Here is a 229,261-nt window from a genome sequence, read left to right on the forward strand (position 1 = left end):
CATCTGGACGACAGGGCGCAAGCCCATGTCGCATCTCTACAAGGCTTGTCTGCCGGCTCTGCCAGGTAGTTGCCGGGGCGGATCAGCAAACCTGCGGCTGGCAGGGTGTGACCCGTGGTCGCTCGAAGAACAGGAAGAATTGAGGCTACGCTGTACCATGTGCGGCGCAAGCGAGCGTCTGAATCGTGATGAGTTGGCAATCGAACTGTTCGTTTTCCAGGGCATCGAAAGTTACATCGCCCGCACGCCCTAGGGGCGTCGTCCTAGCCGCGCAGGCCCGCCGCCATGCTGGTTACCGTACAAGGAGCTTTACCCGTCAATGCGCTTGATCTGGAAGTCATTCCGCTCGCTCTATTTCGCCACCTTGCTGATGTTGCTCGGCTCTGGCCTGCTCAGTACCTACCTGGCCCTGCGTCTGGCTGACACCGTGGATGGTCTCTGGGTAGGTGCGCTGATGGCGGCCAATTACTTTGGCCTTGTGCTCGGCGGCAAGCTGGGGCATCGACTGATCGGTCGGGTGGGGCATATCCGTGCTTACGTGGCCTGTGCCGGCGTGGTCACGGCGGCTGTGCTGGGCCATGGGCTGATCGAGTGGCTGCCATTCTGGCTGTTCCTGCGCATGCTGGTGGGCCTGGGCATGATGTGTCAGTACATGGTGATCGAGAGCTGGCTCAACGAGCAGGCTGAAGCCGGGCAGCGTGGCCTGGTGTTCAGCGGGTACATGGGGGCTTCCTACCTGGGCCTGATTCTTGGGCAGCTGGCGCTGGTGGTGCATCCGACGCTGGGTCTGGAATTGCTCATGTTGGTCGCCCTGTGCTTCGCCTTGTGCCTGGTGCCCGTAGCGCTGACCCGGCGTTTACACCCGGCGCCCTTGCATCCGGCACCGCTGGAGCTGCGCTTCTTCCTCAGTCGCGTGCCGCTGTCGCTGACCGCTATCGCCGTGGCTGGCCTGTTGATCGGTTCTTTTTATGGCCTGGCGCCTTTGTACGCCACTCGGATGGGGCTATCGACCGAGCAGGTGGGGCTGTTCATGGGCAGCTGCATCCTGGCGGGTCTCCTGGTGCAGTGGCCGCTGGGCTGGCTTTCCGATCGACATGACCGCGTGCGCCTGATTCGTGGCTGTTCGGTCTTGCTGCTGCTGGCTGCCTTGCCGTTGGCGGCACTGCCACAGGTATTTCTCGGCCTGCTGTTCGGTGTCGGTTTTTTGGTCAGCATGATGCAATTCAGCCTCTACCCACTGGCCGTGGCCCTGGCCAATGACCATGTCGAGCCGGAGCGGCGGGTATCACTGACGGCCATGCTGTTGGTGACATTCGGTGTTGGTGCCTGCATCGGTCCATTATTGGCGGGTGTATTGATGCGTTTTTATGGCGCCAACATGCTCTATGTGTTTGTCAGTGTCTGTGCGCTGATCCTGGTCTGGCGTATTCGCCCAGAGGTCGTCACCCATCAGCATCAGGTCGATGATGCGCCACTGCAGCATATGGCCATGCCCGGTAATGTTACCAGTTCACCACTGGTTGCAGCGCTAGACCCGAGGGTCGACGAGCAAGCCGTGCAGGAACAGATGCAGGAACCAGCTGTTGCAGCGGCGGCGCAAGAGGAACAGCAGAAAACGCAGGCAGCCCAGTAAGGGCTGCCAAATTCAGAGAGGGGCGTCGCTCTCGGTGCGACGTGCCTCGCGCTGCAGTTGGTAGACGAAGCGCTCGACCTGGCGTTGCTCCAGACCGTTCATACGATGAAAGCGCGTGCCGACGAAGGTCATGTCGACCTTGTCCTCGTATTGCACATGGCGTATTTCCACTGCGCAGGTCAGGTTGCCGAAGGGCAGGTAAGCTGTGAGTCCCTCGTGCACCTGGCCATTGCTTAATTGCTGGCTGAGATTACCGGCGAAACGCAGTTTGCAGCCGGTGGCCGAGATGTCCAGCAGATGGCCTGGCAGCAACTCGCGCAGTTTGTCACCATTGAGTACAACCTTGACCAGATCGCTTTGTTTCAATTGTGCGCGAAAGGCGCTGCGGCGCTGGTGATAGATTACCTCACTGGGTAGCGGCGCCCAGTAGCAGGGGGCTCCCTCGAGCTCGCCGAGCTGCACGTCATGATCACAGGTCCAGGCGACGCGTACTCCTTCGCGAAACGCTTCTATGTTGAAGGTTTCACCCTGCTTGAGAAAACGCTCACCATCGTTGGGGATGATTTCGTCCAGTGCCACGCGAGCACGGTCTTTATCGATTTCAACCAGGTAGCTTTGGAAGCGCAGGTCGCGCCCCTTGAACTGAATGATCAGGGGGTCATGGTTCTGTTGCAGTTGACGCAGGATGGCAATGATCTCGACGGATGTCTTGAGCACCTTGGGCGGCTGAGGACCGCTCTCGTCGTTGAACGCGCTGGACACAGGACGGAACTCTCCGGTTCATGAGCTATAACGGCACTAGCATACTGGCAGAGTGCCTGCATGTCCCTGTGCTTTTTGTTGGGGGATGGCTCAGGCCTGGCTGAGCGGTCTTTGCTGCGCGATTCTAGCGGCACTACCACGGCTGTCATAGAGGCCGGGTGTCTCTGCGCCGCGCAGAATACCAAGGACGCTGCCGACCGAGGCCTGGTTGGCGCGAATCAAACGCCCATTGCGTAGATTGGCCTCCTGGCAGCGCTGCAGGAGAGCGGACAGCTCCTCACTGCGTACCAGCAACTGATCACCTACGGAGGACTTGCTCGCCAGCGCAGTGAGCCCTTCGCGATCTGCACTCAGACCGGCGTTTTGCAGCAGACGGCTGCGCTCGTTGCCGTGCTGTTGAAGCAGGGCAAGCAGAGGTTGTTTTTCACTGAGCAGGCTGTCGAGGCGCGGCAGGTCGCGTTCGGTGAGGGCCTGGAATTCGCTATCGATCAGCTCAAGCAATTGCTCGGCGGTGCCGATATCGTTGGTGAAGAGGTCAAGCAAGGCTGTGTCGTTCATGGCGGGCTCTTGGGGGTCGGGCGTCCAACACCCCCAGCGCAGCCCTGAGACTAGCGCTGGGATTCGAAGTCGAGCAGTTTCTGGGCGACGCGTTTGCTGTCGACCTGATAGCTGCCATCAGCGATGGCCTGTTTCAGCTGGGCCACACGCTCCTTGTTGACGATGGGCTGATCACGCAGCTTCTCGCCGATTGTTTGCAACTGCTTTGCCTCACGGCTCAGTTGTACCGATTCACCGCTCTTGGTGTTGGTCTGTTCATCAGTACCGGTGACAGGCGCTTTGTTCGGCTGTGCCGACTCATTGCGATTGCCAGCCTGAGTCGCGCCGGTACGTCCCGCATTGGCGGGCGTATTGGCATTGTTCAGCCGGTTGAAGTCGATGACCATGATGCAGAACCTCGGACGATATGGTGGACGCTTGCCATGCTTCTCGGCTGCTGCCAGGAAAACTTTAGGATTAATTTCATCGCGTCGTTAAACAGTGTAGGGAATCGCCAGACCTTTGCGCTACAAGAAACATGCCTACATGGATACTTCTACCTGCCCTGGCCCGACTACACGAGCGCGAACCACTCGCTGCGAGCGTAGGTTACGCACGTTGATCTGCTCGCCCGGGGCCCCGTCGGTCAGGGCTTCGCCGGGCATGCGTACGTTGACCGTGGAGCCACGAGCGCTGATCACCACCTGATCGCCTCGACGAATGACTTCGGCTACTTGCAGGTGGGTAGACAAAAGAATCTGGTCACTGCCGAGCTGGCGCGTCAATTTCTTGCCGATCGCCTGATTCAGGTCGGTGAGAAAGTTCTGACCCAATTGACCGACATCGCGTTCAACCAGGCTCAAATCCGTAGCTTTGACTACGCTCATGCGCTTGAGGGGGCGAGTCAGTACGACAATGGGGCGATACAAGCGCACTTCAGCGGGTACGAATACTGTCCACGGAGCGCTGCCGTCACAGCGCACGCGCGTAGTGACACGGCCCAGCGGCTGAGCTGGGCTCTCCAGCGTGGTGGTCAGCGGCTGATCACACAGCGGCAGGCGTAAGCGCGGGTCGAGGCGATTGACGCGAATCTCATGACGACCCTGAATTTCGCTACGCTGTAGATATTCAGTGGTCGCCTGCTCAAGAAAGGCCTCCGTGGCGCCGATAAGTTGTTCAGTGCTGGTGAAGGTCGCCGCCGCTGTAGCGCTGTAGCCGAGGATCGGCAAAGCGAGTAAAAAGGGCAAGGGCGCAAGGCACTTTGCCAGTAGCTGACGGAATGATGACGTTATTTGCTTCATAGGCAATGCAAAGCAAGCCCCGTGCCGCCTGCTAGGCTCAATGGGGTAGGCGTTACTAGACAAGAAGGAGTCCGGGCATGGCCGGGTTGATGGATTCGGTTAACCAGCGCACGCAGCTGGTGGGGCAGAACCGCTTGGAGTTGTTGTTGTTTCGCCTGGAAGGCCCACAGCTTTACGGTATCAACGTATTCAAGGTGAAAGAGGTGCTGCAATGCCCGAATCTCACCATCATGCCCAAATCCAGTCCGGTGGTGCGGGGGGTGGCCAACATTCGCGGGGGCACCATCCCGATTCTTGATCTTTCCATCGCTACCGGACGTACCGCGCTGGAAGATCTGAAAACCAGCTTTGTGATCATCACCGAGTACAACACCAAGGTTCAGGGTTTTCTGGTGCGCTCGGTCGAGCGTATCGTCAACATGAACTGGGAGGAGATCCATCCGCCACCCAAGGGCACTGGACGCGATCACTACCTGACAGCAGTCACGCGGCTCGACCAGCAGTTGGTCGAGATCATCGATGTTGAGAAGATTCTTGCCGAAGTTGCGCCGACCTCGGAAGTGATATCCGCTGGCGTCATCGATGATGAGGTGCAGAGTCAGGCGGTGACCAAGCATGTGTTGATCGTCGATGACTCTTCGGTGGCGCGCAAACAGGTTTCGCGCTGCCTGCAGACAGTCGGCGTTGAGGTTACCGCGTTGAACGATGGTCGTGAGGCGCTCAATTACCTCAAGAAAATGGCGGACGAGGGCCACAATCCCGACAAGGAGCTGTTGATGCTCATTTCCGACATCGAGATGCCGGAGATGGACGGATATACGCTGACTACGGAGATTCGTAGCGATCCGCGCATGCAGAAGCTGCATATCCTCCTGCATACTTCGCTTTCCGGTGTGTTCAACCAGGCGATGGTGAAGAAGGTCGGCGCTGACGACTTCCTCGCCAAGTTCAAGCCAGATGATCTGGCGGCGCGCGTGGTCGATCGCATTCGTGTATCGGATGGGGGCTGAAGGGTGACCTTCGGCGAACGTTATGGTTGCAGAGGCGGCACTAGTGTCTTCAGGTAATTTGGATTTCGAGCAGTTCCGGACCTTCCTGGAAAAGGCCTGCGGTATTCTGCTTGGCAGCAACAAGCAGTACCTGGTCTCCAGCCGTCTGAACAAGCTGATGGAACAGAACGGCATCAAGACCCTGGGCGAACTGGTGCAGCGTATGCAAAGCCAGCCGCGCGGAGGCCTGCGCGAGCAGGTCGTAGATGCCATGACCACCAACGAGACTCTGTGGTTTCGTGACACCTATCCCTTCGAGGTGCTCAAGAACCGCGTGCTGCCAGAGCTGATCAAGGCTTACCCGGGCCAGCGTCTGCGTATCTGGTCGGCGGCTTGCTCGTCCGGCCAGGAGCCTTACTCGCTGTCGATGTCCATCGATGAGTTCGAGCGCACCAACCTCGGTCAGCTCAAGGCCGGAGTGCAGATCGTCGCCACCGATCTTTCGCCGTCGATGCTGACCAATTGCAAATCCGGCGAGTACGACAGCCTGGCCATGGGCCGTGGCCTGTCGCAGGAGCGTCTGCAGCGCTACTTCGACCCCAAAGGGCCGGGGCGTTGGCAGGTCAAGGCGCCGATCAAGAGCCGTGTTGAGTTCCGCCCGCTGAATTTGCTGGATAGCTACGCGGCATTGGGCAAGTTCGACATCGTTTTTTGCCGCAACGTACTGATCTACTTCTCGGCAGAAGTGAAGAAGGACATCCTGACGCGTATCCATGCCACGCTGAAGCCGGGTGGTTATCTATTCCTCGGCGCCTCCGAGGCGCTCAATGGCCTGCCGGAGAAGTACCAGATGGTGCAGTGCAGTCCGGGGATCATCTACAAGGCCAAATAAGCGCAAGGCATGTTTGGTATCAGCAACGCGGGAGGCCTTTGGCCTCCCGTTTGCGTTTCCAGAGCTGGAGATGACGGTTCGGCTGCACGTGACCGGTTGGGTAGGGTGTGCTGTGCGCACCAGCGACCTGGCGGGGCTGAAGAGCCGGTGCGCATGGCGCACTCTAGGGTTCGGTGGGCGGCAATCCGTCCGGTTGGCTTTGCCGCCTGCTTGCCAATAAGCGGTAAAGCCTTGCCGCTTTGCCGCTATCTTCCTGTTAGTCATAAGTTAAGTTATTGATTTTATTAGATTAAATAAGTTGGCACAGCCTTTGCTGAATGTCTCGCAACAGAGACCACATGGCCCAAGCGGCAAAGGTTCGGAACATGAGCATCAACTTCGGCAAGGCACTCGGCATCCACGAACAGGCCCTTGGCTTTCGCGCCCAGCGCGCTGAGGTGCTGGCCAACAACATCGCCAACGCCGATACGCCGAATTACAAGGCTCGTGATCTGGACTTCGCCAGTGTCCTGGCTGAGCAAAGCAATCGCATGCAGCGCGGTGGCGTTTCCCTGAACCGCACCGATAGCCGCCACATTCCGGCCGAGGGCATCAGCAGCGGGGAAGCTGAATTGCCGTACCGCACGCCGTTCCACGCGTCGCTGGATCAGAACAGTGTCGACCTGCAGATCGAGCAATCGAACTACGCCGAAAACGCGGTGCAGTTCCAGGCCAGCTTCACCTTTCTCAATAGCAAATTCAAAGGGCTGACCACAGCCCTGCGCGGCGAATAAGGAGCGCGACCATGTCCCTTGCCAGTGTTTTCAACATCGCCGGAACCGGCATGAGCGCCCAGAGCACTCGCCTGAACACCATTTCCAGCAACATCGCCAACGCCGAAACCGTCTCCTCGAGCCTGGATCAGACCTATCGCGCTCGCCATCCGGTGTTCGCCACCGTATTTCAGAATGCTCAAGGCGGCGACCGCGGCTCGCTGTTCGCCGAGCAGGATGAGGCCGGTCGTGGTGTCCAGGTGCTCGGCGTGATCGAGGACCAGAGCAGCCTGATGCCGCGTTACGAGCCGGATCATCCGATGGCCAATGCCGACGGTTATGTCTACTACCCGAACGTCAACGTAGTCGAGGAAATGGCCGACATGATTTCCGCCAGTCGCGCCTTCCAGACCAACGTCGAAATGATGAATACCGCCAAACAGATGCTGCAGCGCGTGCTGACCCTGGGTCAGTAAGTCAGCGAAAGGGAGTCAGGCATGAGCACAGTCAGCGGCACCAGTTCGGTACTGGATCAGTACCAGATCAAGCAGGACACCACGCAGAACAAGGAGCTCGGCAAGAACGAGTTCCTCAACCTGCTGGTGGCCCAGTTGAACAACCAGAACCCGCTGGAGCCGCAAGGCAACGGCGAGTTCATCGCCCAGCTGGCGCAGTTCAGCCAGGTCGAGGGCATCGAGAAGCTCAACACCAGCATGGAGTCACTGCTCTCCGGCTACCAGTCGTCGCAGGCGCTGCAGGCCTCGTCGCTGGTCGGGCGCAAGGTGATAGTGCCGACTGATAAGGCAGTGGTCGATACCAGCGAGAGCTTCAAGGCCAGCCTGGTGCTGCCGACCAGCAGCAGCAACGTCTACGTCAACGTCTACGACAGCGCCGGCTCGGTGGTCACGCGCGTCAACCTGGGCGAGCAGGCCGCCGGCAGCGTCAGCTTCATCTGGGACGGCAAGGACGCCAGCGGCAATCTGATGCCGCCCGGCACCTACAGGTTCGAGGCGCAGGCCACCTACGGCGACGAGACCAAGGGCCTGTACACGCTGCTGCCGGCCAACGTCGACAGCGTCACCCTGGGCGGCAGCGAGCTGATGCTCAACCTCGCCGGCCTCGGCAGCGTCCCGATTTCCCAAGTGCAGGTCATCGGCCAATAACTATTGCCGCCGGCAGTTCCGGCAAAGGAGTCCTCCATGTCGTTCAATATCGGTCTCAGCGGCCTGCGCGCCGCGACCAAGGATCTGAATGTCACCGGTAATAACATCGCCAACGCCGGCACTGCCGGCTTCAAGCAGTCGCGCGCCGAATTCGCCGATGTCTATGCCGCCTCGGTGCTGGGTTCCGGCTCCAACCCGCAGGGCAGCGGCGTGCTGCTCGGCGACATCTCGCAGCAGTTCAATCAGGGCAACATCAACTACACGCAGAACGCCCTGGATCTGGCGATTAACGGCAACGGCTTCTTCCAGGTCAGCAACAACGGCGCCCTGAGCTATACCCGCGCCGGCTACTTTGGTACCGACAGCAACGGTTTCTTGGTCGATAATTTCGGCTACAACCTGCAGGGTTATACGCTCGGTGCCAATGGCAATTTGCAGGATACGATAGGCAATCTAAGAATCCAGACTGCTAATCAGGAGCCCAGGGCGACAACACAGATTGCTCAGAATCTCAATCTGAATTCCACCAACACGGTTCCGACTACTACACCCTTCAATCCAGCTGACCCAACAACCTATAACTCGTCCACCTCAACCAATATTTATGACACGCAGGGCAATTCCCATGTGTTGACGCAGTACTTTGCCAAGGATGCCTCTAACGACTGGACGATGTATGTTCTGGTTGACGGTAAGCGGCCGAATTTCGATGTGGACGGGGCTGCATATGAAAACACCCCTTTCGCTTATGACGTGGATTTCGATGCGGCCGGTAATCTGACTTCAGTGGTTCCTGTCGATACGATTGTTGGTGGCGTTCCGGTGTCAAACCCCACTGCTGTTGGTACAGCGGCCGGAGTTGTTGCGTTCGACCCGGCGCATTGGGTGCCTGTTATCGAGCAACCGGCCGGTTCGGGCGCCTTTGTGCGTAATGGTGCCACTGCCAGTGCCGATGGGATGGTGCTGGATATGCGTGGTGCCACTCAGTTCGCCAGTTCCTTCGCGGTCAACAGCGTCAGCCAGGACGGCTACACCACCGGCCAGTTGGCTGGCGTCGAGATCGACGATACCGGGATGATTTTCGCCCGTTACACCAACGGCCAGTCCAAGGTGCAGGGGCGAGTGATTCTGGCCAACTTCGCCAACGTGCAGGGCCTGACGCCGGTGGGCAAGACTCAGTGGGTGCAGTCCTTCGAGTCCGGCGAGCCGGTGCGTAACCCGCCGCGTTCCGGCACCCTGGGGGCGATTCAGTCCGGCGCCCTGGAGGACTCCAACGTTGAGCTTTCCGATCAATTGGTGAACCTGATCGTGGCTCAGCGCAACTACCAGGCCAACGCCAAGACCATCGAAACCGAAAGCGCCATCACCCAGACGATCATCAACCTGCGTTGATGATGGGAGAGGGCAAAGCGGCAAGCCTGGCTTGCCGCTTTGCCGTTCCAGGGCCGGCAAAACCTCGCCGCCGCGCTTCTATAGCGTCCATGTAAGTCTTATAAATTCCTTTTAAATCAGTATCTTGTATTTATTTTTCGAGTCTGGCACGGCGCTTGCTGTAGTCAATGCAAAGAGCCAAGGGCACGTCGCCCACTCGGAGAATCACCATGGACAAGATGCTGTACGTCTCCATGACAGGAGCGCAGAACAATACGCTGGCTCTGCGCGCCCACGCCAACAACCTGGCGAACGTTTCTACCTCGGGTTTCCGTCGCGATTTCGAGCAGGCGCGTTCCATGCCGCTGTTCGGTGAAACCTATCCCGCTCGCGTATTCGCCATGAGCGAACGCCCGGCCACGGATTTTCGCGCGGGTTCGCTGCAGGAAACCGGACGCGACATGGATGTGGCCATTGGCGGCAAGGGCTGGATCGCCGTGCAGGCACCCGATGGCAGCGAGGCCTACGTTCGTACGGCCAGTCTGAATATCGATGCCTTGGGCGTGCTGCGTACCGGCAACGGTTTGCCGGTCATGGGCAATGCCGGGCCGATTGCCGTACCGCCGGAGCAGAAGGTGGAGATCGGCCAGGACGGCACCATCAGCATTCGTGCGCTTGGTGAAAACCCCAACGTATTGGCTGAAGTCGATCGCATCAAGCTGGTCAACCCTGATCCGAAAAGCATGGAGAAGGGCACCGATGGCCTGATCCGTGTGAAGGGGCAGCCCGAGGTAGAGGCCGATGCGACCGTTCAGGTGACGTCGGGTTTCCTCGAGGCGAGCAACGTCAACGCCGTTGAAGAGATGACCGCGATCCTCTCTCTGTCCCGTCAGTTCGAGCTGTCGGTGAAGATGATGCGCACCGCCGAGGACAACTCGTCGGCCATGGCGCGGGTTTTGCAAATTAGCTAATTACCAGCACGCGGCGCCGTAAAACCGGCGCCCGAGGAGAATCTATATGCTTCCGGCACTGTGGGTCAGCAAGACCGGTTTGTCCGCTCAGGACATGAACCTGACCACCATTTCCAACAACCTGGCCAACGTGGCGACCACCGGTTTCAAGCGTGATCGCGCTGAGTTCGAAGACCTGCTCTATCAGATCCGTCGTCAGCCAGGTGGCCAGTCCAGCCAGGACAGCGAGCTACCTTCGGGTTTGCAGCTCGGCACTGGTGTGCGCGTGGTGGGTACGCAGAAGATCTTCACCGCCGGTAGCCTGCAAACAACCGAGCAACCGCTGGACATGGCGGTCAATGGCCGTGGTTTCTTCCAGATTCTGCAGCCCGATGGCACCGTTTCCTACACCCGTGATGGCAGCTTTCACCTCAACTCCGATGGGCAGATCGTCACCTCTCAGGGCTTTGCCCTGGAGCCTGCAATCGTGCTGCCCAACGAAGTGCGCACCTTCACTGTCGGTGAAGACGGCACGGTCTCGGTGACCACGGCTGGCAACCCGCAGCCGCAGATCATCGGCAATCTGCAGTTGGCTGACTTCGTCAACCCAGCAGGTCTGGAAGCCATCGGTAACAACCTGTTCCTGGAGACCGGTTCCAGTGGCGCGCCGCAGGTGGGCAATCCGGGCCTCAATGGCCTTGGCACCACGCTGCAGAACACCCTGGAAAACTCCAACGTCAGCGTGGTGGAGGAGTTGGTGAACATGATCACCACCCAACGTGCTTACGAGATGAACTCCAAGGTGATTTCCACCGCTGATCAGATGCTGTCGTTCGTGACGCAGAACCTCTGATTTTTTGACACTGTTTTGAACGCCGCGAGGTAGTGGTTATGAACCGGCAAATTCTCTGTTTACCCCTGTTGGCTGGCGTGCTGCTCAGTAGCGGCTGCGTGGCGCCAACAGCCAAGCCGGACGATCCCTATTACGCGCCGGTATTGCCGCGTACGCCACTTCCGGCTGCACAGAACAACGGCTCGATCTATCAGGCGGGTTTCGAAAATGGCCTGTATGACGATCGCAAGGCATTTCGCGTGGGTGACATCATCACTATCACGCTGAACGAGCGCACCCAGGCCAGCAAGAACGCCAACAGCAATCTTCAGAAAGACAGCAGTGCCAACTTGGGCGTGACCTCTTTGTTCGGCTCCACCCCCTCGGTTACCAACCCGCTGACAGGCGGCAACATGAACCTCGGCGCCCAGTTCAATGGCGAGCGTGAGGCTAGCGGCTCTGGTCAGGCAGGACAGAGCAACAGCCTGTCCGGCTCGGTCACCGTGACCGTCGCTGAAGTATTGCCCAACGGCATTCTGGCCGTGCGTGGCGAGAAGTGGATGACCCTCAATACCGGCGATGAGCTGATGCGTATTTCCGGGCTGGTGCGTGCCGACGACATCTCCACTGACAACACCGTGTCTTCCACGCGGGTTGCCGATGCGCGCATCACCTATTCCGGTACGGGCGCCTTCGCCGACGCCAGCCAGCCCGGCTGGATGAGTCGTTTCTTCATGAGCCCGCTGTGGCCGTTCTGATCGCGGGGAACTGTAGATGAAAACCTGGCTGACTCACTCTCCGTCCCTGTTACTCGAGCACCTGTCCAACTGGTACGCGCGAGTGACGACCAGCGGTTCGGCGCGCAAGGCCTTCGCTGTGACCTCGGCTACCAAGCGAGGGGCGCGAGTTCATGGCAGTGAGTCGGCACAGGCTGGCGCATGCCGCCGGCAGTTCGCCGTCGCTCATCGTGGCTATCGTCACCGCGGCGCCAATGACTGGCTGCTGCTGGCGACCATGCTTGCCTGCATGCTGTTGAGCCTGCCGACCCAGGCTGAGCGCCTGAAGGATCTGGCGTCGATCCAGGGCGTGCGTAGCAACCAGTTGATCGGTTACGGCCTGGTGGTCGGCCTCAATGGCAGTGGTGACCAGACCACCCAGACGCCTTTCACCGTACAGACCTTCAATAACATGCTGGCGCAGTTCGGCATCAAGGTGCCGCCAGGTGGCAACGTACAGTTGAAGAACGTCGCTGCGGTGTCGGTGCATGCCGACCTGCCGGCGTTCGCCAAACCGGGGCAGACCATCGATATCACTATCTCGTCTATCGGTAACGCCAAGAGCCTGCGCGGCGGTAGCCTGTTGATGACGCCGCTCAAGGGCATCGATGGCAACGTCTACGCCATTGCCCAGGGCAACCTGGTGGTCGGCGGCTTCGATGCCAGTGGCGCCGATGGCTCGCGTATCACCGTCAACGTGCCGTCTGCCGGGCGCATTCCCGGTGGTGCCACTGTGGAGCGTCCGGTGCCGAGCGGTTTCGATCAGGGTAACTACCTGACCCTGAACCTCAATCGCCCCGATTTCACCACGGCGAAGAACATCGTCGACCAGATCAACGACCTGCTCGGCCCTGGCGTTGCCCAGGCCATCGATGGCGGTTCGATTCGCGTCAGCGCGCCGCTCGACCCGAATCAGCGCGTCGACTATCTGTCGATCCTCGAGAACCTGCAGGTTGAGGCCGGCAAGGCAGTAGCCAAGGTCATCATCAATTCGCGTACCGGCACCATCGTCATCGGCCAGGACGTCAAGGTTCAGCCGGCCGCCGTCACCCACGGCAGCCTGACCGTGACCATCACCGAAGACCCCATCGTCAGCCAGCCTGAAGCGTTTTCCGGCGGGCAGACTGCGGTGGTACCGCGCTCGCGTGTGGGTGCCGAGGAGGAAGCCAAACCGATGTTCAAATTCGGCCCCGGTACCAGCCTGGACGAGATTGTCCGTGCCGTTAACCAGGTAGGCGCAGCGCCTTCCGACCTGATGGCCATCCTGGAGGCGCTCAAGCAAGCCGGCGCCCTTCAGGCCGACCTGATCGTGATCTGAGGAGGATTGCCGCTATGGATTCTCGACTCTCAGCCGGTTTGCTCGGCAACGGCAAAAGCCCGGTCGACAGCGGTGCGTTCACCGATCTGAATCGCCTCAACCAGTTCAAGGTAGGCGGCGATACCGAGCAGAACATCCGCAAGGTCGCGCAGGAGTTCGAATCCCTGTTCATGAACGAAATGCTCAAGGCCATGCGTTCGGCCAATGCCGCGTTCGGCGAGGGCAACTTTATGAACAGCAACGAGAGCAAGACCTACCAGGACATGCACGACCAGCAGTTGGCCGTGACGCTCTCCAAGGAAGGGCGTGGTATCGGCCTGGCTGACGTGCTGGTGCGACAGATGTCGAAGATCAAGCAGCCGTCGAGCCGTCCCAATCCCTTCGCGCAAATCGAGCAACCGGTTGCTACGTCGAGCGAAGCCAAAGCCGATAAGGTCGCCACTAGCGAAGGCTTCCGTGATGACGTGGCGCTGCTCAATCGCCGTCGCCTCTCCGTGCCGGGCAAACTGGCGGACCGCCTGTTGGCCGGTATCGTGCCATCGGCTGCAGAGGGCGAGGGCAAGACCCTGGCCGGTAGTGATTGGATTCCGGCGCAGGCCAGCGCCGCGCCCAAGGATCGCGGCCTGAGCCTTGGCAATAGCGATGCATTGACGGGCCGTCGTATTGCTCAACCGCCGCTGGCGCCGGGCAAAGCTGCATTCAGCTCACCGCAGGAATTCGTCGCCACCATGCTGCCGATGGCGGAAGCCGCTGCCGAGAAGATCGGTGTCGATCCGCGTTACCTGGTGGCCCAGGCCGCGTTGGAAACCGGTTGGGGCAAGTCGATCATCCGCACCCGCGATGGCGAGAGCAGCCACAACCTGTTCGGCATCAAGTCCCATGGCAGCTGGGAGGGCGAGTCGGCCCGCGTGCTGACCACCGAATACAAGGGTGGCAAGGCGGTGAAGGAGGCGGCCAGCTTCCGTGCCTATGACTCCTACGCACAGAGCTTCGACGATTACGTCAGCTTTTTGCAGAACAACGGTCGCTACGAGAAGGCGCTGAACGTCACCGAGAATCCGGAGCGTTTCGTCAAGGAACTGCAGCAGGCTGGCTACGCCACCGATCCGAACTATGCGCGCAAGATCTCGCAGATCGCTCGCAAGATGCAGACCTATCAAGCAATCGCCGCTGCCGATAGCGCCACCACAAGGACTTGAGGCTGAACCATGGCTGACCTACTCAGTATTGGCCTGTCCGGGCTGTCGGCGAGCAAGACCCAGCTCAGCGTCACCGGTCATAACATCAGCAATATCAATACACCGGGCTATACCCGCCAGGATGCGGTGCAGGCCACGCGCATTCCGCAGTTCAGCGGCGCCGGCTATATCGGCTCGGGCACCACGCTAACCGACATCCGCCGCAGCTACAGCGAGTTTCTTACCAGCCAGTTGCGCTCCAGCACGGCGCTGGCCAGCGACGTGGCGGCCTACAAGAGCCAAATCGATCAGCTCGACTCCTTGCTGGCCGGCTCCACCACCGGCATCACCCCCTCGCTGCAATCCTTCTTCGCCGCGTTGCAGACCGCGGCGGAAGATCCGGCCAATATCCCGGCGCGGCAACTGGTGCTGTCCGAGGCCGAGGGCCTCTCGCGGCGCTTCAATACCGTTTACGAACGGCTCAATGAGCAGAACAACTTTCTCAACAAGCAGATGGTGGCGGTCAGCGATCAGGTCAACCGCCTGGCTACCAGCGTCGCCAGCCTGAACAACGCCATCGCCGTCGCGGCGGCCAACGGCCAGCAGCCCAACGACCTGCTCGATGCCCGCGACGAGGCGGTGCGCCAGCTGTCCACCTACGTCGGCGTCACCGTGGTGCCGCAGGACGACAGCAGCTACAACCTGTTTATCGGCAGCGGCCAGCCGCTGGTGGTGGGCGCTACCGCCAGCCGCCTGGAGGTCGGGCCGGGGCAGGGCGATCCCACGCGCTTCGAGGTGCAGTTCGTCAGCGGCAACTCGCGCCAGACCATTACCACCCAGCTCAGTGGCGGCGAGCTGGGCGGCTTGATCCGCTATCGCCAGGAGGTACTGGACTCCACCTTCAACAGCCTCGGTCGTCTGGCCCTGGCCGTCAGCGATCAGGTCAACAGTCAGCTTGGCCAGGGCCTCGACCTCAAGGGGCAGGTGGGGAGCGCGCTGTTCGGCGACTTCAACGATCCGGCGTTGGCGGCACTGCGTGTACGCGTTTTCAGTAGCAACAGCAGCAATGCCCAGCCCTTGCTCAACATAGGCGACACCAGCCTGCTGACCGCCAGCGACTACCGCCTGGAGTTCGACGGCACCAACTACACGGCGCGCCGCCTCAGCGATAACGCGATGATGAGCGTGAGCGAAAGCCCGCCCGGCACGCTTAGCTTTAGCGACAGCAATGGCCGCGACCAGGGCTTCACGGTCGAACTGGGCACGCCGGTGCCGACAGCGGGCGACATCTTCTTGCTCCAGCCGACCCGGCGTGGCGCCAGCGATATCGCTGCCGTGCTTGATCAACCTGATCAGTTGGCCTTCGCCGCGCCAGTGCGGGCCGAGGCCAACCTGCAAAACCGCGGCACCGGCGCCATTAGCCAGCCCGACCTGCAGTCCGTGCTGAATCTGGGCAGCCTAACCGGCGCTCTGCCGGTAACCCTGACCTACGACGAGGCCGCCGGTGATTTCACCGTGCCGGCTGGCGCCACCCTGACACGTATCAACGCCGATGGTACACCGGCCGTACCGGCCACCTTCCAGTCCGGGCAGACCAACAGCTACGAACTGCAGCTGGCCGATGGCAGCACCCTGCGCCTGACCCTCAGCGGCCGGCCGCAGCAGGGCGACACCTTCGCCGTTGCCTTCAATGCCAATGGCGTATCCGACAACCGCAACGCGCTGAAACTGGCCGATCTGCAATCTAAGGCGACCATCGGCGTCGACCCCGCCGCGCCAGGAAGTACCGGTGTGGGCTTCTCCGATGGCTACGGCGATCTGGTCGAACGGGTTGGCACTCTGACCGCTCAGGCGCGGCTGGATGGCGAGGCGACCACGGCGATTCTCAAGCAGGCCAGCGACAACCGCGATTCGCTATCGGGGGTCAACCTGGACGAAGAAGCGGCCAACCTGATCAAGTTCGAGCAGTACTACAACGCCTCGGCGCAGATCATTCAAGTTGCCCGCAGTTTGTTCGATACCCTGATCAGTTCATTTAGATAAACCGTAGGTGCGCACGGCGCACCCTACGAATCCATCAATGCTCGACGGTCGCATCAAGAGGCTCAAGCATGCGCATCTCCACCATCCAGGCATTCAACAACGGGGTTTCCGGCCTGCAGCGCAACTACGCCAACGCCATCCGCACCCAGGAGCAGATCAGCACCGGCAACCGCATCCTCACCCCGGCGGACGACCCGGTGGCTTCGGTGCGCCTGTTGCAGCTGGAGCAGCAGCAAGGCGTGCTGGGCCAGTACCAGGCCAACCTGACGGCGGCGAAGAACAGCCTGACCCAGGAAGAAGTCACCCTCAACTCGGCCAATACCATTCTCCAGCGCGTGCGCGAGCTGGCGGTGCAGGCGGGCAATGGCGCGCTCAGTCAGGCCGACCGCCAGTCCATCGCCGCCGAACTGGGCCAGCGCGAGGACGAACTGCTGGCGCTGATGAATACCCGCAACGCCCGTGGCGAATACCTGTTCGCCGGCTTCCAGGGCAAGACCCAGCCCTATCTGCGCACGGCCGATGGCAGCTACCTGTACCAGGGCGATGATGGCCAGCGCAAACTGCAGATCGCCAGCTCCTTGGAGCTGCCGATCAGCGACAGCGGCCGGGCGATCTTCGACAGCGGCCGCAATGCTGGGCGTCTGAGCATCGGCGGCAACCCGCCGGCGCCGGCCGCACCCGTCGTCAGCGGCGCGCTGGTGGAGGATGAGGTGGCCTTCGCCAACTTTCCCGCCGGCGGCATTCGCCTGGAGTTCAACGACCCGGCCGACCCGCTGGCCTATACCCTGACCCCGGTGGATGGAAACGGCGTGGATGGCACGCCGGTCAGCGGTCTGCTGGAACAGGGCAAGGACAGCCTGCTGCACTATGGCGGCGCGGCCTTTTATATCAACGGCGTGCCGCCCGCCGGCTCGACCTTCACCGTACAGCCGCCGGACAGCGACCCGGCCACCGCGCCTGCCAACAAAGTCGGCATCCTCAATACCATCGCCAGTTTGCGCCAGGTGCTGGAGGACGCGCCCAACACCGGCGACGGCAGCCGCCAGGTACGCGATGCGGTGGCGCTGGGCCTCACCAACCTGGACAACAACATGGTGGCCCTGGACCAGGTGCGCGGGCAGATCGGCGCGCGGCTCAACGTGGTGGAAACCTCGCTGACCGACAACGAGGACGTCACCCTGGTCAACAAGGCGGTGCAGGCCGAGCTGCGCGAGCTGGACTACGCCGAGGCGCTGTCGCGTTTGTCCTTCCAGTCGATCATTCTCGAAGCCGCCCAGCAGAGCTACGTGAAGATCGCCGGGCTCAACCTGTTCAACCAACTGCGCTAACGAACCATCGCCTGGCGTCCGGGGCCGTATGTAGGAGCCCCGCCCCGGGGCGAAGCTTTTGCTTTCTGCGCCGTCTGCCCGGGTCCGGGTGCATTCGCCGCGAGGCGCGGCTCCTACAGCCCTGTAGCCCGGATGCAATCCGGGGGAGCGTGCAGGAGGCCTCCCCGGATTGCATCCGGGCTACGCCGCAGCAACCTTCAACTCACCGCAAATCACCGAAAACCCGACAGTCCTTTGGCGAACCCTCTGCATCGATCCGGAGGTCACCATAACCAGCTGTTTTAAAACACAAAAAAAAATCCACGAAAAATCTGAAAAAAGCCTAAAGCCATCACCGGGGGCGCCGATACAAGAGACGAATGCGAAGTAACTGGGTGCCTGAGCAAGGCGACCGCCCAAGCGCTCGCAATACCCGGTAACACTAAGTACCCGCCTTTGGAGGCAATATCATGGCCCTTACCGTCAATACCAACATTGCGTCCCTGAACACCCAGCGCAACCTGAACACCTCTTCCCGTGCACTGGATACTTCCCTGCAGCGTCTGTCCACCGGTTCGCGCATCAACTCCGCCAAGGACGACGCCGCCGGCCTGCAGATTTCCAACCGCCTGACCAGCCAGATCAACGGCCTGGGCGTAGCGGTCAAGAATGCCAACGACGGTATCTCCCTGGCGCAGACCGCCGAAGGTGCCCTGCAGCAGTCCACCAATATCCTGCAGCGTATGCGCGACCTCTCCCTGCAGTCGGCCAACGGTTCCAACAGCGACTCCGAGCGCACTGCGCTGAATGCTGAGGTGAACCAATTGAAGAAGGAGCTGGATCGTATCAGCAACACCACCACTTTCGGTGGGCGCAAGCTGTTGGACGGCACCTTCGGTACCACCAGCTTCCAGGTAGGTTCTGCGGCAAACGAAGCGATTAGCGTGAAAATCGGTGAGATGAGCACTACCGCCCTCACGGGGGAAGTGCATGAAGTCGCTGGCGATGCCATTACTCTCGATCCGGCTGCTACGCCTCCGGAAACTATCAATAACTATGAGCTGGAGGCAACTGCTACTACCTATTCCTTCACCTTTGCCGATGGTTCTGTCAAAGAAGTAGATATCGCCGCAGGCAGCACTATTGCTGATGTCGCTTCGCAAATTAACGACGCAAACATAGGGGTCGGTGCATATGTGGACGTGAACTCCGCCGGTGACGAGGCCGCGATTAATTTGGTGTCCAATCAGGAGATCACAGACATTACTGGTGCAGGAGCCATGACCGGTGAGACGACTTCCACTGTTTCGACTACCGCGACCAATATCGCGGATGTTAATGTCAGCACCGCGAGTGATGCGCAGAAGGCTATTTTGCTGATTGATCAGGCAATTGTAAGTATCGACTCCCAGCGCGCCGACCTCGGTGCGGTGCAGAACCGCTTCGATAACACCATCGCCAACCTGCAGAACATCGGCGAAAACGTCTCCGCCGCTCGTGGCCGTATCCAGGACACCGACTTCGCCGCCGAAACCGCCAACCTGAGCAAGAACCAGGTGCTGCAACAGGCCGGTACCGCGATCCTGGCCCAGGCCAACCAGCTGCCGCAGGCAGTCCTCAGCCTGCTGCGTTAAGCTCGCTAGCCAGTCGGCTCGAGTCTCGGGGGGGTAGTGCCAGGCGCTACTCCCCGTTTTGCCATGTGAGGTGAGCTCATGGATATCGATTCAATCAAGGGGTTCCCGGTGTCTGCCGGGGCTTCTCGTAGCAGAAACGATGCGCTGCGCCAGCCGAATGCCGTGGGCTTGGGCGAGGGAGTGGCGCCGGCCGCTCAGTCGCAGGCTCCGTCCCTGCCGGTGGAGAGTGCAGTTTCCAGTATTCAGGCCTTCGCCCAGAGTATTCAGCGCAACCTGAACTTCTCCCTGGATGACTCCACCGGCAGGGTGGTGGTCAAGGTGACCGATGGCGTTTCCGGCGAGGTCATCCGCCAGATACCTTCGGAGGAAGCGCTGCGCCTGGCCGAGAGTCTCGATGAGGTTCGCAGCCTGCTGTTCAAGGCCGAGGCGTAGCTGGCTCGATTCTTGATTGTTATGGGTTTTCAAGCTGTAAGCGTCAACGTACCGACGAGGTGTTCAACATGGTGGGTATAACCGGTATTGGTTCCGGAATCGACATCGACAGCATCGTCAAGGCGATGGTCAATGCGGAGAAGGCTCCGAAGGAGGCGCAGCTGGCGCGTCTGGAGAAGAGCACGACCACCAAGTTCTCCGCCCTGGGCCAGCTCAAGGGCGCGCTCAGCGAGTTCCAGACGGCGCTCAAGGCCCTGAACGACTTCTCGTTGTTCGAGAAACGCACGGCCTCGTCCTCGGATACGGCCTTGCTGACCGTTGCCGCCACCAAGGACGCACTGCCCGGAACCTACCGGGTCGAGGTGGAGCGCCTGGCGACCGCCAGCAAGGTGGCCAGTGCCGCCGTGGGTAGTGACTTCAGCAGTGGCGCCGGCGAAGAGACCTTCCTGGTCAAGCTCGGCGTCGATGATACCGGCACCGAGGTCAGAATCGCCGCCGGCTCCGACCTGGCCAGCACCCGAGGCCAGCTCAATGCGGCGCTGAAGGACAAGGGCATCAGCGTCAACATCGTCAGCAATCCGGGCACTGGCGAGTCGCGTCTGGTGTACAGCTCCAGCAAGACCGGTGCCGGCGAGGATGTGATCGTCACCGGCAGCGGCAATCTCGACGCGCTCAAGGTGGACGGCACCCAGGCCCTGAACTCCACCGATCCTGCCAGCGCCGGTTATATCACCCAGGCGGCGGACGCGAAATTCAGCATCGACGGCCTGGCTCTGACCAGCCCGAGCAACAGCGTGACCGGCGCCATTCCGGAAGTGACCCTGGAGCTGCTGGCCAAGACCGAGGCAGGCAAGTCGTTGACGGTGAGCGTCGGCCAGAACGACAGCGAGGTCACCGAGGCGGTAAACAAGTTTGTCGAAGCCTACAACAAGCTGATCAAGACCAGTAATCAACTCACCAGCGTGGTTTCCGTCGGCGACGGCAAGGAGCCGGTCGTTGGCGGTCTGGTTGGCGATGCCACGGTGCGTAACGTGCTGAGCGCGGTGCGCAACCAACTGGTCAATCCGGTGAATGGCCAGGGTGACCTGCGCGTGTTGGCCGACCTGGGCATTACCACCGAGAAAGACGGCACATTGAAGGTCGATGCCGACAAGCTCAAGGCCGCCGTCGAAGGTAATTTCGAGGGCGTCGGGGCGTTCTTTGCCGGTGAAACCGGTCTGATGACCCGTCTGGATAAAAGCATCGACGGTTTCATCAAGACGGGTGGAGTGCTCGAGCAGCGCATGAACGGGCTGCAGAGCACCATCAGCAATATCGACAAGCAGAAGGAAAATCTGAACCTGCGCATCGACAAGATCCAGGCTCGCCTGTACGCGCAGTTCAATGCGATGGATATGCTGGTCGGCCAGTTGAACCAGACCAGCGAACGGCTGGCGCAATCGCTGGCAAGCCTGCCCGGCCTGGTGAAGAAGGACAGCTGATAAGCCATGAGCAACCCGATCGACACCTACAAGACGGTCAATACCGCGCAGGACGTCAGCCCCTACCGCATCGTCCAGCTCCTGCTGCAGGGCGCGCTGGAGCGCCTGTCCCTGGCCCGCCATGCCCAGCTGGAGGGCAATCCGGAGATTCGAGGCCTTGCCGTCGGCAGTACAATCTCCATTATTGCAGCGCTACAGGCTGGCTTGGATAAGGAGCTCGGCGGTGAGATTGCCGAGAATCTGGATGCGCTCTACGACTACATGACTCGTCGTTTGGCTGGCGTTGCGTTGGACGACACGCCGCGCAGTCTGGATGAGGTGCTGGCATTGCTGGGTCAGATCAAGGAAGCCTGGGACGCTATAGGTCCTGAGGTAGAGCCCGCAGCGGCACGTTAATTTCGCCTAAAGCTTTGCTTGTCAGAGCCGATATCTTGAGTATCAGCCAAACAGCAGAGCGAGAGCGATAATGAACGCAATGGCGGCCCTCCAGCAGTATCAGACCGTCAATACCCAGGTGCAGGCTTTTGAGGCCAGCCCTCACCGTCTTATTCAGATGTTGATGGAAGGTGGGTTGACCCGAATAGCTCAAGCGCGTGGCGCCATGGAGCGCGGACAGACCGAACTGAAAGGCGAGTTGATCAGTAAGAGCATCGCCATCGTCGGCGGTCTGCGCGAGGCCCTTGATCACCGCCAGGGCGGCGAGCTGGCGGCGAATCTGGATGGTCTGTACGAATATATGACGAGTCGGCTGCTGCAGGCCAATCGCAACAATGAGCCTGCACTGCTCGAAGAGGTCGCCGCGCTGCTTCGCGAGGTTAAATCCGGTTGGGATGCCATTGCTCAGTAAGAGCATGGTTTTGGAGGGGAAATTATGAATGCCACCGTTCAGCGCCTGCAGGAAACCGGTTCTGCCTTACGTGATGCCCTTGCCAAGCAGGACTGGGCCGCGATTGGCGAGCTGGATCTGCAATGCCGTATGGTAGTCGACGCTGCCATGGTAGATAGCCCTGACGAAGAAGAACTGCGCAGTGGTTTGGAAAATCTGTTGTCGTTGTATCGAGAGCTGGTTAGCGTTTGTCAAACCGAGCAGCAACGAGTTGCTGGTGAGTTGGTACAGTTAAACCAGTCTCGTCAGGGTGCCAAGGTGTATCAGCTTTTCGGCTAGTCCGCCCATATCGACCGGGTTTATCCGCCAGGATTGGCTCGGCCGTCGCTCCGTCTGTTCGTTTTCCTGCCTTCTTCCTCCGGCCCTCTTTTTTCGTCATTACAAGCAGCGTCTGAGTGAATTCCATATTTGGGTGAAAAGTTACGCCATAAAATTGACTGGCTTCAATTTTTTGACTTTACTAGTGGCAAGTTGCCGGTGTGCGCCGAAGAACTGGCGTGCAATTTCCCTAACAGCCTGTTGAAATTCGCCGCGATGATTACGTCCACTGCTTCTGGCAGCAGCGGTCGCGCTCGTTTACTTCCCGTTTAGGGCGCCAATCGATGGAAATAGCCCGATTTGGCGTGCTCCAGGCGCACCTTCCCCGTCAACGCGCTCATGCCATTGAGCCTGTAGCCAGCAACTTCGGCAGACGCACCAGGTTGCTTGCCGCCATGGCCAGCTGGAACAGCGCGTCGACACGCTCAAGTCCGCGTTGCTTCACCTGGCGCAGCCCGGCCGCCGCCTTGAGCCAGCCGAAGTGGGTTTCGATCCAGGCGCGAATCTTCAGGCTCAGACCATAGCCGGCGTGGCGCGTGGTACGGCCATCGATGGCGCTGCGCCGACCATTGGTGTTCTGCGCAACATGGGGTGTCACGCCGAGGGCACGACAGGCGGCCACGAAGTCTGCCGTATCGTAAGCCTTGTCCGCAGCCAAGGTGCGTCGACGGCGACCACCCAGCTTGCTCAGCATCGCCAGCGCGGCTTCGCGTTCGCCACGGCCACAGGCCAGAGTCACATGAGCACTGCGCACCAGACCACTGCGGTGTTCCATCAGCACATGCCCCATGTAACTCAGCTGCGCGCCGGTCTTGTGGCTCTTTCGGTACAGCCGGGCATCCGGATCGCTGGTCGAGGCGTGGGTGTCGTTGCTGCGCTTGTGCCCCTTGAAGTCCGGCGGGGCATTGCGTGGTCCGGGGCCTTGATCGTCTGGCGTATCGTCCTTGGGACGGAAACTCTTCTGAGAGGCCCAGGCTTGCAGCAATGTGCCGTCGACCGAGAAGTGCTCATCCGAGATCAGCCCCTGCTTCTCCGCCAGGCGTACCACCTCGCTCAGAAACCCGGCGGCCACTGCCTGGGCATTGAGGCGGTCACGATTCTTCGAGAAGACCGAGTGATCCCACACCGGGTCATCAATGGCCAGGCCGACGAACCAGCGGAACAGCAGGTTGTAGCCCAGCTGTTCCATCAGCATCCGCTCGCTGCGCAGCGAGTAGAACAACTGCAGCAACTGCGCCCGCATCAGCTTCTCGGGGGCGATCGAGGCGCGGCCGGTGTCGGCATACAAGGTGTCGAACAGGGCGCTCATCCGCTGCAGAGCGGTGTCTGCCAGCTTGCGGATGGCGCGCAGGGGGTGAGTCGCTGGCACGAAGTCATCGAGCTTGGCGACAGTGAACAAGGATTCCTGAGTGATATCGGCGCCACGCATGGAAAACGGGGTTCCCGGCAGATTGGAGCCAATATCGTAAACCTTACACAGCAAAGTCAGACAGGCCGTAGGCGAATTTCAACAGGCTGCTAACTCCTCGGGTCAGACAAGCACAAGATGTGGCGTGAAACCAAAATCCTGTTGATCGATGACAATGCTACGCGCCGCCACGAGTTGGCGATCATTCTGAGTTTTCTCGGGGAAGAGCATCTGGCTTGCACCAGTCAGGACTGGCGCACGGCAGTCACCGAACTGGGATCCAGTCGAGAAGTGCTCAGTGTCTTGCTGGGGGATGTGCAGTCCAAGGGCGGTGCGCTGGAGCTGACCAAGCAGATTGCCGGGTGGGATGAGTTTCTGCCCTTGCTGACAGTGGGTGATGCCAGTGTTGCCGAGTGGCCGGAAGATTTGCGCAGGCGCGTGCTGGCCAGTCTGGAAACACCGCTCAGCTATAACAAGTTGCTCGACTCGCTGCATCGCGCCCAGGTCTACCGTGAAATGTACGACCAGGCGCGTGATCGTGGTCGGCAGCGCGAGCCCAATCTGTTCCGTAGCCTGGTGGGTACCAGTCGCGCCATTCAGCAGGTGCGGCAGATGATGCAGCAGGTTGCCGATACCGAGGCCAGCGTGTTGATCCTCGGTGAGTCCGGAACCGGTAAGGAAGTGGTGGCGCGCAATCTGCATTACCACTCCAAGCGTCGCGAGGCGCCGTTCGTGCCGGTCAACTGTGGGGCCATTCCGGCCGAGCTGCTCGAGAGCGAACTCTTCGGGCATGAGAAGGGTGCTTTTACCGGCGCCATCACCAGCCGGGCAGGGCGCTTTGAGTTGGCCAATGGCGGCACGCTGTTTCTCGATGAAATCGGTGACATGCCGCTGCCGATGCAGGTCAAGCTACTGCGTGTGTTGCAGGAGCGCACTTTCGAGCGCGTCGGCAGTAACAAGACGCAGACTGCTGACGTGCGCATCATTGCCGCCACGCACAAGAACCTAGAGAAGATGATCGAGGATGGCAGTTTCCGTGAGGATCTGTATTACCGCCTCAACGTCTTCCCGATCGAGATGGCGCCGCTGCGCGAGCGTATTGAAGATATCCCGCTGCTGATGAACGAGCTGATTTCGCGCATGGAGCACGAGAAGCGTGGCTCCATTCGCTTCAACTCGGCCGCCATCATGTCGCTGTGCCGCCACGATTGGGCAGGCAACGTGCGTGAGCTGGCTAACCTGGTGGAGCGCATGGCGATCATGCATCCCTATGGGGTGATCGGAGTTGGCGAGCTGCCGAAGAAATTTCGTCATGTCGATGACGAAGATGAGCAGCTTGCAGCCAGCTTGCGCGATGAAATGGAAGAGCGCGCTGCGATCATGGCAGGTCTACCGGGCCTCGATACGCCAGCCATGCTGCCGCCGGAGGGGCTGGATCTGAAGGACTACCTCGGTAATCTGGAGCAGGGCCTTATCCAGCAGGCGTTGGATGATGCGGGCGGTGTGGTGGCGCGTGCGGCTGAGCGCCTGCGTATTCGCCGTACCACGCTGGTCGAGAAGATGCGCAAGTACGGCATGAGCCGCCGCGAAGAGGATGGTCAGGACGAGGATTGATTCCTCAGCCTCAGGCTAAGGAAACTCTGGAAAACTCGTCATTCCCGCGCAGGCGGGAATCCAGAACCTGCGAAACTCCTGGGCTCCCGCCTTCGCGGGAGTGACGGTAAGTAACTTTTTCAGAACATCCCTAACGCCGCAAAGAAAGCCGGAGCTTTGACGCAAGCTCCGGCTTCGTTTTTTCAAGTGTTTGATAAATAAGAATAAAAAATTAGGCACGGGTATTGCTAAAGCTCTTGTATCCGACCGTCTTCTGACGGTGCGTCGTACGAGAGAAGCAGATGGAAGCCAACCTTCGTCCTACCGAGTCAGCCGAGCCAAGCCTTGCAGCGCCGCTCGAACAAGCCAGTCGTGCAGGACTGGAGCAGGCCTTTGCCCTGTTCAATCAGATGTCCAACCAGCTCAGCGAGTCGTACAGCCTGCTCGAGGCGCGAGTCAATGAGCTGAAGGGACAGCTGGCACTGGTCAGCGCTCAGCGTATGCAGGAGCTGGCCGAGAAGGAACGTCTGGCGCATCGCCTGCAGAGCCTTTTGGATCTGCTGCCCGGTGGCGTGATCGTCATCGATGGTCAGGGTGTCGTGCGAGAGGCCAACCCCGTGGCCCGCGCGTTGCTTGGCCAGCCGCTGGTGGGCATGCTCTGGCGCCAGGTGATCGCGCGCAATTTTGCACCGCGCGAAGATGATGGCCACGAAATATCCATGCGCGATGGACGTCGGTTATCCATCGCGACCCGTTCTCTGCATGGGGAACCGGGGCAGTTGGTTCTGCTGACTGACCTGACTGAAACCCGTCGCCTGCAGGATCAACTATCTCGTCATGAGCGTCTTTCGGCACTGGGGCGAATGGTCGCGTCCCTCGCACATCAGATTCGTACGCCTCTCTCTGCTGCGCTGCTCTATGCCAGTCATCTGAACGAGCAGGTGCTGCCTGCCGAGCAGCAGCAGCGCTTTGCTGGCCGCTTGAAGGAGCGCTTGCACGAGCTGGAAAATCAGGTGCGCGACATGCTGATCTTTGCCCGGGGTGAACTGCCGCTGCCGGATCGTTTGTCGCCAGTGGTGGTGTTCGATGCCTTGCGTGCTGCTGCCGAGGCTCACGTGGGCGATATGGCCGTGCGTTGGCAGTGCGATGTGCGCGACGGCGAGCTGCTGTGCAACCGCGACACCTTGGTCGGCACGGTGCTCAACCTGATCGACAACGCCATTCAGGCCGCTGGGCGCGATGCGCGCCTGAAGATCCACCTGTATCGCCGCGCTAACCAGTTGCGCCTGTGCGTCAGTGACAACGGGCCAGGGATGGACAAGGAAACCCTGGCGCGTCTGGGCGAACCCTTCTTTACCACCAAGACCACCGGAACCGGCCTCGGCCTGGCGGTGGTCAAGGCGGTGGCGCGCGCTCATCAGGGCCAGCTGCTGCTGCAATCACGTGCGGGGCGTGGTACCTGCGCCATCGTTTCTCTGCCGCTGCTTGATGCGGCGTCTCACTCGAATCAGGAGTAACCCATGGCTGCCAAAGTCCTGCTGGTTGAAGACGATCGCGCGCTGCGCGAAGCCCTGGCCGATACCCTGTGCCTGGGCGGACATGATTATCGAGCCGTCGATTGCGCCGAGGCGGCCTTGGTAGCGTTGACCGAAGAGCCGTTCGGGCTGGTGGTCAGCGACGTCAACATGCCGGGTATGGATGGTCATCAACTGCTGGCGCAGATCCGTAGTCGTTATCCGCAACTGCCGGTATTGCTGATGACGGCTTTCGGCGCGGTAGAGAGGGCGGTAGATGCCATCCGCCAGGGTGCCGCTGATTATCTGGTCAAGCCGTTCGAGCCGCGCACGCTGCTGGAGCTGGTGGCCAAGCACGCTCTCGGTAAATTGACGGCGGGGGATCGCGATGGCCCGGTAGCGCTCGAGCCGGCCAGCGTGCAGTTGCTGGAGTTGGCGTCACGTGTGGCGCAGAGTGATTCGACGGTGATGATCACGGGTGAGTCGGGGACCGGTAAGGAGGTGCTGGCGCGTTATATCCATCAGCAGTCGCCGCGCGCCTCTGGGCCTTTCATCGCCATCAACTGTGCGGCGATTCCCGACAACATGCTCGAGGCTACTTTGTTCGGGCATGAGAAGGGCGCGTTCACCGGTGCGATCACCGCTCAGCCGGGCAAGTTCGAGCTGGCCGATGGCGGGACCATCCTGCTCGACGAGATTTCCGAAATGCCGCTGGGGCTGCAGGCCAAATTGCTGCGTGTGCTGCAGGAGCGTGAGGTGGAACGGGTCGGGGCGCGCAAGCCAATCAACCTGGATATTCGCGTGCTGGCCACCAGCAACCGTGACTTGGCTAGCGAGGTTGCCGCAGGGCGCTTCCGCGAGGACCTCTATTATCGACTGTCGGTCTTCCCCTTGGCCTGGCGGCCGTTGCGTGAGCGGCCTGCCGACATTCTGCCGCTGGCCGAGCGGCTGCTGGCCAAGCACGTCAAAAAAATGAATCAGGCGCCGGTGCGCTTGTCAGAATCGGCCGCGCAGTGCCTGGTGCAGCATCAGTGGCCGGGCAACGTGCGTGAGCTGGACAACGCCATTCAACGTGCGCTGATTCTGCAGCAGGGCGGGGTGATTCAGGCGCAGGATCTGTGCCTGCACGCACCCATAGGTCAGACGGTGCAGAGCGCCGTGCCGCACCTGGCTGTGGTGCCGAGTATGGCCCCGCCGATGACGCAGGTCGAGCCACCGGTTGCGGTGGATTCCGGCGCGCTGGGCGAGGATCTTCGCCGTCGCGAGTTTCAGGTCATCATCGACACCCTGCGTGCCGAACGCGGTCGCCGCAAGGAAGCTGCCGAGCGCCTGGGTATCAGCCCGCGCACCCTGCGCTACAAGCTGGCGCAGATGCGTGATGCTGGTATGGATGTCGAGGCTTACCTGTACGCCAGTTAGTTTTGCCTAGCTGTGCGGGGGAGAGGAGATACCGCTGACAGGGTGGCCTGGGTCCCCGCCTTCGCGGGGATGACGATGATAGAAAAAACGAGGTCATCCCCCGCGAAGGCGGGGATCCAGCCGCGGTGCTAAGGTTGTCTTGGCTTGTAGGAGCGATTTTTTTCGTTCGGGCTCAAATCAATCGCTGAATAGGCCTTCATGCCTATGGACGGCCCAATCTGCAAAGGACTGCAGCATGAAACAACCCGCCGTTTACATTATGGCCAGTCAGCGTAATGGCACGCTCTATACCGGAGTTACAGCGGATCTGCTGCAGCGTGTCTGGCAGCATAGAGAGGGGGTCGTTGAGGGCTTTACACTCCGCTATGGAGTGAAGTTGCCGGTGTGGTACGAGCAGCATGAAAGTATGAGTGGCGCGATAGCCAGGGAGAAGGCGATCAAGAAATGGAATCGTGCCTGGAAGCTGCGCCTGATCGAAGAGCGAAATCCGCAATGGCAGGATCTCTGGTCGGAGATTGTTGGTGATTCTTCTCTTGCTGCTGGGTCCCCGCCTTCGCGGGGATGACGGTAGTTATCCCATTTATCTGCGCGTCCTCGGTCTGATTCCCATAAGCCGCTTTGTTGGCACCCTTGTTGCTAATACCCCTGCATAGCGCCGCTAGTGTCAAAAAGCGGGCAGTGGAGGAAGTCATGAGCCAAGGTGTCGAATTCAATCGCTTGATGCTGGAAATGCGTTCCATGCAGGCTGAGGCCATGGCGCGTCAGAAGCCTGCTGCGAGCGAGCCAGTGCAAGGGGCGCCGAGTTTCTCGGAAATGCTCGGCCAGGCGGTGAACAAGGTCAACGAGACCCAGCAGGCTTCCAATAAACTGGCCACCGCTTTCGAGATGGGGCAGAGCGGCGTCGATCTGACCGATGTGATGATCGCCTCGCAGAAAGCCAGCGTATCCTTCCAGGCCATGACCCAGGTGCGTAATAAGCTGGTCCAGGCTTATCAAGACATCATGCAGATGCCGGTCTGAGGGTTGATTCATGGCTGAAGCAGCAGTAGCAAACGTACCGGCCAAGGCCGAGTCAGGTGAGCCGAAGAAGCCCCTGCTGGGCCTTAGCTTCCTGGAAAATCTCGCGGAGATGTCGGTGCTGCGGCAGCTCGGCCTGTTGGTCGGTCTGGCTGCCAGCGTGGCTATCGGTTTTGCCGTGGTGCTCTGGTCGCAGCAGCCGGACTATCGCCCGCTCTATGGCAGCCTCAATGGAATGGACGCCACTCAGGTGGTGGAAACCCTCAACGCTGCGGGTATCAACTACACCGTCGAGCCCAACTCCGGCGCGTTGCTGGTCAAGGCCGACGATCTGAGCCGTGCGCGTATGCGCCTGGCTGCCGCTGGCGTGGCGCCGACCGATAACAGCGTCGGTTTTGAAATTCTCGACCGTGAGCAGGGTCTGGGTACCAGTCAGTTCATGGAGGCAACCCGTTATCGCCGCGGCCTTGAAGGCGAGTTGGCGCGCACGGTGGCCAGCCTCAATAACGTCAAAGCAGCGCGCGTGCATCTGGCGATGCCCAAGGCTTCCGTTTTCGTACGTGACGAGCGTAAGCCGTCTGCCTCGGTGCTTGTCGAGCTTTACCCGGGACGTGGGTTGGAGCCCAGTCAGGTCATGGCGATCGTCAATCTGGTGGCGACCAGTGTGCCTGAGCTGGACAAGGGGCAAGTCACGGTGGTCGACCAGAAGGGCAATCTGCTTTCCGATCAGCAGGAGCTGTCCGAGCTGACCATGGCTGGCAAGCAGTTCGACTACACCCGCCGTATGGAAACGCTGTTCACCCAGCGAGTGCACAACATTTTGCAGCCGGTGCTGGGCACCGGTCGCTACAAGGCCGAAGTGTCGGCTGATGTGGATTTCAGCTCGGTTGAATCCACTTCCGAAATGTTCAATCCGGATCAACCCGCGCTGCGCAGCGAGCAACAGGTCAACGAGCAGCGTCAGAGCAGTCTGCCGCCGCAAGGCGTGCCGGGCGCGCTGTCCAATCAACCGCCGGGCCCGGCTGCCGCTCCGCAGCAGGCTGCAGGCGCTGCCGCTCCGGCCGGTCCGATAGCGGCTGGTCAGCCGCTGGTCGATGCCAACGGTCAGCAGATCATGGATCCGGCCACCGGCCAGCCTATGCTCGCCCCGTATCCGGCCGACAAGCGTGAGCAGTCCACCCGCAATTTCGAGCTGGACCGTTCCATCAGCTACACCCGTCAGCAGCAGGGGCGCCTGCGTCGTCTGTCGGTGGCTGTGGTGGTGGACGACCAGGTACGTGTCGACCCGGCCACCGGCGAAAGCAGCCGGGTGCCTTGGACCGCCGATGACCTGGCGCGCTTCACTCGTCTGGTTCAGGATTCGGTGGGCTTCGATGCCAGTCGCGGCGACAGCGTCAGCGTGATCAACACGGCGTTCACCGCGTCGATGGGCGAGGAAATTCCGGATATTCCGTTCTACACCCAGCCCTGGTTCTGGGACATCGTCAAGCAGGTGCTTGGCGTCCTGTTCATCCTGGTGCTGGTGTTCGGCGTGTTGCGTCCGGTGCTCAACAACATCACCGGCGGTGGCAGGGGCAAGGAACTGGCGGGCTCCGGTGATGTGGAGCTTGGCTCGATGGCAGGTCTGGATGGTGAGCTGTCCGATGACCGTGTCAGCCCTGGCGGCCCGCAGAGCATAATGTTGCCGAGCCCTAGTGAGGGGTATGATGCGCAACTGAACGCTATCAAGAGCCTAGTGGCGGAAGACCCTGGCCGCGTCGCCCAGGTCGTGAAAGAGTGGATCAACGCCGATGAGTGACAATCGCACTGCTACCAAGCTGAACAAGGTCGACAAGGCCGCGATTCTGCTGCTTTCGCTGGGCGAAACCGATGCCGCGCAGGTGTTGCGTCACCTCGGGCCGAAAGAGGTGCAGCGCGTCGGTGTGGCCATGGCTGGCATGCGTAACATTCATCGCGAGCAGGTTGAGCAGGTGATGGCCGAGTTCGTCGATATCGTCGGCGACCAGACCAGCCTCGGCGTAGGTTCCGATGCCTACATTCGCAAGATGCTCACCTCTGCGCTGGGTGAGGACAAGGCTGGTAATCTGATCGACCGCATCCTGCTGGGCGGCAGCACCAGTGGCCTGGACAGCCTCAAGTGGATGGAGCCGCGTGCTGTTGCCGACGTGATTCGCTACGAGCACCCGCAGATCCAGGCCATCGTCGTCGCCTATCTCGATCCGGACCAGGCCGGCGAAGTGCTCAGCCATTTCGACCACAAGGTGCGCCTGGACATCATCCTGCGCGTGTCCTCGCTCAATACCGTGCAACCGTCCGCGCTCAGGGAACTCAACCAGATCCTGGAGAAGCAGTTCTCCGGCAGCGCCAACACCACGCGCGCCGCCATGGGCGGCGTCAAGCGTGCGGCGGACATCATGAACTTCCTCGACAGCTCGGTGGAAGGTCAACTGATGGACTCCATCCGCGAAGTGGACGAAGACCTGTCGACACAGATCGAAGACCTCATGTTCGTTTTCGACAACCTGGCCGATGTCGACGACCGTGGCATCCAGGCGCTGATGCGCGAGGTCTCGTCCGAGGTGCTGGTACTGGCGCTCAAGGGGGCCGACGACGCCATCAAGGACAAGGTCTTCAAGAACATGTCCAAACGTGCGGCCGAGCTGCTGCGTGACGACCTGGAGGCCAAAGGGCCGGTGCGCGTCAGCGATGTCGAAGGGGCGCAGAAGGAAATTCTCACCATCGCCCGGCGCATGGCCGAAGCCGGAGAGATCGTGCTCGGCGGCAAGGGCGGCGAGGAGATGGTTTGACAGGGTCTATTCCCGTTTCGCCACGGCCGCGCCGGAGCCAGTTTTTGCGCGGGGCAAGGCATGAGGAGAGAAGTTTGGTCATTCCAAATGAGCGACGAATAACGCCGCAGCGCGCAAAAACTGGCCCGGCCCTCCGGGTTGCGCGGCAAATGGCGCCATGCTGTGTTGCGGGACTTGGCAAGGGAGCAACCATTCCCTGCGTCCCGCGCCTTGCCTGGCGCCATTTGGCGCAGCAACGCGGCTCGCGTCGAAACGAGAATAGACCCTGATGGCTGCCAAGGAGCCTGAGAGCGAGCTGATTCGCGCCAAGGATCTCGGCACGTTCGATCGCTGGGCGCTGCCCAGCTTCGACGCGCCGGGTGACGAACCGGCAGAAGCCGAGGCCGCTGCTGAAGAACATATGCAGCCTCCAGCTGAATCCGAGCAGCAGGACGCCGCACAGGTCGAAGAGGTCGCACTCGAAGATGTCAAACCACTGACGCTCGATGAACTCGAAGCCATTCGCCAGGATGCCTATAACGAAGGCTTCGCCACGGGCGAGAAGGACGGCTTTCACGCCGGCCAGATCAAAGCCAAGCAAGAGGCTGACGCGGCCTTGGCGCTGAAGGTCGGCAGCCTGGAAAAACTCATGACGCAGTTGCTCGAGCCGATTGCCGAGCAGGATCAGCAAATGGAAGTGGCCATGGTACGTCTGGTCAGCCATATGGTGCGCGAGGTGATTCAGCGTGAGCTGAGCACTGACTCCAGTCAAATTCGCCAGGTGCTGCGCGAGGCGCTCAAACTGCTGCCAATGGGCGCGCAGAACGTGCGTATTCAGGTCAATCCGCAGGATTTCGAAACGATCAAGGCGCTACGCGAGCGTCATGAGGAAAGCTGGCGCATCCTCGAGGATGACAGCCTGCTGCCGGGTGGTTGCCGTATCGAGTCTGAGCATAGCCAGATCGACGCCAGCGTCGAGACGCGCATGGCGCAGGCACTCAAGCAATTGTTCGAACAGCAGCGTGCGCAGAGTACCCAGCCGCCGGAAGCGGACATCAACCTGGATCTGGACAGCGGCGATGCGCCTTGAGCGGGTGAGCTTCGCCCGGCGTCTGGAGGGCTACAGCGACGCAATCAGCTTGCCCGGCCAGCCGATACTCGAGGGCCGTCTGTTACGCATGGTTGGCCTTACCCTGGAAGCCGAAGGCCTGCGTGCGGCCGTTGGCAGCCGTTGCCTGGTGATCAACGACGACAGTTACCACCCGGTTCAGGTCGAGGCCGAGGTGATGGGTTTCTCCGGGGGCAAGATCTATCTGATGCCGGCGGGCAGTCTGGCTGGTATTGCGCCTGGCGCACGCGTGGTGCCGCTACCCGATGCCGGGCGTTTGCCCATGGGCATGTCCATGCTAGGCCGAGTGCTCGACGGCACCGGCCGCGCCCTGGATGGCAAGGGCGGGATGAAGGCCGAGGACTGGGTACCGATGGATGGCCCTGCTATCAACCCGCTCAACCGCGACCCCATCAGCCAGCCGCTGGATGTTGGTATTCGTTCGATCAACGGTTTGCTTACCGTCGGGCGTGGCCAGCGCTTGGGCCTGTTCGCCGGTACCGGCGTGGGCAAGTCCGTGTTGCTGGGCATGATGACCCGGTTCACCGAGGCCGAAATTATCGTGGTTGGCCTGATCGGTGAGCGCGGGCGTGAGGTCAAGGAGTTCATCGACGAGATCCTCGGCGAGGAAGGCCTCAAGCGTTCCGTGGTGGTCGCTTCGCCGGCCGACGAGGCGCCGTTGATGCGTCTGCGCGCCGCGCAGTACTGCACGCGCATCGCCGAGTATTTCCGTGACAAGGGTAAGAACGTTCTGCTGTTGATGGATTCGCTGACCCGCTATGCCCAGGCCCAGCGCGAAATCGCCCTGGCCATTGGTGAGCCGCCAGCGACCAAGGGCTACCCACCGTCGGTATTCGCCAAGCTGCCCAAACTGGTCGAGCGTGCCGGCAACGCCGAAGCCGGCGGCGGTTCGATCACCGCGTTCTACACCGTATTGAGTGAGGGGGATGACCAGCAGGACCCCATCGCCGATGCTGCACGTGGTGTGCTCGACGGGCACTTCGTCCTGTCCCGGCGTCTGGCCGAGGAAGGGCACTATCCCGCTATCGATATCGAATCCTCGATTAGCCGGGTCATGCCTCAGGTGGTTCCGCCCGAGCAGCTCAAGCAGGCGCAGCGTTTCAAGCAGCTGTGGTCGCGCTACCAGCAGAGTCGCGATCTGATCAGCGTCGGTGCCTATGTTCCGGGCGGCGACGCGGATACCGATCAGGCCATCGCCCGTCAGCCGGTCATGGCTCAGTACCTGCGTCAGGGCCTCGACGAGAACGTGTCAATGGCGCAGAGCCGCGAGCAGCTGGCCGGGGTGTTGGGACAGTGACCTGTTGCCGTAGGGCGGGTGTAACTCGCCAGGGCGATCTGGCGGGTTGCACCAGCCCTACGGGGCGCGGATGAGCCTGAGCCGCGCAAAGCGTCTGCAGCCGGTCGTCGAGATGGCAGAAAAGGCCGAGCGCGAGGCCGCGCGCCAGCTCGGGCATTGCCAGGGTCTGGTCGGCCAGGCCGAAGCCAAGCTGGGTGAGCTGGAGCGTTTCCGTGGCGACTACCAGCAGCAGTGGATCAGCGAGGGCAGCAAGGGCGTTTCCGGCCAGTGGCTGATGAACTACCAGCGCTTTTTGTCACAGCTTGAAACCGCGGTCGGCCAGCAGCAGCAAAGTCTGGAGTGGCACCGCGCCAACCTGGAAAAGGTGCGTGCCGTTTGGCAGCAGCGCTATGCACGTCTCGAGGGGCTGCGCAAACTGGTGCAGCGCTATATCGATGAAGCCCGCTTGGCCGAGGACAAGCGCGAGCAGAAACTGCTCGACGAGCTGGCGCAGCGCTTGATAGACCGTGGCGAGCCCTGAATAGAGGTTGTTTCGTCGCCGGCCAAATGCTACACCTTCAGACGTGAATTGCCCTATCTGGCAGAGTCTCGACAAAGGAGTAGACATGGCCATTACCTCGCAGCCCTCGGCAGATGGGCAAGAGCTGACCATTGTGATTCGAGGACGCTTCGACTTCGCCTCCCACCAGGAATTTCGTGACGCCTATGAGCGCGTCAGCGTGACGCCCAAGCGCTATCAGGTCGACCTGCGTGACACCAGTTATCTGGATAGCTCGGCACTGGGGATGCTGCTGCTCTTGCGCGATCACGCAGGAGGCGATTCGGCGCAGATTAGCCTGCTCAACTGCAGCAGTGACGTGCGCAAGATCCTCGCCATCTCCAACTTCGAGCAGTTGTTCAAGATAAGCTGAGCATGCCTGAGCGTCTTGCGATCCTGATTGCCGAGGACAACGCGGCCGACCGCATGCTGTTGTCCACCATCGTCAGTCGTCAGGGGCACCGCGTACTGACCGCCAGCAATGGTCTTGAGGCTGTCGCCCTGTTCGAGCAGGAGCGTCCGCATCTGGTCCTGATGGATGCGCTGATGCCGGTGATGGATGGCTTCGAGGCGGCGCGGCGGATCAAGGATCAGGCCGGCGAGGCGCTGGTGCTGATCATCTTTCTCACCTCGCTGACCGAGGGCGAGGCGCTGGTGCGCTGCCTGGAGGCCGGTGGCGACGACTTTCTCGCCAAGCCCTATAACCGGGTGATACTCGAGGCCAAGATCAGGGCCATGGACCGCCTGCGCCGTCTGCACGATACGGTATTGCAGCAGCGCGACCTGATTGCCCTGCACAACGAGCATTTGCTGCATGAGCAACGCGTAGCCAAGGCGGTATTCGACAAGGTGGCACATTCTGGCTGCCTGGATGCGCCAAACATCCGCTACATGCAGTCGCCTTATGCGCTGTTCAACGGTGATTTGTTACTGGCAGCCTACAAGCCGTCAGGTGGCATGCACGTGATGCTGGGTGATTTCACCGGTCATGGTTTGCCGGCGGCTATTGGCGCTATGCCGCTGGCCGAGGTGTTCTATGGCATGACCGCCAAAGGCCATGCGCTCGCCGAGATCCTTCGCGAGATCAACGCCAAGCTAAAGCGCATCCTGCCGGTTGGGGTGTTCTGCTGCGCCACCTTGCTCAACATCAGCAGCAAGCGCGGGCTACTCGAGGTGTGGAATGGCGGGCTGCCGGATGGCTATCTGCTGCATGCCGATGGCCGTCCGCGTCAGCCATTGGTATCTCGCCATCTGCCGCTGGGGATTCTGGAGCCTGCGGCGTTCAGTGACCGTTGCGAGGTCTATCCGCTAGCGCCAGGGGATCGCATCTTTCTGCTTAGCGACGGCGTGCTTGAGGCTAGTGACCAGCACGGCCAGTTGTTCGGCGAGGAGCGCCTGCTCCGGCTGTTGGAGGCCAATCGGCAGCCGCAGGCCTTGTTCGAGGAAATCCAGCAGGCGCTGGTGGCGTTCCGCGGCGAACAGCAGGACGATGTCAGCATGGTCCAGGTCGGTCTTGCCGAAGACGATGAGCGTCCCCGGCCGCTGGCCTTTGCCGATAGCGGCCAGGGCAGCGTGATGGACTGGTCGGCCAGTTTCGAGTTTCGTGCGCTGAGCCTGCGTCATTTCAATCCGCTGCCATTCTTGTTGCAGCTGCTGCTGGACGTACGGGCGTTGCGACCGCGTGGCGGCGAGCTGTATACCGTGCTCGCCGAGCTCTATTCCAATGCGTTGGAACATGGCGTGATGGGGCTGGATTCCTCGCTCAAACAGGATGCCAGCGGTTTTGCCGAGTACTACCGAGAGCGGCGTTTGCGTCTGGCGTCATTGCACGATGGCTATGTGCGCTTTCACCTGCAGATGCTCCCGGAGGGGAATGGCGGCCGCCTTATCGTCGGGATAGAGGACAGCGGGCCTGGTTTCGATCCAGCCAGTGTCGTGGCACTGCGAGATGACGCGCTTTGCGGGCGCGGTCTGGCGCTGGTCCGTGAGCTGAGCGACGGTTTTGGTTGCGGCCCCGACGGACGGGGCGTCAGCGTGGAGTTTTGCTGGTCCGCTGAGGCATAATCCGGGCCTTGATGTTCAGGGAGTGACCCGGTGTCCGATATCCATCTCGACGATGCCGTCCTGGCGGCGCTGCAGGACGTCATGGAAGACGAGTACCCGATCTTGCTCGATACCTTCGTTGCCGATTCCGAAGAGCGTTTGCGCCTGCTGCATCAGGCGCAGGCCGAGGATGATGCGCAGGGGCTGCGACTGGCTGCGCACAGCTTCAAGGGCAGTTGCAGCAATATGGGGGCGGTACTGTTGGCCAGCCTGTGCAAGGAACTGGAGGACGCCGGTCGGCGCGAGGCACTGGACTTGGCCCCGGCGCTGATCGAGCAGGTCGAGCGTGAGTTCGCCATCGTGCGCATCCTGTTCAAATCCGAGCGCCAGCGTTATCGCCTCTGATGCCTTTTCACGAGTTGGCCCGTCCTTTGCTCTGATCCCGTCACGACCCATCAGACGGAGAGCGTCCATGTCCGCGTTGCCCGACCTAAGCCTGCAGGCTACGCCTGAGGTGAAGAGCAAAGCGAAGCAACCGGCCAAAGCGCCGGAACCCAGCAAGAACGGTGCTTCCAGCTTTGCCGATATGTATGCCAAGGAGCGTCAGACCAAGCCTGGCGAGCGTACTGGCAGTACCGATAAATCCAGCCAGGAGCAGAAGTCTGCTGCGTCTTCAGGAACGGCTGACACTGCTTCTTCTGCCGCCGAGCAGCCCGCGGTTGCCGCCCCCGGCAATTCCTTGCCGACCCAGGAGGGCGGTGAAGAGGAGCTCGACCCGTTGCTGGCGATGGCATTGGGCGGTATTCAGGTGCAAGTAGATGACGCTGCGGTAGCCCAGGACTCGCCGGAGTTGCCGGCGTTGGTGATTACCGGTGCCAATGCCAGTGTTGCGGATACTGCTGAGCCAGTGCTGGAGGAAGATGTTCTCGATCCGCTGGCGCAGCTCAAGCAGCCGGCAGAAGAAGCGGGCAAGGCGCAGTTGTCGCAAGATGCTGCGATCAAGAGCACGCGGGTGGCGACCAGCACGGACTTCGCTGCTGCCATGTCCGCTATGGGCAAGGGGGAGGAGGCGGCCGAGAGCACTGACGAGTCGGTGCTGGACCTGCCGCTGGAAAGCCTGGCCAAGGATGCCCTGGAAAGTCTCAAGGACAGCGTTCAGCCCAATCGCCCGGATCAGTTTGTCAGCAAGCTCAATGCGTTGACGCAGGCGCTCAATCATCAGGTAGGCGCCGCTCAGCGCACGCCGCTGGTGCCCGGCCAGCCGGTGGCCATGCATCAGGGGGGCTGGAGCGAGGCGGTTGTCGATCGCGTCATGTGGTTGTCCAGTCAGAACCTCAAGTCGGCTGAAATTCAACTGGACCCGGCGGAGTTGGGGCGCCTTGAAGTGCGGGTGAACCTATCCCAGGATCAGGCCCAGGTGACGTTCGCCAGCCCCAATGCCGGGGTGCGTGAAGCGTTGGAAGGGCAGATGCATCGTCTGCGTGAGCTGTTCGCGCAGCAAGGCATGAACCTGGCCGATGCCAACGTTTCCGATCAGTCGCTTAACCGCGGCTGGCAGGGGCAGGACGATGGCGGCCGTGGTGGTTCTGGCTCGCGTGATGATCTGCTTGCCAGTGACGAGCTGCAGCCGGGCGTCCATCAGGAAGTGCGCAGTGAGCGTTTGACCTCTGGCCGCGGGCTGGTCGACTACTACGCATAAGTAGGGCTCAAACGCTGAGCAATGCCCGATTATCGGTGTTCCTCCGCTAGACTTGTATTCGCCCGGGTTGCCGAAAGGTGCCCGGGCGAATGCATTTTGGGTGACAGCAAGTAGCTGGCGCTGTTAAATCCGCGCCCAGAGTTAGACAAGCCTGCTCATATGCTGGCATAACACTTGCTCTTAACCCTTTGAATGCGGAAAGAACTCCGATAGTGACGGATTATTGGCATGGCTAAGAAAGAAGCGGCACCGGCTGCCGAAGGACAACCCGCCGGCAAGAGCAAGCTCAAACTCATCATCCTGATTGTGGTGGGTCTGCTTCTGGCCGTTGGCCTTTCCGTGGGCGGTACCTGGTTCATTCTCAGCAAGGGTGACAAGAGCGAGGATGCCAAACCGGCAGAGGCCGCCGCACCAGCAGCGCCAGTGCGCCAGCCAGCTGTCTATCAGGATCTGATGCCGGCCTTCGTGGTCAATTTCAATTACCAGAACCGTACCCGCTACCTGCAGGTCAGCATGGCCTTGATGAGCCGTGATACCGCCGGCATGGAGAAGCTCAAGGTGCATATGCCGGTATTGCGTAACCGTCTGGTGATGTTGCTGTCCGGTCAGGATTTTGCCGCGCTGCAAACGCCGTTGGGCAAGGAAATGCTTCTGCAGCAGGCGCTGGCCAGCGTGCAGGAACTGGCGCAGAAGGAAACCGGCAGCACTGTGGTCGAGCAGGTGCTGTTCACCAATTTCGTGTTGCAGTAGCGGGAGCCGAAGATGGCCGTGCAAGACCTGCTTTCCCAGGACGAGATCGATGCGCTGTTGCATGGCGTCGATGACGGCCTGGTGGAAACCGAGGACGCAGCGGAGCCGGGGAGCGTCAAACAGTACGACCTGACCAGTCAGGATCGTATCGTCCGTGGGCGCATGCCGACCCTGGAGATGATCAACGAGCGCTTTGCTCGTTATACCCGCATCAGCATGTTCAACCTGTTGCGTCGCTCGGCTGACGTCGCCGTCGGTGGTGTGCAGGTGATGAAATTCGGCGAATACGTGCACTCGTTGTACGTGCCTACCAGCCTCAACCTGGTGAAGATGAAGCCGCTGCGCGGCACCGGTCTGTTCATTCTCGACGCCAAGCTGGTGTTCAAACTGGTGGACAACTTCTTCGGCGGCGATGGGCGCCATGCCAAGATCGAAGGCCGTGAGTTCACGCCAACCGAACTGCGTGTCGTGCGTATGGTGCTGGATCAGGCGTTCGTCGACCTGCGTGAAGCCTGGCACGCCGTTATGGATATCAACTTCGAGTACGTCAACTCCGAGGTCAACCCGGCGCTGGCCAACATCGTCAGCCCCAGCGAAGTAGTGGTGGTGTCCACCTTCCATATCGAGCTCGACGGCGGTGGTGGCGACCTGCACATCACCATGCCGTACTCGATGATCGAGCCGATCCGCGAAATGCTCGATGCCGGTTTCCAATCCGATGTCGACGATCAGGACGAGCGCTGGATCAAGGCCCTGCGCGAGGACATCCTCGATGTCAGCGTGCCGCTGGCCGCCACCGTCGCCCGCCGCCAGTTGAAGCTGCGTGACATCCTGCATATGCAGCCGGGTGATGTGATCCCCGTGGAATTGCCGGACAACGTGGTCATGCGCGCCAATGGCGTGCCGACCTTCAAGGTCAAGCTGGGAGCGCACAAGGGCAATCTGGCCCTGCAGGTGCTGGAACCAATCGAACGCCAACGCTGAGGCGTTGGTAACTCTCCGGGGCTGACAAAGCCCGACGTGAACGAAAAGCAGAAGCCAGGCGAGGAATCACGATGGCAGACGAAGAAAACACCTCCCCCGAGGAACAGGCACTGGCCGATGAATGGGCCGCAGCGCTGGCCGAGGCAGGTGATGCCGATCAGGACGATATCGATGCCATGCTCGCAGGGCAGGGGGCTGCTCAGGCAGCGCCACCGGCCGCACCGCGTGCACCGATGGAAGAGTTCGGCAGCGCACCGCCTCCCGGCAATCTGCCGGTCAATCTGGATGGCCCCAATCTGGATGTGATCCTGGATATTCCAGTGTCCATCTCCATGGAAGTGGGCAACACCGATATCACTATCCGTAATCTGCTGCAGCTCAATCAGGGCTCGGTGATCGAGCTGGATCGTCTGGCCGGTGAGCCGCTCGATGTGCTGGTCAACGGCACGTTGATCGCTCATGGCGAAGTGGTGGTGGTCAACGAGAAGTTCGGCATTCGCCTGACCGACGTGATCAGCCCCAGCGAACGTATCAAGAAGCTGCGCTGACCATGGCTCGTCTTCTCGCTCTGTTTCTCAGCATGCCTCTGGCGGCCATGGCTGCCGAGCCCGCCGGCAAGGCAGCGACTCCCATGGCTGGCAGCGACATAGCCGGTCAGCTCGGCCAGTTGCTGCTCGGCTTGTTGCTGGTGATCGGTTTGATCTTCCTGCTCGCCTGGCTGCTGCGCCGTGTGCAGCAACTGAATCCGAAGGGCGGACAGGTGATCAAGCTGTTGTCGAGCCAGGCGCTCGGCCCGCGTGATCGCCTGGTACTGGTGCAGGTAGGCAACGAGCAGATTTTGCTGGGGCTGTCCGCTGGGCGCATTACCCCGCTGCACGTGCTCAAGGAGCCAGTGCATCTGGCCGATGCCGAGCAGGCCACGCCAGAGTTCGCCCTGCGCCTGATGGAGCTGATGGGCAAGGATCAGAAGGACAAATCCTGATGCTGCGTTTGTTGCTGGTGCTGGTGCTGAGCCTCGCCGCTTCTCTGGCGTTCGCCGAGGACCCTCCTGCAGGCAATTCGCTGATCCAGACGGGCAGCAGCCCGTTGTCGATCCCCGCCATCACCCTGTCCACCGACGCCCAGGGGCAGCAGGAATACTCGGTCAGCCTGCAGATTCTGCTGATCATGACGGCGCTGAGTTTCATTCCGGCGTTCGTCATGCTGATGACCAGCTTCACACGGATCATCATCGTCTTCTCCATCCTGCGTCAGGCCCTGGGTCTGCAGCAGACGCCGTCCAACCAGATACTGGTCGGCCTGGCGCTGTTTCTGACGATGTTCATCATGGCGCCGATTTTCGACCGGATAAACACCGATGCGCTGCAGCCTTATCTGAACGAGGAGATCGTCGCTCAGGAGGCGCTGACACGGGCAGAGGTACCAATCCGCGACTTCATGCTGGCACAGACTCGTGAGAGTGACCTGGCGCTGTTCGTTCGTTTGTCCAAGCGTACCGACCTGGCCGGTGTCGAAGACGTGCCGTTGACCATTCTGGTGCCGGCGTTCGTCACCTCCGAGTTGAAGACCGCTTTCCAGATCGGCTTCATGATCTTCATTCCGTTTTTGATCATCGACATGGTGGTCGCCAGTATCCTCATGGCGATGGGGATGATGATGTTGTCGCCACTGATCATCTCATTGCCATTCAAGATCATGCTGTTCGTCCTGGTTGACGGCTGGGCGCTGATCATGGGCACCTTGGCCGCCAGTTTCGGCACCATATAGCGAGGCCTTTGATGACTCCCGAGGTAGCGGTTGACCTGTTTCGCGAAGCGCTCTGGCTGATCGTGCTGATCGTCGGTCTGGCGGTGGTGCCAAGCCTGATTGTCGGTCTGATGGTTGCCATGTTCCAGGCTGCCACGCAGATCAACGAACAAACGCTGAGCTTTTTGCCACGCCTGATGGTGATGCTGATCACGCTGATCTGGGCCGGCCCCTGGCTGGTGAGTCAGCTGATGGAGTACACCCAGACGTTGATCCAGAACATTCCGTACCTCATCGGTTGAGGGGCTGGGCGCGATGCTGGAGTTGAGCAACGAGCAGATCAGCGGCTGGGTCGGCCAGTTTCTGCTGCCGTTGTTTCGCATCGCCGCGATGTTGATGGTGATGCCCATCATCGGTACCCAGCTGGTGCCGAACCGCGTACGCCTCTATCTGGCGCTGGCCATCAGTGTGGTGCTGGTGCCGACGCTACCACCTATGCCGCAGGTCGATGCCTTGAGCCTGCGTAGTCTGCTGCTGATCCTCGAACAGGTGCTGATCGGCGCCATGTTCGGCTTTATTCTGCAGTTGTTCTTTCATCTGTTCGCCGTCGCTGGGCAGATCATCGCCATGCAGATGGGCCTGGGGTTCGCCTCCATGGTCGACCCCACCAATGGTGTGTCGGTGCCGGTGCTTGGCCAGTTCATGCTGATGTTGGTGACCTTGCTGTTTCTGGCCATCAACGGCCATCTGGTGGTGCTGGAAATTCTGGCGGAAAGCTTCGTCACGCTGCCGTCCGGGCAAGGGCTGATGGTCAATCATTACTGGGAGCTGGCTGGCAAACTGGGCTGGGTGATCGGCGCCGGCCTGTTGTTGACGCTGCCCATGGTCACCGCGCTGCTGGTGATCAACCTGGCGTTTGGCGTGATGACGCGCGCCGCGCCGCAACTGAACATCTTTTCCATCGGCTTCCCCCTGACCCTGGCCATGGGCCTGGTGATTTTCTGGGTGGGGCTTTCCGATTTCGGCAACCTGTTCCAGGCGCTGGCCAGCGAAGCCCTGCAACAGCTGAGCGAATTCGCTCTTGTGAGGTAGCGATGGCCGAAAGCGAGAGCGGCGCTGACAAGAGCGAGGAACCCACAGGCAAGCGACTTGAAGAGTCGCGCAAGAAAGGCCAGATCGCTCGGTCCAAGGAACTCAACACGGTGGCGGTGACGCTCACCGGCACTGTCGCCCTGATCATTTTCGGCGCCTACATGGGCAATGTGTTGATGGATGTCATGCGCGGCAATTTCAGCTTGCCGCGCGATGTGCTGATGAGCGAACGCAGCATGGCGCTTTATCTGCTGGCTTCGGGCAAGCAGGCATTGCTGGCGGTGCAACCCTTTTTCATTGCGTTGTTGATCGCCTCCATCGCTGGCCCCATCGCGCTCGGGGGGTGGTTGTTCTCTGCCGAGGCGCTGCAACCCAAAGCCAGCCGGATGAACCCATTGGCGGGTCTCAAACGCATGTTCTCGGTTCAGGCGTTGGTCGAGTTGCTCAAGGCTCTGGCCAAGTTTCTGGTAATCCTTGCGGTAGCGCTGGTAGTGCTTTCGGTGGACCAGGACGATCTGCTGGCCATTGCCAACGAGCCCGTCGAGCCCGCCATTCTGCATAGCCTGAAGGTTGTCGGCTGGAGTGCGTTCTGGCTGTCCTGCGGGCTTATCCTGATCGCCGCGGTGGATGTGCCGTTCCAGCTGTGGAGTCACAAGCAGAAGTTGATGATGACCAAGCAGGAAGTGCGCGACGAGTACAAGGACACCGAGGGCAAGCCCGAAGTCAAAGGACGTATTCGCCAGTTGCAGCGGGAAATGGCCGAACGTCGGATGATGCAAGCCGTGCCGCAGGCTGACGTGGTCATCACCAACCCGACGCACTTCGCCGTAGCGCTCAAGTACGACCCGGAGAAGGGGAGCGCACCGGTGTTGCTGGCAAAGGGCGGCGACTTCCTGGCGCTGAAAATTCGCGAGATCGCCCAGGAGCACAAGGTGATGGTGCTGGAGTCCCCGGCATTGGCCCGTGCGGTGTATTACTCCACCGAGCTGGACCAGGAAATTCCTGCTGGCCTGTATCTGGCCGTGGCTCAAGTGCTGGCCTACGTCTATCAGCTTCGTCAGTACCAGGCCGGCAAGGGCAAGCGCCCAGGCCCGCTGCCGGACTTCCCGATCCCGGCGGATCTACGCCGCGACTCTTAGGGCGTGTAGCGCGCTGTCGTGTCACTTCTGGAACGCTTCTTGCCATGACCTCTCTAGGGCGCACTTTCGCGTCAAAAGATTGAATGGCTTGGGGTAGGGACGTGGCAGTAGATCGAGCACAGTTAATCGGTGAAGTGCGCAGCAACCTGGCAGGCTTGCGCCATGGCAACCTGGGCATTCCGCTGTTGCTGCTGGTCATGCTCGGCATGGTCATGCTGCCGATCCCGGCGTTCCTGCTCGATGTGCTGTTCACCTTCAGCATCGCCCTGTCGATCGTCGTCCTGCTGGTCAGCATCTACGCCCTGCGACCGCTGGATTTCGCCGTGTTCCCCACCATCCTGCTGGCGGCGACGCTGCTGCGCCTGGCGCTGAACGTGGCGTCCACGCGCGTGGTGCTGCTCAACGGTCACGAGGGGCATGGCGCGGCGGGGCAGGTGATCCAGGCCTTCGGCGAGGTGGTGATCGGCGGCAACTACGTGGTCGGTATCGTGGTGTTCGCCATCCTCATGATCATCAACTTCGTGGTGGTCACCAAGGGTGCCGGGCGTATCTCCGAAGTGAGCGCGCGTTTCACCCTGGATGCCATGCCCGGCAAGCAGATGGCCATCGACGCCGACCTCAATGCCGGCCTCATCGACCAGGTCGAGGCCAAGAAGCGCCGCAGCGAAGTGGCGCAGGAGGCCGACTTCTACGGTTCCATGGACGGTGCCAGCAAGTTCGTCCGCGGTGACGCCATCGCCGGCTTGCTGATCCTGTTCATCAACCTCATCGGCGGTATCGCCATCGGCGTGCTGCAGCACAGCCTGGCCTTCTCCGACGCCGGCAAGGTCTACACCCTGCTGACCATCGGTGACGGCCTGGTGGCGCAGATTCCTTCCCTGTTGCTGTCCACGGCAGCGGCGGTGATGGTGACCCGCGTGTCCACCTCCGAGGACATGGGCGCGCAGGTCAACCGGCAGATGTTCGCCTCGCCGCGTGCGCTGGCCGTGGCCGCAGCGATCATGATCGCCATGGGCCTGGTGCCGGGCATGCCGCACTTTTCCTTCATCGGCCTGGGCCTGATCGCCGCCGGTGGCGCGTACTGGATCGCCCATCGCCAGCGCAAGGCCAAGGAAGAGGAGGTCAAGGAGGTCCAGCGTCAGCAGGAGCTGCTGCCGGCGCAGAAGGCCCAGGAGGTCAAGGAACTGGGCTGGGATGACGTCACCCCGGTGGACATGGTCGGCCTGGAGGTGGGCTATCGCCTGATTCCGCTGGTCGATCGCAACCAGGGCGGCCAACTGCTGGCGCGGATCAAGGGCGTGCGCAAGAAGCTCTCGCAGGAAATGGGCTTTCTCATGCCCTCGGTGCACATCCGCGATAACCTCGACCTGGCGCCCAACGCCTATCGCCTGACGCTGATGGGCGTCAGCGTCGCCGAGGCGGAGGTCTATCCCGACCGGGAACTGGCGATCAACCCCGGCCAGGTGTTCGGCCCGCTCAATGGGATCGCCGCCAAGGATCCGGCGTTCGGCCTGGAGGCGGTATGGATCGACCCCAGCCAGCGTGATCAGGCGCAATCGCTCGGCTACACCGTGGTCGACGCCAGTACGGTGGTCGCGACTCACCTCAACCAGATCCTGCACAAGCACGCCCACGAGTTGCTCGGTCACGAGGAAGTGCAACAGCTCATGCAGTTGCTGGCCAAGAGCTCGCCCAAGCTGGCCGAGGAGCTGGTGCCGGGGCTGGTGTCGCTGTCGACCCTGCTCAAGGTGTTGCAGGCACTGCTGCAGGAGCAGGTGCCGGTACGCGATATCCGCACCATCGCCGAGGCGATCGCCAACGTCGCGCCGAAGAGTCAAGATCCCGCCGCGATGGTCGCCGCAGTCCGCGTGTCGCTGGCCCGCGCAATCGTGCAAAGCATTGTGGGACTAGAGCCGGAGCTGCCTGTGATCACCCTGGAGCCAAGGTTGGAACAGATATTGCTGAACAGTCTGCAGAAGGCCGGTCAGGGCAGCGAGGATGGCATCCTCCTCGAGCCCGGCATGGCTGAAAAGCTGCAGCGTTCCCTGGTGGATGCGGCGCAGCGCCAGGAAATGCTCGGCAAACCGGTGATCCTGCTGGTGGCCGGTCCGATCCGGGCGATGCTCTCGCGCTTCGCGCGGCTGGCGGTACCCAGCATGCACGTGCTGGCGTACCAGGAAATTCCGGACAACAAGCAGGTCACCATAGTCGCTACGGTTGGCCAGAACTGAGGTAAAGGGTCATGCAGGTCAAACGCTTCTTCGCCGCCGATATGCGGACCGCCATGAAACTGGTGCGTGACGAACTGGGCGCCGATGCCTCGATCATCGGCAACCGCCGCGTGGCTGGCGGTGTGGAGCTGACGGCTGCGCTGGATTACCAGGCGCCGGCCCCGGCACGCCCGAACCCGGCGCTGGAAGCCGAATTGCGCAAGACCCAGGCGCGCATCGCCAGCGCCCAGGCCGAGCTGACCACCCGTGCCGAACAGGATGCCGGCAAGGATCGCCAGTTGTTCGCCAACGAGTCGCTGCTGGCGCCCGAGCTGCCGGCGACGCCGGTCAAGCCGCAGCGCCCGCTCGAGGCGCCTGTCGCCGCTGCACCGGCGGTCGATCCCCGGGCCCTGGACGCGATGCGCTTCGAGCTGCATGGCCTGCGTGAGCTGATCGAAGTCCAGCTGGGGTCCATCGCCTGGGGGCAGTTGCAGAATCGTCGTCCGCAGCAGGCCAACCTCTGGCGCCGCCTGCAGCGCATGGGCCTGTCGGCCGAGCTGTCGCAAGCCCTGCTGAGCAAGGTGGCCGGTGTGGCCGAGCCGCGTCAGGCCTGGCGCATGCTGCTGGCCCACCTGGCTCACGCGATCAGGACGCCCAAGGTCGAGCCGCTGGAAGAGGGTGGGGTGATCGCCCTGGTCGGTCCGGCCGGCATGGGCAAGACCACCACGCTGGCCAAGCTGGCTGCGCGCTACGTGCTTAAGTACGGCGCGCAGCAGGTCGCTCTGGTGAGCATGGACAGCTATCGTATTGGCGCACAGGAGCAACTGAAGACGCTTGGGCGTATCCTTGGCGTATCGGTGACCCAGGTCGATCCCGGTCAGTCTCTGCTGCAGGCTCTGACGCCGCTGGCCAAGAAACGCGTGGTGCTGGTCGACACCGCAGGCCTGCCGGGTAACGATCCGGCACTGCGTCTGCAGCTGGAGAGCCTGGCGTCGCCACGCATCAAGTCGAAGAATTATCTGGTTTTGGCGGCAACGAGTCAGAACCAAGTGCTCAAGGCGGCCTACCATAGTTACAAGCGCTGCGGACTTTCTGGTTGCATACTGACCAAGCTGGACGAGGCTGCGAGCCTGGGCGAGGTATTGGGTCTGGCTATAGGCCAGCATCTGCCGGTAGCCTATGTGACAGACGGGCCGCGCATTCCGGATGACCTGCAGGTACCGCGCAGCCACCAGCTGGTCAGCCGCGCAGTGGGCCTGCAGTCTGCGGAGGAGCCGAGTGAGGACGCCATGGCGCAGTTGTTCGCCGGGCTCTATCACCAGCCCGCGCAGCGCGCCGGCTGAACGGCGACAATGTTGCACCCTCTCGCGCATGAGCGCGGGAGTGAACGGCCTGATGGTCAAGTCGAAGTTAGACAAGGTGTAGAAAGAACATGGGTATGCATCCCGTACAGGTGATTGCGGTGACCGGCGGCAAGGGTGGCGTCGGCAAGACCAATGTGTCGGTGAATCTGTCCATGGCCCTGGCCGACCTCGGTCGGCGGGTGATGCTGATGGACGCCGACCTGGGGCTGGCCAACGTCGACGTGCTGCTGGGGCTCACACCCAAGCGCACCCTGGCCGATGTGATCGCCGGCGAGTGCGATCTGCGTGACGTGCTGCTGCAGGGGCCGGGCGGCATTCGCATCGTGCCGGCCGCGTCGGGCACGCAGAGCATGGTCAGCCTCACGCCGATGCAGCATGCCGGGCTGATCCAGGCATTCAGCGACATCAGCGAAAACCTCGATGTCCTGGTGATCGACACCGCCGCCGGTATCGGCGATGCGGTGGTCAGCTTCGTCCGGGCGGCGCAGGAAATCCTCGTGGTGGTGTGCGACGAACCGACCTCCATCACCGATGCCTACGCCCTGATCAAGCTGCTCAACCGTGACCATGGCATCAGCCGTTTCCGCGTCCTGGCCAACATGGCTCACAGTCCGCAGGAAGGGCGCAATCTCTTTGCTAAGCTGACCAAGGTGACGGATCGTTTTCTTGATGTCGCCCTGCAGTATGTCGGCGCCGTGCCCTACGACGAGTGCGTGCGCAAGGCCGTGCAGAAGCAGCGTGCCGTCTATGAGGCGTTCCCACGATCCAAGTGCGCCCTGGCGTTCAAGGCGATTGCTCAGAAGGTCGACACCTGGCCGTTGCCGGCCAACCCCCGCGGCCATCTGGAGTTCTTCGTCGAGCGTCTGGTGCAGCAACCGACGGCTGACAGTGCCGTATGACAGCAGCTTCTGGACTTCGTATGTACAACAAGGCGCAGGCGCAGGACTCCCAGCACCAGTTGATCGAGCGCTATGCCTCCCTGGTCAAGCGCATCGCCTACCACCTGCTGGCACGCCTGCCAGCCAGCGTGCAGGTCGATGATCTGATCCAGGCGGGGATGATCGGGCTGCTCGAGGCCTCGCGCAAATACGACTCCAGCAAGGGTGCCAGTTTCGAAACCTTCGCCGGCATCCGCATTCGCGGTGCCATGCTCGACGAGGTACGCAAGGGCGATTGGGCGCCGCGTTCCGTGCACCGTAACAGCCGTATGGTCAGCGATGCGATTCGTGCAGTCGAAGCCCGAACCGGGCGCGACGCTAAAGATCACGAGGTTGCTGCCGAACTCCAATTGAGTCTGGAGGATTACTACGGCATTCTTGGCGACACTTTGGGCAGCCGCCTGTTCAGCTTCGACGACCTCTTGCAGGATGGCGAGCACGGCGGGTTGCACGAAGACGCCGGGCACACCCACCTCGAACCTTCGCGGGACCTCGAAGACGAACGCTTTCAGGCGGCTTTGGCCGAGGCCATCGCCGGTTTGCCCGAGCGTGAACGTCTCGTGCTGGCGCTGTATTACGATGAAGAACTGAACTTGAAAGAAATCGGTGAAGTGCTGGGGGTTAGCGAGTCACGTGTGAGCCAACTGCACAGTCAGTGCGCGGCACGCCTGCGCTCGCGACTGAGTGAATGGCGCGCAGGCTGAACAGCGGCGTACTCGCAGGCGGAAGCGGTTTCTCGATTAAAGGACGTAGTTGCAAGCGCAATACGTTTGGGACTGTACGGAGGTCGACTTGGACAAGAACATGAAAATCCTCATCGTTGACGATTTCTCGACGATGCGACGGATCATCAAGAACCTCTTGCGGGACTTGGGTTTCACCAACACCGCAGAAGCCGATGACGGCACGTCGGCGCTGCCGATGCTGCAGAGCGGCAGCTTCGACTTTCTGGTGACCGACTGGAACATGCCCGGCATGACCGGTATCGACTTGCTGCGCGCCGTTCGCGCCGACGAGCGTCTCAAGCACCTGCCGGTGCTGATGGTGACCGCCGAAGCCAAGCGCGACCAGATCATCGAGGCGGCTCAGGCCGGCGTGAATGGCTACGTGGTCAAACCCTTCACCGCCCAGGTGCTGAAGGAAAAGATCGAGAAGATCTTCGAGCGAGTCAACGGCTGATGTCGGCCGCGAGGGTGCTATGGAACATGATGACTCCACGATGGGTGACCTCGAGTCGACCCTGAAAAACAACGCCCGTGACCTGGTCGATAGCCTCGAACAAGGCAATTTCGGCGCCGCGGTGCAACTGATCAACGAACTCAACAAGGTCCGTGATCGCGGGCTCTATCACGAGGTCGGCAAGCTGACCCGTGAGCTGCACAACGCCATCGTCAACTTTCAGATCGACCCGCGCATGCCGCATGCGCAGGAGCTGTCGCAGATCGCCGATGCGACCGAACGCCTGAACTACGTCGTTACCCAGACCGAGAGGGCGGCTAACCGCACCATGGACCTGGTGGAGCAGAGCGCTCCGCTGGTCAATGACCTGAGCGATGAGGCGCAGAGCCTGAGCGCCGAATGGGGCCGTTTCATGCGTCGCGAGATGGGCGCCGAAGGGTTCCGCGAGCTGGCCAAGCGCGTCGAGCTGTTCCTGGCGCGCAGTGAGCGTGACGGCGCCAAACTGTCCAATCACCTCAACGACATTCTGCTGGCGCAGGACTATCAGGACCTCACCGGGCAGGTGATCAAGCGGGTCACCCAGCTGGTGACCGAGGTGGAAGGCAACCTGCTCAAGCTGATGCTGATGGCCAGCCAGGTCGACCGTTTTGCCGGCATTCAGCATGACCACGAAGCGTTGCGTGCCGAACAGGAAAAAATAAAAGAGCCATCGCGGGGTGAAGGTCCGCAGATTCATGCCGATAAGCGTGATGACGTTGCCTCCAGTCAGGACGATGTCGACGACCTGCTGTCCAGCCTAGGGTTCTAAGGAGCACACAATATGAGCTTCGGCGCCGATGAAGAGATCCTCCAGGACTTCCTGGTAGAGGCCGGCGAGATTCTCGAACAGTTGTCCGAGCAGTTGGTCGAGCTGGAAAGCCGGCCGGACGACATGAACCTGCTCAACGCCATCTTTCGCGGTTTCCATACCGTCAAGGGCGGAGCGGGCTTCCTCCAGCTCAACGAGCTGGTGGAGTGCTGCCACATAGCCGAGAACGTGTTCGACATCCTGCGCAAGGGTGAGCGTCGCGTCGACTCGGAGCTGATGGACGTGGTGCTCGAGGCTCTTGATGCAGTCAACGGCATGTTCGGCGAGGTGCGCGAGCGCCGCGAGCCGACGCCTGCCACGCCGGAACTGCTGGCCGCGCTGGCGCGCCTGGCTGAACCGGCTGGTGCCGAGCCGGCGCCTGCGCCGGTCGTGGCAGCCGCGCCGGAACCCGAGCCGGAGCCTGAGCCGGTTGCGGCTGCTGCGGCATCCGGCGACATCACCGACAGCGAGTTCGAACAGCTGCTCGACGCCCTGGGCGATGCCCCGGCCGTGGAAGCGGCGGCGCCTGCCAGTGACGACATCACCGACGACGAGTTCGAGTCGCTGCTCGACCAGTTGCATGGCAAGGGGCAGTTCAGTGGCCCGGTCGAGACGCCTGCCAGCACCGCCAGTGCTGCCGCACCGGCGCCGGCGCCTGCCAGTGACGACATCACCGACGATGAATTCGAGGCGTTGCTCGACCAGCTGCACGGCAAGGGGCAGTTCTCCGGCCCGGCCGAAACCGCCGCGCCAGCCGTCGCTGCCAGCGAACCGCCGGCGCCTGCCGGTGATGACATCACCGACGACGAGTTCGAGTCGCTGCTCGATCAGTTGCACGGCAAGGGCAAGTTCGTGCCGCCGAGTGAGCCGGCTGCTCCCGCTCCGGCAGCGAAACCGGCTGCACCTGTAGCCAAGCCCGCCGCAGCGGCCAAAGCTGCTGCACCTGCTGCACCTGCTGCGCCCGCCAAGCCGGCCGCTCCAGCCAAGGCCGAGCCCGCTGCTGGCCGCGCCGCAGCCGCGCCGGCACCTGCTGGTGACAAGGCACCGGCGGCGAGCGAAGCGGAAACCACCGTACGCGTCGACACCGCGCGCCTCGACGAGATCATGAACATGGTCGGCGAGCTGGTGCTGGTGCGTAACCGCCTGGTACGCCTGGGTCTCAACAGCGGCGATGAGGCGATGTCCAAGGCGGTGTCGAACCTCGACGTGGTCACTGCGGACCTGCAGACCTCGGTGATGAAGACCCGCATGCAGCCGATCAAGAAGGTGTTCGGCCGCTTCCCGCGTCTGGTCCGCGATCTGGCGCGCAACCTGAAGAAAGAGATCAACCTCGAGCTGGTGGGCGAAGAGACCGACCTCGACAAGAACCTCGTCGAGGCCCTGGCCGACCCGCTGGTGCACTTGGTGCGCAACGCCGTCGACCATGGCGTGGAAACGCCGGAGGAGCGCGAGAAGGCCGGCAAGGCCCGTGCCGGTCGTGTGGTGCTGTCCGCCGAGCAGGAAGGGGATCACATCCTGCTGTCGATCACCGACGACGGCAAGGGCATGGATGCCGACGTGCTGCGCGCCAAGGCCGTGGAAAAGGGCCTGCTGGACAAGGACGCGGCGGATCGCCTGAACGAGTTCGAATGCTACAACCTGATCTTCGCCCCGGGCTTCTCGACCAAGACCGAGATTTCCGACGTGTCCGGCCGTGGTGTCGGCATGGATGTGGTCAAGACCAAGATCACCCAGCTCAACGGCACGGTGAACGTGTTCTCGCAGAAGGGTCAGGGCTCGAAGATCATCATCAAGGTGCCGCTGACCCTGGCGATCATGCCCACGCTGATGGTGATGCTGGAAAACCAGGCATTCGCCTTCCCGCTGGTCAACGTCAACGAGATCTTCCACCTCGACCTGTCGCGCACCAACGTGGTCGATGGCCAGGAAGTGGTGATCGTGCGTGACAAGGCGCTGCCGCTGTTCTATCTCAAGCGTTGGCTGGTACCGCAGGCCTTCCAGGAGGAACAGCGCGAAGGTCACGTGGTGATCCTCACCGTGGGCAGCCAGCGCATCGGTTTTGTCGTCGATCAATTGGTGGGTCAGGAAGAAGTGGTAATCAAGCCACTGGGCAAGATGCTGCAGGGCACTCCGGGCATGTCCGGGGCGACCATCACCGGCGACGGTCGCATCGCGCTGATTCTCGACGTACCGAGCATGCTCAAGCGCTACGCTCGGCGTTTCTGATGGTTTTGCGGCACGGGCCGAAGCCCGTGCCGTCTAGGAGTGTTTATGACTGTCAAGGTCTTGGTGGTGGACGATTCCGGCTTCTTCCGCCGGCGTGTTTCGGAAATTCTGTCTGCCGATTCCAGTATTCAGGTGGTAGGGACGGCCACCAACGGACGTGAAGCCATCGATCAGGCATTGGCGCTCAAGCCCGATGTGATCACCATGGATTACGAGATGCCGATGATGGACGGCATCACTGCGGTTCGAAACATCATGCAGCGCTGCCCGACGCCAGTGTTGATGTTCTCTTCGCTGACCCACGAAGGCGCCCGCGTGACGCTTGATGCGTTGGACGCCGGTGCGGTGGATTTTCTGCCGAAGAACTTCGAAGACATCTCGCGTAACCCTGAGAAGGTCAAGCAGATGCTCTGCGAGAAGGTGCATAGCATCGCGCGCAGCAACCGTCGTTTCAGCTCGGCTGCGGTGGCTCCGGCGCCGACTGCGGCGAGCCCGAGTGCGGCGCCGATTAGTCGCCCGGCCGTTTCGACGCGGCCTGCGGTTCCCGTTCCCGCAGCTCCTGCACGTACCGGTGGTGGGGCAGCGGTTTCGTCTGCACCCAAGCGCAAGGCTTACAAACTGGTGGCCATTGGCACCTCTACTGGTGGCCCGGTGGCGCTGCAGCGTGTATTGACACAGCTGCCAGCCAACTTCCCGGCACCGCTGGTGCTGATCCAGCACATGCCAGCGGCCTTCACCAAGGCCTTCGCCGAGCGCCTGGACAAGCTGTGCCGCATTCAGGTCAAGGAGGCTGAGGACGGCGATATTCTGCGCCCTGGCCTGGCGCTGCTGGCGCCTGGTGGCAAGCAGATGATGGTCGATGCGCGCGGCGCGATAAAAATCCTGCCGGGTGACGAGCGCCTCAACTACAAACCCTGCGTCGATATCACCTTCGGCTCGGCCGCCAAGTCCTATGGCGACAAGGTGCTTGCCGTGGTGCTGACCGGCATGGGCGCCGACGGCCGTGAGGGCGCGCGCCTGCTCAAGCAGGGCGGCAGTCAGGTGTGGGCGCAGGACGAGGCCAGTTGCGTGATCTATGGCATGCCCATGGCCGTGGTCAAGGCCAATCTGGCGGATGCCGTCTATGGCCTGGATGACATCGGCCGGCACCTGACCGAGGCTTGCCAGTGACCCAGGTTAAGTGTGGAACCCGCGCATGGATGTACTGAGCCTAATCGGCGTCATCCTGGCGTTCGTCGCCATTCTGGGTGGCAATTACCTGGAAGGGGGCAGCGCCGGAGCGTTGCTCAACGGTCCGGCGGCGCTGATCGTCATCGGTGGCACATTGGGCGCGGCTTTTCTGCAGGCGCCGGTGCAGGTGTTCAAGCGCGCGATGAGCATCATGCGCTGGATATTTTTCCCGCCTCGTATCGATCTGGTAGGTGGCATCAATCGTGTGACCGGCTGGAGCATGGTGGCGCGCAAGGAAGGCCTGCTCGGTCTCGAGGCGGTGGCCGATGCCGAGCCTGACCCTTATGCGCGCAAAGGCCTGCAGTTGCTGGTCGATGGCGCCGAGCCGGAATCCATTCGTAGCATTCTCGAGGTCGATCTCTATACCCAGGAGGTGCGCGATTTCCAGGCTGCAAAGGTGTTCGAGAGCATGGGCGGCTATGCGCCGACCATTGGCATCATCGGCGCGGTAATGGGCCTGATCCACGTGATGGGGAACCTGGCTGATCCCAGCATGCTCGGCAGTGGCATTGCCGTGGCGTTCGTTGCCACCATCTACGGTGTCGGTTTTGCCAACCTGCTGCTGCTACCGATAGGCAACAAGCTCAAGTCCATCGCGCTGCGCCAGTCGCGTTACCGCGAGATGCTCCTCGAAGGCATCCTGTCCATCGCCGAGGGTGAGAATCCGCGCTCCATCGAACTGAAGCTGCAAGGCTTCATGGACTGATGGAGGTATGGCATGGCGCGCAGGCGGCATCATGAGGAGCACGAGAATCACGAGCGTTGGCTGGTCTCCTATGCCGACTTCATCACCTTGCTGTTCGCCTTTTTCGTGGTGATGTACTCGATTTCCTCGATCAACGAAGGCAAGTACAAGATCCTCTCGGAGTCACTGACAGGCGTGTTCAATCAGCCTGATCGCTCGATCAAGCCGATCCCGGTCGGTGAGGAGCGGCCGCGCACCAGTGAGCCTGATAACACCTCGAAGGACGACCCCAGTTCGGATTCGACCCTGCAAAGCATCGCCTCCAGCGTGCGTGAGGCCTTTGGCGACCTGATCCAGAGCGATCAGCTGACCGTGCGCGGCAACGAGATGTGGATCGAGATCGAGCTCAGCTCCAGTCTGCTCTTTCCTAGCGGCGATGCGATTCCGAACAATCAGGCTTTCGATATTATCGAGAAGGTGGCCAAAATCCTGGCGCCTTACCAGAATCCGGTCAAGGTCGAGGGGTTCACCGATAACCTGCCGATCCAGACTGCCCAGTATCCGACCAACTGGGAGCTGTCTTCGGCGCGCGCCTCAAGCATCGTGCGTATGCTGGCCATGGATGGCGTCGACCCTTCGCGCCTGGCCGCAGTGGGGTATGGCGAATTCCAGCCGGTGGCCGACAATGCTACCGCAGAGGGTAGGGGGCGAAACCGTCGGGTCGTGCTGGTGATTTCCCGCAATCTCGACACGCGACGTGGCGCTGGCAGCGCCGCAACCCAGCAGTCCGATGCTGGCACGCAACCTGCACCGGCGTCTGCGTCGGGGGTTCCACAGTCGTGAGCCGTCAAATCCTAGTCGCCTGCTGCGTGCGTGCGACAGCCATTCTCGGCCTGAGCGCCTCTTGCCGGGAGGATGAGAGAAGATGAAAGTCTGGGCAGTAGCCAATCAGAAGGGCGGGGTCGGCAAGACCACCACCTCCATCGCGCTGGCAGGCCTGTTGGCCGATGCCGGCAAGCGCGTGATCGTCGTCGATCTCGACCCGCATGGGTCGATGACCAGCTATTTCGGTCATGATCCCGATACGCTGGAGCACAGTTGCTTCGATCTGTTCCTGCATCAGGGCAATGTGCCGCAGGGCCTGCCCAAGCAACTGCTGCACAGCACCAGTCACGAGAATATCTCCCTGTTGCCGTCGAGCACCGCGCTGGCCACGCTCGAGCGCCAGTCGCCAGGGCAGAATGGCTTGGGGCTGGTGATCGCCAAGAGCCTGGCGCAGCTGTGGGAGGATTTCGATCACGCCATCATCGACAGCCCGCCCTTGCTCGGCGTACTGATGGTCAACGCCCTGGCGGCGAGCCAGCAACTGGCGATACCGGTGCAGACTGAATTCCTCGCAGTGAAAGGCCTGGAGCGCATGATCACCACGCTGGCGATGATCAATCGCTCGCGTAAGCAGGCTTTGCCTTACACCATCGTGCCGACGCTGTTCGACCGCCGCACCCAGGCGTCCATGAGTACGCTGCGGCTACTGCGCAACACTTACCCTGAGCACCTGTGGCCGGCTTACATTCCGGTCGACACGCGCTTGCGTGATGCCAGCCGGGCTGGGCGCACGCCTTCGCAGTTCGATGCGAACAGCCGTGGCGTCATCGCCTACCGAGCGCTGCTCAAGCATCTGTTGAGTCATCAGCCGGCGGCGCAGGTGGCTTGAAATGAGCGTCTGTGTTGAACTGCGACACTCAAGTCGGAGCATGCCGCGGCCGATAGGCTGTCAAGATCTTATTCCGGGTTCCAGTCATGAGTCGTAACCTCGCCACCGCTACGCGTTCCCAGCTGGCTCTGCAGTCCTACCTCGATGGGCTGCTGCAGGAAGCTGCCGCCGAACTGGAGATGTCCGTCAGTCTGGACGAGTTCGAGGCCGCGGTGCTCGAGGAGCAGGTGCGCGATGCACGCCTGGTCGAGCCGGTCGCATTGGCCGTTGCGCCGGTGGAGTTGCTTGCGCCGGTGCAGGCGCCGGTGATCGAAGAGGCTCCGCCGGAAGTTGCCATCCTTGCCGAGCTGGCGCCGCAACCGGCTGCCTTGCTGGCCGATGGTCGTCCGACCTGGGCCGAGGAGCCCTTCGAGTGCCTGTTGTTCGACGTGGCCGGGTTGACCCTGGCCGTGCCGCTGATTTGCCTGGGCTCGATCTATCCGCTCGAAGGACAGGAACTGACGCCGCTGTTTGGTCAGCCGGATTGGTTTCTTGGCATCCTGCCGAGCCAGGCCGGTAACCTGAAAGTACTGGATACAGCCCGTTGGGTGATGCCAGACCGTTATCGCGAGGACTTCCGCGAAGGCCTTCAATACGTGATTTCCGTGCAGGGCTACGAGTGGGGGTTGGCGGTGCATCAGGTCAGCCGCTCGATTCGCCTGGACCCGAGCGAGGTCAAGTGGCGCAGCCAGCGTACCCAGCGGCCCTGGCTGGCCGGTACGGTGATCGAGCACATGTGCGCGCTGCTCGATGTGGCTGCGTTGGCCGAGCTGATCGCCAGCGGTGCGGCGAAACGCCTGAATGGCGGAAAACTGCATTGAGAATTGGTGGGCCTGTGCCAACGGGCTCTATAGTTAATGACAAGCGGGTCGACCCGCACATGCCGCACTGAGCGGTTTTTGACGAGGCTAGGGACATGAAGAAAAGTTCTGCACAGGGTGCCGAAGATCCGATTCTGCAGTGGGTGACCTTTCGCCTGGACAACGAGACCTACGGCATCAACGTGATGCAGGTTCAGGAAGTCCTGCGCTACACCGAGATCGCCCCGGTGCCGGGTGCACCTAGCTACGTGCTGGGCATCATCAACCTGCGCGGCAACGTGGTGACCGTGATCGATACCCGCCAGCGCTTCGGCCTGGGTTCGGCGCCGGTGACCGACAACACCCGTATCGTCATCATCGAGGCGGACAAACAAGTGGTCGGCATCCTGGTCGACAGTGTGGCCGAAGTGGTCTACCTGCGTCAGTCCGAGATCGAGACTGCACCGAATGTCGGCAACGACGAGTCGGCCAAGTTCATCCAGGGCGTGTGCAACAAGAACGGCGAACTGCTGATTCTGGTCGAGCTGGACAAGATGATGTCCGAGGAAGAGTGGTCGGAGCTGGAGAGCATCTGAGCCATGTCCGAATTCGCCATGCTTGCCGCGGCTCTGGCCTTCGTGGCGCTGCTATGCGTGGCCCTGGGCATCGTCTGCAAAGGCCTGTACCGCAACCAGCAACGCCTGCTGGACGAACAGGCCAAGCGTGACGCCGTGCGCGATGCACGGATCAGGGAACTGAGTAAACGTCTCGACGCCTACCTGACCGGCAGCATTCGTATGGGCGAAGAGCTGCATGAGCTACGCCGTGTGGTGGCGCCGCTGCCGGACAAGGTCAGCCAGATCGAGCAGCGCGATCCCAACAGTCTGTCCTTCACCCAGGCCGCTCGCCTGGTTGGCATGGGCGCCAGCGTCGACGATCTCACCCAGTCCTGCGGCCTCAGCACGGCCGAGGCCGAGCTGATCAGCCGGCTGCATCGACCCAAGAAAGCCTAAGCGCTGCGGCTGCGAAGCTCTTTTCTGCCGGTCACTCAACGCGTTCTGGTGGTTTCCCATTAATCGGCACTCGGCCCACTCAGGCGGGGAAGTGGCGGGGTGACGTCGCGCTCGCTTTCCTGTGCCGGAGTGAAACCCTCCGGTGTCTTGCCCTGCAGGTGCCAGGCGAAGGCGATGATCTCGGCAATGCAGCGATACAGTGCGTCAGGAATGGCGTCGCCCAGTTCGAGGCGCGCCAGCAGACGCACCAACTCGGCATTTTCATAGATCGGTACTTCGTATTCGCGAGCGATGGCGAGGATGGCTTCGGCCAGTTCATCATCACCCTTGGCGCTGAGTATTGGTGCGTTTTGCCCGTCATAGTTGAGGGCGATGGCCTGACGCGCTTCGGACTGCGGCTTGCGGCTCATGCGGTTTCGTCCACCCAGCGTTGTTCCAGCGAGGTTTTCGGTCCTTGCGGTGGCATGCCCTGGCTGCAGGCCAGTTCGCCAACCTCCAGTCCTGCGGCTAGCAGGCGCTTACGCAGGTTGCCCAGCTCGGCGGTGATCAGCGATGCGGTATTGGCGCGTTCGGCCCACAGTTGGCTGGAGAGGCTGCCGCGCAGTAGTTGAGCGCGAACCTGCAGCGGGCCAAGATGATCGAGGTCGAAGGCCAGTTCCACGCGCCAGAGCGTTTCCTTCTGCTCCGCTTTCTCCGCCTTGCCACTGTCTTCGCGCTGCAGTTTGATCTGCAGTGGAATCACTTCCTGCTGGTGGCGCATGGGCAGCTCCAGCTGCCAGGTGGTCAGCAGGTTGCCGTTGGCATCCACCTGGGTTTGCGCCAGGCTCGATAGCTGATGGGTCTGCAGCCGTGAGACGGCTGCAGCGGCCAGCTTCAGCAGGGTTTCCAGGTCGGCTTCGCCATCCATGTTCTGCAGCAAGCGCGAGGGCAGGGGAAAGGTCAGCGCCTGTTGGCGTGCTGAGCCGGCAGCGCCTGCCCCGAGCAGTTGCCGAGCCAGGTTGGGCAAGTTCTGGTTGAGGACGTTCTGCAGGCCCGCAAGGGGGCCGGAGACTCCTGGCAACTGCGGCATCAGCTGGGCGATCAGGCGCAGCAGGTTGGCTTTCAGGTCCTGCGGCAATGAGCCGGTCTGGCCCTGCAGCAGTTTGGCTTCGAGCAGCACACCGCTGCCTTCGAGTGCCTGCGCGAGGCCTTTGGCGGTACTCAGCTGGGTGCTATCGGGGAGGCCGGCAAGCAGCTTGTCGATACTGCCGCGCAGCGCCTCATCGCCACCGCTCAGGTTCTGCAGGCCCTTGAACAAGCCCTCCAGTGACGCCTGGCGATTCTGCTGGGCGGCCAGTTGCTGGCCCAGTACCAACTGATCGAGGCGGCCGCTGAGTGGCAGAAAGGCGAGGCTCTGGCTGCCTTGTACCTGCGCGCTGAGCAGGCTGCCGAGCGGCAGATTCAAGGGGCTGTCGATGGCCAGCTTGTTGCCCGCCAGCGGAGTGTTGAGCAGGTTGACCACCAGGCGATAGATCGTCTGCGCATTCTGTGTCGGCAGTGGGGCGTTGCTGACGACCTTGCCCTGCACCAGCGTACCGGGGGGCAGTTGCTGCAGGTCGAGGCTGGTCAGCGGCTTGTCACCGCCAGCCTGCAAGGCCAGCGCCAGGCGAGTCTCGGACAGTGCGGTGACCACCAGCGCGCTGCCCTGAGCCAGCGGCCTGGGGCTCTCGGCTTGCAGAGTCGCCTGCTTGCCGCCTGCGAGGGTCAGTTTGAGCAGCAGCTGGAAGCTTTGCGCTTGTTCGCGAATCGCCACGACTTCGGCCTTGGCGCTTTCGCCGGCCGCCAGCATGCCTTCCAGTGGCTGCAACAGGCGCACGGCCATGTCTGCCGCCGTCGCAGTGTTGCGAATCACCGGTACGGAAGGGGGAAGCGGGCGTGGGCTGCTGATTTCGCTCATGGGCTCTCACGTATCTGATGGCGTACTGCTTCACGAGTACAGCCTGAGGCTGATTTGCCTGCCACAGATTAACACCCTGTCGAAAATGCTGACTGCGGGGACAGTGGCGCGCCATGTATAATGCCGCCCGCTGCGCATAGTAGTTCCGGCACTCTTCAGTATAGCGGCCGGAGCACCGTCGACTTTAACCCTGCCAGGTATCGATGACCCGTCCCGTTCCCCTTCTCGAAGCCGTGGCGCTCAGCTGTGAGCGGGACTGGCGCATGCTTTTCGAGCAGTTGCACTTCGCCCTGCAGCCGGGCGACATGTTGCAGATCAGCGGCCCCAACGGTAGCGGCAAGACCAGCTTGCTACGGCTGATCGCGGGCCTGCGTCAGCCGACCTCCGGTGACATCCTCCTGCAGGGTCAAGCCCTGGCCGAGCAGCGCAGCGAGTTGGCGCGCAACCTGTTGTGGATTGGCCATGCCGCCGGCATCAAGGGCCTGCTGAGCGCCGAAGAGAACCTGGCCTGGCTCTGCGCGCTGCATCGTCCGGCGAGTCGCGAGGCGATCTGGCAGGCGCTGGAAGCGGTCGGCCTGCGCGGTTTCGAGGACGTTCCCTGTCATACCCTGTCGGCCGGCCAACAGCGCCGTGTCGCGCTGGCACGCCTTTATCTGGCCGATACACCCCCGCTGTGGGTGCTCGATGAGCCGTTCACTGCACTGGACAAGAGTGGCGTGGCGCAACTCGAAGCGCACTTGGCCGGCCATTGCGAACGTGGGGGTGTCGTGGTGCTGACCACTCACCACAGTCTGCAACGCACTCCGGCGACCTATCGCGATCTGGATCTGGGGCAGTACGCCGCATGAGCAACGTTTTCACACAGCTGCTGTCGCGCGAAATGCGCCTGCTCGCTCGCCGTCCGTCCGATCTGGCCAACCCGCTGGTGTTCTTCGCCATCGTCATCGCGCTGTTCCCGCTGGCGGTGGGACCAGAGACGCAATTGTTGCAAACCCTTTCCCCTGGCCTGGTCTGGGTCGCGGCGCTTTTGGCCGTGCTGCTCTCGCTGGACGGGCTTTTCCGCAGTGATTTCGAGGACGGCTCGCTCGAACAGTGGGTCCTTTCGTCGCACCCCCTGCCTCTTCTGGTGTTGGCCAAGGTGCTGGCACACTGGCTATTCAGTGGGTTGGCGCTGGTGCTGCTGGCGCCCTTGCTGGCGCTGATGCTCGGCTTGCCCGGGCGTTGCCTGCCGGTGTTGCTGATTTCCCTGCTACTCGGCACCCCGGTGCTGAGCCTGCTCGGTGCGGTGGGCGCGGCGCTCACCGTCGGTCTCAAGCGCGGCGGTCTGCTGCTGGCGCTGCTGATTCTGCCGCTGTACATCCCGGTGCTGATTCTTGGCAGCGGGGCGTTGCAGGCGGCCCTGCAAGGACTGCCGGCTACCGGCCATCTGTTATGGCTGGCCAGCCTCACTGCATTGGCGGTGACCCTGACACCTTTTGCGATTGCCGCCGGTCTGACCATCAGCGTCGGCGAATAACAACGAACCGTGATTGACCTCTGAACCGGGCAACCGCCGGATCAGGCCTGAATAATGAGTCGAGCATGAACTGGACGTGGTTTCACAAATGGGGTTCGCCCAAGTGGTTCTATGAGATGAGTGGCCGCTGGCTGCCCTGGCTCAGCATCGCTGCCGTGTTGCTGAGCGCCGCTGGCCTGATCTGGGGCCTGGCGTTCGCGCCGCCGGATTACCAGCAGGGCAACAGCTTTCGCATCATCTACATCCACGTTCCTGCCGCCTTTCTCGCTCAGTCCATCTACGTGACGCTGGCCGTTGCTGGCCTGGTCGGCCTGGTCTGGAAGATGAAGCTGGCCGACGTCGCCGTGCAACAGGCAGCCCCCATCGGCGCCTGGATGACTGCCATCGCACTGCTCACCGGCGCCATCTGGGGCAAGCCGACCTGGGGCACCTACTGGGTCTGGGATGCGCGCCTGACCTCGATGCTGATCCTGCTGTTCCTCTACTTCGGCGTCATCGCCCTGGGCAACGCCATCAGCAACCGCGACAGCGCCGCCAAGGCCTGCGCCGTGCTGGCCATCGTCGGCGTGGTCAACATTCCGATCATCAAGTACTCGGTGGAGTGGTGGAACTCGCTGCACCAGACCGCCACTTTCAAGATCACCGAAAAGCCGGCGATGCCGGTGGAAATGTGGCTGCCGCTACTGCTGGCGGTGTTGGGTTTCTACTGTTTCTTCGGCGCCGTGCTGCTCTATCGCATGCGTCTGGAAGTGCTCAAGCGCGAAGCGCGCAGCAGCTGGGTGAAAGCCGAAGTGCAGCGTCTGGTGGAGGGCAAGGCATGAGTTTTTCGTCCTTTGCCGAATTCCTCGCCATGGGTACCCATGGCCCCTACGTCTGGAGCGCCTACGGCATCAGCCTGGCAATCCTAGCGTTGAATGTGGTGCTGCCGATATTGGCACGCCGCCGTTACCTGCAAGACGAGGCGCGCCGTTTGCGCCGGGAGAAGTCGAAGTGAATCCGGTTCGCAAGAAACGTCTGTACATCGTTCTGGCCATCCTCTGCGGCGTGAGCATCGCCGTGGCACTGGCGCTGACCGCCCTGCAGGAGAACATCAATCTGTTCTACACCCCGACGCAGATCGCCAACGGCGAGGCACCGGTCGATACCCGTATCCGTGCCGGCGGCCTGGTGGAAGAGGGCTCGGTGAAGCGTTCCGCCGATACTCTGGAAGTCGACTTCGTCGTCACCGACGGCGCTCACGGAGTGACCATTCGCTACCACGGCATCCTCCCGGATCTGTTCCGTGAAGGGCAGGGCATCGTCGCCCTGGGCCGGGTCAATGAACAAGGCGTGCTGGTAGCCGACGAGGTGCTGGCCAAGCACGACGAGAATTACATGCCGCCTGAAGTCATGCAGGCGCTGGAAAAGAGCGGAATGATGCAGAAGCACAATGAGGCCAATGCTGCCAAACAGGGCTATCAGCAGGAGAGTGCACAATGATCCCCGAGCTCGGCCATCTGGCGATGATCCTGGCGCTGTGCCTGTGTCTGGTACAGGCGACGCTGCCGCTGATCGGTGCCTGGCGTGGTGACCACCAGTGGATGAGCCTGGCGCAGCCGGCAGCCTGGGGTCAGTTCGCCTTTTTGCTGTTCTCCTTCATCTGCCTGACCTATGCCTTCATGGTCGACGATTTCTCCGTCGCCTACGTGGCCAACAACTCCAACAGCGCGCTGCCCTGGTACTACAAGTTCAGCGCGGTGTGGGGCGCGCACGAAGGCTCCTTGCTGCTGTGGGCCTTGATCCTGGCCGGCTGGACCTTCGCCGTGGCGATTTTCTCGCGCCATCTGCCGGAAGAAATGCTTGCACGCGTGTTGGCGGTGATGGGCATGATCAGTGTCGGCTTCCTGCTGTTCCTGATCGTTACCTCCAATCCCTTCGAGCGCCTGCTGCCGAACTCGCCAGCGGATGGCCGCGACCTCAACCCGCTGCTGCAGGACTTCGGCCTGATCGTGCATCCGCCGATGCTGTACATGGGCTATGTCGGTTTCTCGGTGGCTTTCGCCTTCGCCATTGCCGCCTTGCTCGGCGGCAAGCTGGACGCCGCCTGGGCGCGCTGGTCGCGTCCGTGGACCATCATCGCCTGGGCCTTCCTCGGCATCGGTATCGCCCTCGGCTCCTGGTGGGCCTACTACGAGCTTGGCTGGGGTGGCTGGTGGTTCTGGGACCCGGTAGAGAACGCGTCCTTCATGCCCTGGTTGGTGGGCACCGCGTTGATTCACTCCCTCGCCGTGACCGAGAAACGCGGGGTGTTCAAGAGCTGGACCGTACTGCTGGCCATCGCCGCCTTCTCCTTGAGCTTGCTGGGCACCTTCTTGGTTCGCTCTGGCGTACTGACTTCGGTACACGCCTTTGCTACCGATCCGGAGCGCGGCGTGTTCATCCTCGCTTTCCTGTTGGTGGTGGTGGGTGGTTCGCTGGCGTTGTTCGCCGTGCGCGCACCGGTGGTCAAGAGCCAGGTCGGCTTTGGCCTGTGGTCGCGTGAGACGCTGCTGTTGGTCAACAACATCGTGCTGGTGGTGTCGGCCGCGATGATTCTGCTCGGCACCCTCTACCCGTTGGTGCTCGATGCGCTGACCGGCGCCAAGCTGTCGGTTGGCCCGCCATACTTCAACGCGTTGTTCCTGCCGCTGATGGCACTGCTGATGGCGGTGATCAGCGTTGGCGTACTGGTGCGCTGGAAGGATACCCCGCTGAAATGGCTGGGCAGCATGTTGGCGCCGGTACTGGTGGCCAGTGTGGTCCTGGCGGTCATCGCCACCTTCTTGCATGGTGATTTCCACTGGGCTGTACTGGCCGTCTGCCTGCTGGCCTTCTGGGTAATCCTCGCCGGCGTGCGTGACATCCTCGACAAGACGCGCCACAAGGGTCTGATCAAGGGGCTGCCGAGCCTGAGCCGCAGCTACTGGGGGATGCAGATGGCGCACCTGGGTTTCGCTGTGTGCGCCCTGGGCGTGGTGCTCACCAGCCTTGGCAGCTACGAGCGCGACCTGCGTATGGCGCCGGGGGATTCCGTGGAGCTGGCCGGCTATCGCTTCCAGTTCGACGGCGCCGTGCATCACGAGGGCCCCAACTTCATTTCCGACAAGGGCACGGTACGTGTGTTCGATGGCGAGCGACAGATCAAGGTACTGCACCCGGAGAAGCGCCTGTACACCGTGCAGCAGGCAACCATGACCGAGGCGGGCATCGATGCTGGCTTCACTCGCGACCTGTTCGTCGCCCTCGGCGAGCCACTGGAGCAGGGCGCCTGGGCCGTACGCATTCACATCAAGCCGTTCGTCCGCTGGATCTGGCTGGGTGCGTTGCTGATGGGCTTCGGTGGCTTCCTCGCCGCGGCTGACAAGCGCTACCGGATCAAGGTCAGAACCCGCGTGCGCGAAGCCCTTGGCATGCAGGAGGCCAGCGCATGAGACGCCTGCTCCTGCTGTTGCCGCTGCTGGCTTTTCTGGCGATCGCCGTATTCCTCTATCGCGGCCTGTTCCTCGATCCATCCGAACTGCCTTCGGCGCTGATCGGCAAGCCGTTCCCGGCTTTCAGCCTGCCGTCGCTGGACGATCCCGAGCGCACCCTCAGCGAGGCCGACATCAAGGGCCGGCCTGCGCTGGTCAACGTCTGGGCCACCTGGTGCCCGGCCTGCCGCCACGAGCATCCGGTGCTGAACAAGCTGGCCGAGGCCGGTGTGGTGATCCATGGGGTCAACTACAAGGATCAGCGCGAACCGGCGCAGAAGTGGTTGCGCGACCTGCACAACCCCTATCAGCTCAATATCGAAGATGCCAAGGGCAGCCTCGGTCTGGACCTGGGCGTATACGGCGCGCCGGAGACCTTCTTCGTCGATGCCAAGGGCATCATTCGCCACAAGTTCGTCGGCACCATCGACGAGCGCGTCTGGCGCGAGCAGCTGGCGCCGATCTATCGAGAATTGGTCGACGAGGCACAGGCACCATGAAAACTACTGCGCTCGATCATGCTGCGTTGAAAACAGGCTGGAGCGCCAGCCCGGTCAAATGCTCATTTACAACTTGTAAACTCCGCTTCTTCGCCTGCTTTCGCCTTGCCTGCTCTTCGCTCGCGACGTTTTCACGGCGCCTGCCTAAACGTCTGTTGATTTCTGCCGGTCTGGCGCTTGGTCTGTTGGCCAGCGCGCATGCCGCCATCGATACCTTCGAGTTCGCCAATGAGGCCGAGCGCCAGCGTTATCGCAATCTGGTCGAAGAGCTGCGTTGCCCGAAGTGCCAGAACCAGAACATCGCCGATTCCGATGCGCCGATCGCCATGGACCTGCGCAACGAGATCTACCGCTTGCTCGAAGCGGGCAAGAGTAACGACGAGATCATCGATTTCCTGGTCTCGCGCTATGGCGACTTCGTGCTCTACAAGCCACCGCTGACCAGCCGCACGCTGCTGCTTTGGTATGGCCCGGCCGGCCTGCTGGTACTGGGGTTCGGCGTGCTTGGAGTGATCGTTCTGCGTCGCCGCAGCGAGCAGAAGAATCGCCCAGCCGCTGGCCTCTCCGCCGATGAGCAGGCGCGCCTCGCCGCGTTGCTCGAACAAGCCTCTCAGGACAAGAAAGACCGATGATCGATTTCTGGTTGCCCGCCGGGCTGCTGTTGCTGACTGCACTGGCGTTTCTGCTGATTCCGGTTCTGCGTATTCGCAAGCTGCAGGCCGAAGAAGACCGTACCGCACTCAACGTCACCCTCTATCAGGAGCGCCTGCAGGAGCTGGAAAACCAGCGTCAGGCCGGCGTACTCGATGAAGCGCAGATGGAGGCCGGCCGCGCCGAAGCGGCGCGCGAGCTGCTCGATGACACCGAAGGCGTGCAGCGCCGCAGCAGCGTGCTTGGCGGCAAGATTCCGTTGGTCTCGGCGCTGCTGGTACCCGTGCTGGGCGTGGCTCTGTACCTGCATTGGGGCGCCATCGATCAGGTCGAGCAGACTCGCCAGCTGGCCGCTGCGCAGCCGCAGAGCATCGAGGAAATGACTGCGCGTCTGGAGCAGACTGTCCAGCAGCAGCCAGACTCCGCCGAGGCCTGGTACTTCCTCGGCCGTACCTACATGGCGCAGGAGCGTGCTGGCGATGCCGCCAAGGCGTTCGAGCGTGCCGTGGAGATTGCCGGGCGAGCCCCGGAACTGCTCGGCCAGTGGGCGCAGGCGCTGTACTTCGCTGAAGGCAAGCAGTGGAGCGAGCAGATGCAGACGCTCACCGACGAAGCGCTGAAGGCCGACCCGCAAGAGGTCACCAGCCTGGGCCTGCTTGGTATCGCCGCTTATGAAAACCAGCGCTATGCTGATGCCGTGCGTTACTGGGAGCGCCTGGTCGCCGTGCTGCCGGAGCAGGACCCGTCGCGCGCGGCTATCGCCGGTGGTATCGAGCGCGCCCGTCAGCAGATGGGCGAGGGCGAGCAGCCCAGTGCGGCAGCAGCGCCGAGTGCCAAGGTGCATGCGTTGGAGGTCAGCGTGTCGCTGTCGCCCGAGGTGCAGCAGAACGTGCAGCCGGGCGATGCCGTATTCGTCTTCGCCCGAGCACTCAGTGGCCCGCCGATGCCGCTGGCAGTCAAACGCCTGAAGGTCTCCGACCTGCCGGTGCAGATCAGCCTTTCCGATGTGGATGCGATGATGCCCGAACTGAAGATTTCCCGATTCGACCAGGTGCAACTGGTGGCACGTGTATCCCGTGCGGGTAACGCCACCCAGGGCGAATGGACCGGCCAGACTGGCCCGGTCGCCAACACCGCCCGTGACGTTCAGGCGCTGCTGATCGACAGCCGCGACGGGCAGACCCAGTGAAGCGTCTGGTGCTGGCCTGCGCACTCGGGCTCGGCCTGAGTGGCTGCGTACTGCAGCAACCGAGCGCGCCGGTGGGTGACTTGCCACCGGTACAGCAGCCATCGCACCCGCGCTATGCGCCGCCGCCTGGGGTGAAGAGCCACTGGAATCCGGGACTGGGCGTCTATGTAGTCGAAGGCGCACGTGATCTGTACTACCGCGAGCGCATCTTCTACCGCTGGGACGGCGGCTGGAGCTGGTCTTCGCAAGCCGGCGGGCCGTGGAAGGAAACCGACAGCTCTGGCATTCCGCCGGGGTTGTTTCGTCAGTATCAGAACCGCTGATCGCGTAGGGCGGGTGAAACCTGCAAATCGACCTGGCAGGTCGCACTCACCTTACAACCGCATATGAAAACGGCGCCCGAAGGCGCCGTTTTCGTTGGTTGTGATCCGTGCTCAATGCGCCCAGATCATGCCCACCAGCAGATAGCAGATCAGCGTCACCAGCACCACGCCGAACAGGTTGAGGACGAAACCCGCCTTGATCATCGACTGTATCTTCATATGCCCGGTGCCGAACACGATGGCATTGGGCGGCGTCGCCACTGGCATCATGAAGGCGCAACTGGCAGCGATGGCGGCAGGAATCGCCAGCAGCTCGGCCGGCATGCCCTGCGAGACGGCCAATGCCCCCAGCAGCGGCAGGAAGGCTGCTGCGGTGGCAGTGTTGGAGGTGACTTCGGTGAGGAAGATGATCACCAGCACCACCACGCCGATCATCGCGATCACCGGCAGGGCGCCCAGCGCCCCCAGGCTCTGTGCGATCCATTCGGCCAGGCCGGTGCTGCGAATCACGCCCGCCAGCGACAGGCCGCCGCCGAACAGCAGCAGCACGCCCCAGGGCAGTTTGCTGGCGCTTTCCCAGTTCATCAGGAACACGCGCTGTTTGACGTCCACCGGAATCATGAACAGCGCCAGCGCCGCAGCAATGGCGATGCTGGTGTCGTTGACGCCGGGCACCCAGCCGGAGATCAGCGGCTGGAATACCCAGGCCAGCGCGGTAGTGACAAACACCAGCGCCACCAGCTTCTCGCCACGGCTCAGTGGTCCGAGTTCGGCCAGCTCGCTACGGATCAGTTGCGTGCTGTCATGACCGGCCAGGTTGAAACCACCACGGGTCAGCCACCACCAGATGAACGCTAGCATGATCACGGCTACTGGCACGCCGAGCAGCATCCACTGGCCGAAGCCGATCTGTACGTCATAGTTGTCGGCGAGGAAGGCGGCCAGCAAGGCATTCGGTGGGGTACCGATCAGCGTGGCGATGCCACCGACACTGGCGGCGTAGGCAATCGCCAGCAGCAAGGCAGTGGCGAAGCGCTCACGATCGGCTTCGCCGGTGCTCTTCTCGCTGGTGAGCATGCCGATTACCGAAAGGCCGATAGGCAGCATCATGATGGTGGTGGCAGTGTTGCTCACCCACATGCTGAGAAAGGCCGTGGCCATCATGAAACCAGCGATCTGCCGGCTCGGCTTGCTGCCCATGGCCAGCAGCGTCATCAGTGCGATGCGCTTGTGCAGGTTCCAGCGCTCCATGGCCAGGCCCAGGACGAAACCACCGAGGAACAGGTAGATGGTCGGGTTGGCGTAGGGCGCGGTGGCGGCATTGAGACTGTCGATGCCCAGCGCCGGGATCAACAGGATCGGCAGCAGCGAAGTGGCCGGGATCGGAATGGCTTCGGTCGACCACCAGGTGGCCATCAGCAGGGTCAGGCCGATGGTGGCCCAGGCGGTGCTGGAGAGGCCGGCTGGCGGCTCGGTGACCAGGCAGACGAGCAGTAGCAAGGGGCCCAGAATCAGACCAATCCAGGCAGCCTTGGCAGGTGCGGTGGATTCATTGGTGGTAACGGCCATGGCGCGCTTCCTTTAGCTAAAAAGTCGGGCTTTATAGCCCACAGGGCGACTTTATGACCACGCGCTGGCCAATCGGTTTTGCTTCAGTCTGTTTCAGGTGTGTTTTGCGTCGACGCTGACGGCTCGACCGGTCTGCTGAACAGCGGTCCACCGCAGCGGCTACAGAAGGCCGCGCTGTACTCGTGACGGTTCTTGCGACAATGCGGGCAGTCATGCTCTATCAGCCCGTCCTGGCGCATGGCGTTGGCCAGTTCGGCGGTGAAAATACCGGTAGGCACGGCGATGATCGAGTAGCCGGTGATCATCACCAGCGTAGCGAGCATCTGGCCTACGGGAGTTTGCGGAGTGATGTCGCCGAAACCTACGGTGGTCAGCGTCACCACCGCCCAGTAGATACCAGTAGGAATGCTGGTGAAGCCATTGGCTGGGCCTTCGATGACGTACATCAGCGCGCCATACACGGTGACCAGGGTCGAGACGCACACCAGAAACACCACGATCTTCTGCTTGCTGCCGCGCAGCGCTACCAGCAGGAAGTTGGCTTGGGTCAGGTACTGGCGCAGCTTGAGCACACGGAAGATACGGATCATGCGGATGACGCGGACGATCATCAGGTACTGCGCATCGGCGAACACCAACGCCAGGATCGCAGGCAGCACTGCGAGCAGATCCACCAGGCCGAAGAAACTGAAGGCATAGCGCATCGGCTTGGGCGAGCTGTACAGGCGCAAGCCGTACTCGATGGCGAACAGCGCGGTGAAAAACCACTCCAGCGCGCCGAACACAGCAGCGTGCTGGTTGTGGAAGTGCTCGATGCTGTCGAGCATCACCACCACCAGGCTGGCAAGGATGGTCACCAGCAGCCAGTTGTCGAAGCGCTGAGCGGCCGGCGTGCTGGTTTCGAAGATGATGATGTAGAGGCGTTGGCGCCAGCTCTGCCGGTTTTCCATGGCAAGGTCCAAATCAAGCGAAAGGGCACAGCCTAGGCAGGAAGGCGGAGTAAGGGCAAGGCCGTAGTTGTGCTTGCTGCTCTGTTCTCAATCCCCTTCCAGCGAAGACTCCTCCCGCGGATCACTCAGCACGAAGGTTTCACCTATGGCCGCTGTAATCCGCGCGGTGCCCAGATTGAGTAGCTGCCACTGCCATTCACCGTAACGGGTGCTCAAGATTCCATGGGCATGGCAGGGGCCGTGGAGGTACCAGGCGTGCTCCTGGCTGTGGGTGATGAGGAGGTCGTGACGCAGGAAATCGGCGACCAATGCTTCGCTGACCTTGAAGCTATGGCAGTTGTCTTGCGCCGGGCCGAGTCCATCTGCGATCACCACGATATCGCTGACCGGGCCAATCAGGCTCGGGTTTGACTCTGCGCAGGTCGTAGCGGTTGCCAGTAGCAAGCTGAGGCCGAGAGTTCGTCTGTCCATGTTCCGCGCGCTCCCTTTGCGGTCGGTTGCGCGATTCTAGAACGTCGGGGTGCTGTCCTTGACTGCCTTTTGCCAACTTTGTGCACCGGCCCTGATCAGCCAGCAGGCGAGGATGAAGGGCATGGTCAGGGCAGGTAGGCCCAGGGCGCTGAAACCGGGCTGCAGCAGGCCGAGCAGGATGCCGTAATAGCCATACAGGCCGATGGCGATATCGGCGGGCGGGTAGCCGCGGCGTTGCGCGAGTAGCATCGAGGTCAGGCCGCCGAGCAGGGCGCCGGGCAGCAGGTCAGGGGCGCCGATGAGGATGGCGATCAGCACCAGCAGGCCGCAGCCGGGGTGCTGTTGCAGGAAGATCTGGGAGAAGCCATTGAGCAGGGCGCGCAGGCTTTGCAGGGCAGGGTGTGAGGTTATTAGTCGAGGCATGTTGTCTGTGCCAAGAGAGCCTTCTCCCCCAGCCCCTCTCCCGCAAGCGGGAGAGGGGAGCCGTCCGTGTCGCTTGGAGGAGGTACGTAGGGTGTGCCGTGCGCACCGCCAACGAGACGCAAGGTGCGCATGGACTAGGCGGCCCCGCGACACCCTACGAATCAATACAACGCGCAGCCCGTACGAAATCCGGGGCACAGGGTCAGAGCATTCCCCGGATTTAATCCGAGCTACGGAGCTGTGTAGGGCGCCCCGTGCGCACCTTTTATTCGTGCGTACGGCTTTCGGTGCGCATGGCGCACCCTACAGGAGCAGCTCGGCTCAATGCAGCGTTTCGATCCTCAGGCTGTTGGTGCTGCCGGGTTGGCCGAAGGGTTCACCGGCGGTGATCACCACGGTTTCGCCACGTTGGGCCATGCCCTGGGCCTGGGCGATTTCCAGCGCTGTGCTGGTGACTTCCTCGACCTTGCGCAGGCGTTCGTTGACCACTGAATAGATGCCCCAGGCCACGGTCAGGCGCCGCGCCGTGGTCAGGCTCGGCGTGAGGCTCAGGATTGGCGCCTTGGGCCGCTCGCGCGAGGCGCGCAGGCTGCTGGCACCGGACTCGGTGTAGTTAACCAATGCGGCGACCGGCAGGATCGAGCTTATACGGCGGATGGCGCAGCTGATGGCGTCGCTGGCGGTGGCCTCGGCCTGCGGACGGCCGACGTCGAGCTGGCTCTGGTAGTCCGGGCCGTTTTCCACCTGGCGGATGATCTTGCTCATCATCTGCACGGTTTCCAGCGGATAGTCGCCGGAGGCGGTTTCGGCCGACAGCATTACCGCATCGGCGCCTTCGGCCACGGCGTTGGCCACGTCGGTGACTTCGGCGCGGGTCGGCGCCGGGGAGAAACGCATGGATTCGAGCATCTGCGTAGCCACGACCACCGGGCGGCCCAGTTGGCGGCAGGTGCGCACGATGTCTTTCTGGATACGCGGCACGTTCTCTGCCGGTACTTCCACGCCCAGGTCACCGCGCGCCACCATGATGGCGTCGCACAGCTTGGCGATTTCCTCCAGGTGGATCAACGCCGACGGCTTCTCGATCTTGGCCATGAGGAAGGCCTTGCCGCCGATCAGTTCGCGGGCTTCGACGATGTCCTCGGGGCGCTGCACGAAGGACAGCGCGACCCAGTCCACACCCAGCTCCAGGCCGAAGGTCAGGTCGCGGCGGTCTTTCTCGGTCAGCGGCGACAGCTGCAGCACGGCCTCGGGTACGTTGACGCCCTTGCGGTCGGACAGTTCGCCACCGGCGATCACTTCGGTGATCACGGCATCATTCTGCTTGGCAGTCACTTTCAGGCGCAGGCGGCCGTCGTCCAGCAGCAGGCTCATGCCCGGTTGCAGGGCCTCGATGATTTCCGGGTGGGGCAGGTTGACCCGCTTTGCGTCACCGGGCGTCTTGTCCAGATCCAGGCGCAGGCTCTGGCCGTTGACCAGTTGCACCTTGCCTTCGGCAAAGCGGCCGACGCGCAGCTTCGGCCCCTGCAGGTCCATGAGGATGCCGATGGGCTGGTTCAGCTCGCGCTCCACTTCGCGCACCCACTGGTGGCGCTGGGCGTGATCGGCGTGTTCGCCGTGGCTGAAGTTGAGGCGAAACAGGTTGACCCCGGCTTCCACCAGTTGGCGGATGTGTGCGGCATCGCGGATGGCCGGGCCGAGGGTGGCGAGGATTTTCACTTTCTTGTCGGGAGTCATCTGGCAGACCTTGGTCATGAGTTTTGTTGATGGCGTTGCGGAGTAGGGCGGGTGCAACCCGCCACCAACGCTTTGGCGGGTTGCACCCGCCCTACAGGGAGGAGCCCGGTGGTTCTGCACCTGCAGTTTCCAAGGTTGCGAGGATCAGAATGGCGCGGAAATCGTTGACGTTGGTACGGGTCGGGCCGGTGACGATCAGCTCGTCGAGGGCGGCGAAGTAGCCATAGCCGTTGTTGTCGTCCAGCTCGTCGCGGGCGCTCAGGCCCTTGATGCCGGCGCGGGCGTAGCTGTAGGGCGTCATGATGGCGCCGGCGTTGTCTTCGGAGCCGTCGATGCCGTCGGTATCACCGGCCAGCGCGTAGACGCCGGGCAGGCCCTTGAGGCTGTCGGTCAGGCTCAGGAGGAATTCGGCGTTGCGCCCGCCACGGCCGTTACCGCGCACGGTGACCGTGGTTTCGCCGCCGGAGAGGATTACGCAGGGCGGTTTGATCGGCTGGCCGTGCAGCTGCACCTGGCGGGCGATGCCGGCATGCACCTTGGCCACGTCGCGCGACTCGCCTTCCAGGTCGCCGAGGATCAGCACCGGGAAACCGGCGGCTTCAGCCTTGGCCGCGGCGGCGTCGAGCGACTGCTGCGGGGTGGCGATCAATTGGAAGTGGCTACGAGCGAGTACCGGATCGCCGGGCTTGACCGTTTCCGAGCGTGGGTCCTGCAGCCAGCTGCGTACGTTGGCCGGGATGTCGATGGCGTAGCGGGCAAGAATCGCCAGGGCTTCGGCCGAGGTGGTCGGGTCGCCCACGGTGGGGCCGGAGGCAATCACCGTGGCTTCGTCGCCGGGCACGTCGGAGATGGCGTAGGTGTACACGGTGGCCGGCCAGCAAGCCTTGGCCAGACGACCGCCCTTGATCGCCGAGAGGTGCTTGCGTACGCAGTTCATCTCGCCGATGGTGGCGCCGGATTTGAGCAGGGCCTTGTTGATCGCCTGCTTGTCTTTGAGGCTGATGCCCTCGGCCGGTAGCGCCAGCAGCGAGGAGCCACCACCGGAGAGAAGGAAGATCACGCGGTCGTCTTCGCTGAGGTTCGACACCAGCTCCAGCACGCGACGCGCGACACGCTCGCTGGCATCGTCCGGCACCGGGTGTGCGGCTTCGACCACTTCGATTTTCTTGCAGTCAGCGCCGTGCTCGTAGCGGGTCACCACCAGGCCGCTGACCTCGCCTTGCCATTCCTGCTCGATCACCTCGGCCATTGCCGCTGCGGCCTTGCCGGCGCCAATGACGATGACGCGGCCACTGCGGTCGGCGGGCAGATGATCGGCCAGCACCTGGCGCGGATGTGCGGCAGTGATGGCGGTAGCGAATAGGTCGCGCAGCAGGCGTTGCGGGTCGAAGGTCATGGCGATGTTCTCTTGTTCTGGGGGTGACGCTGGATGATCGTTCCCGCGTCCGCGTGGTAACGCCTGGGGAGTGGAATCGACCGACCTGGCAATCGGGTGGTGACACCTCCTGCCAGGAAGGTCGAAAGGGTGGGCCAGAAGCAAAGCCCCTCTCCCTAACCCTCTCCCATAAATGGGAGAGGGGACTGGTTTGGCGTACGCCGAAAATCGGTATAACGCCGAGCTGCTTGTCTCCCCTCTCCCGCATGCGGGAGAGGGGCAGGGGAGAGGGCGCTCTTTTACTCGCCGCGGATATTGAAGTTGGCCATATGCTCCAGACCCTTGATCAGGCCGGAATGGTCCCAACCGCTGCCGCCGAGGGCCGCGCAGGTGCTGAACACTTGCTGGGCGTTGGCGGTGTTGGGCAGGTTCAGGCCCAGTTCGCGAGCGCCGGACAGCGCCAGGTTGAGGTCCTTCTGGTGCAGGCTGATGCGGAAGCCCGGATCGAAGGTGCCCTTGATCATGCGCTCGCCGTGTACTTCGAGGATTTTCGAGCCGGCGAAGCCCCCCATCAGCGCTTCACGCACCTTGGCTGGATCGGCGCCGTTCTTGGCGGCGAACAGCAGAGCTTCGGCCACTGCCTGGATGTTCAGCGCGACGATGATCTGGTTGGCCACCTTGGCGGTCTGGCCGTCGCCGTTGCCGCCGACGCGGGTGATGTTCTTGCCCATGGCCTGGAACAGCGGCAGGGCGCGTTCGAAGGCATTCGGGCAGCCACCGACCATGATCGACAGGGTCGCGGCCTTGGCACCAACTTCACCACCGGACACCGGGGCGTCCAGGTAGGTGGCGCCGGTGGCCTTGATCTTCTCGGCGAAGGTCTTGGTCGCGGTGGGGGAGATCGAGCTCATGTCGATCACTACCTTGCCGGCGCCAACGCCCGCAGCAACGCCATCGGCGCGGAACAGCACGTCTTCGACCTGCGGGGTGTCGGGCACCATGACGATGATGAATTCGGCTTCCTGGGCGACTTCCTTCGGGTTGGCCAGGGCGATGCCGTTGTCGCCAACCAGGTCGGCCGGGGCCTTGTCGAAGTGCTCGGAGAAGAACAGGGTGTGGCCGCCTTTCTGCAGGTTCTGCGCCATGGGTTTGCCCATGATGCCGGTGCCGATGAATCCGATTTTAGCCATGAGAGATTGCTCCTGAAGAGTGGGGCTCAGATTGCGTTGTGTGCTTTCATCCAGCCGAGGCCGGCAGCGGTGGTGGTTGCCGGCTTGTATTCACAGCCGATCCAGCCCTGGTAGCCGATGCGATCCAGGTGCTCGAAGAGGAAGCGGTAGTTGATCTCGCCAGTGCCCGGCTCGTTGCGGCCCGGGTTATCGGCCAGCTGCACGTGGTTGATGGCGGCCAGGTTGCTTTCAACCGTACGGGCCAGGTCACCTTCCATGATCTGCATGTGGTAGATGTCGTACTGCAGATACAGGTTGGTGCTGCCGACCTTGTCGCGGATGTCCAGCGCCTGCTTGGTGTTGTTCAGGTAGAAGCCAGGGATGTCGTGAGTGTTGATGGCTTCCATGACCAGGCGAATGCCGGCGCCAGCCAGCTTGTCAGCGGCGTAGCGCAGGTTGTCGACGAAGGTCTTCTCGACGGTGGCGCAGTCCACGCCCTGCGGGCGGATGCCGGCCAGGCAGTTGATCTGCTTGTTGCCCAGCACCTTGGCGTAGGCGATGGCCTTGTTGACGCCAGCGCGAAATTCCTCGACGCGGTCCGGGTGGCAGGCGATGCCGCGCTCACCCTTGCCCCAGTCGCCGGCGGGCAGGTTGAACAGCACCTGTTCCAGCTTGTTGGCATCCAGGCGGGCCTTGATCTCTTCTACCGCGAAGTCATAGGGGAAGAGGTATTCCACGCCGCTGAAACCGGCTTCGGCGGCAGCGGCGAAACGGTCCAGAAAGTCCACTTCGGTGAACAGCATGGATAGGTTGGCAGCAAAACGGGGCATGGTTGGCTCCTTGTCGTGGTGCAATTTCGTAGGGTGCGCCGTGCGCACCTGGTGGTACGCGCTCATATGGCGGTGCGCGTGGCGCACCCTACTGATCAGTCGAGCAGCGAGATGGCGGTCGGGGCGTCGACGCCGCGCTCGGCCAGTTCCTCGAACTCGTTGATGGCGTTGATCTCGGTGCCCATGGAGATGTTGGTGACACGCTCCAGGATGATCTCCACCACCACCGGTACGCGGTGCTCGGCCATCAGGCGCTTGGCTTCGGCGAAGGCGTTCTGCAGCTCGTTCGGGTCGAACACGCGGATCGCCTTGCAGCCCAGACCCTCGACTACCGCGACGTGGTCGACGCCGTAACCGTTGAGCTCCGGCGCGTTGATGTTCTCGAACGCCAGTTGCACGCAGTAATCGATGTCGAAGCTGCGCTGCGCCTGACGGATCAGACCCAGGTAGGAGTTGTTCACCAGCACGTGGATGTAGGGCAGGTTGAACTGCGCACCGACGGCCAGCTCCTCGATCATGAACTGGAAGTCATAGTCGCCAGACAGTGCCACGACCTGACGCTGCGGGTCGGCCTTGACCACACCCAGGGCTGCCGGAATGGTCCAGCCCAGCGGACCGGCCTGGCCGCAGTTGATCCAGTGACGCGGCTTGTACACGTGCAGGAACTGAGCACCGGCGATCTGCGACAGACCGATGGTGCTGACGTAGCAAGTGTCCTTGCCGAAGGCTTCGTTCATCTCTTCGTAAACGCGCTGCGGTTTGGCCGGCACGTTGTCGAAGTGGGTCTTGCGCTGCAGGGTACGCTTGCGCTCGCGGCAGGACTCGACCCAGGCACTGCGATCTTTCAGCTTGCCGGCGGCTTTCCACTCGCGGGCTACTTCGAGGAAGGCGTCCAGTGCTTTGCCTGCGTCGGAGGCGATGCCCAGATCCGGGTTGAACACACGGCCAATCTGCGTCGGTTCGATGTCGACGTGGATGAACTTGCGGCCTTCGGTGTAGACGTCGACTGAACCGGTGTGGCGGTTAGCCCAGCGGTTGCCGATGCCGAATACCAGGTCAGAAGCGAGCAGGGTAGCGTTGCCGTAACGGTGCGAGGTCTGCAGACCGACCATGCCGACCATCAGCTTGTGATCGTCAGGGATCGCGCCCCAGCCCATCAGCGTCGGCACTACCGGCACGCCGGTCAATTCGGCGAATTCGACCAGTTTGTCCGCCGCATCGGCATTGAAGATACCGCCACCAGCGACCAGCAGCGGGCGCTCGGCCTCGTTGAGCATGGCGATGGCTTTCTCGGCCTGGACGCGGCTGGTGCTCGGCTTGGCCACCGGCAGCGGCTCGTAGGCGTCGATGTCGAATTCGATCTCGGCCATCTGTACGTCGAACGGCAGGTCGATCAGCACCGGGCCAGGACGGCCACTGCGCATTTCATGGAACGCACGCTGGAAGGCGCGCGGCACTTGGCCGGGCTCCATCGCGGTGGTGGCCCACTTGGTCACCGGACCGACGATGCTGGTGATGTCGACTGCCTGGAAATCTTCCTTGTGCATACGGGCACGCGGCGCCTGGCCGGTGATGCACAGAATCGGGATGGAGTCGGCTGAGGCCGAGTACAGGCCGGTGACCATATCAGTGCCGGCAGGGCCGGAGGTGCCGATGCACACGCCGATATTGCCGGCATTGGTGCGGGTATAACCCTCGGCCATGTGCGAAGCGCCTTCGACGTGACGGGCCAGGACGTGATCGATGCCACCGAGTTTCTTCAGTGCGGCATACAGGGGGTTGATGGCAGCGCCGGGGACGCCGAACGCGATATCAACGCCTTCGCGACGCATCACCAGTACGGCTGCCTCGATTGCTCTCATTCTGGCCATGACCATTCCTCTCGAATCGGTTGTTTTTTGTTGAGGGAGAGGATGACCGCTGGGCGAAAGAGGGGGAATTGATGGATACTTCAGTTCTGTCGATATCTGGAGTATCGAATGGACCGTCATACCCTTATCCGTAGTTTCGTTCTGGTTGCCGACAACGGCAGCTTCGCTTCGGCCGCCCTCAGTGAGGGCGTGACGCCCGTGGTGATGGGGCGGCGGCTGGATGCGCTGGAGCAACACCTGGGCGTCAAGCTGATGCACCGCTCCACGCGCGGGCTGCAATTGACCGACCTGGGCGAGCAGTACCTGGAGCGTGCCCGCAACCTGCTCAAGGAGTTCGACGAGGCCGACGCCAGCGTTGCGCGTGGTGGCAAGTCGGTGCGCGGGCATCTGGTGGTGTCCGCGCCGGCGGCGTTCGGTCGACGCCATATCGCGCCCCATGCACCGGCGTTCCTGGCGCAATACCCAGACCTCAAGCTGTCGTTCAACTTTACCGACAGCGTGGTGGATCTGGTGCGTCAGGGCTACGACATGGGCATTCGTATCGGTGAGGTCACCGACCCCAACTACGTGGCGCTCAAGCTGTTTCCCAATCGCCGAGTGGTCTGTGGCGCGCCCAGTTACTTCGAGCTGCATGGCGTGCCGCGCAGCCTCGAAGACCTGGCGCTGCACAACTGCCTGGCGTTCAACCTGCAGGGCGGTCAGCAGCGCGGTTGGACCTTCCTGCGTGACGGCCGACAGGTGGCGGTGAAGGTGGCTGGCAACCTCGACTGCAACGATGGCGAGCTGCTCTATAGCTGGGTCAAGCAGGGGCTGGGGATCGGCTGGCGCTCCACCTGGGAGATCCAGGCCGAGCTGAAAGCGGGCGAGTTGGTGACGGTGCTCGACGAGTACGCTCTGCCAGCCTACGACATCCAGGCGGTGTTCCCGCAGCAGCGTTATCTGCCGGCCAAGGTGCGTTTCTTCATTGATTATCTGAAAGGCATCTACAACACGCCGGGCTACTGGGAAGCCCGTCATGGGTGAGGAGTATTCGATACTTTAATTGAGTTATTTGATTTTATTTGTTGTGCACATAAATTGTTTTAATTGTGTTCGATTGTTGTAATCGGTTCCTCCTTCGGCTATTTCATAGGGCGTTTCTGATGCCGCGCACTTGTGTGTGGATGCCCGTATCTGCAGTTTTGGAGATTGCCTCTGTGAGTAGCCTTAACCTGAATGTCGCTTTGAACATCACTCTCAATGCCCTGGCCGTGGGGCGGGAGATAAAGGCGGCGCCGCTGACAGTGGCGGTGTTGGATGCCGGTGGACACTTGATCAGCCTGCAGCGCGAGGACGGCGCCAGCCTGCTGCGCCCGCAGATCGCCATTGGCAAGGCCTGGGGTGCATTGGCCCTGGGCAAGGGCTCGCGGCTGATCGCTGCCGACGCGCAGCAACGTCCGGCGTTCATCGGTGCGGTCGACAACCTGGCGCAGGGCAGCCTGATCCCGGCACCGGGCGGGGTTCTGATTCGTGACGAGCGCGGCGAGGTGATTGGTGCCGTCGGTATCACCGGCGACGCCTCGGATATCGATGAGCAGTGTGCGGTGAGTGCGCTGGAGTCGCTGGGTCTGCAGGCGGATGCAGGGGTATAGGGTTCAAGAGCAGCCGCAGGGCTGACCGGATCGCCGGCCGCTGGTAGCGACGCGAACAGTCATCCATTGCAACGGCGTACTGCTGCGCGAGTACGCCCTACGGGATGTGGTCTGAAGGCCGAAGCTGGGCGTGATATCTCAGTGCAGGCGTTGGGCGGACTCAGCGAGCGCCAGCGAGCAGTCCGCCTTTACCTGGAATGGCGTACGGCGCTCGAGCGCTCGGCGTATAACGCCCTACGGTGACGGATGTCGGGAAACCCTACAATGGACAGCCACTTAGGCGCTGGTCACCAACTCGGATGCCTTCGATGGCATCGGGCTGACGTCGCAGCCTTTGAGCACCAGGCGAATGATGGTCTGCGCGGCGGCTTCGTAGTCGGCATCGTCCAGGCTGGCCTTGCCGGTGACGGTGGATATCTGCCAGTCGAAATCGGCGTAGGTCTGGGTCGCCGCCCAGATGCTGAACAGCAGGTGGTGCGGGTCGACCTGCGCCATCTGTCGTTGATCGATCCAGCGCTGGATGCAGGCAATATTGTGCTTGGCCTGGGCGTTGAGCTGTTCGGTCTGTTCCGGTGACAGGTGTGGCGCACCGTGCATGATCTCGCTGGCGAATACCTTGGAGGCGTGAGGTAGTTCGCGGGAGATACGGATCTTCGAGCGGATGTAGGCGGTCAGCACTTCGCTCGGATGGCCCGGCTGGTTGAAGGGGGCAGAGGCGGCCAGCAGTGGCTCGATGATGCTTTCCAGGACCTCGCGGTAGAGGTTTTCCTTGGACTTGAAGTAGTAGTAGACGTTGGGTTTGGGCAGGCCTGCCTTGGCCGCAATGTCACTGGTCTTGGTGGCGGCGAAGCCCTTGTCGGCGAACTCCTCGCTGGCTGCGCGCAGGATGAGCTCTTTGTTACGCTCGCGGATGCTGGTCATAAGGCCCTGTGATTTGCTCTGCCGCCGGGCGGCGGTCGGGCATGGTAGCACCGGCTTTGCGCGAGGCTCAAGGCAGCGGCCACGGGCTGCTCAGCGCTTAACTGACTCCGTGGTCAAATTTCTGTATACAAGAAATCGCTTTTCTGTTTCTATCGCGCACAGCGTTATCCATGACATAAAAGTCTCGGCTCGTGACGCTGCAGGAGACCTACCGTGAACACCCATCAGCTCGTCGATCCCTTCGGTCGGCGCATCACCTATCTGCGTTTGTCGGTGACCGATCGCTGCGATTTTCGCTGCACCTACTGCATGAGCGAAGATATGCAGTTCGCGCCGCGCGCGCAGATTCTCAGTCTGGAAGAACTCTACGCCGTGGCCGATGCCTTCATCGGGCTGGGCGTGCGGCGTATCCGCATCACTGGTGGCGAGCCGCTGGTGCGCAAGAACCTGCTGAGCCTGCTGCAGCGCCTGGGTGAGCGTGTCGAGCTGGATGACCTGGCGATCACCACCAATGGCTCGCAACTGGCAGAGATGGCTGCACCGTTGCGCGCGGCTGGCGTTCGGCGCCTGAATATCAGCCTGGATTCCCTGCAGCGCGAACGCTTTGCCGCCTTTACCCGGCGCGACAAGCTCGATCAGGTGCTGGCTGGTATCGAGGCAGCACGCGCGGCCGGCTTCGAGCGGATCAAGCTCAACAGCGTGGTGCAGAGCGGGCGCAATGACGACGAGGTGCTGGATCTGGTCGAGTTCGCCATCGAGCGCGGCCTGGACATCAGCTTCATCGAGGAAATGCCGCTGGGCAGCGTGGTCAGCCACAGCCGCGAGCAAACCTTCTGCTCCAGCGACGAGGTGCGTCAGCGCATCGAACAGCGGCATGCGCTGGTGCGCAGCAGCAAGGTTACCGGTGGCCCATCGCGCTACTGGCAGGTGCTCGGTACGCAGACCCAGGTAGGGTTCATCTCGCCACATAGCCACAACTTCTGCGGCGACTGCAACCGTGTGCGGGTCACCGCCGAGGGCAAGTTGGTGCTCTGCCTTGGCCATGACAACGCGCTGGATCTCAAGCGCCTGTTGCGGGCACATCCGGGTGACGGCGAGCGCCTGCGCCAGGCGTTGATCGAGGCGCTGCGGCTCAAACCCGAGCGGCACCATTTCGCCACCGACGAGCAGGTGCAGGTGGTGCGCTTCATGAGCATGACCGGCGGTTAGTGTCGCGATACGAATAATCTGTTGCCTATGGGCCGAGACCGCCACATCAATTACAGCAGGCTGCACAGTCCTTGTAGGAGCCGCGCCCCGCGGCGAATGGGCCGGTTCAGGCGACTGAAAAGCTTCGCCCCGAGGCGGGGCTCCTACTCAGGCCTGCGCCTGAGCGACATCTTATGCCTGACGCGACACTAAGCCCTCACCGCAATCTCAAAACAACAATAAGGAGGCTCTCAATGCAGCCCGTACGACTGTGCCTGTTTTCCACCATTCTGCTGACGCCCGCTGCCCTGGCGCACCTACGTGGTTGGCGTCGAGGACCTGCCATTCGCCCCGCACTACTGCCTCGATGGCGAAGGTCAGTACCGTGGCTTCGCTCATGAGGTGCTGGATGCCTTCGCCGTCGATAGCGGGGTTAGCCTGAGCTACAAGGCGTTGCCGGTGGATCAGTTGTTGCCGGCCCTGCAGCGCGGCGAGATCTCCCCAGGTAAGAACGCACTCCTTCTCTGCACAACCGCCGGATCTACGCCACTTAGCCTTGATCACCAGAGCTTTGCGGTTTCTTGCCCGCTCGCCCTGCTCCATAGCGCCTTCTATCCGGTTCTGGTTCATCGGCTCGCAGATTACGCTCCACGCTTCCTCCCCACGCTCGGTCACCCTCACGCAGTTGCGCTTCAATTCGTTCGCTGTGATCAACTTACGGCGGGACTTGCACCCGCAGGAGTGCGCCCATGCTGGGCGCACAAGAAAAAGGGGGAAGGGCGCGAGCGCCATCCCCCTTTTACCCGGCCGCCGTCCCTACCCGATGTCGGCCAAGTTCGTTGCGACAGCGGTCAGAAGTGATACTTGACCAGTGCCTGCACGGCGGTCTGGTCAAAACGATCGTCCGACCCATCCACCGGTTTCACGCCGTACTTGGCGCGCCACATGTTGATTTCGGTGCCCACGTAAAGCTGACGCTCTTTGCCGAACAGGGCCTTGCCCGCATCCCACTTGACCTGGATCGAGGAGCCGACCGAGGTCTGGGTGCCGGCGTCGCGAGACGGCGAGCGCCAGTCGACGAAGCCGTCGACGAGGAAGTCCTGCTCGCCGAGGCTGAACGGGTAGGCCGCGCTGACGGTCAGCTGGGTCGCGTAGCCGTTGCTATTGCTGTCGGCGAAGAAGGTGTGGTTGTTGATCTTCACCTGATACAGGTTGGTCTTGAAGTAGGTGAAGCCGGGTACTTCCCAGTCCAGGCCAATACCGTAGAGGTAGTTCTCGGGGCCAGGGCCACCGTTGCCTTTCTCATAGGTGAAGGCAGCGAAGACGTCCTTGATCGGACCGGCGGCCAGCTTCTGTCCGGTCAGCCAGCTCAGGCTGACGCGCGGGGAGAACTCCATGTAGTAGAAGGAATCCTTGTCGTGCTGACGGAAGCTGCCGTTGTCGAAGCTGCCGCGCGTCTGCACGTTGTCTGCGCGGATGTAGTCGAGAAAGTAGAAGATGTCGCCCCAGGCCCAGCCGCTGGCGTGCTCGAAGGTGAAGGTGGTCTGGGTGCGCTGTTCTTCGCCGTTGAAGTTCATGCGCTGGAAGTTCTCGCCGTACAGGTAGGACAGGCTGTTGTCCTGCCAGTAGAGCAGGTCGCCAGCGAGTGCTTGCTGGCCGGAGAACAATCCGGCTGACAGGGCGAGGCAGTGGGGCAGATGCTTGAGTTTCATCGGTTTTCCTTATTGTTGGCGTGCAAGCGTGCGTCTCCCGGCAGCGTGCCGCCGGGAGTTGGTTCTAAGTCAGGGATCAGCTGGGTCGGGCGGCCGGGTCGAGGTCGCGGCTGAGCGTCTTGAGGCTGTCGTCGTCGCTGGCTACATCGTCCGGGCGGTTCTGCAGCACGGTGTGCAGGTGCGCCTCGGGGTCGTAGTCGTCTTCCTCGACTTCGTGGTTCTCGTCGGGCAGGAAGATGTTTAGCACGATGGCACTGAAGGCGCCGATGGTGATGGGCGAGCCGAAGATATTCTTCAGTACGTCCGGCATGTGCGAGAGCACGTCCGGTACGCCGGCCATGCCCAGGCCGAGGCCCAGGGAAATGGCCACGATCAGCACGTTGCGGCGGTGCAGGCCGGCTTCGCTGAGAATCTTGATGCCGGCCACCGCAACGGTGCCGAACATGATCAGGGTCGCGCCACCGAGCACGGGCTTGGGCATCATCTGCAACACCGCGCCGACCACCGGGAACAGGCCCAGCAGCACCAGGATGCCGGCGATGTAGAAGCCCACATGGCGGCTGGCTACGCCCGTGAGCTGAATCACTCCGTTGTTCTGGCTGAAGGTTGTCATCGGCAAGCTGTTGAACATGGCGGCGACTGCCGAGTTGCAGCCGTCGGCCAGCACCCCTGATTTGATCCGGCGCATGTATACCGGCCCTTTGACCGGCTGCTTGGAGATGATCGAGTTGGCGGTCAGGTCGCCTGCTGTTTCCAGTGGAGTGATCAGGAAGATCACGGCGATGGGCACGAAGGCGATCCAGTCGAAGCCGAAGCCGTACTTGAATGGCTGCGGCACGCTGATCAGCGGTACCTCGGCCATGTTGGCGAAGTCCACCCGGCCGGTGAACCAGGCAACGGCGAAGCCCAGGGTCAGGCCGATGATCACGGCAGAAAGGCGCAGCACCTGTGACGAGGCACGGTTGAGCAGGACGATGGTGCCCAGCACCAGGCCGCCGAGGGCCAGATGGTGCAGGGCGCCGAGATCCGGCGCGCCATAGCCGCCGGCCAGATCGGTCATGCCCACCTTGATCAGTGACAAGCCCATCAGGCAGATGATGGTGCCGGTGACCACCGGGGTGATGACCTTGCGCAGCTTGTTGATGAATTGGCTGAAGGCAATCTCGACGAAGGCGGCGCAGAAGCAGATGCCGAACAGTGTGGCGAGTATCTCTTCCTCACTGGCGCCACGCCCCTTGACGATGAAGCCGGCGCTGAGAATCACGCTGAGAAAGCCGAAGCTGGTGCCTTGCAGGCACAGCAGGCCGGAACCGATCGGGCCGATGCGTTTGGCCTGGACGAAGGTGCCGAGGCCGGAGACGAACAGCGCCATGCTGACCAGATAGGGCACGTGGGCACCCAGGCCCAGAGCACTGCCGACGATCAGGGTAGGGGTGATGATGCCGACGAAGCTGGCCAGCACATGCTGCAGCGCCGCGAAGATGGCCGGGGCGAAAGCTGGCGTGTCGTCCAGCTGATAGATCAGGTCGCTGTTGCCGACGGGCGTAGCTTGGGCTTGGGTGTTGCTGTCTGTGGTCATGTCATAGCCTGCCAGTTGTTCTTATATGGTCATGGGCTTACACGAGGCTTCACGGCACCTCTGCTCCGATCAATCGAAAAATTGTCCGACTGGTCAGGATGTCGTCGACTATAGCAACTTGTGGACACTGTTAAAAACAATTTATTTTTAGATTGTGCACAAAAAATGAACCGCCGGTCAGCTCGCGCTGCCGGCGGTTCATGGGTGTAAAAAGATGCCGCGCCGAGTCACGGGCGCGACATGTGTGGCAATCAGTTGATCTGAGCGCCTTTGCTGATCCAGCTGCCGATCAGGTCACGCTCGTCCTGGGTCATCTGGGTGATATTGCCCAGCGGCATGATCTGCGTGGCCACGGTCTGCGCGTGGATCTTTGCTGCCTGAGCCTTCATCTGCTCCGGCGTATCGAGCATCAGTCCGGCCGGCGCGGCGCTGAACATCGGGCTGCTCGGACTCGCCGAGTGGCATACGGTGCAGCGCTCGTGGATCACGCTTTCAACCTGGGCGAAATCGGTGCTGGCGGCAGGCGTGGCACTGTCAGCGGCAGTGGACGGTTCCTCGCTTGCATCGGCTTTGGCTTGGGTTTCCTCGGCAGCAGGCTCGTTGGTGGTGACGGGGTTGCCAGGGCGACCGGTAGCCGGAACGGGAGCGTACTTGATTGCCGGCGCTTGAGCCGTTGCCGGTGCGCTGACAGCCTTCGTTTGCGGGCCGGTGACATAAGCCAGGCAGATCATGCCCAGCGCTGCGGCCGGCAGCGTCCAAACGTACTTGCTGCTGTCGTGGCGGGTGTTGAAGTAGTGACGCACCAGCACGGCCAGAATCGCGATACCTGCCAGGATCAGCCAGTTGTATTGGCTGCCGTAGGTGCTCGGGAAGTGGTTGCTGATCATGATGAACAGCACTGGCAGGGTGAAGTAGTTGTTGTGGCGCGAGCGCAGCAGGCCTTTGGCCGGCAGGGTCGGGTCCGGCGTGGTGTTTTCCTCGATGGCCTTAACCAGTGCGCGCTGTGCCGGCATGATGGTGAAGAACACGTTACCGACCATGATGGTGCCGATGATGGCGCCGACATGAATGTACGCGGCGCGGCCGCTGAAGATCTGGCTGAAGCCGTAGGCGGCAGCGATGATCAGCACGAACAGCACGGCGCCGAGCAGGCCCGGACGCTTGCCAAGTGGCGAGTCGCAGAGAACGTGATAGATCAGGTAGCTGACGGCCATGGAGCCGAGGCCGATGGCGATGGCCGCGGCTGGCGCCAGGTCGACACCTGGCTTGACCAGATACAGGGTCGGATTGAGGTAGTACACCACCAGCAGCAGGGCGACGCCCGACAGCCAGGTGGCGTAGGCCTCCCATTTGAACCAGTGCAGGTTCTCCGGCATTTTCGGCGGCGCCAGCTTGTACTTTTCCAGGTGGTAGATACCGCCGCCGTGAATCGCCCAGAGGTCGCCCGACAGGCCCTCGCGTGGGTTGCTCCGGTTGAGGTTGTTCTCCAGCCAGACGAAATAGAAGGATGCGCCGATCCAGGCGACGCCGGTGATCATATGAATCCAGCGGATGCCCAGGTTTAGCCATTCGGTGAAGTGTGCTTCCACGATCTGTACCTCTTTCCCCGGGGGAGGCACGCCAGCCCCGGGCTTCTCTTATTGGTGGGGGGCGAGGAGAAGTAGGTCTTCCTCATTGAAGAAATGTTCATCGCAGTTGTTGCCAGAACCACTGCGATCAACCACCAGGAAGTCATCCCGCTTTTCGATCGTCAGCACCGGGTGGTGCCACACGCCGCGATGGTAATTGACGCCCTGCCTGCCATTGCTGAGGAAGGCACGGACGGAACCTGATACAGGTACATCGCCAACTGGCGCGACCACGATCAGAAAGGGGTTGCCGAGCAGCGGGATGAAAGCCTGGCTGCCCAGCGGATGGCGTTCCAGCATGCGGATGGTCAGCGGCATCTGCAGCGATTCGGCGCTGAAGATGCTGATGATGGCCTTGTCCTCGGGCTGTGCGGTCTCCACCGTGGCCAGCTTGTGATAGCGGCGGGTGGAACCGTTGTTGATCATGAAGAAATCGCTGTTTTCAGTTTCGATCACGTCACCGAAAGGGGCGAAGGCTTCTTTGCTCAGGAGCTCGATGGTCAGGCTGCGCATGGCTGTTCTACTTGTAGGTTGAGTGGATGAACCCGGCCCACGGTGGCCGAGGCAAGCGTCTGCAGGCTTAGAGCTGCTGCAGACGGAACATCGCGATCTTGTTGATCTCGGCCAGAGCGGTCTGGAACTCCTGCTCGGGCGTGTTGTGAATGCGTTCTTCGAAGGCCGCCAGGATCTGGTGCCGGTTGCTGCCCTTGACCGCCTTGATGAAGGGGAAGCCGAACTTGGCCTTGTAGGCATCGTTGAGTTCGGTGAAGCGGGCGAACTCCTCGGCACTGCATTCATGAATACCGGCACCGGATTGCTCGGCGGTGCTGGAGGCGGTCAGCTCGCCACGCACGGCAGCCTTGCCGGCCAGATCCGGGTGCGCGTTGATCAGCGCCAGCTGCGCATCGGCATTGGCGGACAGGAGAATGTCGGCCATGCGCTGTTGCAGCGTATCGATTTCGTCGATGGAGCTGTCCAGACCGAGGTCGTAGGCTTTCTCGGCGACCCACGGCGAGTGCTCGTAGATATCGGCGAACGCAGCGACGAACGCGTCGCGGCTCAGTTGAGATGGGGTCAGGGTCTGGAAACGGCTCATGGGCGGCTCTCTTGTCATTCGGTCGCGCGGAAGGGGTGAGTGGCGTGCCAGTGCCTGGCGATGTCGACGCGGCGGGCGCACCAGACCTTGTCGTGGCTTTTCACGTAATCGAGAAAGCGTGCCAGGGAGGCCAGGCGGCCAGGGCGGCCGAGCAGACGGCAATGCATGCCGATCGACAGCATTTTCGGCGCACCGGCCTGACCTTCGGCGTAGAGCACGTCGAAGGCATCCTTGAGGTATTCGAAGAAGTCGTCGCCCTTGTTGAAACCCTGCACCTGGGTGAAGCGCATGTCGTTGGTGTCCAGCGTGTAGGGGATCACCAGATGCGGTTTTTCCGGGGTACTGGCTGGATCCCAGTAGGGCAGGTCGTCGTCGTAGGTGTCGGAATCGTAGAGAAAGCCGCCTTCCTCACGCACGATGCGTCGGGTGTTCGGGCCCAGGCGGCCGGTGTACCAGCCCAGCGGACGCTCGCCGGTCAGTTCGGTGAGGATGCGGATAGCCTCGAGCATGTGCTCGCGCTCGGTGGCTTCGTCGGTGTTCTGGTAGTCGATCCAGCGGTAACCGTGGCTGCAGATCTCGTGGCCATTGGCGGCCATCTCGCGAATCACTTCGGGGTGACGCTGGGCAGCCATGGCCACGGCGAAGATGGTCAGGGGAATATCGTGCCTTTTGAACAGATTGAGCAGGCGCCATACACCGACGCGGCTGCCGTACTCGTAGAGCGACTCCATGCACAGGTTGCGCTGGCCCTGCAGTGGCTGAGCGGCGACCATCTCGGACAGAAACGCTTCGGACTCCTTGTCGCCATGGAGAATGTTGCGCTCGCCGCCTTCCTCATAATTGAGCACGAAAGACAGGGCCACGCGGGCATCGCCTGGCCAGTGCGGATGAGGTGGGTTTGCGCCGTAGCCGATCAAGTCACGTGGGTAATCAGCGTTCACTGCAGTCTTCCTATCTGGAATGTTGCGGTCACTGCGCGTCCTGAAACCGATGGCTGCGCGACCTGGATGGCTAATTGTATACAAAATTGATGGCCGTTTGTAAATCCGGTTTTCGTCATTTTCTTCGAGCCCTATTAAAGCAATAAACTTGCCTATCCGGTCAGCTATTGTGCAGGCTTCCAGCATTTATGCGCTGTATATAAGGCAGACGATGAGGTCTCCCACGGAGAGGGCATGATGATTGATGGGTTGATTGTGTACATTTTTTTGATAAAGTGTTTTATATTCTAGCTGCGTGCTATCCTGCCCAGGCGCTGGAGCATTGCGACGAGCCGATTTCAACAGAGCAGAGGAGGTGTGGTATCTGCAGGCCGCAGGCCGCAGGCCGCGGCGGATGCCCGAGAGCCATGGGACGTTTGACTACACATGTACTGGATGCCGCACACGGCTGCCCGGGGAGTGACATCAAGGTCGAGCTGTATCGCGTCGAAGGCGCGCAGCTGGAGCTGATCAACACCGTTGCGACCAACCACGACGGCCGTTGCGATGCGCCGGTGTTGCAGGGCGATGACTACCGCAGCGGTATCTATCAACTGCACTTCCACGCTGGCGACTACTACCGCGCTCGTGGCGTCAGTCTGCCGGAACCGGCTTTTCTTGACGTTGTAGTGCTGCGTTTCGGCATCGATGCCGGGCAGGAGCACTACCACGTACCGCTACTGATTTCCCCTTACAGCTATTCCACCTATCGCGGTAGCTGAGTGACTGGCAGACCTGCTGCCTGCCAGACGAATGCTTGTCACCCTCAGACTCGTTTGAGTCCTTACGCCCGCTCACACTGCGGGCTTTTTTTCGCCTGTATTTCGGGGTGCTGTTGCTGGGTTAGCGATCACACGGCCCATCGGTGGGGTGCCTATTAAGAACAGCGTGATGGGCGGCGTAGGGTGCGCCAAGGGCCACTAGCGTGTGGCGATCCAGATCAGCAGGCCGGCCTGAAACAGGCTGAACGCCACCAGGCAGGTGATGGTGAAGCGCAGGCCGCTGTCCTCGCGCTTGAGGCGTTCGAGCCGATCTTCCAGTTTGCGCAGTTTGACGTCCTGCTGCTGCAGCGTCTGGTCGGCCTGCTGCAGCATCGCGGCAGCATCCAGTAACTCGATGATCTGCACCTTCTCGGCATGCCAGTCGCCGTGCAGAGAGCTGACCCGTGGCGCGCTGTAGAACGGCTTGAGCTGCAACGGGTCGCTGTACTCGATGGTGAAACCCTGCGCTTTCAGCGCGTGGTCACGCCGGGCGCGGGCCGCTTCGTTGACGTTGTCCTTGGTCGGCAGGGCGCCGCCCTCGACCTGGTAGTGCGCGTATTGCTTGCGCGCCCAGGCGATGCCCTGCGCCATGAGAAAACGCCCCAGGCCGCGGTTGGCGGGCTCCACGCTGAGGCCCTTGTCCGGGCCGAAGCGAACCTCCTTGCGCTGATGGTCGGCCCAGACTTCCAGCAGGTTGGTCTGACGATGCAGGCGTTGGCCTGGCATCTGGATGGTCAGGCGCAGCAGGCTGGTGTCCTTGGCGTGGCGCTCCACGCGGCCGAGCTGAACGAAGCGTAGCGGTCGCGGCCCGGTCTCCCGGTCGACCGGCAGTGGCGCCAGGCGCAGCAGGCTGAACTGCTCGGCTGGCAGGTCAGTCCAGGGATGCGGCGCGGCGGGCGTCTCGCCTGCGACTGCGTCGGCGGCTTGCGCCTCCGGGGCTGGGTTTTCGCTCATGGGCGTCCTGTGTACTGTTTGGTGGCCTTCGATGCGTTATCGGCCATTTTCCTCAGCACTGGAGCGAATAAAGGACACGATCCGTTCGCCCAGCGCACGGGCCAAGGGTAGCTGCGGATCGTCGTAGGACGCTAGCTGTTCGTTCCAGGGCGCCGGGGTGATGCGCATGACGTGGTTCATGCTGGGGATCAACGCCAGCTCGGCATCGGGCTTGGCCTGCTTGAGTACCTCGGCGTTGTCCGGGCTGACCTGGGCGTCGTGGGTGCCCTGCACGATCAAGGCGGGTATCTGCAGAGCGGTGAAGTTTTCCGCCGGGTCCTGGCGCAGCAGGCTGATCAGGTAAGGCTGTACGCTGGGGCGATAGATCGCTTGCAGTTCCTTGGGGACCTTGGGCTGCAGCTTGCCGCGGATCAGGTTGGCGAGGATGTGCCGGCTCTCGTCCAGCAACGGTGGTGGCAGGCGCATGGCCAGTTGCATGTCCAGCACCTGGCCGATCGGGTAGGCGGGGCCGGCGATGGATACCAGAGCACTGGCCTGGCTGCCAGGTGCGGCCAGGCTGGCGATCAGCGCGCCTTCGCTGTGGCCGATGAGAATCAGTCGATCAAAACGCGGATCGTCCCTGAGCAGACTGGCCCAGCCTTCGACATCGGCGACGTAGCGCTCGACGCTGAGGTCTTTCTCATTCGGCGTCGCGGCGCGGCTGGCGGCCACGCCGCGTTTGTCATAGCGGAGGCTGGCGATGCCATTACGCGCCAGCACTTGGGCCAGCTTTTTCAATGCATCGTTATGGCCACCCTCGGGGTTGTTGCCGTCGCGGTCGGTGGGGCCGGAGCCGGCGATCAGCAGCGCCACCGGCACCGGTTTGTCGCTTTGCGGCACCAGCAGGCTGCCGTACAGGGTGCCCTGGTTGGTGTCGAGGCTGATGGGCAGTTGTCGGGTGGTGTTGGCCTGGGCCAGGCCGGTGATCAGGGTGAGGGACAAGAGCAGGGCTCGTAGCATGATGAGGGTAGGGTAGTGGCAGACTGGCATTGGACGCGTTCGGTTGGACAAGGTTCGGGGTGAACTGCAAGTAGGTGGCAGGTATACTCGCCCACCTTGTGAATCGGGCCTGCGCAGTGGCAGGCCGATGCTGAATCTCGCGGAGTGTCTTCCCATGTCCGGCAATACCTACGGCAAGCTGTTCACCGTCACCACCGCTGGCGAAAGCCATGGCCCGGCGCTGGTCGCCATCGTCGACGGTTGCCCCCCCGGTGTCGAGATTTCTCTGGAAGACCTGCAGCGTGACCTCGACCGCCGCAAGCCGGGCACCAGCCGCCACACCACGCAGCGCCAGGAGGCCGACGAGGTGGAGATTCTCTCCGGCGTGTTCGAGGGCAAGACCACCGGCTGCTCCATCGGCCTGCTGATCCGCAACACCGACCAAAAGTCCAAGGACTACTCGGCGATCAAGGACCTGTTCCGCCCGGCCCATGCCGACTACACCTATCACCACAAGTACGGCATCCGCGACTACCGTGGCGGTGGCCGCAGCTCGGCGCGCGAAACCGCCATGCGTGTGGCGGCCGGTGCCATCGCCAAGAAGTTCCTGGCCAGCCAGGGCATCGTCATCCGTGGCTACATGAGCCAGCTTGGCCCTATCGAGATTCCGTTCAAGACCTGGGATTCGGTGGAAGAGAACGCCTTCTTCAGCCCTGACCCGGACAAGGTGCCGGAGCTGGAGGCCTACATGGATCAGCTGCGCCGTGACCAGGATTCGGTCGGCGCGAAGATCACCGTGGTGGCCGAAGGCGTCATGCCGGGCCTCGGCGAGCCGATCTTCGACCGCCTCGATGCCGAGCTGGCCCACGCGCTGATGAGCATCAACGCGGTCAAGGGCGTGGAGATCGGCGCCGGTTTCGCCTGCGTCGCCCAGCGTGGCACCGAGCATCGCGACGAGCTGACCCCGGAGGGCTTCCTCTCCAATAACGCCGGCGGCATCCTCGGCGGTATCTCCAGCGGCCAGCCGATCATCGCCCACCTGGCGCTTAAACCGACCTCCAGCATCACCACGCCGGGGCGCTCCATTGACGTCGACGGCAACCCGGTGGACGTCATCACCAAGGGCCGTCACGACCCCTGCGTGGGCATTCGTGCCACGCCGATTGCCGAGGCCATGATGGCCATCGTGCTGATGGATCATCTGCTGCGCCATCGTGGGCAGAATGCCGACGTGCGCGTCAGCACACCGGTGCTACCACAACTGTGAGCCGGACGGCGGCATGAGCGCGGCCCTGCCTTACTGGCGGTTGTCCGGTTTCTACTTCTTCTACTTCGCTCTGCTCGGGGGTACGGCGCCGTTCCTGGCGCTGTACTTCGACCACCTGGGCTTTTCCCCAGCGCGGATCGGCGAACTGATCGCCATTCCCATGCTGATGCGTTGCCTGGCACCGAACCTCTGGGGCTGGTTGGGTGACCACACAGGTCAGCGCCTGCTGATCGTGCGCTTCGGCGCGCTATGCACCCTGGTCTGCTTCGCCGGCATCTTCTTCAGCCAGAGCTACGCCTGGCTGGCGCTGATCATGGCCACTCACGCTTTCTTCTGGCATGCGGTGCTGCCGCAGTTCGAGGTCATCACCCTGGCCCATCTGCGCGAGCAGGCGGCGCGCTACAGCCAGATTCGCCTGTGGGGCAGCATCGGCTTCATCGTCGCCGTAGTCGGCCTCGGCCTGCTGTTCGAGTGGCTGAGCCTGGACGCTTACCCGGCAGCGCTGCTGGTGATCATGGCCGGTATCGTCGCCAGCAGTTTGTGGGTGCCCAATGCGCAGCCTGTGCTGCGCCCGAGCACGCTGGAGTCGGATGGTTTTCTGCGCCAATTGCGTCGCCCCGGCATCCTCGCGTTCTACGCTTGCGTCGGGCTGATGCAACTGAGCAACGGTCCGTACTACACCTTCCTGACCCTGCACCTGGAGGGTGTTGGCTACAGCCGCGGTGCCATCGGGTTGTTCTGGGCGCTGGGGGTGGTGGCGGAGATTCTGCTGTTCCTGGTCATGGCGCGGCTGCTGCAACGCTATTCACTGCGCGCGGTATTGTTGGCCAGCTTCCTGATCACCGCCGTGCGCTGGCTGCTGTTGGGCAACCTGGCCCAGTATCTGCCGGTGCTGTTGCTGGCGCAGTGTATGCACGCCGCCACTTTTGGCGCTTTTCATGCTGCGTGCATTCACTTCGTGCAACGCAGCTTTGCCGATCGCCAGCAGGGCCAGGCCCAGGCACTGTACGTCAGTCTGGCCGGGATTGGCGGTGCGTTGGGCGCGCTGTATGCCGGTTACAGCTGGAAGAGCCTGGGCCCGGCCTGGACCTTCGCCATCGCCAGTCTGGTAGCCTTGCTAGCCGCGTTCATCATTGCCACCCGTCTGCCGCCCGAGCGGCCCTGAATCGAGTGAACCCTTCATGAGCAGCCTCGCCGTCTACCAGCACACCTCCCCGGAACTGCCGAACAAGATACTGAACCACGCCGACGACATCGCCAGCACCCTGGCGGCGGCGGGCATCGATTATCGCCAGGTGGAGCTGCCGGCCGCGTTGCGCCCAGGTTGCGAGCAGGCCGAGTTCGACGCGGCCTATGGTCTGTGGCTGCAGGCGTTCATGGGCAAGGAAGGCTATGTGCAGCAGGAGCTGTTCAACCTGCAGCGCAACCATCCGCAGAAACTGGAGTTGCGTGCGCGTCATCTGGATGAGCAGTCGCAATCGACGGCCAGTGCCTGGTTGTTCCTCGGTGGCTTCGCCCAGCTTAGCCTGCACCTCGACGATCACGTCTACATGCTGCAGGGCGAGAAGGGCGACCTGCTGTCGCTGCCAGCGGGTACCCGCTACTGGTTCGACCCGGGGGAGGAACCGCATGCGCTGGTGGTACGCCTGAGCGCCAGCGAGGACGCACCTGTGCGCACCGACGACGACATCGCCAGCCGATTTGCCAGGCTCGGTGACTAAGGGAACCCGCGCCGGTGGCCAGCTATCCTATGAAGGTAACCTTTCAGACAGGAGTGTCGTCATGGGTTCTACCTTCAATGGCCTGATTGGCCTGGTCATCCTCGCCCTGGATATCTGGGCCATCATCAACGTGGTCAAGAGCAACGCGGAAACTGGAATCAAGATTCTATGGATTCTGCTGATCGTGCTGTTGCCGGTAATCGGCCTGATCATCTGGGCGCTGATGGGGCCGCGCGGCACCGTCAGGATCTGACCGAAGCCGCTTCTGCCGGTGCGCCCTGAGAATCTGTTCACGATCTCGCGAGCTAGAGCCAGGCAAGGCGAAACCAGGCGAAAAAGCGCAGTTTACAAGTTGTAAATGAGCATTTTGAGCGTGGTTTCAACGCAGCATGGCCGACGCGCAGCAGATCGTGAACAGGTTCTGACATCCGGGGCGCGCCTCGCTCACAATGCCAGTTGCGCCTGCGCTTGCGGCAACACGCCCTCGAGTTCCAGCAACTGCTGCTTGCGCGGCAGGCCACCGGCATAACCGGTCAGGCTGCCGTCCCGGCCGATCACGCGATGGCAGGGCACGATGATGGAGATCGGGTTGGCGCCATTGGCCGTTCCCACCGCGCGTACGGCCTGCGGCCGCCCGATGACATTGGCCAGCTCCGAATAGCTGCAGGTGCGGCCGTAGGGAATGGCCAACAGCGCCTGCCACACCGCCTGCTGGAATGCTGTGCCCCTCGGTGCCAGGCGCAATTCGAACTGGCGGCGCTTGCCGGCGAAGTATTCGTCCAACTGACTGCAGACGGCGTCCAGCTCACGGCCCGCGGGCTGCCAATGGTCTTCGATGCGCCAGGGACGGCTGTCCAGCTCCATCAGGAGCAGTTGCAGGCCGTTTTCATCGGCCGCGAGAAACAGTGGGCCAACAGGGCTGTCGTGATGGCGGTAATGCATGGTTCAGCCTCCCGAATAGTTATGCCAGAGATGCGCCGCCGCATAAGCGCGCCACGGACGCCAGGCCTCGGCGTGAGCTTTGAGGCGCCGTGCGTCGATACCTTCCGCTCCCCACACTGGCGCCTTGAGTAGACCCAGATCGCTTGCGGGAAAGGCGTCTGCCTCACCGAACGCGCGCAGGGCGATGTACTCCGCTGTCCACGGGCCAATGCCAGGCAGGGCGCACAATCGCTCGATCAGTGCCAGGCTGCCTTCTTCCAGATCAAGCTTCAGGCTGCCATCGGCGATGCGCGCGGCGAAGTGCTGCAGGCACTGCACACGCTTGCCGGGCATGCCGATACCGGTCAGATCGGCATCGGCAAGCGCCTGCGGCGACGGGAACAGATGGCTGATGCCCAGTGTTTCCGGCGTCTCGATCGACGTGCCGACACGCTGTACCAGACGCCCGACGATGGTGACCGCCGCCTTGACCGTGACCTGCTGGCCGACGATGGCGCGCACCGCCTGTTCGAACGGATCGAACGCCACCGGCAGACGCAGGCCGGGATTGCGCAGCAGCAGCGGCGCGAGCAGTTCGTCAGCGCTCAGGTGCAGGGTAATCGCCTCGGGCTCGCTGTCGAGATCGAACATGCGCCGCACGCGCTGTTCGAGTTGATCGAGGTGTGCGGGTGAGGTCAGGCGACAGCGCAGTTCCAGCGCGTTCTGCCCTGGCAACGGGGCAACTCGAAACCAGCCGGGGGTGCCGTCGATGCTGAAGCCGCGGCTGTAGCTGTCCGCGCTCAGTGACTCCAGCCCAGGAATCGCACGCAAGGCAAAGTGGCTATGGAACTGTTGCCAGTCCCAGGGCGGTTGGTAGGGCAGAAGCAGCGTGATGATGTTCATGGCTGGCACCCTAGCGCGGCGCTTGCGGCTTGTCAGCGTGAAGATGACTTTCAAATCTCGGCAGGCCCGCGACCACTCCATGATGGCGTACTGCTTCGCGAGTACGCCCTACATCTAACTCCCCGGCGTCATTCCTTTCCAGATCGGGTGGATGTCGCTTTTCACATCCACCGCTTTGGCGGATCGATAAAGCGTGATCCACCCGTCCCGACTACGTTCTACTCACGCTTTGGCGCACCACCAGCCACAGCGCCAACGCGATCAACACGCAGCCAGGCAGGTAGGCCCAGCTCAGTGGCTCACCCAGCAGCAAAGCGCCCCATAGCACGCCAAATGGCGGGATGAGGAAGGTGGTGGTGCTGGCCTTGATCGGTCCGATATCGGCCAGCAAACGGAAATACAGCACGTAGGCGAACGCGGTGCAGACCAGGCCAAGGCCGGCCAGCGACAGCCACACCTCAATGCCGCCCCAGCTCGGCGGCGGTTGCAGCGCCAGGCTGCCGCCGAACAGCGGTAGCAGGAACAGGCTGGCGCCAGCGAGGCTGGCGAAGGCGGTGAGGCGATTGTCCAGGCCGCCCTGCTGACCAATCCAGCGTCGGGTAAGGAAACCAGCGAAGCCGTAGCAGGTGGTGGCCACCAAGCAGGCGCCGGCGCCGAGCAGCAGTTGCAGGTCGAAGGCCACCGGGCCGGTGCGGGTCAGCACCGCCACGCCAAGCAGACCGATAAATACACCCGCCGCCTTGCTGCGGGTGATGCCCTCATGGAAAAACAGTGCGCCGATCAATACACCCATCAGCGGGGTGGTGGCGTTGAAGATCGCTGAATAACCGGCCGGCAGGATCAGTGCTGCCATGCAATACATGGCCGACGGCAGGCCAGCATTGATCACGCCTAAACCCAGGCAGATGCGAAATTTGCCGCGAAAGTCCCAGTCCGTGCGCAGCAGCAAAAGCAGTACGAGCAGCCCCAGTGCGCCGAAGCTGGCGCGGAAGAACGCGGTCGGCATGCTACCCAACACGGGCGCCGCAACGCGCATGAACAGAAAGCTGGCGCCCCAGATGGCGGCGAGCAGCAGCAGGCGGAGCAGGTCGGCGGTACGCAAGGCGGAGTATCCGGCAGAGTGGGGCCGAGAGTGTTGCCGCTGGGCGGGGTTCTGGCAATCCGCATTGCACTTTCGAATATGTGTGGCGGTGCTGCGCGTGAGGGTGTGGGAGGGGCTTTAGCCGCGACGTGCAATCGTGGAGGCTGTGGCGATTCCCGATTGCATCCAGGCCAGTGTTGTCGGCTAAGCTCGGCTGATCACTGCAGATGAGGCATGCGTAATGGGGCAGCAATGGCCGGCTGGCGAGATCGCTCGCCTGATCCTCGAGGGGTTCGATGATTACCGCGAGCATTTTCGCCAGATCACCGATGGCGCGCGCTTGCGCTTCGAGCAGGCGCAATGGCAGGAGGCGCAGCAGGCTTCGGCGGCGCGCATCAACCTTTACGAAGAGAAGGTCGCAGAAACCCGCGAGCACTTGTTGCAAGGGTTCGATGCTTCGCTGCTGGAAGTCGGGCAGTGGCCGCTGGTCAAGAGTGCCTACATTGCCCTGATCGACCTGCGCTTCGACGATGAACTGGCGGAAACCTGGTTCAACTCGATCTTCTGCAGCCTGTTCAGCCATGACCAGATCAGCGATGGCTGCATGTTCATCCACACCACGCGGCCGTCTCTACGCAACCAGCCCAGCGCGGCGCAGACGCGCAGCTACCGGCCTGCTGGCGAGCTGCATCTGGCACTGCAGACGATCTTCGACGATTACCGTTTCGATGCTCCTTACGAGGACCTGCCTCGCGACCTGCAGCGTCTGGAAGAGCAACTGCGCGACAGCCTGCCGGACTGGGTCTGCAAGGACCCGCAACTGTGCATCGAGCTGTTCTCCTCGGTGCTGTATCGCAACAAGGGCGCCTACCTGATCGGGCGCATCTACAACCGTGAGGAGCAGTGGCCGCTGGCGATCCCGCTGCTGCACCGCGAAGGGCAGGGTATCCAGGCCGATGCGGCGATCACCGACGAGGCGGAGGTGTCGATCATCTTCTCCTTCACCCGCAGCTACTTCATGGTGGACGTGGCCATCCCGGCCGAGTTCGTCGGCTTTCTCAAACGCATCCTGCCAGGCAAGCACATCGCCGAGCTGTACACCTCGATCGGCTTCTACAAGCACGGCAAATCCGAGTTCTACCGCGCGCTGATCGGCCATCTAGCCAGCACTGACGACCGCTTCATCATGGCGCCCGGTGTGCGCGGCATGGTCATGAGTGTGTTCACCCTGCCGGGCTTCAATACCGTGTTCAAGATCATCAAGGACCGTTTCGCCCACGCCAAGACGGTGGACCGCAAGACGGTGATCGAGAAGTACCGCCTGGTGAAAAGCGTCGACCGCGTAGGGCGCATGGCCGATACCCAGGAGTTTGCCGACTTCCGCTTCCCCAAGGCCAAGTTCGAGCCCGAGTGCCTGGCTGAGCTGCTGGAAGTGGCACCTTCCACCGTGGTGGTGGAGGGCGACACCGTGCTGGTGCGCCACTGCTGGACCGAGCGGCGCATGACCCCGCTCAACCTCTATCTGGAGAGCGCCAACGAGGCGCAGGTGCGCGAGGCACTGGACGACTACGGCCTTGCCATCAAGCAACTGGCCGCCGCGAACATCTTCCCCGGCGACATGCTGCTGAAGAACTTCGGTGTTACCCGTCATGGCCGCGTGGTGTTCTACGACTACGACGAGATCTGCTTTCTCACCGAGGTGAATTTCCGCCGCATCCCGCCGCCGCGCTTTCCCGAGGACGAGATGAGTTCCGAGCCCTGGTATTCGGTGGGGCCGATGGACGTGTTCCCCGAGGAGTTTCCGCCGTTCCTGTTCGCCGATATCAAGCAGCGCCGTCTATTCAGCCAGCTGCATGGCAACCTTTACGAAGCCGATTACTGGAAACAGTTGCAGGAGGCGATTCGCGCAGGCAAGGTGATCGACGTGTTCCCTTATCGGCGTAAGAGCCCGGTAATTTGACGGCGCCTGGTTGAAATCCGGTTTGTCCGGCCTAATCTGATAAATGAGCCGCTGGCTCTTCCCTTTACTTGGCAGGAGGTCGTACCCATGCTCGCCAAGCTGCAAGAACAACTGCAAGCCCTGTTGCAGGCCCTTGGCCTTGTCCCGCAACCTCAGCCAATTCGTATCAGCGAAGCCGAGCAGGAGCGTCTACGGCGCGAAGCGCAGCAGCGTCGCTGAAATGCTCAAGTGAGCCGATGGGCGTCGAACCAGGCGCCTACCAGCTCACGCATCCGCTGCCCCGAAAAACTGCCGAAATGCACGCCGTGCACGGTGCGTACGGGTAGTTCGCGCAAGCGCGCAAGACTCCGTGCGTAATCCTCCAGGTTCGAGTGGTAAGCGTCCTCGATCAGCGGGCCTTCATAGAGGATGTCGCCGGAAAACAGCGTTTGTGTACTCGCTTCCCATAGGCTGATGCCGCCCGGTTAATGGCCGGGCGTGTGTAGCACCTGCAATACCCGATTACCCAGATCCAGCACGTCACCATATTCGATCATATCGTCACCCGTCGAGGTCCGTGGTCAGGGTTTTGGAACCGACTTGTGTGGCGAAAAAGTAGGCCTCGACCATGTGCTACGGGCTTTCGGTGCGTTCATAATGCCAGGCGTTATGGCATTAGTGTCGGATGTGTTGAATATGACTACTTCAGACCTTCCACGATCTGCTGAAGACGCAACTGAATAAGAACTGAAGCAGTGTCGCCTTTCTTCTCCGAAAGGCGTACAGCCCAACGCTGGCGCGCTTATTAGGCTGTGCTAGTACTTATTCGTACGTCTGCCTCAACTCCAACGCCACCAGGGAAGCCTAGATGCGCCAGAACCTGCCCGTGACTCAGCGGGAAAGAACCTTCCCCACGGAAGAACGCCTGATTTCCACCACCGACCTTAACAGCAAGATTACCTACTGCAACGATGCTTTTGTCGAGATCAGCGGTTTCACTCGCGAGGAGTTGATCGGCCAGCCGCATAACCTCGTACGACACCCGGACATGCCCCCTGCGGTGTTTGGCCATATGTGGGAGACGATCAAGCAGGGCAAGCCCTGGATGGGGATCGTCAAGAATCGTTCGAAGAACGGTGATTTCTACTGGGTCAGTGCGTATGTCACACCCATCTATGAGAACGGCAGAATTTCCGGCTACGAGTCGGTGCGCTCGTTGCCCACCGAGGCCCAGAAGCGTCGTGCCGAAGCACTCTATGCCCGGCTGCGGGCCGGAAAATCACCCGTGCCGAAGTTGGAATACTGGACCTATGATCTGGTGCGCTCCTGGCCGCTGATCGCCGCGTCGCTGCTGATTGTTGCGGCGCACTGGGTGGTTTCTGGCTGGGCGCTGATGGCTTTTATCGTGCTGACGCTGTTCGCGCTGGGCTCCTACCAGCTGTATCGGACTCGGCAACTGATTTGCCGCACGCTGGCAGAGCATCCGAAAGCCTTCACCAGCCGCCTCGTGGCGCTGACCTACAGCGATAATCGCGGTGCCCAGGCGCTGCTGGACATGGCGATGATCAGCGAGGAGGCGCGTTTGCAGACAGCGCTGACGCGGCTGGAAGATGCCGGCGAGAACGTCAAGAAGCGCGCCACCCAGTCTGCAGAATTGTCGCGTTCTGGCGCTCAGTTGCTTGACCAGCAGCGGGCAGAAACCGACCAGTCGGCGACGGCCATCAACCAGATGGCGGCGACCATCCAGGAGGTCGCGCTCAACGTACAGAGCACCTCGCATGCCGCCGAAGAGGCGGATCGTCTGGCGCGTGAGGGACGCGATCTGGCGGTGGGTAGCTTGGATTCGATGCGACAGATGGCCAAGGCGGTCAACGATATTGGTCAGGCGGTCAACGAACTGGCCAACTCCACGCAGTCGATCGGCAGCGTCGCTGACGTGATCACCTCGATTGCCGAGCAGACCAACCTGCTGGCGCTCAACGCTGCCATCGAGGCGGCCAGGGCAGGGGAGCAGGGGCGCGGTTTCGCTGTGGTCGCCGATGAAGTGCGCTCTCTGGCATCGCATACCCGTCAGTCCACCGAGCAGATTCACCAGATCATCGCTGACCTGCGTGCTGGAGCCGAGCGCGCCGTGGTGACGGCGGGCAAGGGCGAGGAAATTTCCCGTGGCAGCGTGCAGGGCGTGGAGTCGGTCCGCGATGCGTTGGAGGGCATCAGCTCGGCGGTGACGCGTATCACCGGTATGAGCCAGCAGATGGCGGCCGCCTCCGAGGAGCAGAGCCACGTGGCCGAGGACATCAGCCGGCAGATCACCCGTATCGCCCAGCTTTCCGATCACAGTGCTGGCCAGGCGCATCAGGGCGCGGCGATCAGCCGCGAGCTGGAGGAAATGGCCGATTACCTGCACAGCCTGGCGGAGCGTTTCAATCGCTGAACCGTAGCCGGATGTCATCCGAGGCATGCTTCGATGTTCCGGGTTGCAGCCGGACTACGCGTTGGCAGGGCGTTCTGGCACACTGCGCGGCATGCCTCGTCCGACCTGCTCCCGCTGCCAGCGCCCGCTCAGCCATTGCCTCTGTCCGCTGATTCCCGACCTCGAGAGTCGCACGCGTGTGCTCATCCTGCAGCATCCGAGCGAGGTCGGTCATGCCCTCAATACCGCTCGCCTGGCTGCGCTGGGTTTGCGCAACGCCGAGTTGCGCGTGGGTGAGGTGTTCGATGATCTGCCGCAATTGCTCGCGCAGCCTGACTATCGAGCCTGTCTGCTGTTTCCCGGCGAAGAGTCCGTCGCCTTGAGCGCTTACGCGCCCGACGAGAAACCGTTGTTGTTGGTGGTGCCCGATGGCACCTGGCGCAAGGCGCGCAAGCTGCTGCATCTCAACCCGTCGCTGGCGGCACTGCCGCGTGTGAGCCTGGGGGCAGTAGCGCCGTCGCGCTACCGTCTGCGCAAGGCGCCGGAAGAGGGGGCGCTGTCGACCATCGAGGCGATCGTTGCAGCGCTGGCTGTGCTTGAGGCGCCACGGGGTTTCGAGGCATTGCTGCAGCCATTCGATGCCTTGATCGAGGGACAGATTGCTGCGATGGGCGAAGCAGTGTTTGTCCGCAACCACCAGCGTTGACGCTGTGCGCACGGCGCACCCTACGCGCGTAGCCGTGGCAGATCTATAAGGGCGAAGGCATGTAGGGTGCGCCGCGCGCACCGGCTTTTGATCAATGCTACGGTTCGGGCTCGGTACGTATGGCGCATCTGGCGATGTCGCGTAGCCCGGATGAAATCCGGGCTACGCAGCAGCACGGCAGGTATTCAGCGTTCGCGCATGGCTTCCGAGCGGGCCTTGAGCACGGGCTTGAGCAGGTAGGTCAGCACGCTCTTTTCACCAGTAATGATGTCAACCGTGGCGACCATGCCGGGGATGATCAGCAACGGGTGTTCGTCGCTGCCGAGATGGCTTTTATCCGTGCGTACCTGGATCAGGTAGAAGCTGTTGCCTTCCTCGTCGGTGATGGTGTCGGCGCTGATCAGCTCGAGGTTGGCCTTGAGGCCGCCGTAGATGGTGTAGTCGTAGGCGGTGAACTTGACCATCGCCTTCTGCCCCGGATGCAGGAAGGCCACATCCTGCGGGCGCACTTTGGCCTCGATCAACAGACTGTCGTCCAGCGGTACGATCTCCAGCATGTCGCTACCCGGCTGCACCACGCCACCGATGGTATTGACCTTGAGCTGCTTGATCACCCCACGCACCGGCGAGGTGACGGTGGTGCGGGTTACCTTGTCCTGGATGGCGACACTGGTGGCGGTGATCTTCTGCAGCTCGGTACGTAATTCGTTGAGCTCCTTGAAGGCCTCGGCGCGGAAGGCCAGCTCGGATTCGTCCATCTTGCTTTTGATCTCGCTCATCGCCGCTTCTGCGCGGGGAATGGCCAGGTTGGTGGCTTCCAGTGATCCTCGAACTTCCACCACGCTACGGCGCAGGCGTAGCACTTCGACTTGGGAAATCGCCCCCGAGGCCACCAGCGGTTGCGACATGTTCAGCTCTTGCTGCAAAAGGCCGAGGCTGGAACGGTATTGCTGGGACTTGGAGCGAAATTCGGCAAGCTCTTGCTCCTTCTGCCGCAGTTGTTCGCCCAGGGTGCGTTGCTCACTGCGCAGGCGTTGTTGGCGTGAGCGGTACAGGGCCAATTGGTCTTCTGCCAGCTGCGGCGCGTCGCGGGTGATTTCTTCGGGCAGTTGCGGTTCTCGCCCTTCGGCCTCGGCGCTCAGTCGCTCGAGGCGGGCGATCAGTGCCAGTCGATCCGCTTCGGTTTCCCCACGATTGGATAGAAAGCGCGTGTCATCCAGCCGCAGCAGGGTGTCACCCTTTTCCACCACCTGGCCTTCACGCACGAAGATCTCGCTGACGATGCCGCCTTCGAGGTTCTGGATCACCTGCACCTTGCTCGACGGGATGGCCTTGCCTTCACCCGTGGTCACCTCCTCGAGCACGGCGAAATGCGCCCAGACCAGTGCGCTGAGCAGGCAGGCACTGACCGCCCACACGGTGATGCGGCTCAGCCAGGGCGAGTCTTCCAGAATGGCGCCTTCGACTTCCGGCATGAACTCGGTGTCCTGACGTTTCTCGCGCAGGCTGCCGAAGTAGTTGCCGAGATTCTGGGTCGCTTGCATCGCTCGTCGCTCCTACAGGCTGGCTGGGCCGACGCGGCCCTTGCGCAAGGCTTCGATCACCGCTTCCTTCGGCCCGTCTGCCACCACACGACCGTTGTCCAGCACGGCCAGGCGATCTACCAGGCTGAGCATGGAGGCGCGGTGGGTGATGAGGACCAGGGTCTTGCCCTGCACCCAGCTGTGCAGACGCTGGCGCAGCAGGTCTTCGCTGGTGTTGTCCATGGCGCTGGTGGGCTCGTCGAGCACCAGAATCGGTGGGTCGAGCAGTAGCGCCCTGGCCAGCAGCACGGCTTGGCGCTGGCCGCCGGAAAGCAGTTGGCCGCGCTCGCCCACCGGACGGTCGAAGCCCTGCGGGTGCTGTCGCGCCAGGTCGACGACGCCTGTCAGCTCGGCCACTTCGAGCATGCGCGCGTCGCTGATGTAACGCGCACCGAGGGTGAGGTTGTCGCGCAGGCTGCCGGCCAGCAGCGGCAGGTCGTGGGCGACGTAGCCGATCTGATGGCGCAGGTCGGCAACATCGAGCTGGCGCAGGTCGAGGTTGTCGAGCAGGATCTGCCCTTCGTCGGCGCTGTAGAACGCCATCATCAGACGCGCCAGGGTGCTTTTGCCCGAGCCGCTGCGACCGATGATGCCGAGCCGCTCGCCGGCGCCGAGGCGCAGGCTGACGTTGTGCAGCGCCGGGGCGTTCTGGCTGGGGTAGGTGAAGCTGATCTGGCGGATGTCCAGTGCCCCCTTGAGTTGGGTGCGATCCAGCGGGCGCTGCTTGTCCTGACGCTCCTGTGGCAATGCCATCAGTGCGTCGGTGCTGGTCATGGTCAGGCGCGCCTGTTGGTAGCGGGTGATCAGTCCGGCGATCTGGCCCAGTGGCGCAAGAATCCGGCTGCCTAGCATGTAGCAGGCCACCAGTGCGCCGACGCTGAGGTGGCCGGCGATGATCAGGTAGACCCCTGCGACGATGGTGGCCATGCCGGCGAATTGCTGCAGGAACAGGGTGCCGTTGGTGGCCAGCGAGGCGAGGAATTTTGCATGGCCGTCCAGGCGGGTGAGGGCACCGTGGGTTTGCTCCCACTGGTGCTGGCGCTCGCTTTCCGCGCCGCAGGCTTTGAGGGTTTCCAGGCCTCCAAGGGTTTCGATTAACAACGCCTGGCGCTGCGAGCCGAGTTGCAGGCTCTTCTGCACTGTGTCGCGCAGGCGCACCTGGATGATGTAGGCGAACAGTGCGGTAATGGGGAAGGCCAGCAGGGGGATGAACACCAGCGGGCCACCGATCAGGCCGATCACCAGCAGCATCAGCAGGGAGAAGGGCAGGTCGATCAGGCTGGTCAGGGTCACGGCCGTGAGAAAATCGCGCAGTCCCTGGAAGTCGTGAATGCTCTGTGCGAAACCGCCGATTGTGGCCGGTCGCGCTTTCATCGACATGCCAGTGATGCGTTCGAACAAGGTGGCCGACAGCACCACATCGGTCTTCTTGCCGGCGGTGTCCAGCAGGTGCGCGCGCAGTACCTTGAGCAGCAGTTCGAAACCGGTGCCGACAAACAGGCCAATGGCCAACACCCAGAGCGTCGAGGTCGCCTGATTGGGCACCACGCGATCGTAGGTTTGCATCACGAACAGCGGCACCATCAAACCCAGCAGGTTGATCAGCAGGCTGGCCAGCACGGCATCGGTGTAGAGCCAGCGCGACAGCTTCAAGGTGTCGCGAAACCAGGCTTCGATGCGCGGCACCAGCGGTGTGCGGGCTTCCTCAAGCTCATGCCGCGGGCGAGCAAAGAAGGCCCGGCCGCTGTACTCGGTGGCCAGTTGTTCGCGGCTGACCCATTGCTCGCCGCCATCCGTTTCGCAGGGCAGAATCTGCGCCTGCTGCTTTGGTCCCCACTGGCGCAGCACGGCGCTGCGGCCGTCCTTGAGCAGCAGCAGTACCGGCAGGTTGAGTGCTGAGATACTGGACAGGTCGCGTTGCAGCAAGCGTCCTTGCAACCCCGCTCGTGCTGCGGCGCGGGCCAGTAGGTCGGGGCTCAGGCGCTGCTCTGGCAGAGGCAGCCCAGCGCTCAGGCTGCCGCGACTGGCGGAACAGCCATGCAGCCTGCACAGGATCAACAAACCATCCAACAACGGATCGTCGTGACTGAGCCGCGGATCACTGGTCGGCCCTGGCCGTTCCATGGTGGTCAATTTCTACTACTCCTCAGGCCTGTTCAGACCGTTGCCGCACGTTGACCCTGCTTGCTCACGCGGGGTCTCGGGTCGGTACTACTTCATTTCCGGCAAGCGTGCTTCGCTCTTCACTTCGGTGAGGGCTACAGCTTCCGTCGGGACTACGACCTGTTGCTGGCGTAGCAGATCACCCATGGCCGCGACGACGCGGTACATCGAGAACTCTTCGCCGTAGCGAACCTCGGTGTAGCGGCGGTTGGCAGTGAACAGTTCGTTTTCGCTGTCGAGCAGGTCGAGCAGGGTGCGTTGCCCCAGGCTGAACTGCTGCTGGTAGGCCTCGCGAACCCGTGAGGTGTAGTCCGCGTAGTCACGGGCTTTGGGGGTTTGCAGGCGCGCGTTCTCCATGGCGTTCCAGGCCAGCGAGAGGTTTTCGTTAAGCACGCGCAGCGCGTTGTTGCGGATATCCATCGACTCGTTGATCTGGTGCGCGGCCGATTGCAGGCGGGCCTTGTCGCGCATGCCGTTGAACAGGTTGTAGTTCATCACCACGGCGGCTCGCCAGGTGTTGTAGTGCCCCTCGTCACCCTGCACGTTGTCGTTGGCATTGGTGGCCAACTCCAGGTCGAAGCGCGGGTAGAAGGGCGACTTGGCCACCTCGTACTGCTTCTCGGCAGCATTGACGTCCGACTGTGCCGACTTCAGGAAGGGGTTGTTGTCCATCACGGTCTGGCGGGCGGCGAGCAAATCGGCCGGCATGTTGCCCTTGACCGAGGAGGGTGTCTCCAGCTGATCCGGCAAACGCCCCACGGCGCTGAAGAAGTTGGCTTCGGCATCGGCCAGGTTGACCTCTTCGGTGTACAGGTTGTTCTGCGCCAGGGCCAGACGGGCCTCGGATTGGTCAAGGTCGGCGGTGCTGCCAACGCCCTGGCGGCTGCGCAAGCCGATCTGATCGTTGATGCGTTGGTGTGCCTGCAGGTTGTTGCGCGCCAGAGTGACCATCTCGCGGCGCATCAGCACATCGAGGTACACCTCTACGGTGCGAAGCGCCAGGCTTTCAGAGGTTCCGAGCAGACGGTAGGCGCGAGAGTTGACCACGGCTTGGGTGCGCGCCACTTCGTTGGGGGTGTTGAAACCATCGAACAGCATCTGCCGCAAACGCAGCTCGGCATCGCGGTAGTTCAGGGTCTCTGTGTTGTGTTTGCCCAGCGCCCTCGTGCTGGGGCTGTCTGTACGTTCCCGGCCGTAACCGACCAGCAGATCGACGGTGGGCAGGTAGCCGCCCTTGGCGAATTTCACATCCTCATCCGATGAGAGTCGGCTATTGGCGGCAGCGTGGATTTCCGGGTGATTGTCCAGTGTGCTCTGAATCGCTTCCGACAGATTCATGGCTTGCGCCTGACTGCAAACAGTCGCCAAAAGCATGGCGCTCCACAGCGGGGTTAAGGTGCGCATTGGCGTTTCTCCTGACTGAAGTTCTTATCCTGTCGCCATAAAAATGACGTTTTTCCCTGTCAAACCGTTTCAGGCTTGTAACATCACAGCTAAGAACAACTTTTTGAGAAGCTAAGAAGATTTTCTCATAATCTATATTCAGAAAAAATCTTATGAACTCTGAGAAAAGCAGCACATTGTTTGAGCCTGTGAGCTGCGCAACTCCTCATTTTTCGTGGGCTGCACAGCTGAAATGGGTTGTCAGGCATCAAAGGACGGGGATTCAACTGATGGAGTAGTTCGACGCATGCTGTAGTGACATTTTTTTGTCAGTAGCGTTTTTTGGATTTTGCGCCGTTCCATTTCAATCAGCTGTCTTGTTTCTCTCCTCGGCTACGAAAAGGTGTTCTGACCCTTTTGCTAGGTAAGTGTCGGCAGTGGTCGGCAGCTGTAGTGAGGATGGAATCATGGCTACTCTTATTGGTGTCGTCAGTCAGGTTGTCGGCGAGGTGTTCGCGGTAACGAGCGACGGATCGCGCCGGCCAATCAACGAAGGTGATCGGGTCTACGCGGGCGAGCAGCTAGTCACCGGTGTTTCCGGTGCGGTTGCGGTGGCCATGACCAACGGGCAGCAACTGACCCTGGGTCGGGACAGCAGCATCACCGTCGATACGCAAATGATCGCGGATCGCGGCGAGTCCCAGGCTCCGGTCGTCGAAACTCCACCGACTGTCCCCAGCGATGACGACCTCACCGATGTCGAGCGTCTGCAGGCTGCCATCGAGGCAGGGGACGATCCGACTCAAGAAAGCGAGGCGACTGCAGCCGGCCCTGGTGCTGGCGCAGGTGGTGCAGGAGGCGTAGGCGGTGGCCACTCGTTCGTGATGCTCAGTGAAGTAGGTGGAGCACTCGACCCGGTAATCGGCTTCCCCACTGCCGGGTTGCCAGGTGGGCCGGAATTCCCAGACGCTCTGCCAATCGCTACCGACGATCCTGAAGTGGATGGCATTCCCACGGGCGGCACTGCCTCCAATGCCGTGGATGAAGATGGCCTGCCCAATGGCATCAACGGTGGAGTGAACGACCTTGATGGCGATGCCACCGTGGTTACCGGTGTGCTTGGCTACAGCTTCGGCCCCGATGGGCCGGGCACCTTTACCTGGTCGATCGCTGGCCTGAACGAACTAGGTATCACTTCGGGCGGTATGCCGTTGTTCTATCAGGTCAGTCCAGATGGGTTGACACTAACGGCGTTTGCTGGCGAAACGATTGTCTTCGTCGTGCAAGTCACCAACCTTGTAACAGGTGCCTACCAGTTCGAGTTGTTCGCGCCGCTCGATCATGCCGCTCCACCGCTGGGCGGCAGCGACGAAAACGATATTCTCTTCCTTTTCAACTACACCATCACCGATGGCAACGGCACTCCAGCCAGTGGCAGCCTGAGCGTTCTGGTGGACGATGACAGCCCTACACTGGCAGGTGGTGAGGAGCGTCCGTTCATCAGGGGAGTGGTCAACGAAGACGCCCTGGGAACTGGCAATGCCGAGCCCGGCAGCTTGCCTTGGCAGACTACCCAGGTAATAGGTGGGCCAGGCACCCTCAACAGCTTGGTCGATTTTGGGGCAGATGGTCCCGGCAGATTCCAGCTCGATACTCGGCCGGAAGCCCTCAGTGACCTACAGGTATTGGGGCTGACCTCGGCAGGTCAGCCTCTGGTCTATTCCGTTTCGGACGATGGCACTACTCTCATTGCCACCGCTGGGGTGGAGGGGCCAACTGTATTCACCCTGGTTGTAGGAGCAGATGGTAGCTACACCTTCACCCTGTTCGGCCCCATTGATCATCCACAGCAGGATGGCCTTGACTCGGAAGCACTGGGTGGCAGTAACCTGGCCCTAGACTTCTCGAAGTTGCTGATCGCTACCGATTTCGACGGCGACGCAGTGCCTGGAGGCTTCGCTGGCGGCAGCTTCGTTATCGATATCGAGGACGATGTCCCGGTACAGGTTGGTGGTGAGGAGCGTCCTGTCGTTGTTGGCTTGGTGCAGGAGGATGCCCTGAGCGGCGGTAATACCGAGGGCAGTGGCCAGACGCTGACTGCCAGTGGAGGCCCCGGCGCCCTGGATGCTCTGGTCAACTTTGGTGCTGATGGTCGTGGTGGTTTCTTCCTGAGCCAGGAGCCCGGTGCACTGTCCGGCTTGCAGGCATTGGGTTTGACCTCCGGCGGTGTGCCGCTGGTTTACAGCGTCTCCAGCGATGGCACCACGTTGACCGCAACAGCGGGTGAAGGTGGTCAGCCGATCTTCAGCCTGGTGGTACGCCCGGACGGCAGCTACGACTTTACGCTACAAGGGCCCGTGGATCATCCGCAGCAGGATGGCGTGGATTCGGAAACCCTCGGCGGTAGCAACTTGGCCCTGGACTTCTCGGGTGTGCTGGTTGCCACCGACGGCGACGGTGATCCGATCTTCGGCGGCTTCGTTGGCGGCAGCTTCGTTATCGATATCGAAGATGACGTCCCGGTACAGGTCGGCGGTGAGGAGCGTCCTGTGGTGGTTGGCTTGGTGCAGGAAGATGCCCTGAGCGGCGGCAATACCGAGGGCAGTGGCCAGACGCTGACTGCCAGTGGAGGCCCCGGCACCCTGGATGCTCTGGTCAACTTTGGTGCTGATGGTCGTGGTGGTTTCTTCCTGAGCCAGGAGCCCGGTGCACTGTCCGGCTTGCAGGCATTGGGTTTGACCTCCGGCGGTGTGCCGCTGGTTTACAGCGTCTCCAGCGACGGCACCACGTTGACTGCAACAGCAGGTGAAGGTGGTCAGCCGATCTTCAGCCTAGTGGTGCGTCCGGACGGCAGCTACGATTTCACCCTGCAAGGGCCGGTGGATCATCCGCAGCAGGATGGTGTGGATTCGGAAACCCTCGGCGGTAGCAAATTGGCCCTGGACTTCTCGGGTGTGTTGGTTGCCACCGACGGCGACGGTGATCCGATCTTCGGCGGCTTCGTTGGCGGCAGCTTCGTTATCGATATCGAAGATGACGTCCCGGTAGAGGTCGGCGGTGAGGAGCGTCCTGTGGTGGTTGGCTTGGTGCAGGAAGATGCGTTGGGGAGCGGCAATGCCGAACCCGGCAGCGAACCGCAGCAAACCTTGACCGCCGAAGGCGGGCCGCGCACGCTGGATGCGCTGGTCAACTTCGGTGCAGATGGTCGCGGTGGTTTCCACCTGAGCCAGGAGCCCGGCGCGCTGTCCGGTTTGCAGGCGCTCGGCTTGACCTCCGGTGGCGTGGCGCTGTTCTACGCCGTGTCGGCGGACGGCACGACATTGACTGCTACTGCGGGTGACGGTGGTAGTCCGGTATTCACTCTGCAAGTAGGTACCGATGGTAGTTACCTGTTCACGCTCAATGGTGCGTTGGATCATCAGGAGGCGGATGGTGTCGACTCGGAAACCTTGGGTGACAACAGCCAGGCGTTGGATTTCTCTGGAGTGCTGGTAGCCACTGATGGCGACGGCGACCCCATCGCCGCAGGTTTCCCGTCTGGCAGCTTCGTCATCGACGTAGAAGATGATGTGCCGATTCTCAAACCCCTTGACCCGCAGCAGCCTGCTCTGGGCGGTACGGTACACGAGGATCTGTTGACCAGCCCGAACACGGGCAACCCGGATGGCGGTACGCAAACGCTGGTTGTCAGCACCGAGGGTGGTGCCGGCAATCTGAGCTCGCTGGTTTCCTTCGGCGCCGATGGCCCGGGGGCCTTTGGGTTGGTCGACAGCGGTACCGCGACGGGACTGCTCTATGCTCAGGGGCTCACATCGGGCCAAGAAAGTCTGGTCTATGAGGTGGTTGAAACCCGCGTTGACGGCAAACTGGTCAGTACCACGCTGACTGCGGTTTCCGCCGACAGTCTGGGCAATTACCCAGTGTTCACCCTGACGGTCAATGCCGATGGCAGCTTCCGCTTCGAGCTGCAGGGGCCGATCGACCATCCGCTTGCCGACGGCAATGATGGTGAACTGTGGGCTAACGATGGGGCGTTAGGTATCGACTTCACCCAGCTATTCACCGCCACCGATGGCGACGGTGACCACCTGCAGTTGCCGGAGGGCACCACGGGGCTGTTCGTCATCAATGTCCAGGATGACGTGCCGGAATTGGTCGTCAGCGAACCGGACTACTGCCTGACGCTGACCTACAAAGGCGGTGATGCAGCGATGTTCAATAGCTACGGCTATTACACCAAGAACGCTGATGGCACGCCGGCCAGTGGTGAGATCATCTGGAGCAATACGCGCTTTCTCGGGGTTGGCACCACCACCACTCTGGAAGGGCTCGATCCGGATAGCGTCGGCTTCTTCATCATCCCCAACGGCGCCTTCAATGGTGTCAGTGACGGTACCGAGGTTACCTTCCAACTGGTCGATGGCCAGTGGCAGGCCTTTGTCGGCGGTAGCGCACTCAATGGTGGCGGTGGTGCTGCGGTTGTCTTCGACAACCCGGCGCTCAACCCCAATGGCAAATCCCATGTCGAGGACAACGCCGCGCCCGGCAACCAGAACTGGGAAGACGTCAACAACGGCAATAGCGACAACGACTACAACGACGTCAATATCCAGACCACCTGGACGGCCAAGACACCGCCTGCCATCGGTGGTACGGTGCATGAAGACAAGCTGACGACCCCCAATGTCGGGAATCAGGAGGCTGGGCAGACGCTGGTTGTAAGCACGGCTGGCGGTGCCGGCACGCTGGCCTCGCTAGTAGCCTTCGGTGCCGACGGCCCTGGCAGCTTCGGCCTGGTGGACAGCGCCACGGTCGCTTCGCAGCTGAACGAGCAGGGGCTGACTTCCGGCGATAAGCCGCTGGTCTATACGGTCAGCGAGTGCTTCGATGACGACGGCAATCTGCTCAGCACCACGCTGACCGCTGCGGCTGCCGCGGACGTTGGTGGCTATCCGGTATTCACCCTGGTGATCAATGCCGATGGCAGCTTCACCTTCACCCTGCAAGGGCCGATCGACCATCCGCAGGCCGATGGCAACGACAGTGAGCTGTGGTCGAGCGCTGGCCAGATCGGCATCGACTTCACCCATCTGTTGGCCATCACCGATGGTGACGGCGATCCGCTGAACATCCCCGAAGGTGTTGGCGGCCTGTTCGTGATCAATATCGAGGACGATGTGCCGACCCTGAGCCTCGGGGTCAACACTCAGGCATTGGCTCAGCTGGAAGTGGCGTTGGACGAAACCCGTGGCAATCAGGATCGTTACGCCGCGAACGACGACCAGAGCCAGGGCTACGTGAACGACGACAATGGCGCGTTGGCCAAGGTCACCACCCAACTTGCCGGTGGCCTGACTTCGCTGTTCACCATCGGTGGGGCAGCTGGGGCTGATGGCCAGGCTTCGCTGAGCGTCACGCTGAGCTTCTCCGGGGTGCCTCCCCAGGGGCTGGCCACCACCTTGTCGGCCACCAATGGCGGTGCCATCCGCCTGTTCGTCGACCCGGCCAACAGCCAGGTCATCAAGGGTGTCGATGCCACTGGCGATACGGTCTTCACCATCGCCATCGTCACTGTCGATGGTCAGCCGCAACTGCAGACCACGCTGTTCGAAGCGATCCGCCATCCGGACAACGATCAGCGTTTCGACGAGGCGGTCGATCTGCTGATCAAACACCAGGGCTCGTTGCAGCTGCAGTATCAGGTCACCCGTGTCGACGGTGATGGTGACGCGGTGACCCGTACCGCGAAGGTCGAGCTTGCCGGCGGCAATTCGTCCTACTTCTCCTTCCAGGACGACGGCCCGAAAATCATCAAGTTCGAGCAGGGCCACAGCGTCAAGCTATACGTCGACGAATCTGTTGGCAAAGGTGGTTCCAGCCAGAACGAACCCGGTCAGGCTGCGCCGAATGACGAGCAGGGCCACGGCAATGTGCTGGGTTACGCCCGGATCGACGGCGACAAGCTGTTCAAGTTGACCGCCGATGGTGGTTCGGATGGCCTGGACAGCGGCCGTACCCGCTTCTCCCTGAGCCTTGCCAGTAATGGCGTGGACTCCGGGCTGAATGCCACGGCCGGCGGCGACATCCTGCTGTACAAGGAAGCCGATGGCAGCATCCTGGGTAAAGCCAATGGCGTTACGGTATACAAGATCAGCGTCAATGCCGCTGACGGTAGCGTGACCCTGGTGCAGTACAAGGCCATCGCTCATGGCGACACCAGCAGCCATGACGAGCTTGCGCTGCTCAGGGATGGCGTGCTGAAACTGAACGTGACGGTCTATGACAAGGACGGCGATTCGCAGAGCGCCAGCCTGGATCTGGGCAAGGTGGTCGGCTTCGAGGACGACGGCCCGAAAATCACCAAGTTCGAGCTGCAGCATGGCACTAAGCTGTACGTCGACGAATCGGTGGGCACCACAGGTTCCAGCCAGAACGAGAATGGCCATGTCGCGCCGAACGATGAGCAAGGCCATGGCGATGTGCTTGGCTATGCCAGCATCGATGGCAAGGATCTGTTCAAGCTCACGGTGGATGCCGGTTCGGATGGCCAGGATACGTCGCGTACCCGTTTCGAGTTGAACCTGAGCCAGGACGGCGTCGACTCCGGGCTGGATGCTACCGCAGGCGGCGATATTCGCCTGTACAAGGATGCCGACGGCAATGTGCTGGGTGTGGCCAATGGCGTCACGGTATTCAAGGTCAGCGTCAATGCAGGCAGTGGCAGCGTGACCCTCGTGCAGTGCGAGGCCATCGCCCATGGCAATACCAGCAATCATGACGAGCTGGCGCTTATTCGCGCTGGCGTGCTGAAGCTCGGCGTGACCGTCTATGACAAGGATGGCGATTCCCACAGTGCCAGTCTGGATCTGGGCAAGGTAGTCGGCTTCGAGGACGATGGCCCCTCCGCGGGCATCACCAATGCCGCCTACGCGCTGGACGATGAAGGTCTGCCCAATGGCATCAACGGTGGTGAGGGCGACGTGACCGGGACGAACACCACGGTCTCCGGCACGCTGGTATTCGACGCCGGCTCTGATGGTCTGCGTGGCATCTCCCTGTCCGGGCCGAGCGTGTTGGGCACCGAGAACGTCACCTCGACCTGGAATGCCGTAAGCAAAACGCTGACCATCAGCAGTGCCGAGCGCGGCACGCTGGTGACCGTGGTGTTGACCGATCCGGCGCTCGGCAAGTACGAGCTGGAGTTGCATCAGCCCCTGATGCATCCGGCTGGCCAGGACGAAAACGACATCAAACTGCAGATCGGCTACACCGTGACCGACGGTGATGGTGACACCGCCGTGGGCAAGCTGGTGGTCACGGTCAACGACGATACCCCGACCATCCAGGCCATGCAGCCGGGCTTCGAGTCGCAGGCCACCTTCCTCGGCACCGATGCCGGCTATCACAACAGCTACGGCTATTACTCGCGAGATGCCGAGGGCAATCCATCCGTGGGCAAGGTGATCTGGGCTGATGTGAAAGCGCAGGCGGCGGGAACCCCCTTCGATCTGGATGGGCTCGACCCGAGTGAGGTGGGTTTCTTCATCATCCCCAATGGCGCGGCCAACGTCGCGCTCAGCAATGGCGCCGAACTGACCTTCCAGCAGGACGCTGATGGTAATTGGCAGGCCTTACTGGGTGGCGTGCCACTGACCGGCGCTGGCGGTGCCAATGTGCTGTTCGATCGCGCCGAGTTCAACCCGGGCGGCTCGCACCTGCAGGACAACGCCGAACCAGGCAACCAGAATTGGGAGGATCTCACCGACGCTCCTGATTATGACTACAACGACGTCAATACCAACGTGACCTGGGGCATGCCGCTGCAGGTGGACGAGACCTATCTGGGCACGCCCGATGCAACGGTCAGCCGCAACTTCAGCTCGGCCTTCAACGCCGAATATGGTGCCGACGGCCCTGGTTCTCTGGTCTACGAACTGGTGATCAAATCGCCGAACTCCGGGCTGGTCGATACCGCGAGCGATGAAGCGGTCAAGCTGGTGTTCAACGGCTCGGTGCTCGAAGGTCGTACCGAAACCAGTAACGAGCTGGTCTTTACCCTGAGCGTCAACGCCGCAGGGCTGGTGAGCCTGACGCAACTGCGGGCTGTGGTTCATCCCACTGCCCAGCCGGATGAGTTGCACTTGCTGGGCAGTGACAAGGTTGGACTGCAGGCCACCATCACCGACGCCGACGGCGATCAGGCTTCGGCCAGCATCGACCTGGGCCAGGTACTGGGCTTCCGTGATGACGCACCGATGGCGGTCAGCGATGAGATCGTCGGTGAAGTCTCACGCACGGCAGTCGATCAGGTCGTCGGAAACATCAACGACCTCACCGGCAATGACAGCTTTGGCAACGATGGCAAGGCAAGCGTCTCGCCGGTGCAGATCATCGGCCAGGGCAGTCAGGGCGGTACGCTGGTCATCGATCCCAGCGGTAATCTGGTCTACAGCGCCGGCAGTGGGGCCAGCGCCGGTACGGAGGTGTTCACCTATCAGATCACCGACGGCGATGGCGACGTTTCCACGGCCACCGTGACCCTCACGCTCGGTGGCAATGAGCCGGTCGGCGGTCAGGCCTCTGGCAGCGTCGACGAGGATGGCTTGACCCATGGTCTGGCCGGAGGCCCCAACGACCTGGCTGGTGAAGCCGCCACGGCTGGTGGGCCACTGGGTTATCAGGTAGACAACTTCGGTGGTTTCGCCTGGGATGCCAGTGGCCTTGGCAGCCTGTCTTCAGGCGGCTCGGCACTCAACTATCAGCTCAGTGCTGATGGCAAGACGCTGAGCGCGTTCGATGCTGGTGGCAATCCGGTCTTCACTCTCAGCCTGACCAACTCGGATACCGGGCAATACAGCTTCAAGCTGTTCAAACCGCTCGATCATCCGGCGCCGGACGTTGCCGGTACGGCAGACGAGAACGACCTGAACCTGGCCTTCTCCTACAAGGTTTGGGACTCCGCTGCGCCTTCGGTTCCGGCCACGGGTAGCTTGACGATCACGGTAGATGACGACTCGCCGGCCACGCCCGACGACATCGCCAAGTCTGCTAGCGAACCGCAAGGCATCCAAACCAACCTCATGGTGGTGCTGGATCTGTCCGGCAGCATGGATGACGCCCCGTCGGGTGTCAGCGGTTTCAGCAGCAAGCTGGCGCTGGCTAAGGATGCCGTGCAACGTCTGATCGACAGCTACGACAACCTCGGCGACGTGATGGTACGCATCGTCACCTTCGCCAACACGGCCAGTGCTGTGGGCAATGTCTGGATGACCGCCGCTGATGCCAAGGCCTGGCTCACCGCGTTGGCCAACAACGCCGGCAACGGTTCGACAAACTATGACGATGCGCTGATCAAGGCGATGAATGCCTACGACTCGTCCGGCAAGCTCGCCGGCGCTGGGGTACAGAACGTTTCGTACTTCCTCTCCGACGGCCAGCCGACGTTGTCCAACGCCAATCCGGGCAGCAACAACAGCGGCAGCCAGTACAACCCGGAACTGGGCGATGGCATCGGCGCCAGCGAGGAGGCGGACTGGATCGCCTTCCTCACGGCCAAGGACATCAAGTCCTATGCGCTGGGCATGGGGCTGGGCAGTGACGTCGACAAGACCCTGCTCAACCCCATCGCCTATGACGGCCAGACCGGAACCAACACCAACGGCATTCTGGTTTCCAACCTCAACCAGCTCAACGACACCCTGCTGGGTACGGTTACCGGTACGGTCATTTCCGGCAACCTGATCAGCGAAGGCGGCAATGGTTTCGGTGCCGATGGCCCGGGTCTGCAGCCGATTGCCGCGATCACCCATAACGGAGTGACCTACACCAGCGAGTCGGCGGCCTACGATGCCACGAGCCATACGCTGACCTTCCCCACCGTGGGTGGCGGCTCGTTCAGCGTCAACCTGGTCACCGGGGCTTACACCTACAATTTCAACGGCGATGTCGCCGAGGATGTGACGGATACCATCCGCTACACCCTGATCGATCGCGATGGCGATGCGGTGTCTGCCGACCTGAATCTGACCATTACCGACAGCAGCGAGGTCTATGCCTACGACAACTACAACCAGGCTATCGTCGGGCAGAAGTGGGTCACGCCCGACCCGGTAACCAAGGTACTTGCGGACTTTTCCAATACCAGCAATTCGGCGTCTTCCGGGCCCAACTACAACCCCTGGATATTCGATACCACCGACAACGGCAACGTGAGTGGCAATGAAACCACGGTGATCACGCAGACCAATGTCCTGGATGTTTCGGGTAGCAAATGGGGCGTGACTGCACTCGGCTCGTCCAATGGCGTCAGTGCGCAGAACCGTGCCCTGCAGCTCGTCGACAGCGACCGTAAGCCCGACGTCAGCACGAAGGCCGCCACGCCGACTTTCGAGGTGGCCGAGGGCAACACGGCCAAGGTCTCCTTCGACCTGGGCAGCATCAGGAACTTCAGCAGCAGCGGCTCGGGAGACCAGTTCACCTGGACGTTGTACAAGCAGAACGGCAGTGCCTGGACGCTGGTGCAGAGCGGCACCCATGCATCCAGTAACTCGACTACCGTCACCAGCAACAGCGTTGGCGAGGGTACTTATCGCCTCTTCTTCGAGGTCAATGATCGTACCAACAACAGCAACAGCTTCCGTGTGCGGGTGGACAACATCACCCTGATCACCGTGGCCGCCGCGATGCTGGTCGACACGGCCACGGCAGTGGCGGGCAATGTGCTGACCGATGCCAACAACTATCTCTACAGCGACCATCCATGGGGTGCGGTGGACAGTAAGGGGAGTGAAGGGGCGACGCTCAGCGTGCTGGACAACGGCAGCTTCGTGACCGTGGGTACCTCTAAGACCATCGATGGGCAGTGGGGCAGCCTGGTGCTGCACAGCGACGGGGCCTACACCTACACGCCGGACCCCGACTACACCAACCTGGGCAAGGAAGATGTCTTCACCTACCAGTTGACCCAGCCAGATGGCGACGTCAGCACGGCGCGCCTGGTGGTTGGTATCGGCTCCAGCGTGGCGGTGCAGCCCAACGTGGTAATGGGGAATGAGGCGCTCAACGACACCCTGCTAGGTAGCGACGGCAGTGATGTGCTGCTGGGGTTGGGCGGCAACGATACGCTCCATGGGCTGGGTGGCAATGATCGTCTGGAGGGCGGTGATGGCAACGACACCCTGATCGGCGGCAAGGGCAACGACATCCTCATTGGCGGTGCCGGCAACGACACCTTCGTCTGGACTGCTGATGACCGCGGCGGTAACTATCACGATATCGTCAAGGATTTCGGCAATGGCGAGGACAAGCTGGATCTGTCGCAACTGTTGCAGGGCGTCACTGACCCAGGGAGCGCCGATGTGTTGACCCAGTACCTCAGCTTCGACTTCGTTAGGGAGCCGGGCAGTACGGTGATCAACATCGCCAGTGCAGGCAGTGGTGCACCGGTGGATCAGACCATCACCCTGGAAAACACCATTCTTTCCGGTGGTAATGCGGCGGATATCATCCAGAACATGCTGAACGACGGCCAGCTGGTCGCTTGATCCGGCAGCTGGTGCACAGGGACGTGCGCTTTGGAGTGTTCACCGGGGCGGCTCTCAACTAGAGTAAGCCCGCTACCCGTTCCGGGCGGCGGGCTTTTCTATGGGCGTTTGCTGGAGGTACCGATGGTCTATGTACAGCGCGACGCCGCGGGGCGGTTGCTGCGGGTCGAATACGAGCCTTTCGAGGGAATGACGGAAAACCTGGCGGTCGAGAGCGACGAGCTGCAGACCTGGTTGGCGGCCAAGGAAGAGGTCAAGGCGCGTCTGGACAGCCTGAAACAGTCTGACCTGGAGCTGGTGCGCGTGCTGGAAGACCTAGTCAGCGTGCTGGTAGAACGCGGTGTGATCCGCTACACCGACCTGCCCGAGGCCGCACGCCAGAAGCTCGATCAGCGTGCCATCGCGCGGGCGGAGATCGATGGGTTGAGCGGCCTGCTCGGCGACGACGAGCATCATCTGGTGTGAGGCTCGGTTGGCAGGTAAACGAGCCGATTGTTTCTGCTTAGGGCGATGATGCCCTCTCCCCAACCCTCTCCCATAAATGGGAGAGGGAGCAGAACGTAGCCCGGTGCAATCCGGGGATGCTCGGCGCGATATTTCCCGGATTTCATCCGGGTTACAGAAGCACTCACTGCCATGGTGCCGGTGCGCCGATCAGACGGCCCATGGCGCCGTGGATGCCCAGTTCGGTCAGCACTGCGAGTTCCTCTTCGGTTTCCACCATCTCGGCGATCAACGGCAGGTCGATGTTGTTGGTGGCGCGGAAGATCGCTTCGATGAACATCCGCTTGTCGCCCTCCTGGTCGATGGCGCGGATGTAGGTACCGTCGATCTTCAGGTACGCCAGGCCCAGGTGGGTGAGGTTACCAATCAGGCTGAAGCGCCCACCGAAATGCTGCAGGCCCAGGCTGAAACCTGCCTCACGAATCGCCTGGCTCAGCGCTTCCAGCTCGGCGGGTGGCGGTAGGTGGCGTTCATCGACTTCCAGCGTCATCAGGTGCGCTACGTCTTTGTGCCTGTTCAGCGCATCCAGCAGGCGCGCTTTGTCCTGTTGATTACGCAGGGTCGCGGCAGACAGGCTCAACGCCAGAGGGCGAGGATGTTGCGTCAGGTGCTCCAGGCTGTGTTCGAGCATCGCCAGATCGAAGCGCGCGGTCCAGCCCAGGCGCTCGATCCAGGGCAGGAAGCGCCCGGCGGTGATTGCTTCGCCGGCTGGATCAAGCAGGCGTGCCAGGACCTTGTGCTGCATGAGCCTGCCCGTCGCGCATTCGGCGACAGGCTGGAAATATAACTGCAGTTTGCCCTGAGTCAGCGCATCGTCGATCCAGCTGCGCCAGTCATGCAAGCCCTGAGTGGTCCGGGCGGTGAAGTCGTCGAGGCGTTCCCAGCACTTGTCGGTGTTGCTCTGTGCCTGAGCTAACGCCTGGTCCGCGCGACTCAGCACCACCTCGCTCTGTTCGCCGGGACGAAAGGCGGCAATCCCGATGTGGGCAACGGGATCGCAGTCGCTGGCACCGGTCTGCTTCAGGCTGTTCAGCGCTTCGCTTAGCTCACTGGCCAGGCGCTCTGCGTCCTCGCTATTGAGACCGGGCGCCAGCAGCGTGAACTCGCCGCCGCGGTTGCGCGATGCCAGCCATTGGCTGCGCCCTGGTAGCGCCAGCAGTTGTCTGAGTTGATCGCCCAGCGCGGCGATCAGCGCGTCGGTGCGTTGACCACCGAGACGCTGGTTGAGGCCGCCCAGGTCGTTGAGGCGCAGCAGCAACAGATAGCCATCTGGATGCTGCTCGTTGATCACCAACTGGTTGCTCAGGCGTATGTCGAACTGACGGCGGTTGGCCAGGCCGGTGAGACTGTCCTGATAGGCTTCTTCGCGCAATTTCTCGCTGCGCGTGGCCTCTTCGGCGAACAGCGTCTTGAGCTTGTCGACCATCTGGTTCATCGCCAGCACCACACGTTTGAGTTCCGGTGTGCGTGGCACGCGGGGCAGGGTGAGAAATTCACGGCGAGTAATGGCCTGCGCCTGCTGCACCATGTTGTCCAATGGTCGCAGTTGGGTACGCAGCAGCCAGCCGCCGAGCACGGCACTGACCAGGCCGCAGAGCAATAGCCAGAGCAAGCTGCCAATGGCGCTGTCCCACAGGCGGGCGAGGGCGAACTGCGGGTGGCTTAGCACTTCGACCCGTGCTGCCTGCTCCCAGCCGCGCATGATCAATGCATCGCCACCCTGGGGCCGCAGATCGACCAGGTCGACGAACCAGTCGGGTACGTTTTCGGGTTTGATCTCGGTGCTGCGCTCGACGATCACGCTGTCGTCGGCGATGCGCACCACGCGAATGCTGGTGAAGTAGCCACTGTCGAAGATCGAACTGACCATCAGCTCGATCATCGCCGGATCGTCCACGTGCGGGGTCAGCGACAGGCCCAGTGCCGTGGCGGCATCCTGAGCGTGCGAGCGCAGTTGACTGATCGACTGTTCGCGCGAGCTTTCGACACTGGCGATGAAGCTGCCGGTGAAGGCAACCACCAGGAACAGGCAGATGGCGAGGAACAGTTGTTTGAGCAGGGACATGGTTTCCTCCTAGCCTTCGCCCACGGCGAAACCTTCGGCATGCATTTTTTTCAGGATGTCCTGCCAGCGCGAGAGCTTCTTGGAGTCGCTCTTGCGCGTGTTCGAACCGGGCAGGTAGAGGCCTTCGGCATTGAAGGCGTACACCGGCAGCAGGTCGTTGCGTTGTGAGGCAGGGCGGATGTCGTTGATCAGGTTGTCCAGTACCAACGGCTCGGCAGTGGGGCTGGCGTAGTAGGTCAGCACCATGTGCGCCTGGTTGTAATTCAGCGCCTTGACGTAGGTGATGCGCAGCTTCTCGCTGGGGATACCGAGGCGGCGCAGGGTGAAGTACTTGGCGATGGAGTAGTCCTCGCAATCGCCTGCGCCCTTGACCAGCATTTCTACTGGCGTGGCCCAGTAGTCGTTCTCGCGCCAGAGTTGGATGTCATCGACGAAGCGGATGGTGCGGTTGAAGAAGCGATTGACCTCGTTGAGCTTGTCCGCCTCGTTCAGGCTGGCGCTGCTCTTGATCAACTCTTCCCAGTCGAGAATGCGTTTGCGAGCCGGGCCGAGGTTGCCGTAGCGGGTTTCCGCGTTCTTCACGATCACGGCAAAGTCCCAGTCGGCGACTGCCAACGCGGCCAGCAGCGCGCCGCCAATCCACAGGATCAGCAGCCGCCACCGCCATCCCTGAACGCGCAGCCGTCGCATGGGGTCGTCGTCTCCAGGCTCGATTGACAGAGTCTAGGCGAGGTGTCGGATTTTTGCCGGCCGCTTCGTTAGAGCAAGGAAGTAGCGTCAAAAGCTTGTCGAAGAGGTGGCTGGTAGCCGTAGCCGAATGCAATCCGGGATGCGTTTAGCGCTCAGGGATTGGGCAGGGTTTTCTGCTTGAGGATGTACAGGCTGACCAGCACCGCACTGCTCAGCATGAATACGCGCGCCCAGAGCATGGGCACCAGATAGCAGGAAAAGCTGATGCTGGCCCACATCAGCACCAGGGCGTAGATCTTGCCCTTGAGCGGGATGCCCTGGCCTTCCAGGTAATCGCGAATCCATGGACCCAGGTGCGGGTGGGTGACCAGCCAGAGGTAGAAACGCCGTGAGCTGCGTACGAAGCAGGCCGCCGCCAGCAGCAGGAACGGCGTGGTCGGCAGTACGGGCAGGAAGATGCCAATGACCCCGAGGGCCACGCTCAGCCAGCCGATGCTCAGCAGCAGGTAGCGGACACTGCGGTGGCGGCTTGGCTGGATATCACGCGGCATGTGTGGGTCTTGGCGGCAGCCGGGGCTGGGCCCCGGCTGGCACTGTCAGTGGCGGGGTTTGAGCAGCGCAGGTTTTTCTTCCGGAGCCTGGCACAGCAGGAAGAGGGCGGTCAGCAGCTCGGGAATCTGGTCGATCATGCTATCCACCAGGTCGCGGTCGCGAGCGATCTCGGCAAATTCCTGCTGCTCGTCGAACAGACCCGAGCCGACCATGATCGGCAGCAGCAGCTCGCTGACTTCGTCTTCGGCATCTTCGAACCACACGGCTTCACGCAGGAACACGCCTTCCATGAAACCGATGCACCAGCCGCGCAGGTCGGAGTCGTCCGGCTCTTCGCCGAGGTCCAGGTCGCAGGGCAGTTCAGGCTCTTCTTCGCCAGCCAGCTGACGGGCGATATGCGCCTTCAGGTGGATCAGGGTGCTTTCGATCTCTTCGCGTTCGGCGTCGCTGCGGTAGTGCGGCGGCTCAGCGAACAGCGCGTCGATCCACTCGCGGTCTGGCACCTGATCGGGGCAGATCGCCAGGGCTGTCAGGTAGCCATGGGCGGCCACGTAGTCCAACGCCTCTTCGTGCAGCTCATCGGCATCGAGAAAGGCTTGCAGGCGGGACAGTTGCTCAGCGAAGGACATCGTGGGGTTACCTTGAGGCTTAGGGGATAAACGAGGAAGGATTCTAGTTCACCGCTGCCTCTGCGACCAGCGCGGGTGCTCTACTGACGGCGATTCAACGGCTTCGGACGGGTAGGCGCCCTGTTACCTGCGATCCTGCGGCATAATGCGCGGCTAGATTTGGAGGCCTTCATGCTCGACCACGCCATGCGCATTCTCAAAGACGTTTTCGGCTACGACGCCTTTCGCGGCAATCAGGCCGCGATCATCGAGCGTGTGGCTGGCGGCGGCGATGCCTTGGTGTTGATGCCTACCGGCGGCGGCAAGTCGCTATGCTTCCAGGTGCCGGCACTGATGCGCGAGGGTCTGGCGGTGGTGGTTTCACCGCTGATCGCCTTGATGGACGATCAGGTGGCCACCCTCGACGAGTTGGGTGTGGCAGCTGTGGCGCTGAATTCCACCTTGAGCCCTGACGAGCAGCGCGAGATCGCAGACCGTATCCGTCGCGGGCAGATCAAGATGCTCTACCTGGCGCCCGAGCGCCTGGTGCAGCCGCGCATGCTGAGTTTCCTGCAGGGCCTGGATATCGCCCTGTTTGCCATCGATGAAGCGCACTGCGTGTCGCAGTGGGGGCATGATTTCCGGCCTGAGTACCTGCAGCTCGGTCAGCTTGCTGAGCTGTTTCCCAATGTACCGCGCATCGCCCTGACCGCCACCGCGGACAAACGTACCCGTGAGGAAATCGTCCAGCGCCTGCATCTGGATAACGCCGAGCGCTTTCTGTCGAGCTTCGACCGGCCGAACATCTTCTATCGCATTCAGCCCAAGGATCAGCCGCGCAAGCAACTGCTCGGTTTTCTCGCCGCGCGCAAGGGCGATGCCGGCATCGTCTATTGCCTGTCGCGCAAGAAGGTCGAGGAGGTTGCCGACTTTCTCAGCAGTCAGGGCTTCCCGGCCTTGCCTTATCACGCCGGCCTGCCCAACGAATTGCGTGCCTTCAATCAAAAGCGCTTTCTCAATGAGGAAGGCCTGATCATGGTGGCCACAATTGCCTTCGGCATGGGCATCGACAAGCCCAACGTGCGCTTCGTCTGTCACCTCGATCTGCCCAAATCGCTGGAAGCCTACTACCAGGAGACCGGTCGCGCCGGTCGTGACGGTCTGCCGGCCGATGCCTGGATGGCTTACGGCCTGCAGGACGTGATCTTCCTCAAGCAGATGCTCAACAATTCCGAAGGCGACGAGCGCCACAAACGTATCGAGCAGCACAAGCTCGATGCCATGCTCGCCTTGTGCGAGGAAACACGCTGTCGCCGTCAGGCGCTGCTGGCCTACTTCGATGAAGAATTGCCCAACCCCTGCGGGCATTGCGATAACTGTATCGATGGCGTCGAGACCTGGGATGCCACCGAGCCGGCGCGTCAGGCGTTGTCGGCGGTCTACCGCAGTGGCCAGCGCTACGGCGTCGGCCATCTGGTGGACATTCTGCTGGGCCGTGACAACGAGAAGATTCGCGCCGCGGGTCATCAGCACCTGGCAGTGTTCGGCGTCGGCAAGGGTTTTTCCGAAGTCGAGTGGCGAACCCTGTTCCGCCAGTTGGTCGCCCGCGGCTTGGCCGATGTCGATCTGGAAGGTTTCGGTGGTTTGCGCCTGAGTGAGACCTGCAGGCCGCTGCTGCGTGGTGAGGTCAGCCTGCAACTGCGTCGTGAGCCCAAGCCGGCGCAGGCGGCCAAGGCCTCCAGTAGCGCTGCCAGCCAACTGGTGCGCGGCCATGAGCGGGACATGTGGGAGGCGCTACGCAGTCTGCGTCGTAAGTTGGCCGAAGAGCACAGCGTACCGCCGTACGTGATCTTCCCTGATGCCACGTTGCTGGAAATGTTGCGCAGCCAGCCCAGCTCGCTGAGTGAAATGGCCGAGGTCAGCGGCGTCGGAGCGCGCAAGCTGGAACGCTACGGCCAGGCCTTCCTGGAAGTACTCAATGGCAGCGGCGCGGATGACACGCCACCGCCGGTGGCCGATCTGCGTCATGAGCTGGTCAGCCTGGCTCGCGCCGGTATGACCCCGACGCAAATCGCCGGCCAGTTGGGTTGCACCGAAAAGAACGTCTACAGCCTGCTAGCCGAGGCAATCGCCCAGCAGCAACTGACTTTGGAGCAGGCGCTGGATCTTCCTGAGGAACTGTTGGGCGAGATTCAGGAGACCTTCCTCGATGGCGAGGGCGAATTACCGGCGGTCAGCGAGATTGCCCCGCTATTCGCCGGGCGGGTCGACGAAGCGGTGCTCTACTGCGTGCGTGCGGCGCTGCAGGCCGAGTTCGAGATCTAAGCGTCCTCGGTGAAACTTGGCAGCCTGATTCTGGCGGCATTTCGCTCGCAGGGCTAAGGTGTGGGCAGGCCGCCATATAACGAGGTGAGGGTGCCTGACTATCACGCCTGGTACGACGAGGTTCGTCCGAGCCCTTATGCCGAGCAGTTGAGCCTGGGGTTTCGGCGGTTGCGTTTTTCCCGCGCTCTCGAGCGTGAATATCGTGCGCATATGCTTGAGGACGGCTTCGAACTCAAACGTATCGCGCTCTGCGTCGCCACGGTCATCTGGCTGGCCCTGACGGTGCTGGACATGTTGGTGGTGCCTGCATCGCACCTGGGCTGGGTGATCGCAGTGCGCCTGGTGGCGCTGGTCATCCTGCTGGTTTGCGCGACCCTGATCCTGCGGCGGCGCCACAGCCATCTTCTGTTGCCGCTGAGCATGATCTGTATCCTCGTGCTCGGCGTGGGGGCAACGGTGATTGTCGGTATCGCTCATCGCGCCGACCCTGGCTACCCCTATGAAGGCCTGCTGCTGGTGAGCATGGCGGCGTACTTTCTGGTCGGCCTGCGTTTGAGCGAGGCCCTTGCCTGTTCTCTGGTGGTGTTGCTCGCCTATGTGCTGGCGGAATTGGCTGCAGGGCTGCCGGCTCCACGATTGATCAACAACCTGCTGTTCCTGGGGTTCGGTAATCTTATCGGCGCCGTCGGTTGCTACCTCCTGTAATACAAATCACGCGAGCATTTTCTGATCAGCCGCCTGATGCATCTGCTTGCCCACCACGACAGCCTGACCGGGCTGCACAACCGTCGCAGCTTCAACCGGCAGTTCGAGCGTCTCTGGCGCCAGGCGCAGCGTGAGGGTATATCGCTGGCACTGCTACTCTGCGACATCGACCATTTCAAGGCATACAACGATTGCTACGGCCATCAGGCTGGCGACGCGGCTTTGCAGCGTGTCGGAGCACTGATCGAGCAGGCTGCGCGGCGGCCACTGGATATGGGCGTACGGCTTGGCGGTGAGGAGTTCGCGCTGTTGTTGTTCGACATCAGCGCCGATGAAGCCAGGCTACGGGCCGAGGCTTTGCGCCATTCGCTGGAGGAAGCGGGCATTGCTCACCGCGGCTCCGGGAGCGCCGATGTACTGACCATGTCCATCGGCATCGCTTGCCTGAGCCCCGATAGCCAACCTGAATTTAGCCAGCTGTACGAGCAGGCTGACCGAGCGCTATACGAGGCAAAGGCTTTCGGGCGTAACAGGGTTGCGGTCTGAATTGGAGTGGTGGGCAAGGTGTCGGTCGCATTCTGCAATGCACGTGGCGCAATCTGCGCTTGCCCTGTGCATCGGGTTATGGCTAGCTGGCTAATAATTAGTTTTTGACCTTTGTATGAGTCCGCTTGCCCATGTCTTATCCCGATCAACATCGCTTTGCCATGCAGGTTGCCCAGCTTTCCCGTGCCTGGCGTTCCGAACTCGACAGGCGCCTGGTGGGCCTTGGCTTGTCCCAGGCTCGCTGGCTGGTGCTGCTTCACCTGGCGCGTTTCAGCGAAATGCCGACCCAGCGTGAATTGGCGCAGAGCGTCGGCGTAGAAGGGCCGACTCTGGCGCGTCTACTCGACAGCCTCGAAAGCCAGGGGCTGGTGATTCGTGTGGCGGTACCCGAAGACCGCCGTGCCAAGAAGATTGCGTTGCAACCGAATGCGCAGCCTCTGATCGAGAAGATCGAGGCGATTTCCACCCAACTGCGCCATGAGGTCTTCGCCGGTATCGACGAGGATGATCTGCGCCGCTGTCAGCAGGTGCATGCTCGAGTGCTCGGCAACCTGATGAAGTGACTACCTGGATCGTCAAAAAACCGATCATTTTTTGATCGGATGTTTTTTTGTGCCTAGTTTTTGACTGATTCAGCTTGATGGCACTGTGCTTTCGTCGGCAAACTGGCGTCCAAGCCGCTACTTTGTGAATTAGTAGCCATAATGCAATTCGAGGCGGTCTCGACAAGGACCTTGTCGCTCGTTCTCGGAATTATCAAGGGCGCCAGCCTCCCGGCCAAGGGAAGCTCAGACAGGAAGTCGAGGAGGGGGCGTTCGAGCCGGATAAGCCTGGAGGTCACATGGCTCGGGTGCGTCAGTTAATGTTGGGTTTGGCGTCGGGGTCCGCTCTCTATTCGGGAATGGCGCCAGCGCTCGGTCTGGGTGAAATCACGCTCCATTCGGCGCTCAATCAGCCTTTCGAGGCGGAAATCGAGCTGCTCGAATTGGGCGACCTGGGCGCGCAGGATCTGCGTGTCGGTCTGGCCTCGGCCGAGGTGTTCAGCCGTTCGGGTGTCGAGCGCTTCTACTTTCTCAATGACCTGCGTTTTACGCCGCTTCTGCAGGGTTCACGTAACGTGATTCGCGTGGTGTCCAACCGCCCGGTGCGCGAGCCATACCTGAACTTTATCGTCGAAGTGGCGCGTCCCAACGGCCAGCTACTGCGTGAATACACGGTTCTGCTCGATCCACCTGGCTCTTCGGCTTATTCCGCTGTAGCCGCGCCAAGCGCTGCTGCCGTATCGCAACCCTCTAGCCGCACCGCTGCACCAGCCTCGTCAGTCAGAGCGGTTACGCCGCCGAGTGCATCTGCTGGGCACCGTCATCAGGTCAGCCGTGGCGACAGTCTTTGGTCCATCGCCGCGCGTCTGCGTGAGCAGGGCAGCACGTTGTCTCAACAGACGTTGATGGAAGGCATTCTTGCTCTCAACCCGAATGCCTTTGCTGGCGGCGATCCAAGTCGTCTACAGGCTGGCGCCGACCTGCTGCTGCCGGATGCCGCCCGTGCGGAGGCTGTCCAGCCGACCGCTGCTCCGGTCGCTGCCGAGGCTGCACCTGCGCTCGCTGAAAACACTGCCGAAGGGCCTGTAAGCGCACCTCTGGCTGCCCTCGAATCCGCACCGCAACAAACCGAAAGCCTGGAGCTGTTGGCCGAGAAACAGCGCCAGGTCGATCTGGAGCTGGCCAACCAGGCCGCGGAAAACCTGCAACTGCAACAAGGGCTGGCGCAACTGCAAGTTCAACTGCAGCAGTTGCAGGAGCAATTGGCGCAGAAGGACGCTCAGTTGGCTGAGCTTGCAGCGCGTACGCCGGCCGAGCCGGTCCCCAAGCCCATTGCCGCCGCGCCGGTCAGTATCGAGCAGGCGCCCGCAGAGCGTGGCTGGTGGTCGACATTGTTGGCCGGTGGCATTGGGCTTCTGCTATTGCTCGGTGCGCTGTTCTGGGCTGTGCGGCGCCGTGGCGAGAAAACCAAACCGGTGGTGCAGGTCCAGCCAAAGGCGCAGCCACCTCAGCAACCGCCTCGTCCGCAACTCGCGGCGGTTGCTGTTCCCGTTGATGCTGCTCCGGTGGCCAAGGCTGTCCCGACGCCAGTCCCGGTACGTGCTCAAGGGCCGGTCGACCCGCTCGAGGCGGCCAATGTCTACATTGCCTACGGTCGTGTCAGCGAGGCGCGTGGTGAGCTGAGCAAGGCACTGGCTCAGGACCCGCAGCGCAGCGATCTGCGCTTCCGTCTACTGGAGGTGCTGGCGCTGTTGGGCGATGGGGCGGGTTTTGCGCGTGAGGAGGCCGTGCTGCGTGCCGAAGAGTTCGACACCGCACGCATCGATGCGCTGAAGGCGCGTCATCCTGATCTGCTGGCGAGTCAGCAGGCTCCGACCGAGCCTGTGGCTGCGCTGCAGCCGGCGGCAGCGCCTGCGACTGAACCTGATTTCCAGCTCAACCTCGACGACCTGTCGCTGGATGCCGACTGGGATCTGGTCAGCCCTTTCCTTGCTGCCGCCAAGGCCAAACCCAAGGCCGCTGCAGAGCCGGAGTTCGACCCGTCGTTCGCCAGCAATCTGCAGGAGCTGCCGGAGGTGTTCGAGCTGCATCATGAAGACGAGCAGTTGAGCGCTTTCGGTGAGATGGAAATGGTGCTGAGCGATGACGCGCCGGGGCTGGATGACAACTTCCTCGACGTTTTTGCCGGCGATGCTGATGCCACTGCCGCGCTGCAGGGCGATATCGATCACCTGGCAGGCAACCCGGAGCATATGGCCCAGCTCAACCAGGCGCTGGCTTATATCAAGCAGGGCGATATCGCCACCGCCTGCGACATCCTCAACGAGGTGATCGATCACGGCGATGACGAGCAGAGGAAGGCCGCGCGCCAGTTGCTGGCGGAAATCGCCTGACAGACTTGTGCTGCTAAACCTGACGAGGCCGCGCGTATGTCGCGGCCTCGTCGTTTCAGAAACTCTTGCCCAGATTGAGATACAGCGCCTTCTCCCGCTCGTCGCTGAAGCCGTAGCTGAAGTTCAGCGGGCCTAGCGGGGTGTCCAGGCCGAGAAAGATGCTGGCTGCATTGATATAGCCACTGTCGAAGGCGTTGTCGTTGTTCCAGGCGCGGCCGCGCTCCAGCGACATGCCCAGGTACAGCGGGAAGTTCAGCGGCAGCATCGAGGTTTGCGTCATGCGCCGGTAGTAGATCATCCGTGCCAAGGCCATGTTCTGGCCGCTCAGCGAGTCCTGGCGAAAGCCCGACAATTCCTGGGCGCCACCGAGGATGAAGCCCGAGGTGACCACCTCCGCCTGATCCAGGGTGCGCCCGTAGCGCCCACCGAACAGCCAGGTATTGGGGCCGTGGCTATAGGCCTTGTCCAGTTTCAGCTGCCATTGGCGATATTCCTCGTCCGAGCTCAGGCCGCGATCATACTTGCGCAGCATCAGACCGATGTCCTCGCCTGTGCGCGGGAAGTCGAGATTGTCCAGGGTGTCGAAGGAGTACAGCAGCTCGTAATACCCCTCGCTGAAACTGAAGCTGGGCAGGTCGCGCTCGCCGACGAGTACATCCGCCTCGCCCCAGGCCTGGGCGATACCGAAGCGAATCTCGCCGTTGTTGGCGATCTGCCGACCGAGGTTGAGACCGTAGCCGTAGCGCTCCAGGCGATATTCGGCGATCGGGTCGTTGTCCAGAATCGCTTCGACGTTCTGCGCCTCGCCGAGCAGGTAGGGCGCGACGAAGTAACGTGAGCCGGCGTCCAGCGGCTGATAGAACTCGCTGTAGAGCTCCTGGCGGTCACCCAACTGCAAGCGAGTCAGCCATTCGGCACCGAGCTCGTTGATGCCATTGATGCGGTAACTGGCGCCGATATTGAAGGCGCTGTCGCCGCGCATGTCGTCGGACAGGTTCAGCCCCAGGCGCAGATAGTCGGTGCCGGTGCGCTTGCCGCGGGCATCGATCACCAGGGCGCTACCGCGCTCGTCCAGTGGCTCTACGCGGTATTGCACGCGCTCGAAGTAGTCCAGACCGTAAAGGGTGCCCATGTCTTTTTGCAGGCGATCCATGTCCAGTGGCTCGCCGAGCGGCTGGCGAATGTGCCGGCGAATCACCGCGTCGCCGACTTTCGAGTCGTTCTCCACATGGATTTCGCGAATCACCGGTGTACGCTGTTCGCGCGAGCGCGCCATGGCCAGCGCCGGGTTGCCGGCACTGCCGGTGCGCAAGCGAGCCAAACGCTCTGCCTGAATCTGTGTGGCGCGATAGCCGGCCTCCATCATCTGCTCGCCCCGATTGAAGTCGGCAACGCCAAAGCCAGCCAGAGGTGGCAGGATCAGTACGTCGTCTGCTTCCAGCGTTTCGAGTTGCGCCTCGGAGTTCTTGCGCATCATCAGGTTGATCGACTGGTTCATCACGTCGACCACGGTGAGCAGCTCCTTGGCCGGTTTCAGTGGCATACCCAGGTCGACGACGATGACGTGATCGACGCCCATCTGTCGCGCCACGTCGATGGGCACGTTGTTGACCATGCCGCCGTCGACCAGCAGGCGGCCGTCCACTTCCACCGGGGCGAACACCGCAGGGATCGACATGCTGGCGCGCATCACCTGCGGTAGGTGACCGCTGCCCATGATCACCTGTTCGCCGGTGACCACATCGGTGGCCACGGCGCGATAAGGGATCGGTAGATGATCGAAGTCGCGAGTGGCACTGCGGTGTACCAGCAGACTTTCCAGCAGCAGCGCCAGGTTCTGGCCCTGGATCACGCCCAGCGGCAGGCCAAGGCTGCCGTCGTCGCGAAAGCTGAGCTTCTGCTTGATCAGAAAATCGCGGTCGTCCTGCTTGCGCCGGAAAGGTACGTCCTCACGTGGCGGTGAGTCGGACAGTGCCTGTTGCCAGTCCAGTTCCAGCGCCAGGCGTTCAAGTTCCGCCACCGAATAGCCGGCCGCGTACAGCCCGCCAACGATGGCTCCCATGCTGGTGCCGGCGATGGCGTCGATGCGAATACCTTGTTCCTCCAGCGCCTTGAGCACGCCAATGTGCGCCAGGCCGCGGGCGGCGCCGCCGGACAACACCAGGCCGACGCGGTCGGCGGCGATGACGGGCAGGCTGGAGAGAGCGAACAGGCAGAGCAACGAAAAGAGCTGGCGGCGCATGGCGGATTCCGGCAGGAGCAAAGACAAAGGCCGTTATTATAGGCATCAAGCCCCACAGTAGAGCCGCTGCCATGCCCGATCAGAAGCCCGAAATCGTCATCACCTATTGCACTCAGTGTCAGTGGCTGCTGCGCGCCGCCTGGCTGGCTCAAGAGCTGCTGAGCACCTTTGCCGACGAGTTGGGCCGGGTCAGTCTGGAGCCAGGCACCGGCGGCGTTTTTCGCATCCTCTGTGATGGCCAGCAGATATGGGAGCGCAAGGCCGATGGTGGCTTCCCAGAGGCCAAGGTGCTCAAGCAGCGGGTGCGCGATCTGATCGATCCAGGTCGCGATCTGGGCCACAACGACCGCGCCTCATAAGGTAATTATCAGAAGCTTTACCCCCTCTTTACACAGGGCTTACCCCGATCCAGCCACTGCGAGCGAATAATTTGCCTCGGGCCGATATGGCCATCCTGTGAGAGGTGAAGTATGTCGCTGCAACGCTCCGTGAGCCTGATATTGATGAGCCTGGTGCTTTCTGCCCAAGCGCTGGCAGGCCCGCCTGGTCCTGGCGGGCCAGCGCCAGGTGGCCCTGGTTGGGGTAAGTGGGGACCGGGCCCTGGCGGCCATCGCCATGGTTTGCCGGATGGCGCTCGTGAGCTGTGGATTGGCAGCGCGCTGTACTTCGTCGCAGCAGGCACCTACTACCTGTGGAACACCAACGCCCAGCGTTATGAGGTCGTCACACCGCCGCCAGTCATACAAGGCAACAGCGTCGCCAGCTATGAAGTGATCGCCTATCCAGCCAACGGGCAGAGTGTCGAGCAACAGGGGCGTGATCGTTATGAGTGCCATAGCTGGGCGGTGGGGCAGAGCGGTTTCGACCCTGCCACCACAACTCGTCCAGTGGGTGCCGACGCCACTGAGCGTTATCGCCGGGCATTAGGCGCCTGCCTGACGGGGCGTGGTTACAGCGTCAACTGATCAGCAGGGCGCATGTCTATTGGATGTTGCAGGAGCCGGTTCGCTGGCGATGATCACCGCATCGTCGGCAAACCGGCTCCTACATTTGCCTGCGTTGCAGCAAGGCGTTCAGGCGTCAACGCGCCATCCGCGCTGATACGAATATTGCGCTGACGATCAGCAGGCCGCCGGCCAGCATGCGCAGAGTCGGCTGCTCGCTGAACAGCCACCAGGCGAACAGAATCCCGTAGACCGGCTCCAGAGCGAAGATGACCGCCGTGGTGCGCGCCTTGAGCACGCGTAGGCTGGCGACGAACAGGCTGTGCGCCAGGCCCGTGCAAAAGATGCCGAGCATCGCCAGCCACAGCCAGTTTACCGGGCGCACGCTGGGCAGCAGTGGCCAGGCCAGCGGCAGGAAGCAGATCAGCACCGTGATGTTCTGGTACAGCGCAGCCTTCACCGGGTCGAGGCCACGTGTGCTGGCGCGGTTGAGCAGTGACAGTAGGGCGAACAAGAAGCCCGATAGCACGGCCCACAGCAGGCCGACGGTGGTGTCGCTGTCGAGACTGAATTCGGGCGTGACCAGAATCAGCCCCACGCATACCACGCCGACCATGGCGAACTCGCCGGGGCGGGTGCGCTCGCGAAACAGCAGGCCCTCCAGCAGGACGGTGAAGGCCGGGAAGCTGGCGAAGCCCAGGGTGGCGATGGCCACGCCGGAGACTTTCACCGCTTCGAAGAAGGTGACCCAATGCGTGCCCAGCAGCAAGCCGCTGAGTGCCAGCAGGGCCATCTGCCTCAGGCTAGGACGCACCGCATTGCGGCTGCGCCAGAGCGTGGCAGCCAGGCCCAGGGCGAGCACGGCAAAGAGTGCGCGGCCGCCTGCAATCATGTTCGGCGTGGTCGCCGCGAGTTTGCCGAAAATGCCCGACAGGCCGAACAGCAGGGCACCCAGGTGAATCGCCAGCAGGGCGTTACGCTGCGTCATGCCAGGCGCGCACCGTTGGGCAGTGGCTGGTCGAAACCTGCCAGGACGACGCGGTTCTCGCTGTCATAGACACCGGTGACCAGCACCTCCGAGCGCACCCCGGCGATTCGTTTAGGGGCGAAGTTGCAGACGCACAGCACCTGACGACCAATCAGCGCGTCGCAATCGTAATGCGCGGTGATTTGGGCGCTGGAGGTCTTGATGCCCAGTTCGCCGAGATCGACTTCCAGCACGTAGGCTGGCTTCAGCGCTTTTTCATTGGGACGAGCGTTGCGAATGGTGCCGACGCGCAGCTCCACCTTCTCGAAATCCTGCCATTCGATGGTTTGCATAAGGTACTCCTTCGATGATGTGGCGCAGTCTAGGGCCGCGCGCGATAGCTGTCTGTCGCGGGAGTGGTGAGTTTTGTCGCCAGGCTATCGAGGAAAGGTGCGGGCATCGTTAACGGCCGGATGCCCGGTGCACCCTACGGTTCGTGTGCTTGTTAACGCGTGCGGCGCAATTGCCGTGGCGTTATGCCCAGGTGGCGTGAGAGGGCGGCGGTGAAGGCGCTTTGCGAGCTGTAACCGACCCGTGCGGCGATTTCGCCAACCGCCAGGTCGCTGCCACGCAACAGCTGTTCGGCGAGTTGCAGGCGCCGTTGGCGAATATGTTCCATCGGCGTGCGCCCGGTCTCGGCGAGGAAACGCGCATGGAAGCGCGCTACCGACAGACCGGCCAGGCGTGCCAGATCCGCCACCTGCAGCGGATGCGCTGCGTGCTGTTCGATATAGCGATTCAGGGCTGTCAGCGGCAAGCCGGTCGTCTCTGCGTGCTGGCGGCTGCAGGCCAGGCTGCCGAGCAGCAAGGCCGCACCCTGGCTAGCGATGATTGGATCATTGATCGGGCTGCTGGCCAGCCAGTTGAGTAGCTGCCCCTGCGAGGGATCGAGTTGCAGTGCGTTGGGTTTGTCCAACAGACGCTGGATGTCGCTCGCATGGTGGCCAAGCTGGCGCTCCAGCCAGTCATTGGCCGGCAGGTCCAGCACCAGGCATTGGCTGCCACGCGGGCTGCCGCAGGTATGGCGCGCTTCGGCTGGTACCACGGCCAGGTGATGGCGCAGTACCTGACTGCCCTGGCCGTCCACTTCGAATTGCAGCTCGCCCGCCAAGCCGAACACCAGTTGCGCGTGGTCGTGGCTATGGCTGAGCACTTCGTGGCTGTAGTGACGCAGGGACATGATCGGGAGCATGGTGGTTTCCTCGGCAACCGCCGCAGTGTAACGCCTGGGCCGGGGCGATGCTGCGTCATCGAACGGTCTTTTTCCCGTCACAAGCCTTTCACCGCAACGCCTCAAGCTCGACTAAACCCAGCCGGAGGTCGCCCATGACCAGCGCTCAGCTCGCCAAGCCCAGCCGCAAGCAACGTGTCCGCACCCTGTGGATTTCCGACGTGCATCTCGGTACGCGTGATTGCCAGGCCGAGCACCTGGCAGCGTTTCTCAAGCGTTACCACGCCGACCGTATCTACCTGGTAGGCGACATCATCGATGGTTGGAAGCTGCGTGGCGGCATCTACTGGCCGCAGGCGCACACCAATGTGATCCGCCGCCTGCTGACCATGAGCAAGCGCGGCACCGAGGTGATCTACGTCACCGGCAACCACGACGAGTTCCTGCGTCGCTACTCCAGCCTGCTGCTGGGCAATATCCAGCTGGTCGACGAGGCCGTGCACGTCACGGCCGATGGCCGGCAACTGCTGGTCATCCACGGCGATCAGTTCGATGTGATTACCCGCTATCACCGCTGGCTGGCCTTTCTCGGCGACTCGGCCTACGAGTTCACCCTGACCCTCAATCGCTGGCTCAATCACTGGCGCAGCCGCTGGGGCTATGGCTACTGGTCGCTGTCGGCGTACCTCAAGCACAAGGTCAAGACCGCGGTGAACTTCATCAGCGACTTTGAGGAGGCCATCGCTCACGAGTGCGTCAAGCGCGGCCTGCAGGGCGTGGTCTGCGGCCATATTCACCATGCCGAGATTCGCCAGGTGAGTGGTGTGGAATACATGAACTGCGGCGACTGGGTGGAATCCTGCACAGCACTGATCGAGCACTGGGATGGGCAGATCGAGCTCTATCGTCTGGCCGAGGCGCAACTGGCCAGCGAGGAGCGGGCCGTCGCCCTCGAGACCGGCGCATGAGGATACTGATCGTCTCCGACGCCTGGGCGCCTCAGGTCAATGGTGTGGTCACCAGCCTGGCCGCGCTGGTCGGCGAACTGCGTGGGTTGGGTCATCAGGTCAAGCTGCTGTCGCCCGCCGATTTTCGCGCCGTGCCGTGCCCCACTTATCCGGAGATTCCGCTGGTGTGGGATCTGTGGCGCGTCGGTGCGGCGATTCGCAACTTTCGTCCTGACTGCGTGCACCTCGCTACCGAGGGGCCGTTGGGGTGGGCAGCGCGGCGTTGGCTGGTCAAGCGTGGGCTGGCGTTTTCCACGGCGATCCATACGCGCTTCCCGGAGTACGTCAGCACACGCTGGCCGTGGATTGCGCCGCGTTGGGGTTATGCCTTCCTGCGCTTTTTTCATCGCCCCAGCCAAGCCGTGCTGGTGACCACCGAGCGTTTGCGTGAAGAGTTCGCCGGCTGGGCTCTGCAACGGCTGCAATTGTGGCGCAAAGGTGTGGACACCCGACTGTTTCGGCCGGACGAGACGCGCCTCCGACCTGTGCGACCGGTGTTTCTCTACGTCGGACGCATCGCCCCGGAAAAGAACCTGCAGGCCTTTCTCAATCTGGACCTGCCCGGCGAGAAACGCGTGGTCGGTGACGGACCGCAGCGCGAGGCGTTGCAGCAGCAATATCCGTTGGTGCGTTTTCTCGGCTACCGCCATGGCCAGGCGTTGGCCGAAATCTATCAGCAGGCCTCGGTGCTGGTCTTTCCTTCGCGTACCGATACCTATGGCCTGGTGATGCTGGAAGCACTGGCATGCGGTACGCCGGTGGCTGCGTTTCCGGTGGCCGGGCCACTGGATGTGCTGCAGCAGGGGGGCAGTGGAGTGATGGCCGAGGATCTGCAAGCCGCCTGCCTGGCGGCGCTGGAGCTGGACCGGGGGCGTTGCGCAGAACTGGCGGCAGCGCAGTCCTGGCGCGCATCGGCGCTGGAGTTTCTGGCGTTGCAGCCGTTGATCGACGGTGAGCCAGTGTTGACCGAGGCAATGGAGGTTTAGGGCGTACCGGGACGCCGGCCGCTCGGAAGCAGTACGCCGTTGGATCTGTGCCACACCAAAGAACGGCGGACTGTTCGCTGGCGCTCCTGAGTACGCCCTACTGGTTGGATCTCGGGCGTTCCGCTCCGCCCTACGAGCGGGCGCCGTCTCGATCTTACAGAATGACCTTGTCGCGAAGCTTTTCGGCGGCCTGGTTGAGTGCCTGGATCACCCGTTCCTTGTCGAAGTTCTGAATACCGTTGGTGTCCAGGTACATGGAGAAGCCCGGTAGTTCGTGCTCGACGTAGCTGGAGGTGGCACCCAGGTCGCGGCGGAAGTCCACCACCTGGTAGATCTGTACCGGGCGGGTGAAGCCCTTGACCGTGATCTGGCCCTTGTCGCGGCACATGATCACGTCCTTGACCAGCGAATAGGTCTCGTGGGAGATCAGGATCTCGCCGGATTCGGCGGCGCTCTCCAGACGGCTGGCGAGGTTCACGTCGCGGCCAATGATGGTGTAATCCATGCGCGTGTCGGCGCCGAAGTTGCCCACCGTGCAGTAGCCGGTGTTGAGGCCCATGCGAATTTCCAGTGGTTTGGTGATGCCTTGGGCGCGCCACTGTTGGCGCAGCACCTTCATGTGCTTGCGCATGGCGATGGCCATGGAAACCGCTGCGACCGCATCCTTCTTGGCGCCATTGCTGCTGGGGTCGCCGAAGAACACCATGACGCAGTCACCGATGAACTTGTCGATGGTGCCGCCGTATTTCAGGGTGATCTTCGACATTTCATTGAGGTAGGTGTTGAGCAGGTCGGTCAGCGCCTCGGCTTCCAGCTCTTCCGACAGTTCGGTGAAGCCCTTGATGTCGGAGAAAAACACCGTGAGCTTCTTGCGCTGGGTTTCCAGGCGCACGCTTTTCTTGCCGGTGAAGATCGACTCCCACACCTGCGGTGACAGGTATTTCGCCAGGTTGCGCGCCAGGCGTGCGGCCTTTTCCTGCTCGCGCTTGATCTCGCTGCGCACCTGGGCCAGGCGCAGGCCTTGCTGGTTGACGAAATAAGCGGTGATGCAGATGTACAGGGTGGCGAAGAGGATGCTGACCAGCGTCACCAGCGTTGGAGTGTCGGTATTGGGATGAACGCCCACCAGCGCGGCGCACAGTGCCATGCCGCTGCTGGCCACCAGCAGCGACAGGCCAAGATAACGCAGCCCACCGATGACCAGTGCGCTGAAACACAGGATCAGTAGGAACATCAGGCTGGGTACGACGGAGAAGCTCAGCAGCACGCAGGACGCGCCTGCGTGCAGGGCGTCGACGAATAGCAGGGCCAGGTCGGTCTGCTGCGGATAGTCGCGCTTGAAACGGCGGCTGAGATTGTGCGCCAGATGGGGATAGAGCAGGGCGTAGGGTACCATCCACAGGATGTCGTAGCCGAAGTGTCCCACGTAGGTGCCGGCGGCAATACTGGCAGCCGTGGCGATATAGGCCAGCACGCGCGAATAGTATTCACGCAACGGCGGCGTCGGCAGCCCGTTGGCACGGCTGGGGGTTGCTGGCTTCATCTGCTGGAACTGTCCCTGCTGGATTTCTGGCGCCTCTACTGGACGCCTGGCTGGTCGGCAAGACCTGAGCCAGAGGCTCGCTGGGCGGCGATCATAACCAAGGGGGCGGCGGCCAGCCAAGCACGACCGTCGAACGGTGGCGCAGCAGAGGCCAGCGGTCAGGTGCTGGTGCTGTCCATGGCGGCCTGGTAGATGGAAATCTTCGGTCGGGCGAACACGCGCTGCAGCATGGGTTCGAAGAAACTTAGCGGCAAGCTTTCGTAGTCGGGGTCGAAGGCAGCCGCGTCGTACTTGGCACAGAAATCGATGGTCGCCTGGTATTGCGGGTGGTCCTTGAATTGCTCGCGCAGGTGGCGATCCATGCCCAGGTGGTGGAAGAAGTAATAGCCCTGGAAGATGCCGTGTTTCTCCACCATCCAGTGGTTCTCGGCACTGACGAAAGGTTTGAGGATGGCCGCGGCGATGTCTGGGTGGTTGTAGCTGCCGAGCGTATCGCCAATATCGTGCAGCAGCGCGCAGATCACGTACTCCTCGTCACGGCCGTCGCGATGGGCGCGGCTGGCGGTCTGCAGCGAGTGGGTCAGGCGGTCGACCGGAAAACCACCGAAATCGCCGTCGAGCAGGCGCAGGTGGGCGAGGATGCGAGCGGGCAGTTCGGCGGCGTAGGCGGCGAAGTCCTGAGCGATGATGGCCCAATCCTCGGCCTGGCCGTCTCGCATATGGGTGAAGCGGGCTCGGCTATTCATGGCATTTCTCGTTCTTGTTGTTCTGGGGCATGACGGTCAACCTTGCTGCGGTACGTGTGGCTGCGGGCTAGAAGCGGATACGGCCGGTAAAGGCATCCTTGAGCATCACCCAGTCGCCCATCAGGCTATACAGCGGGTAATCGAAGGTCGCCGGGCGGTTCTTCTCGAAGATGAAGTGGCCGATCCAGGCGAAGCCGTAACCGGCCAGAGGCATGGCCAGCAGCCACAGCCATTGTTGGGTAAGCAGGGCATAGGCGAGGATCGTCAGCACCAGCAGGCTGCCGACGTAATGCAGGCGGCGGCACACGGGGTTGCTGTGCTCCTGCAGGTAGTAGGGATAGAACTCGGCGAAGCTCTGGTAGCGCTCGGTAGTCTGGGCGGTCATGGCGCACCTCCTGTTATTGTCTCGGTTGAGTGTAGGGTGGCTGTCTCCATCGGCCACTGACTTAAAGTGCCAGTCTAGTATCCTTGCGCCGCCAACCATGGCCTTGCTGATTGATCATAAGAACAAGACGATGAGTGAAAGAACCACCTCCTCCAACTGGGCATTGGCCATCGTGCAGGCGCTGGAGCTGGGCGGCGTCGACTGCGTCAGCCTGTTCGCCGAGCTGGGCATGGAGTACGCCGCGCTGAACGATCCGGATGCACGTTTTCCGCAGGACGGCATGACCCGCCTGTGGCAGCGCGCGGTGGCGTTGTCAGGCAACCCGGCGATCGGCCTGAACATGGCGCAGGTGGTACGTCCGGCGTCCTTCCATGTGGTGGGTTACGCGCTGATGTCCAGCCGCAACCTGCGTGATGGTTTCACTCGTCTGGTGCGCTATCAGCGCATTATTGGTGAAGGGGCGGACCTGAACTTCCTGCCGCAACCCGACGGCTACGCGCTGACCCTGGCCATTCATGGCGACCGTTTGCCGCCGGCACGGCAGAGCGCGGAGGCTTCGATGGCCTACTGCCTGGCGTTCTGCCGTTGGATGACCGGCAAGTTGATCCGGCCGCGTGAAATTCGTCTGCAAGGCCCGGCCCCCGCTGATCTGGCGCCTTATCAGCAGGTGTTCCAGGCGCCGCTCAAGTTCAACGCCGAGCACTATGGGCTGATCTTCGAGCGTGCTGATCTGGAGACGCCGCTGCCCAGTGCCAATGAGGCGTTGGCACAACTGCATGATCGTTTTGCTGGCGAGTACCTGGCGCGTTTCTGCAGTAGCCGTGTCACCCATCAGGCGCGCCAGGTGCTGTGCCGCCTGTTGCCGCAGGGCGAGCCACGCCGTGAGGTGGTGGCGCAGGCGCTGCATCTGTCGCAGCGCACCTTGCAGCGACGCCTGCAGGAGGAGGGCACCAGCTATCAGCAACTGCTCGACGACACGCGCCGAGAGCTGGCCGAACAGTATCTTGGCCAGGTCGACCTGACGCTGCTGGAGGTCGCCTATCTGCTGGGCTTTGCCGACCCGAGCAACTTCTTCAGGGCGTTTCGCCGCTGGTTCGGAGAAACGCCTGGTGAGTATCGCAGTCGCCGTGGACTGGCCGGTTAAGGTCCGTCAACCACTCAATGGCGCCAGAAGGCGGGGAACAACAGCACCAGCACCGTGAGGATTTCCAGGCGCCCGAGCAGCATACCCAGGCTCAGTAGCCACTTGGCCGTATCGGGGATGGTGGCGTAGTTGCCGGCCGGGCCGACCATCTCGCCCATGCCCGGGCCAACACCGGAGACCATTGCGGCAGCGCCGGTCAGCGCAGTGATCCAGTCCACGCCGCACATCGCTACTGCCAGGGCCAGCGTGGCGATGGTGATGGTGTAGAAGAAGGCGAAGGCCAGGATCGAACGAACGATGTCTTCATCCAGCCGGTGATGGTTGTACTGCTGCTTGATCACGGCGCGCGGGTGGATGAGCTGCTTGAGGTTGGCCTTGAGCAGGATGTAGGCGACCTGGAAACGGAAGATCTTCAGACCGCCTGCGGTAGAGCCGGAGCACCCGCCAACGAAGCCAAGGTAGAAGAACATCATGCTGGCGAAGGGGCCCCACAGGTGGTAATCACCCACGGCGAAGCCGGTGGTGCTCATGATCGAGGTAATGTTCACCGCCACCAGGCGTAGTGCATCGAGCCAATACAGGTCGGTGGTGAACCATTTCCAGCCAGCCAGCACGAACCAGCTACCCACCAGCAGCAGCAGAAAGCCACGCACTTGCGCATCGCGAATCAGTGCGCGGTAGTTGCCACGTAACGTGCTGACGTAGAGCACGAACGGCAGGCTGCCGAGCACCATCACCACGATGGCGACCCAGTGAACCGCAGGCTGTTGCCATTTACCCAGCGACGCGTCCGAGGTGGAGAAACCACCGGTGGCGATCGCCGACATGGCGTGGTTGATCGCATCGAACACGCCCATGCCTGCCAACCAGAAGGCCAGTACGGCGAAGGTGCTGAGGCCGACGTAGGCCAGCACCATGTACTTGGCGACCATGTGCGAGCGCGGCATGACCTTTTCCGAACGGTCCGAGGACTCGGTCTGGAACAGGCGCATGCCACCGATACGCAGGATCGGCAAGATCGCCACGGCCATGCCGATGAAGCCGATGCCGCCCAGCCAGTGCAGCAGCGAACGCCAGATCAGCGTGCCGGGCGACATGTCGTCGAGGCCGCTGAATACGGTGGCGCCGGTGGCGGTAATGCCGGACATGCTCTCGAAGTAAGCGTCGGTAATGCTTGCGCGTTCGGCGAACATGAATGGCAGCGCAGCGAAGATCGATACCATCACCCAGCTCGACACCGTCAGCATGTACATGTCGCGTGGGCGCAGTTGCGTCTGTTTGGGTCTGCCCTGGGCGATCATGGCGATGCCGACGAGTGCGGTGATCAGGCTCGACCAGAGGAAGGCATTGATCTTCTGTGGCTGCTCGAAAATCAACAGGGTGATCACCGGCACCAGCATGCTCAGTGCCAGAGTGATGAGGAAAATGCCGTTGATGAAGGCGAGGATGCGCAGGCTGGCTAAAGGCATCGGTCAGTGTTTCCAGAAGCTGCGGGTGATCAGCACCAGCACGGTCAGAATTTCCAGGCGGCCCAGCAGCATGCCGGCACTTAGCAGCCACTTGGCTGAATCCGGCAGGCTGGCGAAGTTGCCGGCCGGGCCGATGATCGGGCCGAGGCCCGGGCCGACGTTGCACACCGCGGTGGCAGCGCCGGTCAGCGCGGTGACCCAATCCAGGCCGGTAAGGGTCAGGGCCAGGGCCAGCACGCCGATAGTGATGGTGAAGAAGAAGGAGAAGGTGATCATCGAACGCACGATCTCTTCATCGAGATTGTGGTTGTTGTACTGCTGCTTGATCACCGCGCGGGGGTGCACCAACTGCATCAGGTTGGCCTTGAGCAGGACATAGGCGACCTGGAAGCGGAAGATCTTCAGGCCGCCTGCGGTGGAGCCCGAGCAGCCGCCGACGAAGGTCAGGTAGAAGAACAGCAGCACGGCGAAGCTGCCCCAGGTGGTGTAGTCGCCGAGGGCGAAGCCGGTGGTGGTGACCACCGAGGTGACGTTTACCGCGACGATGCGAAAGGCGTCGAGCCAGGCGTAGTCCGAGTTGATCCACAACCAGGTGCCGAAGACCAGCCAGGTCAGCAGCAAAAAACCGATGAAGCCGCGAACCTGATGATCTTTGAACAGGGCGTTGCGATTGCCGCGAATAAAGGCGACGTAAAGCATGAACGGCATGCCGCCAAGCAGCATCAGGACCACCGCCGTCCAATGCACGGCCGGTTCTGGCCAGTGCGCCAGGGACACGTCCGAGGTGGAGAATCCGCCGGTGGAGATCGCTGCCATGGAGTGGTTGATGGCGTCGAAAGGGCTCATGCCTGCCGCCCAGAAGGCCAGGAAACCCAGCAGCGTCAGGGCCAGATAAATCACTAACAGATACTTCGCCGCCATGTGCGAGCGTGGCATTACCTTCTCGCCCCAGTCCGAGGATTCGGTCTGGAACAGGCGCATGCCACCGACGCGCAGCAGCGGCAGAATGGCGACGGCCATGCCAATGAAGCCGATCCCGCCGAGCCAATGCAGCATCGAGCGCCAGATCAGGATGCCGGGTGACATGCTGTCCAGGCCAACCAGTACGGTGGAGCCGGTGGTGGTGATGCCGGACATGGTTTCGAAGATGGCGTCGGTGTAACTGATATGTGCAATCAGCATCAACGGCAGCGCGGCGAAGGCGCACACCACGGTCCAGCTTCCGGTGGTGAGCAGGTACATATCTCGTGGTCGCAACTGAGCGTTTTGCGGTCGACCGGGAGCCACCAGAGCGAGCCCTGTGATCAGGGTGATCAGGCTGGACCAGAGGAAAGCGTTGAGATCTTCCGGGTGCTCGAAGATCAGCAGCGTCAGCATCGGAATGGCCATGCTGATCGCCAGGGTAATCAGGAATATGCCGATGATGAAACCGATGGTACGTAGCGTCGGCAAGGCCATTTAGGGGGCTCTGGCGGGTTGTAAAAGTGCGCCATTCTACCCGTGGACGGGCGGCTGTAAACCGCTGCACCAAGGGGCTTTACAAGCGCATCGCCAAGCATAGAATAGCCGCCAGTTGCCGACGTCCGTCGGTTTCCGAGTCCTCCCCAAATGTCCGAAGCTAATCCTTGCCTTACGTGCGGCGCCTGCTGCGCGTTTTTTCGTGTGTCCTTCTTCTGGGGTGAGTGCCAATCCGCGGGCGGTAGCGTGCCGGATGAGCAGGTTATCCAGATCAGCCCTCATTACGTCGCCATGCGTGGCACGGAGAGCAAACCGGCACGTTGCACGCAACTGTTGGGCGATGTCGGTTGTGGGGTGCGTTGCACCATGTATGAACAGCGTTCGAGTAGCTGCCGCGAGTTCGAAGCGTCATGGGCGAACGGTGAGCACAACCCGCGTTGCGACGATGCGCGCAAGGCTTACGGTCTGCCACCGCTCACTCCGCCGGTGCAGCCGGTGATATCGCCTGACCGCGTCGCCTGACGGCAGCTCAAAACGCAGGTAAAGCAGGGCATCGTCTGGACAGCCGAAGCGCGTTTGTGGAGGGTGTCTCGGGGCGAAGCTTTGCCATTGCAGCGTTCTCTCGATTCGCGGCGGGGCGCCGCTCCTACAAGGCGATGCGGTGCCTGCGGCGTTTGCTTAGGAGCCCCGCCCCGGAGTGAGGCCTTTTGCTTTACGGTGTGTTTGCGATTCGCCGCGAGGCGCGGCTCCTACAAGACTCTTGCATACCGCTGAGCTTGCAGCTTGCAGCTTGCAGCATTGAGAATGCGCCATCTTTGTTTTTGGAGGTGGCCGATGGAAGCTCTCGACGCTCTGCTCAACCGTGTTTCTGTTCCTCGCCTGGTCGAACCAGCCCCGGATGCCGCGCAGCGTGACCTGATGTTTCGTGCCGCCCTGCGCGCCCCGGATCATGGCCAACTGCGTCCCTGGCGTTTTCTGACGATCGAAGGGGCGGCGCGTGAGCGCATGGGCGAACTGTTCGCCGAAGCCTTGCAGGTCGCCGATGCGCAGGCCGCGCCGGAGGCGCTGAACAAGGCGCGTGGCATGCCGCTGCGTGCTCCATTGCTGGTGGTGGTGATCGCTCGCGTGCAGGCTCATCCCAAGGTGCCGGCCTCCGAGCAGGTGATCGCGGCTGGCTGTGCCGCGCATGGCATGCTGCTGGCTGCGCATGCTCAGGGCATCGGCGCGGTCTGGCGCACCGGCGACATGGCCTACGACGCCCACGTGGGCAAAGGTCTGGGCCTGGCGGCGGACGAACAGATCATCGCCTATCTCTACCTCGGCACGCCGGAGCGTGAGCTGCGCCGCGCCCCGGAAGTGGTCGTCGAGGATTTCGTCAGCGCCTGGCAGGGCTGATCGACACGCGCTTCAGCCTGCCTGCTGCCTGGTCGGCAGGCTGAGCGTGGCAACGAAGCCGCCTTCTGGATGGTTGGCCAGCAGCAGCTCGCCGCCATGGCGCTGCGCGGCTCGGCGTGCGATGGCCAGCCCGAGGCCGTGGCCGGTGCTGCTCTGACCGGGTGCACGAAAGAAAGGTTTGCCCAACTGCTGCAGGTGCTCGCTGGCCACGCCAGGGCCATGGTCGCGCACGCTCAGCGTGACGCTTGCACCCTGGCGCTGCATGCTGATGACGACAGGCTGATCCGCTGGGCTGAAGCGCAAGGCATTGCGTAGCAGGTTGTCCAGCGCGCGTTCCAGCATGTCTGGCCAGCCTTCCAGGCGTGCCGCGGGGTCGAGATCGATCTGCAACTGTTGCTGTGGGGCGGTCAGGCGAGCGTCTTCCTGCAGTTTGCCGAGCAGGGCGGCCAGATCGACGGGGTGCGCATCGCCCGGGTCTGCATCCAGGCGCGCCAAGGCAAGAATTTCGCTGATCAGCGCTTCCAGCCGGTCACACTCCTGACTCAGGCGTGGCCACAGCCTTTCTCGTTCTGCCACGTCGGCGCGCTCTGTCAGAGCCAGGGCGATGCGCAGGCGCGCCAGGGGGGAACGTAACTCGTGGGAGACATCGCGCAGTAGCTGGCGCTGGCTACCGATCAACCCTTGCAGGCGCTCGCCCATGCGGTTGAAGTCCTTGGCCAGCAGGCCCAGCTCGTCGCGGCGGGTGGCCAGACGAGCCAGGCTGTTCTGCTGATAGGCGGTCTGACCGAGGTCATGCACTGCGCCGCGCAAGCGGTCCAGTGGGCGGGTAATCGACAGCGTCAGCATCAGGCTGAACAGCGTCAGCACCACCAGGGCAATAGCGATGGCGCTGAGTGGCCAGAACAGGCTGCCGCGGTGCCAGGCTGCCAGTTCCGGGTGTGGAATTCGGTAGATGAACAGGTAGCTTTCGCCGCTTTCCGGGCTGGTGTATTCGGCGGTCAGACGCCGCCAGGGCAAGCGACGGTCGTCGCCTTGACGCGCCTCGAAGGCTGCGGCACGGGACGGAAAAGTGCCTTTGACCAGTTGCTGGCCGCTCTCGCCAAGCACTTGCGTGTCGATGCGGTATTCGCGTTTGCGCTGTTCGAGAAAGTCCTGTGCGGCTGCTGGCCCCTGCTGTTCGTAGCGCTTGACCCATTTGCTGTCGAGGCCATCCAGGCCTGGGTGCAGGCTCAGAATCCAGGCGTCCTGATTGAGGGCGCGCCCCAGCAGCAGCGACAGGCCGGCGACCAGTGCGATGCCCAGCCAGAAAGTCGCCAGAATGCGCCAGAACAGTGAACGCACGGTAATTCCTCATGCAAAAGCCGCCGGGCTCTGGGAGCGCGGCGGCGGGTTTAGGGGCGTCGATCAGTTGCTCTTGCTGTCCTTCTCAGCCTTCCAGGCCTTGAATTCGGCCATCTCGGCGCGACGGGCTTCCATTTTTTTCTGGTGCTCGTCGAAGGCCTTCTGCTGCTCGGGGTTGAGCAGGTCACGCAGGGCCTTGTGCTGGTCGGCGCGGGCCTTGTCCAGTTCTTTCTTCATGGCCTGCTTTTCTGCTTCCGGCAGCTTGTCCAGGTAGCGCTTGGTGATGTCGCGATGGGTTTTCATCTGATCGCCCATCAGTTTGCGAAATTCCTGGCGCTGTTCCTTGCTCAGGTTCAGCTCCTTGAACATGCCGGGGCCGCGGTCGTGGTGGCGAGGGCCACCGTCTTGCATGGGCATGGCGAAAGCCAGGGTCGGCAGGGTGGCAGCGAGCAGCAGGGCGGTGAGGGTCTTACGCATGGTGATTCTCCTTGTCTTGAGAACCTGTTTTACGATCTAGCGAGCCAGAGTCATGCAAGGCGAAAACAGACGAGGAAGCGGAGTGTACTGTTGTACATGAGCATTCCGAGTCTGTTTTCAACGCAGCAGGGCCGGCGCGCAGCAGGTCGTAAACATGTTCCGAGGCCGGTAAGTACCGGATGGGCTCATTATGCGGCGGTCAAGGTCAAGGGCAGTCAGGTGTGGGTAAAGCTTGGGTAAAGGCGATGTTGCGGGTTATTTACGCTGCGCCAGGCAGTCACTGCGCGTAGTAATAACCGCGACTGCGCAAGGCGAGAATGCGTGGGCGGCCATCCGGATGCGGGCCGAGCTTCTTGCGCAGGTTGCTGACGTGCATGTCCAGGCTACGGTCATACAGCGTCAATTTGCGGCCCAGGGCGAGTTGCGCCAGGGCCTGTTTGTCCACTGGCTCGCCCGGCTGCTGCAGCAGGGCCTCCAGCAGGCGGCTTTCGGAAAGCGTCAGGGGAACGTCATGTTCGCCAATACTGACCACCCCACGATTGGGGCTGAATCGGAGGTCGCCCAGCTCCAACTGGCTGCTTGCCGGTGCGGGCACGGTGCGGCGCAGCACAGCGCGCAGGCGTGCGGTCAGCTCGCGAGGGTCACAAGGCTTGGCCAGGTAGTCATCGGCGCCTAGCTCCAGGCCAAGGATACGATCCAGGGGTTCGCCCCTGGCCGAGAGCATCAGCACTGGCAGTTCCGGATGCTCGCCACGCAATTGCTTGAGCAGCTCCAGGCCGCTGCCGTCCGGCAGCATGACATCCAGCACCACGGCCTCCGGCGCGTGCGTGACGAGGGCCTGGCAGGCGCCGCCGGCATCGTGGCAAGCCGTGACCTGAAAGCCTTCCTGGGTCAGCCAGCGGGTAAGCAGCTCGCAGAGTTCCTGATCATCATCGATCAGCAGTAGTCGGTTCATGGGTTAGTTGATCCACTCGCGACGGGTCTTGCGAGAGCCGCGCAACAGTGCGCCGAATACCATCGAGATCAGGCTCAGGGCAGCGCCAACGGCGAACCAGGTCTGTTCTTCGCTGAGCAGGCGAGGTTGAGCCTGAGCCTGGCTTTCCTTCAGTTGCATGCGCAGGCGCTGGTTTTCCTGGCGCAGGCGTTGCAGTTGCACGGCGCTGCTCGCTTCCTGCTCGTTGCGCAATTGCTCACTTTGCGCCAGGCGCTGCTCCAGCGCCTGGGTGTCGAGCGGCGCTGCAGGGGCAGATGGCTCAGAGGGTTGTTCTTCTGCCTGTACCGAAGCACAAGTCAGCATCACGGTGACCAGCAGGGACAGCGGGATCGAGCGCATCGCGATTCCTTGTGTGCGAGAGCAGCGTTGGTAGAACTCTTTCAGGGCAGTACTTTCTTGAAGGGTTTGACCAGAACGTTGGCATACACTCCGGCGGTTCGATATGGGTCGGCGTCGGCCCATTTCTGCGCAGCTTCGAGGGAGTCGAACTCGGCAACCACCAGGCTGCCACTGAACCCTGCTGGGCCCGGATCGTTGCTGTCGACGGCCGGATGCGGGCCGGCCAGCAGCAGGCGGCCTTCCTGCTTCAACTGCTCCAGGCGAGCGAGATGAGCGGGGCGGGTGGCCAGGCGATTTTCCAGGGAGTTTTCGACGTCGGTGGCGATGATGGCGTAGAGCATCTCAATCCTTATTTGGGGTCGAAGCGGGGAGGGATGAAGCATTTTCGCCGCACGGCAAAAGCCTGCTTGCGGCGGATGTGGGGCATAATAACAAACATCAATCTCAACGAAAGCGCCGCCATGATTGTCGATTTGCACTGCCACAGCACCGCCTCCGATGGCGCCCTGGCTCCCGCCGTACTGGTGGCCCGAGCGCATGAACGGGGCGTGCGGCTATTGGCGTTGACCGATCATGACACCCTGGAAGGTCTCGATGAGGCGCGTCGTGCTGCCGAACCGTTGGGTGTGAAGCTGGTCAACGGTATCGAGTTATCCTGCACCTGGGGTGGGGCGACCATCCACGTATTGGGCTATGCCTTCGAGCGCGAGGCGCCAGCGCTGTGTGCTGCCATAGAGGCCCTGCATCACGGGCGCTGGCAGCGTGCCGAGGAAATCGACCGACGCCTCTCGGCTAAAGGCATGCCGGGCGCACTTGAGGGCGCACGTGCTGTCCAACAGGAATTGGGCGACAGTGGCAACGCGCCGGCGCGTCCACATTTCGCCGAATTTCTTGTGCGCGCCGGCCATGTGCGCGATCGCGCCGAGGCGTTTCGCAAGTGGCTGGGCTCGGGTAAGTTGGGTGACGTCAAGCAACATTGGCCTATGCTGGAAGAAACCGTCGCCACTTTGCGTTCGGCCCGGGCCTGGATCAGCCTGGCGCATCCGTGGCAGTACGACTTTACTCGCAGTAAGCGTCGACGTTTGGTGGCCGATTTCGCGGCGGCCGGCGGTCATGCCCTGGAAGTGGTCAATGGCATGCAGCCGGCCGAGCAAGTCGGCGGTTTGGCGATTCTGGCGCGCGAATTTGGCTTGATGGCCAGTGTCGGCAGCGATTTCCATGCGCCCGGCGACTGGTCCGAGTTGGGCATGTATCGCCCATTGCCTGATGACCTGACTGCGCTCTGGGAGCGCTTCGAACATGCACAGCCATCCGCTGTCACTTCATGAGCTGGGAGCAAGTGTGAGTCAATTTTTCCAGGTTCACCCGGAAAACCCACAGGCACGCCTGATAAAACAGGCTGTGGAAATCATTCGTGGCGGCGGCGTGGTGGTCTATCCGACCGACTCTTCCTATGCGCTGGGCTGCATGATCGGTGACAAGAATGCGGTAGAGCGCATTCGCCGTCTGCGTCAGCTCGACGACAAGCACAACTTCACCCTGGTTTGCCGCGACCTCTCGCAGATCGGTCTGTTCGCCAAGGTCGACACTGCCGCTTTCCGCCTGCTGAAGAATCACACCCCGGGCCCTTACACCTTCATCCTCAACGCCACTCGCGAAGTGCCGCGAATGTTGCTGCACCCCAAACGTCGCACCATCGGCATCCGCGTACCCGGCCACCCGATCGCCCTGGCGTTGCTGGAGCAACTGGGCGAGCCGTTGATGAGCGTCAGCCTGATCATGCCGGGCGATGAGTTGCCGATGTCCGACCCCTACGAGATGCGCCAGATTCTCGAGCATCATGTGGACCTGATCATCGATGGCGGTTTTGGTGGTCTGGAAGCCTCTACCGTGGTCAATCTGGCCGACGACAGCCCCGAGGTCGTGCGCGTCGGTTGCGGTGACCCGACGCCGTTCAGCGATCTCTGAAGCGAGGCCGGAAAAATCCGTCATGCCCGCGCCGGCGGGCATCCAGAATGTTCGAGTGATCTGGGCTTCCGTCTTCGCCGGAGTGACGATCAAGCGCTTTTTCAAAACATCCCTGACACCGCCTTTTCCGTTGTGAGCGCAGCTACCCTATACTCCGTGGTCTTGTCTGGATTATGGATAGAACGGTTTGAGCCTTAACGACTCTGAGCGTCGGGTGTTGTCAGGGATGCGTCCGAGTGGTCGCCTGCACCTCGGGCACTACCACGGTGTATTGAAGAACTGGGTCAAGTTGCAGCACGAGTACGACTGCTTCTTCTGTATCGTCGACTGGCATGCCCTGACCACCGAATACGCCGATACCGGCCAGCTTTCCCAGCACGTCATGGATATGGCAGTGGATTGGCTGGCCGCAGGCGTAAGCCCCAGCTCTGCAACGCTGTTCGTACAGTCACAGGTGCCGGAGCATGCCGAGCTCCACGTGTTGCTGTCGATGATCTGCCCGCTCAGCTGGCTGGAGCGCGTGCCGTCCTACAAGGAGCAGCAGGAGCACCAGAGCGGTAAAGACCTCTCCACCTACGGTTTTCTCGGCTACCCGCTGCTGCAGGCCGCGGACATCCTGCTGTACCGCGCCGGGCAGGTGCCGGTCGGTGCCGATCAGCTCCCTCACATCGAATTTGCCCGTGAAGTGGCGCGCCGCTTCAACCACCTGTACGGCAGCGAACCGGATTTCGAGCGCAAGGCTGAAGCTGCCATCGGCAAACTGGGCAAGAAGCTCGGTAAGCTCTACAGCAACCTGCGCAAGGCTTATCAGGAGCAGGGTGACGCACAGGCCCTTGAGACGGCGCGGGCCTTGCTCAAGGAGCAGACCAGCATCACCCTCGGCGACCAGGAGCGCCTGTACGGCTATCTCGAAGGTGGCGGCAAGGTGATTCTGAGCGAGCCGCAGCCGATTCTTGCCGAGTTTTCGCGGGTACCTGGCCTGGACGGACAGAAGATGGCCAAGTCCAGCGGCAACGCAATATTCCTGCGCGATAGCGATGCTGAACTCGAGGAAAAACTGCGGCGCATGCCCACCGATCCGGCCCGCGTACACCGTGACGATCCAGGTGAGCCGCAGCGTTGCCCGGTCTGGTCGCTGCATCAGCTGTATTCCAGCGACGAGCAATTGCATTGGGTGATCGAGGGTTGTCGTAGCGCCTCGATTGGTTGCCTCGACTGCAAGAGCACGCTGTGCTCCTCTCTGCAGGCCGAGCTTGCGCCGCTCCAGCAGCGCGCCATCGACTACGAGGAAAGCCCGGACCTGGTGCGCAGTATTCTCGCCGAAGGCGCCGAGCGCGCGCGTGACGAGGCGCGTGAAACCCTGGCCGAGGTGCGCATGGCCGTGGGCCTGAATTACCGTTGAAGGAGCGCCCGTCGATGAGCGAGCCCGCCACGCCAACCCCCGACAGTCAGGCCGGTGCCCAGCAGGAGCTGCCGTTCGCCCTGGTGTATGGCGAGGCGGTCACCGAGCTGCCACTGGATCTGTACATTCCCCCGGATGCCCTGGAAGTCTTCCTCGAGGCCTTCGAGGGGCCGCTGGACCTGCTGCTCTATCTGATTCGCAAACAGAACATCGACATCCTCGACATCCCGGTGGCCGAGATCACCAAGCAGTACATGGGCTACGTTGAGCTCATGCACTCGGTGCGTCTGGAGCTGGCTGCCGAATACCTGGTGATGGCCGCCATGCTGGCCGAGATCAAGTCGCGCATGCTGCTGCCGCGCTCGACCGAGGCCGAGGAAGAAGAGGACGACCCGCGTGCCGAGCTGATTCGTCGCCTGCAGGAATACGAGCGCTTCAAGGCCGCTGCCGAAGGTATCGACGAGCTGCCGCGTGTCGGCCGCGACGTGACCGTACCGAAACTGGATGCTCCCGAAGCCCGCGCGCGCAAGCTGCTGCCGGACGTCAGCCTGGAGGAGGTGCTGCTGTCGATGGCCGAGGTGCTGCGCCGCGCCGACATGTTTGAAAGCCACCAGGTTACCCGTGAGGCCCTGTCGACCCGCGAGCGTATGAGTGAGGTGCTGGAGCGCCTCAAGGGCGGGGCGTTCGTGCCGTTCGTCGAGCTGTTCGCTGCCGAAGAGGGCCGACTAGGCGTGGTGGTGACCTTCATGGCAGTGCTCGAATTGATCAAGGAATCCCTGGTCGAGCTGGTGCAGAATGAGCCCTTCGCCGTTATTCACGTCCGAGCCCGTGCCGAATGAATCTCAACGATCCCAAAGACCTGGCCCAATTGCTCGAAGCCTTTCTGCTGGCTTCGGGCAAGGCGCAGTCGCTCGAACGCCTTTTCGAACTCTTCGAAGAGGGTGAGCGGCCCGAGCCTGAGCAGTTCAAGGCGGCGCTGGAGGTCCTGCGTCTGTCCTGTGAGGGTCGCGCCTTCGAGTTGAAGGAGGTGGCCTCGGGCTACCGCCTGCAGGTGCGTGAGCGCTTCGCCCCCTGGGTTGGCAGGCTTTGGGAAGAGCGTCCGCAGCGTTACTCCCGTGCGCTGCTGGAAACCCTGGCGCTGATCGCCTACCGCCAGCCCATCACCCGTGGCGAGATCGAGGACGTACGCGGTGTGGCGGTCAACAGCAACATCACCAAGACCCTGCTCGAACGCGAGTGGATTCGCGTGGTGGGCTATCGCGATGTGCCGGGGCGCCCGGCGATGTTCGCCACTACCAAGGGCTTTCTCGATCACTTCAACCTGAAAAGCCTCGACGAACTGCCACCGCTCGCCGCTCTGCGCGAGCTGGAGCCCGAGCCTGAACTGGCGCTGGATGACGACGCCGAGGTGCCGGCTGGGTTGCAGGCACGCGCCGATCTGGCCTTGCAGGACGACGGTGAAGCCTCCGAGCCCCGCGAGGAAACCAGCTTCCGCAGCCTGCTGGCCGAGCTGGATACCATGGAGCAAGGGCTCAAGACCGATTTCGATGACCTGCGCCTGGCCGATGAGGACGAGGCAGGCGAGTCGGATGAAACGGTCGAAGACGATCTGGCTGACCTTGACGGCGATCAGCCGTTGCATTGAGTGTGTGTAAGCCAGCTATCGAATACTTCAATCTCGCTGTTGTGTGCTCGGCCTTTATTCTGGCGCCCATCCGATCCTTCTCGGCCCAGGAGCGCCCATGAGCAAGAGCCCGTGCATCAAGGTCTGTGAATTCGAAAAGGACATCTGCCTCGGCTGCGGCCGTAGCCGCCAGGAAATCAAGGGCTGGAAGCGTCTGGACAAGGGCGAACGCCTGGCTTTGCTGGCCGAAGCCGATATGCGTCTGCTGGCACTGGAGGCGACCGGGCGGCGCAAGTTCTGAGCGTGCCGAGCGCTGATTCGGCGCTTTTCGCTGTCGTTTGGCCGAGCCTCGTCTACCCTAAGGGCTCCGTAGTGCGTATGATGCGCGCCCTTCGATCATCAACTACTACACCGGGAGGTGCCCACGATGACTGAGCACGAACAACCGCGTCCTGCAGGCGAGAAACTGCAGAAAGTCCTGGCCCGCCTCGGGCTGGCTTCGCGCCGCGAGATCGAGACCTGGATCGCCGAAGGTCGGGTCAAGGTCAACGGCGCTGCTGCGACCCTGGGCCAGCGCGTCGATGCCAACGACGCCATCGCTCTTGATGGCCGCTTGCTCAAGCGCGAAGAAATCACCGGCTCGGTTCGCCGCGTGCTGATCTACAACAAGCCGGATGGCGAGATCTGCACCCGTGATGACCCGGAAGGCCGCCCCACCGTATTCGATCGTCTGCCGCGCCCCAAAGAAGGCCGCTGGATCAACATCGGTCGCCTCGATATCAATACCACCGGCCTGTTGCTGTTCACCACTGACGGTGAACTGGCCAACCGCCTGATGCACCCGTCCTATCAGATGGACCGCGAATACGCGGTGCGTGTGCGTGGCGAAGTCACCGAGGAAATGCTGGAGAACCTCAAGAATGGCGTGATGCTCGAGGATGGTCCGGCCAAGTTCACCGACATCAAGGAAGCGCCCGGCGGCGAAGGCTTCAACCACTGGTACCACTGCGTGGTGATGGAAGGGCGTAACCGCGAAGTGCGTCGCCTGTGGGAGTCCCAGGGCCTGGTAGTCAGCCGCCTGAAGCGCGTGCGTTTCGGCCCGGTTTTCCTCACTTCCGAGTTGACCATGGGCCGCTGGCGCGAAATGGACCAGCGTGAAGTGGACATTCTCAGCGCCGAAGTGGGCCTGACCCCGCAGGCGCTGCCGGCGATGAAGGAAAAGACCCGCGAGAAGCTCGACCGTCTGCAGCGCAAGTCGGCCAAACCGGTGGAGGTGCGTGGCAAGCGTGTGCTGCGTCCGGCCAAGGATGAGGCAGGGGCCGAGAGTACCCGCCCGAGCCGTGCGCCGCGCCGTGAGGATGGCGAGCAGCGCGCGCCGCGTGGCCCGCGCAAAGACAGTGGTGAGCGTCGTGAAAACGGTCGTGGCACGCCGGTAGCGGAGCGCCCGAGTGATGTGAAGAAGCGTCAGCCGCGTCCGGCCGTCGAGTTGTCCGAGCGTCCGGCACGCAAGCCGCGTCCGGCAACACCCGGTAAGCGTCCACCCGCCGGCGATGGTCAGCGCCCCGGCTTCGGCCGCAAGCGCTGATAAACGAAAAGGGACTCCGCGGAGTCCCTTTTTTCATTCTGTGTCCCGAATCTAGCTTGAACCATTGCCTTCAGAGCATTCCCGTTTCATCCGGGCTACGCAGGGCGGCCTCTCAGCCGGCCATGGACAGGCGGTTACGGCCTTCGCGTTTGGCCACATAGAGTGCGTTATCGGCGCGGCGCAGCAGGCTTTCGGCAGACTCGCCCGGCAGCAGGCTGGAGCAGCCCAGGCTGATGGACACGTCGATGGCGCGGCCGGCATCCAGGCATTGCAGTTCCATCACCGCAAAGCGCAGGCGCTCGCCTACCAGCGCAGCCCCCTCGCGGTTGGTGCCGGAGAGAATCACCAGAAATTCCTCGCCACCGTAGCGAAAGACCATATCGATATTGCGCAACTGGTTCTTCAGAGTCTGGGCGACCGCTTTCAGTACTTCGTCGCCAAGCGTGTGGCCATGGTTGTCGTTGATGCTCTTGAAGTGATCGATGTCGAGCATCAGCAGTGACAGCGGTTGCAGGTTGCGGCGGGCCAGATCCACCTCACGCTGCAGCACCTGATCCATGGCGATGCGGTTGCCGGTGTCGGTCAGCGGGTCGCGCAGCGCACTTTGCAGTGCGGTGCGGTAGAGCAGGGCGTTGCGCAGCGGGAACAGCAGGCTGGCCAGCAGCGACTCCAGCTGGGTCAGTTCGTCTTCGGCAAAGCGCTGCTTGCGACGGAAAATCAGCTCACCCAGGTATTCTCCCTCATGGCTCAGGCGATAGCCGGCCGAGTGCGGAGCGCGCTCGCCCAGCTCGAGGCGCAGGTCATGCGACGGATGCTGAAAAGCCAGCGCATCGAACGCCACCAGACGCTGCACTTCACGAAAGAACAGCGTGAGGATTCGTTCCACGTCCAGGCTGGTCTGCAGTTGCAGACTGAGTTGGTGGCGCAGCTCTATCAGGTTCGCGGGCTTGAGCGGCAGATTGCGACTGCCGGTAAAGCCGAGACGCTGCAGCTTGGCGGCATCGAAATCGATGGTGTTGGATTGGCTGGGGGGAACCATGGAGCTGAACCTCTGGCGCTGATGGTGCGACGAGAGGGTTAGAGCGAATTTCGTGCCAGGTGGTTCAAGTTGGCTTAAAGTCTTGTGAAGTCAGTCACTTAGATGTTTTTAAAAGTGCTGCTCGGCAAGTGCTTGCCGGTTGCCTGACGCTGATGCTGGCAATGTGCTGTCGCTTGGCAAGGTTGGTGGCGGATTTTTGTCGGCGATGGCCCGCTGACTAGCAGCGGGCCACGGCGTGCAATCACTGGGCGTCGAACGCCTGGCCGTTGACGCCCTTGCTGTCCGGGCCCATCAGGTAGAGATAGATCGGCATGATCTCTTCCGGCAGTGGGCGGGTCGCCGGGTTTTCCCCGGGGTAGGCTTGCGCGCGCATGGCGGTGCGGGTCGCGCCCGGGTTGATGCTGTTGGCACGCACGTTGGCGATGCCGTCCAGCTCGTCAGCCATGACCTGCATCAGGCCTTCGGTGGCGAATTTCGATACTGCGTAGGCGCCCCAGTATGCGCGCCCCTTGCGTCCGACGCTGCTGGAGGTGAAGGCGACGGAGGCATCCTCCGACAGTTTGAGCAGTGGCAGCAGGGTGCTGCTGAGCATGAACATGGCGTTGACGTTGACGTGCATGACACGCATGAAGTTGTCGCCGGAGAGCTGCTCCAGCGGCGTGCGCGGGCCGAGGATCGAGGCATTGTGCAGCAGGCCATCGAGGCGGCCGAACTCGTTCTCGATCATCACCGCCAGTTCGTCGTACTGGTGCGGCAGGGCGGTTTCCAGATTGAAGGGGATTACCACCGGTTGCGGGTGGCCGGCCGCCTCAATCTCGTCATAAACCTGGCTCAGGTTGGCCTCGGTCTTGCCCAGCAGCAGCACCGTCGCGCCATGGGCGGCGAAGCTCTTGGCGGCGGCGGCGCCAATACCGCGGCCGGCACCGGTGATCAGGATGACGCGATCCTTGAGCAGGTCTGGGCGGGCGGTGTAGTCGAACATGTGAGAATCCTTCGAAGGGCTCTAAGGGTAGGGCGGGCGAAGCCCGCCAAAAATGGCAGAGTGGCCGGGTTTCACCCGGCCTGCGCGATCAACAGCTGCAAATGGCGCGATCGAGCACCGCACGCAGCTCCTGAGGGTGATCCACGACCACATCGGCGCCCCAGTTGCGCGGGTTGTCTTCGGGGTGGATGTAGCCATAGGTCACTGCTGCGGTGCGGCAGCCAGCGGCGCGACCGGATTCGATGTCGCGCGCGTCATCGCCGATGAACAGCACTTCCTCGGGTTTGACCCCCATCTGCTGGCAGGCGAGCAGCAGCATGTCCGGCGCGGGTTTGCTTTGCTCGACATGGTCCGGGCAGACCAGCACTGCCGAGCGTTCGGCCAGATTCAAACCCTGCATGATCGGCTCGGCGTAACGCACCGGTTTGTTGGTGGCGACGCCCCACAACAGGCGCGCCTGTTCGATGTCGTCGAGCAGGGCTTCGATGCCGTCGAACGGGCGGGTGAGGACGGCGCAGTGTTGCTGGTAACGCTCCAGAAACTCCTGGCGCAGGGTTTCAAAGGCGGCCGAGTCCGGGTCTTCATCGAAAGCGCAGGCGACCATGGCGCGAGCGCCGCCGGATACCTGGTCACGAATGGCCTTTTCTGCCACTGGCGGCAGGCCGCGGGTCGCGCGCATGGCCTGGGTAATGGCGATGAAGTCCGGTGCCGAATCGAGCAGGGTGCCGTCCATGTCGAAAAGAACTGCTTTCAAACGCATGCGTTCTACTCCTTGCGCAGCGTCTGGATCATGTAGTTGACGTCGACGTCCGCTTCCAGCTTGTAGTGTTTGGTCAGCGGGTTGTAGGTCAGGCCGATGATGTCCTTGACCTCCAGCCCGGCTGCGCGGCTCCAGGCGCCGAGCTCGGAGGGGCGGATGAATTTCTTGAAGTCGTGGGTGCCGCGTGGCAGCAAGCGCAGGATGTATTCGGCGCCGATCACCGCGAACAGGTACGCCTTGGGGTTGCGGTTGATGGTGGAGAAGAACACCTGGCCGCCCGGCTTGACCAGCGTGTAGCAGGCGCGGATGACCGAGGACGGATCGGGTACGTGCTCGAGCATCTCCAGGCAGGTGACGACGTCGAACTGGCCTGGCATTTCCTTGGCCAGGGCTTCCGCGGTGATCTGCCGGTAGTCGACTTCCACACCGGATTCCAGTTGGTGCAACCTGGCGACCGACAGCGGCGCTTCACCCATGTCGATGCCCGTCACCGTTGCGCCGCGCTGGGCCATGGCCTCACTGAGAATGCCGCCGCCGCAGCCGACGTCGAGAACGCGTTTACCGGCCAGACCGACTCGCTCGTCGATCCAGTTGACCCGCAGTGGGTTGATGTCGTGCAGGGGTTTGAACTCGCTCTCGCGGTCCCACCAGCGGTGTGCCAGGGCCTCGAATTTGGCGATTTCGGCGCGGTCGACGTTGCTCATAAGCATCTCTATTCAAAGCATGGAAAGCATATCGCCGCTATGTTGCCAGTTTAAGAACGGGCGTGGGGCGGCGCGGATTCGTTCAATGTATGTCAGTTTGTCGCAGTGGTTTGGGAATGTTGTCGCGCCCAAGGTTTATCCGCTGCTCATTTATTTCGTTGATACTAGGTCTGCCCCCTCTCCCATTTATGGGAGAGGGTTGGGGAGAGGGCCAGGCGAATAGCTCAGTGTTTCCTGGCCCTCTCCCCCAGCCCCTCTCCCGCAAGCGGGAGAGGGGAGGATAAGCAGTGTTACTTGCTGGCAATTCTGGCTCCCCATTCCCTGGCCTTGGCGATCAGCTCGCTTTCGTCCATGCGCGTCAGGCGGCCGTCGTCCAGCAGCTGCTTGCCGCCAACCCACAAATGCTTGACGCAGTCGCGGCCGCTGGCATAGATGAGTTGCGACACCGGGTCGTAGATCGGTTGCTGGGCCAGGCCGGAAAGATCGAAGGCGACCACATCGGCCAGCTTGCCCAGTTCCAGCGAGCCGGTCTGTGTTTCCAGTCCCAGTGCGCGGGCGCCATTCAAGGTAGCCATGCGCAAGGCGCTGTGAGCGTTCAGGGCGGTGGCGGAGCCGGCGACGGCCTTGGCCAGCAGGGCGGCGGTACGGGTTTCGCCGAGCAGGTCGAGGTCGTTGTTGCTGGCGGCGCCATCGGTGCCAATGGCGACGTTGACGCCAGCCTGCCATAGGCGCTCGACCGGGCAGAAGCCGCTGGCCAGTTTGAGGTTGGACTCGGGGCAATGCACGATGCTGCAATTGTGCTCCACCAGCAGTGCCAGATCCTCGTCATCGATCTGCGTCATGTGCACCGCCTGGAAGCGCGGGCTGAGCAGGCCGAGGCGGGCCAGGCGGGCCAGTGGGCGTTCGCCGTGCTTGGCGACGGCTTCAGTCACTTCCTGGGCAGTTTCGTGCACGTGCATATGAATGCCGGCATCCAGCTCGTCAGCCAGTACGCGAATCTGCTCGAGCTTGTCGTCGCTGACCGTGTACGGCGCGTGGGGGCCGAAAGCGATGCGGATGCGCGGGTGCTGCTTGAGGTCATCGAACAATTGCAGGCTCGTGCGTAGGGCTTCGGCAGCATTGAGTGCGCCGGGTACCGGGAAGTCCAGCACGGGAACGGTGATCTGCGCGCGCACGCCGGCGTTGTGCACGCGTTCGGCGGCGGTCTGCGGGTAGAAGTACATGTCGGAAAAGCAACTGATGCCGCCCTTGATCTGTTCTGCGATGGCCAGATCGGTACCGTCGCGGACGAAATCCTCGTCGACCCACTTACCTTCGGCGGGCCAGATATGTTCGTGCAGCCAGGTCATCAGCGGCAGGTCATCGGCAATGCCGCGCAAAAGCGTCATCGCAGCGTGGCCGTGGGCGTTGATCAGGCCGGGGGTGAGCAGGCACTGCGGCAGCTCTCGCACTTCCGTTGCCGGGTGGCGCAGCGCCTCGGCACGTGGCGCGATCAGTGCGATCTGCCCGTCGCGGATTCCCAGGCCATGATCGCGCAGCACGACCCCGGCTGGTTCCACGGGCACCAGCCAGGTGGGCAGCAGCAACAGGTCGAGAGGAGATTCGGGCATGAGGGCGTCCGTCTGGCTTGATCGATGCAGGGAGGGTCGCCAGTGTATAGATGAACGCACGCAGCTTGAAGTCGTGGGGCGTGCCGGATAGTTCGGCTGGTGCCAGTTGGTCTGCGTATAATCCGCGATTTTTTGGCGGTGACAGATGGAGTGCGCGATGCGCGAGCAATTGCTGGCGGTGGAGAAGGTTCAGGCAATCGAGTGGCGCGATGGTGTGTTGTACCTGCTCGATCAGCGCCTGCTGCCGCATCGGCAGACCTGGTTGCGCTTCGATTCTGCCGCCGAGGTGGCTGACGCGATTCGCGATATGGTGGTGCGCGGCGCGCCGGCTATCGGCATCGCTGCTGCCTATGGGCTGGTGCTGGGTGTCCGTGCTCGTCTACAAGACGGTGGTGACTGGCGTGAGGCGTTGGGGGCCGATTTTGCCTATCTCGAGCGCTCGCGCCCGACTGCGGTAAACCTGTTCTGGGCTCTGCAGCGCATGCGTGAACGCCTTGCAAGACTCAAGGATGGCGACGACATCCTGGCGCTGCTGGAGGCTGAGGCGGTGGGGATTCACCTCAGCGACCGTGAGGCCAACCTGACCATGGCGCAGTTGGGCATGGAGCTGATTCGCAAGCATCAGGGCAATCCGCAAGTGCTGCTGACGCACTGCAATGCCGGTGCCCTGGCAACCGGCGGCTTTGGCACCGCGCTCGGGGTGATCCGTGCGGCGTATCTGGAAGGTTTGGTCGAGCAGGTCTATGTCGATGAAACCCGCCCCTGGCTGCAGGGAGCACGACTGACGGCCTGGGAATTGGCGGGTGACGGCGTGCCGGTCACGCTCAATGCCGATGCAGCGGCGGCTCACCTGATGAAGACCAAGGGCATCACCTGGGTCATTGTCGGCGCTGATCGCATCACCGCCAACGGTGATGTGGCCAACAAGATCGGCACTTATCAGCTGGCGGTCAACGCCATGCACCACGGCGTGCGGCTGATGGTGGTGGCGCCAAGTTCGACCATCGACATGAATCTGGAAAGTGGCGAGGACATCCTGCTCGAAGAGCGCGATGGCCTTGAGTTGCTGGAGGTGGCGGGGCATCGAGTCGCGGCCGATGTGCCTGCGGTCAATCCGGTGTTCGATGTGACGCCGGCGGACCTGGTCGACTACATCGTGACCGAGAAGGGTGTGATCGAGCGTCCTGACGCTGCCAAGCTGGCGCAGCTGATGTGTCGCAAGCGCCTGCACTGAGCTGATCGAGCACGGCTTGCTCCCCGTAGGAGCCCCGCCCCGGGGCGAAGCCTTCGCTCTTTCAGCTTTCCTGCGGTTACCACCTTCGAGGCATGGGCCAGATATCGTGCAATGGCCGCCATTCGCCGCGGGGCGCGGCTCCTACACAGATTGCGGTGTTCGATGGTGTGGTGTAGGGGGGGCGCCCTCGGGGCGAAGCCTTTGCTTTTCAGCTTTCTTGCGGTTTACCACCTTCGAGGCATGGGCCAGATATCGTGCAATGGCCGCCATTCGCCGCGGGGCGCGGCTCCTACACAGATTGCGGTGTTCGATGGCGTGGTATAGGAGCCCCGCCCTCGGGGCGAAGCCTTGCTTTTCAGCTTTTTTGCGGTTTACCACCTTCGAGGCATGGGCCGGATATCGTGCCATGGCCGCTATTCGCCGCGGGGCGCGGCTCCTACACAGATTGCGGTGTTCGATGGCGTGGTGTAGGAGCCCCGCCCTCGGGGCGAAGCCTTTGCTTTCACTGGTCGTAAGGTAGCTGCTGCAGGTTGGTCGTTTCGCCTGTTTCCGTCTCGTTTGCTCCGCTTCTCCATGAGGGTGCTCGGGGTAGGTGTGCGGCACGCTTTGTGGTAATCTCCGGCAGTTTTCAAGGGCGCTGACTGCAGGCGCCCTCACTGCATCGAATCGTGACATAACTCGTTGATTTGTCGTGAGTCGCTGATGGCCTGAGGCTATCGCGACGTGCTCCATGGCGTTCAGGAAGAATGACGCGGAGTTTCACCAGAAAAAGGAACCAGGCTTCTCATGGGCGAACTGGCCAAAGAAATCCTCCCGGTCAATATCGAAGACGAGCTGAAACAGTCCTACCTCGACTACGCGATGAGCGTGATCGTCGGGCGTGCGCTGCCGGATGCGCGCGATGGCTTGAAGCCGGTCCACCGTCGTGTGCTCTACGCCATGAGCGAGCTGGGCAACGACTGGAACAAGCCCTACAAGAAATCCGCCCGTGTGGTCGGTGACGTAATCGGTAAATACCACCCGCACGGCGACATCGCGGTGTACGACACCATCGTGCGTATGGCGCAGGACTTCTCCCTGCGCTACCTGCTGGTCGACGGTCAGGGCAACTTCGGTTCGGTGGACGGCGACAACGCCGCGGCCATGCGATACACCGAAGTGCGCATGACCAAACTGGCCCACGAGCTGCTGGCCGACCTGGACAAGGAAACCGTCGACTGGGTGCCCAACTACGACGGCACCGAGCAGATCCCTGCTGTCATGCCGACCAAGGTGCCGAACCTGCTGGTCAACGGCTCGTCCGGTATCGCCGTGGGCATGGCCACCAACATCCCGCCGCACAACCTCACCGAGGTGATCGACGGCTGCCTGGCGCTGATGGACAACGCCGAGCTGACCGTCGATGACCTGATGCAGTACATCCCCGGCCCTGATTTCCCCACTGCGGGCATCATCAACGGCCGTGCCGGCATCATCGAGGCCTATCGTACCGGCCGTGGGCGCATCTATATCCGCGCTCGCGTCGAGGTCGAGGACATCGACAAGGTCGGCGGTCGCCAGCAGCTGGTGGTCACCGAGCTGCCGTACCAGCTGAACAAGGCGCGTCTGATCGAGAAGATCGCTGAGCTGGTCAAAGAGAAGAAGATCGAAGGCATCACCGAGCTGCGTGACGAGTCCGACAAGGACGGGATGCGCGTGGTGATCGAACTGCGTCGTGGTGAAGTGCCGGACGTGGTGCTGAACAACCTGTACGCCCAGACCCAGATGCAGAGCGTGTTCGGCATCAACGTCGTGGCGCTGGTCGACGGTCAGCCGAAGATCATGAACCTCAAGGACATGCTTGAGGTGTTCATCCGTCACCGCCGTGAAGTGGTGACCCGCCGTACCGTTTACGAGCTGCGCAAGGCGCGTGAGCGCGGCCACATCCTCGAAGGCCAGGCGGTAGCGCTGTCGAACATCGATCCGGTGATCGAGCTGATCAAGGCCTCGCCGACGCCGGCCGAAGCTAAGGAGCGCCTGATCGCCACTGCCTGGGAATCCAGTGCGGTGGAAGCCATGGTCGAGCGCGCGGGCGCCGACTCCTGCCGCCCGGAAGGGTTGGATGCGCAATACGGTTTACGCGACGGCAAGTACTACCTGTCGCCGGAGCAGGCTCAGGCCATCCTCGAATTGCGCCTGCACCGCCTGACCGGCCTGGAGCACGAGAAGCTGCTGGCCGAGTACCAGGAAATTCTCAACCTGATCGGCGAGCTGATCCGCATCCTGACCAACCCTGAGCGCTTGATGGAAGTCATCCGCGAGGAACTGGAGAAGGTCAAGGCCGAGTTCGGTGATGCCCGTCGTACCGAGATCGTCGCCTCGCGTCTGGATCTGACCATTGCCGATCTGATCACCGAAGAAGAGCGCGTCGTCACCATCTCCCACGGCGGCTACGCCAAGAGCCAGCCGCTGGCGGCCTACGAGGCGCAGCGTCGCGGCGGCAAGGGCAAATCTGCCACTGGCGTGAAGGACGAGGACTACGTCGAACACCTGCTGGTCGCCAACAGCCACGCGACCCTGCTGCTGTTCTCCAGCAAGGGTAAGGTGTACTGGCTGCGTACCTTCGAAATCCCCGAGGCCTCGCGTGCTGCGCGTGGTCGTCCGCTAGTCAACCTGCTGCCGCTGGGCGAGGGCGAGCGCATCACCGCGATGCTGCAGATCGACCTCGAAGCGCTGCAGCAGAGCGCCGGCGCAGACGAAGATCTTGATGACGAAGGCGTAGTGATCGAGGGCGAAGCCACCGAGGTGGTCGAGGCCGAGGAAGTCGAAGAAGTCGAGGGCGAAACCCCTGAACTGGTCGCCGAGCCGACCGGCGCCTTCATCTTCATGGCCACCGCCTTCGGTACCGTGAAGAAGACCCCGCTGGTGCAGTTCAGCCGTCCGCGTAGCGCCGGCCTGATCGCCCTGAAGCTGGAAGAGGGCGATACCCTGATTGCTGCCGCCATCACCGACGGCGCCAAGGAAGTCATGCTGTTCTCCGACGCTGGCAAGGTGCTGCGCTTCGCCGAGAGCAAGGTGCGTACCATGGGTCGTACTGCTCGTGGCGTGCGTGGCATGCGCCTGGCCAAGGATCAGCAACTGATTTCCATGCTGATTCCGGAGTCTGGTGCGCAGATCCTCACCGCCTCTGAGCGGGGCTTCGGCAAGCGTACCGGTCTGGGCAAGTTCCCCCGTCGCGGTCGTGGCGGCCAGGGCGTTATCGCCATGGTTACCAGCGAGCGTAACGGCAAGTTGGTCGGCGCCATCCAGGTGCAGGACGGCGAGGAAATCATGCTGATTTCCGATCAGGGCACCCTGGTGCGTACCCGTGTCGACGAAGTCTCCAGCTCGGGCCGTAACACTCAGGGTGTGACCCTGATCAAGCTGGCCAAGGACGAGACCCTGGTCGGCCTGGAGCGTGTGCAGGAGCCGACTGCGGTGGAAGAGGACGAGCTGGTCGAAGGCGAAGAGGGCGCTGAAGTCGCCGAAAGCGCCGAAGCACCAGTCGCCGACGCCGAGGAAGGCAGCGAGGAGTGAGAGCCTGTGGGAGGGGCTTTAGCCGCGACTGTCGCCGCTAAAGTGCCTCCCGCAGAGCGTAGGGTGGGTTGAGCGCAGCGATACCCATCGGCAAGCAGTGTGGACATGCCATCGCCTGGTGGTGGCGTTCTGTGAATCTGAGAGAGACAGACGTGAGCAAGCGAGCTTTTAACTTCTGCGCCGGCCCGGCCGCGCTGCCGACCGCTGTACTGCAACGCGCCCAGGCCGAGATGCTCGACTGGCAAGGCAAGGGCCTCTCGGTGATGGAGATGAGCCATCGCAGCGACGAGTACGTTGCCATCGCCAGCCAGGCCGAGCAGGACCTGCGCGATCTGCTCGCCGTGCCCAGCGACTACAAGGTGCTGTTCCTGCAGGGCGGCGCCAGCCAGCAGTTCGCCGAGATCCCGCTCAACCTGCTGCCCGAAGACGGCGTGGCCGACTACGTCGAGACCGGCATCTGGTCGAAGAAGGCCATTGAGGAGGCTCGTCGCTACGGCGCCATCAATGTCGCCGCCAGTGCCAAGTCCTACGACTACTTCGCCATTCCCGGGCAGAACGACTGGCAACTGTCGAAGAATGCCGCCTATGTGCATTACTGCAGCAACGAGACCATCGGCGGTCTGCAGTTCGACTGGGTGCCGCAGACCGGCGATATTCCACTGGTGGTGGACATGTCCTCGGACATTCTCTCGCGCCCCATTGACGTCTCGCAGTTCGGTCTGATCTACGCCGGTGCGCAGAAGAACATCGGCCCCAGCGGTCTGGTGGTGGTGATCGTCCGTGAAGACCTGCTCGGTCGCGCTCGTTCCAGCTGCCCGACCATGCTCGACTACAAGATCTCCGCCGATAACGGCTCGATGTACAACACCCCGGCGACCTATTCCTGGTACCTCTCCGGCCTGGTCTTCCAGTGGCTGAAGGAGCAGGGCGGCGTCGAGGCCATGGAGCGTATCAACCGCGCCAAGAAGGACCTGCTGTACAAGGCCATCGACGATAGCGATTTCTACAGCAACCCCATCGCCCACAACGCCCGTTCCTGGATGAACGTGCCGTTCCGCCTGGCCGACGAAAAGCTGGACAAGGCCTTCCTTGCTGGTGCCGATGAGCGCGGCCTGCTTAACCTGAAAGGGCATCGCTCGGTCGGTGGCATGCGCGCCTCCATCTACAACGCCGTAGGTATGGATGCGGTCGAGGCGTTGGTGGCCTACATGGCCGAGTTCGAGAAGGAGCACGCCTAATGACGGATGTAATCTCGGAGCAGGAACTGCAAGCGCTGCGCGTACGCATCGACAACCTCGACGAGCGCATTCTCGAACTGATCAGCGATCGCGCGCGTTGCGCCGAAGAAGTCGCCCGCGTGAAGATGAAGGAGCTGAAGGAAGGCGAATCGCCGGTCTTCTATCGTCCTGAACGCGAGGCTCAGGTGCTCAAGCGCGTGATGGCGCGCAACCAGGGCCCGCTCGGTAACGAGGAAATGGCGCGGCTGTTCCGCGAGATCATGTCCTCCTGCCTGGCGTTGGAAAATCCGCTGAAAGTCGCCTACCTCGGCCCTGAAGGTACCTTCAGTCAGGCCGCAGCGATGAAGCACTTCGGTCATGCGGTGATCAGCGTGCCGATGGCGGCCATTGACGAGGTGTTTCGCGAAGTGGCTGCCGGTGCGGTCAACTTCGGCGTGGTGCCGGTGGAGAACTCCACCGAAGGCGCGATCAACCACACCCTCGATAGCTTCCTCGAGCACGACATGGTCATCTGTGGCGAGGTGGAGCTGCGTATTCACCACCATCTGCTGGTGGGCGAGACCACTCAGACCGACAAGATCACCCGCATCTATTCCCACGCCCAGTCGCTGGCGCAGTGCCGCAAGTGGCTCGATGCGCACTACCCGAACGTCGAGCGCGTGGCGGTTTCCAGCAACGCTGACGCGGCCAAGCGAGTGAAGAGCGAGTGGAACAGTGCGGCGATTGCCGGCGACATGGCGGCCAACCTGTATGGCCTGACCAAACTGGCGGAAAAGATCGAGGATCGCCCGGACAACTCCACGCGTTTCCTTATCATCGGCAGTCAGGAAGTGCCGCCGACCGGTGATGACAAGACCTCGATCATCGTCTCGATGCGCAACAAGCCGGGTGCGCTGCACGAGCTGCTGGTGCCGTTCCATAACAACGGTATCGACCTGACTCGCATCGAGACCCGCCCGTCGCGCAGCGGCAAGTGGACCTACGTGTTCTTCATCGATTTCGTCGGTCACCATCGCGATCCATTGGTCAAGGGTGTGCTGGAGAAGCTCGCTCAGGAAGCGGTGGCGCTGAAGGTGCTGGGTTCTTATCCGAAGGCGGTACTGTAAACCGCGTCCCTGTAGGAGCGGCTTTAGCCGCGATGTTCGCGATTGAAGTTGCTCCTGCGAAGCCTGTGGCGCTCGGTCGAGACAATGAGGTTTTGTAATGAGTTGCGATTTTCTGACCCTGGCCCAGCCAGGGGTGCAAAAGCTGTCTCCGTACGTACCCGGCAAGCCGGTCGATGAGCTGGCCCGTGAGCTGGGTCTCGACCCGGCCGGTATCGTCAAGCTGGCCAGCAACGAAAACCCGCTCGGGCCCAGCACCAAAGTGCTGGCAGCGATTCGCGCCGAACTGGACGAGCTGACCCGCTACCCGGATGGCAATGGCTTCACCCTCAAGACTGCGCTGGCTGCCCGTTACGGTGTCGACGCTGCGCAGGTGACGCTGGGTAATGGCTCCAACGATATCCTTGAGCTGGTTGCTCGCGCCTACCTGGCGCCTGGCCTCAACGCCGTGTTCAGTGACTACGCTTTCGCGGTTTACCCCATTGCCACTCAGGCAGTTGGCGCACAGGGCAAGATCGTACCGGCCAAGGATTACGGCCATGATTTGCAGGCGATGCTTGCTGCCATCGACGACAACACCCGCGTTGTCTTCATCGCCAACCCCAACAACCCGACCGGTACCTGGTTTGGCCCGGACGCGCTGGAAACCTTCCTGGCCAAGGTGCCGGAGTCGGTGCTGGTGGTGCTGGACGAAGCCTATATCGAATACGCCGAAGGCGACGAGTTGCCGGACGGCCTTGATTACCTGGCGCGCTACCCGAACCTGCTGGTCTCGCGCACCTTCTCCAAGGCCTATGGCCTGGCCTCGCTGCGTGTCGGCTATGCCATCAGCTCGCCGGCCATTGCTGATGTGCTCAACCGCGTGCGTCAGCCGTTCAACGTCAACAGCCTTGCGCTGGCTGCTGCCTGTGCGGCGCTGAGTGATGCCGACTACCTCGCTGAAAGCCGTCGCCTCAACGATGCCGGCATGCAGCAGCTGGAAGAGGGTTTGCGGGCTCTGGGGCTGAGTTGGATTGCCTCCAAGGCCAACTTCATCGCCGTCGATTTTGGTCGCGACACCGCTGCGATCAACCAGGCGCTGCTACGTGAAGGGGTGATCGTGCGGCCGATGGCCGGTTACCGGATGCCGAATTTCCTGCGTGTCTCCATCGGCCTGCCGCAAGAGAACGCACGCTTCCTCGAGGCCTTGGCCAAGGTACTGTCGGCGTGACTGTCACTGCAGTGCAATCCAATGCGCCTAAGATCGGCCGCCTGGTGGTGGTCGGCCTCGGCTTGATCGGTGGCTCCTTCGCCAAGGGGTTGCGTGAGCGCGGTCTGTGCAGGGAAGTGGTGGGGGTCGATCTGGATGCCGAATCGCGTCGTCTGGCGGTACAGCTGGGCGTTGTCGATCGTTGCGAGAGCGACCTTGCTGCCGCCTGTCAGGGGGCTGATGTCATCCAGCTGGCAGTGCCTATCCTGGCCATGGAGAAGGTGCTTGCTCAGCTGGCCGCGCTGGATCTCGGCAATGCCGTGCTGACCGACGTCGGTAGCGCCAAGGGTAATGTCGTGCGCGCGGCGCGTCTGGCATTCTCCGGCAAGGCTGTGCGTCTGGTGCCCGGCCATCCCATTGCGGGCTCCGAGCAGAGCGGGGTGGAGGCGGCCAACGCCGAGCTGTTCCGTCGCCACAAGGTCATCCTGACGCCCTGCGAGTACAGCGATGAGGCGGCTCTGGCGCTGGTCGAAGGATTGTGGCGCGAGCTGGGGGCGGATGTCGAGGCGATGGAGGTCGAGCATCACGACCAGGTGCTTGCCGCCACCAGCCATCTGCCGCACCTGCTGGCCTTTACCCTGGTCGACTCGCTGGCCAAGCGCAGCGAGAACCTGGAAATTTTCCGCTATGCCGCTGGCGGTTTCCGCGATTTCACGCGGATCGCCGGCAGTGATCCGGTGATGTGGCACGATATCTTCCTCGCCAACCGCGAGGCCGTGCTGCGCACATTGGATACGTTTCGCGACGACCTCGACGCCTTGCGCGATGCGGTCGACGCTGGGGATGGGCATCAACTGCTGGGCGTGTTCACCCGCGCCCGCGTGGCCCGCGAACATTTCAGCAAAATTCTGGCCCGCAGGGCCTATGTGGACGCTATGCACTCGACTGATCTGATTTTCCTGGCAAAACCCGGTAGCAGCCTGTCCGGACGTATCCGCGTCCCCGGTGACAAATCCATTTCTCACCGTTCGATCATGCTGGGCTCGCTGGCTGAAGGCACCACCGAGGTAGAAGGCTTCCTCGAGGGTGAGGATGCCCTGGCCACGTTGCAGGCCTTTCGCGACATGGGCGTGGTCATCGAAGGCCCGCACCACGGCCGCGTGACCATCCATGGCGTCGGCCTGCATGGTCTGAAAGCGCCGGCCGGCCCGCTGTACATGGGTAACTCCGGCACCTCCATGCGCCTGCTCTCCGGCTTGCTGGCCGCGCAGCCGTTCGACACTACGCTGACCGGTGATGCGTCGCTGTCCAAGCGCCCGATGAACCGCGTGGCCAAGCCGCTGCGTGAAATGGGCGCGGTCATCGAGACCGGTCCGGAAGGTCGTCCGCCGCTGACCATCAAAGGTGGTCAGCGCCTGACCGGCATGGCCTACGACATGCCGATGGCCAGTGCTCAGGTTAAATCCTGCCTGCTGCTGGCCGGCTTGTACGCCGCTGGTAGCACCTCGGTGACCGAGCCGGCGCCGACCCGTGATCACACCGAGCGCATGCTGCGCGGCTTCGGCTACCCGGTCAGCGTCGAGGGCAGTACCGCCAGTGTCGAGGCCGGCCACAAGCTGACCGCCACGCGCATCGAAGTACCGGCAGATATTTCCTCGGCGGCGTTCTTCCTGGTCGCTGCCAGCATCGCCGAAGGCTCCGAGCTGGTGCTGGAGCACGTCGGCATCAACCCGACCCGTACCGGTGTGATCGACATTCTCAAACTGATGGGCGGCGACATCACCCTGGAAAACCAGCGTGAAGTCGGTGGCGAGCCGGTAGCTGACATTCGCGTGCGAGCGGCCAAGCTCAAAGGCATCGACATTCCGGAGGACCTGGTGCCGCTGGCCATCGATGAATTCCCGGTGCTGTTCGTTGCCGCCGCCTGTGCCGAAGGCCGTACCGTGCTGCGCGGCGCCGAAGAGCTGCGGGTGAAAGAGTCTGATCGTATCCAGGTCATGGCTGACGGCCTGATCGCGCTGGGTGTGAAGGCCGAGCCGACCCCCGATGGCATCATCATCGAAGGCGGTAGCATCGGCGGTGGCGAGGTCTGGGCGCATGGCGACCACCGTATTGCCATGTCCTTCAGCGTCGCCTCGCTGCGCGCTACTGCGCCGATCCGCATTCATGACTGTGCCAACGTCGCCACGTCCTTCCCCAACTTCCTGGCCTTGTCGGCTGAAGTCGGCATCAACGTGGCTGTAGAGGGCAAGGCATGAATGCCCCGGTAATCACCGTCGATGGGCCGAGCGGGTCGGGCAAGGGCACGCTGTGCACCTTGCTGGCCAAGCAGCTGGGCTGGAACCTGCTTGACTCCGGTGCGCTCTATCGCCTGCTGGCCTTCGCTGCCGGCAACCACGGTATCGATCTGACCAACGAAGAGTCGCTCAAGCAGCTGGCCGCACATCTGGATGTGCAGTTCATCGATAAGCGCATCATCCTCGAAGGCGAGGAGGTAACCGACGCCATCCGCAACGAACAGATCGGCGCCGGTGCTTCCATGGTCGCTTCGCTGCCGGCTGTACGGGAAGCGCTGCTGCAGCGTCAGCGTGCCTTTCGCGAAATGCCCGGCCTGGTGGCCGATGGTCGCGACATGGGCACCGTGGTATTCGCCGACGCACCGCTGAAGATCTTTCTCACCGCCAGCGCCGAGGAACGTGCGCGCCGCCGCTACTTGCAGTTGAAGGCCAAAGGCGATGATGTTAATCTCGCGAGTCTTCTCGACGAGATACGGGCGCGCGACGAGCGCGATACCCAGCGCGCGGTGGCTCCGCTCAAGCCGGCAGCCGACGCAATAGTGCTGGATTCAACCGAACTGTCCATCGAGCAGGTGCTTGAACGAATTCTGAGCGAGGTCGCCGATCGCGATCTCGCCGGGTAAGGACTTTCGGTTGCTCTAAATCGAACAGTCCGCAAGGAGGCATGCGGGAGACCAGTCCTAGTCCCGTAGGCCTCTTTTCACATGAACGAACCCACATTGTCTGGAGTGTGGTTTGGGCGAATCCCCGCCCTTGATCAACAGGAATCAACATGAGCGAAAGCTTTGCAGAACTATTTGAAGAAAGCCTGAAATCCCTCGACATGCAGCCGGGCGCCATCATCACCGGTATCGTGGTCGACATCGACGGTGACTGGGTTACCGTTCACGCCGGCCTGAAGTCCGAGGGCGTCATCCCGCTCGACCAGTTCTTCAACGAACAAGGCGAGCTGACCATCAAGGTCGGTGACGAAGTCCACGTTGCGCTGGACGCGGTTGAAGATGGCTTCGGTGAAACCAAGCTGTCCCGCGAGAAAGCCAAGCGCGCTGAGTCCTGGCTGGTTCTGGAAGCTGCGTTCAACGCTGAAGAAGTGGTCAAGGGCGTTATCAACGGTAAGGTCAAAGGCGGCTTCACCGTTGACGTCAACGGCATCCGCGCGTTCCTGCCGGGTTCCCTGGTTGACGTCCGTCCGGTGCGTGATACCACTCACCTGGAAGGCAAAGAGCTGGAATTCAAGGTCATCAAACTGGACCAGAAGCGCAACAACGTTGTCGTTTCCCGTCGCAGCGTCCTGGAAGCCGAGAACAGCGCCGAGCGCGAAGCTCTGCTGGAATCCCTGCAGGAAGGCCAGCAAGTCAAAGGTATCGTCAAGAACCTCACCGACTACGGTGCGTTCGTTGACCTGGGCGGCGTAGATGGCCTGCTGCACATCACCGACATGGCTTGGAAGCGCATCAAGCACCCGTCCGAGATCGTCAACGTTGGCGACGAGATCGACGTCAAGGTTCTGAAGTACGATCGCGAGCGTAACCGCGTATCCCTGGGCCTGAAGCAACTGGGCGAAGACCCATGGGTTGCCATCAAGGCTCGTTACCCGGAAAACACCCGCGTCATGGCGCGCGTCACCAACCTCACCGACTACGGCTGCTTCGCTGAGCTGGAAGAAGGCGTTGAAGGTCTGGTGCACGTTTCCGAAATGGACTGGACCAACAAGAACATCCACCCGTCGAAGGTCGTCAACGTCGGCGACGAAGTGGAAGTCATGGTTCTGGACATCGACGAAGAGCGTCGTCGTATCTCCCTGGGTATCAAGCAGTGCAAGACCAACCCGTGGGAAGACTTCTCCGGTCAGTTCAACAAGGGTGACAAGATCTCCGGCACCATCAAGTCGATCACCGATTTCGGTATCTTCATTGGTCTGGACGGCGGCATCGACGGCCTGGTTCACCTGTCCGACATCTCCTGGAACGAAGCCGGCGAAGAAGCCGTGCGTCGCTTCAAGAAGGGCGACGAGCTGGAAACCGTCATCCTGTCGGTTGACCCGGAGCGTGAGCGCATCTCCCTGGGCATCAAGCAGCTGGAAGACGATCCGTTCAGCAACTACGTCTCCATCAACGACAAGGGCACCATCGTCCGTGGCGTTGTGAAAGAAGTAGACGCCAAGGGCGCCATCATCGACCTGGGCAACGAGATCGAAGCGACTCTGAAAGCCTCCGAAATCAGCCGTGACCGCGTTGAAGACGCGCGCAACGTCCTGAAAGAAGGCGACGAAGTAGAAGCCAAGATCATCAGCGTCGACCGCAAGTCCCGCGTCATCAGCCTGTCCGTCAAGTCGAAAGACGTTGAAGACGAGAAGGACGCGATGAAGGAACTGCGTAACAAGCAAGACGTTGAAAGCACCGGCCCGACCACCATTGGTGATCTGCTCCGTGCTCAAATGGAAAAACAGAACTAAGTTCGGTTAATCCATTCAGGAAAAGGGCGACCCTCGGGTCGCCCTTTTTCGTTCATGCATCCCAAAACGACGCTGCCCTGTAGGGGCGCGTCCTGCGGCGAATAGCGGCCATCCAGCAATACCGATCCCATACCCAAAAGCTTCGCCCCGAGGCGGGGCTCCAACACCAATCCACCAAACAACGCGCCACTTGTAGGAGCCGCGCCCCGCAGCGAATGGTGGCCATCCCGCAATACCGAGCCCATACCCAAAAGCTTCGCCCCGAGGCGGGGCTCCTACGCGAATACGCCAGTCGACGCTCCCTCTGTAGGAGCTGCGCCCCGCAGCGAATGGCAGCCATCCAGCAATACCGAACCAATACCTAAAAGCTTCGCCCAGTCGCCCTCATACCCACAGCGCATCCCAATGCGGATAATCACCGACCCGCTTCACAAGCCCGGCTCTTAAAGGATTTGCCACCACATATCTCGCTACGCTCCTAACATCTTCCTCCCGGCGCAGCGCATGATCATGAAAGCCTTTCTGCCATATCGGCCTACCCAGGCGCTTGGCGGAAATTGATTTGACCCTGGCTACCAGGCGGGCCAGATCCTCACTCTGTAGTTGCAGCAGCCAGTGCAGATGATCAGGCATCACGACAAAGCAGAGCGTTTGGTGCGATCCCAGCAGCTCATCCTGGCGAATGACTTGTATGAGCGTGCGCGCCGCTGAGAAATCAGCAAAGACAGGGATTCGATCCCTGGTTACGGTGGTGACAAGATAGATTTGCCCGCTACTGGACCAGCGTCCATCACGAAGCTTATGTGCGGCGTAGCGTTTCTCAGTCATCGGATTCCCTTCCGTTGGCGTTCGTCAGTTCAGCTTAGCCGAGGCAGAGCCAAATAAAGCTTCGCCCCGAGGCGGGGCTCCTACACGAATGCGCCAGCCGACGCTCCCTCTGTAGGAGCCGCGCCCCGCGGCGAATGGCAGCCATCCCGCAATACCGAGCCCATGCCCTAAAGCTTCGCCCCGAGGCGGGGCTCCTACATCAAACCGTAAGCGGCGCTGCCCTGTAGGAGCCGCGCCCCGCGGCGAATGGCAGCCATCCCGCAATACTGAGCCCATACCCAAAAGCTTCGCCCCGAGGCGTGGCTCCCACACCAAACTGCAAAACAAAGCTCCCCTTGTAGGAGCTGCGCCCCGCAGCGAATGGTGGCCATCCCGCAATATTGAACCAATACCCAAAAGCTTCGCCTCGAGGCAAGCCTTCTACACGAAGCCCTCGTTATCACAACTAACCGCAAAACTCGCTAACACCTTGTTTTTTAGGCTGTTCAAAAGCTGATCAGCGTGCTACAACCAAGCCGTCGAGTCTTCTAGCCGCTTGAAAAAGAAGGGAAAACCATGACCAAGTCGGAGTTGATCGAAAGAATTGTCACTCATCAGGGGCAACTGTCCTCCAAGGATGTCGAGTTGGCCATCAAGACGATGCTGGAGCAAATGTCCCAGGCACTGTCCACCGGAGATCGCATCGAGATTCGTGGCTTCGGCAGCTTCTCGCTGCACTACCGCGCACCGCGCGTTGGGCGTAACCCGAAAACTGGCCAGTCGGTGCGTCTGGATGGCAAGTTCGTACCACATTTCAAGCCGGGCAAGGAGTTGCGTGATCGGGTCAATGAGGATGAGTAAGCAGATATAGAGCCCTTCGCTCGTGTCGACCCCTTGTTAGATGGCAATCTGACATAAGGCGCCTCTCGTACTTGCGAAATTACAGAAAACGGTCAAAATGTGTGGGCTTTCACAAAGCATCTGGTTGCTACGCTTTCAGCTTGTTGAACTCACCAGTTTTATCTGGGTAGCCATCCGCATTACTGGGCTGAGTCCCTTTGAATTTCGCCAGCGCTAGGGATTGACTCGTGCGGTACCCCTCCATTGTTCATCATGGCGCCGTAGCGGGTGTGACGGGCTCTTGCCATCAGCTACAGATGGATCACGAGCATGCGTTGCTAATTGACTGTGGCCTATTTCAAGGCGCGGAAACCTCTCCAGAAGGCCGTGCGAATGCCGGTAACCTCGCCATCGATTTTTCCCTGGATGGTATCAGGGCTCTGGTCGCAACCCATGTCCATATCGACCATGTGGGTCGCATTCCCTATCTGTTGGCGGCTGGGTTCAAAGGCCCGATCCTCTGCAGTGAGCCTTCGGCCAAGCTGTTACCTATCGTTCTCGAAGATGCCTTCAAGCTTGGTTTTAGTCGCGATCAGAAGCAAGTCGAGCGCTACCTCAAACTGATCGAGCAGCGTATCGTCGCCTTGCCTTACAAGCAGTGGTTCACCCTGATTGACACGCCGCAGCTCAGCGCTCGCATTCGTTTACAGCGCGCTGGCCACATCCTCGGCTCGGCGTACGTTGAGGTGGATCTGCACTACCCCGAGACGGGTGAGAAGAAGCGCATTGTGTTTTCCGGCGACCTTGGCGCTCCCCATGCGCCAATCCTGCCGGCGCCGAAAGCTCCCTACAAAGCCGATATTCTGGTTATCGAAAGCACTTACGGTGACCGCCTGCACGAAGACCGCCGCAGTCGGCGTAAGCGACTGGAACAGGTGCTCGAGCAGGCCCTGGCCGATCAGGGCAGCGTGCTGATCCCGGCCTTCAGTATCGGCCGCACCCAGGAACTGCTCTACGAGCTGGAAGATATCCTGCATCGTCGAGTGCGGCGTAACCAGCTCCCTCTCCCCTCTAGGGAGAGGGTTGGGGTGAGGGGTGGCGTCTCGGCCATCGACTGGCACAACCTGCCGATCATCCTGGATTCTCCGCTCGCCAGTCGTTTCACGCGCGTCTACCGGGAACTTGAACCCTTTTGGGATGACGAAGCGCTGGCGCGAGTCCGGAATGGACGCAAGCCGTTGGCCTTCGATAACCTGCTGACGGTGGATAGCCACCAGGCTCACTTGGCCATGGTCAACCGCCTAGCCCAAACGGCCCAGCCTGCCATCGTCATCGCCGGTAACGGCATGTGCTCCAGTGGCCGGATCGTCAACTACCTCAAGGCCATGCTCGGCGATGTCCGGCATAATGTGTTGTTCGTCGGCTACCAGGCCGAGGGTACGCCAGGCAGGCAGATCCAGCGCTTCGGGCCCAAGGGCGGATTCATGGAAATGGACGGGCAGCGCTATGCCATAAGGGCGTAAGTCCATACCATAGGCGGTTATTCGGCGCATGCCGACCAAAATGGGTTGATCGGATTCGTTACTCGGATGCGCCGTTGGCCGTCAGAGGTGCGGATCGTGCATGGGTAGCGAACGGTCAAGAAGCGTTTCGCCCGGACATTAGTTCAGGCCCTAGCGAAGAAGAGGCATTTCGTGGCGGTCGTGATAGCGGAGTGAATGGAGTGCGACTGTGTGTGCAACTCATCTAGCTGACCCTTACACCCTCCTTTCGGTGTGCGGAAGGGTATCGTAATTACCCAAGAAGAAGTTTTTAATCGTGACCAGCCTGACCTGCTTCAAAGCCTATGACATCCGTGGCCAACTCGGCGCCGAACTCAACGAAGACATCGCCTACCGCGTCGGCCGCGCCTACGCGCAGTTCCTCGATGCCAAGAAAGTGGTTATCGGCGGCGACATGCGTCTGTCCAGCGAGCCGCTCAAGCAGGCTCTGGCCAATGGCCTGATGGACGCCGGCTGCGATGTGATCGACCTGGGCATGACCGGCACCGAAGAAGTCTACTTCGCCGCCTTCCACCTCGATGTCGACGGCGGCATCGAGGTCACCGCCAGCCACAACCCCATCGACTTCAACGGCATGAAGCTAGTGCGCCGCGGCGCCCAGCCGATCAGTGGCGACACCGGCCTCAAGGACATCCAAGGCATCGCCGAAGCCAACGCCTTCCCAGCAGTTGCCCAGCGCGGCCAGCTCACCCGCCAGACCTGCCTCGATGCCTATATTGAGCACCTGCTCGGCTACCTCGATGCCGCACAGCTCAAGCCGCTGAAACTGGTGGTCAACGCCGGCAACGGCGCCGCCGGCCAAGTCATCGACGCCCTGGAGCAACGGTTCCAGGCCATGGGCGCCCAGGTCGAATTCATCAAGGTGCACCACCAGCCGGACGGCAGCTTCCCCAACGGCATTCCCAACCCGCTGCTGCCGGAAAACCGCGCCGCCACCGCCGATGCGGTCAAGGCGCATAAGGCCGACATGGGCATCGCTTGGGACGGCGACTTCGACCGTTGCTTCCTGTTTGACGAAAACGGTCGCTTCATCGAGGGCTACTACATCGTCGGCCTGCTCGCCGAAGCCTTCCTGAACAAGCAGCCGGGCGCCAAGATCATCCACGACCCGCGCCTGACCTGGAATACCATCGACATCGTGGAGAGGGCAGGAGGCCAGGCCATCCAGAGCAAGACCGGCCACGCCTTCATCAAGGAACGCATGCGCAAGGAAAACGCCATCTACGGCGGCGAAATGAGCGCCCACCATTACTTCCGCGACTTCGCCTACTGCGACAGCGGCATGATCCCCTGGCTGTTGGTGGCCGAACTGATCAGCAGTCGAGGCCAATCGCTCGCACAACTGCTCGACGAACGCATGGCCGCCTACCCCTGCAGTGGCGAGATCAACTACCGCGTCAACGATGCCAAGGCGGTGATCCAGGCCGTGCTGGATCACTATGCCGAGCAAAAGCCGAAGCTGGACACTACCGACGGCATCAGCCTGGAGTTTGCAGACTGGCGCATGAGCCTGCGCTCGTCGAATACCGAGCCGTTGTTACGTTTGAACATTGAATCCCGCGGTGATTCTGCGCTGATCGCCGATCAGGTTGCCGCGGTCGAAGCAATCATCGATTCCATGGACAAGGCTATCCAGAATTGAGTGATCTGAAGATGAAGCAGCTTCTGGCAACAGAGCCTGTCACCTCAATTTCAAACCCGGCAAGTGAACTGGCAGCCTGCAGGGTGGCTATTTTTCTCTGCACCTATAACGGCGCGAAGTTCCTTGTCGAACAGTTGGATTCCTTCGTACGGCAGACCCACCAAAATTGGGTGATTTATGCATCGGATGATGGATCAAGCGACGCGACGCTGAGCATCCTGCAGCGCTACCAGACAATGCTCGGTGCGGAGCGCCTGGTCATTTTTGAGGGGCCGAGTCAGGGGTTCGCTAAGAACTTCATGTCACTGGTCAAGAACCCCACGATCAGCGCCGATTATTACGCCTTCAGCGATCAGGACGATCTCTGGTTCGTGGATAGGCTGGAAAGGGGGCTGGCTAATCTGTTGGCGACGCCAGCTACCACGCCTGCGCTGTTCTGCTCCAGAACACGCTTGATCGATGGTTCAGGACAGGTGATAGGGTTCTCGCCGCTATTCGCTAGACAGCCCGGTTTTAGGAATGCCTTGGTACAAAGCCTGGCCGGGGCCAATACCATGCTGCTGAACGCCGCGGCCAGGGATCTCCTGGCTAAGACACCAGGCGATGCGCATATCGTTTCCCATGACTGGCTGACTTACCTACTGGTCAGCGGTTGCGGTGGAAAAGTTATTTATGATCCAGCGCCAACGCTCGACTACCGCCAGCATGGCACCAATCTGATCGGTGCTAACTCAAGCTTCGCGGACTGCCTGGTGCGTATCCGCAAAATGTTTGCCGGCACGTTTCGCGAGTGGAATCGGCACAATTTATACGCGCTCAACAGTCACCATAAGCAATTGACAGCCGACAGTCGTAAAGCCTTCGAGTGTTTCGAGCAGGCCCGAGCAAGCAGCCTGTTACGGCGCATGTATTTATTGAGACGAGCCGGCGTATACCGGCAGACCTTTTTAGGCAACATCGGTCTCGTGGTGGCCGCCAGTATCGGGAGAATTTGAAGAATATGACTATTTTGGTAACGGGTAGTGCGGGTTTTATCGGGGCGAATTTCGTCCTCGACTGGTTGGCTCAAGATGACGAGCCGGTCGTCAGTCTCGACAAGTTGACCTATGCCGGCAATCTGCAAAATCTCGCCCGCCTGGAGGCAGACGCGCGTCATACCTTCGTGCAGGGAGATATCGGTGACCAGGCGCTAGTTGCAGAGCTGTTGGCGAAATACCAGCCCCGCGCGGTGATCAACTTTGCTGCAGAGTCTCACGTCGATCGCTCTATTCATGGCCCGGAAGATTTCATCCAGACCAATATTGTTGGTACTTTCCGCCTGTTGGAAGCGCTGCGTGCCTACTACAAGGGCTTGAGCAGCGAGGCTGCCGGAGCGTTCCGCTTCCTGCATGTATCCACCGATGAAGTGTATGGCTCCCTGAGCCCGACTGACCCTGCCTTCAAGGAAACCAACCAGTACGAGCCGAATAGCCCCTATTCGGCTTCGAAGGCGGCTTCTGACCATCTGGTGCGCGCCTACCATCACACTTACGGCTTGCCGGTGCTCACCACCAACTGTTCGAATAACTACGGCCCTTACCACTTCCCCGAGAAGCTGATCCCGCTGGTGATCCACAACGCCCTGGCGGGTAAAGACCTGCCTATCTATGGCGATGGCCAGCAGATCCGTGACTGGCTGTACGTGAAGGATCACTGCAGCGCTATCCGCCGCGTGCTGGAGGGCGGTAAGTTGGGCGAGACCTACAACGTCGGTGGTTGGAACGAAAAGACCAACCTCGAGGTCGTCCACACCCTCTGCGATATCCTCGATCAGGAACAGCCGCGCGCCGACGGGCACAGCTACCGTGAGCAACTCACCTTCGTCAAAGACCGTCCTGGCCATGATCGGCGTTACGCCATCGATGCCAGCAAGCTTGAGCGCGAACTGGGCTGGAGACCGGCGGAAACCTTTGAAACCGGTATTCGCAAAACCGTGCGCTGGTACTTGGACAACCAGGAGTGGGTCAACAACATTACCAGCGGCAATTATCGTGATTGGGTGAGCAAGCAATACCAATGAGAATCCTACTGCTAGGGGCCAACGGACAGGTTGGCTGGGAACTGCAAAGGTCGCTTGCGCCGCTGGGCCAACTGGTGATTTGCGATCGCTATTCGGCCGACCTGGAAAACCCCCAGGCCTTGAGCGAGTTGGTTGAACGCGAGCAGCCAGCCGTCATCGTCAATGCCGCCGCCTATACCGCGGTGGACAAGGCCGAGTCGGATGTCGAGCGCGCGCGCAAGGTCAATGCCGAATCTGTAGCCGCACTTGCGGCTGCCGCACGCAAGCTGGGTGCCTGGCTGGTGCATTACTCCACCGACTATGTGTTCGCGGGCGATAAGCCCACTGCCTATGTCGAGGATGACCAGGCGGCTCCACTAAACGTCTATGGGCAAACCAAGCTGGAAGGTGAGCAGGCCATCCGGGCCAGTGGTTGCCGGCACCTGATTCTGCGGACCAGTTGGGTGTACGCCGCGCGCGGTGGCAACTTCGCCAAGACCATGCTTCGCCTGGCCGCGGATAGGGCGGAGCTGCGTGTAGTAGCTGATCAGGTCGGTGCGCCTACCAGTGCAGCACTGATCGCCGACGTAACGGCGTTGGTGCTGCAGCGAATAGCCACCGATGCGGCGCTGGGCAAAACCGCCAGCGGCACCTATCACCTGGTCGCCAGCGGGGCAACCAGCTGGCATGGCTATGCGCAGTTCGTCATTGGTGAGGCTGCTCGTCTGGGGATAGCTCTGCGCGCAACAGCGGAAAGCATCCACCCCATTACTGCTGCAGAGTACCCCGTACCTGCCCAGCGCCCGGCCAATTCCAGGCTGGATAATCACAAGCTGCAACAGACGTTTGGTCTGGAGCTTCCTACTTGGGAGTTCCACGTCAAACGCATGCTAATTGAACTGAACAATTAAGGATCGATATGAAGCGCAAAGGCATCATCCTCGCAGGAGGCTCCGGCACCCGTCTGCATCCAGCCACCCTGGCTATTTCCAAGCAACTGCTGCCGGTGTTTGACAAGCCGATGATCTACTACCCGCTCAGCACTCTGATGCTGGCCGGTATCCGCGACATTCTGATCATTTCGACGCCGCAAGACACGCCGCGTTTCGAGCAACTGCTGGGCGATGGCAGCCAGTGGGGGCTTAACCTTTCCTATGCCGTGCAGGCCTCCCCGGATGGGCTGGCGCAGGCCTTCCTGATTGGCGAAGAATTTATCGGCAACGATTTATCCGCCCTGGTGCTGGGCGACAACATCTACCATGGCCATCATTTCCAAGAGCTGCTGCTGAGTGCGATGGCGCGCGAGCAAGGCGCCAGCGTGTTTGCTTACCACGTGCATGATCCGGAGCGTTATGGCGTGGTCGAGTTCGATGGGCAAGGCAAGGCCATCAGCTTGGAAGAAAAGCCCGCCGCACCCAAATCCAACTATTCGGTAACCGGCCTGTACTTCTACGACAACCAGGTTGTCGAAATTGCCAAGAGCATCAAGCCCTCGCCCCGCGGAGAGCTGGAAATTACCGACCTCAATCGCGTCTATCTGGAGCAAGGCAACCTGTCGGTGGAGATCATGGGCCGCGGCTATGCCTGGCTGGATACCGGCACCCACGAATCGCTGCTGGAAGCCAGCCACTTCATCGCCACGCTGGAGAACCGCCAGGGTCTGAAAGTTGCCTGTCCTGAGGAGATTGCCTTCCGTCAGAAGTGGATCACCCCCGAGCAGCTCGACAAGCTGGCCGCACCTCTGGCCAAAAATGGTTACGGCAAATACCTCAAGCGCATTCTTGTAGAGACAGTTTACTCATGAAAGCAACACCTCTAGCCATTCCGGATGTGATCCTGTTTGAACCCAAGGTATTTGGCGACGAGCGAGGATTCTTTTTCGAAAGCTTCAATCAGCGCCAATTCGAAGAGGCCGTGGGCCGCCCGGTGCAGTTTGTGCAGGACAACCACTCGCGTTCATCGAAAGGTGTCTTGCGCGGCCTGCACTACCAGATCAGGCATCCCCAGGGGAAGCTTGTTCGCGTGGTGAGCGGAGAGGTGCTTGACATCGCCGTGGACATGCGCCGCTCCTCGCCGACCTACGGCAAGTGGGTTGGAGCCCTGCTCAGTGCCGAGAACAAGCAGCAGCTGTGGGTGCCGGAAGGCTTCGCCCACGGCTTCGTGGTGCTGTCGGACTCGGCGGACTTCCTCTACAAGGCCACCGACTACTACGCGCCGCAACACGAGCGCTGCCTTCTCTGGAGCGATGCAGAAATCAACGTGGACTGGATGCTCGAGCGACTCGTCGGCGCCAGCCCGCAGTTGTCTGCCAAGGACCAGCTCGGTCTGCCTTTCAGCGAAGTAGAGGCCTTCTCCTGATGCGGCACTTTTCCATCTCACCACTTGAACTTCTGTCCAGCGCCTGGCGGCATAGGGCACTGATTGGAACCATGACTCGAAGGGACGTCGCCGGGCGTTATCGCGGCTCTTCCCTGGGCATGCTCTGGTCGCTGTTCAATCCAATCCTGATGCTGGTGATCTACACCTTCGTCTTCAGTGTGGTCTTCAAGGCACGATGGAGCACCGAGGGAGAGTCAAAGGAGGTTTTCGCCCTCATGCTGTTCGCCGGGCTGGTCTTTTTCAACCTGTTCGCCGAATGTATTAGTCGTGCCCCGAACCTGATCCTGGGCAACGTCAACTACGTCAAGAAAGTGGTCTTCCCGCTGGAAATCCTGCCGTGGGTGACGCTAGGTGCGGCATTGTTCCATTTTCTCATCAGCTTCTTAGTCTGGCTGGCGGCCTGCCTTCTGCTGACCGGCAAGCTGCAGCTTACGACATTGCTGTTGCCGGCGGTGATGCTCCCGCTGCTGCTGATTACGCTGGGCCTGACTTGGCTGCTGGCGTCGCTGGGTGTGTTCCTTCGCGACGTCGCCCAGGTGGTAGGGGTGATCATTTCCGTCCTGATGTTCATGTCGCCGATCTTCTACCCGATCACCGCGCTACCCGAGGCTTACCGCAGCATCCTCCAGGTTAACCCCCTGACACCCACCGTCGAAGAGGCGAGAAGGATCATGTTCCTCGGCGAGCTGCCCGACTGGCACCAGCTCGGCATCCTCTGCCTGCTGTCTCTGATCATCTGCTGGCTAGGCTTCGCCTGGTTCCAGAAAACGCGCAAGGGCTTTGCCGATGTCCTCTGAACTCGAACGCCCCATCGACTCCGGGCGGAGCTACTCGGACATTGCTATCAAGGTTAGCAACCTCTCTAAGTGTTACCACATTTACGAGAAACCGAGGGACCGACTGAAGCAGTTCATCCTGGCCGCCTTCAGGCGCGCGATTAGGCTGAAGGACAAACAGTACTTCCGCGAATTCTGGGCGTTGCGAGACGTGTCGTTCGAAATCCGAAAGGGCGAAGCGGTCGGCATCATCGGCCGTAACGGTAGCGGCAAATCGACCCTTCTGCAGATGATCTGCGGCACCCTGAATCCCAGCGGCGGCAGTATCCAGACCCATGGCCGCATCGCGGCGCTGCTGGAGCTGGGGGCGGGCTTCAATCCGGAGTTCACAGGGCGCGAGAACGTCTACATGAACGCCTCCGTCCTAGGTCTTCGGAAAGAAGAGATCGATATCCGCTACAACGACATCGTGGCGTTCGCCGATATCGGCGACTTCATCGAGCAGCCGGTCAAAACCTACTCCAGCGGCATGGTCGTGCGCCTCGCCTTCGCAGTGCAGGCGCAGATTGACCCAGACATCCTGATCGTCGACGAGGCCTTGGCTGTCGGTGACGCTAAGTTCCAGGCCAAGTGCTTCGAGCGACTGCGGCAACTAAAGGAGAATGGCACCAGCATCCTGCTGGTCACCCACTCCACCGAGCAGATCGTGACCCACTGTACCCATGCAGTACTACTGAACAATGGTCAAGTGATCGAGCAAGGCAACCCGCGCCGCATCTCAAATCTCTACCTGGATCTGCTGTTCGGCAAGCAGAAGCGCAGCGAACCCGCTGCCACCGAAATGTCGGATGAGCCCATTGAGTGCGAAGAGAGCGTCGACTGCATAAGCGCTGACTACTGCTCGCTGAACCTAAGCGAGGACACCTTCGGCCAGAGGCCTGGCTACAATCCCCACGAGTACCGCTGGGGCGATGGCGCCGTGCGCATTCTCGACTACTACATTTCCGCCGACGGTGAGGCCTATCCGACTAGTTACAAGGTGGGCCAAGAGATCGTGCTGGTCATCTCTGTCGGCTTCCTCCACGAAGTCTTCCGTCCCATCTTGGGGATCACCATCAAGACCAAGGAGGGCGTCACGGTCTTCGGCGCCAACTCTGAGACACTGGACTTCGAAACCTTCAAATCATCCGGTCGCGCCGGTACCGCCGTGCGGGTTGGCGCGAAATTCAATTGTCGCCTTGGGTCCGGGGACTATTTCATCTCCATCGGCGTCGCCTCGCGCCAAGGAGAAGATATACTCCCCCATGATCGTCGATACGACTCCATTCATATCCAGGTACGCCCCGATGAAAGCTTCTTCGGGCTGGTTAACCTTGATCTCAAGCTATCCGCAAGCGAATGATGAAAGATAAGACTGCGCTACAGAATCAGGGCTACCTGTTCGATGCCACGAGCGGAATTTGGTCTCGACCCGCATACTCCAGCATCGCCTACAACGATGGTGATGAGATCGAAACCCGCCTGGGACGGATCATCAGCGAGGCTTCTGACCTTTCAGTACTATCGCTGGAGCTGCGCGAACACTGTTCCGACTGGCCCAGCCTCTACCACCTATCAAGTACCCGCGCGAACATCCTCCGCCCCCTGCACGCGCAACTGCGCGGCGCTCGAGTACTGGAAATCGGCGCGGGCTGCGGAGCCATTACCCGCTATCTGGGAGAGGCCGGTGCGGAGGTGCTCGCGCTGGAGGGCTCGCTACGACGCGCGACTATCGCACGCTCCCGCACCCGGAACCTCGAGAATGTCGTGGTGGTTGCCGACCGCTTCGCCGAGTTCGACACCACCGAACGCTTCGACGTCATCACGCTGATCGGCGTCCTGGAATACGCCAACCTCTTCACCCCCGGCGAGGCGCCCGCATCCAGCATGTTGCAGCGGGTGAGAAGCCTGCTCAAACCGGGCGGCCAGCTGGTGATCGCCATCGAGAACCAACTGGGCCTGAAGTACCTGGCAGGCGCTCCCGAGGATCATGTCGGACTACCGATGTACGGGGTCGAGGACCGCTACCGTCGGGAGCAGGCGCAGACTTTCGGTCATGCAGTGCTCGAGCGGACCTTGAAGGACAGCGGCTATTCCGGTGTCAGCACCCTGCTGCCGTTGCCGGACTACAAGTTCCCCACTTCAATCCTTTCCGAGCGTGCCTTGGCCACGCCCGGCTTTGATGCCTCGGCCTTCGCCTGGCAGAGTGTGCGCCGGGACCCGCAATTTCCCCCGCACATCCATTTCCGCCAAGAGCTAGCCTGGCCGGTGCTTTTTAGGAACGACCTGGCCCTGCCATTGTCAAATTCTTTCCTGTTGATCGCGCAGAACGGCTCCACCGGCGCGCCTGAGCAGAATATCTTGGCCTACCACTTCAACACCGAACGCAGGCCGGCGTTCTGCAAGGAAACCCTGTTCAGGGTGCGCCCGGACGGCTCTATTGGTGTGCAGTGCCGGCCGCTAAGCCACGCCGCTCAGGCCGAAGGTAATGCGGTGATCCACTGCCTGCCGACGCAGGAAACGGACTATGCCCAGGGCTCGCTCCTGTCCTGGCAGTTTATCCGCACCGTCACCCAAGATGGCTGGGCGCTCGCCGATATCGCCGAGTTCTTCGAGAGTTATCGCACGGCGCTAGTCGAGATCCTGGCTGGGCGCGGCCTGAGCGTCGAGTCGATCCCCAACGAGGGCGACTTTTTCCTGCCTGGTGAATTTCTCGATATCATTCCGCAGAACATTGTCGTCTCCGCATTCAGTCGCTATCAGGTGATTGATCAGGAGTGGCGCGTGGGCGGCGAGATTCGCTTCAGCCAGCTTGTGTTCCGCTCGCTGCTTGCTATGTCCGGTATGGTCAGTTACTTCGGCCGACCGGCCACCGAGCCGCTGCCGACCTGGCGCAGCCTCCTGCAGGCGCTCTTCCATGCCATGCGACTGGACTGGACGCCACAGGCCGAGACGCTGCTTGTCGCGTTTGAAGTCGAGCTCCAGGAGACCGCCACCGGAACCTCGTCCAACGAACACTTCTTGGCGTGGCTGGCCAGCCAGCCGCACAACCAGTCGACGCTGCCGGACCTGCAGCGGCGAAACCAGCTTCTGGCCGACACCATTGCGGAGCGCGATCGGCTGGTCGATCAGTATCACGTCCAGTCCATGGTAAAGGACGCGGAGATCGCTCGGCTGAAAGTGACCGTCTCCACGCAAGCAGATCACATCACCCAGGTCGACGTCTGGGCCCGCGAACAGGCCCAGATCATCGAGCAAGCCAAGGAGCAGGAGCAAAGCCTTGCCCGGGCGCTTGAAGACAGCCGGCACCAACTTGAGGTTCTGAACAACGAAGTCGTTCAGTTGCGGTCATCCAACAGCTGGAAAATCACTGCACCAATGAGATTCTTCACTCACCAAATCAAGCGTATCCGCCACATAATGCAACTGGCGCCGTCCTTCCTGCGGAGGAAGGGTCGCTGGGGCGCCATCCGCAGGGGGCTGACCATCCTGCAGCAGGAAGGTCTCGAAGGGATCAAGTGGCGCCTGCGGATGCTCGAAAGACGTTCTCATCTGGTGCCGACTGGCAATGGCGACGAACTTGCCGAGATCAAACTCGACTACGACGAGTGGGTCCGACGCTATGACACCCTGGACGACCAGGCACGTAGCAGGATTCGCTCGCGAATCGAGGCGTTCTCCTGGTCCCCCAAATTCTCCCTGATCATGCCGGTTTACGATCCGCCGCTGGAGTTCCTCGACGAGGCCATCCGCTCCGTGCGCGACCAGTTGTACCCGAACTGGGAGCTGTGTATCGCCGACGACGCTTCGAAGAATGAAGCGGTACGGGATCTGCTGAAGAAGCATGCGTCAGAGGACGAGCGTATTCGACTGGTGCTGCGCCAGGAGAACGGGCACATTTCCAGGGCGTCCAACAGCGCGCTGGATATCGCGCAGGGCGACTTCATCGCCATGTTCGACCATGACGATCTGATCCCCGAGCACGCGCTATATATGTTCGCCGAGGAACTCAACAAAAACCCGTTGTTCGACTTCCTCTACAGCGATCAGGACAAGGTCGACACCAGCGGACATCGCTACGACCCGTACTTCAAGCCTGACTTCAATCCCGACCTGCTCAGGTCGCAGAACTTTGTCGATCACCTGGCGGTATTCAGGACCAGCCTGGCCCGTAACCTCGGCGGCTGGCGCAGCGCGTTCGACGGTAGTCAGGACTACGACTTCGTCCTGCGTTTCACCGAACGACTGCCAGTGGAGAATATCGCCCACATCCCGCATGTTCTCTATCACTGGCGCGCCGTTCCGGGCTCCCTCGCCATCGACGCGGGTGCCAAGAACTATGCCGCTACTCGTTCGCGCCAGGCGCTCGCCGAGCACCTGCAACGCATGGAGATCAATGCCGAGGTCACCTCGGAGTACCCGCACTTGTCCATCCACCGGGTGGTCTACCCGCTGCCGGTCGAACCCCTGGTCAGCATCGTCATCCCGACCAAAGACGGTGTGGATATCCTGCGCCAGTGTATGGACGGGATCTTCAACAATACCGACTACTCCAACTTCGAAGTCATCATCGTCAACAATCAGAGTGAGAAGCTGGAGACGCAGGCGTACTTCGAGGAGCTGTTGCGCGACAAGCGTGTGCGGATCATCGACTACGACCACCCGTTCAACTACTCGCGCATCAACAACATCGCCGTAAATGAATCGAACGGCAGCATTCTCGCGTTGCTGAATAACGACCTCGAAGTGATCAATCCCGGCTGGTTGCGTGAGATGGTCAGCCACGCCGTCCGCCCGGAGATCGGCGCGGTCGGCGCTCGCCTTTTCTATCCCGACGGCACCGTCCAGCACGCCGGTGTACTGTTGGGCTACAAGGGACGCGCGGGCCACATGTACCGCTATGCACCGAAGCACTGGCTTGGCTACTGGGCGCGGGCGGTTCTCATCCAGAACTTGACTGCGGTGACCGCAGCCTGTCTTGTGCTCAGGAAGGACTTGTACCAATCCGTTGGCGGTTTCGATGAAGAAAACTTCACCATCACCTTCAACGACGTGGATCTGTGTCTGCGTATCCACGAGAAAGGCTACCGCAATCTCTATACGCCCTATGCCGAGCTCTATCACCACGAGTCAAAGACCCGCGGTCTGATGGCATTCCAGAGCGAGGAGGACTATTTCTCTGAGCGCTGGAAGTCCTATATCCAGCACGACACGGCCTACAATCCGAACCTGTCCCTGGAAACCGAGGACTTTTCGCTCGCCTTCCCACCCAGAGCCGTGCGTCCTTGGGAGTCCGGAACCTCGCGCATTTCCGCCAATCCGTTGGTCAGTATCATCACCCGAACCTACGGCGCGCGTCAGGAGTTCCTGAGGGAGTCGATCCAGTCTGTACTGCGGCAGACTTACCGCCCACTGGAACTGGTAATAGTTGAGGACGGTACGGCCCATGCGCGCCCGGTCGTAGACGAACTGGAGCTGCCGCCCGGTGTGACGGTGACCTACGAATCCCTGCCCAAGCGCGGCCGCTGCTTTGCGGGCAATCGTGGCCTGGAGCTTGCGCAGGGCGAGCTGTTCGGTTTCCTGGACGACGACGACCTACTGCTCCCTGATCACGTTGAATTGTTGGTCCGACATCTCCAGGCTCATCCCGATGCGGCCGGCGCCTATTCGAGCTCTTGGGAAATTCCAACCGAGGTGGTCAGTCTGTCACCGCTTAAGTACATTGAGGGCAAGAAATCGCTCTTTGGACGTGCACGCTTTTCGATTGATGCCCTGTGGAACTATAACTACATCGCGATTCAGTCCCTATTGCTCAAGAAGAACCTGTTCCTCAAGCACGGCGGATTCAGTGAAGAACTGGACTGCCTTGAAGATTGGGATCTTTGGTTGAGATACACATCTGAACATGACTTTGTATTCTTGGATAGGGCCACTTCCGAGTTCAGAATGCCTAATAGCGAGGATGTTCTAGCTAGTCGCCGAGAACAGCATCTCCAGTATCTCCCGATTCTCAGAAATCGGCAGAAGGAGTTGTTGGAAAGCCATGCAGGCACTTGTAGTTACTCCCGCTTGAAGTCGGCTTTCGACTCGATACAGGCCTGAAGTTTTTCTATCAGGTAATTTACCTTCCAACCCGCGTCGAATTTTTTAAATTCGGTACGGGTTAGCTTCCGTAGCGAGCTGGTATCCAGCTTTGAAGGTCGATGCCTAAGCCATAAGAGCTTGTTGTACATGATGATTTTGTTAACAGGCTCCACCGGGTTTGTTGGCCAAGCACTGCTGGCTCGGCTAGCCGCCCAGCCGGCTCTTGACTTGGTTGTGGTGTCGCGCCGCCCGAATTCCAGTTTGCCGGCTGGTGTCGCTCATGCCCAAGTTGCAGATATCGCGGCGGATACTGCATGGCAACCGGTGCTGCAGGGCGTGCAGGTGATCATTCATGCTGCCGCCCGCGTTCACGTGATGAGCGACAAGGTTGCTGACCCGCTGGCGGAGTTCCGCAAGGTCAATGTCGATGGCACCCTGAACCTCGCTCGCCAGGCTGTAGGTGCCGGAGTAAAACGCTTCATCTTCATCAGTTCGATCAAGGTCAATGGCGAGAGCACCGCGCCTGGCAAGCCTTACAGTGCCGAGTCGCAACCCGCACCGGTGGATCCTTACGGCATCTCCAAGCTTGAGGCGGAACTGGCGCTGCGGGAGTTGGCGGCGGAAACGGGTATGGAGGTGGTGATCATCCGTCCGCCGCTGGTCTATGGACCCGGCGTCAAGGCCAACTTCCTCAGCATGATGCGCTGGCTGAGCAAGGGTATTCCGCTGCCCTTGGGAGCCATCCAAAATCGGCGCAGCCTGGTGGCTCTGGATAACCTGGTGGACCTGATTGCAACCTGTGTCGAGCACCCGGCGGCGGCTAATCAGACCTTTATGGTCAGCGATGGCGAGGATCTTTCTACCCGTCAACTGCTCCGTCGCATGGGGGGGGCACTTGGCAGGCCGGCGCGCTTAGTGCCGATTCCTGCGTGGCTGCTGGAGGCTGGGGCCAGTTTATTGGGCAAGAGGGCGCTGGCACAGCGCTTATGCGGTTCGCTACAAGTTGATATCAGTAAAACGCGAGAGCTGCTCAACTGGTCACCACCGCTTGGCGTCGATGAGGCGCTGCGCAGGGCGGCCGAGCATTTCCTGGAACATCAAGCCGAATGATCCTCTGGTGGTTGCTGCCGGTCCTGGCAGGTGTTTCTCTTCTTTTAACGGGTGCATTGCGACGTTATGCCTTGGCGCGCAGCCTGATGGACGTCCCCAATGCCCGCAGTTCCCACTCGGTACCCACCCCCCGCGGTGGTGGTGTGGCGATTGTCCTCAGCTTTCTTGCTGCGCTGCCTCTGCTGGCAGTGGTGGGTGTTTTGCCATGGCCTGTGCTGTGGGCATTGATGGGGGCTGGGGCGTGGGTCGCTGTGGTGGGCTTTCTCGATGACCATGGTCATATCGCTGCGCGCTGGCGGTTGTTGGCGCACTTCATCGGGGCGGCCTGGGCGCTAGGCTGGCTGGGCGGTTTACCGTCCCTGGCGGTTTTCGGCTTTGACTTGGAGTTGGGCTGGCTGGGGTATGTGTTGGCGGCGTTCTACCTGGTCTGGCTGCTTAACCTGTACAACTTCATGGATGGCATCGACGGTATCGCCAGTGTCGAGGCAATCAGTGTGGGCCTGGGTGGCGCGTTGATTTATGCATTGCTGGGTGAGCCGACTGCCATCGGGGCACCACTCCTGCTGGCTGTAGCCGTGGCAGGCTTTCTGTTCTGGAATTTCCCACCGGCGCGCATCTTCATGGGCGATGCGGGTAGTGGTTTTCTCGGGATTGCATTGGGCGTGCTCTCGCTCCAAGCGGCCTGGATAGCCCCCCAGTTGCTTTGGAGTTGGCTGATTTTACTAGGGGTGTTCACCGTTGATGCCACCTGGACATTGTTTCGGCGTTTGCTGCGGGGCGATAAGGTTTATGAGGCGCACCGTAGCCATGCGTACCAGTACGCCTCGCGCCGGTTCGGCAATCACTTGCCGGTGACCTTGGCGGTGCTGGGGATAAATCTGCTGTGGTTGTTGCCGATCGCGTTGTGGGTTGGGCTTGGTGGGTTGGATGGTTTGCTCGGCTTGTTGGTTGCCTATCTGCCGCTGGTGGTGCTGGCGGTGAAGTTCAAGGCGGGGGAGCGAGAGTAGGGGTCAGTGCTTCGCTTAAGGTCAGGGCGTGGGCCGTTTTTTGTGCTGTTGTGCAGTGTAACTTGCGGCAGTTGGTTCAGAGATGGCTTGAGAAAAAGTTGAGGGATCATTGTGTTAAGACTCGCCGAGAAGTTGCGTAGCCATCTGGTCAAGCTGCCACGACGGCAAAAGCGACTGATTCAGGTCACCGTGGATGTGGGGCTGGTCTGGGCGGCGCTGTGGCTGGCATTTGTCGTGCGCCTGGGCGATTCGAAAAATATCGAACCCTTCGCCGGGCATGCCTGGCTGTTCGCCGTAGCGCCGCTGATAGCGATTCCCTTGTTTGTTCACTGCGGTATGTACCGGGCGGTGATGCGTTATTTCGGCAACGATGCGCTGCTTGCTATTGGCAAGGCGGTTACGCTGTCGGCGTTGCTGCTGGCGCTGGCGGTGTACTGGTATCAGGGTGCGCCCAAGCTCATTCCCCGCTCTATGGTGTTCAACTACTGGTGGTTGAGCCTGGTGATGATTGGTGGGCTGCGCCTGGTGATGCGCCAGTACTTTATGGGTGATTGGTATTCGTCGGATCAGCCTGGCCGGCTCAACGGGCGTGATGCGGGTTTGCCAAAGGTGGCGATATATGGTGCTGGCGCGGCCGGCAACCAACTGGTGGCTGCGTTGCGGTTGGGGCGGGCTATGCGTCCAGTGGCTTTCATCGACGATGATCCCAGCATTGCCAATCGGGTGATCGCTGGACTGCGGGTCTATAAGTCCAGGCATATCCAGCAGATGATCGATGAAGCCGGCGTCGATGAGATTCTGCTGGCAATTCCTTCGGCTAGCCGCGGTCGCAGACGTGAGATTCTGGAGCTGCTCGAGCAGTATCCGCTGCATGTGCGCAGCGTGCCCGGTTTCATGGATCTGGCCAGCGGCCGGGTTAGGGTCGAGGATGTACAGGAAGTGGACATCGCCGATCTGCTTGGCCGCGATTGCGTGCCACCACAGCGGCCTTTATTCGAGCGTTGTATCCGTGGTCAGGTGGTGATGGTGACGGGGGCGGGCGGTTCGATCGGCTCGGAGTTGTGCCGGCAAATAGTGGCGACTGGGCCGACCACTTTGCTGTTGTTCGAGCACAGCGAATTCAACCTCTACAGCATCCATTGCGAACTGGAACAGCGTATTCGCCACGAGTCATTGCCTGTGAACCTGGTGCCGATCCTGGGTTCCATTCGTAACCCAGGGCGCATTCTGGATGTGATGCGTACCTGGAAGGTCAACACGGTTTATCACGCAGCGGCGTACAAGCATGTGCCGATGGTCGAGCACAATATCGCCGAGGGCGTGCTGAACAATGTGCTGGGATCCACTTTCACCGCGCAGGCGGCAATCAAGGCCGGTGTAGAGCACTTCGTGCTGATTTCCACGGACAAGGCTGTGCGCCCGACCAATGTGATGGGCAGCACCAAACGCCTTGCCGAGATGGTGTTGCAAGCCTTGAGCGCAGAACCTGCACCGGTGCTGTTCAGATGTGATGATGGCGTGCACCAGGTCAACAAGACCCGCTTCACCATGGTGCGCTTCGGCAACGTACTGGGGTCTTCTGGCTCGGTGATTCCGTTGTTCCATGATCAGATTCGCCGGGGTGGCCCGGTGACGGTGACCCACCCGAACATTACCCGCTACTTCATGACCATTTCCGAGGCGGCGCAGTTGGTTATCCAGGCCGGTGCCATGGGCCAGGGCGGCGATGTGTTCGTCCTCGATATGGGCCAGCCGGTGAAGATCGTCGATCTGGCGGAGAAGATGATTCATCTGAGCGGACTCAGCGTGCGTTCGGAAAAGAATCCGCACGGCGATATTGCCGTCGAGTTCACCGGTTTGCGTCCCGGCGAGAAGCTCTACGAGGAGTTGCTGATCGGCGACAACGTCAGCCCGACCGATCACCCGATGATCATGCGCGCCAATGAGGAGAGTCTGCCTTGGGAGTCTTTCAAGAAAGTATTGGGCGAGCTGCTGGGTGCGGTCGAGCGTTATGACTACGACCGGGTACGGCAACTGCTGCGCGAAACGGTGAGTGGTTATCGGCCCGAGGGGGAGATCGTCGATTGGATTCACCAGCAGCGGCGTTCCGACTCCTGATTTGACAGACGGGTATCAGCGTCTAGTTTTTCCTTCGTGGAGCTTGGAAGTCCCACATGGATCAACTCACGAAAGGATGCACATCATGCTGAAAGCCCGTCTTTCTTCCCTGCTGTTCGCTGTTCTCGCTTCTCTCTCCCTGGCTGCCGTGGCCGCCGAAACGCCGAAAACCGAAAGCGCCAAGCCGGCTGCCGTGCAGGTGGCGCAGGTGGCCGTGGTCAATCTGAACACCGCCGATGCGGATACCCTGCAGCGCGAGCTGGCGGGTATCGGCGAGACCAAGGCCAAGGCGATCGTGGCGTACCGTGAGGAACACGGTAACTTCGCGTCGGTCGACGAGTTGCTGGAGGTCAAGGGGATTGGCCAGGCGACGCTGGAGAAGAATCGCGACAAGTTGAGTGTGAACTGACGCCTGGCGGCGTTGCCATTTGGGCCGGTCCTTGACCGGCCTTTTTGCTTTTAAGGGGACGCATCTTGTCGGCGCCAGGCCTTGGCTCTCGAGTGCTGCCGGTGCGCACGGCGCACCCTACGTTGGGTGTCCGCAGGCAATAAAAAACCCAGCGGTTAGGCTGGGTTCTCGAATTTGGCTCCGCGACCTGGACTCGACAGCGAAGCTGAACGCGCTTTAGCGCGGCCCCGAAGGGGTGAGCGCAGCGAATAACCTGGGACGCAGTCCCTGGTGAGAGTCCGCAGGCAATAAAAAACCCAGCGGTTAGGCTGGGTTCTCGAATTTGGCTCCGCGACCTGGACTCGACAGCGAAGCTGAACGCGCTTTAGCGCGGCCCCGAAGGGGTGAGCGCAGCGAATAACCTGGGACGCAGTCCCTGGTGAGAGTCCGCAGGCAATAAAAAACCCAGCGGTTAGGCTGGGTTCTCGAATTTGGCTCCGCGACCTGGACTCGAACCAGGGACCCAATGATTAACAGTCATTTGCTCTACCGACTGAGCTATCGCGGAACAACGGCGCGTATGTTACTGATTAAAAAAGAGAAGTCAACACTTCAACGCGATATCTCCGTGGTTAGAATTCGGGGTGTTCAGCGATGGTGTCGTGGGAGGGGCTTTAGCCGCGATGGCAGTGGCAGATCGCGGCTGAAAAGGAATGTCGCCCAGTCGTTCCTACAGTGACTGTTGGCGCATACAAAAACGCCGGCCCATGGGCCGGCGCTTTTGTCTATCGCAGAGGCTTACAGCACGGCGTGGATCGCGCGGGTGACGCTGTCCAGGTTGCCTTTGTTCAGCGCGGCAACGCAGATGCGGCCGGTGCCGACGGCGTAGATGCCGAACTCTTCCTTCAGGCGCTCGACCTGCTCCACGGTTAGGCCGGAGTAGGAGAACATGCCGCGTTGCTCGGCGACGAAGCCGAAGTCGCGCTTGGCACCCAGGGCTGCCAGTTGTTCGACCATGGCCAGGCGCATGCTGCGGATGCGGTCGCGCATTTCGCCCAGTTCGGCTTCCCACATGGCGCGCAGCTCGGGGCTGTTGAGCACGCTGGCGACTACAGTGGCGCCGTGGGTTGGCGGGTTGGAGTAGTTGGTGCGGATCACGCGCTTGAGCTGCGACAGGACGCGAGTCGACTCTTCACGGCTGCTGGTGACCAGCGACAGGGCGCCGACGCGCTCGCCGTAGAGCGAAAACGACTTGGAGAAGGAGCTGGAGACGAAGAACTCCAGGCCCGACTCGGCGAACAGGCGAACGGCTTCGGCGTCCTGCTCGATGCCGTCACCGAAGCCCTGGTAAGCGATGTCGAGGAAGGGCACGTGCTCACGCTCGCGCAGCACGTCCAGCACGGCTTTCCAGTCTTCCAGCTGCAGGTCGACGCCGGTCGGGTTGTGGCAGCAGGCGTGCAGCACGACGATGGAGTGAGCCGGAAGGTTGCGCAGGTCTTCGAGCATGCCGCCACGGTTCACGCCATTGCTGAACGGATCATAGTAGCGGTAGTTCTGCACCGGGAAGCCGGCGGATTCGAACAGGGCGCGGTGGTTTTCCCAGCTCGGGTCGCTGATGGCGACGGTGGCGTCCGGCAGCAGGCGCTTGAGGAAGTCGGCGCCGATCTTCAGGGCGCCAGTACCGCCCAGGGCCTGGGTGGTGATCACGCGGCCGGCTTCGATCAAGGCTGCGCCCTTGCCGAACAGCAGCTCTTGCACGGCCTTGTCGTAGGCGGCGATGCCTTCGATGGGCAGGTAGCCACGTGGCGCGTGCGCCTCGATACGCGCTTTTTCGGCTTCTGCGACGGCGCGCAGCAGCGGAATCCGTCCCTCCTCGTTGTAGTAGACGCCCACGCCAAGGTTGACCTTGGTCGCGCGGGTGTCGGCGTTGAATGCTTCGTTGAGGCCCAGGATGGGATCGCGCGGAGCCATTTCGACGGCAGAGAAGAGACTCATGATGGATGCGGCAACTCGAGTGAGGGGTGGGTGGCCAGGCGTCCCCGACAAAAGCGCTAGGGGGCGCGTAAACGGGGCGTTAGTATAACGACCCTGTATCCAGGGGGCGACAGCGCAAAGCCCTGAATTAAGGCCTTTTGCCAGGTAATTCGACTCTACCTGGAGCTATTGCCGAGTCGCCCCGCAATTCATGGCTTTGACGCCGCCCGACAGGGCGCGTCACAGTCGTTTGTCGAGGTGCTGCATGTCCGAATTTCAGTTGGTGACCCGCTTCAAACCTGCCGGCGATCAGCCCGAGGCGATCCGGCAGATGGTCGAGGGGCTGGAGGCCGGTCTGTCGCACCAGACTCTGCTGGGCGTAACCGGCTCGGGCAAGACTTTTTCCATTGCCAACGTGATTGCCCAGGTGCAGCGCCCGACCCTGGTCCTGGCGCCGAACAAGACCCTGGCCGCGCAGCTCTACGGCGAGTTCAAGGCATTCTTCCCGAACAACGCGGTGGAGTATTTCGTCTCCTACTACGACTACTACCAGCCGGAAGCCTATGTGCCGTCGTCGGACACCTTCATCGAGAAGGATGCCTCGATCAACGATCATATCGAGCAGATGCGTTTGTCGGCGACCAAGGCGCTGATCGAGCGCAAGGACGTGATCGTGGTCTGCACCGTGTCGTCGATCTACGGCCTGGGCAGTCCCGAGGAGTACCTGAAAATGGTGCTGCACCTCGATCGCGGCGACAAGATGGACCAGCGCGCGCTGTTGCGCCGCCTGGCCGAGCTGCAGTACACCCGCAACGACATGGATTTTGCCCGTGCGACTTTCCGCGTGCGCGGCGATGTGATCGACGTCTTTCCGGCGGAGTCGGATCTTGAAGCCATCCGTGTCGAGCTGTTCGATGACGAGGTGGAGAGCATCAGCGCCTTCGATCCGCTGACCGGTGAGGTGATCCAGAAGCTGCCGCGTTTCACCTTCTACCCCAAGAGCCACTACGTCACCCCGCGTGAAACGCTGCTGGAGGCGGTTGAGCACATCAAGGTCGAGCTGCAGCAGCGCCTGGAGTACCTGCGCGGGGCGAACAAGCTGGTGGAGGCGCAGCGTCTGGAGCAGCGTACGCGCTTCGATCTGGAGATGATTCTCGAACTGGGCTACTGCAACGGCATCGAAAACTACTCACGCTACCTCTCGGGTCGCCCGGCTGGCGCGCCGCCACCCACTCTTTATGACTACCTGCCTGATGAAGCGCTGCTGGTTATCGATGAGTCCCACGTCTCGGTGCCGCAGGTCGGCGCGATGTACAAGGGCGACCGTTCGCGCAAGGAGACGCTGGTGGAGTACGGCTTCCGCCTGCCCTCGGCGCTGGATAACCGACCGATGCGTTTCGAGGAGTGGGAGGCGGCCAGCCCGCAGACCATTTTCGTGTCCGCCACGCCGGGACCTTACGAGGGCGAGCATGCTGGGCGTGTGGTGGAGCAGTTGGTGCGACCGACTGGCTTGGTCGACCCGCAGATCGAGGTGCGCCCGGCGCGCACTCAGGTCGATGATCTGCTCTCGGAGATCCGTTTGCGCGTGGCGGCGGGCGATCGTGTGCTGGTCACCACGCTGACCAAGCGCATGGCCGAGGACTTGACCGATTACCTGGGTGATCACGACGTCAAGGTGCGTTACCTGCACTCGGACATCGATACTGTTGAGCGGGTGGAGATCATTCGTGATCTGCGTCTCGGCGCCTTCGACGTGCTGGTGGGTATCAACCTGCTGCGCGAGGGTCTGGACATGCCCGAGGTGTCGCTGGTGGCGATCCTCGATGCAGACAAGGAAGGTTTCCTGCGCAGCGAGCGCTCGCTGATCCAGACCATCGGCCGCGCGGCGCGTAACCTCAACGGTCGAGCGATTCTCTACGCCGACAACATGACCGGCTCGATGCAGCGCGCCATCGGCGAGACCGAGCGGCGTCGTGCCAAGCAGATCGCCTTCAACGAGGCCAACGGCATCGTGCCCAAGGGCGTGCAGAAAGACGTCAAGGACATTCTCGAAGGCGCCGTGGTGCCCGGTGCGCGGAGCAACAAGCGCAAGGGCATGGCCAAGGCGGCGGAGGAGAGCGCACGCTACGAGAACGAGCTGCGTTCGCCGAGCGAGATCACCAAGCGTATTCGTCAGCTGGAAGAGAAGATGTACGCCCTGGCGCGCGACCTGGAGTTCGAGGCCGCCGCGCAGTTACGTGATGAGATTCAGAAGCTGCGGGATAGGTTGTTGCAGGTTTGATGTTGCCGCGTGGCGCGGGGGCGCCGGTGTAGGAGCCCCGCCCCGGGGCGGAGCTTTTGGTTTTACGGTGTTCTCTCGATTCGCCGCGTGGCGCGGCTCCCACACAGTAGGGTCAGTGAGCCGCGCCACCGCCCGCCATGTTCTGCGGCAGCTTTCGTGTCAGCAGGATCGCCAGCATGCTCACGCCCAGGGCGATGCCGATGAAGTGGAAGGCGTCGTTGTAGGCCATGATGATCGCTTGTTCATGCACGATCTGGCTGAGCTTGGCCAGTGCTGCCTGTTCGCTGCCCAATGTCTGTGTCAGCAGGTGCAGGCGTTCCTCGACTTGTGGGTTGGTCGGCACGATGGACTCGCGCAGGTAGTCGAAATAGACCTTGGCGCGGGCATCCAGCAGGGTGGCGAGCAGGGCGATGCCGATGGCGCCGCCGAGGTTGCGCAGGATGTTGAACAGGCTGGAGGCCGAGCCGGCATCCTGCGGCAGGATATAGGCCGTGGCGATCAGCGACACCGTGACCATCACCAGCGGTTGGCCAAGCGCGCGGACGATCTGGATGTGCTGGAACTGCTCGCCGGCAAAGTCCGGGTTGAGCACGCCGGAGAAGAAACTCGCCGCGCCGAACAGGGCGAAGCCCAGGGCGCACAGCCATTTCGGCGAGATGATCTTCATCAGCTTGGGCACCAGCGGGATCAGAAACAGCTGCGGCACGCCCATCCACATGATCACTTCGCCGATCTGCAAGGCGTTGTAGCCCTGGATCTGCGCCAGATAGAGCGGCAACACATAGATCGAACCGTACAGCCCGACGCCGAGGCCCAGGCTGGAAATGCTGGCCAGGCCGAAGTTGCGTTCGCGCAGCACGCCCAGGTTGATCAGTGGATTGGGGCGGGATATCTGCAGGATGACGAACAGGATCAGGCTGACCAGCGCCACGCTGCCCAGGCCGACGATCAGTTGCGATTCCAGCCAGTCCTTGCGGTGGCCTTCTTCGAGAAATACTTGCAGGCAGCCCAGGCCCATGCCCAGGGTGACGATGCCGGCGTAGTCGGTGGTCTTCAGCAGCTCCCAGTGTGGCGCCTTCTTTTCCAGGCCGTAGAGCAGGCCGGCAATCATGATCAGGCCGGGCGGCACGTTGATGTAGAAGATGTATTCCCAGCCCCAGTTCTCGGTCAGCCAGCCGCCCAGTGTCGGGCCGATGGAGGGGGCGAAGGTCGCCGTGATGGCGAACAGGGCCATGCCCTTGGCGCGGTGATGCTCGGGTAGCTTGATCAGCGTCATGGTGAACGCCAGCGGGATCAGCGCGCCGCCAGTGAACCCTTGCAGCGCGCGGAACACGATCATGCTTTCCAGGCTCCAGGCCAGGGAGCACAGCAGCGAAGCGATCAGAAAACCCACCGACACCCAGACGGCCAGGCGGCGTGCTGAGAGCAGCTGCACCAGCCAGGCGGTCAGCGGAATCATGATGATCTCGGCGACCAGGTAGGAGGTGGAGATCCACGAGCCTTCTTCCAGCGTCGCGGATAGCGCGCCCTGAATGTCCTTGAGTGAAGAGTTGGTGATCTGGATATCCAGCACCGCCATGAAGGCGCCGAGCATGGCGCTCATCACCGCAATCCAGTCGCGGCGGCTGGGCTCCGCCGTGGGGCGGACCAGTGCATCACCCGCCATGGCTGTCGTCGCTGCGCAGATCCACGGTCACCTCTACCGACATGCCGGGGCGGATCAGCCCGCGCAACGGGTTGTCAGCGGCGAAGGTCAGCTTGACCGGAATGCGCTGCACCACCTTGGTGAAGTTGCCGGTGGCGTTGTCTGGTGGCAGCAGGCTGAACTGCGCGCCGGAAGCCGCGAACAGGCTGTCGATACGGCCTTCGATGGGCGTGTCCGGGTAGCTGTCGAACAACAGTTCGGCCTTTTGTCCCGGACGCATGCGGCCGATCTGGGTTTCCTTGAAGTTGGCCTGGATCCAGATGTCCTGATCCGGCACCAATGACAGCAGGTAAGCCCCGCTTTGCACCACCTGACCTTCACGGGCCGAGCGCTGGCCGACCATGCCGCTGATCGGTGCATGGATTTGCGTGCGCGCTAGGTTGAGGTCGGCCTGTTTCAGGTCAGCCTGTGCGGAAAGAATCAGTGCGTCCAGGCGCTTGAGCTCGGCTTCCAGGCTGGCTACCTGCTGACGCTGCGCCTGCAGATCGGCCTGAGCCTTGGCCACTTGCGAACGGGCCACACGGTTGTCGGCGGCCAGGGTGGTGACCCGCTCTTCGGAGACATAGCCCGGCTTGCGCAGGGTCTGGGCGCGGCCGAGGTCGAGCCTGGAGCGATCCAGCGTGGCCTGGCTGGCGGCGACATCGGCCTGGCTGGCGGCGATCAAGCTGGCCTGCTGGTCGAGTTTGCTCTGCGCCTGGGCGCGCTCGGCCTGGTGGGTTTCCAGGGCTGCGAGGGCGCGCTGGCGAGTCAGGCGGAAATCGGCGTCTTCCAGCACGGCCAGCAACTGACCGGCTTCCACGTGCTGGTTGTCGCGTACCAACACCTTTTCGATGCGTGCATTCAGCTGGCTCGAGACGCGGGTGATCTCGCCCTGTACGTAGGCGTTATCGGTGCTCTCGTGGTAGCGACCCACCATTAGCCACTGGGCGAGCAGGGCGCCAGCGATCAATACCAGTAGAGTTACGAAGACGAGAAGACGACGTTGCAGTTTAGCGGGCATGCTTGAGGCTCGGGATGCGGCGGATAAATGTAAGTAAATTTAACAGCGTTCCCTTTTCGCCAGTAGACTGTCGGCTTGGCATGCTTTGTTGCGTATGAGGAACAATCATGGGGCTGGATGACGCACTGATCTTTACCCGAGTGGTGGAATGCCACAGCTTCACCCAGGCTGCGACCAGCCTGGGCATGCAGAAATCGACGGTGAGCCGGCGCATCGCGTTGCTCGAAGAGCGCCTTGGTGTGCGTCTGCTAAACCGCACCACGCGTAAGTTGCGCCTTACCGAGGTGGGGCAGGCTTACTACGAGCGTTGCCGGCAGATCATGCTCGATTTCGCCGAAGCCGAGCAGGCGGTGATGCAGTTGCAGCGCGAACCCTCCGGATTGTTACGCATCACTTCACCGATCGAATTTGGCCAGTTGTTTCTCGGGCGAGTGCTGGGTGAGTTCATGCGTCAGTACCCGCAGATCGACGCGGAGGTGGAGCTGACCTCACGGTCGGTCGATCCGCTGGAGGAGGGCGTGGATATCTCTATCCAGGTCGGCCAGCCGCAGGACTCCACGCTGATCGCGCGCAAGCTGTTCGAAAGTGGCCGACGCCTGTGCGCCAGCCCTGCTTACCTCGCAGCGCACGGTACGCCGCGCAGCGTTGCCGAACTGGAGGGGCATCGGGCGATTCTCCTGCAGCACGATGCGCCGCGCTATTGGCCGCTGCTAGGCGAGCACCTGCCGTGCCAGCGAGTGATGACCTGCAACAACATCACCTTCGCCCGTGAGGCGACGCTGGCAGGTGCAGGGATTTGCGGGCTGCCGGTGATGATCAGTGAGGAGGCGGTGCGTAGCGGGCGCTTGATCGAGCTGTTGCCCGAGGCGCGTCTGCCGGTGGGGGAGGTCTACGCGATCTATCCGTCACGACGCTTCCAGGCGATGAAGGTCAAGACCTTCCTCGACTTCCTCATCGCCAGCTTGCCCATCACTCGTGGCGGGTTGCTGGAGCCAGGTGCCGCCGGCCTGCTAACATCGCCCGCTTGATTCAACCCTCGTGTCTTCCTTCCGAGAGCATTCATGACCACCGTCCGTACCCGTATCGCGCCATCGCCAACTGGCGACCCCCATGTCGGCACCGCCTATATCGCGCTGTTCAACCTGTGCTTCGCTCGTCAGCACGGTGGCCAGTTCATTCTGCGCATCGAGGACACCGACCAGGTTCGTTCCACGCGTGAGTCCGAGCAGCAGATTTTCGACGCGCTGCGCTGGTTGGGTATCGAATGGGACGAAGGCCCGGACGTTGGCGGCCCGCACGGCCCTTATCGGCAGAGCGAGCGTGGCGAGATCTACAAGAAGTACTCCGATGAGCTGGTTGGCAAAGGCCATGCCTTCCCGTGCTTCTGCTCCGCCGAGCGCCTCGATGAAGTGCGCGCGCAGCAGATGGCCAACAAGGAAACCCCGCGTTACGACGGCTACTGCATGCACCTGGAACCGGCCGAGGCGCAGCGTCGCATCGCCGCGGGCGAATCGCACGTGGTGCGCATGAAGGTGCCCAGCGAGGGCACTTGCGTGGTGCCGGACATGCTGCGTGGCAATGTCGAGATCCCATGGGATCGCATGGACATGCAGGTGCTGATGAAGGCCGATGGCCTGCCGACCTACTTCCTGGCCAACGTGGTCGACGATCATCTGATGGGCATCACCCACGTGCTGCGTGGCGAGGAATGGCTGCCGTCCGCGCCCAAGCTGATCAAGCTGTACGAATACTTCGGTTGGGAACAGCCGGCGCTGTGCTACATGCCGCTGCTGCGCAATCCGGACAAGAGCAAGCTGTCCAAGCGCAAGAACCCCACCAGCATCACCTTCTACGAGCGCATGGGCTACCTGCCGCAGGCCATGCTCAACTACCTCGGTCGCATGGGCTGGTCGATGCCGGACGAGCGCGAGAAGTTCTCCCTGGCCGAGATGATCGAGCACTTCGACATCAACCGCGTGTCGCTGGGTGGGCCGATCTTCGATCTGGAGAAACTGTCCTGGCTCAACGGCCAGTGGCTGCGTGAACTGCCGGTGGAAACCTTCGCCGCCGAAGTGCAGAAGTGGGCCCTCAACCCCGAGTACCTGATGAAGATCGCGCCGCACGTGCAGGGCAGGGTGGAGACCTTCAGTCAGATCGCGCCGCTGGCCGGTTTCTTCTTCTCCGGCGGTCTGAACCTGGATGACAAGCTGTTCGAGCACAAGAAGCTATCGCCTGATCAGGTACGTCAGTTGATGCAACTGATCCTGTGGAAGCTCGAGTCGCTGCGCCAGTGGGAAAAGGATCGCATCACCGGCTGCATTCAGGCTGTGGTCGAGCACCTGGAGCTGAAGCTGCGTGACGCCATGCCGCTGATGTTCGCGGCGATCACCGGTCAGGCCAGCTCGGTATCGGTGCTCGATGCCATGGAAATCCTCGGCCCGGACCTGACTCGCTTCCGTCTGCGCCAGGCACTGGAGCTGCTCGGCGGCACCTCGAAGAAAGAGGCCAAGGAGTGGGAGAAACTGCTGGCGAGCATTGGCTAAGTTGAGACGTGCAACTGTGGGAGGGGCTTTAGCCACGATGATTTGATTTTGTCGCCGCTGAAGCGCCTCCCACGGTTACGGCTAACTTTCCACGAGTGAGGCTCTAAGTAATTGTTCTATTGGCAAAAACTTTGGGCTGGCCGGAAAAATGTTGTTGACAGCCAATCGGGGCGCTCTTAACATGCGCCCCGTCCTCGAGATGGGGCTATAGCTCAGCTGGGAGAGCGCTTGCATGGCATGCAAGAGGTCAACGGTTCGATCCCGTTTAGCTCCACCAATCTCGACTCCTTCGGGAGTGCCAGAATCGATGTGAGTCGGTTCGCGATTAGGGTCTTGCGTCCCCTTCGTCTAGTGGCCTAGGACACCGCCCTTTCACGGCGGTAACAGGGGTTCGAGTCCCCTAGGGGACGCCACTTATTCCAGCAGCAGCGTTTAGGCGTTGCAGCCAGACCGCAAGGTTTCGGGGCTATAGCTCAGCTGGGAGAGCGCTTGCATGGCATGCAAGAGGTCAACGGTTCGATCCCGTTTAGCTCCACCAAACACTGACAAGGCCAGCTTAGTGCTGGCCTTGTTCTTCGAAGGTTTCGTCCCCTTCGTCTAGTGGCCTAGGACACCGCCCTTTCACGGCGGTAACAGGGGTTCGAGTCCCCTAGGGGACGCCATATTCCAGTCGCAATGCGCAAGCGTTGCGAGCCGACCGCAAGGTTTCGGGGCTATAGCTCAGCTGGGAGAGCGCTTGCATGGCATGCAAGAGGTCAACGGTTCGATCCCGTTTAGCTCCACCAATCACACACAAGGCCAGCCTAGCGCTGGCCTTGTCGTTCGAAGGTTTCGTCCCCTTCGTCTAGTGGCCTAGGACACCGCCCTTTCACGGCGGTAACAGGGGTTCGAGTCCCCTAGGGGACGCCATTTTCTTGCCGCATTTGCGGAACCCAGGGGCCATCTCTTGCGAGGTGGCCCCTTTTTGTTTTGTCCCCTTTCTCTGATTCTCGATATGCGCCTGCCGGCAGATGAGCATCAGCGTCTGTTGAGTGATCCTGTGATCCTGAAGGCTGTGCTCGAACTGGTGGAGCTGGTGCCTCAGGGGGCCTTGAAGGCCATGGCCTCGTAGCTGACCACACGGTTACGGCCGCCCGCCTTGGCGCGGTAAAGGGCGCGGTCGGCCAGTTCCAGCCAATGCTCGCCGCAGTCCGGCTCGCTCGGTACGCCGGCATGCAGGCCGATGCTCAGGCTCAGCGCTATCGACTGTTGTTGGTAGAGGCAGGGATTGAGCGCGAGCTCTTCGCGCAGTTGTTCGGCCAGGTCGAGTGCGCCGGTGAGATCGGTACTGTCGAGCAAGATGACGAATTCTTCGCCGCCGAAGCGTGCCAGCAAGTCGCTACTGCGCAGGCGCTGCTGGATACGCTGGGCTGCATGGCGCAGGCAGGCATCGCCGGCGAGATGGCCGTAGCGGTCATTGACCTGCTTGAAGTGATCCAGATCCAGCATCAGGACCGCCAGTGACTGTCGGCTGCGCACGGCGCGGGCGCAGGCGCGAGCCAGTTCTTCGCTGAGTGTCTGGCGGTTGAACAGGCCGGTAAGCCCGTCGCGTCGATTCAGCTCGGCCAGGCGCAGGTTGGCGTTGGACAGTTGCTGCAGGGTGTCCTGCAGCGTCGCGGTGCGCTCCTGTACGCGCTGTTCCAGGCTTTCGCTGATCTGCGTTTGCAGTTCCAGGTGCTTGGTCTGTTCGCTGCGCAGGCGGCGCTCCTGATCGATCAGCTTGGCCTGAGCCTGGCGTTCGGCTTGCTGCACCTGGCGGATGCGCGAGGCCAGGGCGATGGAGAACACCGTCATCTCGATCAGGCCGCCAATCTGCTGGGCATGCAGGGTCAGCAGCGAGTAGGGCAGCAGTCCGGTGCCGGTGAGGATGCTGGCAAGGCTGGCGGCGATCAGCACGAACCAGCCCAGGGCGAACAGGCGCGCGGCTGCGTAACCGCCGCGCCAGCGCAGCAGGGTGATGACGAAGGCGGCCAGTGCGCAGGCGGTCACCAGCACGAAGCTGCCGATCAGGGCGGGTGCATACGGGCCAAACAGCGCCATGCCCAGCACCAACCAGGCGCAGGCCTTGAGCGTATTGGCGACCCAGCGATAAGGCCTGGCGGCCTTGTCCAGATCCAGCACGCCGTAGGTGAATTGAATGCCGAACAATGTCGCCAGGGCGGAGCTGAGCGGGAAGCTCAGTTGATGCCAGGCCAGCGCGTTGGGCCACAACCATTGCAGGGCGAAGCCGAGCTGGATGAACTGGTAGAGACTGAAGCTGGCGACGAACAGGCTGTACCAGAGGTAGTTGCGGTCGCGGGTGATGCAGAAAATGCTCAGGCTGTAGATCAGCATTGCCATCAGGGCGCCGAAGAACAGGCCCTGCAGCAACAGGCTGCGCTGCTCCTGATGATCGAACGCATCACGGGTCATCAGACTGGCGCTGAGGTTGGCCGAGCCGTCGGTTTGCATGCGCAGCCAAATGCGCTGGCGTTCGCCAGACGCTACGTGCAGAGGCAGTACCAGTTGGCGGTGCTCGACCCAGCGCCAGTCGAAGGGGCGCTGGTCTCCTGCGCGGTAGATGCGTTTGCCGTCCAGGCCGTAGGCGTCCAGTTGATCCAGCAGTGGGTTACCGATCAGCAGCACCCAGCCCAGCGAGCGGCTGTGCGGGTTGTGTAAGTCCAGGCGTAGCCAGTAGGTGCTGCCGCTGTAGCCGAAGCTGGCATCGCGCCGCTCCACTGCTTGCCAGGCGGAGTCGGGCAGTGCGCGCACATCGGTGATGTCGGCACGGCCATCCGGGTCTTCCCAGAACGCCATGTAAGGCCCGGGCAATGTCTGCGTCTGACCAATCGGCAGCGGCAGGCTTTGCGCCCAGGTCAGTGCTGGCAGCAGCAGAAGCATCAATAGGCGCAGGGTGGCAGTCAATTGCTCGTTCTCGGGCTCTCGTGCGAGTGCGCTGCATTATGGCGCGCGATGATGGCACGATGAAAGCTCGGCGCTGCACGGAGAGGCCGTGCGGCGTATCATGCGGCACCTGATCGACTGGCCGCCGAGGAAGCAGGCAGCCGCATTCTGGAATCGGATCACCCGGCTTGCCGCATGCAGGCTGCATACCTGGAGGTAGAGTCATGAACTGGGAGTTGCCCGACCCCTTCGTCATCGATATCGAAGTGAGCGCAGACGACATCGACGGCCTCGGTCATGCCAACAACGCGGTGTACGTCAGTTGGCTGGAGCGTTGCGCCTGGCGGCACTCGCAGTTCCTTGGGCTGGACCTGGTCGAATACCGCCGCCTGGATCGCGCCATGGCTGTGGTGCGTCATGAGATCGACTACCTCGCCAGCGCCTACGAAGGGCAGCATCTGCAGATGGCGACCTGGATCGTCGAATCCGATCAGCGCCTGAAGATGGATCGACGTTTCCAGCTGGTGCGTCCGGAGGATGGCGTTACCTTGCTGCGTGCCAAGACCACCTTCGTCTGCATCGAACTGTCCAGTGGGCGCCCCAAGCGCATGCCGGCGGAGTTCGTCGAGGGCTATGGCAAGGCGCTGACGCCGCCTTATCCGCTGGAGCTGTAGGCTGCTCAGTCATCCTGCGGCGCAAGAAACACCTGCTCCGGCTCTACCATGACGGCGAAGTGACGGGTTTCGCCGGGGCGGAGGATGACGGACTGCGCCACATCCGGCCCACGCCCTCCACAATAACCATCCGGCGACATGGCCACGGCGACACTTAGCTCGCCGTTGGGCAGGTCCAGGCTGGTGTGGTCGCCGGGACCGAGTTTCGCCACCACCTGCTGATTGACGTAGAGCTCCACGTCGCAGGCATTCGGCGCGTTGTTGTCACGGCTGAAGATCAGGCGCGCGGGCGCATCGGCAACCGGGTCTGCCGGCATGGGGACGATGCCGCTGGGCATCGCTTCATCAGCCTGGGCGCCCCAGCAGCAGATGCCCAGAGCGATCAGTGCGAGATAACGCATGGCGAGCCTCTCTGTTGGGTGGAATGTCAGTGTGGCCTATCTGATGCCGTAGATACGACACCTGTGGCCCTGCTGAGTGCGGTTTGAGCATCGTCTTTCGCCTTGTCTGAGCGTCGCTCGACGGCTTTTCATGCAGCCCCTAAACTGTGCGCCCCATTTTTCCGGACAACCTCATGCAAACCGCCCTGGCGCCCATGGAGGGGCTGGTCGACGAGATTCTGCGCGACGTGCTGACTCGCATCGGCGGCATCGACTGGTGTGTCACCGAGTTCATTCGCGTCAGCGAACGGCTGTTGCCGGCTGCCACCTATCACAAGCTGGCGCCCGAGTTGTTCAATGGCTCGCGCACTCAGGCCGGCACACCTATGCGCGTGCAGTTTCTGGGGTCCGATCCGCAGTGCCTGGCGGACAACGCCGCCTTCGCCTGCACGCTCGGCGCGCCGGTGATCGACCTCAACTTCGGTTGCCCGGCCAAGACGGTGAACAAGTCGCGTGGCGGCGCGGTGCTGCTCAAGGAGCCGGAGCTGTTGCATGCCATCGTCCGCGAAGTGCGGCGCACGGTGCCGGCCGAGATTCCGGTCACGGCGAAGATGCGCCTGGGCTTCGAAGGCAAGGAGGGCGCGCTGGACTGTGCGCGGGCGCTGGCCGAAGGCGGAGCGAGCCAGATCGTCGTGCATGCGCGCACCAAGGTCGAGGGCTACAAGCCGCCGGCGCACTGGGAGTGGGTGGCGCGTGTGCAGGAGGTCGTCGGCGTGCCGGTGTTCGCCAATGGCGAGGTGTGGACGCTGGACGACTGGCGCCGCTGCCGCGAAATCAGCGGTGTGGATGACATCATGCTGGGGCGCGGCCTGGTTTCTCGACCAGGGCTGGCGCGGCAGATCGCTGCCGTCAGGGCCGGCGAGGAGCCCGAGGAAATGAGCTGGGCCGAATTGCAGCCGCTGTTGCTCGACTTCTGGCAGCAGGCACGGCGCAAACTGTCGCCGCGCTACGCGCCGGGGCGCCTGAAGCAATGGTTGGCGATGCTCACGCGTACCTATCCGGAGGCTGTTGCGCTGTTCGCTGAAGTTCGCCGCGAGCAGGATTGCGAGCGTATCGACCAGTTGTTATCTAAACAACCTCGGTAGGAGCGGCAATTTTGCAGTGTTTTCAGCCCTCTCCCCCAGCCCCTCTCCACTAGGCGTGCCCCCAATAAATGGGAGAGGGGAGCCAAACGTTTTCCCCTTTAAGTGAACAGCATTACGGTAGGAGCGAGCTCTGCTCGCGAACGCTTTTCGCGAGCAGAGCTCGCTCCTACACCCTTCTGATCCTTGCGCTCGATGATCAAGGCATGCCTTGAAATTCCTCTGACAGGCCTCAGATAAGTGACTGCGGGATGCCGAAGTCGGGTTCCGCAATATGACACTTGCTGAAATTTCAGGAGAATATTCATGAGCAACGTACTGTCTCTGGCCCCTCTGTTCCGCCAGTCCGTCGGTTTCGACCGTTTCAATGATCTTTTCGAATCTGCCCTGCGCAGCAATGACGCTGGCAGTTCTTACCCGCCCTACAACGTCGAGAAGCATGGCGAAGACCACTACCGCATCGTGGTCGCGGCTGCCGGCTTCGAGGAAGACGACCTGGAGTTGCAGGTCGAGCGGGGCGTGCTGACCGTGGTGGGCAACAAGCGTGATCGCAGCGCCGAGAGCGTCAGCTACCTGCATCAGGGTATCGCTCAGCGTGCGTTCAAGCTGTCGTTCCGCCTGGCGGATCATATCGAGGTCAAAGGCGCCAACCTGGCCAACGGTCTGCTCCATGTCGAGCTGGAGCGTATCGTGCCGGAAGAGGCCAAGGCCAAGCGCATTCCAATCGGTAGCCAGCGTCCGGCGCTGGAAAACTGAGCCGCTAGCTGACCGAGAAGGCGCCCCAAGGGGCGCCTTCTTCGTTTCAAGCGACAGGTAGGGTGTGCCGTGCGCACCGAGGGCGCTACCAGATTGCGACTGCTACCTTCCCAGTAGTTCGCAGAAGACTTCCTGCGGTAGCGGCTTGCTGAACAGATAACCCTGGTAGAGGTGACAGCCCTGCGCTTGCAGGAAGTCGAGCTGGTCCTGCTGCTCCACGCCCTCGGCGATCAGTGCCAGCCCCAGGCTGCGGGCCATGGCAACGATGGCGCGAATGATCTCGGCATCGTTGGGGTCGTTGGTGGCGTCACGCACGAAGGACTGATCGATCTTCAGCATGTCCACCGGCAGGCGTTTGAGGTAGGTCAGCGAGCTGTAGCCAGTGCCGAAGTCGTCCATGGCGAAGCTGACGCCATGTTTCTTCAGGCGCAGCATCTTGCCGACGGTGTCATCAATATTCTGAATGACGATGCCTTCGGTGATCTCCAGCTTGAGCATCGCATTGGGTAACTGGCTGTCGCGCAGGCTTTTGGCGACCCGCTCGACGAAGTCGTGCTGACGGAACTGGCGGGGGCTGATGTTGACGCACAGGCTGAAACGTTCGCTGTCGACCAAACCATCAACAAGTAGCTGTGAGCAGAAATGGCAGGCTTCAGCCAGCACCCAGCCGCCGACCTCGACGATCAGTCCGCTTTCTTCCAGTACCTGGATGAACTGCGCGGGCGACTGTGGGCCCAGTTGTGGATGCTGCCAGCGCAACAGCGCTTCGGCGCCGACCACCTTGCCGTCACGGGCATCGACCTGGGGTTGGAAGTGCAGTTCGAATTCGCCGCGAGCCAGGGCCAGGCGCAGGTCGTTTTCCAGGCGCAGGCGTGCGCTGGCGGCGTCCTGCATGGTGGTGCGAAACAGCTGGATGGCGTTGCGCCCGGAGTCCTTGGCGCGATAGAGGGCGATATCCGCGCGCTTGAGCAAATCGGCCGGGGTGTTGCCGTGGTCGGGGATCAGCGCAACGCCGATGCTCGGGGTCACCTGCAGACGGTGACCGTCCAGCAGCATGGGTTCGGCGAGCAACTGGCGCAGCTTGTCGGCAACCTGGCGGACGTGACGGGTCACTTCCGAGCGCTTGCCCTGCAGGCCGGAGAGCAGCACCACGAATTCGTCGCCGCCGAGGCGGGCCACGGTGTCCTCCAGGCGCACGCTGGCTTCCAGGCGCGCGGAGATCAGGCGCAGTACCGAGTCGCCGACGGGATGGCCGAGCGAGTCGTTGATGTGTTTGAAGTGGTCGAGGTCGAGAAACAGCAGGGCGCCGCGCAGTTCATGGCGCTTGAGCAGGGCAATCTGTTGGGTCAGGCGATCCATCAGCAGGGCGCGGTTGGGCAGGTTGGTCAACGCATCGTGATAGGCCAGGTGCTGGACCTGCGCCTGGGCCTGCTTCAGTTCACTGGTGTCGCGCGCGGTGAGCAGCAGGCAGGGCACATCATTGAGTTCGATGGGTTGCACGGACACGTCGACCAGGCGTACTTCGCCGTCGCGGTGGCGGCCGTGCATTTCCATGTGCAGCACCTGGCCGTGCTGGGTCAGGTGCTCGATCATGCGCACGCGCTCTTCCGGATAGGCCCAGATGCTCAGCTCATGCACCGTGCGGCCGATCACTTCCCAGTCCAGGTAACCGGTGATGCGGGTAAAGCCTTCGTTGATCTCGATATAGCGGCCGGTATCACGTTCAGTGATGGTGATGGCGTCCGGGCTGGAGTGGAAGGCCTTGGCAAACTTCTCTTCCGAGGCTTGCAGGCGTTGCTCGCGCAGCAGCCGCTCGCTGATGTCGACCAAGGTACCGACCATGCGTTGTGGTTGACCGGCATCGTCGAGCTGCAGCTTGGCGGTGCTTTCGAGAAAACGCAGGCCGCCATTGTCCAGCTGTATGCGATAAGTGACCTGATAGTGACTGCGGCGCTCCTCGACCAGGCGCTGGTAACTCTGGCGCAGGCTGTGTCGATCTTCCATCGGCACCTGGCGGAAGAAGTCGAGGAAGGCGCCTTCGAACGGTCGTGACTCCAGGCCCTGCAGTTGCGATGCTCGGGCGCTGGCGAACAGTCGACTGCTGGGAATGTGCCAGTCCCAGGTGCCCAGGTCGGCCGAGTCCAGCGCCAGGCGCAAGCGTTGCTTGCTTTCGCTGAGCGCCTGCTCCTGCGCGCGTTGCTCGGTGATGTTGCGCACGGTGAGGACCAGGCAATTGGTGCCGTTCAGCTCGATTTCGCCGCCGAACAGCAAGTTGCTGGTGACGCTACCGTCGCGGCTGAACAGCCGTACCTCCAGGTTGTTCAGGCGCCCGGCTTGTACCGCGTCGAGCATACGTTGACGGTCGCTGGGGTCCGCCCATATGCCTAGCTCCAGTGAGGTGTGGCCTACGGCTTCGGCGCTGCGCCAACCAAATTGCTGCTCGAAACTCGGGTTGACCTCGATGAAGCGGCCGGTGGCCCGGTCGGTAATGGCCACCGCGTCGGGGGTGTGCATGAAGGCCTTGGCGAACTTTTCCTCGCTGGCGCGCAGTGCATTTTCTGCGCGCTTGCGTTCGCTGGTATCGAGGAAGGTGCAGAGCATCAGGCGTTCGCCCTGCAACTCGATGTACTGGCTCGATAGAACACCGTCGAGAATCGCACTGCTGCGTGTGCGCAGCTGGACTTCCTGGATCACCGGTTCCCGGCTTTGCGGGGCCTGCTGGCGCAGCTGATCGCGCTGGCTGGCGTGGACCCAGAGGTTCAGGTCGTGGGTGTGGCGGCCGAGAATTTCGCTGGCCGTCCAGCCGAAGGCTTGGGTGAAGTGCTGGTTGATCTCGATGATCGCGCTGTCGTCGTAGCGCACCAGCATCATGATGTCGGGACTCAGACGGAACAGGCTGGCGAAGCGCTCCTCGGACGCACGCAGGGCCTCGGCGCGCTCTTGCTGGGCGCTGATGTCGCGGATCACTCCGAACATGCGCGGGCGGCCGTCGGCCTCGTACTGCAGGCTGCCGGTAATCTCCAGCCAGTGCAGGCTGCCGTCCGGCCAGCGGATACGATGGCGCAAGGCATTGGCGATCTGCTCGCCTTTGAGGATGGCGTTGAATTTCGCCAAGACCTCGGCGCGCTCCTCTTCAGGGATCAGTTCGATGTAATGCAGCTCGCGCGTTACCGGGCGATTGGGGTCGAGGCCAAACAGGGCCTGAGCGCCGCGAGACCAGTTGACCTGGCCACTGCGAATGTCCCAATACCAGGTGCCGAGATGGGCGCCGTTCAGCGCGGCTAGCAAACGTGGCGCATCCTGCCAGGTCTGCTCGAATTCGGCGGGGTCCATCGCCGGTATGTGTGGCAGGGGCGGGGTCTGGTCAGTCGATCTGGCCATGGCCGTACCTTCCTCTGGAGTGCGCGATGCGCGGGGCGGGCGTTAAAGGCATGTAGATATGTTTTTGTAGTTATGTCACCACGTTAGTCTCAGTTCGGATGCCTATGCAAGATCATCCCGCTGGCTGTCGAGCAGATCCATGAATGCCCGTGCGGCATTCGATAGGGTGCGCTCGGTATGCAGGATGTAGCCTAACTGGCGGGTCAACTGGATGCCCGGTATCGGCAGGCGCGCGACCTGCTCGTCGAGCATGGTGCGCGGCAGCACGCTCCAGGCCAGGCCGATGGACACCATCATCTTGATGGTTTCCAGGTAGTTGGTGCTCATGGCGATATTGGGCGTCAGACCCTGGGCTTCGAACAGGCGCTGCACGATATGGTGGGTAAAGGTGTTGCCGCCGGGGAAAACGGCCGGATGCTGCGCCACGTCGGCCAGGCTGATCACTTGGCTGCGGGCCAGCGGATGTTCCGGTGCGGCGACGAAATCCAATGGGTCGTCCCACACGGCGACGGCGCGGATCGGTTCGCGGGTTTCCGGGGCAAGGGTGATCACCGCCAGTTCGGCGCGGCCATGCAGCACTTCTTCATACGCCACTTCCGAATCGAGGAACTGGATGTCCAGCGCTACCTGCGGGTGGGCGCGGGTGAAGGCGCGCAGTAGGGCGGGCAGGCGGTGCAGGCCGATGTGGTGGCTGGTGGCCAGGGTCAGACGGCCGCTGACTTCACCGGACAGGTTGGTCAGCGCGCGACGGGTATCGTCCAGCACGTTGAGAATCTGGTAGGCGCGCGGCAGCAGAGCGCGACCGGCCTGGGTCAGGCCAATCTCGCGGCCGAGGCGGTCGAACAGGCGTACGCCCAACTGTTGTTCCAGGCCGGCGATGCGTTTGCTCACGGCGGGTTGGGTCAGGTGCAGGCGCTCGCCGGCTTCGGAAAAACTGCCCGTCTCGGCGATGGCGATGAAGGCGTTGAGGTTGGCCAGATCCATGGAGCGCTCCGGGTAAAGAATGATGCCCTGAGCATACATTCCTCTACGGAATCCTTTGAATAAAAAATATGAATTTGAGTTATTTCGTGCCTGGCAATAGCATTCTCCCTATAAGCCAAAGGGCCTTTTCGCCCGGGCATAGAAAGGTGCACTTCTGACGCCGGGCGGTGATCACGCAGGCAGTTCATGGATGTGCTCAAAAGGCGCTGATGAGGTAAGGCTGATGACTGGCAAGACGCTCTACGACAAGCTCTGGGAAATGCACGAAGTGAAACGTCGCGACGACGGTTCCTCGTTGATCTACATCGATCGTCACATCCTCCATGAAGTGACCTCGCCGCAGGCCTTCGAAGGTCTGCGCCTGGCCGGGCGTAAGCCATGGCGCATCGACGCCAACATCGCCACGCCGGATCACAACGTGCCGACCACCAAGGCCGAACGTCAGGGTGGCCTCGAAGCCATCGCCGACGAGGTCTCGCGTATCCAGGTACAGACCCTGGACGAGAACTGCGATGACTTCGGCATCCTCGAGTTCAAGATGAACGACGTGCGCCAGGGTATCGTCCACGTGGTCGGCCCGGAGCAGGGCGCTACCTTGCCGGGCATGACCGTCGTTTGCGGCGACTCGCATACCTCGACCCATGGTGCCTTCGGTGCGCTGGCCCACGGCATCGGCACCTCGGAAGTCGAGCACGTGCTCGCCACCCAGTGCCTGGTGGCCAAGAAGATGAAGAACATGCAGGTGCGCGTGGAGGGCAAACTGCCGTTCGGCGTCACAGCCAAGGACATCGTGCTGGCCGTGATCGGCAAGATCGGCACCGCTGGCGGTAACGGCCATGCGCTGGAATTCGCCGGCAGCGCGATCCGCGATCTGTCTCTGGAAGGGCGCATGACCATCTGCAACATGTCCATCGAAGCCGGTGCTCGTGTCGGCCTGGTGGCGGTGGACGAGAAGACCATTGCCTACGTCAAGGATCGTCCGTTTGCGCCCAAGGGCAGCGACTGGGACAAGGCCGTGGCGCAGTGGCAGAACCTGGTGTCCGACGCCGATGCGGTGTTCGACACCGTGGTCGAGCTGAAAGCCGAAGACATCAAGCCGCAGGTCAGCTGGGGCACTTCGCCGGAGATGGTGCTGGCCGTCGACCAGAACGTGCCGGACCCAGCCGTCGAAGCCGACCCGGTGAAGAAGGATTCGATCACCCGTGCGCTGAAGTACATGGGCCTGGCTGCCAATCAGCCGATCACCGATATCCAGCTGGACCGCGTATTCATCGGCTCCTGCACCAACTCGCGCATCGAAGACCTGCGCGCCGCTGCAGAGGTAGCCAAGGGCCGCAAAGTCGCCGCCACCGTCAAACAGGCGCTGGTGGTGCCGGGCTCCGGTCTGGTCAAGGCGCAAGCCGAGGCGGAAGGCCTGGACAAGATCTTCATCGAAGCCGGTTTCGAATGGCGTGAACCAGGTTGCTCCATGTGCCTGGCGATGAACCCGGACAAACTGGGCAGCGGCGAGCATTGTGCCTCCACCTCCAACCGTAACTTCGAAGGCCGTCAGGGCGCTGGTGGTCGTACCCACCTGGTCAGCCCGGCCATGGCTGCCGCCGCTGCGGTAACCGGCCGCTTCATCGACGTTCGTGAATTGATCCAGGCCTGAGGAGACCGCACATGAAAGCTTTCACCCAACACACCGGCCTGGTCTGCCCGCTCGATCGCGCCAACGTCGACACCGACCAGATCATTCCCAAGCAGTTTCTGAAGTCGATCAAGCGCACCGGCTTCGGCCCCAATCTGTTCGACGAGTGGCGTTACCTGGATGTCGGTCAGCCGAACCAGGACAACTCCAAACGCCCGGTCAACAAGGAGTTCGTGCTCAACTTCCCGCGTTACCAGGGCGCCAGTGTGCTGCTGGCTCGCGAGAACTTCGGCTGCGGCTCTTCGCGTGAGCACGCACCCTGGGCGCTGGACGAGTACGGTTTCCGCACCGTGATCGCGCCGAGCTTCGCTGACATCTTCTTCAACAACAGCTTCAAGAACGGCTTGCTGCCGATCATCCTCAAGGATGAAGAGGTCGATGCGCTGTTCGAGCAGGCCGAGGCCACCGAAGGGTATCAACTGACCGTCGACCTCGAAGCGCAGACCGTGACCCGTCCCGACGGCGTGCAGTACAGCTTTGAAGTCGACGCCTTCCGCAAGCACTGCCTGCTCAATGGTCTGGACGACATTGGCCTGACTCTGCAGGATCAGGAAGCGATCAAGGCGTTCGAGGTCGGTTATCAGCAGAGCAGCCCCTGGCTGTTCGGCGCGATCAAGTAAGGCGTTCGATAGGATGCGCTATGCGCGCCTGATTTAAGACTATTTAAGTGGTGCGCACGGCGCACCCTACGGTTTGATGAGGATGCAATGAGCAAGCAGATTCTGGTTCTCCCAGGTGATGGTATCGGCCCGGAAATCATGGCCGAGGCGATCAAGGTATTGAACCTGGCCAACGACAAGTACGCCCTGGGGTTCGAGCTGAGCTTCGATGACCTGGGCGGCGCCGCCATCGACCGCTATGGCGTGCCGCTGGCCGACGAGACTCTGGCGCGCGCCCGAGCCGCTGATGCGGTGCTGCTCGGCGCCGTAGGCGGGCCGAAGTGGGACACCATCGATCCGGCCATTCGCCCGGAGCGCGGCCTGCTGAAGATCCGTTCGCAACTGGGCCTGTTCGGCAACCTGCGTCCGGCCATCCTCTACCCGCAACTGGCCGAGGCTTCCAGCCTCAAGCCGGAAGTGGTTGCCGGCCTGGATATTCTCATCGTGCGTGAGCTGACCGGTGGCATCTACTTCGGTCAACCGCGCGAGAGCAAGGTACTTGAGAACGGCGAGCGCATGGCTTATGACACGCTGCCGTACAGCGAGAGCGAAATTCGCCGCATCGCCAAGGTCGGTTTCGATATGGCGCGCGTGCGCGGCAAGAAACTGTGCTCGGTGGACAAGGCCAACGTCCTGGCGTCCAGCCAACTGTGGCGTGCCGTGGTCGAGGAAGTGGCCAAGGACTACCCGGACGTCGAACTGAGCCACATGTACGTCGACAACGCCGCCATGCAACTGGTGCGCGCGCCCAAGCAATTCGACGTAATGGTCACCGACAACATGTTTGGTGACATTTTGTCTGACGAAGCTTCGATGCTCACTGGTTCCATCGGCATGCTGCCGTCGGCATCCTTGGACGCCAACAACAAGGGCATGTACGAGCCGTGCCATGGCTCCGCGCCGGACATCGCCGGCAAGGGCATCGCCAACCCGCTGGCCACCATTCTCTCGGTGTCCATGATGCTGCGTTACAGCTTCGGCCAGGTCGCTGCTGCCGATGTCATCGAAAAAGCGGTGAGCCTGGTGCTGGATCAGGGCCTGCGTACCGGTGATATCTGGTCCGAGGGCAAGACCAAGGTCGGTACCGCTGCGATGGGTGATGCAGTAGTCGAAGCGCTGCGTAGTCTGTAATCTTCCCAGCCCCGCCGGGGTGGTTCCGGCGGGCTGTTTATATAGGTGTAGTCGTTATGAAACGTGTAGGTCTGATCGGTTGGCGTGGCATGGTCGGTTCCGTGCTCATGCAGCGCATGCTGGAAGAGCGGGACTTCGACCTGATCGAGCCGGTGTTCTTCACCACCTCCAATGTCGGCGGCCAAGGCCCTGCCATTGGCAAGGACATTGCTCCGCTGAAGGACGCCTACAGCATCGACGACCTCAAGGGCTTGGACGTGATCCTGACCTGCCAGGGCGGCGACTACACTAATGAAGTATTCCCCAAGCTGCGTGAAGCCGGCTGGCAGGGCTACTGGATCGATGCAGCCTCCAGCCTGCGTATGGATGATGAGTCGGTGATCGTGCTCGATCCGGTCAACCGCAAGGTCATCGACCAGGCGCTGGATGCTGGCACCAAGAACTACATCGGCGGCAACTGCACCGTCAGCCTGATGCTGATGGCGTTGGGTGGTCTCTACGAAGCTGGTCTGGTCGAGTGGATGAGCGCCATGACCTACCAGGCCGCCTCCGGTGCTGGCGCGCAGAACATGCGCGAGCTGATCAAGCAGATGGGCGCGATCAATGGCGCTGTCGCCGATGATCTGGCTGATCCGGCCAGCGCCATCCTCGACATCGACCGCAAGGTCGCCGAAGCCATGCGTGGCGAAGGCTTCCCGGTCGACAACTTCGGCGTGCCGCTGGCTGGCAGCCTGATACCCTACATCGACAAGGAACTGCCGAACGGGCAGAGCCGTGAAGAGTGGAAGGCCCAGGCCGAAACCAACAAGATTCTCGGTCGCTTCAAGAACCCGATCCCGGTCGATGGCATCTGCGTACGCATCGGCGCCATGCGCTGCCACAGCCAGGCGCTGACCATCAAGCTGAACAAGGATGTGCCGATGGCTGACATCGAAGGCCTGATCAGCCAGCACAATCCCTGGGTCAAGCTGGTGCCGAACCACCGCGAAGATTCCATCCGTGACCTCGGCCCGACTGCCGTGACCGGCACCCTGAGCGTTCCGGTCGGCCGTCTGCGTAAACTCAACATGGGCTCGCAGTTCCTGGGTGCGTTCACTGTGGGTGACCAGTTGCTGTGGGGCGCTGCTGAGCCGCTGCGTCGCATGCTGCGGATCCTCTTGGAGCGCTAAGCGCCAGGCGGGATATCCGGAGTCAAACAAAGCCCTTCTGTTTCGGCAGAGGGGCTTTGTCTTTTCAGGGCTGAGCAAGTCGATTGCCTGGGCGATGGGGCGCAGTTACAGTGCCGCTCCCTCTGCGTCTTAGGTCAGATCATGAGTCAGTCCATCAATATCGCCGTGATCGGCGCCACCAGCAACGTCGGCGAAGCGCTGGTCGAATTGCTCGAAGAGCGTGAGTTCCCGGTGAAGGACCTGCATCTGCTGGCCAGCAGTGAATCGGCTGGGCAGAGTCTGTCTTTCCGTGGTCGGCAGGTGCGGGTCAGATCGCTCGATGCCTTCGATTTCACTCAGGTGCAACTGGCGTTCTTTGCCGCGGGACCTGAAGTGACGCGCACCCATCGTGAGCGCGTGGCTGCCGCCGGTTGCTCGATCGTAGACCTGAGCGCGGCACTGCCGCTGGCGCAAGCGCCATGCGTATTACCTGAACTTGGCGCCGCGGGCCTGCCAGTATTGACCCGGCCTTGGTGCGTCAGTGCAGCGACACCTTCTGCGGTTGCCTGCGCGCTGGTGCTGGCGGCGCTGAAGCCTGTACTGCAGCCGCAGCAGTTGCAGGTGACTGCGATGCTGTCGATCTCCACCCTGGGGCGTAGCGGTGTGCAGGAGTTGGCGAGGCAGACCGCTGAGCTGCTCAACGCGCGCCCGCTGGAGCCCAAGACGGTGGATCGACAGATCGCGTTCAACCTGCTGGCGCAGGTCGGCGAAGTGGATGACCAGGGGCATGCTCAATTGGAGAAGCGTCTGGCCGCCGAGATTCAGCAATTGTTGGGTCTGCCTGGGCTTCCGGTGGCCGCGACCTGCGCCTTGGTGCCAGTGTTCTTTGGCGATAGTCTCGCGCTGGGTGTGTATGCTGATTCGGATATCGATATCAGTGCCGTGCAGCAATTGCTCGAGGTGGCGCAGGGCATCGAGTTGGTTGAGGCTGGCGACTATCCGACGGCAGTGGGTGATGCGGTGGGGCAGGATCAGGTCTATGTGGGGCGCGTCCGTCGTGGCGTGAACGATCCACGGCAACTCAATTTGTGGATTGCGTCTGATAATGTAAGAAAAGGCGCCGCCCTGAATGCTGTGCAGATAGCTGAGTTATTGATAAAACACTATCTGTAAAAGATACTTACCTAGAAATTTGAAGAATCTTTCTAGCTTGGCAATACTGGCTGAGTTGATTGCTGAATGGGGAGCCGCTCGTGGAGCGGAGGCAGGCAGCAATTCTCAAGACCCTCTCGCATGCCGAGAAAAAGATAAAACAAGGGATAACGCTATGGTTCGGGTTCGCAAACTGGTGCTGGCAATCGCAGCCGCTTCCGCGCTGTCTTCCGGTATGGCGCATGCGCTGGGGCTGGGTGAAGTTACCCTGCAATCGTCGCTGAATCAGCCGTTGGTAGCGGAAATCGAATTGCTGGAGGTACGCGATCTTGCTTCCAATGAGGTGATTCCCAGCCTCGCGTCCCCTGAGGAGTTCATCAAAGCTGGCGTCGACCGTCAGTACTTTTTGACCGATCTCAAGTTCACCCCAGTATTGAAGCCCAACGGCAAGAGCGTTATCCGCATCACCTCGAGCAAGACCGTGCGTGAGCCTTACCTCAACTTCCTGGTTGAAGTGCTCTGGCCGAACGGGCGCTTGCTGCGTGAATACACCCTGCTGCTCGATCCGCCGCTTTACTCTCCGCAAACTACCGTAGCCGCTGCGCCGCAACTGCCTATCGCCGCGCCTGCACCGCATCCATCTGCGGCGCCTGCTTCCGCTTCTGCGCCGCGCAGTGCAGCACCCGCTCCGGCCCCGCGTCCTGCCGCACCGGCACCGGCGTCGCGCGCCATTGCCGGTAACGAATACAGAACCACTGCCAACGATACGCTCTGGGAAATCGCCCAGCGTGTCGGCGGTGGCTCGGTCAATCAGGCCATGCTGGCCATTCAGGATCTGAATCCGGATGCCTTCATCGGTGGCAATATCAACCGTATGAAGAGCGGCCAGGTGCTGCGCCTGCCGGACGAACCGCAGATTCGCAGTCGCAGCAATGCCGAAGCGGTCGCCCAGGTCGCCGAGCAGAATGCCGCCTGGCGTGAGGGTCGCGCTGTGGCCTCGCGTCAACTGGATGCCACTCGCCGTACCACTGCTGGCGCCGCACCTGCGACTGCAGAGGCGAGCGACAGCCTGAAGCTGGTTGCTGCGGAAGCAGGTCAGTCCACTCGCGGTAGCGATACGGGTTCGGCGGGTAGCAAGGCATTGGCCGACAAACTGGCAGTGACCCAGGAAAGTCTTGATTCGACCCGTCGTGAGAACGCCGAACTGCAGAGCCGTGTAGGTGATCTGCAAAGTCAGCTGGACAAGCTGCAGCGTTTGATGGAGTTGAAGGACAGTCAACTGGCCAAGTTGCAGGCTGAACTCTCGGCAGAGCCCGCAGCGCCTGCTCCTGATGCAGTGCAAGAGCCGCCTGTGGAAACTCCGGCAGCGGCGCCTGAAGCCGCGCCGCCCGCTGCGGAAGCGGCAACGCCGCCGACTACGCCGCCTGAGGAGGCGGCGCCTGACTACAACTATTCCGAGGAACCGGCTGCGCCTGTCGAGGACAGCGCCGCCGCGACCGAACAGCCGGCCACTGAGCCGGCTGCTGCCGTTGAACCGGCCGCCCCAGCCAAGCCTGTCGAAGCAGCCAAGCCTGCAGCGCCTGCACCGGCTCCAGCCCCAGCCCCAGCCCCAGCCCCGCAGAGCTTCATTGATGACCTGATGGCCAACCCAATGACGTTGGGCCTGGCGGGTGGTGGTGCGCTTCTGCTCCTGTTGGTTGGCCTCATGGCGCTGTCGCGCCGCAACGCTCAGAAAGAGTCCGAGCTGCAAGATGAACTGGCTGACGAACTGTCCCAGGATCAGGCGTTCGCCTCCGATCTGGACATGCCTGAAGACAGCTTCGCAGGTCTCGACGACGAGCCTGTCCAAGCAGCCCAAGCCGCTGGCGAGGAACGCGTGACGGCGCAGACCGGCGACGCACTGGGTGAAGCAGATATCTACATTGCATACGGGCGCTTCAACCAGGCGGCCGAGCTGCTGCAAAACGCGATCAACGACGAGCCGCATCGTGCTGATCTGCGTCTGAAACTGATGGAGGTCTACGCCGAGCTGGGTGACCGTGAAGGCTTTGCCCGTCAGGATAACGAGCTGCGCGAGATCGGCGGTGTTAATGCAGAAGCCGAGCAGCTGAAGTCCAAGTATCCGGCGATCGCTGCCTTTGCAGGAGCTGGTGCGGTGGCCGCGGCTACCTCCGCCGATGACGACATGAGCGAGTTCAGCCTGGATGACCTCAGCCTGGATGAGCCAGCTGCAGAGGCGCCTACCGCCACTGGTGGCGATCTGGATGATGCTTTCGACCTGAGCCTCGACGACCTGGAAGCTGATCTGGAGAGTGATGTTCAGTCCGCCCAGGCTGAGCAAGCGCCGTTGTCGCTGGACGATGATCTGGACTTCGGTCTGGTCGATGAGCCCGTCGCACCGGCTTCTGCTGATGACGATCTGAGCTTCGATCTGGCCCTGGATGATGACAAGGTCGAACTGTCCCAGCCGGCCGACGATCTGTCCGCCTTCAGTCTGGATCTGGATGAGCCGGCTCCGGCAGCCAGCGACGAAGCTGACGATTTCCTGCTGAGCCTCGATGACGATGCGCCGCTGAGCCAGCCGGCCGACGACCTGTCCGATCTGAGTCTCGATCTGGCTGACGATAAGTCATCTGGTGAGCTTGATCTGCCGGCTGACTTCGATCTCTCGCTCGAAGACGAAACGCTGGCTCAGCCGACTGTTGCTCCCGATAGCTTCGCCGCGCAGCTGGACGAGGTAACCGCCGAGCTGGATCAGCTGTCGACTGACTTCGAAGAGCCGCAAGTAGCTCCGCTGGCGCCGGCTAGTAGCCTGTCCAGTGACCTGGATGGCGATGATGACTTCGACTTCCTGTCCGGCACCGATGAGACCGCGACCAAGCTGGATCTGGCTCGGGCTTACATTGATATGGGCGACACCGAAGGTGCGCGCGACATTCTTGATGAAGTAATTGCCGAAGGCAGTGATGCTCAGCAGCAAGAGGCTCGCGAGATGATTGCCAAGATGGTTTGATTGATACATGTCTGACGCAGTACCTGTAGCGGCCGCCGAAATGGCGGCCGCTGGCTTTTTCAGAATCGCTCTGGGCCTCGAATACAAGGGCGCGCGCTATCGTGGTTTTCAACGCCAGGGGCCCAAGGTTCCGACGATCCAGGAACACCTGGAAACGGCCTTGTCCAAGGTCGCTGGTGGTGCCCCAGTCAGCATTCTGTGCGCAGGGCGTACCGATGCCTCTGTGCATTCCAGTGGCCAGGTGGTGCACTTCGATACCACTGTCGAGCGCTCGCTGCATGCCTGGATCATGGGCGCCAACATGAACCTGCCCAATGACATCAGCGTGACCTGGGCGAAGGTGATGCCGGCACACTTTCATGCGCGCTTTTCGGCCATGGCGCGGCGCTACCGGTACGTGATCTACAATGATCCGATCCGCCCGGCGCACATGGCCGAGGAAGTTACCTGGAACCATCGGCCGCTGGATGTCGCACGCATGCGTGAGGCCGCTCGGGCGCTGGTCGGGACGCATGATTTCAGCGCATTCCGGGCGATGCGTTGTCAGGCCAAATCACCAGTCAAGACAGTGCATCACCTGCAACTGATCGAGCATGGCCGCTTCATCGTGCTGGATATCCGCGCCAATGCTTTTCTGCACCATATGGTGCGAAACATCGCTGGTGTGTTGATGACCATTGGTGCTGGCGAACGGCAACCGGAGTGGGCGCGCGAGGTGCTCGAGCGTGGCGATCGACATAGCGGGGGAGTGACAGCGCATCCCTACGGCTTATATCTGATACAGGTCGATTACCCGGATGAGTTCGAATTGCCGCAACGCTATCTCGGGCCTCATTTTCTCTCCGGTCTGCCGGACGTGCGACAGCCATAAGCCTTTGTTACCATCCGAGCCCGGATGGCGAGAGGTATGAACGTGACGGTCGTGCGCAGCAAGATTTGTGGTATCACCCGCATCGAGGATGCTCTGGCGGCGGTAGCGGCCGGAGCCGATGCCATCGGCCTGGTGTTCTACGGGAAAAGCCCACGAGCAGTCGGTGTCGGGCAGGCCGCAGCTATCCTGCAGGCGTTACCGCCGTTCGTGACCACTGTCGGGCTGTTCGTCGACATGCCGCGCGACCAACTGCAGCAGTTGCTGCAGCGCCTGCCGCTGGATCTGCTGCAGTTTCATGGTGATGAATCGCCGGCTGACTGTGAGGGCCATGGTCGCCCCTACATCAAGGCGCTGCGGGTCCGCCCCGGTGAGGACGTGGCTGCAGCCATGGCGCCCTACAGTGGTGCGCGGGGTATTCTGTTGGATACCTTCGTCGAGGGCGTGCCGGGGGGCACGGGTGCTTCGTTCGATTGGTCGCTGGTGCCGGAAAATGCTGCCAAGCCAATCATCCTGGCCGGTGGCCTCGATGCGGGCAATGTTGCAGCGGCCATTCGCCAGGTTCGCCCCTACGCCTTGGATGTCAGTGGTGGGGTCGAGGCCAGTAAAGGCATAAAGGATGCAGGCAAGATTCGCGCATTCGTGCAGGCGGTGCGTGATGCTCGATGTGACGGCAATTGAGGCAGGGCCGTCAATTAGCCTGTCACGCCGCCATGGGCTCGTTTCGACGGGCGCTGGGTGCGGCAGAAAAGAATTGCTGGAGATGGGCGTTTCACGATGAGGCGTTCATCCGAACCAACGGTTATGGAGAAATGACAGCATGAGCAACTGGTTGGTAGACAAACTCATTCCCTCGATCATGCGTTCCGAGGTGAAGAAGAGCTCTGTGCCCGAGGGCCTGTGGCACAAATGTCCGTCCTGTGATGCCGTGCTCTACCGTCCCGAGCTGGAAAAGACACTCGATGTCTGCCCCAAGTGCAATCACCACATGCGTATCGGTGCTCGCGCACGCATCGACATTTTCCTCGATGCCGAAGGCCGCGAGGAGATCGGTGCTGATCTGGAACCGGTCGATCGCCTGAAATTCCGCGACAGCAAGAAGTACAAGGACCGTCTGGCCGGTGCGCAGAAGCAGACTGGCGAGAAGGATGCACTGATCTCCATGAGCGGCACCCTCGAAGGTATGCCGATCGCCGTTTGCGCGTTCGAGTTCTCCTTCATGGGCGGCTCGATGGGTGCCATCGTCGGCGAGCGTTTCGTTCAGGCGGCAAATGTCGCACTGGAAAAACGCTGCCCGCTGGTGTGCTTCTCTGCTTCCGGTGGTGCGCGCATGCAGGAAGCGCTGATCTCTCTGATGCAGATGGCCAAGACCTCGGCGGCTCTGGCGCGCTTGCGTGAAGAGGGCCTGCCGTTCATCTCCGTACTGACCGATCCGGTTTATGGCGGCGTCTCCGCCAGTTTGGCGATGCTTGGTGACGTCATCGTGGCCGAGCCGAAGGCGCTGATCGGTTTTGCCGGTCCACGAGTGATCGAGCAGACCGTACGCGAGAAATTGCCGGAAGGCTTCCAGCGTAGCGAGTTCCTCATCGAACATGGCGCCATCGACATGATCATTTCGCGCGACGAACTGCGTCCGCGCCTGGCGCGTCTGCTTGCGCAAATGATGAATCGTCCCTCTCCGGTTTCCCTGCCGGCCACTGCATGACCGAACGTAGCCTGGGCGAGTGGCTCGCCTACCTCGAGCAGTTGCATCCGTCGGCCATCGACATGGGCCTGGAGCGCTCGCGCGAGGTAGCGCAGCGGCTCGGTCTGGGCAAGCCAGCGCCATTGGTGGTTACCGTCACGGGCACCAATGGTAAGGGTTCTACCTGTGCCTTTCTCGCCAGTCTGCTCGCAGCTCAGGGGCAGCGCGTCGGTGTCTACAGTTCACCGCACCTGCTGCGTTACAACGAGCGTGTGCTTGTGCAGGGGCGAGAAGCCAGCGACGACGAGTTATGCCAGGCTTTTGCGGCGGTCGAAGCCGCGCGCGGCGAGATCTCCCTGACCTATTTCGAGATGGGCACGCTGGCCGCTTTCTGGTTGTTCGAGCGTGCTCAGCTGGATGCCGTGGTGCTTGAGGTCGGTCTCGGTGGGCGCCTGGATGCGGTGAATCTGGTCGATGCCGATCTGGCTCTGATCACCAGCATTGGTCTGGATCACGCTGACTGGCTGGGCGATACCCGCGAGTCGGTCGCCTTCGAAAAGGCCGGGATCATGCGCGCCGGCATGCCCGCGTTGTGCGGTGATCTCGACCCGCCGCAGCCCTTGCTGGAACAGGCGGTGACCCTGGACACGCCGTTGTTCCTGCGTGGTCGCGACTACGACCTCAGTGTGCAGGCGCAGGGCTGGTCCTGGTATGGTCTTGACGTCAAAGGCCAGGTACTGAGACTTGAGCACCTGCCGCTTCTCGATCTGCCAATGGAAAACGCTGCGCTGGCGTTGCAGGCCTATGCGCTTCTGCCGCTGCCGTGGAATCACCAGCAGATCGTTCAGGCCCTGCTCGCCACGCGGGTAACCGGGCGTCTGGATCGTCGCGCGCTGGATTGGCGAGGCAAGTCACTCACACTGTTGCTCGATGTTGGGCATAATCCTCATGCGGCTGATTATCTGGCGCAGCGCCTGGAGAGTCGCCCGCTGAATGGAAAACGCTGGGCGGTGTTCGGTTTGTTGGCCGACAAGGACTTGCCTGGCGTGGTGGCGCCGCTTCTGAGTCTGGTTGCTGGCTGGGCCGTGGCGCCGCTGGATACGCCGCGTTCACGCTCTGCCGATGACCTGGCTGAACACCTGCGGGGGCAGGGCATGCTAGTGGCGCAATACCCGGATGTGCGTGCCGCGCTCGATGCGCAGTGCGAGCAGGCGGCAGAGGGTGACGAGATACTGTTGTTCGGATCGTTTTTCTGCGTGGCCGAGGCCCTGGATTGGCTGGCCCGCCCGGCTTGATAAGGGGATTGGGGATGGCAATGCTGGACAGTGGGCTCAAGCAGCGCATGGTTGGTGCTCTGGTGCTGGTGGCACTGGCGGTGATTTTCCTGCCGATGCTGCTGTCGCGCGAAGATGAGATGCGTCGCGTGGTGGTAGATGCGCCGGCCATGCCGCAAGCGCCGGCTACGGCCGAGATCATCGTAGAGCCTGCCGAGGTCGTTGAGCCCGAAGAGTTGCCGCAGGAACCGGTTCCCGTCGAAGAGGTGGAGCCTCAGGTCGTCGAGGTGCCTGAGCAGCCCGCGCCCACTGCGCCGCCCGTTGCGCAGCAGAGCACACCTGATCCGGTCAAGACCGAGCAAGCGACAAGCACTGCTCCTGCCAAGCCGGAAGGGCGCCTGGACGCCAATAGCCTGCCGATCAGCTGGTCGGTGCAGTTGGCCAGTCTGTCCAGTCGCGCTGGGGCAGAAAATCTGCAGAAAACTCTGCGCAGCCAAGGCTACAACGCCTATATCCGTGCCTTCGATGGCATGAACCGGGTGTTCGTCGGCCCGCTGATCGAGCGCGCCGAAGCTGAGCGTCTGCGTGATCAGCTCAATCGCCAGCACAAGCTCAGCGGTTTTGTCGTGCGCTTCCAGCCGGAAGCAGGCTAAGCAAGCAAGGGACTTTGCGGTCCCTGGTTACTCGATGTGCCGGGCTCTGCTAAAATGCTCCGCCTTTTCCGCTGGTAGGCCGCACCGTGGTATTCACCTGGGTCGATTGGGCGATCATCGCCGTCATCGCCATCTCTAGTTTGATCAGTCTCAAGCGCGGTTTCGTCAAGGAAGCCTTGTCGCTGCTGACCTGGATCATTGCAGGTGTGGTCGCCTGGATGTTCGGTGGCGCACTGGCTCAGCATCTCGTCGAATTTATCGAAACGCCTTCTGCGCGGGTCATCGCGGCCTGTGCCATTCTCTTCATCGCCACCTTGCTGGTGGGTGCTTTGGTCAATTTCCTCATTGGCGAGCTGATCCGCGTGACAGGCCTGTCCGGTACCGACCGTTTTCTCGGTATGGTTTTCGGCGCCGCGCGTGGTGGTTTGTTGGTGGTACTGCTGGTCGGGCTGATCAGCCTGGCGCCAGTGGAGCAGGATACGTGGTGGCAACAGTCGCAACTGGTGCCGCATTTTCTGATGGTCGCCGACTGGTCGAAGAACCTCATTCTGGGGTGGTCCGATCAGTGGTTTACCGGTGGATCGGCTCACCCAGCTGATCTGCTTTAAAAGAGTGGCCGCTGCGGAGTAACCGCTGCATCGGTCGCTGAATTAGCCTGAACTATCTAGCAGGGGTCGTGGCACATGTGTGGCATCGTCGGTATCGTCGGTAAATCGAACGTCAATCAGGCGCTGTATGACGGGCTCACCGTCCTCCAGCACCGCGGCCAGGATGCTGCCGGTATTGTCACCAGCCATGATGGCCGCCTGTTCCTGCGCAAGGACAATGGCCTGGTGCGTGACGTGTTCCAGCAGCGCCACATGCAGCGCCTGGTCGGCCATATGGGTATCGGCCATGTGCGCTACCCGACCGCTGGCAGCTCTAGCTCGGCCGAGGCTCAGCCGTTCTACGTCAACTCGCCGTACGGCATCACCTTGGCGCATAACGGCAACCTGACCAACGTCGAGCAGTTGGCCAAGGAAATCTACGAGTCCGATCTGCGCCACGTGAACACCAATTCCGACTCGGAAGTGCTGCTCAACGTGTTCGCCCACGAACTGGCCCAGCGCGG

At 61.8% G+C, this 229,261-nt stretch carries 201 protein-coding genes, 7 tRNA genes and 4 pseudogenes (1 of these 212 cut by a window edge); 147 read left to right on the plus strand and 65 right to left on the minus strand.

Annotation, left to right across the window (positions count from 1 at the left end; all coding sequences use genetic code 11):
- Positions 1-25 precede the first annotated feature (25 nt).
- The gene (locus AAEQ75_RS16470; protein WP_343349765.1) at positions 26-253 is read left to right on the plus strand and encodes a hypothetical protein; all 228 of its coding nucleotides are present in this window, start codon (positions 26-28) and stop codon (positions 251-253) included.
- Positions 254-319: 66 nt separating this feature from the next.
- Positions 320-1,633 carry an MFS transporter gene (locus AAEQ75_RS16475; protein ID WP_343349766.1) on the plus strand — a complete coding sequence of 438 codons (1,314 nt, stop codon included), beginning with the start codon at positions 320-322 and terminating at the stop codon, positions 1,631-1,633.
- A 12-nt stretch (positions 1,634-1,645) separates the two neighbouring features.
- Here the strand turns inward: AAEQ75_RS16475 and AAEQ75_RS16480 are convergent, their stop codons facing one another.
- From AAEQ75_RS16480 to flgA, 4 genes are all read right to left on the minus strand, one after another.
- Complete coding sequence (locus AAEQ75_RS16480) at positions 1,646-2,395, minus strand: flagellar brake protein (protein ID WP_343349767.1); 750 nt, start codon at positions 2,393-2,395, stop codon at positions 1,646-1,648.
- 90 nt (positions 2,396-2,485) lie between these two features.
- Entirely contained in the window at positions 2,486-2,953 is a 468-nt protein-coding gene (locus tag AAEQ75_RS16485; protein WP_179576895.1) for a flagellar export chaperone FlgN, read from the minus strand.
- Between the two features lie 50 nt (positions 2,954-3,003).
- Entirely contained in the window at positions 3,004-3,339 is a 336-nt protein-coding gene (gene flgM / locus AAEQ75_RS16490) for a flagellar biosynthesis anti-sigma factor FlgM (protein WP_343349769.1), read from the minus strand.
- Positions 3,340-3,474: 135 nt separating this feature from the next.
- Entirely contained in the window at positions 3,475-4,233 is a 759-nt protein-coding gene (flgA, locus tag AAEQ75_RS16495; protein ID WP_343349770.1) for a flagellar basal body P-ring formation chaperone FlgA, read from the minus strand.
- Positions 4,234-4,310: 77 nt separating this feature from the next.
- Between flgA and AAEQ75_RS16500 the strand changes: the two genes are divergently transcribed.
- From AAEQ75_RS16500 to fliT, 19 genes are all read left to right on the plus strand, one after another.
- On the plus strand, positions 4,311-5,243 hold the full coding sequence (locus tag AAEQ75_RS16500; protein WP_343349771.1) for a chemotaxis protein CheV: 933 nt from the start codon (positions 4,311-4,313) through the stop codon (positions 5,241-5,243).
- A gap of 43 nt (positions 5,244-5,286) precedes the next feature.
- Entirely contained in the window at positions 5,287-6,114 is an 828-nt protein-coding gene (gene cheR / locus AAEQ75_RS16505; protein WP_106734271.1) for a protein-glutamate O-methyltransferase CheR, read from the plus strand.
- Positions 6,115-6,479: 365 nt separating this feature from the next.
- Entirely contained in the window at positions 6,480-6,887 is a 408-nt protein-coding gene (gene flgB, locus AAEQ75_RS16510; protein WP_143507702.1) for a flagellar basal body rod protein FlgB, read from the plus strand.
- Between the two features lie 11 nt (positions 6,888-6,898).
- Complete coding sequence (gene flgC, locus AAEQ75_RS16515) at positions 6,899-7,342, plus strand: flagellar basal body rod protein FlgC (protein WP_017679137.1); 444 nt, start codon at positions 6,899-6,901, stop codon at positions 7,340-7,342.
- 21 nt (positions 7,343-7,363) lie between these two features.
- On the plus strand, positions 7,364-8,029 hold the full coding sequence (gene flgD, locus AAEQ75_RS16520) for a flagellar hook assembly protein FlgD (RefSeq protein WP_256833278.1): 666 nt from the start codon (positions 7,364-7,366) through the stop codon (positions 8,027-8,029).
- Positions 8,030-8,065: 36 nt separating this feature from the next.
- Entirely contained in the window at positions 8,066-9,421 is a 1,356-nt protein-coding gene (flgE, locus tag AAEQ75_RS16525) for a flagellar hook protein FlgE (RefSeq protein WP_343349772.1), read from the plus strand.
- A 209-nt stretch (positions 9,422-9,630) separates the two neighbouring features.
- Positions 9,631-10,371 carry a flagellar basal body rod protein FlgF gene (locus AAEQ75_RS16530; protein WP_206408975.1) on the plus strand — a complete coding sequence of 247 codons (741 nt, stop codon included), beginning with the start codon at positions 9,631-9,633 and terminating at the stop codon, positions 10,369-10,371.
- 46 nt (positions 10,372-10,417) lie between these two features.
- The gene (flgG, locus tag AAEQ75_RS16535; protein ID WP_074681288.1) at positions 10,418-11,203 is read left to right on the plus strand and encodes a flagellar basal-body rod protein FlgG; all 786 of its coding nucleotides are present in this window, start codon (positions 10,418-10,420) and stop codon (positions 11,201-11,203) included.
- Between the two features lie 38 nt (positions 11,204-11,241).
- Positions 11,242-11,940, plus strand: coding sequence for a flagellar basal body L-ring protein FlgH (gene flgH / locus AAEQ75_RS16540; RefSeq protein WP_343349773.1), 699 nt, complete (start codon positions 11,242-11,244; stop codon positions 11,938-11,940).
- A gap of 256 nt (positions 11,941-12,196) precedes the next feature.
- Positions 12,197-13,276, plus strand: a complete 1,080-nt coding sequence (locus AAEQ75_RS16545) for a flagellar basal body P-ring protein FlgI (RefSeq protein ID WP_143497980.1) — start codon at positions 12,197-12,199, stop codon at positions 13,274-13,276.
- A gap of 14 nt (positions 13,277-13,290) precedes the next feature.
- Entirely contained in the window at positions 13,291-14,475 is a 1,185-nt protein-coding gene (gene flgJ / locus AAEQ75_RS16550) for a flagellar assembly peptidoglycan hydrolase FlgJ (RefSeq protein ID WP_343349774.1), read from the plus strand.
- A gap of 9 nt (positions 14,476-14,484) precedes the next feature.
- Entirely contained in the window at positions 14,485-16,497 is a 2,013-nt protein-coding gene (gene flgK, locus AAEQ75_RS16555) for a flagellar hook-associated protein FlgK (RefSeq protein WP_343349775.1), read from the plus strand.
- A 68-nt stretch (positions 16,498-16,565) separates the two neighbouring features.
- The gene (gene flgL, locus AAEQ75_RS16560; protein ID WP_343349776.1) at positions 16,566-17,825 is read left to right on the plus strand and encodes a flagellar hook-associated protein FlgL; all 1,260 of its coding nucleotides are present in this window, start codon (positions 16,566-16,568) and stop codon (positions 17,823-17,825) included.
- A gap of 449 nt (positions 17,826-18,274) precedes the next feature.
- Entirely contained in the window at positions 18,275-19,438 is a 1,164-nt protein-coding gene (locus AAEQ75_RS16565; protein WP_343349777.1) for a flagellin, read from the plus strand.
- Between the two features lie 78 nt (positions 19,439-19,516).
- Positions 19,517-19,870: a flagellar protein FlaG gene (locus tag AAEQ75_RS16570; protein WP_343349778.1), complete on the plus strand. Its 354-nt coding sequence runs from the start codon at positions 19,517-19,519 to the stop codon at positions 19,868-19,870.
- A 68-nt stretch (positions 19,871-19,938) separates the two neighbouring features.
- A complete protein-coding gene (fliD, locus tag AAEQ75_RS16575) occupies positions 19,939-21,351 on the plus strand; it encodes a flagellar filament capping protein FliD (protein WP_343349779.1) in 1,413 nt (470 codons plus the stop codon).
- Between the two features lie 6 nt (positions 21,352-21,357).
- Positions 21,358-21,747 carry a flagellar export chaperone FliS gene (gene fliS / locus AAEQ75_RS16580; protein WP_343349780.1) on the plus strand — a complete coding sequence of 130 codons (390 nt, stop codon included), beginning with the start codon at positions 21,358-21,360 and terminating at the stop codon, positions 21,745-21,747.
- Between the two features lie 70 nt (positions 21,748-21,817).
- Complete coding sequence (gene fliS / locus AAEQ75_RS16585) at positions 21,818-22,198, plus strand: flagellar export chaperone FliS (protein WP_256833299.1); 381 nt, start codon at positions 21,818-21,820, stop codon at positions 22,196-22,198.
- A gap of 24 nt (positions 22,199-22,222) precedes the next feature.
- Positions 22,223-22,516 (plus strand): flagellar protein FliT, encoded by a 294-nt coding sequence (gene fliT / locus AAEQ75_RS16590; RefSeq protein ID WP_256833301.1) that lies wholly within the window; start codon positions 22,223-22,225, stop codon positions 22,514-22,516.
- A 376-nt stretch (positions 22,517-22,892) separates the two neighbouring features.
- On the opposite strand, the gene AAEQ75_RS16595 is transcribed toward fliT, so the two are convergent.
- Entirely contained in the window at positions 22,893-23,984 is a 1,092-nt protein-coding gene (locus AAEQ75_RS16595) for an IS5 family transposase (RefSeq protein WP_343349782.1), read from the minus strand.
- Positions 23,985-24,101: 117 nt separating this feature from the next.
- Here AAEQ75_RS16595 and AAEQ75_RS16600 point away from each other — a divergent pair, with 117 nt between their 5' ends.
- The 36 genes from AAEQ75_RS16600 to AAEQ75_RS16775 all read left to right on the plus strand — a co-directional run bounded on the left by AAEQ75_RS16600 (position 24,102) and on the right by AAEQ75_RS16775 (position 58,954).
- Positions 24,102-25,577, plus strand: a complete 1,476-nt coding sequence (locus AAEQ75_RS16600) for a sigma-54 dependent transcriptional regulator (RefSeq protein WP_343349783.1) — start codon at positions 24,102-24,104, stop codon at positions 25,575-25,577.
- 281 nt (positions 25,578-25,858) lie between these two features.
- Positions 25,859-27,073: a sensor histidine kinase gene (locus tag AAEQ75_RS16605; protein WP_343349785.1), complete on the plus strand. Its 1,215-nt coding sequence runs from the start codon at positions 25,859-25,861 to the stop codon at positions 27,071-27,073.
- 3 nt (positions 27,074-27,076) lie between these two features.
- Complete coding sequence (fleR, locus tag AAEQ75_RS16610; RefSeq protein ID WP_343349786.1) at positions 27,077-28,489, plus strand: sigma-54-dependent response regulator transcription factor FleR; 1,413 nt, start codon at positions 27,077-27,079, stop codon at positions 28,487-28,489.
- A gap of 235 nt (positions 28,490-28,724) precedes the next feature.
- Positions 28,725-29,054, plus strand: coding sequence for a GIY-YIG nuclease family protein (locus AAEQ75_RS16615; protein ID WP_343349787.1), 330 nt, complete (start codon positions 28,725-28,727; stop codon positions 29,052-29,054).
- 125 nt (positions 29,055-29,179) lie between these two features.
- Complete coding sequence (gene fliE / locus AAEQ75_RS16620) at positions 29,180-29,509, plus strand: flagellar hook-basal body complex protein FliE (RefSeq protein ID WP_013714978.1); 330 nt, start codon at positions 29,180-29,182, stop codon at positions 29,507-29,509.
- Positions 29,510-29,519: 10 nt separating this feature from the next.
- Complete coding sequence (gene fliF / locus AAEQ75_RS16625) at positions 29,520-31,304, plus strand: flagellar basal-body MS-ring/collar protein FliF (RefSeq protein ID WP_343349788.1); 1,785 nt, start codon at positions 29,520-29,522, stop codon at positions 31,302-31,304.
- Positions 31,297-32,313, plus strand: coding sequence for a flagellar motor switch protein FliG (fliG, locus tag AAEQ75_RS16630; protein WP_256833309.1), 1,017 nt, complete (start codon positions 31,297-31,299; stop codon positions 32,311-32,313). The genes fliF and fliG overlap by 8 nt, the downstream gene beginning before the upstream one ends.
- A 268-nt stretch (positions 32,314-32,581) precedes the next feature.
- Positions 32,582-33,382 (plus strand): flagellar assembly protein FliH, encoded by an 801-nt coding sequence (fliH, locus tag AAEQ75_RS16635; RefSeq protein WP_343349789.1) that lies wholly within the window; start codon positions 32,582-32,584, stop codon positions 33,380-33,382.
- Positions 33,372-34,718 (plus strand): flagellar protein export ATPase FliI, encoded by a 1,347-nt coding sequence (gene fliI, locus AAEQ75_RS16640; RefSeq protein WP_343349790.1) that lies wholly within the window; start codon positions 33,372-33,374, stop codon positions 34,716-34,718. The genes fliH and fliI overlap by 11 nt, the downstream gene beginning before the upstream one ends.
- Positions 34,719-34,788: 70 nt before the next feature.
- A complete protein-coding gene (gene fliJ / locus AAEQ75_RS16645) occupies positions 34,789-35,238 on the plus strand; it encodes a flagellar export protein FliJ (protein ID WP_021489636.1) in 450 nt (149 codons plus the stop codon).
- Between the two features lie 85 nt (positions 35,239-35,323).
- The gene (locus AAEQ75_RS16650; protein WP_099523132.1) at positions 35,324-35,629 is read left to right on the plus strand and encodes an STAS domain-containing protein; all 306 of its coding nucleotides are present in this window, start codon (positions 35,324-35,326) and stop codon (positions 35,627-35,629) included.
- Between the two features lie 2 nt (positions 35,630-35,631).
- Positions 35,632-37,320: an ATP-binding SpoIIE family protein phosphatase gene (locus tag AAEQ75_RS16655; protein WP_343349791.1), complete on the plus strand. Its 1,689-nt coding sequence runs from the start codon at positions 35,632-35,634 to the stop codon at positions 37,318-37,320.
- Between the two features lie 30 nt (positions 37,321-37,350).
- Positions 37,351-37,704, plus strand: coding sequence for an Hpt domain-containing protein (locus AAEQ75_RS16660; RefSeq protein WP_099523130.1), 354 nt, complete (start codon positions 37,351-37,353; stop codon positions 37,702-37,704).
- Positions 37,705-37,771: 67 nt separating this feature from the next.
- Complete coding sequence (locus AAEQ75_RS16665) at positions 37,772-38,998, plus strand: flagellar hook-length control protein FliK (RefSeq protein WP_343349792.1); 1,227 nt, start codon at positions 37,772-37,774, stop codon at positions 38,996-38,998.
- Between the two features lie 228 nt (positions 38,999-39,226).
- Complete coding sequence (gene fliL, locus AAEQ75_RS16670) at positions 39,227-39,748, plus strand: flagellar basal body-associated protein FliL (protein ID WP_343349793.1); 522 nt, start codon at positions 39,227-39,229, stop codon at positions 39,746-39,748.
- Between the two features lie 12 nt (positions 39,749-39,760).
- Complete coding sequence (fliM, locus tag AAEQ75_RS16675) at positions 39,761-40,732, plus strand: flagellar motor switch protein FliM (protein ID WP_017679168.1); 972 nt, start codon at positions 39,761-39,763, stop codon at positions 40,730-40,732.
- Positions 40,733-40,803: 71 nt separating this feature from the next.
- On the plus strand, positions 40,804-41,280 hold the full coding sequence (gene fliN, locus AAEQ75_RS16680; protein WP_256833317.1) for a flagellar motor switch protein FliN: 477 nt from the start codon (positions 40,804-40,806) through the stop codon (positions 41,278-41,280).
- A 2-nt stretch (positions 41,281-41,282) separates the two neighbouring features.
- Positions 41,283-41,714, plus strand: coding sequence for a flagellar biosynthetic protein FliO (fliO, locus tag AAEQ75_RS16685; protein ID WP_343349794.1), 432 nt, complete (start codon positions 41,283-41,285; stop codon positions 41,712-41,714).
- Entirely contained in the window at positions 41,714-42,499 is a 786-nt protein-coding gene (gene fliP / locus AAEQ75_RS16690) for a flagellar type III secretion system pore protein FliP (protein WP_099523125.1), read from the plus strand. Before fliO ends, fliP begins: the two co-directional genes overlap by 1 nt.
- An 11-nt stretch (positions 42,500-42,510) precedes the next feature.
- The gene (gene fliQ / locus AAEQ75_RS16695; protein WP_096826229.1) at positions 42,511-42,780 is read left to right on the plus strand and encodes a flagellar biosynthesis protein FliQ; all 270 of its coding nucleotides are present in this window, start codon (positions 42,511-42,513) and stop codon (positions 42,778-42,780) included.
- Between the two features lie 13 nt (positions 42,781-42,793).
- Positions 42,794-43,570, plus strand: coding sequence for a flagellar biosynthetic protein FliR (gene fliR / locus AAEQ75_RS16700; RefSeq protein ID WP_099523124.1), 777 nt, complete (start codon positions 42,794-42,796; stop codon positions 43,568-43,570).
- 2 nt (positions 43,571-43,572) lie between these two features.
- On the plus strand, positions 43,573-44,709 hold the full coding sequence (gene flhB / locus AAEQ75_RS16705) for a flagellar biosynthesis protein FlhB (protein WP_099523123.1): 1,137 nt from the start codon (positions 43,573-43,575) through the stop codon (positions 44,707-44,709).
- A gap of 83 nt (positions 44,710-44,792) precedes the next feature.
- Positions 44,793-46,940 (plus strand): flagellar biosynthesis protein FlhA, encoded by a 2,148-nt coding sequence (flhA, locus tag AAEQ75_RS16710; RefSeq protein ID WP_343349795.1) that lies wholly within the window; start codon positions 44,793-44,795, stop codon positions 46,938-46,940.
- An 11-nt stretch (positions 46,941-46,951) separates the two neighbouring features.
- A complete protein-coding gene (flhF, locus tag AAEQ75_RS16715; RefSeq protein WP_134675534.1) occupies positions 46,952-48,262 on the plus strand; it encodes a flagellar biosynthesis protein FlhF in 1,311 nt (436 codons plus the stop codon).
- An 89-nt stretch (positions 48,263-48,351) separates the two neighbouring features.
- Positions 48,352-49,182, plus strand: coding sequence for a flagellar synthesis regulator FleN (gene fleN, locus AAEQ75_RS16720; protein WP_167494315.1), 831 nt, complete (start codon positions 48,352-48,354; stop codon positions 49,180-49,182).
- Positions 49,179-49,925, plus strand: coding sequence for an RNA polymerase sigma factor FliA (gene fliA, locus AAEQ75_RS16725; RefSeq protein ID WP_037050464.1), 747 nt, complete (start codon positions 49,179-49,181; stop codon positions 49,923-49,925). Before fleN ends, fliA begins: the two co-directional genes overlap by 4 nt.
- 100 nt (positions 49,926-50,025) lie before the next feature.
- Positions 50,026-50,400 (plus strand): chemotaxis response regulator CheY, encoded by a 375-nt coding sequence (locus AAEQ75_RS16730; RefSeq protein ID WP_169968482.1) that lies wholly within the window; start codon positions 50,026-50,028, stop codon positions 50,398-50,400.
- Positions 50,401-50,419: 19 nt separating this feature from the next.
- Positions 50,420-51,208: a protein phosphatase CheZ gene (locus AAEQ75_RS16735; protein ID WP_037050467.1), complete on the plus strand. Its 789-nt coding sequence runs from the start codon at positions 50,420-50,422 to the stop codon at positions 51,206-51,208.
- Between the two features lie 12 nt (positions 51,209-51,220).
- The gene (locus AAEQ75_RS16740) at positions 51,221-53,473 is read left to right on the plus strand and encodes a chemotaxis protein CheA (protein WP_343349798.1); all 2,253 of its coding nucleotides are present in this window, start codon (positions 51,221-51,223) and stop codon (positions 53,471-53,473) included.
- 45 nt (positions 53,474-53,518) lie between these two features.
- Positions 53,519-54,643 (plus strand): protein-glutamate methylesterase/protein-glutamine glutaminase, encoded by a 1,125-nt coding sequence (locus tag AAEQ75_RS16745; protein ID WP_343349799.1) that lies wholly within the window; start codon positions 53,519-53,521, stop codon positions 54,641-54,643.
- A gap of 25 nt (positions 54,644-54,668) precedes the next feature.
- Positions 54,669-55,409, plus strand: a complete 741-nt coding sequence (locus AAEQ75_RS16750) for a flagellar motor protein (RefSeq protein ID WP_343349801.1) — start codon at positions 54,669-54,671, stop codon at positions 55,407-55,409.
- 12 nt (positions 55,410-55,421) lie between these two features.
- The gene (gene motD / locus AAEQ75_RS16755) at positions 55,422-56,231 is read left to right on the plus strand and encodes a flagellar motor protein MotD (RefSeq protein WP_143506653.1); all 810 of its coding nucleotides are present in this window, start codon (positions 55,422-55,424) and stop codon (positions 56,229-56,231) included.
- Between the two features lie 82 nt (positions 56,232-56,313).
- Positions 56,314-57,102, plus strand: coding sequence for a ParA family protein (locus AAEQ75_RS16760; protein ID WP_343349802.1), 789 nt, complete (start codon positions 56,314-56,316; stop codon positions 57,100-57,102).
- Between the two features lie 86 nt (positions 57,103-57,188).
- Positions 57,189-57,962 (plus strand): CheW domain-containing protein, encoded by a 774-nt coding sequence (locus tag AAEQ75_RS16765; protein WP_343349803.1) that lies wholly within the window; start codon positions 57,189-57,191, stop codon positions 57,960-57,962.
- A 95-nt stretch (positions 57,963-58,057) separates the two neighbouring features.
- Positions 58,058-58,537 (plus strand): chemotaxis protein CheW, encoded by a 480-nt coding sequence (locus AAEQ75_RS16770; protein WP_003243242.1) that lies wholly within the window; start codon positions 58,058-58,060, stop codon positions 58,535-58,537.
- Positions 58,538-58,540: 3 nt separating this feature from the next.
- Complete coding sequence (locus tag AAEQ75_RS16775; RefSeq protein ID WP_099523112.1) at positions 58,541-58,954, plus strand: DUF2802 domain-containing protein; 414 nt, start codon at positions 58,541-58,543, stop codon at positions 58,952-58,954.
- A gap of 59 nt (positions 58,955-59,013) precedes the next feature.
- Here AAEQ75_RS16775 and AAEQ75_RS16780 read toward each other — a convergent pair whose 3' ends face one another.
- A complete protein-coding gene (locus tag AAEQ75_RS16780; RefSeq protein ID WP_179576861.1) occupies positions 59,014-59,364 on the minus strand; it encodes an EscU/YscU/HrcU family type III secretion system export apparatus switch protein in 351 nt (116 codons plus the stop codon).
- Entirely contained in the window at positions 59,361-60,890 is a 1,530-nt protein-coding gene (locus tag AAEQ75_RS16785; protein ID WP_343349804.1) for a flagellar hook-length control protein FliK, read from the minus strand. The genes AAEQ75_RS16780 and AAEQ75_RS16785 overlap by 4 nt, the downstream gene beginning before the upstream one ends.
- Positions 60,891-61,093: 203 nt before the next feature.
- On the opposite strand from AAEQ75_RS16785, the gene ccmA reads away from it, so the two are divergent.
- From ccmA to AAEQ75_RS16835, 10 genes are all read left to right on the plus strand, one after another.
- The gene (gene ccmA, locus AAEQ75_RS16790) at positions 61,094-61,738 is read left to right on the plus strand and encodes a cytochrome c biogenesis heme-transporting ATPase CcmA (RefSeq protein WP_099523109.1); all 645 of its coding nucleotides are present in this window, start codon (positions 61,094-61,096) and stop codon (positions 61,736-61,738) included.
- Entirely contained in the window at positions 61,735-62,406 is a 672-nt protein-coding gene (gene ccmB / locus AAEQ75_RS16795; RefSeq protein WP_037002833.1) for a heme exporter protein CcmB, read from the plus strand. Before ccmA ends, ccmB begins: the two co-directional genes overlap by 4 nt.
- Positions 62,407-62,471: 65 nt before the next feature.
- A complete protein-coding gene (locus AAEQ75_RS16800; RefSeq protein ID WP_343349805.1) occupies positions 62,472-63,227 on the plus strand; it encodes a heme ABC transporter permease in 756 nt (251 codons plus the stop codon).
- Entirely contained in the window at positions 63,224-63,400 is a 177-nt protein-coding gene (gene ccmD / locus AAEQ75_RS16805; protein WP_119691762.1) for a heme exporter protein CcmD, read from the plus strand. Before AAEQ75_RS16800 ends, ccmD begins: the two co-directional genes overlap by 4 nt.
- Positions 63,397-63,885: a cytochrome c maturation protein CcmE gene (ccmE, locus tag AAEQ75_RS16810; RefSeq protein ID WP_343349806.1), complete on the plus strand. Its 489-nt coding sequence runs from the start codon at positions 63,397-63,399 to the stop codon at positions 63,883-63,885. The genes ccmD and ccmE overlap by 4 nt, the downstream gene beginning before the upstream one ends.
- The gene (locus AAEQ75_RS16815) at positions 63,882-65,855 is read left to right on the plus strand and encodes a heme lyase CcmF/NrfE family subunit (RefSeq protein WP_179544591.1); all 1,974 of its coding nucleotides are present in this window, start codon (positions 63,882-63,884) and stop codon (positions 65,853-65,855) included. The genes ccmE and AAEQ75_RS16815 overlap by 4 nt, the downstream gene beginning before the upstream one ends.
- Entirely contained in the window at positions 65,852-66,394 is a 543-nt protein-coding gene (locus AAEQ75_RS16820; RefSeq protein ID WP_343349807.1) for a DsbE family thiol:disulfide interchange protein, read from the plus strand. Before AAEQ75_RS16815 ends, AAEQ75_RS16820 begins: the two co-directional genes overlap by 4 nt.
- Positions 66,395-66,534: 140 nt before the next feature.
- A complete protein-coding gene (locus tag AAEQ75_RS16825; RefSeq protein WP_430523467.1) occupies positions 66,535-67,026 on the plus strand; it encodes a cytochrome c-type biogenesis protein in 492 nt (163 codons plus the stop codon).
- Positions 67,023-68,234 (plus strand): c-type cytochrome biogenesis protein CcmI, encoded by a 1,212-nt coding sequence (ccmI, locus tag AAEQ75_RS16830; RefSeq protein WP_343349808.1) that lies wholly within the window; start codon positions 67,023-67,025, stop codon positions 68,232-68,234. Before AAEQ75_RS16825 ends, ccmI begins: the two co-directional genes overlap by 4 nt.
- Positions 68,231-68,557, plus strand: a complete 327-nt coding sequence (locus AAEQ75_RS16835; RefSeq protein ID WP_143506641.1) for a hypothetical protein — start codon at positions 68,231-68,233, stop codon at positions 68,555-68,557. Before ccmI ends, AAEQ75_RS16835 begins: the two co-directional genes overlap by 4 nt.
- A gap of 111 nt (positions 68,558-68,668) precedes the next feature.
- Here the strand turns inward: AAEQ75_RS16835 and AAEQ75_RS16840 are convergent, their stop codons facing one another.
- From AAEQ75_RS16840 to gcl, 9 genes and pseudogenes are all read right to left on the minus strand, one after another.
- Entirely contained in the window at positions 68,669-70,126 is a 1,458-nt protein-coding gene (locus AAEQ75_RS16840) for an SLC13 family permease (RefSeq protein ID WP_343349809.1), read from the minus strand.
- Positions 70,127-70,209: 83 nt separating this feature from the next.
- On the minus strand, positions 70,210-71,076 hold the full coding sequence (locus AAEQ75_RS16845; protein WP_343349810.1) for an ion transporter: 867 nt from the start codon (positions 71,074-71,076) through the stop codon (positions 70,210-70,212).
- Between the two features lie 87 nt (positions 71,077-71,163).
- Positions 71,164-71,547, minus strand: a complete 384-nt coding sequence (locus AAEQ75_RS16850) for a hypothetical protein (RefSeq protein WP_343349811.1) — start codon at positions 71,545-71,547, stop codon at positions 71,164-71,166.
- Between the two features lie 102 nt (positions 71,548-71,649).
- Positions 71,650-71,970, minus strand: a pseudogene (locus tag AAEQ75_RS16855) (urea transporter); the annotation flags it as partial.
- 321 nt (positions 71,971-72,291) lie between these two features.
- A complete protein-coding gene (gene pyk, locus AAEQ75_RS16860) occupies positions 72,292-73,707 on the minus strand; it encodes a pyruvate kinase (protein WP_343352414.1) in 1,416 nt (471 codons plus the stop codon).
- Positions 73,708-73,798: 91 nt separating this feature from the next.
- On the minus strand, positions 73,799-75,103 hold the full coding sequence (locus AAEQ75_RS16865; protein WP_343349813.1) for a glycerate kinase type-2 family protein: 1,305 nt from the start codon (positions 75,101-75,103) through the stop codon (positions 73,799-73,801).
- Between the two features lie 278 nt (positions 75,104-75,381).
- Positions 75,382-76,272, minus strand: a complete 891-nt coding sequence (locus AAEQ75_RS16870; RefSeq protein ID WP_343349815.1) for a 2-hydroxy-3-oxopropionate reductase — start codon at positions 76,270-76,272, stop codon at positions 75,382-75,384.
- A gap of 26 nt (positions 76,273-76,298) precedes the next feature.
- Positions 76,299-77,081 carry a hydroxypyruvate isomerase gene (hyi, locus tag AAEQ75_RS16875; protein ID WP_343349817.1) on the minus strand — a complete coding sequence of 261 codons (783 nt, stop codon included), beginning with the start codon at positions 77,079-77,081 and terminating at the stop codon, positions 76,299-76,301.
- Positions 77,082-77,176: 95 nt separating this feature from the next.
- The gene (gene gcl, locus AAEQ75_RS16880) at positions 77,177-78,952 is read right to left on the minus strand and encodes a glyoxylate carboligase (RefSeq protein WP_343349818.1); all 1,776 of its coding nucleotides are present in this window, start codon (positions 78,950-78,952) and stop codon (positions 77,177-77,179) included.
- A gap of 108 nt (positions 78,953-79,060) precedes the next feature.
- Here gcl and AAEQ75_RS16885 point away from each other — a divergent pair, with 108 nt between their 5' ends.
- Positions 79,061-79,975, plus strand: a complete 915-nt coding sequence (locus tag AAEQ75_RS16885) for a LysR family transcriptional regulator (protein ID WP_343349819.1) — start codon at positions 79,061-79,063, stop codon at positions 79,973-79,975.
- Positions 79,976-80,148: 173 nt separating this feature from the next.
- Entirely contained in the window at positions 80,149-80,583 is a 435-nt protein-coding gene (locus AAEQ75_RS16890; protein WP_343349820.1) for a GlcG/HbpS family heme-binding protein, read from the plus strand.
- 276 nt (positions 80,584-80,859) lie between these two features.
- On the opposite strand, the gene AAEQ75_RS16895 is transcribed toward AAEQ75_RS16890, so the two are convergent.
- Positions 80,860-81,504 (minus strand): TetR/AcrR family transcriptional regulator, encoded by a 645-nt coding sequence (locus AAEQ75_RS16895; protein ID WP_017679203.1) that lies wholly within the window; start codon positions 81,502-81,504, stop codon positions 80,860-80,862.
- A 213-nt stretch (positions 81,505-81,717) separates the two neighbouring features.
- On the opposite strand from AAEQ75_RS16895, the gene moaA reads away from it, so the two are divergent.
- Positions 81,718-82,713 (plus strand): GTP 3',8-cyclase MoaA, encoded by a 996-nt coding sequence (moaA, locus tag AAEQ75_RS16900; RefSeq protein ID WP_343349821.1) that lies wholly within the window; start codon positions 81,718-81,720, stop codon positions 82,711-82,713.
- A gap of 207 nt (positions 82,714-82,920) precedes the next feature.
- On the opposite strand, the gene AAEQ75_RS16905 is transcribed toward moaA, so the two are convergent.
- From AAEQ75_RS16905 to puuE, 7 genes are all read right to left on the minus strand, one after another.
- Positions 82,921-83,388: a hypothetical protein gene (locus AAEQ75_RS16905; protein ID WP_343349822.1), complete on the minus strand. Its 468-nt coding sequence runs from the start codon at positions 83,386-83,388 to the stop codon at positions 82,921-82,923.
- Between the two features lie 155 nt (positions 83,389-83,543).
- Positions 83,544-84,404: an outer membrane protein OmpK gene (locus AAEQ75_RS16910; RefSeq protein WP_343349823.1), complete on the minus strand. Its 861-nt coding sequence runs from the start codon at positions 84,402-84,404 to the stop codon at positions 83,544-83,546.
- 76 nt (positions 84,405-84,480) lie between these two features.
- Positions 84,481-85,983, minus strand: coding sequence for a nucleobase:cation symporter-2 family protein (locus AAEQ75_RS16915; RefSeq protein ID WP_343349824.1), 1,503 nt, complete (start codon positions 85,981-85,983; stop codon positions 84,481-84,483).
- A gap of 251 nt (positions 85,984-86,234) precedes the next feature.
- A complete protein-coding gene (locus tag AAEQ75_RS16920) occupies positions 86,235-87,572 on the minus strand; it encodes a urate hydroxylase PuuD (RefSeq protein WP_256837186.1) in 1,338 nt (445 codons plus the stop codon).
- A gap of 48 nt (positions 87,573-87,620) precedes the next feature.
- Positions 87,621-88,124 carry an ureidoglycolate lyase gene (locus tag AAEQ75_RS16925; protein ID WP_343349826.1) on the minus strand — a complete coding sequence of 168 codons (504 nt, stop codon included), beginning with the start codon at positions 88,122-88,124 and terminating at the stop codon, positions 87,621-87,623.
- A 67-nt stretch (positions 88,125-88,191) separates the two neighbouring features.
- Positions 88,192-88,707, minus strand: coding sequence for a 2-oxo-4-hydroxy-4-carboxy-5-ureidoimidazoline decarboxylase (uraD, locus tag AAEQ75_RS16930; RefSeq protein WP_256837188.1), 516 nt, complete (start codon positions 88,705-88,707; stop codon positions 88,192-88,194).
- Between the two features lie 14 nt (positions 88,708-88,721).
- Positions 88,722-89,648 carry an allantoinase PuuE gene (gene puuE / locus AAEQ75_RS16935; RefSeq protein WP_256837189.1) on the minus strand — a complete coding sequence of 309 codons (927 nt, stop codon included), beginning with the start codon at positions 89,646-89,648 and terminating at the stop codon, positions 88,722-88,724.
- 407 nt (positions 89,649-90,055) lie between these two features.
- Between puuE and uraH the strand changes: the two genes are divergently transcribed.
- Entirely contained in the window at positions 90,056-90,409 is a 354-nt protein-coding gene (gene uraH, locus AAEQ75_RS16940) for a hydroxyisourate hydrolase (RefSeq protein WP_343349827.1), read from the plus strand.
- Positions 90,410-90,607: 198 nt separating this feature from the next.
- On the opposite strand, the gene AAEQ75_RS16945 is transcribed toward uraH, so the two are convergent.
- Both AAEQ75_RS16945 and AAEQ75_RS16950 read right to left on the minus strand, forming a co-directional pair.
- The gene (locus AAEQ75_RS16945) at positions 90,608-91,402 is read right to left on the minus strand and encodes a hypothetical protein (RefSeq protein WP_343349828.1); all 795 of its coding nucleotides are present in this window, start codon (positions 91,400-91,402) and stop codon (positions 90,608-90,610) included.
- Positions 91,403-91,438: 36 nt separating this feature from the next.
- Entirely contained in the window at positions 91,439-92,431 is a 993-nt protein-coding gene (locus AAEQ75_RS16950) for an alpha/beta hydrolase (RefSeq protein ID WP_343349830.1), read from the minus strand.
- Between the two features lie 124 nt (positions 92,432-92,555).
- Here AAEQ75_RS16950 and aroC point away from each other — a divergent pair, with 124 nt between their 5' ends.
- The 4 genes from aroC (at position 92,556) to AAEQ75_RS16970 (ending at position 95,621) form a co-directional block, all read left to right on the plus strand.
- The gene (gene aroC, locus AAEQ75_RS16955; protein ID WP_343349832.1) at positions 92,556-93,647 is read left to right on the plus strand and encodes a chorismate synthase; all 1,092 of its coding nucleotides are present in this window, start codon (positions 92,556-92,558) and stop codon (positions 93,645-93,647) included.
- A 13-nt stretch (positions 93,648-93,660) separates the two neighbouring features.
- Positions 93,661-94,812: an MFS transporter gene (locus AAEQ75_RS16960; protein ID WP_256837196.1), complete on the plus strand. Its 1,152-nt coding sequence runs from the start codon at positions 93,661-93,663 to the stop codon at positions 94,810-94,812.
- 16 nt (positions 94,813-94,828) lie between these two features.
- Entirely contained in the window at positions 94,829-95,368 is a 540-nt protein-coding gene (locus tag AAEQ75_RS16965; protein WP_343349834.1) for an acireductone dioxygenase, read from the plus strand.
- Between the two features lie 61 nt (positions 95,369-95,429).
- A complete protein-coding gene (locus AAEQ75_RS16970) occupies positions 95,430-95,621 on the plus strand; it encodes a PLDc N-terminal domain-containing protein (RefSeq protein ID WP_343349835.1) in 192 nt (63 codons plus the stop codon).
- Positions 95,622-95,812: 191 nt separating this feature from the next.
- Here AAEQ75_RS16970 and AAEQ75_RS16975 read toward each other — a convergent pair whose 3' ends face one another.
- The 3 genes from AAEQ75_RS16975 to AAEQ75_RS16985 form a co-directional block, all read right to left on the minus strand.
- The gene (locus AAEQ75_RS16975; RefSeq protein WP_143506599.1) at positions 95,813-96,310 is read right to left on the minus strand and encodes a methylated-DNA--[protein]-cysteine S-methyltransferase; all 498 of its coding nucleotides are present in this window, start codon (positions 96,308-96,310) and stop codon (positions 95,813-95,815) included.
- A 3-nt stretch (positions 96,311-96,313) separates the two neighbouring features.
- Positions 96,314-97,192: a DNA-3-methyladenine glycosylase family protein gene (locus AAEQ75_RS16980; protein WP_343349836.1), complete on the minus strand. Its 879-nt coding sequence runs from the start codon at positions 97,190-97,192 to the stop codon at positions 96,314-96,316.
- A 211-nt stretch (positions 97,193-97,403) separates the two neighbouring features.
- A complete protein-coding gene (locus AAEQ75_RS16985) occupies positions 97,404-98,294 on the minus strand; it encodes a DMT family transporter (protein WP_343349837.1) in 891 nt (296 codons plus the stop codon).
- Between the two features lie 220 nt (positions 98,295-98,514).
- On the opposite strand from AAEQ75_RS16985, the gene aceK reads away from it, so the two are divergent.
- Positions 98,515-100,233 (plus strand): bifunctional isocitrate dehydrogenase kinase/phosphatase, encoded by a 1,719-nt coding sequence (gene aceK, locus AAEQ75_RS16990; protein WP_343349839.1) that lies wholly within the window; start codon positions 98,515-98,517, stop codon positions 100,231-100,233.
- 87 nt (positions 100,234-100,320) lie between these two features.
- Positions 100,321-100,452, plus strand: coding sequence for a PA1414 family protein (locus AAEQ75_RS16995; RefSeq protein WP_316916220.1), 132 nt, complete (start codon positions 100,321-100,323; stop codon positions 100,450-100,452).
- Between the two features lie 5 nt (positions 100,453-100,457).
- On the opposite strand, the pseudogene AAEQ75_RS17000 reads toward AAEQ75_RS16995, so the two are convergent.
- Positions 100,458-100,766 (minus strand): annotated as a pseudogene (locus AAEQ75_RS17000) (MBL fold metallo-hydrolase); the annotation flags it as partial.
- A gap of 314 nt (positions 100,767-101,080) precedes the next feature.
- Here AAEQ75_RS17000 and AAEQ75_RS17005 point away from each other — a divergent pair.
- The gene (locus AAEQ75_RS17005; protein WP_343349840.1) at positions 101,081-102,646 is read left to right on the plus strand and encodes a methyl-accepting chemotaxis protein; all 1,566 of its coding nucleotides are present in this window, start codon (positions 101,081-101,083) and stop codon (positions 102,644-102,646) included.
- 91 nt (positions 102,647-102,737) lie between these two features.
- Positions 102,738-103,331 (plus strand): tRNA-uridine aminocarboxypropyltransferase, encoded by a 594-nt coding sequence (locus AAEQ75_RS17010; RefSeq protein ID WP_343352416.1) that lies wholly within the window; start codon positions 102,738-102,740, stop codon positions 103,329-103,331.
- A 185-nt stretch (positions 103,332-103,516) separates the two neighbouring features.
- On the opposite strand, the gene AAEQ75_RS17015 is transcribed toward AAEQ75_RS17010, so the two are convergent.
- The 3 genes from AAEQ75_RS17015 to AAEQ75_RS17025 form a co-directional block, all read right to left on the minus strand.
- Positions 103,517-104,875 (minus strand): HlyD family type I secretion periplasmic adaptor subunit, encoded by a 1,359-nt coding sequence (locus tag AAEQ75_RS17015; RefSeq protein WP_343349842.1) that lies wholly within the window; start codon positions 104,873-104,875, stop codon positions 103,517-103,519.
- Positions 104,876-104,887: 12 nt separating this feature from the next.
- A complete protein-coding gene (locus AAEQ75_RS17020) occupies positions 104,888-107,047 on the minus strand; it encodes a type I secretion system permease/ATPase (RefSeq protein WP_343349844.1) in 2,160 nt (719 codons plus the stop codon).
- A gap of 78 nt (positions 107,048-107,125) precedes the next feature.
- Entirely contained in the window at positions 107,126-108,481 is a 1,356-nt protein-coding gene (locus AAEQ75_RS17025; RefSeq protein WP_343349846.1) for a TolC family outer membrane protein, read from the minus strand.
- 446 nt (positions 108,482-108,927) lie between these two features.
- Here AAEQ75_RS17025 and AAEQ75_RS17030 point away from each other — a divergent pair, with 446 nt between their 5' ends.
- The gene (locus tag AAEQ75_RS17030) at positions 108,928-120,003 is read left to right on the plus strand and encodes a retention module-containing protein (RefSeq protein WP_343349847.1); all 11,076 of its coding nucleotides are present in this window, start codon (positions 108,928-108,930) and stop codon (positions 120,001-120,003) included.
- A gap of 123 nt (positions 120,004-120,126) precedes the next feature.
- Positions 120,127-120,468: a tryptophan synthase subunit beta gene (locus tag AAEQ75_RS17035; RefSeq protein WP_343349849.1), complete on the plus strand. Its 342-nt coding sequence runs from the start codon at positions 120,127-120,129 to the stop codon at positions 120,466-120,468.
- Between the two features lie 163 nt (positions 120,469-120,631).
- Here the strand turns inward: AAEQ75_RS17035 and lapD are convergent, their stop codons facing one another.
- The 4 genes from lapD to AAEQ75_RS17055 form a co-directional block, all read right to left on the minus strand.
- On the minus strand, positions 120,632-122,572 hold the full coding sequence (lapD, locus tag AAEQ75_RS17040; RefSeq protein ID WP_343349850.1) for a cyclic di-GMP receptor LapD: 1,941 nt from the start codon (positions 122,570-122,572) through the stop codon (positions 120,632-120,634).
- 9 nt (positions 122,573-122,581) lie between these two features.
- Positions 122,582-123,262, minus strand: coding sequence for a cysteine protease LapG (lapG, locus tag AAEQ75_RS17045; RefSeq protein ID WP_179545156.1), 681 nt, complete (start codon positions 123,260-123,262; stop codon positions 122,582-122,584).
- A gap of 152 nt (positions 123,263-123,414) precedes the next feature.
- Positions 123,415-123,813 carry a YbaN family protein gene (locus AAEQ75_RS17050; RefSeq protein ID WP_106733960.1) on the minus strand — a complete coding sequence of 133 codons (399 nt, stop codon included), beginning with the start codon at positions 123,811-123,813 and terminating at the stop codon, positions 123,415-123,417.
- 45 nt (positions 123,814-123,858) lie between these two features.
- Positions 123,859-124,443: a YecA family protein gene (locus AAEQ75_RS17055; RefSeq protein WP_106733961.1), complete on the minus strand. Its 585-nt coding sequence runs from the start codon at positions 124,441-124,443 to the stop codon at positions 123,859-123,861.
- A gap of 171 nt (positions 124,444-124,614) precedes the next feature.
- Here AAEQ75_RS17055 and recQ point away from each other — a divergent pair, with 171 nt between their 5' ends.
- The 4 genes and pseudogenes from recQ to AAEQ75_RS17075 all read left to right on the plus strand — a co-directional run bounded on the left by recQ (position 124,615) and on the right by AAEQ75_RS17075 (position 130,933).
- On the plus strand, positions 124,615-126,747 hold the full coding sequence (gene recQ, locus AAEQ75_RS17060; protein WP_106733962.1) for a DNA helicase RecQ: 2,133 nt from the start codon (positions 124,615-124,617) through the stop codon (positions 126,745-126,747).
- Positions 126,748-126,837: 90 nt separating this feature from the next.
- Positions 126,838-127,998 (plus strand): annotated as a pseudogene (locus tag AAEQ75_RS17065) (diguanylate cyclase domain-containing protein).
- A gap of 131 nt (positions 127,999-128,129) precedes the next feature.
- On the plus strand, positions 128,130-128,561 hold the full coding sequence (locus AAEQ75_RS17070) for a MarR family transcriptional regulator (RefSeq protein WP_106733964.1): 432 nt from the start codon (positions 128,130-128,132) through the stop codon (positions 128,559-128,561).
- 278 nt (positions 128,562-128,839) lie between these two features.
- Complete coding sequence (locus AAEQ75_RS17075; protein WP_430523423.1) at positions 128,840-130,933, plus strand: FimV/HubP family polar landmark protein; 2,094 nt, start codon at positions 128,840-128,842, stop codon at positions 130,931-130,933.
- Positions 130,934-130,988: 55 nt separating this feature from the next.
- Here AAEQ75_RS17075 and AAEQ75_RS17080 read toward each other — a convergent pair whose 3' ends face one another.
- Positions 130,989-133,175 (minus strand): patatin-like phospholipase family protein, encoded by a 2,187-nt coding sequence (locus tag AAEQ75_RS17080; RefSeq protein ID WP_343349855.1) that lies wholly within the window; start codon positions 133,173-133,175, stop codon positions 130,989-130,991.
- 71 nt (positions 133,176-133,246) lie between these two features.
- Between AAEQ75_RS17080 and AAEQ75_RS17085 the strand changes: the two genes are divergently transcribed.
- Both AAEQ75_RS17085 and AAEQ75_RS17090 read left to right on the plus strand, forming a co-directional pair.
- The gene (locus AAEQ75_RS17085; protein ID WP_179576274.1) at positions 133,247-133,534 is read left to right on the plus strand and encodes a SelT/SelW/SelH family protein; all 288 of its coding nucleotides are present in this window, start codon (positions 133,247-133,249) and stop codon (positions 133,532-133,534) included.
- A gap of 129 nt (positions 133,535-133,663) precedes the next feature.
- A complete protein-coding gene (locus tag AAEQ75_RS17090) occupies positions 133,664-134,140 on the plus strand; it encodes a hypothetical protein (RefSeq protein WP_430523424.1) in 477 nt (158 codons plus the stop codon).
- A gap of 115 nt (positions 134,141-134,255) precedes the next feature.
- Here AAEQ75_RS17090 and AAEQ75_RS17095 read toward each other — a convergent pair whose 3' ends face one another.
- The 3 genes from AAEQ75_RS17095 to AAEQ75_RS17105 form a co-directional block, all read right to left on the minus strand.
- Positions 134,256-135,107: a DMT family transporter gene (locus AAEQ75_RS17095; RefSeq protein ID WP_343349858.1), complete on the minus strand. Its 852-nt coding sequence runs from the start codon at positions 135,105-135,107 to the stop codon at positions 134,256-134,258.
- Entirely contained in the window at positions 135,104-135,439 is a 336-nt protein-coding gene (locus tag AAEQ75_RS17100; protein WP_106733969.1) for a tRNA-binding protein, read from the minus strand. Before AAEQ75_RS17100 ends, AAEQ75_RS17095 begins: the two co-directional genes overlap by 4 nt.
- A gap of 152 nt (positions 135,440-135,591) precedes the next feature.
- Positions 135,592-136,338, minus strand: coding sequence for a helix-turn-helix transcriptional regulator (locus AAEQ75_RS17105; protein ID WP_343349859.1), 747 nt, complete (start codon positions 136,336-136,338; stop codon positions 135,592-135,594).
- Between the two features lie 134 nt (positions 136,339-136,472).
- Between AAEQ75_RS17105 and AAEQ75_RS17110 the strand changes: the two genes are divergently transcribed.
- Both AAEQ75_RS17110 and AAEQ75_RS17115 read left to right on the plus strand, forming a co-directional pair.
- On the plus strand, positions 136,473-137,285 hold the full coding sequence (locus AAEQ75_RS17110) for a UDP-2,3-diacylglucosamine diphosphatase (protein ID WP_017677391.1): 813 nt from the start codon (positions 136,473-136,475) through the stop codon (positions 137,283-137,285).
- Entirely contained in the window at positions 137,282-138,310 is a 1,029-nt protein-coding gene (locus AAEQ75_RS17115; RefSeq protein WP_343349860.1) for a glycosyltransferase family 4 protein, read from the plus strand. The genes AAEQ75_RS17110 and AAEQ75_RS17115 overlap by 4 nt, the downstream gene beginning before the upstream one ends.
- Before the next feature lie 154 nt (positions 138,311-138,464).
- On the opposite strand, the gene AAEQ75_RS17120 is transcribed toward AAEQ75_RS17115, so the two are convergent.
- From AAEQ75_RS17120 to AAEQ75_RS17130, 3 genes are all read right to left on the minus strand, one after another.
- Positions 138,465-139,853, minus strand: coding sequence for an adenylate/guanylate cyclase domain-containing protein (locus tag AAEQ75_RS17120; protein WP_343349861.1), 1,389 nt, complete (start codon positions 139,851-139,853; stop codon positions 138,465-138,467).
- Between the two features lie 158 nt (positions 139,854-140,011).
- Entirely contained in the window at positions 140,012-140,599 is a 588-nt protein-coding gene (locus AAEQ75_RS17125) for an HD domain-containing protein (protein ID WP_343349862.1), read from the minus strand.
- Between the two features lie 67 nt (positions 140,600-140,666).
- The gene (locus tag AAEQ75_RS17130; RefSeq protein ID WP_106733975.1) at positions 140,667-140,984 is read right to left on the minus strand and encodes an Mpo1-like protein; all 318 of its coding nucleotides are present in this window, start codon (positions 140,982-140,984) and stop codon (positions 140,667-140,669) included.
- 130 nt (positions 140,985-141,114) lie between these two features.
- On the opposite strand from AAEQ75_RS17130, the gene AAEQ75_RS17135 reads away from it, so the two are divergent.
- Entirely contained in the window at positions 141,115-142,128 is a 1,014-nt protein-coding gene (locus tag AAEQ75_RS17135) for an AraC family transcriptional regulator (RefSeq protein ID WP_343349863.1), read from the plus strand.
- Between the two features lie 14 nt (positions 142,129-142,142).
- Here the strand turns inward: AAEQ75_RS17135 and AAEQ75_RS17140 are convergent, their stop codons facing one another.
- Together AAEQ75_RS17140 and AAEQ75_RS17145 are read right to left on the minus strand one after the other, a co-directional pair.
- Positions 142,143-143,597 carry a TrkH family potassium uptake protein gene (locus tag AAEQ75_RS17140; RefSeq protein ID WP_143507246.1) on the minus strand — a complete coding sequence of 485 codons (1,455 nt, stop codon included), beginning with the start codon at positions 143,595-143,597 and terminating at the stop codon, positions 142,143-142,145.
- A gap of 3 nt (positions 143,598-143,600) precedes the next feature.
- Positions 143,601-145,055, minus strand: a complete 1,455-nt coding sequence (locus tag AAEQ75_RS17145) for a TrkH family potassium uptake protein (RefSeq protein ID WP_343349864.1) — start codon at positions 145,053-145,055, stop codon at positions 143,601-143,603.
- A 150-nt stretch (positions 145,056-145,205) separates the two neighbouring features.
- On the opposite strand from AAEQ75_RS17145, the gene AAEQ75_RS17150 reads away from it, so the two are divergent.
- The gene (locus AAEQ75_RS17150; protein WP_037002400.1) at positions 145,206-145,577 is read left to right on the plus strand and encodes a YkgJ family cysteine cluster protein; all 372 of its coding nucleotides are present in this window, start codon (positions 145,206-145,208) and stop codon (positions 145,575-145,577) included.
- Positions 145,578-145,889: 312 nt separating this feature from the next.
- The gene (locus tag AAEQ75_RS17155; protein ID WP_343349866.1) at positions 145,890-146,450 is read left to right on the plus strand and encodes a nitroreductase family protein; all 561 of its coding nucleotides are present in this window, start codon (positions 145,890-145,892) and stop codon (positions 146,448-146,450) included.
- A 12-nt stretch (positions 146,451-146,462) separates the two neighbouring features.
- Here AAEQ75_RS17155 and AAEQ75_RS17160 read toward each other — a convergent pair whose 3' ends face one another.
- The 5 genes from AAEQ75_RS17160 to AAEQ75_RS17180 form a co-directional block, all read right to left on the minus strand.
- The gene (locus AAEQ75_RS17160; RefSeq protein WP_343349867.1) at positions 146,463-147,791 is read right to left on the minus strand and encodes a sensor histidine kinase; all 1,329 of its coding nucleotides are present in this window, start codon (positions 147,789-147,791) and stop codon (positions 146,463-146,465) included.
- 63 nt (positions 147,792-147,854) lie between these two features.
- Positions 147,855-148,268 carry a Spy/CpxP family protein refolding chaperone gene (locus tag AAEQ75_RS17165; protein WP_179576283.1) on the minus strand — a complete coding sequence of 138 codons (414 nt, stop codon included), beginning with the start codon at positions 148,266-148,268 and terminating at the stop codon, positions 147,855-147,857.
- A gap of 277 nt (positions 148,269-148,545) precedes the next feature.
- Complete coding sequence (locus AAEQ75_RS17170) at positions 148,546-149,223, minus strand: response regulator transcription factor (RefSeq protein WP_343349868.1); 678 nt, start codon at positions 149,221-149,223, stop codon at positions 148,546-148,548.
- A 3-nt stretch (positions 149,224-149,226) separates the two neighbouring features.
- Entirely contained in the window at positions 149,227-149,601 is a 375-nt protein-coding gene (locus AAEQ75_RS17175; protein ID WP_125835437.1) for a translation initiation factor 2 (IF-2, GTPase), read from the minus strand.
- Positions 149,602-149,642: 41 nt separating this feature from the next.
- Positions 149,643-149,942, minus strand: a complete 300-nt coding sequence (locus tag AAEQ75_RS17180; protein ID WP_074940120.1) for a YciI family protein — start codon at positions 149,940-149,942, stop codon at positions 149,643-149,645.
- A gap of 120 nt (positions 149,943-150,062) precedes the next feature.
- Between AAEQ75_RS17180 and AAEQ75_RS17185 the strand changes: the two genes are divergently transcribed.
- From AAEQ75_RS17185 to rluB, 7 genes are all read left to right on the plus strand, one after another.
- Positions 150,063-150,929 (plus strand): PHP domain-containing protein, encoded by an 867-nt coding sequence (locus AAEQ75_RS17185; protein ID WP_099525358.1) that lies wholly within the window; start codon positions 150,063-150,065, stop codon positions 150,927-150,929.
- A 13-nt stretch (positions 150,930-150,942) separates the two neighbouring features.
- Positions 150,943-151,569 (plus strand): L-threonylcarbamoyladenylate synthase, encoded by a 627-nt coding sequence (locus tag AAEQ75_RS17190; protein ID WP_343349870.1) that lies wholly within the window; start codon positions 150,943-150,945, stop codon positions 151,567-151,569.
- A gap of 226 nt (positions 151,570-151,795) precedes the next feature.
- On the plus strand, positions 151,796-152,971 hold the full coding sequence (locus AAEQ75_RS17195) for a tryptophan--tRNA ligase (RefSeq protein WP_343352420.1): 1,176 nt from the start codon (positions 151,796-151,798) through the stop codon (positions 152,969-152,971).
- Positions 152,972-153,111: 140 nt separating this feature from the next.
- On the plus strand, positions 153,112-153,810 hold the full coding sequence (locus AAEQ75_RS17200; protein ID WP_166432412.1) for a segregation and condensation protein A: 699 nt from the start codon (positions 153,112-153,114) through the stop codon (positions 153,808-153,810).
- Positions 153,807-154,616, plus strand: a complete 810-nt coding sequence (gene scpB / locus AAEQ75_RS17205) for an SMC-Scp complex subunit ScpB (protein ID WP_343349872.1) — start codon at positions 153,807-153,809, stop codon at positions 154,614-154,616. The genes AAEQ75_RS17200 and scpB overlap by 4 nt, the downstream gene beginning before the upstream one ends.
- Before the next feature lie 97 nt (positions 154,617-154,713).
- The gene (locus tag AAEQ75_RS17210; protein WP_099525363.1) at positions 154,714-154,896 is read left to right on the plus strand and encodes a DUF1289 domain-containing protein; all 183 of its coding nucleotides are present in this window, start codon (positions 154,714-154,716) and stop codon (positions 154,894-154,896) included.
- A 126-nt stretch (positions 154,897-155,022) separates the two neighbouring features.
- On the plus strand, positions 155,023-156,180 hold the full coding sequence (gene rluB, locus AAEQ75_RS17215; RefSeq protein ID WP_055987125.1) for a 23S rRNA pseudouridine(2605) synthase RluB: 1,158 nt from the start codon (positions 155,023-155,025) through the stop codon (positions 156,178-156,180).
- A gap of 112 nt (positions 156,181-156,292) precedes the next feature.
- On the opposite strand, the gene AAEQ75_RS17220 is transcribed toward rluB, so the two are convergent.
- The 5 genes from AAEQ75_RS17220 to AAEQ75_RS17240 form a co-directional block, all read right to left on the minus strand.
- Positions 156,293-157,219: a GGDEF domain-containing protein gene (locus tag AAEQ75_RS17220; RefSeq protein WP_079783992.1), complete on the minus strand. Its 927-nt coding sequence runs from the start codon at positions 157,217-157,219 to the stop codon at positions 156,293-156,295.
- A 241-nt stretch (positions 157,220-157,460) separates the two neighbouring features.
- On the minus strand, positions 157,461-158,201 hold the full coding sequence (locus AAEQ75_RS17225; protein WP_343349874.1) for a YciK family oxidoreductase: 741 nt from the start codon (positions 158,199-158,201) through the stop codon (positions 157,461-157,463).
- An 88-nt stretch (positions 158,202-158,289) separates the two neighbouring features.
- On the minus strand, positions 158,290-158,961 hold the full coding sequence (gene mupP / locus AAEQ75_RS17230) for an N-acetylmuramic acid 6-phosphate phosphatase MupP (protein ID WP_343349875.1): 672 nt from the start codon (positions 158,959-158,961) through the stop codon (positions 158,290-158,292).
- 5 nt (positions 158,962-158,966) lie between these two features.
- A complete protein-coding gene (ubiG, locus tag AAEQ75_RS17235) occupies positions 158,967-159,665 on the minus strand; it encodes a bifunctional 2-polyprenyl-6-hydroxyphenol methylase/3-demethylubiquinol 3-O-methyltransferase UbiG (RefSeq protein ID WP_343349876.1) in 699 nt (232 codons plus the stop codon).
- 290 nt (positions 159,666-159,955) lie between these two features.
- Positions 159,956-161,275: a TRZ/ATZ family hydrolase gene (locus tag AAEQ75_RS17240; RefSeq protein ID WP_343349877.1), complete on the minus strand. Its 1,320-nt coding sequence runs from the start codon at positions 161,273-161,275 to the stop codon at positions 159,956-159,958.
- Between the two features lie 157 nt (positions 161,276-161,432).
- Here AAEQ75_RS17240 and mtnA point away from each other — a divergent pair, with 157 nt between their 5' ends.
- The 8 genes from mtnA (at position 161,433) to rpsA (ending at position 174,346) form a co-directional block, all read left to right on the plus strand.
- On the plus strand, positions 161,433-162,509 hold the full coding sequence (mtnA, locus tag AAEQ75_RS17245; protein WP_343349878.1) for an S-methyl-5-thioribose-1-phosphate isomerase: 1,077 nt from the start codon (positions 161,433-161,435) through the stop codon (positions 162,507-162,509).
- Between the two features lie 786 nt (positions 162,510-163,295).
- Positions 163,296-166,064 carry a DNA gyrase subunit A gene (gene gyrA, locus AAEQ75_RS17250; protein ID WP_343349880.1) on the plus strand — a complete coding sequence of 923 codons (2,769 nt, stop codon included), beginning with the start codon at positions 163,296-163,298 and terminating at the stop codon, positions 166,062-166,064.
- A 152-nt stretch (positions 166,065-166,216) separates the two neighbouring features.
- Positions 166,217-167,302 (plus strand): 3-phosphoserine/phosphohydroxythreonine transaminase, encoded by a 1,086-nt coding sequence (serC, locus tag AAEQ75_RS17255; protein ID WP_343349882.1) that lies wholly within the window; start codon positions 166,217-166,219, stop codon positions 167,300-167,302.
- Positions 167,302-168,408, plus strand: coding sequence for a prephenate dehydratase (gene pheA, locus AAEQ75_RS17260; protein ID WP_256834855.1), 1,107 nt, complete (start codon positions 167,302-167,304; stop codon positions 168,406-168,408). Before serC ends, pheA begins: the two co-directional genes overlap by 1 nt.
- A 97-nt stretch (positions 168,409-168,505) precedes the next feature.
- Positions 168,506-169,615 carry a histidinol-phosphate transaminase gene (gene hisC / locus AAEQ75_RS17265; protein ID WP_316916181.1) on the plus strand — a complete coding sequence of 370 codons (1,110 nt, stop codon included), beginning with the start codon at positions 168,506-168,508 and terminating at the stop codon, positions 169,613-169,615.
- Positions 169,612-171,852: a bifunctional prephenate dehydrogenase/3-phosphoshikimate 1-carboxyvinyltransferase gene (locus AAEQ75_RS17270; RefSeq protein ID WP_343349883.1), complete on the plus strand. Its 2,241-nt coding sequence runs from the start codon at positions 169,612-169,614 to the stop codon at positions 171,850-171,852. The genes hisC and AAEQ75_RS17270 overlap by 4 nt, the downstream gene beginning before the upstream one ends.
- Positions 171,849-172,514 carry a (d)CMP kinase gene (gene cmk, locus AAEQ75_RS17275; protein ID WP_343349884.1) on the plus strand — a complete coding sequence of 222 codons (666 nt, stop codon included), beginning with the start codon at positions 171,849-171,851 and terminating at the stop codon, positions 172,512-172,514. Before AAEQ75_RS17270 ends, cmk begins: the two co-directional genes overlap by 4 nt.
- 149 nt (positions 172,515-172,663) lie before the next feature.
- Positions 172,664-174,346, plus strand: a complete 1,683-nt coding sequence (gene rpsA / locus AAEQ75_RS17280) for a 30S ribosomal protein S1 (protein WP_074861018.1) — start codon at positions 172,664-172,666, stop codon at positions 174,344-174,346.
- Between the two features lie 384 nt (positions 174,347-174,730).
- On the opposite strand, the gene AAEQ75_RS17285 is transcribed toward rpsA, so the two are convergent.
- Positions 174,731-175,174 carry an REP-associated tyrosine transposase gene (locus AAEQ75_RS17285; protein ID WP_343349885.1) on the minus strand — a complete coding sequence of 148 codons (444 nt, stop codon included), beginning with the start codon at positions 175,172-175,174 and terminating at the stop codon, positions 174,731-174,733.
- Between the two features lie 555 nt (positions 175,175-175,729).
- Here AAEQ75_RS17285 and ihfB point away from each other — a divergent pair.
- The 15 genes and pseudogenes from ihfB (at position 175,730) to AAEQ75_RS17360 (ending at position 195,157) form a co-directional block, all read left to right on the plus strand.
- The gene (gene ihfB, locus AAEQ75_RS17290; RefSeq protein WP_143497302.1) at positions 175,730-176,014 is read left to right on the plus strand and encodes an integration host factor subunit beta; all 285 of its coding nucleotides are present in this window, start codon (positions 175,730-175,732) and stop codon (positions 176,012-176,014) included.
- Positions 176,015-176,241: 227 nt separating this feature from the next.
- Positions 176,242-177,711: pseudogene (locus AAEQ75_RS17295) on the plus strand (MBL fold metallo-hydrolase RNA specificity domain-containing protein).
- Between the two features lie 100 nt (positions 177,712-177,811).
- Positions 177,812-179,197: a phosphomannomutase CpsG gene (locus tag AAEQ75_RS17300; RefSeq protein WP_343349886.1), complete on the plus strand. Its 1,386-nt coding sequence runs from the start codon at positions 177,812-177,814 to the stop codon at positions 179,195-179,197.
- Between the two features lie 11 nt (positions 179,198-179,208).
- Positions 179,209-180,192, plus strand: coding sequence for a glycosyltransferase family 2 protein (locus AAEQ75_RS17305; RefSeq protein ID WP_343349887.1), 984 nt, complete (start codon positions 179,209-179,211; stop codon positions 180,190-180,192).
- 5 nt (positions 180,193-180,197) lie between these two features.
- On the plus strand, positions 180,198-181,256 hold the full coding sequence (rfbB, locus tag AAEQ75_RS17310) for a dTDP-glucose 4,6-dehydratase (protein WP_280090659.1): 1,059 nt from the start codon (positions 180,198-180,200) through the stop codon (positions 181,254-181,256).
- On the plus strand, positions 181,253-182,146 hold the full coding sequence (gene rfbD, locus AAEQ75_RS17315) for a dTDP-4-dehydrorhamnose reductase (RefSeq protein ID WP_343349888.1): 894 nt from the start codon (positions 181,253-181,255) through the stop codon (positions 182,144-182,146). Before rfbB ends, rfbD begins: the two co-directional genes overlap by 4 nt.
- Positions 182,147-182,154: 8 nt before the next feature.
- Complete coding sequence (rfbA, locus tag AAEQ75_RS17320; RefSeq protein WP_343349889.1) at positions 182,155-183,039, plus strand: glucose-1-phosphate thymidylyltransferase RfbA; 885 nt, start codon at positions 182,155-182,157, stop codon at positions 183,037-183,039.
- Positions 183,036-183,593 carry a dTDP-4-dehydrorhamnose 3,5-epimerase gene (gene rfbC / locus AAEQ75_RS17325; protein WP_343349890.1) on the plus strand — a complete coding sequence of 186 codons (558 nt, stop codon included), beginning with the start codon at positions 183,036-183,038 and terminating at the stop codon, positions 183,591-183,593. Before rfbA ends, rfbC begins: the two co-directional genes overlap by 4 nt.
- The gene (locus AAEQ75_RS17330) at positions 183,593-184,411 is read left to right on the plus strand and encodes an ABC transporter permease (protein WP_343349891.1); all 819 of its coding nucleotides are present in this window, start codon (positions 183,593-183,595) and stop codon (positions 184,409-184,411) included. Before rfbC ends, AAEQ75_RS17330 begins: the two co-directional genes overlap by 1 nt.
- Positions 184,401-185,792 (plus strand): ABC transporter ATP-binding protein, encoded by a 1,392-nt coding sequence (locus AAEQ75_RS17335; protein ID WP_343349892.1) that lies wholly within the window; start codon positions 184,401-184,403, stop codon positions 185,790-185,792. Before AAEQ75_RS17330 ends, AAEQ75_RS17335 begins: the two co-directional genes overlap by 11 nt.
- Positions 185,792-190,531, plus strand: a complete 4,740-nt coding sequence (locus AAEQ75_RS17340) for a glycosyltransferase (RefSeq protein ID WP_343349893.1) — start codon at positions 185,792-185,794, stop codon at positions 190,529-190,531. Before AAEQ75_RS17335 ends, AAEQ75_RS17340 begins: the two co-directional genes overlap by 1 nt.
- A 129-nt stretch (positions 190,532-190,660) precedes the next feature.
- Entirely contained in the window at positions 190,661-191,623 is a 963-nt protein-coding gene (locus AAEQ75_RS17345; protein WP_343349895.1) for a UDP-glucose 4-epimerase family protein, read from the plus strand.
- Positions 191,620-192,630 carry an MraY family glycosyltransferase gene (locus tag AAEQ75_RS17350; RefSeq protein WP_280069437.1) on the plus strand — a complete coding sequence of 337 codons (1,011 nt, stop codon included), beginning with the start codon at positions 191,620-191,622 and terminating at the stop codon, positions 192,628-192,630. The genes AAEQ75_RS17345 and AAEQ75_RS17350 overlap by 4 nt, the downstream gene beginning before the upstream one ends.
- Positions 192,631-192,741: 111 nt before the next feature.
- Positions 192,742-194,748, plus strand: a complete 2,007-nt coding sequence (locus AAEQ75_RS17355) for a polysaccharide biosynthesis protein (protein WP_343349896.1) — start codon at positions 192,742-192,744, stop codon at positions 194,746-194,748.
- A gap of 85 nt (positions 194,749-194,833) precedes the next feature.
- A complete protein-coding gene (locus tag AAEQ75_RS17360; protein ID WP_343349898.1) occupies positions 194,834-195,157 on the plus strand; it encodes a ComEA family DNA-binding protein in 324 nt (107 codons plus the stop codon).
- 471 nt (positions 195,158-195,628) lie between these two features.
- Here the strand turns inward: AAEQ75_RS17360 and AAEQ75_RS17365 are convergent.
- Both AAEQ75_RS17365 and AAEQ75_RS17370 read right to left on the minus strand, forming a co-directional pair.
- A tRNA-Asn gene (locus AAEQ75_RS17365) sits at positions 195,629-195,704 on the minus strand.
- A gap of 230 nt (positions 195,705-195,934) precedes the next feature.
- Entirely contained in the window at positions 195,935-197,131 is a 1,197-nt protein-coding gene (locus AAEQ75_RS17370) for an amino acid aminotransferase (RefSeq protein ID WP_343349900.1), read from the minus strand.
- A 244-nt stretch (positions 197,132-197,375) separates the two neighbouring features.
- Here AAEQ75_RS17370 and uvrB point away from each other — a divergent pair, with 244 nt between their 5' ends.
- On the plus strand, positions 197,376-199,391 hold the full coding sequence (uvrB, locus tag AAEQ75_RS17375; protein ID WP_106735670.1) for an excinuclease ABC subunit UvrB: 2,016 nt from the start codon (positions 197,376-197,378) through the stop codon (positions 199,389-199,391).
- A gap of 112 nt (positions 199,392-199,503) precedes the next feature.
- On the opposite strand, the gene AAEQ75_RS17380 is transcribed toward uvrB, so the two are convergent.
- Together AAEQ75_RS17380 and AAEQ75_RS17385 are read right to left on the minus strand one after the other, a co-directional pair.
- Positions 199,504-200,997 (minus strand): MDR family MFS transporter, encoded by a 1,494-nt coding sequence (locus AAEQ75_RS17380; protein WP_343352423.1) that lies wholly within the window; start codon positions 200,995-200,997, stop codon positions 199,504-199,506.
- Between the two features lie 49 nt (positions 200,998-201,046).
- On the minus strand, positions 201,047-202,096 hold the full coding sequence (locus AAEQ75_RS17385; protein ID WP_343349901.1) for an HlyD family secretion protein: 1,050 nt from the start codon (positions 202,094-202,096) through the stop codon (positions 201,047-201,049).
- A gap of 107 nt (positions 202,097-202,203) precedes the next feature.
- Between AAEQ75_RS17385 and AAEQ75_RS17390 the strand changes: the two genes are divergently transcribed.
- The 8 genes from AAEQ75_RS17390 (at position 202,204) to AAEQ75_RS17425 (ending at position 205,548) form a co-directional block, all read left to right on the plus strand.
- Complete coding sequence (locus tag AAEQ75_RS17390) at positions 202,204-203,124, plus strand: LysR family transcriptional regulator (protein ID WP_343349902.1); 921 nt, start codon at positions 202,204-202,206, stop codon at positions 203,122-203,124.
- A gap of 33 nt (positions 203,125-203,157) precedes the next feature.
- A complete protein-coding gene (gene gltX, locus AAEQ75_RS17395) occupies positions 203,158-204,639 on the plus strand; it encodes a glutamate--tRNA ligase (RefSeq protein ID WP_343349904.1) in 1,482 nt (493 codons plus the stop codon).
- 201 nt (positions 204,640-204,840) lie between these two features.
- Positions 204,841-204,916 (plus strand) — tRNA-Ala (locus AAEQ75_RS17400).
- A gap of 60 nt (positions 204,917-204,976) precedes the next feature.
- Positions 204,977-205,052 (plus strand) — tRNA-Glu (locus AAEQ75_RS17405).
- 49 nt (positions 205,053-205,101) lie between these two features.
- Positions 205,102-205,177, plus strand: a tRNA-Ala gene (locus AAEQ75_RS17410).
- A gap of 48 nt (positions 205,178-205,225) precedes the next feature.
- Positions 205,226-205,301: transfer RNA gene (locus tag AAEQ75_RS17415), tRNA-Glu, on the plus strand.
- Positions 205,302-205,348: 47 nt separating this feature from the next.
- Positions 205,349-205,424, plus strand: a tRNA-Ala gene (locus tag AAEQ75_RS17420).
- A gap of 48 nt (positions 205,425-205,472) precedes the next feature.
- A tRNA-Glu gene (locus AAEQ75_RS17425) sits at positions 205,473-205,548 on the plus strand.
- Positions 205,549-205,719: 171 nt separating this feature from the next.
- On the opposite strand, the gene AAEQ75_RS17430 is transcribed toward AAEQ75_RS17425, so the two are convergent.
- The gene (locus tag AAEQ75_RS17430) at positions 205,720-207,582 is read right to left on the minus strand and encodes a sensor domain-containing diguanylate cyclase (protein WP_343349906.1); all 1,863 of its coding nucleotides are present in this window, start codon (positions 207,580-207,582) and stop codon (positions 205,720-205,722) included.
- Positions 207,583-207,785: 203 nt separating this feature from the next.
- On the opposite strand from AAEQ75_RS17430, the gene AAEQ75_RS17435 reads away from it, so the two are divergent.
- A complete protein-coding gene (locus AAEQ75_RS17435) occupies positions 207,786-208,235 on the plus strand; it encodes an acyl-CoA thioesterase (protein ID WP_099525411.1) in 450 nt (149 codons plus the stop codon).
- Positions 208,236-208,240: 5 nt separating this feature from the next.
- Here AAEQ75_RS17435 and AAEQ75_RS17440 read toward each other — a convergent pair whose 3' ends face one another.
- Positions 208,241-208,636 carry a hypothetical protein gene (locus AAEQ75_RS17440; RefSeq protein ID WP_343349908.1) on the minus strand — a complete coding sequence of 132 codons (396 nt, stop codon included), beginning with the start codon at positions 208,634-208,636 and terminating at the stop codon, positions 208,241-208,243.
- A gap of 173 nt (positions 208,637-208,809) precedes the next feature.
- Here AAEQ75_RS17440 and AAEQ75_RS17445 point away from each other — a divergent pair, with 173 nt between their 5' ends.
- Both AAEQ75_RS17445 and AAEQ75_RS17450 read left to right on the plus strand, forming a co-directional pair.
- Positions 208,810-209,760: a tRNA dihydrouridine synthase gene (locus AAEQ75_RS17445; RefSeq protein ID WP_343349909.1), complete on the plus strand. Its 951-nt coding sequence runs from the start codon at positions 208,810-208,812 to the stop codon at positions 209,758-209,760.
- Positions 209,761-210,063: 303 nt separating this feature from the next.
- Entirely contained in the window at positions 210,064-210,513 is a 450-nt protein-coding gene (locus AAEQ75_RS17450) for an Hsp20 family protein (protein ID WP_256837220.1), read from the plus strand.
- A 102-nt stretch (positions 210,514-210,615) separates the two neighbouring features.
- On the opposite strand, the gene AAEQ75_RS17455 is transcribed toward AAEQ75_RS17450, so the two are convergent.
- On the minus strand, positions 210,616-213,894 hold the full coding sequence (locus AAEQ75_RS17455) for a sensor domain-containing protein (protein ID WP_343349910.1): 3,279 nt from the start codon (positions 213,892-213,894) through the stop codon (positions 210,616-210,618).
- A 102-nt stretch (positions 213,895-213,996) separates the two neighbouring features.
- Complete coding sequence (locus AAEQ75_RS17460) at positions 213,997-214,878, minus strand: LysR family transcriptional regulator (RefSeq protein ID WP_013715120.1); 882 nt, start codon at positions 214,876-214,878, stop codon at positions 213,997-213,999.
- 223 nt (positions 214,879-215,101) lie between these two features.
- Here AAEQ75_RS17460 and leuC point away from each other — a divergent pair, with 223 nt between their 5' ends.
- The 13 genes from leuC to purF all read left to right on the plus strand — a co-directional run.
- On the plus strand, positions 215,102-216,529 hold the full coding sequence (leuC, locus tag AAEQ75_RS17465; protein ID WP_106735210.1) for a 3-isopropylmalate dehydratase large subunit: 1,428 nt from the start codon (positions 215,102-215,104) through the stop codon (positions 216,527-216,529).
- Positions 216,530-216,540: 11 nt separating this feature from the next.
- Positions 216,541-217,188 carry a 3-isopropylmalate dehydratase small subunit gene (gene leuD, locus AAEQ75_RS17470; protein ID WP_280051623.1) on the plus strand — a complete coding sequence of 216 codons (648 nt, stop codon included), beginning with the start codon at positions 216,541-216,543 and terminating at the stop codon, positions 217,186-217,188.
- A gap of 87 nt (positions 217,189-217,275) precedes the next feature.
- Entirely contained in the window at positions 217,276-218,358 is a 1,083-nt protein-coding gene (leuB, locus tag AAEQ75_RS17475) for a 3-isopropylmalate dehydrogenase (RefSeq protein ID WP_343349912.1), read from the plus strand.
- A gap of 56 nt (positions 218,359-218,414) precedes the next feature.
- The gene (asd, locus tag AAEQ75_RS17480; protein ID WP_343349913.1) at positions 218,415-219,527 is read left to right on the plus strand and encodes an aspartate-semialdehyde dehydrogenase; all 1,113 of its coding nucleotides are present in this window, start codon (positions 218,415-218,417) and stop codon (positions 219,525-219,527) included.
- A gap of 141 nt (positions 219,528-219,668) precedes the next feature.
- Entirely contained in the window at positions 219,669-220,679 is a 1,011-nt protein-coding gene (locus AAEQ75_RS17485; RefSeq protein WP_343349914.1) for an aspartate-semialdehyde dehydrogenase, read from the plus strand.
- 154 nt (positions 220,680-220,833) lie between these two features.
- Entirely contained in the window at positions 220,834-223,671 is a 2,838-nt protein-coding gene (locus AAEQ75_RS17490) for a FimV/HubP family polar landmark protein (protein ID WP_343349915.1), read from the plus strand.
- Positions 223,672-223,678: 7 nt separating this feature from the next.
- A complete protein-coding gene (gene truA / locus AAEQ75_RS17495; protein ID WP_343349916.1) occupies positions 223,679-224,542 on the plus strand; it encodes a tRNA pseudouridine(38-40) synthase TruA in 864 nt (287 codons plus the stop codon).
- A 42-nt stretch (positions 224,543-224,584) separates the two neighbouring features.
- Positions 224,585-225,220, plus strand: a complete 636-nt coding sequence (locus AAEQ75_RS17500) for a phosphoribosylanthranilate isomerase (protein WP_343352425.1) — start codon at positions 224,585-224,587, stop codon at positions 225,218-225,220.
- A 139-nt stretch (positions 225,221-225,359) separates the two neighbouring features.
- Positions 225,360-226,244 (plus strand): acetyl-CoA carboxylase, carboxyltransferase subunit beta, encoded by an 885-nt coding sequence (gene accD / locus AAEQ75_RS17505; RefSeq protein ID WP_099525423.1) that lies wholly within the window; start codon positions 225,360-225,362, stop codon positions 226,242-226,244.
- Entirely contained in the window at positions 226,241-227,518 is a 1,278-nt protein-coding gene (gene folC / locus AAEQ75_RS17510) for a bifunctional tetrahydrofolate synthase/dihydrofolate synthase (protein ID WP_106735217.1), read from the plus strand. The genes accD and folC overlap by 4 nt, the downstream gene beginning before the upstream one ends.
- 14 nt (positions 227,519-227,532) lie before the next feature.
- A complete protein-coding gene (locus AAEQ75_RS17515; RefSeq protein WP_125836816.1) occupies positions 227,533-228,150 on the plus strand; it encodes an SPOR domain-containing protein in 618 nt (205 codons plus the stop codon).
- Positions 228,151-228,236: 86 nt separating this feature from the next.
- Positions 228,237-228,758 carry a CvpA family protein gene (locus AAEQ75_RS17520; RefSeq protein WP_003461125.1) on the plus strand — a complete coding sequence of 174 codons (522 nt, stop codon included), beginning with the start codon at positions 228,237-228,239 and terminating at the stop codon, positions 228,756-228,758.
- Between the two features lie 75 nt (positions 228,759-228,833).
- On the plus strand, positions 228,834-229,261 hold the beginning of the coding sequence (purF, locus tag AAEQ75_RS17525) for an amidophosphoribosyltransferase (RefSeq protein WP_099525427.1). The gene runs 1,081 nt beyond the window's last position; 428 of the gene's 1,509 nt are visible here — the first part of the coding sequence; its start codon is at positions 228,834-228,836; its stop codon lies beyond the right edge, outside the window.

The organism is Pseudomonas sediminis, assembly GCF_039555755.1.
Classification (GTDB): Bacteria; Pseudomonadota; Gammaproteobacteria; order Pseudomonadales; family Pseudomonadaceae; genus Aquipseudomonas; species Aquipseudomonas mendocina_D.

Bases quoted from the DNA above. Each gene is read 5' to 3' on its own strand.
- fliN (WP_256833317.1), top strand. From the start codon at position 40,804: ATGGCAGACGAAGAAAACACCTCCCCCGAGGAACAGGCACTGGCCGAT.
- ccmA (WP_099523109.1), top strand. From the start codon at position 61,094: ATGACCCGTCCCGTTCCCCTTCTCGAAGCCGTGGCGCTCAGCTGTGAG.
- AAEQ75_RS17115 (WP_343349860.1), top strand. From the start codon at position 137,282: ATGAGGATACTGATCGTCTCCGACGCCTGGGCGCCTCAGGTCAATGGT.
- uraD (WP_256837188.1), bottom strand. From the start codon at position 88,707: ATGAGCCGTTTCCAGACCCTGACCCCATCTCAACTGAGCCGCGACGCG.
- fliR (WP_099523124.1), top strand. From the start codon at position 42,794: ATGCTGGAGTTGAGCAACGAGCAGATCAGCGGCTGGGTCGGCCAGTTT.
- ubiG (WP_343349876.1), bottom strand. From the start codon at position 159,665: ATGAGCAACGTCGACCGCGCCGAAATCGCCAAATTCGAGGCCCTGGCA.
- AAEQ75_RS17030 (WP_343349847.1), top strand. From the start codon at position 108,928: ATGGCTACTCTTATTGGTGTCGTCAGTCAGGTTGTCGGCGAGGTGTTC.
- AAEQ75_RS16975 (WP_143506599.1), bottom strand. From the start codon at position 96,310: ATGCATTACCGCCATCACGACAGCCCTGTTGGCCCACTGTTTCTCGCG.
- leuB (WP_343349912.1), top strand. From the start codon at position 217,276: ATGAGCAAGCAGATTCTGGTTCTCCCAGGTGATGGTATCGGCCCGGAA.
- fliA (WP_037050464.1), top strand. From the start codon at position 49,179: ATGACAGCAGCTTCTGGACTTCGTATGTACAACAAGGCGCAGGCGCAG.
- AAEQ75_RS16570 (WP_343349778.1), top strand. From the start codon at position 19,517: ATGGATATCGATTCAATCAAGGGGTTCCCGGTGTCTGCCGGGGCTTCT.
- AAEQ75_RS17035 (WP_343349849.1), top strand. From the start codon at position 120,127: ATGGTCTATGTACAGCGCGACGCCGCGGGGCGGTTGCTGCGGGTCGAA.
- AAEQ75_RS17120 (WP_343349861.1), bottom strand. From the start codon at position 139,853: ATGAAGCCAGCAACCCCCAGCCGTGCCAACGGGCTGCCGACGCCGCCG.
- AAEQ75_RS16765 (WP_343349803.1), top strand. From the start codon at position 57,189: ATGAGTCGTAACCTCGCCACCGCTACGCGTTCCCAGCTGGCTCTGCAG.
- AAEQ75_RS17080 (WP_343349855.1), bottom strand. From the start codon at position 133,175: ATGCGCCGCCAGCTCTTTTCGTTGCTCTGCCTGTTCGCTCTCTCCAGC.
- aroC (WP_343349832.1), top strand. From the start codon at position 92,556: ATGTCCGGCAATACCTACGGCAAGCTGTTCACCGTCACCACCGCTGGC.
- flhF (WP_134675534.1), top strand. From the start codon at position 46,952: ATGCAGGTCAAACGCTTCTTCGCCGCCGATATGCGGACCGCCATGAAA.
- fliM (WP_017679168.1), top strand. From the start codon at position 39,761: ATGGCCGTGCAAGACCTGCTTTCCCAGGACGAGATCGATGCGCTGTTG.
- AAEQ75_RS16775 (WP_099523112.1), top strand. From the start codon at position 58,541: ATGTCCGAATTCGCCATGCTTGCCGCGGCTCTGGCCTTCGTGGCGCTG.
- AAEQ75_RS17130 (WP_106733975.1), bottom strand. From the start codon at position 140,984: ATGACCGCCCAGACTACCGAGCGCTACCAGAGCTTCGCCGAGTTCTAT.
- flgD (WP_256833278.1), top strand. From the start codon at position 7,364: ATGAGCACAGTCAGCGGCACCAGTTCGGTACTGGATCAGTACCAGATC.
- AAEQ75_RS16910 (WP_343349823.1), bottom strand. From the start codon at position 84,404: ATGAAACTCAAGCATCTGCCCCACTGCCTCGCCCTGTCAGCCGGATTG.
- AAEQ75_RS16650 (WP_099523132.1), top strand. From the start codon at position 35,324: ATGGCCATTACCTCGCAGCCCTCGGCAGATGGGCAAGAGCTGACCATT.
- AAEQ75_RS16605 (WP_343349785.1), top strand. From the start codon at position 25,859: ATGGAAGCCAACCTTCGTCCTACCGAGTCAGCCGAGCCAAGCCTTGCA.
- AAEQ75_RS17460 (WP_013715120.1), bottom strand. From the start codon at position 214,878: ATGGATCTGGCCAACCTCAACGCCTTCATCGCCATCGCCGAGACGGGC.
- AAEQ75_RS17445 (WP_343349909.1), top strand. From the start codon at position 208,810: ATGCAAACCGCCCTGGCGCCCATGGAGGGGCTGGTCGACGAGATTCTG.
- rpsA (WP_074861018.1), top strand. From the start codon at position 172,664: ATGAGCGAAAGCTTTGCAGAACTATTTGAAGAAAGCCTGAAATCCCTC.
- truA (WP_343349916.1), top strand. From the start codon at position 223,679: ATGTCTGACGCAGTACCTGTAGCGGCCGCCGAAATGGCGGCCGCTGGC.
- scpB (WP_343349872.1), top strand. From the start codon at position 153,807: ATGAATCTCAACGATCCCAAAGACCTGGCCCAATTGCTCGAAGCCTTT.
- fliH (WP_343349789.1), top strand. From the start codon at position 32,582: ATGGCTGCCAAGGAGCCTGAGAGCGAGCTGATTCGCGCCAAGGATCTC.
- AAEQ75_RS17095 (WP_343349858.1), bottom strand. From the start codon at position 135,107: ATGACGCAGCGTAACGCCCTGCTGGCGATTCACCTGGGTGCCCTGCTG.
- AAEQ75_RS16740 (WP_343349798.1), top strand. From the start codon at position 51,221: ATGAGCTTCGGCGCCGATGAAGAGATCCTCCAGGACTTCCTGGTAGAG.
- AAEQ75_RS17070 (WP_106733964.1), top strand. From the start codon at position 128,130: ATGTCTTATCCCGATCAACATCGCTTTGCCATGCAGGTTGCCCAGCTT.
- flhA (WP_343349795.1), top strand. From the start codon at position 44,793: ATGGCTTGGGGTAGGGACGTGGCAGTAGATCGAGCACAGTTAATCGGT.
- asd (WP_343349913.1), top strand. From the start codon at position 218,415: ATGAAACGTGTAGGTCTGATCGGTTGGCGTGGCATGGTCGGTTCCGTG.
- flgC (WP_017679137.1), top strand. From the start codon at position 6,899: ATGTCCCTTGCCAGTGTTTTCAACATCGCCGGAACCGGCATGAGCGCC.
- AAEQ75_RS17195 (WP_343352420.1), top strand. From the start codon at position 151,796: ATGCGTCCGAGTGGTCGCCTGCACCTCGGGCACTACCACGGTGTATTG.
- AAEQ75_RS17175 (WP_125835437.1), bottom strand. From the start codon at position 149,601: ATGCGCTCGATCCCGCTGTCCCTGCTGGTCACCGTGATGCTGACTTGT.
- flgK (WP_343349775.1), top strand. From the start codon at position 14,485: ATGGCTGACCTACTCAGTATTGGCCTGTCCGGGCTGTCGGCGAGCAAG.
- fleN (WP_167494315.1), top strand. From the start codon at position 48,352: ATGGGTATGCATCCCGTACAGGTGATTGCGGTGACCGGCGGCAAGGGT.
- AAEQ75_RS17010 (WP_343352416.1), top strand. From the start codon at position 102,738: ATGCCTCGTCCGACCTGCTCCCGCTGCCAGCGCCCGCTCAGCCATTGC.
- AAEQ75_RS17350 (WP_280069437.1), top strand. From the start codon at position 191,620: ATGATCCTCTGGTGGTTGCTGCCGGTCCTGGCAGGTGTTTCTCTTCTT.
- AAEQ75_RS16475 (WP_343349766.1), top strand. From the start codon at position 320: ATGCGCTTGATCTGGAAGTCATTCCGCTCGCTCTATTTCGCCACCTTG.
- flgJ (WP_343349774.1), top strand. From the start codon at position 13,291: ATGGATTCTCGACTCTCAGCCGGTTTGCTCGGCAACGGCAAAAGCCCG.
- pyk (WP_343352414.1), bottom strand. From the start codon at position 73,707: ATGACTCCCGACAAGAAAGTGAAAATCCTCGCCACCCTCGGCCCGGCC.
- ccmD (WP_119691762.1), top strand. From the start codon at position 63,224: ATGAGTTTTTCGTCCTTTGCCGAATTCCTCGCCATGGGTACCCATGGC.
- AAEQ75_RS17340 (WP_343349893.1), top strand. From the start codon at position 185,792: ATGAAAGATAAGACTGCGCTACAGAATCAGGGCTACCTGTTCGATGCC.
- AAEQ75_RS16780 (WP_179576861.1), bottom strand. From the start codon at position 59,364: ATGAGCCGCAAGCCGCAGTCCGAAGCGCGTCAGGCCATCGCCCTCAAC.
- hyi (WP_343349817.1), bottom strand. From the start codon at position 77,081: ATGCCCCGTTTTGCTGCCAACCTATCCATGCTGTTCACCGAAGTGGAC.
- AAEQ75_RS17210 (WP_099525363.1), top strand. From the start codon at position 154,714: ATGAGCAAGAGCCCGTGCATCAAGGTCTGTGAATTCGAAAAGGACATC.
- AAEQ75_RS17135 (WP_343349863.1), top strand. From the start codon at position 141,115: ATGAGTGAAAGAACCACCTCCTCCAACTGGGCATTGGCCATCGTGCAG.
- AAEQ75_RS16600 (WP_343349783.1), top strand. From the start codon at position 24,102: ATGTGGCGTGAAACCAAAATCCTGTTGATCGATGACAATGCTACGCGC.
- accD (WP_099525423.1), top strand. From the start codon at position 225,360: ATGAGCAACTGGTTGGTAGACAAACTCATTCCCTCGATCATGCGTTCC.
- AAEQ75_RS17105 (WP_343349859.1), bottom strand. From the start codon at position 136,338: ATGCTCCCGATCATGTCCCTGCGTCACTACAGCCACGAAGTGCTCAGC.
- fliG (WP_256833309.1), top strand. From the start codon at position 31,297: ATGAGTGACAATCGCACTGCTACCAAGCTGAACAAGGTCGACAAGGCC.
- flgG (WP_074681288.1), top strand. From the start codon at position 10,418: ATGCTTCCGGCACTGTGGGTCAGCAAGACCGGTTTGTCCGCTCAGGAC.
- AAEQ75_RS17155 (WP_343349866.1), top strand. From the start codon at position 145,890: ATGGAAGCTCTCGACGCTCTGCTCAACCGTGTTTCTGTTCCTCGCCTG.
- flgH (WP_343349773.1), top strand. From the start codon at position 11,242: ATGAACCGGCAAATTCTCTGTTTACCCCTGTTGGCTGGCGTGCTGCTC.
- AAEQ75_RS16925 (WP_343349826.1), bottom strand. From the start codon at position 88,124: ATGCGCAGCCTGACCATCGAGCTCCTGAGCAAAGAAGCCTTCGCCCCT.
- fliE (WP_013714978.1), top strand. From the start codon at position 29,180: ATGAGCCAAGGTGTCGAATTCAATCGCTTGATGCTGGAAATGCGTTCC.
- AAEQ75_RS16770 (WP_003243242.1), top strand. From the start codon at position 58,058: ATGAAGAAAAGTTCTGCACAGGGTGCCGAAGATCCGATTCTGCAGTGG.
- AAEQ75_RS17515 (WP_125836816.1), top strand. From the start codon at position 227,533: ATGGCAATGCTGGACAGTGGGCTCAAGCAGCGCATGGTTGGTGCTCTG.
- AAEQ75_RS16595 (WP_343349782.1), bottom strand. From the start codon at position 23,984: ATGCGTGGCGCCGATATCACTCAGGAATCCTTGTTCACTGTCGCCAAG.
- AAEQ75_RS17330 (WP_343349891.1), top strand. From the start codon at position 183,593: ATGCGGCACTTTTCCATCTCACCACTTGAACTTCTGTCCAGCGCCTGG.
- AAEQ75_RS17370 (WP_343349900.1), bottom strand. From the start codon at position 197,131: ATGAGTCTCTTCTCTGCCGTCGAAATGGCTCCGCGCGATCCCATCCTG.
- AAEQ75_RS16565 (WP_343349777.1), top strand. From the start codon at position 18,275: ATGGCCCTTACCGTCAATACCAACATTGCGTCCCTGAACACCCAGCGC.
- AAEQ75_RS16980 (WP_343349836.1), bottom strand. From the start codon at position 97,192: ATGAACATCATCACGCTGCTTCTGCCCTACCAACCGCCCTGGGACTGG.
- rfbD (WP_343349888.1), top strand. From the start codon at position 181,253: ATGAGAATCCTACTGCTAGGGGCCAACGGACAGGTTGGCTGGGAACTG.
- AAEQ75_RS17360 (WP_343349898.1), top strand. From the start codon at position 194,834: ATGCTGAAAGCCCGTCTTTCTTCCCTGCTGTTCGCTGTTCTCGCTTCT.
- AAEQ75_RS16655 (WP_343349791.1), top strand. From the start codon at position 35,632: ATGCCTGAGCGTCTTGCGATCCTGATTGCCGAGGACAACGCGGCCGAC.
- AAEQ75_RS17050 (WP_106733960.1), bottom strand. From the start codon at position 123,813: ATGCCGCGTGATATCCAGCCAAGCCGCCACCGCAGTGTCCGCTACCTG.
- ccmB (WP_037002833.1), top strand. From the start codon at position 61,735: ATGAGCAACGTTTTCACACAGCTGCTGTCGCGCGAAATGCGCCTGCTC.
- leuD (WP_280051623.1), top strand. From the start codon at position 216,541: ATGAAAGCTTTCACCCAACACACCGGCCTGGTCTGCCCGCTCGATCGC.
- fliL (WP_343349793.1), top strand. From the start codon at position 39,227: ATGGCTAAGAAAGAAGCGGCACCGGCTGCCGAAGGACAACCCGCCGGC.
- AAEQ75_RS17390 (WP_343349902.1), top strand. From the start codon at position 202,204: ATGGGGCTGGATGACGCACTGATCTTTACCCGAGTGGTGGAATGCCAC.
- AAEQ75_RS17450 (WP_256837220.1), top strand. From the start codon at position 210,064: ATGAGCAACGTACTGTCTCTGGCCCCTCTGTTCCGCCAGTCCGTCGGT.
- flgB (WP_143507702.1), top strand. From the start codon at position 6,480: ATGAGCATCAACTTCGGCAAGGCACTCGGCATCCACGAACAGGCCCTT.
- lapD (WP_343349850.1), bottom strand. From the start codon at position 122,572: ATGTCCCTGCTCAAACAACTGTTCCTCGCCATCTGCCTGTTCCTGGTG.
- gltX (WP_343349904.1), top strand. From the start codon at position 203,158: ATGACCACCGTCCGTACCCGTATCGCGCCATCGCCAACTGGCGACCCC.
- AAEQ75_RS16500 (WP_343349771.1), top strand. From the start codon at position 4,311: ATGGCCGGGTTGATGGATTCGGTTAACCAGCGCACGCAGCTGGTGGGG.
- AAEQ75_RS16960 (WP_256837196.1), top strand. From the start codon at position 93,661: ATGAGCGCGGCCCTGCCTTACTGGCGGTTGTCCGGTTTCTACTTCTTC.
- fliO (WP_343349794.1), top strand. From the start codon at position 41,283: ATGGCTCGTCTTCTCGCTCTGTTTCTCAGCATGCCTCTGGCGGCCATG.
- AAEQ75_RS16885 (WP_343349819.1), top strand. From the start codon at position 79,061: ATGGACCGTCATACCCTTATCCGTAGTTTCGTTCTGGTTGCCGACAAC.
- AAEQ75_RS17455 (WP_343349910.1), bottom strand. From the start codon at position 213,894: ATGGCCAGATCGACTGACCAGACCCCGCCCCTGCCACACATACCGGCG.
- AAEQ75_RS16665 (WP_343349792.1), top strand. From the start codon at position 37,772: ATGTCCGCGTTGCCCGACCTAAGCCTGCAGGCTACGCCTGAGGTGAAG.
- AAEQ75_RS16785 (WP_343349804.1), bottom strand. From the start codon at position 60,890: ATGAGCGAAATCAGCAGCCCACGCCCGCTTCCCCCTTCCGTACCGGTG.
- AAEQ75_RS17165 (WP_179576283.1), bottom strand. From the start codon at position 148,268: ATGCGTAAGACCCTCACCGCCCTGCTGCTCGCTGCCACCCTGCCGACC.
- rfbC (WP_343349890.1), top strand. From the start codon at position 183,036: ATGAAAGCAACACCTCTAGCCATTCCGGATGTGATCCTGTTTGAACCC.
- AAEQ75_RS17125 (WP_343349862.1), bottom strand. From the start codon at position 140,599: ATGAATAGCCGAGCCCGCTTCACCCATATGCGAGACGGCCAGGCCGAG.
- AAEQ75_RS17005 (WP_343349840.1), top strand. From the start codon at position 101,081: ATGCGCCAGAACCTGCCCGTGACTCAGCGGGAAAGAACCTTCCCCACG.
- AAEQ75_RS17440 (WP_343349908.1), bottom strand. From the start codon at position 208,636: ATGCGTTATCTCGCACTGATCGCTCTGGGCATCTGCTGCTGGGGCGCC.
- AAEQ75_RS17110 (WP_017677391.1), top strand. From the start codon at position 136,473: ATGACCAGCGCTCAGCTCGCCAAGCCCAGCCGCAAGCAACGTGTCCGC.
- AAEQ75_RS16530 (WP_206408975.1), top strand. From the start codon at position 9,631: ATGGACAAGATGCTGTACGTCTCCATGACAGGAGCGCAGAACAATACG.
- AAEQ75_RS16845 (WP_343349810.1), bottom strand. From the start codon at position 71,076: ATGGAAAACCGGCAGAGCTGGCGCCAACGCCTCTACATCATCATCTTC.
- AAEQ75_RS16850 (WP_343349811.1), bottom strand. From the start codon at position 71,547: ATGGACAGACGAACTCTCGGCCTCAGCTTGCTACTGGCAACCGCTACG.
- fliJ (WP_021489636.1), top strand. From the start codon at position 34,789: ATGAGCCTGAGCCGCGCAAAGCGTCTGCAGCCGGTCGTCGAGATGGCA.
- flgE (WP_343349772.1), top strand. From the start codon at position 8,066: ATGTCGTTCAATATCGGTCTCAGCGGCCTGCGCGCCGCGACCAAGGAT.
- uvrB (WP_106735670.1), top strand. From the start codon at position 197,376: ATGTCCGAATTTCAGTTGGTGACCCGCTTCAAACCTGCCGGCGATCAG.
- AAEQ75_RS16945 (WP_343349828.1), bottom strand. From the start codon at position 91,402: ATGAGCGAAAACCCAGCCCCGGAGGCGCAAGCCGCCGACGCAGTCGCA.
- fleR (WP_343349786.1), top strand. From the start codon at position 27,077: ATGGCTGCCAAAGTCCTGCTGGTTGAAGACGATCGCGCGCTGCGCGAA.
- AAEQ75_RS16865 (WP_343349813.1), bottom strand. From the start codon at position 75,103: ATGACCTTCGACCCGCAACGCCTGCTGCGCGACCTATTCGCTACCGCC.
- gcl (WP_343349818.1), bottom strand. From the start codon at position 78,952: ATGGCCAGAATGAGAGCAATCGAGGCAGCCGTACTGGTGATGCGTCGC.
- AAEQ75_RS17140 (WP_143507246.1), bottom strand. From the start codon at position 143,597: ATGCCTTTAGCCAGCCTGCGCATCCTCGCCTTCATCAACGGCATTTTC.
- AAEQ75_RS17185 (WP_099525358.1), top strand. From the start codon at position 150,063: ATGATTGTCGATTTGCACTGCCACAGCACCGCCTCCGATGGCGCCCTG.
- flgM (WP_343349769.1), bottom strand. From the start codon at position 3,339: ATGGTCATCGACTTCAACCGGCTGAACAATGCCAATACGCCCGCCAAT.
- AAEQ75_RS17285 (WP_343349885.1), bottom strand. From the start codon at position 175,174: ATGACTGAGAAACGCTACGCCGCACATAAGCTTCGTGATGGACGCTGG.
- ccmI (WP_343349808.1), top strand. From the start codon at position 67,023: ATGATCGATTTCTGGTTGCCCGCCGGGCTGCTGTTGCTGACTGCACTG.
- AAEQ75_RS16485 (WP_179576895.1), bottom strand. From the start codon at position 2,953: ATGAACGACACAGCCTTGCTTGACCTCTTCACCAACGATATCGGCACC.
- AAEQ75_RS16800 (WP_343349805.1), top strand. From the start codon at position 62,472: ATGAACTGGACGTGGTTTCACAAATGGGGTTCGCCCAAGTGGTTCTAT.
- gyrA (WP_343349880.1), top strand. From the start codon at position 163,296: ATGGGCGAACTGGCCAAAGAAATCCTCCCGGTCAATATCGAAGACGAG.
- AAEQ75_RS16815 (WP_179544591.1), top strand. From the start codon at position 63,882: ATGATCCCCGAGCTCGGCCATCTGGCGATGATCCTGGCGCTGTGCCTG.
- AAEQ75_RS17085 (WP_179576274.1), top strand. From the start codon at position 133,247: ATGCCCGATCAGAAGCCCGAAATCGTCATCACCTATTGCACTCAGTGT.
- AAEQ75_RS16745 (WP_343349799.1), top strand. From the start codon at position 53,519: ATGACTGTCAAGGTCTTGGTGGTGGACGATTCCGGCTTCTTCCGCCGG.
- AAEQ75_RS17015 (WP_343349842.1), bottom strand. From the start codon at position 104,875: ATGCAAGCGACCCAGAATCTCGGCAACTACTTCGGCAGCCTGCGCGAG.
- fliS (WP_343349780.1), top strand. From the start codon at position 21,358: ATGAGCAACCCGATCGACACCTACAAGACGGTCAATACCGCGCAGGAC.
- AAEQ75_RS16470 (WP_343349765.1), top strand. From the start codon at position 26: ATGTCGCATCTCTACAAGGCTTGTCTGCCGGCTCTGCCAGGTAGTTGC.
- AAEQ75_RS17170 (WP_343349868.1), bottom strand. From the start codon at position 149,223: ATGAACCGACTACTGCTGATCGATGATGATCAGGAACTCTGCGAGCTG.
- AAEQ75_RS16545 (WP_143497980.1), top strand. From the start codon at position 12,197: ATGCTTGCCTGCATGCTGTTGAGCCTGCCGACCCAGGCTGAGCGCCTG.
- AAEQ75_RS16750 (WP_343349801.1), top strand. From the start codon at position 54,669: ATGGATGTACTGAGCCTAATCGGCGTCATCCTGGCGTTCGTCGCCATT.
- fliP (WP_099523125.1), top strand. From the start codon at position 41,714: ATGCTGCGTTTGTTGCTGGTGCTGGTGCTGAGCCTCGCCGCTTCTCTG.
- lapG (WP_179545156.1), bottom strand. From the start codon at position 123,262: ATGCGACGGCTGCGCGTTCAGGGATGGCGGTGGCGGCTGCTGATCCTG.
- AAEQ75_RS17180 (WP_074940120.1), bottom strand. From the start codon at position 149,942: ATGCTCTACGCCATCATCGCCACCGACGTCGAAAACTCCCTGGAAAAT.
- ihfB (WP_143497302.1), top strand. From the start codon at position 175,730: ATGACCAAGTCGGAGTTGATCGAAAGAATTGTCACTCATCAGGGGCAA.
- flhB (WP_099523123.1), top strand. From the start codon at position 43,573: ATGGCCGAAAGCGAGAGCGGCGCTGACAAGAGCGAGGAACCCACAGGC.
- AAEQ75_RS17345 (WP_343349895.1), top strand. From the start codon at position 190,661: ATGATGATTTTGTTAACAGGCTCCACCGGGTTTGTTGGCCAAGCACTG.
- AAEQ75_RS16895 (WP_017679203.1), bottom strand. From the start codon at position 81,504: ATGACCAGCATCCGCGAGCGTAACAAAGAGCTCATCCTGCGCGCAGCC.
- cmk (WP_343349884.1), top strand. From the start codon at position 171,849: ATGAATGCCCCGGTAATCACCGTCGATGGGCCGAGCGGGTCGGGCAAG.
- AAEQ75_RS16820 (WP_343349807.1), top strand. From the start codon at position 65,852: ATGAGACGCCTGCTCCTGCTGTTGCCGCTGCTGGCTTTTCTGGCGATC.
- AAEQ75_RS16760 (WP_343349802.1), top strand. From the start codon at position 56,314: ATGAAAGTCTGGGCAGTAGCCAATCAGAAGGGCGGGGTCGGCAAGACC.
- AAEQ75_RS17100 (WP_106733969.1), bottom strand. From the start codon at position 135,439: ATGCAAACCATCGAATGGCAGGATTTCGAGAAGGTGGAGCTGCGCGTC.
- uraH (WP_343349827.1), top strand. From the start codon at position 90,056: ATGGGACGTTTGACTACACATGTACTGGATGCCGCACACGGCTGCCCG.
- fliQ (WP_096826229.1), top strand. From the start codon at position 42,511: ATGACTCCCGAGGTAGCGGTTGACCTGTTTCGCGAAGCGCTCTGGCTG.
- AAEQ75_RS17335 (WP_343349892.1), top strand. From the start codon at position 184,401: ATGTCCTCTGAACTCGAACGCCCCATCGACTCCGGGCGGAGCTACTCG.
- folC (WP_106735217.1), top strand. From the start codon at position 226,241: ATGACCGAACGTAGCCTGGGCGAGTGGCTCGCCTACCTCGAGCAGTTG.
- hisC (WP_316916181.1), top strand. From the start codon at position 168,506: ATGAGTTGCGATTTTCTGACCCTGGCCCAGCCAGGGGTGCAAAAGCTG.
- mtnA (WP_343349878.1), top strand. From the start codon at position 161,433: ATGCGCGAGCAATTGCTGGCGGTGGAGAAGGTTCAGGCAATCGAGTGG.
- AAEQ75_RS17240 (WP_343349877.1), bottom strand. From the start codon at position 161,275: ATGCCCGAATCTCCTCTCGACCTGTTGCTGCTGCCCACCTGGCTGGTG.
- recQ (WP_106733962.1), top strand. From the start codon at position 124,615: ATGCTCGACCACGCCATGCGCATTCTCAAAGACGTTTTCGGCTACGAC.
- AAEQ75_RS16995 (WP_316916220.1), top strand. From the start codon at position 100,321: ATGCTCGCCAAGCTGCAAGAACAACTGCAAGCCCTGTTGCAGGCCCTT.
- fliT (WP_256833301.1), top strand. From the start codon at position 22,223: ATGAATGCCACCGTTCAGCGCCTGCAGGAAACCGGTTCTGCCTTACGT.
- AAEQ75_RS17385 (WP_343349901.1), bottom strand. From the start codon at position 202,096: ATGCCCGCTAAACTGCAACGTCGTCTTCTCGTCTTCGTAACTCTACTG.
- AAEQ75_RS16615 (WP_343349787.1), top strand. From the start codon at position 28,725: ATGAAACAACCCGCCGTTTACATTATGGCCAGTCAGCGTAATGGCACG.
- flgL (WP_343349776.1), top strand. From the start codon at position 16,566: ATGCGCATCTCCACCATCCAGGCATTCAACAACGGGGTTTCCGGCCTG.
- AAEQ75_RS16965 (WP_343349834.1), top strand. From the start codon at position 94,829: ATGAGCAGCCTCGCCGTCTACCAGCACACCTCCCCGGAACTGCCGAAC.
- leuC (WP_106735210.1), top strand. From the start codon at position 215,102: ATGACTGGCAAGACGCTCTACGACAAGCTCTGGGAAATGCACGAAGTG.
- AAEQ75_RS16950 (WP_343349830.1), bottom strand. From the start codon at position 92,431: ATGCCAGTCTGCCACTACCCTACCCTCATCATGCTACGAGCCCTGCTC.
- AAEQ75_RS16870 (WP_343349815.1), bottom strand. From the start codon at position 76,272: ATGGCTAAAATCGGATTCATCGGCACCGGCATCATGGGCAAACCCATG.
- rfbB (WP_280090659.1), top strand. From the start codon at position 180,198: ATGACTATTTTGGTAACGGGTAGTGCGGGTTTTATCGGGGCGAATTTC.
- AAEQ75_RS17225 (WP_343349874.1), bottom strand. From the start codon at position 158,201: ATGTTCGACTACACCGCCCGCCCAGACCTGCTCAAGGATCGCGTCATC.
- AAEQ75_RS17220 (WP_079783992.1), bottom strand. From the start codon at position 157,219: ATGGTTCCCCCCAGCCAATCCAACACCATCGATTTCGATGCCGCCAAG.
- AAEQ75_RS16735 (WP_037050467.1), top strand. From the start codon at position 50,420: ATGGAACATGATGACTCCACGATGGGTGACCTCGAGTCGACCCTGAAA.
- AAEQ75_RS17305 (WP_343349887.1), top strand. From the start codon at position 179,209: ATGAAGCAGCTTCTGGCAACAGAGCCTGTCACCTCAATTTCAAACCCG.
- pheA (WP_256834855.1), top strand. From the start codon at position 167,302: ATGACGGATGTAATCTCGGAGCAGGAACTGCAAGCGCTGCGCGTACGC.
- flgA (WP_343349770.1), bottom strand. From the start codon at position 4,233: ATGAAGCAAATAACGTCATCATTCCGTCAGCTACTGGCAAAGTGCCTT.
- fliI (WP_343349790.1), top strand. From the start codon at position 33,372: ATGCGCCTTGAGCGGGTGAGCTTCGCCCGGCGTCTGGAGGGCTACAGC.
- rluB (WP_055987125.1), top strand. From the start codon at position 155,023: ATGACTGAGCACGAACAACCGCGTCCTGCAGGCGAGAAACTGCAGAAA.
- AAEQ75_RS17485 (WP_343349914.1), top strand. From the start codon at position 219,669: ATGAGTCAGTCCATCAATATCGCCGTGATCGGCGCCACCAGCAACGTC.
- fliS (WP_256833299.1), top strand. From the start codon at position 21,818: ATGAACGCAATGGCGGCCCTCCAGCAGTATCAGACCGTCAATACCCAG.
- AAEQ75_RS16840 (WP_343349809.1), bottom strand. From the start codon at position 70,126: ATGGCCGTTACCACCAATGAATCCACCGCACCTGCCAAGGCTGCCTGG.
- fliD (WP_343349779.1), top strand. From the start codon at position 19,939: ATGGTGGGTATAACCGGTATTGGTTCCGGAATCGACATCGACAGCATC.
- AAEQ75_RS17435 (WP_099525411.1), top strand. From the start codon at position 207,786: ATGAACTGGGAGTTGCCCGACCCCTTCGTCATCGATATCGAAGTGAGC.
- AAEQ75_RS17145 (WP_343349864.1), bottom strand. From the start codon at position 145,055: ATGGCCTTGCCGACGCTACGTACCATCGGTTTCATCATCGGCATATTC.
- rfbA (WP_343349889.1), top strand. From the start codon at position 182,155: ATGAAGCGCAAAGGCATCATCCTCGCAGGAGGCTCCGGCACCCGTCTG.
- AAEQ75_RS17490 (WP_343349915.1), top strand. From the start codon at position 220,834: ATGGTTCGGGTTCGCAAACTGGTGCTGGCAATCGCAGCCGCTTCCGCG.
- AAEQ75_RS16970 (WP_343349835.1), top strand. From the start codon at position 95,430: ATGGGTTCTACCTTCAATGGCCTGATTGGCCTGGTCATCCTCGCCCTG.
- AAEQ75_RS17075 (WP_430523423.1), top strand. From the start codon at position 128,840: ATGGCTCGGGTGCGTCAGTTAATGTTGGGTTTGGCGTCGGGGTCCGCT.
- aceK (WP_343349839.1), top strand. From the start codon at position 98,515: ATGGGGCAGCAATGGCCGGCTGGCGAGATCGCTCGCCTGATCCTCGAG.
- fliF (WP_343349788.1), top strand. From the start codon at position 29,520: ATGGCTGAAGCAGCAGTAGCAAACGTACCGGCCAAGGCCGAGTCAGGT.
- AAEQ75_RS16730 (WP_169968482.1), top strand. From the start codon at position 50,026: ATGAAAATCCTCATCGTTGACGATTTCTCGACGATGCGACGGATCATC.
- AAEQ75_RS17150 (WP_037002400.1), top strand. From the start codon at position 145,206: ATGTCCGAAGCTAATCCTTGCCTTACGTGCGGCGCCTGCTGCGCGTTT.
- AAEQ75_RS17055 (WP_106733961.1), bottom strand. From the start codon at position 124,443: ATGTCCTTCGCTGAGCAACTGTCCCGCCTGCAAGCCTTTCTCGATGCC.
- mupP (WP_343349875.1), bottom strand. From the start codon at position 158,961: ATGCGTTTGAAAGCAGTTCTTTTCGACATGGACGGCACCCTGCTCGAT.
- AAEQ75_RS17025 (WP_343349846.1), bottom strand. From the start codon at position 108,481: ATGCGCACCTTAACCCCGCTGTGGAGCGCCATGCTTTTGGCGACTGTT.
- AAEQ75_RS16915 (WP_343349824.1), bottom strand. From the start codon at position 85,983: ATGACCACAGACAGCAACACCCAAGCCCAAGCTACGCCCGTCGGCAAC.
- motD (WP_143506653.1), top strand. From the start codon at position 55,422: ATGGCGCGCAGGCGGCATCATGAGGAGCACGAGAATCACGAGCGTTGG.